General features: G+C 70.7%; 189 protein-coding genes, 5 tRNA genes, 2 pseudogenes and 1 riboswitch (2 of these 197 only partly in view). Of the genes and pseudogenes, 59 read left to right on the forward strand and 137 right to left on the reverse strand.

Features of this window, described 5'->3' with window-relative positions; translation table 11 throughout:
- From selB to fdh, 5 genes are all read right to left on the reverse strand, one after another.
- Positions 1 to 553: the start of a selenocysteine-specific translation elongation factor gene (gene selB / locus ACSHXN_RS12980; RefSeq protein WP_438303143.1), read on the reverse strand. Its footprint begins 1,232 nt before the window's first position; only the first 553 of its 1,785 coding nucleotides appear in the window; the start codon lies at positions 551 to 553; its stop codon lies beyond the left edge, outside the window.
- A gap of 2 nt (positions 554 to 555) precedes the next feature.
- On the reverse strand, positions 556 to 1,938 hold the full coding sequence (gene selA / locus ACSHXN_RS12985) for an L-seryl-tRNA(Sec) selenium transferase (RefSeq protein WP_356113596.1): 1,383 nt from the start codon (positions 1,936 to 1,938) through the stop codon (positions 556 to 558).
- Between the two features lie 541 nt (positions 1,939 to 2,479).
- Positions 2,480 to 3,490 (reverse strand): NrfD/PsrC family molybdoenzyme membrane anchor subunit, encoded by a 1,011-nt coding sequence (nrfD, locus tag ACSHXN_RS12990; RefSeq protein ID WP_356113599.1) that lies wholly within the window; start codon positions 3,488 to 3,490, stop codon positions 2,480 to 2,482.
- Positions 3,487 to 4,506: a 4Fe-4S dicluster domain-containing protein gene (locus tag ACSHXN_RS12995; protein WP_355131855.1), complete on the reverse strand. Its 1,020-nt coding sequence runs from the start codon at positions 4,504 to 4,506 to the stop codon at positions 3,487 to 3,489. Before ACSHXN_RS12995 ends, nrfD begins: the two co-directional genes overlap by 4 nt.
- Positions 4,503 to 7,796: a formate dehydrogenase gene (gene fdh / locus ACSHXN_RS13000; protein ID WP_438303145.1), complete on the reverse strand. Its 3,294-nt coding sequence runs from the start codon at positions 7,794 to 7,796 to the stop codon at positions 4,503 to 4,505. The genes ACSHXN_RS12995 and fdh overlap by 4 nt, the downstream gene beginning before the upstream one ends.
- Before the next feature lie 673 nt (positions 7,797 to 8,469).
- Here fdh and ACSHXN_RS13005 point away from each other — a divergent pair.
- Complete coding sequence (locus ACSHXN_RS13005) at positions 8,470 to 8,676, forward strand: hypothetical protein (RefSeq protein WP_355131853.1); 207 nt, start codon at positions 8,470 to 8,472, stop codon at positions 8,674 to 8,676.
- 97 nt (positions 8,677 to 8,773) lie between these two features.
- Here ACSHXN_RS13005 and ACSHXN_RS13010 read toward each other — a convergent pair whose 3' ends face one another.
- The 5 genes from ACSHXN_RS13010 to rpsB form a co-directional block, all read right to left on the reverse strand.
- On the reverse strand, positions 8,774 to 9,898 hold the full coding sequence (locus ACSHXN_RS13010) for a phosphatidate cytidylyltransferase (protein ID WP_355131852.1): 1,125 nt from the start codon (positions 9,896 to 9,898) through the stop codon (positions 8,774 to 8,776).
- The gene (gene frr / locus ACSHXN_RS13015) at positions 9,898 to 10,455 is read right to left on the reverse strand and encodes a ribosome recycling factor (RefSeq protein WP_059129097.1); all 558 of its coding nucleotides are present in this window, start codon (positions 10,453 to 10,455) and stop codon (positions 9,898 to 9,900) included. Before frr ends, ACSHXN_RS13010 begins: the two co-directional genes overlap by 1 nt.
- A gap of 162 nt (positions 10,456 to 10,617) precedes the next feature.
- Positions 10,618 to 11,376: a UMP kinase gene (gene pyrH / locus ACSHXN_RS13020; RefSeq protein WP_355131851.1), complete on the reverse strand. Its 759-nt coding sequence runs from the start codon at positions 11,374 to 11,376 to the stop codon at positions 10,618 to 10,620.
- A 192-nt stretch (positions 11,377 to 11,568) separates the two neighbouring features.
- Complete coding sequence (tsf, locus tag ACSHXN_RS13025) at positions 11,569 to 12,405, reverse strand: translation elongation factor Ts (RefSeq protein ID WP_355131850.1); 837 nt, start codon at positions 12,403 to 12,405, stop codon at positions 11,569 to 11,571.
- A 168-nt stretch (positions 12,406 to 12,573) separates the two neighbouring features.
- Entirely contained in the window at positions 12,574 to 13,512 is a 939-nt protein-coding gene (rpsB, locus tag ACSHXN_RS13030) for a 30S ribosomal protein S2 (RefSeq protein ID WP_356294941.1), read from the reverse strand.
- A 273-nt stretch (positions 13,513 to 13,785) separates the two neighbouring features.
- On the opposite strand from rpsB, the gene ACSHXN_RS13035 reads away from it, so the two are divergent.
- The gene (locus ACSHXN_RS13035; RefSeq protein ID WP_355131848.1) at positions 13,786 to 14,397 is read left to right on the forward strand and encodes a M23 family metallopeptidase; all 612 of its coding nucleotides are present in this window, start codon (positions 13,786 to 13,788) and stop codon (positions 14,395 to 14,397) included.
- A gap of 35 nt (positions 14,398 to 14,432) precedes the next feature.
- On the opposite strand, the gene ACSHXN_RS13040 is transcribed toward ACSHXN_RS13035, so the two are convergent.
- The 18 genes and pseudogenes from ACSHXN_RS13040 to proS form a co-directional block, all read right to left on the reverse strand.
- Complete coding sequence (locus tag ACSHXN_RS13040) at positions 14,433 to 14,990, reverse strand: TetR/AcrR family transcriptional regulator (protein WP_355131904.1); 558 nt, start codon at positions 14,988 to 14,990, stop codon at positions 14,433 to 14,435.
- 186 nt (positions 14,991 to 15,176) lie between these two features.
- Positions 15,177 to 16,019: an RNA polymerase sigma factor WhiG gene (gene whiG / locus ACSHXN_RS13045; protein WP_220292158.1), complete on the reverse strand. Its 843-nt coding sequence runs from the start codon at positions 16,017 to 16,019 to the stop codon at positions 15,177 to 15,179.
- Positions 16,020 to 16,291: 272 nt separating this feature from the next.
- Positions 16,292 to 17,470 carry a DNA-processing protein DprA gene (gene dprA, locus ACSHXN_RS13050; protein WP_356111007.1) on the reverse strand — a complete coding sequence of 393 codons (1,179 nt, stop codon included), beginning with the start codon at positions 17,468 to 17,470 and terminating at the stop codon, positions 16,292 to 16,294.
- Positions 17,467 to 19,092 carry a YifB family Mg chelatase-like AAA ATPase gene (locus ACSHXN_RS13055; protein ID WP_438303149.1) on the reverse strand — a complete coding sequence of 542 codons (1,626 nt, stop codon included), beginning with the start codon at positions 19,090 to 19,092 and terminating at the stop codon, positions 17,467 to 17,469. Before ACSHXN_RS13055 ends, dprA begins: the two co-directional genes overlap by 4 nt.
- Positions 19,092 to 19,484 carry a YraN family protein gene (locus ACSHXN_RS13060; RefSeq protein WP_355131845.1) on the reverse strand — a complete coding sequence of 131 codons (393 nt, stop codon included), beginning with the start codon at positions 19,482 to 19,484 and terminating at the stop codon, positions 19,092 to 19,094. The genes ACSHXN_RS13055 and ACSHXN_RS13060 overlap by 1 nt, the downstream gene beginning before the upstream one ends.
- 85 nt (positions 19,485 to 19,569) lie before the next feature.
- On the reverse strand, positions 19,570 to 19,878 hold the full coding sequence (locus ACSHXN_RS13065) for a DUF2469 domain-containing protein (RefSeq protein WP_003993268.1): 309 nt from the start codon (positions 19,876 to 19,878) through the stop codon (positions 19,570 to 19,572).
- A 56-nt stretch (positions 19,879 to 19,934) separates the two neighbouring features.
- Complete coding sequence (locus ACSHXN_RS13070) at positions 19,935 to 20,492, reverse strand: NUDIX hydrolase (protein WP_383358335.1); 558 nt, start codon at positions 20,490 to 20,492, stop codon at positions 19,935 to 19,937.
- Positions 20,493 to 22,469: 1,977 nt separating this feature from the next.
- Positions 22,470 to 23,039 (reverse strand): annotated as a pseudogene (gene lepB / locus ACSHXN_RS13075) (signal peptidase I); the annotation flags it as partial.
- A 79-nt stretch (positions 23,040 to 23,118) separates the two neighbouring features.
- Positions 23,119 to 24,060: a signal peptidase I gene (gene lepB / locus ACSHXN_RS13080; RefSeq protein ID WP_355131843.1), complete on the reverse strand. Its 942-nt coding sequence runs from the start codon at positions 24,058 to 24,060 to the stop codon at positions 23,119 to 23,121.
- Positions 23,954 to 25,036, reverse strand: coding sequence for a signal peptidase I (gene lepB / locus ACSHXN_RS13085; RefSeq protein ID WP_438303152.1), 1,083 nt, complete (start codon positions 25,034 to 25,036; stop codon positions 23,954 to 23,956). The genes lepB (ACSHXN_RS13080) and lepB (ACSHXN_RS13085) overlap by 107 nt, the downstream gene beginning before the upstream one ends.
- Positions 25,029 to 25,745, reverse strand: a complete 717-nt coding sequence (gene lepB, locus ACSHXN_RS13090) for a signal peptidase I (RefSeq protein ID WP_355131841.1) — start codon at positions 25,743 to 25,745, stop codon at positions 25,029 to 25,031. Before lepB (ACSHXN_RS13090) ends, lepB (ACSHXN_RS13085) begins: the two co-directional genes overlap by 8 nt.
- Before the next feature lie 45 nt (positions 25,746 to 25,790).
- Complete coding sequence (rplS, locus tag ACSHXN_RS13095) at positions 25,791 to 26,141, reverse strand: 50S ribosomal protein L19 (protein WP_059129077.1); 351 nt, start codon at positions 26,139 to 26,141, stop codon at positions 25,791 to 25,793.
- A gap of 133 nt (positions 26,142 to 26,274) precedes the next feature.
- The gene (gene trmD, locus ACSHXN_RS13100) at positions 26,275 to 27,108 is read right to left on the reverse strand and encodes a tRNA (guanosine(37)-N1)-methyltransferase TrmD (protein ID WP_355131902.1); all 834 of its coding nucleotides are present in this window, start codon (positions 27,106 to 27,108) and stop codon (positions 26,275 to 26,277) included.
- On the reverse strand, positions 27,108 to 27,659 hold the full coding sequence (gene rimM, locus ACSHXN_RS13105) for a ribosome maturation factor RimM (RefSeq protein ID WP_355131840.1): 552 nt from the start codon (positions 27,657 to 27,659) through the stop codon (positions 27,108 to 27,110). Before rimM ends, trmD begins: the two co-directional genes overlap by 1 nt.
- Positions 27,660 to 27,741: 82 nt before the next feature.
- A complete protein-coding gene (locus tag ACSHXN_RS13110; protein WP_005479813.1) occupies positions 27,742 to 27,981 on the reverse strand; it encodes an RNA-binding protein in 240 nt (79 codons plus the stop codon).
- A gap of 2 nt (positions 27,982 to 27,983) precedes the next feature.
- Positions 27,984 to 28,412 (reverse strand): 30S ribosomal protein S16, encoded by a 429-nt coding sequence (gene rpsP, locus ACSHXN_RS13115; protein WP_355131839.1) that lies wholly within the window; start codon positions 28,410 to 28,412, stop codon positions 27,984 to 27,986.
- A gap of 322 nt (positions 28,413 to 28,734) precedes the next feature.
- Positions 28,735 to 29,331 carry a hypothetical protein gene (locus ACSHXN_RS13120; RefSeq protein ID WP_355131838.1) on the reverse strand — a complete coding sequence of 199 codons (597 nt, stop codon included), beginning with the start codon at positions 29,329 to 29,331 and terminating at the stop codon, positions 28,735 to 28,737.
- A gap of 252 nt (positions 29,332 to 29,583) precedes the next feature.
- A complete protein-coding gene (gene proS / locus ACSHXN_RS13125; RefSeq protein WP_355131837.1) occupies positions 29,584 to 30,999 on the reverse strand; it encodes a proline--tRNA ligase in 1,416 nt (471 codons plus the stop codon).
- 220 nt (positions 31,000 to 31,219) lie between these two features.
- Between proS and ACSHXN_RS13130 the strand changes: the two genes are divergently transcribed.
- Positions 31,220 to 32,080, forward strand: a complete 861-nt coding sequence (locus ACSHXN_RS13130; RefSeq protein WP_438303155.1) for an SAM-dependent methyltransferase — start codon at positions 31,220 to 31,222, stop codon at positions 32,078 to 32,080.
- Positions 32,081 to 32,103: 23 nt separating this feature from the next.
- Here the strand turns inward: ACSHXN_RS13130 and ftsH are convergent, their stop codons facing one another.
- From ftsH to nsdA, 6 genes are all read right to left on the reverse strand, one after another.
- Positions 32,104 to 34,032, reverse strand: coding sequence for an ATP-dependent zinc metalloprotease FtsH (gene ftsH, locus ACSHXN_RS13135; protein ID WP_383358332.1), 1,929 nt, complete (start codon positions 34,030 to 34,032; stop codon positions 32,104 to 32,106).
- Between the two features lie 101 nt (positions 34,033 to 34,133).
- Positions 34,134 to 35,681, reverse strand: coding sequence for a signal recognition particle protein (gene ffh, locus ACSHXN_RS13140; protein ID WP_355131834.1), 1,548 nt, complete (start codon positions 35,679 to 35,681; stop codon positions 34,134 to 34,136).
- Positions 35,682 to 35,804: 123 nt separating this feature from the next.
- Positions 35,805 to 38,252 (reverse strand): [protein-PII] uridylyltransferase, encoded by a 2,448-nt coding sequence (locus ACSHXN_RS13145; protein WP_438303156.1) that lies wholly within the window; start codon positions 38,250 to 38,252, stop codon positions 35,805 to 35,807.
- Positions 38,253 to 38,277: 25 nt separating this feature from the next.
- Positions 38,278 to 38,616, reverse strand: coding sequence for a P-II family nitrogen regulator (locus ACSHXN_RS13150; protein ID WP_003997576.1), 339 nt, complete (start codon positions 38,614 to 38,616; stop codon positions 38,278 to 38,280).
- Positions 38,613 to 39,953, reverse strand: coding sequence for an ammonium transporter (locus ACSHXN_RS13155; RefSeq protein WP_355131832.1), 1,341 nt, complete (start codon positions 39,951 to 39,953; stop codon positions 38,613 to 38,615). Before ACSHXN_RS13155 ends, ACSHXN_RS13150 begins: the two co-directional genes overlap by 4 nt.
- Positions 39,954 to 40,378: 425 nt before the next feature.
- Positions 40,379 to 41,854: a transcriptional repressor NsdA gene (nsdA, locus tag ACSHXN_RS13160; protein WP_355131831.1), complete on the reverse strand. Its 1,476-nt coding sequence runs from the start codon at positions 41,852 to 41,854 to the stop codon at positions 40,379 to 40,381.
- Between the two features lie 449 nt (positions 41,855 to 42,303).
- Between nsdA and ACSHXN_RS13165 the strand changes: the two genes are divergently transcribed.
- Complete coding sequence (locus ACSHXN_RS13165) at positions 42,304 to 42,966, forward strand: bifunctional DNA primase/polymerase (RefSeq protein ID WP_355131830.1); 663 nt, start codon at positions 42,304 to 42,306, stop codon at positions 42,964 to 42,966.
- Positions 42,967 to 43,079: 113 nt separating this feature from the next.
- On the opposite strand, the gene ftsY is transcribed toward ACSHXN_RS13165, so the two are convergent.
- Entirely contained in the window at positions 43,080 to 44,282 is a 1,203-nt protein-coding gene (gene ftsY, locus ACSHXN_RS13170; RefSeq protein ID WP_355131829.1) for a signal recognition particle-docking protein FtsY, read from the reverse strand.
- A 253-nt stretch (positions 44,283 to 44,535) separates the two neighbouring features.
- On the opposite strand from ftsY, the gene ACSHXN_RS13175 reads away from it, so the two are divergent.
- Positions 44,536 to 45,507 (forward strand): LLM class flavin-dependent oxidoreductase, encoded by a 972-nt coding sequence (locus ACSHXN_RS13175; RefSeq protein WP_356111017.1) that lies wholly within the window; start codon positions 44,536 to 44,538, stop codon positions 45,505 to 45,507.
- A gap of 154 nt (positions 45,508 to 45,661) precedes the next feature.
- On the opposite strand, the gene ACSHXN_RS13180 is transcribed toward ACSHXN_RS13175, so the two are convergent.
- The 4 genes from ACSHXN_RS13180 to ACSHXN_RS13195 all read right to left on the reverse strand — a co-directional run bounded on the left by ACSHXN_RS13180 (position 45,662) and on the right by ACSHXN_RS13195 (position 51,933).
- Entirely contained in the window at positions 45,662 to 47,080 is a 1,419-nt protein-coding gene (locus tag ACSHXN_RS13180; RefSeq protein ID WP_355131827.1) for a sugar porter family MFS transporter, read from the reverse strand.
- A 221-nt stretch (positions 47,081 to 47,301) separates the two neighbouring features.
- Positions 47,302 to 50,856, reverse strand: coding sequence for a chromosome segregation protein SMC (smc, locus tag ACSHXN_RS13185; RefSeq protein ID WP_355131826.1), 3,555 nt, complete (start codon positions 50,854 to 50,856; stop codon positions 47,302 to 47,304).
- Between the two features lie 214 nt (positions 50,857 to 51,070).
- The gene (locus ACSHXN_RS13190; RefSeq protein WP_059131751.1) at positions 51,071 to 51,274 is read right to left on the reverse strand and encodes a hypothetical protein; all 204 of its coding nucleotides are present in this window, start codon (positions 51,272 to 51,274) and stop codon (positions 51,071 to 51,073) included.
- Between the two features lie 377 nt (positions 51,275 to 51,651).
- Positions 51,652 to 51,933 carry an acylphosphatase gene (locus ACSHXN_RS13195; RefSeq protein WP_355798663.1) on the reverse strand — a complete coding sequence of 94 codons (282 nt, stop codon included), beginning with the start codon at positions 51,931 to 51,933 and terminating at the stop codon, positions 51,652 to 51,654.
- A gap of 142 nt (positions 51,934 to 52,075) precedes the next feature.
- Between ACSHXN_RS13195 and ACSHXN_RS13200 the strand changes: the two genes are divergently transcribed.
- The 4 genes from ACSHXN_RS13200 (at position 52,076) to ACSHXN_RS13215 (ending at position 54,558) form a co-directional block, all read left to right on the forward strand.
- Positions 52,076 to 53,032, forward strand: coding sequence for a CAP domain-containing protein (locus ACSHXN_RS13200; protein ID WP_355131824.1), 957 nt, complete (start codon positions 52,076 to 52,078; stop codon positions 53,030 to 53,032).
- Between the two features lie 124 nt (positions 53,033 to 53,156).
- A complete protein-coding gene (locus tag ACSHXN_RS13205) occupies positions 53,157 to 53,471 on the forward strand; it encodes a hypothetical protein (RefSeq protein ID WP_438303161.1) in 315 nt (104 codons plus the stop codon).
- Positions 53,472 to 53,629: 158 nt separating this feature from the next.
- Complete coding sequence (locus ACSHXN_RS13210; RefSeq protein ID WP_355131822.1) at positions 53,630 to 53,866, forward strand: hypothetical protein; 237 nt, start codon at positions 53,630 to 53,632, stop codon at positions 53,864 to 53,866.
- Positions 53,867 to 54,171: 305 nt separating this feature from the next.
- Positions 54,172 to 54,558 (forward strand): winged helix-turn-helix transcriptional regulator, encoded by a 387-nt coding sequence (locus tag ACSHXN_RS13215; protein ID WP_355131821.1) that lies wholly within the window; start codon positions 54,172 to 54,174, stop codon positions 54,556 to 54,558.
- Here the strand turns inward: ACSHXN_RS13215 and mutM are convergent.
- From mutM to recG, 8 genes are all read right to left on the reverse strand, one after another.
- Entirely contained in the window at positions 54,555 to 55,409 is an 855-nt protein-coding gene (gene mutM, locus ACSHXN_RS13220; protein ID WP_356294852.1) for a bifunctional DNA-formamidopyrimidine glycosylase/DNA-(apurinic or apyrimidinic site) lyase, read from the reverse strand. The two genes, ACSHXN_RS13215 and mutM, sit on opposite strands and share 4 nt — an antisense overlap.
- A 165-nt stretch (positions 55,410 to 55,574) precedes the next feature.
- Positions 55,575 to 56,402 carry a ribonuclease III gene (gene rnc, locus ACSHXN_RS13225; protein WP_355131819.1) on the reverse strand — a complete coding sequence of 276 codons (828 nt, stop codon included), beginning with the start codon at positions 56,400 to 56,402 and terminating at the stop codon, positions 55,575 to 55,577.
- A gap of 19 nt (positions 56,403 to 56,421) precedes the next feature.
- The gene (gene rpmF / locus ACSHXN_RS13230) at positions 56,422 to 56,595 is read right to left on the reverse strand and encodes a 50S ribosomal protein L32 (RefSeq protein WP_003951102.1); all 174 of its coding nucleotides are present in this window, start codon (positions 56,593 to 56,595) and stop codon (positions 56,422 to 56,424) included.
- A 2-nt stretch (positions 56,596 to 56,597) separates the two neighbouring features.
- On the reverse strand, positions 56,598 to 57,245 hold the full coding sequence (locus ACSHXN_RS13235; RefSeq protein WP_355131901.1) for a YceD family protein: 648 nt from the start codon (positions 57,243 to 57,245) through the stop codon (positions 56,598 to 56,600).
- Positions 57,246 to 57,411: 166 nt separating this feature from the next.
- Positions 57,412 to 58,485, reverse strand: coding sequence for an ATP synthase F0 subunit B (locus tag ACSHXN_RS13240; protein ID WP_355131818.1), 1,074 nt, complete (start codon positions 58,483 to 58,485; stop codon positions 57,412 to 57,414).
- Positions 58,486 to 58,607: 122 nt separating this feature from the next.
- On the reverse strand, positions 58,608 to 59,087 hold the full coding sequence (coaD, locus tag ACSHXN_RS13245; protein WP_355131900.1) for a pantetheine-phosphate adenylyltransferase: 480 nt from the start codon (positions 59,085 to 59,087) through the stop codon (positions 58,608 to 58,610).
- Between the two features lie 26 nt (positions 59,088 to 59,113).
- Positions 59,114 to 59,701: a 16S rRNA (guanine(966)-N(2))-methyltransferase RsmD gene (gene rsmD / locus ACSHXN_RS13250; RefSeq protein ID WP_383357145.1), complete on the reverse strand. Its 588-nt coding sequence runs from the start codon at positions 59,699 to 59,701 to the stop codon at positions 59,114 to 59,116.
- A gap of 94 nt (positions 59,702 to 59,795) precedes the next feature.
- Entirely contained in the window at positions 59,796 to 62,000 is a 2,205-nt protein-coding gene (gene recG, locus ACSHXN_RS13255; RefSeq protein WP_356294849.1) for an ATP-dependent DNA helicase RecG, read from the reverse strand.
- 168 nt (positions 62,001 to 62,168) lie between these two features.
- Between recG and ACSHXN_RS13260 the strand changes: the two genes are divergently transcribed.
- Positions 62,169 to 64,016 (forward strand): HSP90 family protein, encoded by a 1,848-nt coding sequence (locus tag ACSHXN_RS13260; RefSeq protein ID WP_355131899.1) that lies wholly within the window; start codon positions 62,169 to 62,171, stop codon positions 64,014 to 64,016.
- A gap of 8 nt (positions 64,017 to 64,024) precedes the next feature.
- Positions 64,025 to 66,910 (forward strand): tetratricopeptide repeat protein, encoded by a 2,886-nt coding sequence (locus ACSHXN_RS13265; protein ID WP_438303165.1) that lies wholly within the window; start codon positions 64,025 to 64,027, stop codon positions 66,908 to 66,910.
- Positions 66,911 to 66,997: 87 nt separating this feature from the next.
- Here the strand turns inward: ACSHXN_RS13265 and ACSHXN_RS13270 are convergent, their stop codons facing one another.
- Positions 66,998 to 68,680: a DAK2 domain-containing protein gene (locus ACSHXN_RS13270; protein ID WP_438306456.1), complete on the reverse strand. Its 1,683-nt coding sequence runs from the start codon at positions 68,678 to 68,680 to the stop codon at positions 66,998 to 67,000.
- A 303-nt stretch (positions 68,681 to 68,983) separates the two neighbouring features.
- Here ACSHXN_RS13270 and rpmB point away from each other — a divergent pair, with 303 nt between their 5' ends.
- Positions 68,984 to 69,169, forward strand: a complete 186-nt coding sequence (rpmB, locus tag ACSHXN_RS13275) for a 50S ribosomal protein L28 (protein ID WP_004924906.1) — start codon at positions 68,984 to 68,986, stop codon at positions 69,167 to 69,169.
- A gap of 316 nt (positions 69,170 to 69,485) precedes the next feature.
- Here rpmB and ACSHXN_RS13280 read toward each other — a convergent pair whose 3' ends face one another.
- Entirely contained in the window at positions 69,486 to 70,451 is a 966-nt protein-coding gene (locus ACSHXN_RS13280; RefSeq protein ID WP_331265015.1) for a thiamine-phosphate kinase, read from the reverse strand.
- A gap of 206 nt (positions 70,452 to 70,657) precedes the next feature.
- Here ACSHXN_RS13280 and ACSHXN_RS13285 point away from each other — a divergent pair, with 206 nt between their 5' ends.
- Together ACSHXN_RS13285 and ACSHXN_RS13290 are read left to right on the forward strand one after the other, a co-directional pair.
- The gene (locus ACSHXN_RS13285; RefSeq protein ID WP_059131736.1) at positions 70,658 to 70,891 is read left to right on the forward strand and encodes an Lrp/AsnC family transcriptional regulator; all 234 of its coding nucleotides are present in this window, start codon (positions 70,658 to 70,660) and stop codon (positions 70,889 to 70,891) included.
- Positions 70,892 to 70,911: 20 nt separating this feature from the next.
- Complete coding sequence (locus tag ACSHXN_RS13290; protein ID WP_438303167.1) at positions 70,912 to 71,394, forward strand: DUF3515 domain-containing protein; 483 nt, start codon at positions 70,912 to 70,914, stop codon at positions 71,392 to 71,394.
- A gap of 16 nt (positions 71,395 to 71,410) precedes the next feature.
- On the opposite strand, the gene ACSHXN_RS13295 is transcribed toward ACSHXN_RS13290, so the two are convergent.
- The 3 genes from ACSHXN_RS13295 to ACSHXN_RS13305 are packed head-to-tail and all read right to left on the reverse strand — an operon-like array spanning position 71,411 to position 74,408.
- Complete coding sequence (locus tag ACSHXN_RS13295) at positions 71,411 to 72,568, reverse strand: D-alanine--D-alanine ligase family protein (RefSeq protein ID WP_356111031.1); 1,158 nt, start codon at positions 72,566 to 72,568, stop codon at positions 71,411 to 71,413.
- 59 nt (positions 72,569 to 72,627) lie between these two features.
- Positions 72,628 to 73,638 carry an NAD(P)H-dependent glycerol-3-phosphate dehydrogenase gene (locus ACSHXN_RS13300; protein ID WP_355131812.1) on the reverse strand — a complete coding sequence of 337 codons (1,011 nt, stop codon included), beginning with the start codon at positions 73,636 to 73,638 and terminating at the stop codon, positions 72,628 to 72,630.
- On the reverse strand, positions 73,635 to 74,408 hold the full coding sequence (locus ACSHXN_RS13305; protein ID WP_355131811.1) for a lysophospholipid acyltransferase family protein: 774 nt from the start codon (positions 74,406 to 74,408) through the stop codon (positions 73,635 to 73,637). Before ACSHXN_RS13305 ends, ACSHXN_RS13300 begins: the two co-directional genes overlap by 4 nt.
- Before the next feature lie 233 nt (positions 74,409 to 74,641).
- Here ACSHXN_RS13305 and cofC point away from each other — a divergent pair, with 233 nt between their 5' ends.
- Positions 74,642 to 75,289 carry a 2-phospho-L-lactate guanylyltransferase gene (cofC, locus tag ACSHXN_RS13310; RefSeq protein ID WP_356294841.1) on the forward strand — a complete coding sequence of 216 codons (648 nt, stop codon included), beginning with the start codon at positions 74,642 to 74,644 and terminating at the stop codon, positions 75,287 to 75,289.
- A gap of 89 nt (positions 75,290 to 75,378) precedes the next feature.
- Positions 75,379 to 75,582 (forward strand): hypothetical protein, encoded by a 204-nt coding sequence (locus ACSHXN_RS13315; RefSeq protein WP_355131809.1) that lies wholly within the window; start codon positions 75,379 to 75,381, stop codon positions 75,580 to 75,582.
- Between the two features lie 71 nt (positions 75,583 to 75,653).
- On the opposite strand, the gene ACSHXN_RS13320 is transcribed toward ACSHXN_RS13315, so the two are convergent.
- The 4 genes from ACSHXN_RS13320 to leuC form a co-directional block, all read right to left on the reverse strand.
- Complete coding sequence (locus ACSHXN_RS13320; protein WP_356111035.1) at positions 75,654 to 76,283, reverse strand: HU family DNA-binding protein; 630 nt, start codon at positions 76,281 to 76,283, stop codon at positions 75,654 to 75,656.
- Positions 76,284 to 76,409: 126 nt separating this feature from the next.
- On the reverse strand, positions 76,410 to 76,640 hold the full coding sequence (locus ACSHXN_RS13325) for a hypothetical protein (RefSeq protein WP_059131728.1): 231 nt from the start codon (positions 76,638 to 76,640) through the stop codon (positions 76,410 to 76,412).
- Positions 76,641 to 76,904: 264 nt separating this feature from the next.
- Positions 76,905 to 77,498, reverse strand: a complete 594-nt coding sequence (gene leuD / locus ACSHXN_RS13330; protein ID WP_355131807.1) for a 3-isopropylmalate dehydratase small subunit — start codon at positions 77,496 to 77,498, stop codon at positions 76,905 to 76,907.
- A 6-nt stretch (positions 77,499 to 77,504) separates the two neighbouring features.
- Positions 77,505 to 78,935 carry a 3-isopropylmalate dehydratase large subunit gene (gene leuC / locus ACSHXN_RS13335; RefSeq protein WP_059131726.1) on the reverse strand — a complete coding sequence of 477 codons (1,431 nt, stop codon included), beginning with the start codon at positions 78,933 to 78,935 and terminating at the stop codon, positions 77,505 to 77,507.
- A 190-nt stretch (positions 78,936 to 79,125) separates the two neighbouring features.
- On the opposite strand from leuC, the gene ndgR reads away from it, so the two are divergent.
- Positions 79,126 to 79,842, forward strand: a complete 717-nt coding sequence (gene ndgR, locus ACSHXN_RS13340; RefSeq protein WP_067130667.1) for an IclR family transcriptional regulator NdgR — start codon at positions 79,126 to 79,128, stop codon at positions 79,840 to 79,842.
- A 78-nt stretch (positions 79,843 to 79,920) separates the two neighbouring features.
- Here ndgR and ACSHXN_RS13345 read toward each other — a convergent pair whose 3' ends face one another.
- A complete protein-coding gene (locus tag ACSHXN_RS13345) occupies positions 79,921 to 80,454 on the reverse strand; it encodes a DUF4188 domain-containing protein (RefSeq protein ID WP_356294837.1) in 534 nt (177 codons plus the stop codon).
- A gap of 89 nt (positions 80,455 to 80,543) precedes the next feature.
- Here ACSHXN_RS13345 and ACSHXN_RS13350 point away from each other — a divergent pair, with 89 nt between their 5' ends.
- On the forward strand, positions 80,544 to 81,188 hold the full coding sequence (locus ACSHXN_RS13350) for a MerR family transcriptional regulator (RefSeq protein WP_355131805.1): 645 nt from the start codon (positions 80,544 to 80,546) through the stop codon (positions 81,186 to 81,188).
- A gap of 80 nt (positions 81,189 to 81,268) precedes the next feature.
- Here ACSHXN_RS13350 and ACSHXN_RS13355 read toward each other — a convergent pair.
- The 9 genes from ACSHXN_RS13355 to ACSHXN_RS13395 all read right to left on the reverse strand — a co-directional run bounded on the left by ACSHXN_RS13355 (position 81,269) and on the right by ACSHXN_RS13395 (position 85,382).
- A tRNA-Glu gene (locus ACSHXN_RS13355) sits at positions 81,269 to 81,341 on the reverse strand.
- Between the two features lie 28 nt (positions 81,342 to 81,369).
- Positions 81,370 to 81,441 (reverse strand) — tRNA-Gln (locus tag ACSHXN_RS13360).
- A gap of 20 nt (positions 81,442 to 81,461) precedes the next feature.
- Positions 81,462 to 81,534 (reverse strand) — tRNA-Glu (locus ACSHXN_RS13365).
- A 61-nt stretch (positions 81,535 to 81,595) separates the two neighbouring features.
- A tRNA-Glu gene (locus ACSHXN_RS13370) sits at positions 81,596 to 81,668 on the reverse strand.
- A gap of 39 nt (positions 81,669 to 81,707) precedes the next feature.
- Positions 81,708 to 81,779, reverse strand: a tRNA-Gln gene (locus ACSHXN_RS13375).
- A 90-nt stretch (positions 81,780 to 81,869) separates the two neighbouring features.
- Positions 81,870 to 82,625: an HAD family hydrolase gene (locus ACSHXN_RS13380; RefSeq protein WP_355131804.1), complete on the reverse strand. Its 756-nt coding sequence runs from the start codon at positions 82,623 to 82,625 to the stop codon at positions 81,870 to 81,872.
- Positions 82,626 to 82,750: 125 nt separating this feature from the next.
- Positions 82,751 to 84,226: a glutamate--tRNA ligase gene (gene gltX / locus ACSHXN_RS13385; protein WP_355131803.1), complete on the reverse strand. Its 1,476-nt coding sequence runs from the start codon at positions 84,224 to 84,226 to the stop codon at positions 82,751 to 82,753.
- Positions 84,219 to 84,995 (reverse strand): fumarylacetoacetate hydrolase family protein, encoded by a 777-nt coding sequence (locus ACSHXN_RS13390; RefSeq protein ID WP_355131802.1) that lies wholly within the window; start codon positions 84,993 to 84,995, stop codon positions 84,219 to 84,221. The genes gltX and ACSHXN_RS13390 overlap by 8 nt, the downstream gene beginning before the upstream one ends.
- 198 nt (positions 84,996 to 85,193) lie before the next feature.
- A complete protein-coding gene (locus tag ACSHXN_RS13395) occupies positions 85,194 to 85,382 on the reverse strand; it encodes a hypothetical protein (protein ID WP_355131801.1) in 189 nt (62 codons plus the stop codon).
- A 600-nt stretch (positions 85,383 to 85,982) separates the two neighbouring features.
- Here ACSHXN_RS13395 and ACSHXN_RS13400 point away from each other — a divergent pair.
- The 8 genes from ACSHXN_RS13400 (at position 85,983) to ACSHXN_RS13435 (ending at position 96,661) form a co-directional block, all read left to right on the forward strand.
- Positions 85,983 to 89,915: a sensor histidine kinase gene (locus ACSHXN_RS13400; protein WP_355131800.1), complete on the forward strand. Its 3,933-nt coding sequence runs from the start codon at positions 85,983 to 85,985 to the stop codon at positions 89,913 to 89,915.
- A gap of 9 nt (positions 89,916 to 89,924) precedes the next feature.
- Positions 89,925 to 90,338: a roadblock/LC7 domain-containing protein gene (locus ACSHXN_RS13405; protein WP_059131718.1), complete on the forward strand. Its 414-nt coding sequence runs from the start codon at positions 89,925 to 89,927 to the stop codon at positions 90,336 to 90,338.
- A 111-nt stretch (positions 90,339 to 90,449) separates the two neighbouring features.
- A complete protein-coding gene (locus ACSHXN_RS13410) occupies positions 90,450 to 90,848 on the forward strand; it encodes a DUF742 domain-containing protein (protein ID WP_059131717.1) in 399 nt (132 codons plus the stop codon).
- Positions 90,829 to 91,404 carry a GTP-binding protein gene (locus tag ACSHXN_RS13415; protein WP_028802395.1) on the forward strand — a complete coding sequence of 192 codons (576 nt, stop codon included), beginning with the start codon at positions 90,829 to 90,831 and terminating at the stop codon, positions 91,402 to 91,404. The genes ACSHXN_RS13410 and ACSHXN_RS13415 overlap by 20 nt, the downstream gene beginning before the upstream one ends.
- 367 nt (positions 91,405 to 91,771) lie before the next feature.
- On the forward strand, positions 91,772 to 94,993 hold the full coding sequence (locus ACSHXN_RS13420) for a sensor histidine kinase (protein WP_355131799.1): 3,222 nt from the start codon (positions 91,772 to 91,774) through the stop codon (positions 94,991 to 94,993).
- 10 nt (positions 94,994 to 95,003) lie between these two features.
- Positions 95,004 to 95,417, forward strand: coding sequence for a roadblock/LC7 domain-containing protein (locus tag ACSHXN_RS13425; RefSeq protein ID WP_030948713.1), 414 nt, complete (start codon positions 95,004 to 95,006; stop codon positions 95,415 to 95,417).
- A gap of 97 nt (positions 95,418 to 95,514) precedes the next feature.
- Positions 95,515 to 96,099, forward strand: a complete 585-nt coding sequence (locus tag ACSHXN_RS13430; RefSeq protein WP_355131798.1) for a DUF742 domain-containing protein — start codon at positions 95,515 to 95,517, stop codon at positions 96,097 to 96,099.
- Positions 96,080 to 96,661 carry a GTP-binding protein gene (locus ACSHXN_RS13435; protein ID WP_099502672.1) on the forward strand — a complete coding sequence of 194 codons (582 nt, stop codon included), beginning with the start codon at positions 96,080 to 96,082 and terminating at the stop codon, positions 96,659 to 96,661. Before ACSHXN_RS13430 ends, ACSHXN_RS13435 begins: the two co-directional genes overlap by 20 nt.
- A gap of 202 nt (positions 96,662 to 96,863) precedes the next feature.
- On the opposite strand, the gene ACSHXN_RS13440 is transcribed toward ACSHXN_RS13435, so the two are convergent.
- Positions 96,864 to 97,061, reverse strand: coding sequence for an acyl-CoA carboxylase subunit epsilon (locus ACSHXN_RS13440; RefSeq protein WP_355131797.1), 198 nt, complete (start codon positions 97,059 to 97,061; stop codon positions 96,864 to 96,866).
- Between the two features lie 57 nt (positions 97,062 to 97,118).
- Positions 97,119 to 98,711 carry an acyl-CoA carboxylase subunit beta gene (locus ACSHXN_RS13445; RefSeq protein ID WP_355131796.1) on the reverse strand — a complete coding sequence of 531 codons (1,593 nt, stop codon included), beginning with the start codon at positions 98,709 to 98,711 and terminating at the stop codon, positions 97,119 to 97,121.
- A 768-nt stretch (positions 98,712 to 99,479) separates the two neighbouring features.
- Here ACSHXN_RS13445 and ACSHXN_RS13450 point away from each other — a divergent pair.
- Positions 99,480 to 100,082 carry a YceI family protein gene (locus tag ACSHXN_RS13450; protein WP_355131795.1) on the forward strand — a complete coding sequence of 201 codons (603 nt, stop codon included), beginning with the start codon at positions 99,480 to 99,482 and terminating at the stop codon, positions 100,080 to 100,082.
- A 108-nt stretch (positions 100,083 to 100,190) separates the two neighbouring features.
- On the forward strand, positions 100,191 to 100,730 hold the full coding sequence (locus tag ACSHXN_RS13455) for a MarR family winged helix-turn-helix transcriptional regulator (RefSeq protein ID WP_438303168.1): 540 nt from the start codon (positions 100,191 to 100,193) through the stop codon (positions 100,728 to 100,730).
- Between the two features lie 13 nt (positions 100,731 to 100,743).
- Here the strand turns inward: ACSHXN_RS13455 and ACSHXN_RS13460 are convergent, their stop codons facing one another.
- Both ACSHXN_RS13460 and ACSHXN_RS13465 read right to left on the reverse strand, forming a co-directional pair.
- Positions 100,744 to 102,087, reverse strand: a complete 1,344-nt coding sequence (locus tag ACSHXN_RS13460; protein ID WP_438303169.1) for a hypothetical protein — start codon at positions 102,085 to 102,087, stop codon at positions 100,744 to 100,746.
- 81 nt (positions 102,088 to 102,168) lie between these two features.
- Positions 102,169 to 105,192 (reverse strand): glycoside hydrolase family 3 protein, encoded by a 3,024-nt coding sequence (locus tag ACSHXN_RS13465; protein WP_355131792.1) that lies wholly within the window; start codon positions 105,190 to 105,192, stop codon positions 102,169 to 102,171.
- A gap of 248 nt (positions 105,193 to 105,440) precedes the next feature.
- Between ACSHXN_RS13465 and ACSHXN_RS13470 the strand changes: the two genes are divergently transcribed.
- Positions 105,441 to 107,309, forward strand: coding sequence for a ricin-type beta-trefoil lectin domain protein (locus ACSHXN_RS13470; RefSeq protein WP_438303170.1), 1,869 nt, complete (start codon positions 105,441 to 105,443; stop codon positions 107,307 to 107,309).
- 58 nt (positions 107,310 to 107,367) lie between these two features.
- Here ACSHXN_RS13470 and cimA read toward each other — a convergent pair whose 3' ends face one another.
- The 12 genes from cimA to ACSHXN_RS13530 all read right to left on the reverse strand — a co-directional run bounded on the left by cimA (position 107,368) and on the right by ACSHXN_RS13530 (position 122,161).
- The gene (gene cimA, locus ACSHXN_RS13475) at positions 107,368 to 108,972 is read right to left on the reverse strand and encodes a citramalate synthase (RefSeq protein WP_355131790.1); all 1,605 of its coding nucleotides are present in this window, start codon (positions 108,970 to 108,972) and stop codon (positions 107,368 to 107,370) included.
- 282 nt (positions 108,973 to 109,254) lie between these two features.
- Positions 109,255 to 110,556, reverse strand: a complete 1,302-nt coding sequence (locus ACSHXN_RS13480) for an MFS transporter (RefSeq protein WP_355131789.1) — start codon at positions 110,554 to 110,556, stop codon at positions 109,255 to 109,257.
- 354 nt (positions 110,557 to 110,910) lie between these two features.
- The gene (locus ACSHXN_RS13485) at positions 110,911 to 111,522 is read right to left on the reverse strand and encodes a TetR/AcrR family transcriptional regulator (protein ID WP_355131788.1); all 612 of its coding nucleotides are present in this window, start codon (positions 111,520 to 111,522) and stop codon (positions 110,911 to 110,913) included.
- On the reverse strand, positions 111,519 to 111,854 hold the full coding sequence (locus tag ACSHXN_RS13490) for a hypothetical protein (RefSeq protein WP_355131787.1): 336 nt from the start codon (positions 111,852 to 111,854) through the stop codon (positions 111,519 to 111,521). The genes ACSHXN_RS13485 and ACSHXN_RS13490 overlap by 4 nt, the downstream gene beginning before the upstream one ends.
- A 9-nt stretch (positions 111,855 to 111,863) precedes the next feature.
- A complete protein-coding gene (locus ACSHXN_RS13495) occupies positions 111,864 to 112,913 on the reverse strand; it encodes an agmatine deiminase family protein (protein ID WP_355131786.1) in 1,050 nt (349 codons plus the stop codon).
- Between the two features lie 20 nt (positions 112,914 to 112,933).
- A complete protein-coding gene (locus ACSHXN_RS13500) occupies positions 112,934 to 114,616 on the reverse strand; it encodes an urease subunit alpha (RefSeq protein ID WP_355131785.1) in 1,683 nt (560 codons plus the stop codon).
- Positions 114,613 to 115,293, reverse strand: a complete 681-nt coding sequence (gene ureA / locus ACSHXN_RS13505; RefSeq protein ID WP_355131784.1) for an urease subunit gamma — start codon at positions 115,291 to 115,293, stop codon at positions 114,613 to 114,615. The genes ACSHXN_RS13500 and ureA overlap by 4 nt, the downstream gene beginning before the upstream one ends.
- Before the next feature lie 226 nt (positions 115,294 to 115,519).
- A complete protein-coding gene (locus ACSHXN_RS13510) occupies positions 115,520 to 116,608 on the reverse strand; it encodes a branched-chain amino acid aminotransferase (RefSeq protein WP_355131783.1) in 1,089 nt (362 codons plus the stop codon).
- A 266-nt stretch (positions 116,609 to 116,874) separates the two neighbouring features.
- A complete protein-coding gene (locus ACSHXN_RS13515) occupies positions 116,875 to 117,918 on the reverse strand; it encodes a 3-isopropylmalate dehydrogenase (RefSeq protein WP_359454133.1) in 1,044 nt (347 codons plus the stop codon).
- A 339-nt stretch (positions 117,919 to 118,257) separates the two neighbouring features.
- On the reverse strand, positions 118,258 to 118,389 hold the full coding sequence (locus ACSHXN_RS13520; RefSeq protein WP_107116645.1) for a hypothetical protein: 132 nt from the start codon (positions 118,387 to 118,389) through the stop codon (positions 118,258 to 118,260).
- 1,174 nt (positions 118,390 to 119,563) lie between these two features.
- The gene (gene pruA / locus ACSHXN_RS13525; protein WP_355798715.1) at positions 119,564 to 121,195 is read right to left on the reverse strand and encodes an L-glutamate gamma-semialdehyde dehydrogenase; all 1,632 of its coding nucleotides are present in this window, start codon (positions 121,193 to 121,195) and stop codon (positions 119,564 to 119,566) included.
- 39 nt (positions 121,196 to 121,234) lie between these two features.
- Positions 121,235 to 122,161, reverse strand: a complete 927-nt coding sequence (locus ACSHXN_RS13530) for a proline dehydrogenase family protein (RefSeq protein ID WP_355131780.1) — start codon at positions 122,159 to 122,161, stop codon at positions 121,235 to 121,237.
- A gap of 161 nt (positions 122,162 to 122,322) precedes the next feature.
- Here ACSHXN_RS13530 and ACSHXN_RS13535 point away from each other — a divergent pair, with 161 nt between their 5' ends.
- Entirely contained in the window at positions 122,323 to 123,555 is a 1,233-nt protein-coding gene (locus tag ACSHXN_RS13535; protein ID WP_438303171.1) for a PucR family transcriptional regulator, read from the forward strand.
- Here the strand turns inward: ACSHXN_RS13535 and ACSHXN_RS13540 are convergent.
- The gene (locus ACSHXN_RS13540; protein WP_355131778.1) at positions 123,552 to 124,157 is read right to left on the reverse strand and encodes a TetR/AcrR family transcriptional regulator; all 606 of its coding nucleotides are present in this window, start codon (positions 124,155 to 124,157) and stop codon (positions 123,552 to 123,554) included. The two genes, ACSHXN_RS13535 and ACSHXN_RS13540, sit on opposite strands and share 4 nt — an antisense overlap.
- 96 nt (positions 124,158 to 124,253) lie before the next feature.
- On the opposite strand from ACSHXN_RS13540, the gene ACSHXN_RS13545 reads away from it, so the two are divergent.
- The gene (locus ACSHXN_RS13545) at positions 124,254 to 125,792 is read left to right on the forward strand and encodes an MFS transporter (RefSeq protein ID WP_355798721.1); all 1,539 of its coding nucleotides are present in this window, start codon (positions 124,254 to 124,256) and stop codon (positions 125,790 to 125,792) included.
- A gap of 70 nt (positions 125,793 to 125,862) precedes the next feature.
- On the opposite strand, the gene serA is transcribed toward ACSHXN_RS13545, so the two are convergent.
- The 6 genes from serA to ACSHXN_RS13575 all read right to left on the reverse strand — a co-directional run bounded on the left by serA (position 125,863) and on the right by ACSHXN_RS13575 (position 135,971).
- A complete protein-coding gene (gene serA / locus ACSHXN_RS13550; RefSeq protein WP_355131776.1) occupies positions 125,863 to 127,452 on the reverse strand; it encodes a phosphoglycerate dehydrogenase in 1,590 nt (529 codons plus the stop codon).
- Positions 127,453 to 127,718: 266 nt separating this feature from the next.
- A complete protein-coding gene (gene ilvC, locus ACSHXN_RS13555; protein ID WP_355131775.1) occupies positions 127,719 to 128,717 on the reverse strand; it encodes a ketol-acid reductoisomerase in 999 nt (332 codons plus the stop codon).
- Between the two features lie 139 nt (positions 128,718 to 128,856).
- Positions 128,857 to 129,381 (reverse strand): acetolactate synthase small subunit, encoded by a 525-nt coding sequence (gene ilvN / locus ACSHXN_RS13560; RefSeq protein WP_332885233.1) that lies wholly within the window; start codon positions 129,379 to 129,381, stop codon positions 128,857 to 128,859.
- 18 nt (positions 129,382 to 129,399) lie between these two features.
- Positions 129,400 to 131,259, reverse strand: coding sequence for an acetolactate synthase large subunit (locus ACSHXN_RS13565; RefSeq protein ID WP_355131774.1), 1,860 nt, complete (start codon positions 131,257 to 131,259; stop codon positions 129,400 to 129,402).
- A gap of 226 nt (positions 131,260 to 131,485) precedes the next feature.
- A complete protein-coding gene (locus ACSHXN_RS13570; protein WP_438306457.1) occupies positions 131,486 to 134,446 on the reverse strand; it encodes an EAL domain-containing protein in 2,961 nt (986 codons plus the stop codon).
- Between the two features lie 583 nt (positions 134,447 to 135,029).
- Positions 135,030 to 135,971 carry a 2-hydroxyacid dehydrogenase gene (locus tag ACSHXN_RS13575; RefSeq protein WP_438303172.1) on the reverse strand — a complete coding sequence of 314 codons (942 nt, stop codon included), beginning with the start codon at positions 135,969 to 135,971 and terminating at the stop codon, positions 135,030 to 135,032.
- Between the two features lie 75 nt (positions 135,972 to 136,046).
- Between ACSHXN_RS13575 and ACSHXN_RS13580 the strand changes: the two genes are divergently transcribed.
- Positions 136,047 to 137,045 carry an aldo/keto reductase gene (locus tag ACSHXN_RS13580; RefSeq protein WP_355131772.1) on the forward strand — a complete coding sequence of 333 codons (999 nt, stop codon included), beginning with the start codon at positions 136,047 to 136,049 and terminating at the stop codon, positions 137,043 to 137,045.
- A gap of 112 nt (positions 137,046 to 137,157) precedes the next feature.
- Positions 137,158 to 138,324: a PQQ-dependent sugar dehydrogenase gene (locus ACSHXN_RS13585; RefSeq protein WP_438303173.1), complete on the forward strand. Its 1,167-nt coding sequence runs from the start codon at positions 137,158 to 137,160 to the stop codon at positions 138,322 to 138,324.
- 14 nt (positions 138,325 to 138,338) lie between these two features.
- Here the strand turns inward: ACSHXN_RS13585 and ACSHXN_RS13590 are convergent, their stop codons facing one another.
- The 14 genes from ACSHXN_RS13590 to ACSHXN_RS13655 form a co-directional block, all read right to left on the reverse strand.
- Positions 138,339 to 141,407, reverse strand: a complete 3,069-nt coding sequence (locus ACSHXN_RS13590) for a helix-turn-helix transcriptional regulator (protein WP_438306458.1) — start codon at positions 141,405 to 141,407, stop codon at positions 138,339 to 138,341.
- Positions 141,408 to 141,877: 470 nt separating this feature from the next.
- On the reverse strand, positions 141,878 to 142,066 hold the full coding sequence (locus ACSHXN_RS13595) for a hypothetical protein (protein ID WP_355131770.1): 189 nt from the start codon (positions 142,064 to 142,066) through the stop codon (positions 141,878 to 141,880).
- A gap of 198 nt (positions 142,067 to 142,264) precedes the next feature.
- On the reverse strand, positions 142,265 to 142,849 hold the full coding sequence (locus ACSHXN_RS13600; protein WP_355131769.1) for a hypothetical protein: 585 nt from the start codon (positions 142,847 to 142,849) through the stop codon (positions 142,265 to 142,267).
- Positions 142,850 to 142,884: 35 nt separating this feature from the next.
- Positions 142,885 to 143,460, reverse strand: a complete 576-nt coding sequence (locus tag ACSHXN_RS13605; protein WP_355131768.1) for a GNAT family N-acetyltransferase — start codon at positions 143,458 to 143,460, stop codon at positions 142,885 to 142,887.
- Positions 143,438 to 145,678, reverse strand: coding sequence for an MMPL family transporter (locus ACSHXN_RS13610; protein WP_356111063.1), 2,241 nt, complete (start codon positions 145,676 to 145,678; stop codon positions 143,438 to 143,440). The genes ACSHXN_RS13605 and ACSHXN_RS13610 overlap by 23 nt, the downstream gene beginning before the upstream one ends.
- 268 nt (positions 145,679 to 145,946) lie before the next feature.
- Entirely contained in the window at positions 145,947 to 147,461 is a 1,515-nt protein-coding gene (gene gatB, locus ACSHXN_RS13615; protein ID WP_355131766.1) for an Asp-tRNA(Asn)/Glu-tRNA(Gln) amidotransferase subunit GatB, read from the reverse strand.
- A 15-nt stretch (positions 147,462 to 147,476) separates the two neighbouring features.
- Positions 147,477 to 147,719 (reverse strand): hypothetical protein, encoded by a 243-nt coding sequence (locus tag ACSHXN_RS13620; RefSeq protein ID WP_355131765.1) that lies wholly within the window; start codon positions 147,717 to 147,719, stop codon positions 147,477 to 147,479.
- Complete coding sequence (gatA, locus tag ACSHXN_RS13625; protein ID WP_355131764.1) at positions 147,716 to 149,218, reverse strand: Asp-tRNA(Asn)/Glu-tRNA(Gln) amidotransferase subunit GatA; 1,503 nt, start codon at positions 149,216 to 149,218, stop codon at positions 147,716 to 147,718. Before gatA ends, ACSHXN_RS13620 begins: the two co-directional genes overlap by 4 nt.
- A gap of 6 nt (positions 149,219 to 149,224) precedes the next feature.
- Entirely contained in the window at positions 149,225 to 149,521 is a 297-nt protein-coding gene (gene gatC / locus ACSHXN_RS13630; RefSeq protein ID WP_004925108.1) for an Asp-tRNA(Asn)/Glu-tRNA(Gln) amidotransferase subunit GatC, read from the reverse strand.
- A 128-nt stretch (positions 149,522 to 149,649) separates the two neighbouring features.
- Positions 149,650 to 151,929, reverse strand: coding sequence for a putative bifunctional diguanylate cyclase/phosphodiesterase (locus tag ACSHXN_RS13635; RefSeq protein WP_355131763.1), 2,280 nt, complete (start codon positions 151,927 to 151,929; stop codon positions 149,650 to 149,652).
- Between the two features lie 226 nt (positions 151,930 to 152,155).
- Positions 152,156 to 154,351 carry an NAD-dependent DNA ligase LigA gene (gene ligA, locus ACSHXN_RS13640; protein WP_383357095.1) on the reverse strand — a complete coding sequence of 732 codons (2,196 nt, stop codon included), beginning with the start codon at positions 154,349 to 154,351 and terminating at the stop codon, positions 152,156 to 152,158.
- Positions 154,352 to 154,365: 14 nt separating this feature from the next.
- The gene (locus ACSHXN_RS13645; RefSeq protein ID WP_355131761.1) at positions 154,366 to 155,373 is read right to left on the reverse strand and encodes a methionine synthase; all 1,008 of its coding nucleotides are present in this window, start codon (positions 155,371 to 155,373) and stop codon (positions 154,366 to 154,368) included.
- A 30-nt stretch (positions 155,374 to 155,403) separates the two neighbouring features.
- Entirely contained in the window at positions 155,404 to 156,102 is a 699-nt protein-coding gene (locus ACSHXN_RS13650; RefSeq protein ID WP_355131760.1) for an SDR family oxidoreductase, read from the reverse strand.
- A gap of 15 nt (positions 156,103 to 156,117) precedes the next feature.
- A complete protein-coding gene (locus ACSHXN_RS13655) occupies positions 156,118 to 156,657 on the reverse strand; it encodes a TIGR00730 family Rossman fold protein (RefSeq protein WP_355131759.1) in 540 nt (179 codons plus the stop codon).
- A gap of 50 nt (positions 156,658 to 156,707) precedes the next feature.
- Here ACSHXN_RS13655 and ACSHXN_RS13660 point away from each other — a divergent pair, with 50 nt between their 5' ends.
- Positions 156,708 to 157,031: a DUF427 domain-containing protein gene (locus ACSHXN_RS13660; protein WP_355131758.1), complete on the forward strand. Its 324-nt coding sequence runs from the start codon at positions 156,708 to 156,710 to the stop codon at positions 157,029 to 157,031.
- Positions 157,032 to 157,067: 36 nt separating this feature from the next.
- Entirely contained in the window at positions 157,068 to 157,847 is a 780-nt protein-coding gene (locus ACSHXN_RS13665; RefSeq protein ID WP_355131757.1) for an alpha/beta fold hydrolase, read from the forward strand.
- Between the two features lie 10 nt (positions 157,848 to 157,857).
- On the opposite strand, the gene mnmA is transcribed toward ACSHXN_RS13665, so the two are convergent.
- Positions 157,858 to 158,982, reverse strand: coding sequence for a tRNA 2-thiouridine(34) synthase MnmA (mnmA, locus tag ACSHXN_RS13670; protein ID WP_355131756.1), 1,125 nt, complete (start codon positions 158,980 to 158,982; stop codon positions 157,858 to 157,860).
- A gap of 61 nt (positions 158,983 to 159,043) precedes the next feature.
- Here mnmA and ACSHXN_RS13675 point away from each other — a divergent pair, with 61 nt between their 5' ends.
- The gene (locus ACSHXN_RS13675; RefSeq protein ID WP_355131755.1) at positions 159,044 to 159,709 is read left to right on the forward strand and encodes an N-acetylmuramoyl-L-alanine amidase; all 666 of its coding nucleotides are present in this window, start codon (positions 159,044 to 159,046) and stop codon (positions 159,707 to 159,709) included.
- 267 nt (positions 159,710 to 159,976) lie between these two features.
- Here the strand turns inward: ACSHXN_RS13675 and ACSHXN_RS13680 are convergent, their stop codons facing one another.
- The 3 genes from ACSHXN_RS13680 to ACSHXN_RS13690 form a co-directional block, all read right to left on the reverse strand.
- Entirely contained in the window at positions 159,977 to 161,140 is a 1,164-nt protein-coding gene (locus ACSHXN_RS13680; protein ID WP_355131754.1) for a cysteine desulfurase family protein, read from the reverse strand.
- Between the two features lie 116 nt (positions 161,141 to 161,256).
- Positions 161,257 to 161,553: a DUF4190 domain-containing protein gene (locus tag ACSHXN_RS13685; RefSeq protein WP_383357085.1), complete on the reverse strand. Its 297-nt coding sequence runs from the start codon at positions 161,551 to 161,553 to the stop codon at positions 161,257 to 161,259.
- A 38-nt stretch (positions 161,554 to 161,591) separates the two neighbouring features.
- Positions 161,592 to 161,759: a hypothetical protein gene (locus ACSHXN_RS13690; RefSeq protein ID WP_355131753.1), complete on the reverse strand. Its 168-nt coding sequence runs from the start codon at positions 161,757 to 161,759 to the stop codon at positions 161,592 to 161,594.
- Positions 161,760 to 161,887: 128 nt separating this feature from the next.
- On the opposite strand from ACSHXN_RS13690, the gene ACSHXN_RS13695 reads away from it, so the two are divergent.
- Positions 161,888 to 162,514 carry a TetR family transcriptional regulator gene (locus tag ACSHXN_RS13695; RefSeq protein ID WP_438303174.1) on the forward strand — a complete coding sequence of 209 codons (627 nt, stop codon included), beginning with the start codon at positions 161,888 to 161,890 and terminating at the stop codon, positions 162,512 to 162,514.
- A gap of 697 nt (positions 162,515 to 163,211) precedes the next feature.
- Here the strand turns inward: ACSHXN_RS13695 and ACSHXN_RS13700 are convergent.
- Positions 163,212 to 164,075, reverse strand: coding sequence for a thioesterase family protein (locus ACSHXN_RS13700; protein ID WP_356111072.1), 864 nt, complete (start codon positions 164,073 to 164,075; stop codon positions 163,212 to 163,214).
- A 218-nt stretch (positions 164,076 to 164,293) separates the two neighbouring features.
- Between ACSHXN_RS13700 and ACSHXN_RS13705 the strand changes: the two genes are divergently transcribed.
- Positions 164,294 to 165,520: an alpha/beta hydrolase gene (locus tag ACSHXN_RS13705; RefSeq protein WP_438303175.1), complete on the forward strand. Its 1,227-nt coding sequence runs from the start codon at positions 164,294 to 164,296 to the stop codon at positions 165,518 to 165,520.
- On the opposite strand, the gene ACSHXN_RS13710 is transcribed toward ACSHXN_RS13705, so the two are convergent.
- The 10 genes from ACSHXN_RS13710 to ACSHXN_RS13755 all read right to left on the reverse strand — a co-directional run bounded on the left by ACSHXN_RS13710 (position 165,429) and on the right by ACSHXN_RS13755 (position 177,755).
- Complete coding sequence (locus ACSHXN_RS13710) at positions 165,429 to 166,085, reverse strand: trimeric intracellular cation channel family protein (RefSeq protein WP_355798778.1); 657 nt, start codon at positions 166,083 to 166,085, stop codon at positions 165,429 to 165,431. The two genes, ACSHXN_RS13705 and ACSHXN_RS13710, sit on opposite strands and share 92 nt — an antisense overlap.
- A gap of 68 nt (positions 166,086 to 166,153) precedes the next feature.
- Positions 166,154 to 167,545: a M1 family metallopeptidase gene (locus ACSHXN_RS13715; RefSeq protein WP_356294465.1), complete on the reverse strand. Its 1,392-nt coding sequence runs from the start codon at positions 167,543 to 167,545 to the stop codon at positions 166,154 to 166,156.
- Between the two features lie 97 nt (positions 167,546 to 167,642).
- Entirely contained in the window at positions 167,643 to 169,028 is a 1,386-nt protein-coding gene (locus ACSHXN_RS13720; protein WP_438303176.1) for an ABC transporter ATP-binding protein, read from the reverse strand.
- 14 nt (positions 169,029 to 169,042) lie between these two features.
- A complete protein-coding gene (locus ACSHXN_RS13725; protein WP_355131747.1) occupies positions 169,043 to 170,125 on the reverse strand; it encodes an ABC transporter ATP-binding protein in 1,083 nt (360 codons plus the stop codon).
- Positions 170,122 to 171,132: an ABC transporter permease gene (locus ACSHXN_RS13730; protein ID WP_355131746.1), complete on the reverse strand. Its 1,011-nt coding sequence runs from the start codon at positions 171,130 to 171,132 to the stop codon at positions 170,122 to 170,124. Before ACSHXN_RS13730 ends, ACSHXN_RS13725 begins: the two co-directional genes overlap by 4 nt.
- 90 nt (positions 171,133 to 171,222) lie before the next feature.
- On the reverse strand, positions 171,223 to 172,977 hold the full coding sequence (locus tag ACSHXN_RS13735; RefSeq protein WP_355131745.1) for an ABC transporter substrate-binding protein: 1,755 nt from the start codon (positions 172,975 to 172,977) through the stop codon (positions 171,223 to 171,225).
- 27 nt (positions 172,978 to 173,004) lie between these two features.
- The gene (locus ACSHXN_RS13740; protein WP_355131744.1) at positions 173,005 to 174,003 is read right to left on the reverse strand and encodes an ABC transporter permease; all 999 of its coding nucleotides are present in this window, start codon (positions 174,001 to 174,003) and stop codon (positions 173,005 to 173,007) included.
- Between the two features lie 1,150 nt (positions 174,004 to 175,153).
- Entirely contained in the window at positions 175,154 to 175,954 is an 801-nt protein-coding gene (locus ACSHXN_RS13745) for an enhanced serine sensitivity protein SseB C-terminal domain-containing protein (protein ID WP_355131743.1), read from the reverse strand.
- Positions 175,955 to 176,222: 268 nt separating this feature from the next.
- Complete coding sequence (locus tag ACSHXN_RS13750; protein WP_355131742.1) at positions 176,223 to 177,014, reverse strand: enhanced serine sensitivity protein SseB; 792 nt, start codon at positions 177,012 to 177,014, stop codon at positions 176,223 to 176,225.
- 63 nt (positions 177,015 to 177,077) lie between these two features.
- Positions 177,078 to 177,755: an AAA family ATPase gene (locus ACSHXN_RS13755; protein WP_356111080.1), complete on the reverse strand. Its 678-nt coding sequence runs from the start codon at positions 177,753 to 177,755 to the stop codon at positions 177,078 to 177,080.
- A 169-nt stretch (positions 177,756 to 177,924) separates the two neighbouring features.
- Positions 177,925 to 178,027: riboswitch (glycine riboswitch) on the forward strand.
- A gap of 179 nt (positions 178,028 to 178,206) precedes the next feature.
- Here ACSHXN_RS13755 and gcvT point away from each other — a divergent pair.
- The 5 genes from gcvT (at position 178,207) to ACSHXN_RS13780 (ending at position 183,342) form a co-directional block, all read left to right on the forward strand.
- Positions 178,207 to 179,328 carry a glycine cleavage system aminomethyltransferase GcvT gene (gene gcvT / locus ACSHXN_RS13760; protein WP_355131740.1) on the forward strand — a complete coding sequence of 374 codons (1,122 nt, stop codon included), beginning with the start codon at positions 178,207 to 178,209 and terminating at the stop codon, positions 179,326 to 179,328.
- A 109-nt stretch (positions 179,329 to 179,437) separates the two neighbouring features.
- A complete protein-coding gene (gene gcvH / locus ACSHXN_RS13765; RefSeq protein WP_356294471.1) occupies positions 179,438 to 179,815 on the forward strand; it encodes a glycine cleavage system protein GcvH in 378 nt (125 codons plus the stop codon).
- Between the two features lie 16 nt (positions 179,816 to 179,831).
- Positions 179,832 to 181,094: a serine hydroxymethyltransferase gene (glyA, locus tag ACSHXN_RS13770; RefSeq protein WP_438303177.1), complete on the forward strand. Its 1,263-nt coding sequence runs from the start codon at positions 179,832 to 179,834 to the stop codon at positions 181,092 to 181,094.
- Positions 181,095 to 181,183: 89 nt separating this feature from the next.
- Complete coding sequence (locus ACSHXN_RS13775) at positions 181,184 to 182,551, forward strand: L-serine ammonia-lyase (RefSeq protein WP_059128980.1); 1,368 nt, start codon at positions 181,184 to 181,186, stop codon at positions 182,549 to 182,551.
- A 233-nt stretch (positions 182,552 to 182,784) separates the two neighbouring features.
- Positions 182,785 to 183,342, forward strand: coding sequence for a glycoside hydrolase family 25 protein (locus tag ACSHXN_RS13780; protein WP_356111085.1), 558 nt, complete (start codon positions 182,785 to 182,787; stop codon positions 183,340 to 183,342).
- Positions 183,343 to 183,408: 66 nt separating this feature from the next.
- On the opposite strand, the gene ACSHXN_RS13785 is transcribed toward ACSHXN_RS13780, so the two are convergent.
- From ACSHXN_RS13785 to ACSHXN_RS13795, 3 genes are all read right to left on the reverse strand, one after another.
- Positions 183,409 to 184,110, reverse strand: coding sequence for an NADPH-dependent F420 reductase (locus tag ACSHXN_RS13785; RefSeq protein WP_356294476.1), 702 nt, complete (start codon positions 184,108 to 184,110; stop codon positions 183,409 to 183,411).
- Between the two features lie 168 nt (positions 184,111 to 184,278).
- Positions 184,279 to 184,491 carry an EF-hand domain-containing protein gene (locus ACSHXN_RS13790; RefSeq protein ID WP_355141185.1) on the reverse strand — a complete coding sequence of 71 codons (213 nt, stop codon included), beginning with the start codon at positions 184,489 to 184,491 and terminating at the stop codon, positions 184,279 to 184,281.
- 64 nt (positions 184,492 to 184,555) lie between these two features.
- Positions 184,556 to 185,467 (reverse strand): MerR family transcriptional regulator, encoded by a 912-nt coding sequence (locus tag ACSHXN_RS13795; protein ID WP_438303178.1) that lies wholly within the window; start codon positions 185,465 to 185,467, stop codon positions 184,556 to 184,558.
- Between the two features lie 55 nt (positions 185,468 to 185,522).
- Here ACSHXN_RS13795 and ACSHXN_RS13800 point away from each other — a divergent pair, with 55 nt between their 5' ends.
- On the forward strand, positions 185,523 to 186,161 hold the full coding sequence (locus ACSHXN_RS13800) for a GNAT family N-acetyltransferase (protein WP_355141181.1): 639 nt from the start codon (positions 185,523 to 185,525) through the stop codon (positions 186,159 to 186,161).
- A gap of 34 nt (positions 186,162 to 186,195) precedes the next feature.
- On the opposite strand, the gene ACSHXN_RS13805 is transcribed toward ACSHXN_RS13800, so the two are convergent.
- The 6 genes from ACSHXN_RS13805 to ACSHXN_RS13830 all read right to left on the reverse strand — a co-directional run bounded on the left by ACSHXN_RS13805 (position 186,196) and on the right by ACSHXN_RS13830 (position 192,630).
- Complete coding sequence (locus ACSHXN_RS13805; protein ID WP_355141179.1) at positions 186,196 to 187,371, reverse strand: YncE family protein; 1,176 nt, start codon at positions 187,369 to 187,371, stop codon at positions 186,196 to 186,198.
- Positions 187,371 to 188,204 (reverse strand): polysaccharide deacetylase family protein, encoded by an 834-nt coding sequence (locus ACSHXN_RS13810; protein WP_355141177.1) that lies wholly within the window; start codon positions 188,202 to 188,204, stop codon positions 187,371 to 187,373. Before ACSHXN_RS13810 ends, ACSHXN_RS13805 begins: the two co-directional genes overlap by 1 nt.
- A gap of 95 nt (positions 188,205 to 188,299) precedes the next feature.
- Entirely contained in the window at positions 188,300 to 188,803 is a 504-nt protein-coding gene (locus ACSHXN_RS13815) for an ATP-binding protein (RefSeq protein WP_059128988.1), read from the reverse strand.
- Positions 188,804 to 189,139: 336 nt separating this feature from the next.
- Positions 189,140 to 189,907 carry an enoyl-CoA hydratase/isomerase family protein gene (locus tag ACSHXN_RS13820; RefSeq protein ID WP_115976363.1) on the reverse strand — a complete coding sequence of 256 codons (768 nt, stop codon included), beginning with the start codon at positions 189,905 to 189,907 and terminating at the stop codon, positions 189,140 to 189,142.
- Between the two features lie 85 nt (positions 189,908 to 189,992).
- Complete coding sequence (locus tag ACSHXN_RS13825) at positions 189,993 to 191,234, reverse strand: L,D-transpeptidase (protein WP_438303179.1); 1,242 nt, start codon at positions 191,232 to 191,234, stop codon at positions 189,993 to 189,995.
- Between the two features lie 190 nt (positions 191,235 to 191,424).
- Positions 191,425 to 192,630 carry a L,D-transpeptidase gene (locus ACSHXN_RS13830; RefSeq protein ID WP_355141171.1) on the reverse strand — a complete coding sequence of 402 codons (1,206 nt, stop codon included), beginning with the start codon at positions 192,628 to 192,630 and terminating at the stop codon, positions 191,425 to 191,427.
- 200 nt (positions 192,631 to 192,830) lie between these two features.
- Here ACSHXN_RS13830 and glgX point away from each other — a divergent pair, with 200 nt between their 5' ends.
- Positions 192,831 to 195,092 carry a glycogen debranching protein GlgX gene (gene glgX, locus ACSHXN_RS13835; protein ID WP_356114804.1) on the forward strand — a complete coding sequence of 754 codons (2,262 nt, stop codon included), beginning with the start codon at positions 192,831 to 192,833 and terminating at the stop codon, positions 195,090 to 195,092.
- 39 nt (positions 195,093 to 195,131) lie between these two features.
- On the opposite strand, the gene ACSHXN_RS13840 is transcribed toward glgX, so the two are convergent.
- Genes ACSHXN_RS13840 through ACSHXN_RS13855 form a run of 4 tightly spaced genes read right to left on the reverse strand, consistent with a single transcriptional unit; the run spans position 195,132 to position 198,763 of the window.
- Positions 195,132 to 195,767, reverse strand: a complete 636-nt coding sequence (locus ACSHXN_RS13840; RefSeq protein WP_355141167.1) for a response regulator transcription factor — start codon at positions 195,765 to 195,767, stop codon at positions 195,132 to 195,134.
- The gene (locus ACSHXN_RS13845) at positions 195,757 to 197,061 is read right to left on the reverse strand and encodes a sensor histidine kinase (protein WP_355141165.1); all 1,305 of its coding nucleotides are present in this window, start codon (positions 197,059 to 197,061) and stop codon (positions 195,757 to 195,759) included. The genes ACSHXN_RS13840 and ACSHXN_RS13845 overlap by 11 nt, the downstream gene beginning before the upstream one ends.
- 29 nt (positions 197,062 to 197,090) lie before the next feature.
- On the reverse strand, positions 197,091 to 197,855 hold the full coding sequence (locus ACSHXN_RS13850) for an ABC transporter permease (protein WP_355141163.1): 765 nt from the start codon (positions 197,853 to 197,855) through the stop codon (positions 197,091 to 197,093).
- The gene (locus tag ACSHXN_RS13855; protein ID WP_438303180.1) at positions 197,852 to 198,763 is read right to left on the reverse strand and encodes an ABC transporter ATP-binding protein; all 912 of its coding nucleotides are present in this window, start codon (positions 198,761 to 198,763) and stop codon (positions 197,852 to 197,854) included. Before ACSHXN_RS13855 ends, ACSHXN_RS13850 begins: the two co-directional genes overlap by 4 nt.
- A 206-nt stretch (positions 198,764 to 198,969) precedes the next feature.
- On the opposite strand from ACSHXN_RS13855, the pseudogene ACSHXN_RS13860 reads away from it, so the two are divergent.
- The 7 genes and pseudogenes from ACSHXN_RS13860 to ACSHXN_RS13890 all read left to right on the forward strand — a co-directional run bounded on the left by ACSHXN_RS13860 (position 198,970) and on the right by ACSHXN_RS13890 (position 210,854).
- Positions 198,970 to 200,644, forward strand: a pseudogene (locus ACSHXN_RS13860) (ABC transporter ATP-binding protein).
- A complete protein-coding gene (locus ACSHXN_RS13865) occupies positions 200,641 to 202,542 on the forward strand; it encodes an ABC transporter ATP-binding protein (protein WP_356114801.1) in 1,902 nt (633 codons plus the stop codon). The pseudogene ACSHXN_RS13860 and the gene ACSHXN_RS13865 overlap by 4 nt, the downstream one beginning before the upstream one ends.
- Positions 202,539 to 204,257, forward strand: coding sequence for an ABC transporter ATP-binding protein (locus tag ACSHXN_RS13870; RefSeq protein ID WP_356114800.1), 1,719 nt, complete (start codon positions 202,539 to 202,541; stop codon positions 204,255 to 204,257). Before ACSHXN_RS13865 ends, ACSHXN_RS13870 begins: the two co-directional genes overlap by 4 nt.
- A gap of 11 nt (positions 204,258 to 204,268) precedes the next feature.
- Positions 204,269 to 206,062 (forward strand): ABC transporter ATP-binding protein, encoded by a 1,794-nt coding sequence (locus tag ACSHXN_RS13875; RefSeq protein ID WP_438306459.1) that lies wholly within the window; start codon positions 204,269 to 204,271, stop codon positions 206,060 to 206,062.
- 288 nt (positions 206,063 to 206,350) lie between these two features.
- Entirely contained in the window at positions 206,351 to 208,396 is a 2,046-nt protein-coding gene (locus ACSHXN_RS13880; RefSeq protein ID WP_356294489.1) for a M4 family metallopeptidase, read from the forward strand.
- A 241-nt stretch (positions 208,397 to 208,637) separates the two neighbouring features.
- Positions 208,638 to 210,281: a M4 family metallopeptidase gene (locus ACSHXN_RS13885; protein ID WP_438303181.1), complete on the forward strand. Its 1,644-nt coding sequence runs from the start codon at positions 208,638 to 208,640 to the stop codon at positions 210,279 to 210,281.
- Between the two features lie 66 nt (positions 210,282 to 210,347).
- The gene (locus ACSHXN_RS13890) at positions 210,348 to 210,854 is read left to right on the forward strand and encodes a DUF1990 family protein (RefSeq protein ID WP_355141149.1); all 507 of its coding nucleotides are present in this window, start codon (positions 210,348 to 210,350) and stop codon (positions 210,852 to 210,854) included.
- Positions 210,855 to 210,981: 127 nt separating this feature from the next.
- On the opposite strand, the gene ACSHXN_RS13895 is transcribed toward ACSHXN_RS13890, so the two are convergent.
- The gene (locus ACSHXN_RS13895; RefSeq protein WP_355141187.1) at positions 210,982 to 213,606 is read right to left on the reverse strand and encodes a glycosyltransferase family 1 protein; all 2,625 of its coding nucleotides are present in this window, start codon (positions 213,604 to 213,606) and stop codon (positions 210,982 to 210,984) included.
- A gap of 403 nt (positions 213,607 to 214,009) precedes the next feature.
- Between ACSHXN_RS13895 and ACSHXN_RS13900 the strand changes: the two genes are divergently transcribed.
- From ACSHXN_RS13900 to glgB, 5 genes are all read left to right on the forward strand, one after another.
- Positions 214,010 to 215,188: a S8 family peptidase gene (locus ACSHXN_RS13900; protein WP_383357154.1), complete on the forward strand. Its 1,179-nt coding sequence runs from the start codon at positions 214,010 to 214,012 to the stop codon at positions 215,186 to 215,188.
- 259 nt (positions 215,189 to 215,447) lie between these two features.
- Positions 215,448 to 217,571: a maltotransferase domain-containing protein gene (locus ACSHXN_RS13905; protein WP_438303182.1), complete on the forward strand. Its 2,124-nt coding sequence runs from the start codon at positions 215,448 to 215,450 to the stop codon at positions 217,569 to 217,571.
- Entirely contained in the window at positions 217,568 to 219,268 is a 1,701-nt protein-coding gene (treS, locus tag ACSHXN_RS13910; protein WP_355142480.1) for a maltose alpha-D-glucosyltransferase, read from the forward strand. Before ACSHXN_RS13905 ends, treS begins: the two co-directional genes overlap by 4 nt.
- Before the next feature lie 86 nt (positions 219,269 to 219,354).
- The gene (locus ACSHXN_RS13915; protein ID WP_355142478.1) at positions 219,355 to 220,755 is read left to right on the forward strand and encodes a maltokinase N-terminal cap-like domain-containing protein; all 1,401 of its coding nucleotides are present in this window, start codon (positions 219,355 to 219,357) and stop codon (positions 220,753 to 220,755) included.
- Between the two features lie 31 nt (positions 220,756 to 220,786).
- On the forward strand, positions 220,787 to 223,546 hold the full coding sequence (gene glgB, locus ACSHXN_RS13920) for a 1,4-alpha-glucan branching enzyme (protein WP_438303183.1): 2,760 nt from the start codon (positions 220,787 to 220,789) through the stop codon (positions 223,544 to 223,546).
- 61 nt (positions 223,547 to 223,607) lie between these two features.
- Here the strand turns inward: glgB and ACSHXN_RS13925 are convergent, their stop codons facing one another.
- The 4 genes from ACSHXN_RS13925 to ACSHXN_RS13940 form a co-directional block, all read right to left on the reverse strand.
- Positions 223,608 to 225,914, reverse strand: coding sequence for a HelD family protein (locus tag ACSHXN_RS13925; RefSeq protein WP_438306460.1), 2,307 nt, complete (start codon positions 225,912 to 225,914; stop codon positions 223,608 to 223,610).
- Positions 225,915 to 226,078: 164 nt separating this feature from the next.
- Entirely contained in the window at positions 226,079 to 226,393 is a 315-nt protein-coding gene (gene trxA, locus ACSHXN_RS13930) for a thioredoxin (RefSeq protein ID WP_355139469.1), read from the reverse strand.
- Positions 226,394 to 226,407: 14 nt separating this feature from the next.
- Entirely contained in the window at positions 226,408 to 226,836 is a 429-nt protein-coding gene (locus ACSHXN_RS13935; protein WP_355139471.1) for a MerR family transcriptional regulator, read from the reverse strand.
- A 75-nt stretch (positions 226,837 to 226,911) separates the two neighbouring features.
- Positions 226,912 to 227,478: a helix-turn-helix domain-containing protein gene (locus tag ACSHXN_RS13940; protein ID WP_438303184.1), complete on the reverse strand. Its 567-nt coding sequence runs from the start codon at positions 227,476 to 227,478 to the stop codon at positions 226,912 to 226,914.
- Between the two features lie 305 nt (positions 227,479 to 227,783).
- Here ACSHXN_RS13940 and ACSHXN_RS13945 point away from each other — a divergent pair, with 305 nt between their 5' ends.
- Positions 227,784 to 228,746 (forward strand): TIGR03619 family F420-dependent LLM class oxidoreductase, encoded by a 963-nt coding sequence (locus tag ACSHXN_RS13945; protein ID WP_355139475.1) that lies wholly within the window; start codon positions 227,784 to 227,786, stop codon positions 228,744 to 228,746.
- 328 nt (positions 228,747 to 229,074) lie between these two features.
- A complete protein-coding gene (locus ACSHXN_RS13950) occupies positions 229,075 to 230,226 on the forward strand; it encodes a serine hydrolase domain-containing protein (protein WP_355139477.1) in 1,152 nt (383 codons plus the stop codon).
- Between the two features lie 22 nt (positions 230,227 to 230,248).
- On the opposite strand, the gene ACSHXN_RS13955 is transcribed toward ACSHXN_RS13950, so the two are convergent.
- Positions 230,249 to 230,686, reverse strand: partial view of a DUF2127 domain-containing protein gene (locus tag ACSHXN_RS13955; protein WP_355139479.1) — the 3' portion only. 333 nt of this gene lie beyond the right edge of the window; 438 of the gene's 771 nt are visible here — the last part of the coding sequence; the start codon falls outside the window, past its right edge; it ends in the stop codon at positions 230,249 to 230,251.

Below are 230,686 nucleotides of genomic sequence, written 5' to 3' on the forward strand. Positions count from 1 at the left end.
CCGTGAACGCGCGATCCACCCAGAGGCGGACGTCCGCGTCGCGGTCGGGCTCGGGCAGCTCGCCGGCCAGCCGGCCCAGGGCCGTACGAAGTGCGTCGAGGCCCGCGCCGGTCACCGCGCTGACGGCCACGGCGGGCACCTTGCCGAGGGAGGACTCGGCGATCCGGGCCAGTGCCTGATCACGGGCCGCCTCCGGATCGGCGAGGTCGCTGCGGGACACGGCGAGCACGCCGTGCCGCACCCCGAGGGCGTCCAGGACGGCCAGGTGCTCCTCGGACTGCGGCTGCCAGCCCCGGTCGGCGGCGACGACGAAGAGGACGGCGGGGGCCGGGCCCACGCCCGCCAGCATGTTGCCCACCAGGCGCTCGTGGCCCGGTACGTCCACGAAGGCGAGGTCGCCCGCACCGGGCAGCCGCGTCCACACGAAGCCGAGGTCGAGCGTCATGCCCCGGCGCCGCTCCTCCTCCCAGCGGTCGGGCTCCATGCCGGTCAGTGCGCGCAGCAACGCCGACTTGCCGTGATCGACGTGGCCCGCGGTGGCGACGACGTGCACCGTCAGGCCCCCCTTCCCGGCACGACCGGCGCCTCCTGCGGGACCGCCGCCCGGCGCACCGCCACGGCGAGGGCCGCGTCGGCATCCTCCGGCACCGCCCGCAGGTCCAGCAGGCAGCGGCCCTCCTCGACGCGGGCCATGACGGCGGGGTCCGCGCCCCGCAGCGGGGCCGCGTACCCGGCGGGCAGCGACACTGCCGCGCTCGGCAGCGTCACCCCGGGTGCGCCGCCCCCGCCGACCACCGCGTCGGTGCCGACGGCACGGCTGTCGATGCCGTCCGCGCGCAACGCGGCGGCGAGGCGTTCGGCGCGCTGCCACAGCCCTGCGGGATCGGCGTGCAGCGCGGTCCGCGTCGGCGTGTCGGGGCCGCGCACGCTCGCCTCGAGGGCCGCGAGCGTCAGCTTGTCCACGCGCAGCGCGCGGGCCAGCGGGTGCCGGGCCAGCCTGCGCACCGACTCGGCGTCGCCCAGCACGAGTCCGCACTGCGGTCCGCCGAGCAGCTTGTCTCCGCTGGCGGTGACCAGGGACGCCCCGGCGCGCAGCCGGCTCGCCGCGTCGGGCTCCCCCGGCAGTACCGGATCCGGGGCGAGCAGTCCCGAGCCGATGTCCACCACCACGGGCACACCGAGCGCGGCCAGTTCGGCCACCGACGCCTCCCGGGTGAAGCCGGTGACGCGGAAGTTGGAGGGGTGCACCTTCAGGACGAAGCCGGTGTCGGGGCCGACGGCCGCGGCGTAGTCGGCGGGTGTGGTGCGGTTGGTCGTGCCGACCTCCCGCAACCGGGCGCCGGTGCAGACCAGCAGGTCCGGCAGGCGGAAGCCGTCCCCGATCTCCACCATCTCACCGCGGCTGACGATGATCTCGCGCCCCCGGGCGAGGGCGGTGGCGGCCAGTACCAGGGCGGCCGCGCCGTTGTTGACCACGTGAGCGGCCTCGGCGGCCGGCACGGCGCGCAGCAGGGCGTCCAGTGCGGAGCGGCCCCGTCGGGAGCGGGCGCCGGTGGCGAGATCGAGTTCGACGTCGGTGGTGCCCGAGGCGGCCAGCACCGCCTCCCGCGCCGCGGCGGAGAGGGCGGCCCGGCCCAGATTGGTGTGCAGCAGGACCCCGGTGGCGTTGATCACCGGACGCAGCGCGCACGCGGTCGCGGGCAGGGCGGCGACCGCGTGGTCGGCGACCTCGCCGACGGGCACCTCACCCGCCCGCGCCCGCGCCTGCACCCCGGTGACCACGTCCTTGACCAGCCCTCTCCCCAGTCGCTCCGCCGCCGCGGCGAGCCGGGGATCGGCCAGCAGCACATCGGTGCGCGGCAGCCGCCGCCGTTCGTCCACGTCCGGGACCGTGTGCGCGGCGGGGACCCGTCCGGCGGAGGCGTGGTCGCGGTCCATCTCGTGCACCCTCGCTCTGACCCTGCTGAAACCCCGTCAGATTACGGCCGCGGTGACCGGCGGGGTGTGCGCCACACCGGGTGACGGCCGTCCGGCGCGCGGGCGACGACGCGCGGTCCGTTCGGGACCTGGCGGGCGACGGGCCTTGACCGTGCCTCGTCCCGGCCCTCCCCGCGTGCCTGTCGGGACGGCGGGTCGAGCGCACGGGCACCGCCGTCCGCGTCGCTCCTCGCCGTGGCCTTCGTGGCGGACCGGCGCTCGCTCCCTTCCGGACCTCTCCGGCGACGGTCCGTGCCCGTGCCTCGCCCCGGACTCCGCCTGCCATGCCGACGGGACGGCCGGTCGAACGCGCGGCGCGGGTGCGCCCACGCCCGCGTCACTCCCCTCTCGGCCCTCGTAACAGACGTGGAGGCGGCGCCGCCGGTCCTTCCGGAGGTGGCGGGCCGCGGGCCGTGCCCGTGCCTCGCCCCGCCCGCATGCCCGACAGAGCAGGCGGTCGAATACGCGGGGCGCGGGCACCCGCACCGGCACCGCACCCGCGTCACTCCTCGTCCCGGCCCTCCTGGCGGGCCTGGAGACGACGGCGTTGCGGTTCCACCACGTACGACGGGTCCTTCGTGGAGGTCACCCCCGCCTCGAACGTGCCGAAGCGCTGCAGGACGCTGCCCGCCATCAGGGCCAGCCCGCCCACGGCGGCGGCGACGCGGCTGCGGCGGGCGAGGGTCAGCGCGGTGACCGCGCCGCCCAGGGTGAGGTACTCGGAGGCCTTGCGCAGGCGGTGCGGGTGGCCGGTGGTGTACGCCTCCGTCACCAGGCCCGGCCGCCGGTCGATGAGCCGCGACGCGACGATCTCGGCCGCCGCGCCGACGACACCGAGCCGCCGCGCCGGCCCGGCTTCGGCCACCGGTGCCGTCAGCATGCCGAGACCGGCGGCACTGGCGGCCGCGGAGCCGGTGAAGACGAACGGCAGTTCGCGACGGGCGTCGTGCCACGCGGGCACGGCCGTCTGCGACAGCAGGACCGCCGTGTACGAGGCGACCCCGGGGGCGAAGACGGCCGCGGACAGGCCCGCGGGGCGCGCGGCCCGTCGCAGCAGCCGCCCGGGCAGCGTGCCGCGCACGGCGGCGGGCAGCACCTCGGCGGTGGCCGCCAGTGCGCTGCCGGGCCCGTACGCGACGAGGATCCACGTGCCGACGGACATCGGCGAACTCGGCTTGGCGACCCGCAGCATGTGGTGGAAGCGCTCGGGCCTGCCGAGGTCCGCGACCAGCAGGTACATGCTCGCGAGCAGGGCGGCGAAACCGCCGACCCGTGCGGTCCTGCGCAGTTCGGGACGGCTCGTCAGGTCCGCGCCGGCCGCCAGCAGCGCGGCTCCGGCCGACAGCCCGCCGGTGAAGAGGTACGCGGGGATCTTCCACTCCCACACCGGCGGCTTGAGGACCGGACGCCCGTAGTAGGAGCGGAACGTCGCCCTCGGCACCATGGACCGCTCGCGGCTCCCGTCGTCGTCCCGGCCGCCGCGGCCCTGCCGCACGGCCCCGTCGCGGCTCACCGTCGTCCCCCGCGCACGAAGACCGCCGCCGAGACGGCCAGCAGCGCCGCCGCCGCCGCACCCGCGTGCTTCCACATCGACATCAGGTCGCGGGTCGGCACGACGGGGTCCGGCGGCAGCCCGTACACCTCCGGGTCGTCGAGCAGCAGGAAGAACGCGCCGTCGCCGCCCACGCCGTCCTCGGGGTCGCGGCCGTAGAGCTGGGCCTCGGCCACCCCGGCCTCGTGCAGGGCCGAAAGGCGCCGGTCCGCACTCCGGCGCAGCTCGTCCAGCGGGCCGAACTGGATGGAGTCGGTCGGGCAGGCCTTGGCGCAGGCCGGTTCCAGCCCGTCGCGCAACCGGTCGTAGCACATGGTGCACTTCCAGGCCCGGCCGTCGTCGGGGCGCCGGTCGATGACGCCGTAGGGGCAGCCCGACACGCAGTAGCCGCAGCCGTTGCAGATGTCGGGCTGCACCACGACCGTGCCGAACTCGGTGCGGAACAGGGCGCCGGTGGGACACACGTCCAGGCATCCGGCGTGCGTGCAGTGCTTGCACACGTCGGAGGACATCAGCCAGCGGAACTGGGTACGGGTCTCCGTGCCCGTGCCCGCACCGGGGAGATCGAAGGAGGGGAAGCCGAGTTCCACCGGTGCCGTGCCGAGGTCGCCGCCGCCTCGTCTCGCGACCTCCAGCGCGTCCGCGACCACCTCCTCCGCCTCCTCGGTGCTGGACGGCCCGACGGGCAGGTCGGCGAGACCCGCGTCCTGCCGGCCGAGCGGGCGCTCCTGCTCGATGAAGGCGACGTGCCGCCAGGAACTCGCGCCCAGCATGCCGGTGTTGTCGAAGGACATGCCCAGCAGGTCGATGCCGTCCTCGGGGATGCCGTTCCACTCCTTGCAGGCCACCTCGCACGCCTTGCAGCCGATGCACACGGAGGTGTCGGTGAAGAAGCCCATCCGGGGCGGATGCTCGCGGTGGCCGGCGTCCCCGGCGGGATCCGCGAGCGGCCCGTAGAAGCTGTTCTCGGCTGTCATGACGGCTCCTCGGGCCGGTCCGGTTCGATGTGCGCACGCTCGACGTGGCCGCCGGCCGTCGCTATGCGGGTGCCGGTCTCCGTCGTGATGCCCGCCCGGCGCCGGTAGTCCGCGACGTACTCGAGCAGGGCCGGTCCCCGCGGGCGCCGCCCGGGACGCACGTCGCAGGTCAGCACCTTGCTCTCCTGGATGAAGACGTTCGGGTCGGCCACCACGCCGATCAGGTCGTTGACCACGTCGCCCTTGGTGAGCCCGGTCTGGCCCCAGTGGTAGGGCATCCACACCTGGTGCACCACTCTGCCGTCGACGCGCAGTGGCGCCATCCGGTCCGTGACCACGACGCGCGCGTCGACCGCGGTCCTGCTGGTGATCACATGGGCCCAGTCCAGATGCCGCAGTCCGCGCTCGACCGCCAGCTCCGGCGAGACCTCCACGAACAACTCCGGCTGGAGTTCCGCCAGGTAGGGCAGCTGCCGGCTCATCGCGCCCGCCGTGTGGTGCTCGGTCAGCCGCGCCGCGGTGAACACGAACGGGAACACCTCGAAGTGCGCCTCGGGCGGGGCGGGGTTGGAGGGGTTGTCGGGACGCCCGTAGACCTTGCGCACCGGGTTGCCCTGCTGTCCGTAGAGCCGGTTGCGCACCGGCGACTCGTGCGGCTCGTAGTGCGTGGGCAGCGGGCCGTCGGCGAGCCCGGCAGGGGCGAACAGCCAGCCCTTCCCGTCGCGCATCATGATGAACGCGTCGTCCCCGTCGAGCGCCTCGACGCCCGACGCCCCGTCCGGGGCCTTGTAGTCCGGCGGCTTGTTCTTCTCGAAGTCGGGGGTGTCGTGGCCGGTCCACTCACCGGCCTCCGCGTCCCACCAGACCAGCTTCTTCCGCTCGCTCCACGGCCGCCCCTGCGGGTCGGCGGAGGCGCGGTTGTACAGCACACGGCGGTTGAGGGGCCATGTCCAGCCCCACTCGGCGTCGTACGGGCCCGTCTCGAAGCGGGAGGTGCGCCGGCGGGACTGGTTGGTCTCGCCCGCGTACACGCCGCTGTAGATCCAGCAGCCGCAGGCGGTGGTGCCGTCGGCCTTGAGGTCGAGATAGCCGTCGACCGTCCGGCCGGTGCGCAGGTCGATGCCGTTGATGTGGCGCAGCACGTCCGACGGGGACGGCTCGTCGCCCTCCGTCTCGTAGCCCCAGGCCAGGTCCAGCACGGGGCGGTCGCGCTCGTCGGTCGAACCGGCCAGCCGCTCCTTCAGCCGCACCCCGAGCTGGTGGAAGAACCACAGCTCCGACCGCTGGTCCCCGGACGGTTCGACGGCCTGGTCACGCCACTGGAGCATGCGCTGCGTCTGTGTGAAGGTGCCGGCCTTCTCCACGTGCGAGGCCGCGGGGAAGAAGAAGACTTCGGTGCGGCACTTCTCGGTGACGATCTCCCCGGTCTCGATCTCCGGAGCGTCCTTCCAGAACGTGGCGCTCTCGATCATGGCGAGGTCGCGCACGACCAGCCAGTCGAGGTTCGCCATGCCCAGGCGTTGCAGTCGGCCGTGTGCCGAGCCGACGGCGGGATTCTGTCCGAGGAGGAAGTAGCCGAAGACCTTGCCGCCGTCGACCATGTCCATCACGGTGCGGTAGGTGCCGTGGTCGCCGTTGATCCGGGGCAGGTAGTCGAAGCAGTAGTCGTTCTCCGCCGTCGCGGCGTCGCCCCAGTACTCCTTGAGCAGCGAGACCATGTAGGCGTCGGCGGCGCCCCAGAACCCCTTCTGGCCCCGGCCGCGCACCCCGTCCAGATAGGTCGCCAGGTCCTCGTGCGTGGTGTCCGGCATCGGCAGGTAACCCGGCAGCAGATTGAACAGCGTGGGCACGTCCGTGGAGCCCTGGATGCTGGCGTGGCCGCGCAGCGCGAAGATCCCGCCGCCCGGGCGCCCGATGTTGCCCAGCAGCAGCTGGACGATCGAACCGGCCCGGATGAACTGGGCGCCCACCGAGTGCTGGGTCCAGCCCACGCTGTACACCAGTGCGGTGGTGCGCTCCCGGCCCGAGTTCTCCGTCCAGGCCCGGCACACCTCGAGGAACAGCTCCTGCGGAACACCGCAGATCCGCTCCACCATCTCGGGGGTGTAGCGGGAGAAGTGCCGCTTGAGCACCTGGAACACACAGCGCGGGTGCTCCAGCGCGGGGTCGGACTCGATGCCGCCCGCGGCCCCCTCTATGAACGGCCCGCCTGCGCCGTGCTGGTAGGGGGCGGACACCTCCTTGAGGTGATGGCCCGGCTGCTCCTCCATGGGGGTGCTCGCATAGGACCAGCTCGACGCGTCGTAGGACGCGGTCTGCGGGTCGTAGCCGCTGAACAGCCCGTCCAGATCCTCGGTGTCCTGGTACCGCTCGCTCAGCAGGAAGGGCGCGTTGGTGTACGCCCGCACGTACTCCCGGAAGTCCAGGTCGTGCGTGAGGATGTGGTTGATCACTCCACCGAGGAACGCGATGTCGGTGCCGGCCCGCAGCGTGACGTGCTGGTCGGCGTGCGCGCTCGTCCGGGTGAACCGCGGGTCGATGTGGATGACCTTGGCGCCGCGTGCCTTGGCCTCCATGACCCACTGGAACCCGACCGGGTGGGCCTCCGCCATGTTGGAGCCCATGATGATGATGCAGTCGGAGTTGATCAGGTCCTGCTGGTAGTCGGTGGCACCGCCACGTCCGAACGAGGCTCCCAGACCGGGAACCGTGGCGGAGTGTCAAATACGGGCCTGGTTCTCGATCTGCAGGGCGCCCAGGGCGGTGAACAACTTCTTGATGAGGTAGTTCTCCTCGTTGTCCAGCGTCGCCCCGCCGAGACTGGCCAGACCCATCGTGCGGCGCAGCGGCCTGCCGTCCGCGTCGGCGTCCTGCCAGCCCTTGCGCCGCGCGTCGAGCACCCGGTCGACCACCATGTCCATGGCCGCGTCCAGGTCCAGTTCCTGCCAGGCGGTGCCGTACGGCGGGCGGTAGAGCACGCGCTGCTCCCGCTGCGGACCGGTGACCAGCTGCTTGCTTGCCGAGCCCTTCGGGCACAGACGGCCGCGGGAGATGGGGCTGTCCGGGTTGCCCTCGATCTGGACGACCTTCCCGTCCTTGACGAAGACGCGCTGCGCGCAGCCCACGGCGCAGTACGGGCACACCGAGCCGGCCACCCGGTCGGCGCTCTCCGTACGCGAGGTGAGCCCGGCCGAGCGGGCAGACTGTGCGGCCTTGCCCCGGCCCAGCGGGTCCGTCCCGGTGAGCTGCCGGTAGACGGGCCAGGCCTCGATCCAGCGCTTCACGCCCATCCGCCTGCTCCTTCGTGCGGTGGCCCCCGCCTGCTGTCGACGCTACCGGCCGGACGGCCGCCCGCAAGTCCGGCACACCCCGGACCGGGCGGGCAGCTACGCCGACCAGCAAGCCGTCGGCGGTGGTCGGCGTGCCCTGACCACCGCCCTGGTCGGCATCGTGGCCGTCGGCACCGCTCGGCATCCCGGCCCGGCGACGCCGGTCACCACGCCTGACGCCCCGGGCGTCCGAGCAGGTCGAAGCGGCCGCCCTCCGGCAGACGGGCCGGGAGACGGATCCCGCTCAGGGGGCCCGTGGTACCGATGAGACAGAGAGCTAGAATCGAATACATGAGCGAATACTCACCGGCTCGCCCCACCCCACGGCACTTCGCACCTCGTGCAGTGATCCGGCAGGCGCCGGCGCTTCCGGCCCGGTCGAACCCGTGGGAGCGGCCGATCGAGCGGGGCCGGTGGGCGGCTGCCGGACCGTGACCGAGCGCGGCCGGTCCGTCGGCGGCCCGCCCGATCCGGCGCTCGACGCACCGCGGCGGCGAGCTCCGGCGGGCGCGCGCCGCGGACGGACACAGCGCTCGGATCCACGCTCGGATCCAGGAAAGGGGCCACGGTCACGCGGCTGCCGTGACACGGTGCCCGGATACATGTCAGGGAAGGGACGGATGATCCTGTGGGCATGTCCCCAAAGCGACCTGTGGTGGTGCATCCGCCGTCGCCGGACGGCGGACGCCGGGTGACGGTGGAGGCGGTGAACCTCGGTCTGGCCCAGGAGCCCCGGGACGTCGAGGAGTTCCTGAGACGGGCGGGACTCGAGGACGTCGACGCACGGACGTCGGATCTGATCGAGTGGCGCGGGGGCGGGCCGGACGTATGGCCGGAATGACCGAACCGACCGCGGGTGAACGTGAGAGGCCCGCCGTCCCGTGGACGGCGGGCCTCTCGACCGTGCAGCGTGGGTCAGCGGCGTGCGGAACGATCCGTCAGCCGTTGCCGACGAAGAGGACGAGCAGCAGCCACACCACGGGCGCCGTCGGCAGGAGCGAGTCGAGGCGGTCCATGATGCCGCCGTGTCCCGGCAGCAGCGTGCCCATGTCCTTGATGCCGAGATCACGCTTGATCATGGACTCGCCCAGATCGCCGAGTGTGGCGCTGGCCGCGACCGCGAGACCGAGCAGCAGGCCCTGCCACCAGGAGCCGCCGTCGATCAGGAACTGCATGCACAGCGCGCCCGCCACTATCGCGAAGGTGACCGCACCGATGAGTCCCTCGCGGGTCTTGCCGGGGCTGATGCGCGGCGCGAGCTTGTGCTTGCCGAAGCGCCAGCCGATCGCGTAGGCGCCGGTGTCGCTGACGACCGTCAGCACGAGGAAGGTCAAAACGCGCCGCGGGCCGTCGTCCGCCGTCAGCATCAAGGACACGAACGTGGCCAGGAAGGGCACGTAGAAGGCGGCGAAGAGGCCCGCCGTGACGTCCTTGAGATAGCCGTCCGGTGGCTCCGTCATGCGCCAGACGAGGATCGCGAGCGCCGTCAGCGCCATCGCCACCCAGGCGCCCTCGGCACCGCGCACATAGCCGGCGACGACCATCGCCGCACCGCCGACCGCAAGCGGTACGAGGGGCGCCTTGATGCCCTTGCGCTCCTCGAGCCGCTTCGTCAACTCCCACAGGCCAACCACCACGGCGACCGCCACGACGCCGACGAAAACAGCCTTGACGATGAACAGTGACGCCACGATCACGATGCCGAGCCCGACGCCGACCCCTATGGCCGCACCCAGGTCGCGGCCCGCGCTCTTCTTCTGCGGCGCGGGCGCCGGCTGTGGGGCGTCGGGCATGGGCTCCGGATTCTCAGGTACCGCCCAGTGGGACGGCGCCTGCAGCGTCTCGTCTCGGAACAAGGGGCCGCTCACCCGAGCGGCCCCCCGGCCGTCATCCTGGTCACCGGCGGGTGCGGGTACCTCGGGCACGATGGGCATGGGGCGAGTCTGCTGGGCGTCATGCGCATCGTACGCGGAACCCGCCGGGCCGGGACCGTGAGCCGGCCCCTGGTCGGCGGGTCCCCAGTACCCGGTCTGTGGCGGCGCCCCCCAGGAAGAGTCGTTCATCAGACCTCGAGAAGCTCCGCTTCCTTGTGCTTGAGCAGCTCGTCCACCTGCGCGACGTACTTCGCGGTGGTGTCGTCGAGCTCCTTCTCCGCACGGCGGCCCTCGTCCTCGCCGACCTCGCCGTCCTTGACGAGCTTGTCGATGGCGTCCTTGGCCTTGCGACGCACGGAGCGGATCGCGACCTTGGCGTCCTCGCCCTTGCCCTTGGCGACCTTGATGTACTCGCGGCGGCGCTCCTCGGTGAGCTCGGGGAACACCACACGGATGATATTGCCGTCATTGCTCGGGTTGACGCCCAGGTCGGAGTCGCGGATCGCCTGCTCGATGTTGCGCAGCGCACTCTTGTCGAAGGGCGTCACAACGGCCATGCGCGGCTCCGGCACGGAGAACGAGGCCAGCTGGTTGATCGGCGTCGGTGCGCCGTAGTAGTCGGCCACGATCTTGTTGAACATCGCCGGGTGCGCACGACCGGTGCGGATCGCGGCGAAGTCCTCCTTGGCGACCACGACGGCCTTCTCCATCTTCTCCTCGGCCTCGAGGAGGGTCTCTTCGATCACCACTTGCTCCTGCGTGTCTTGAGTAGGCCCGGCATCCGTGGGCGGCGGCCGGTTGCGTCGCGTCTTCTTCCTGCACGGTTCCGGACCGGTAGACCATTGTCCATCCCCCGGTCAGGGTCCGTCGTCCGGACGGGGTTCGCCCCGAACAGGTCTGCCCGCCGGTCAGTTCCGGCTGTCTTGCTCACCCACGAGTGTGCCGATCTTCTCACCCTTGACGGCCCGTGCGATATTGCCCTCCGCCCGGAGCTCGAAGACCAGGATGGGCAGCTTGTTGTCCCGGCACAGCGTGATCGCGGTCATGTCGGCGACCTTGAGGTCCCGGGTGATGACCTCGCCGTAGCTGAGCGAGTCGAACTTGACGGCCTCGGGGTTGGTCTTCGGGTCGGAGTCGTAGACCCCGTCCACCCCGTTCTTGCCCATGAGCAACGCCTCGGCGTCGATCTCCAGGGCACGCTGGGCGGCGGTCGTGTCGGTCGAGAAGTACGGCATGCCCATACCGGCGCCGAAGATGACCACGCGGCCCTTCTCCAGGTGGCGCACGGCACGCAGCGGAATGTACGGCTCGGCGACCTGGCCCATGGTGATGGCGGTCTGCACCCGCGAGTCGATGCCCTCCTTCTCCAGGAAGTCCTGGAGGGCCAGGCAGTTCATGACCGTGCCGAGCATGCCCATGTAGTCGGAACGGGCACGGTCCATGCCGCGCTGCTGAAGCTCGGCCCCGCGGAAGAAGTTGCCGCCGCCGATGACGACGGCGATCTGCGAACCGTCGCGCACCACGGCCGCGATCTCACGGGCGATGGCGTGCACCACGTCGGGGTCGACGCCGAGTCCGGTCCCGCCGGAGAACGCCTCCCCGGACAGCTTCAGCAGAAAACGGCCGCGTACTTTGCCGTCGTCGCTCTTCTCGGCCTTGGTGGTCATGAAGATCTCCTCGTGGTGCACATACGAAGAAGGCCATTGCCGGTGGGGTGTGGTTCGCATCCCATGCGCGGCAATGGCCTCCTCGTCAGATCTGCTGTCGTCCGTCACGCGTGCGTGCGGGACGGCATACGCGAACTGCACGGACGACTGCTTACGACCCTATCGGGGTCGCCCGTCGATCGCGGTACGGACTCAGATGCCGACCTTGATGCGCGTGAAGCGCTTCAGGGTGACACCCGCCTCGTCCAGAACCTTCTGGACGGACTTCTTGTTGTCCAGCGCGTACGGCTGGCCGAGCAGGGTGGCGTCCTTGAAGAAGCCGTTCAGACGACCCTCGACGATCTTGGCGATCGCGGCCTCGGGCTTGCCCTCGGCGCGGGTCGTCTCCTCGGCGATACGGCGCTCGGACTCGACGACCTCGGCCGGGATCTCCTCCTTGGAGAGGTACTTCGGCGCGAAGGCGGCGATGTGCTGGGCGACGCCCTTGGCGATCTCGGCGTTCGGCTTGTCGAGCTCGACAAGGACACCGATCTGCGGGGGCAGGTCGGGCATGGTGCGGTGCATGTACGCCGTCACGAAGCCGTCGGCGAACTGCGCGAAGCGGTCCAGGACGATCTTCTCGCCGAGGTTGGCGTTGGCCTCGTCGACGAACGCCTGGACGGTCTTGCCGGCCTCGATCTCGGAGGCGAGCAGGGCCTCGAGGTCGGCCGGGGAGCTCTTGGCGACGTGCTCGGCGATCGCCGTGGCGACGGCCTGGAACTTGTCACCCTTGGCGACGAAGTCGGTCTCGCACTTCAGCTCGACGAGGACACCGGAGGAGTTGTCGTCGGCGATGATGGAGACCACGGCGCCGTTCTCGGCGGAGCGGCCCTCGCGCTTGGCGACGCCCTTCTGGCCCTTGATGCGCAGCGCCTCGACGGCCTTCTCGACGTTGCCCTCGGCCTCGTCCAGCGCCTTCTTGCAGTCCATCATGCCGGCGCCGGTGAGCTCACGGAGCTTCTTGACGTCGGCGGCGGTGTAGTTCGCCATGATCTGTGAATCTCTTCTCGGAGTTCGAAGTCTCGAAGTCGGCGGCCGCTGCGGCTTGGGCGGGCGTCCGCCAAGGATCTACGGGCTACGAAGATCTACGGGCTGCGGGTGAACGGCGGGTGGCGCGGTCGGCGCCACCCGCCCTCACTTCAGCCGAACGGCCTGAGGTCAGGCCTGCTCGCCCTCGGCGGCCGGGGTCTCGGCGGCAGCCTCGGCGGCCGGCGTCTCGGCCGCAGCCTCGGGAGCCGGCGTCTCGGCCGCAGCCTCGGCGGCCGGCGTCTCGGCGGCGGCCTCGGGAGCCGCAGCCTCGGCGGCGGGGGCCTCCTCGGCCTTCTTCTCACCCTCGAGCAGGTCGCGCTCCCACTCGGCGAGCGGCTCGCCCGCGGCCTTCTCGCCCTTGCCCTCGGTGGCGACACCGGAACGGGCGATGAGGCCCTCGGCGACGGCGTCGGCGATCACACGGGTGAGCAGGGTGACGGAGCGGATGGCGTCGTCGTTGCCCGGGATCTTGTAGTCGACCTCGTCGGGGTCGCAGTTGGTGTCGAGGATGGCGACGACCGGGATGTTGAGCTTGCGGGCCTCGCCGACCGCGATGTGCTCCTTCTTGGTGTCCACGATCCAGACGGCGCTGGGCACCTTCTGCATCTCGCGGATACCACCGAGGGTCTTCTCCAGCTTGGCCTTCTCGCGGGAGAGGACCAGGAGCTCCTTCTTGGTCAGACCGGAGGCCGCGACGTCCTCGAAGTCGATCTGCTCGAGCTCCTTGAGGCGCTGCAGACGCTTGTAGACGGTCGAGAAGTTGGTGAGCATGCCGCCCAGCCAGCGCTGGTTGACGTAGGGCATGCCGACGCGGGTGGCCTGCTCGGCGATGGCCTCCTGCGCCTGCTTCTTCGTACCGACGAACATGACCGTGCCGCCGTGGGCGACGGTCTCCTTGACGAACTCGTAGGCGCGGTCGATGTACGACAGCGACTGGAGCAGGTCGATGATGTAGATGCCGTTGCGCTCGGTGAAGATGAAGCGCTTCATCTTCGGGTTCCAGCGACGGGTCTGGTGACCGAAGTGGACGCCGCTCTCCAGCAGCTCCCGCATCGTGACGACGGCCATGGCCGTTCTCCTTGAGTTTTCTCGGTTGTGCCGCGGGTGCCGGATGACACCCGCGCCTGACGCCCGCGATGCGCCGTGCCACTGGGGACCGAGGGGCGCTGACACCGGCTGCGTAAGGGCCCGGTGTCGGGGCGTGCGAAGTCGACCCGGTGGCCCGGGTCGCCATAAGAAGTGTACGGGACATGCGGAGCGGCGGATGACGCCGCTGTCCACAACCCGGCAGTTGTCCACAGATCCGGCCAAGATCACCCGTGATCCGGGACCGTTTCTCCCATGCGAGCGAAACGATGCGCACGGACGTGGTCCGCGGTACTGCTGGTGATGACGCTGTGCGTACTGACCCCGGTGGCCTGGGCGGGTACGTCGGCTTGGCGGCGTCCGGCCACGTCGCCCCCGCCGGCCGCCGGCGATCCCGTGCCCGCCGTCGCCCGGGGGTGGCCGGTGGGGCAGCGCCCCGCGATCCTCCGGGGCTGGGACCCGCCGCCGGGTCCGTACGGTCCCGGTCACCGGGGCGTGGACCTGGCGGCGCAGCCCGGCGATCCCGTGCGGGCGGTGGCCGCGGGCCGGGTCGTGTTCGCGGGGCGGGTGGCGGGACGAGGCGTGGTCTCGGTCGATCTGGCGGACACGGGCGATCCTCCGCTGCGTACGACGTACGAGCCCGTTCGCGCGTCGGTCGGCGAGGGCGACGAGGTGGTGGCCGGCGGAGAGCTGGGCGTGCTGGAACCGCCGGCCGCCCATTGCCCGCGCGCCTGCCTGCACTGGGGGTTGCGCAGAGGGGAGGCGTATCTGGATCCGCTGGCCCTGCTGCCGCCGTGGCTGCTGCGGGCCGGGCCCTCGCGATTGTTGCCGCTGAACGAGGTGCCGTTGCCCCGGAGACGGCCTTGAGGCGCTGTCCGCCGGTGCCGCACCCCGGGATGCGCTCAGCCCCTGACACCCCGCAGGACCATCGCGACCGCCGCTTCGGTGATGGCCTCCGGATCCTCCGCGGCACCCAGCTCGATACGCCGGACGGCCGCGTCGACCACACCCTGGAGCAGCATCGCCGCCAGGCGGGGCTCACGGTGTCCCGTACCGGCCAGCGCATCGACGATCATCGCCACGAGTCCGCCGTGCGCCGCCCGGATCCTCTCGCGCGCCCCGGCGTCGAGCTCGCTCGCGGAGATGGCCACCACGGCCCGGTGCCGACGGTCCCCCACCAGCGCCAGTTGCCGCCGTACGTACGCCTCGATCTTGGCCTCGGGCCCGTCCGCCACCGCCATGGCCGCCTCGACCTCCGCCGCCCATACGGGGAAGTCGACCGCGCACAGCTCCTCGACGACGGCCGCGCGGGAGCGGAAGTACTCGTACACGGAGGACCGCGCCAGACCCGTCCGTTCGGCGAGAGCCGGGAAGGTCAGCGCCTCCGTACCGCCCTCGGACAGAAGGGACCGTGCCGCGTCCAGCAGGGCGGCTCGCTGCATCGATCGGTGCTCGGCCACGGAGGCCGCTCGAATCCTTGGCACGTCAACCACTGTACGGACCGTCCGCCCCGGACGGGAGGCGCTCCCACCACATGCCGCGGACACGTGTCCCGTCCGCCGCGAGGACCTGCACGGATCGTCTCCGCAGGGCGCGCCCACCGCGCCGCTCTCCCTGTCCACAGAGCGCGCACCGCGCCGCCCGGTTCAGCGCCCGAAGCCGGCCAGCTTGGCTCTCAGCTGCAGCACGGACTTCGTGTGGATCTGGCTCACCCGGCTCTCGGTCACTCCCAGCACATTGCCGATCTCGGCGAGGGTGAGCCCTTCGTAGTAGTACAGGGTGACGACGGTCTTCTCCCGTTCGGGCAGCGTGTTGATCGCCCGGGCCAGGAACCGTCGCAGCTCACGGTCCTCGGCGACCTCCACCGGGTTGTCCGCGGCGGTGTCCTCGAGGGTGTCCATCAGGCTCAGCCGATCGCCCCCCTCACCCCCCACATGGAGGAGCTCCTCCAGCGCCACCACGTTCGCCAGCGACAACTGGCTGAAGACGGCATGGAGATCCTCGACTCCGATCCCCATCTCCTCGGCCACCTCGGCCTCGGACGGCGTCCGCCGCAACCGGGCCTCCAGGGTCGCGTACGCCCGCTCCACGCTGCGCGCCTTCTGCCGGACCGACCGCGGGATCCAGTCCAGCGCCCGCAGCTCGTCGATCATCGCGCCCCGGATCCGCGTGATCGCGTACGTCTCGAACTTGATCTCCCGGTCGATGTCGAACTTCTCGATCGCGTCGATCAGCCCGAAGACCCCCGACGACACGAAGTCCGCCTGCTCCACATTGGCCGGCAGCCCTACGCTCACCCGCCCGGCCACGTACTTCACCAGCGGCGAGTAGTGCAGGATCAGCTGCTCCCGTAACCGCTCGTCCCCCGTCTCCTTGTACGACCGCCACAATTCGTCGAGTGTCGAGGGAGCGGGCGGGCGCACGCTGCCGCCGTCACGGGCGGCTGGGGGAATCGCCGCCCGGTCGGACCCGGAGGTGTGCTGGGGCATTCGTCGCCTTGTGCCGTTCTGCTGTGAACCGGTGCTGCCTGGGCGAGCTGTCGGTCTGATGTCGAGTTGCCTGTCTGAGTCGGAATCCTCGTGAGCGTAGCGTGACTGCGGTGTCGCAGTGTGCGAAGGGGAAGGGATCACCCGTGCGCGAACAGGCTCGGCGGGCCCCGTCACGGAGACCCGGTCGTCGCCCTGTGTGATCGCCGGAAAGGGTCAACTACGGTAATAACCAAGGCTGTCGGGGGATCGCCCGGACGGCCGAACACGGTCGGTCAACACTGGCGGCGATCTTGCCGGGCCGCGGTCACGGCCTGGCGTGTCAACTTCCAGCCGTCGTCGTGTCGTTCGACAAAACCAAGTGATCGGAGTTCGTACAGCCTCGCGACCGCGTCCTCCTCGGTCGTCTGTGCGCCGCTCGCGATATCGGGCACCGTCGCCGCGGTGCCGCCCGGCAGCGCGGCCAGCACCCGCTGGGCGGCCGGTTCGAGCAGGTCACGGGGCAGTACGGGGCCGCGCCGGTCCGGGGCGAGTTCACCGATGCCGCCCACCAGCTCCACGACGTCCGCGGCGTCCGAGACGAGCACCGCCTCCCCCCGCAGCAGTTCGTGGACGCCCGCCGAGAGCCCGCTGGTGACCGGACCGGGCACACCCATGGTGAACCTGCCGAGCCGCTGCGCCGCCCGGGCGGTGACCAGGGCGCCGCTGCGGTACGCCGCCTCGACGACCACGGTGCCCCGGGTGAGGGCCGCGATCACCCGGTTCCTCAGCAGAAACCTGCTGGGCGTCGGATGATCACCGGGCGGCAGCTCGCCCACGACCAGTCCCTGCTGCGCGATCCTGGTGATGAGCTCGGTGTGCCCGCGGGGGTAGGCCCGGTCCACTCCGCAGGCCAGCACGGCCACGGTGGCCCCGCCCGCCGCCAGGCTCCCCCGGTGGGCGGCCCCGTCCACGCCGTACGCCCCACCCGAGACGACCACCCAGCCGCGCTCCGCGAGTCCCGCCCCGAGGGCGGCCGCCGCATGCGCCCCGTACTCGGTACAGGCGCGGGCGCCCACGACCGCGACGGACTTGAGGGCCCACATCCGCAGATTGGGTGAACCGCGTACCCAGAGGCCGACGGGCCGCGCGTCCCCCAGATCGTCGAGCTGAGCGGGCCACTCGGCCGCTCCCGGGCACACGAACCGCACCCCCGCCTCCCTGGCCGAGGTCCAGTCGCGCCGGAGCTCGGCCCGGGAGGCCCGCGCCCGCATCCCGGCCCACCGCTTCCCCGTGGCTCCGGGGAGCGGTCTCCCGCCCTCGCGCAGCCGCCGGACCAGTTCCTCCGGACCCCACTCCCGCAGCCAGCGGCCCGCCACCTCGTCGCCCGGTTCGACGACCCGGGTCAGCAGGGCCCGGGCGAGTCGCTCACCGTCCGGGAGGTCGCTCCCGTGCGCGGCGCCGTCCCCGCTCATGCCGGGGCCCCGATGGCCATCGGCACACCCCGGGGCACTCCGGTGCGCAGTTGCAGGGCGAGCGCCACGTCCGTCACGTCGGGGCGGTCGTGTCCCGCGAGGTCCGCGACGGTCCAGGCCACCCGCAGCACACGGTCGAGCCCCCGGGCCGTGAGCACACCGCGCTCCAGACTCCGCTCCGCCTCGTCCATGGCGCCGCTCGCCGCATGCCAGCGGCTGCGCAGCTCCCGTCCCGGCACTTCGCTGTTCGTCCCCCAGGGGGTGCCGGCCAGTCGCAGCGCCGCCCTGTGTCTGGCCTCCTGGACCCGGCCGGCGACCGTCGCGGTGGACTCGCCCCGTGTGTCGCGCTCGGTGAGCTCGGCACGGGTGACCGGGTCGACCTCGACGCGCAGGTCCACCCGGTCCAGCAGTGGGCCGGAGAGCCGGGCCTGGTAACGGCGGACGGCCGAGGGCGGGCACTCGCACAGGGTGTCGCGCTGGGAGAAGCGGCCGCACGGGCAGGGGTTGGCCGCGAGCACCATGAGGAATCTCGCCGGGAAGCGCACGACCCCCGCGCTGCGGGCGATCACCACGTGCCCGGACTCCAGGGGCTGGCGCAGGGCGTCCAGGGCCTGGCCGGTGAATTCCGGCGCTTCGTCCAGAAAGAGCACCCCGCGGTGGGACAGGGACACGGCCCCGGGGCGGGCGGTGCCGGGGCCTCCGCCCACCAGTGCCTGCATGGTGGCCGAGTGGTGCGGGGCGCAGTAGGGGGCGACGTCGATCAGGGGTTTGCCGGCGGGAAGCAGGCCGGCCACCGAGTGCACGGCGGTGACCTCCAGGGACTCCTGCCTGCTGAGTCGCGGCAGCAGGGCGGGCAGCCGCTCGGCGAGCATCGTCTTCCCGGCGCCCGGTGGTCCTTCCAGGAACAGGTGGTGCCCGCCGGCCGCGGCGACCTCCAGCGCCGTGCGGGCCGAGGTCTGGCCGACGACGTCGGAGAGATCGTGGCCCTGGTCGTGCTGCGCTGCGCCGAGGCTGTGCATCCCCGTGGCGGACCCGCTGCCCGGCACCCGCAGGCCCGCGAGGAGCGGATCGGGGCGGCCGCGCTCGTCCGGCTCCTCCTCGGGTACGGGCTCGTCGGCGAGCAGGGCGATCAGCTGGCGCAGACTGCGGACGCCGAGCACGGACACGCCGGGGACGAGCGAGGCCTCCGCGGCGGCGCACTCCGGCACGACCACCTGTTCGTATCCCGCGTCCACCGCGGCCAGTACCGCCGGGAGAATGCCCCGCACGGGCCGGACCCGCCCGTCCAGGCCCAGCTCGCCGATCATCACGATGTCGGCGAGCACCCGGGGATCGATCCGCTCGGCCGCTCCGAGCACCGCGCAGGCCACGGCGAGGTCGAAACCGCTGCCGCCCTTCGGCACGGACGCGGGGCTGAGGCCGACGGTGAGCTTCTTCTGCGGCCAGTCGGCGCCCGAGTTCACCACGGCCGCCCGTACGCGGTCCCGGCTCTCCGTGAGGCTCTTGTCCGGCAGGCCCACGAGGGTGAACGCGGCCACGCCCGGTTCGAGGTCGGCCTGGACCTCGACCACCACGCCTTCGACACCGACCAGTGCCACGGAGCAGGTGCGTGCGAACCCCATCACGCCACCCCCCGGACGTGTTCCACCACGGGGGCACCGCGCCCGGGCAGGACGACGCCGACGAGGTCGATGCGCACCCCTCCCGGGGGCGCCCCTCCGTGTGCCTGGACCCAGCGCTCGGCGAGACCGCGCAGCCGGTGGGCCTTCGCGGGGGTGACGGCGGCCATCGGGTGCTCGAAGCGGCCGCCCCGGCGTGTCTTGACCTCGCACACGACCAGGGCGTCGCCGTCCCTGGCCACGATGTCGATCTCGCCGCTCCTGCCGCAGCGCCAGTTGCGCTCCAGGACCGTCATCCCCGCGGCCGTCAGCCGTCGGGCCGCCACATCCTCGCCGTACCTGCCGAGTGCACCTCGTGCGTTCATGTCGGCACCACCTCCGGTGCCAACCGTCACGCATCCGCCTCCGCAGAGTGGATCTTGGTGGACAACCCGGAGGCTGTGGACAACTTCGTCACCCTCCCGGGGACGGCGTCGGCCGTCAGCCGCTCGGGAGCTCCAGGTCGCTCTTGTTCAGCTCCTCGATATTCACGTCCTTGAACGTGAGCACGCGCACCTGCTTCACGAAGCGGGCAGGCCGGTACATGTCCCAGACCCAGGCATCCGCCATGGACACCTCGAAGAACACCTCGCCCTGCACCGAGTGCACCTGCATCTCGTAGTCGTTGGTGAGGTAGAAGCGCCGTTCGGTCTCGATCACGTATTTGAACAGACCGACGACATCGCGGTACTCCCGGTAGAGCTTCAGCTCCATCTCGGTCTCGTACTTCTCGAGGTCCTCGGCGCTCATGGCATGTTCCCCTTCAGCCGTGCGATCCCACCATTGTGCGCCAGTCCCGTGCGCCTCTAGACGATTTCTGTGTCGAGGATTGCGGGGCCGGCCGGGGGACCTTCGTCGAGCAGCATGCGGAGCAGCTCGGCGAGTCTCTTCGGATACACCGTCTCATGCGCCTCGGCCAGTTCTCCGCACGACCACCACCGTGCTCCGGCGACACTGCGTTTTTCCAGCTCCGTCAGGCCCAGCGCGGCCGTGGCCCGGCCCGTCCCGGTCGTGCGGGCGAGGTAGTACCACTCGTCCTGATCCCAGCGGCGGCCTGCGAACGGGAACGAGCACCTGCGCTTCCACAGCACCGGTCCGAGCTCGACATCGGTGATGCCGGTCTCCTCCGCCAGCTCACGCAGGGCGGCCTGCTCACGTGTCTCGTCGCCCTCCACACCGCCACCGGGGGTGAACCACCAGTCGTCCGAGGGATCGTCCGGCTCGTGCCCATGGAGCAGCAGAATGCGGTCCTGCGCGTCGAGGAGCACCACTCTGGCCACCTTGCGCAGTCCCCCCGCGTACCCGTCGTGCGCGCCCGGCTCGGCGGCCGGAGGACCGGAGAGCGGTGTCGGCTCAGCGGACACCGGCCAGCTCCGTCCGCGGGGCGCTGCGCCTGCGGCCCGCGCGGTCGGCGATCGCCCCGAACGCCGCGCCCGCCATGACCAGCACCGCGCCGGCCACGATCACGCCGAAGATCAGCCGCAGGGGTCCGGGCGAGGAGATCGGGCCGAGCGCCTCGAAGCCCGTCTCTCTCTCTCTCTCTCTCTCTCTCTCTCTCTCTCTCTCTCTCTCTCTCTCTCTCTCTCTCTCTCTCTCTCTCTCTCTCTCTCTCTCTCTCTCTCTCTCTCTCTCTCTCTCTCTCTCTCTCTCTCTCTCTCTCTCTCTCTCTCTCTCTCTCTCTCTCTCTCTCTCTCTCTCTCTCTCTCTCTCTCTCTCTCTCTCTCTCTCTCTCTCTCTCTCTCTCTCTCTCTCTCTCTCTCTCTCTCTCTCTCTCTCTCTCTCTCTCTCTCTCTCTCTCTCTCTCTCTCTCTCTCTCTCTCTCTCTCTCTCTCTCTCTCTCTCTCTCTCTCTCTCTCTCTCTCTCTCTCTCTCTCTCTCTCTCTCTCTCTCTCTCTCTCTCTCTCTCTCTCTCTCTCTCTCTCTCTCTCTCTCTCTCTCTCTCTCTCTCTCTCTCTCTCTCTCTCTCTCTCTCTCTCTCTCTCTCTCTCTTTTTTTTTTTTTTTTTTTTTTTTTTTTTTTTTTTTTTTTTTTTTTTTTTTTTTTTTTTTTTTTTTTTTTTTTTTTTTTTTTTTTTTTTTTTTTTTTTTTTTTTTTTTTTTTTTTTTTTTTTTTTTTTTTTTTTTTTTTTTTTTTTTTTTTTTTTTTTTTTTTTTTTTTTTTTTTTTTTTTTTTTTTTTTTTTTTTTTTTTTTTTTTTTTTTTTTTTTTTTTTTTTTTTTTTTTTTTTTTTTTTTTTTTTTTTTTTTTTTTTTTTTTTTTTTTTTTTTTTTTTTTTTTTTTTTTTTTTTTTTTTTTTTTTTCTCTCTCTCTCTCTCTCTCTCTCTCTCTCTCTCTCTCTCTCTCTCTCTCTCTCTCTCTCTCTCTCTCTCTCTCTCTCTCTCTCTCTCTCTCTCTCTCTCTCTCTCTCTCTCTCTCTCTCTCTCTCTCTCTCTCTCTCTCTCTCTCTCTCTCTCTCTCTCTCTCTCTCTCTCTCTCTCTCTCTCTCTCTCTCTCTCTCTCTCTCTCTCTCTCTCTCTCTCTCTCTCTCTCTCTCTCTCTCTCTCTCTCTCTCTCTCTCTCTCTCTCTCTCTCTCTCTCTCTCTCTCTCTCTCTCTCTCTCTCTCTCTCTCTCTCTCTCTCTCTCTCTCTCTCTCTCTCTCTCTCTCTCTCTCTCTCTCTCTCTCTCTCTCTCTCTCTCTCTCTCTCTCTCTCTCTCTCTCTCTCTCTCTCTCTCTCTCTCTCTCTCTCTCTCTCTCTCTCTCTCTCTCTCTCTCTCTCTCTCTCTCTCTCTCTCTCTCTCTCTCTCTCTCTCTCTCTCTCTCTCTCTCTCTCTCTCTCTCTCTCTCTCTCTCTCTCTCTCTCTCTCTCTCTCTCTCTCTCTCTCTCTCTCTCTCTCTCTCTCTCTCTCTCTCTCTCTCTCTCTCTCTCTCTCTCTCTCTCTCTCTCTCTCTCTCTCTCTCTCTCTCTCTCTCTCTCTCTCTCTCTCTCTCTCTCTCTCTCTCTCTCTCTCTCTCTCTCTCTCTCTCTCTCTCTCTCTCTCTCTCTCTCTCTCTCTCTCTCTCTCTCTCTCTCTCTCTCTCTCTCTCTCTCTCTCTCTCTCTCTCTCTCTCTCTCTCTCTCTCTCTCTCTCTCTCTCTCTCTCTCTCTCTCTCTCTCTCTCTCTCTCTCTCTCTCTCTCTCTCTCTCTCTCTCTCTCTCTCTCTCTCTCTCTCTCTCTCTCTCTCTCTCTCTCTCTCTCTCTCTCTCTCTCTCTCTCTCTCTCTCTCTCTCTCTCTCTCTCTCTCTCTCTCTCTCTCTCTCTCTCTCTCTCTCTCTCTCTCTCTCTCTCTCTCTCTCTCTCTCTCTCTCTCTCTCTCTCTCTCTCGGGCGCTCCAGCATGCCGTTCATCGGCCACACCACCGAGTCCACACGGGCGTCCACCGCACTGCGGGGCACCGTGCCGCTGAAGGCCTCCGTGAGGTGCGCCGTGGAGTCCAGGGAACCGCTGCGCTCGTCGCCGAGGAGGAACAGCCGCCCCTTGGGGACGGTGATGGTCGGGATCGTCTTCAGCTCGGCGGGCCGGCCCTTGCCGAGGTACGACTCCTGGATCCGCTTGCCGTTGACGGTCAGTCTGCCCTCGGTGCAGCAGGCGATGGTGTCGCCGCCGACCGCCACGACCCGCTTGACGATGGGCATGTTGCCCCAGCTCTTCTGCTTGAAGACGACGACGTCGCCCCGTGTGATGTCGGCGCTGTCGACGCGCTGGGCCAGGACCCGGTCGCCTGCCTTGATGGTGGGAGTCATGGAGTCGGTCGGCACGGTGTAGGGGCGGTAGACGAACGCTCCCCACACGAACCCGCCCAGGAAGAGCACACAGCCGAGGGCCACGGCCAGTCCCGACAGGGTCCTGCCGAGGCGCCCGCGGCCCTCTTCCGTACGACCAGTCCTGCTCATCCCAGTGCTCCCCAGGTCGGAGACTCGCTTCCGTGGCCCGCGCACGGCCCACGGAAGATCGGCGATCTGGGACGGCACACTACCGGTCGGTACCTCCACCGGTAACCCTCGGGTTTCCGGCGGTAAGGCGTGCGGCGACACGCCGCCTGCGCCACAGCACCAGCGGCGCCGCGCCGGTCAGGCCGAGCGCTGCCGGAGCCGTCACGCTCAGGCCCTGGTCGAAGGTGTCCGGGATCGGCAGCGTGTTCCAGCGGGTGGGCGGCCAGGCGATCACGATGGCGCGGCCGACGACGTTCCCGACGGGCACGAAGCCCTGGTACCGGTCCTGCTGGTGGTAACGGGAGTCCAGCGAGTTCTGCCGGTGGTCACCCATGACCCAGATTTTGCCCGCCGGAACCGTGACCTTGAACTGACCACCCTGGTCGTCGACGCTGCACGGGGTGTTCCCGGGGTAGACGTAGGGCTCGTTCAGCGCCTTGCCGTTGACCATCAGCGGGCCGGTGCCCCGGCACTCGATGGTGTCGCCCGCGACGCCGACCACCCGCTTGATGAGGTCCTTCTCCTCCGCCGACGGCATGAGGCCGATCCAGCTCAGGGCCGTCTGCAGGGCGTTCGGCGTGGCGATGGGCTCGCCCGCCAGCCAGTTGTCCGGATCGTGGAAGACGACCACCTCGCCGCGCGAGGGCTCGGAGCCGAACCACGGGGTCAGCTTGTCCACCAGCACACGGTCGCCCTGCTGGAGGGTGTTCTGCATCGAGTCCGAGGGGATCGAGAACGCCTGCACCAGGAACGTCTTGATCAGCAGCGCGAGGACCAGCGCGATACCGATGAGGAGCGGGAGTTCCTTCCAGAAGGAACGCTGCTTCTGCGGCTGGGGGTTCTGACCGTCGCCCTGTGTACCGCCGCCGGGGGAGCTACCCCCCGAGCCGCCGTCGTGGTCCACGGCCGGGGCAGCCGTCTCGTCGGGTCGCTCTTCGGGACCTTCGTGTCCGGATCGTGCGCCGACCGCCAAATCCCCCACGTCCACTCCTCACTCCGTATCGCCGCCGGCGCCCCAGTCGACGCAGGCCCGCCACTCCCATAACGAGCGGGAGTTCCGCAGGGCTCGGGAGCGGGATCAATCCGTATCGATCCGCAGAGGCCACCCTATGCGACGGACCGAGTGCGGTGGCCGATCCGCCCGGCACCGACGCGTAAGTGTCCGGGTCCTTCAGACGTGTCCAGTGCCCGATGGGCCAGGCGATGACCACGGCGCGGCCGACGACGGATTTCTCGGAGACAGTACCGCCGAACGCCTCGGTGCGGTGGTAGCGCGAATCCGCCGAGTTGGCGCGGTGGTCGCCCATGACCCACAGCCGGCCGGGGGGAACGGTCACCGAGAACGCGAAGTCCGAAGGTTTGTTCCCCGGGTGAATGTATGGCTCATTCAGTGGAGTCCCGTTGACGATGACACGTCCTTGGGTGTCGCAGCACTTGACGGTGTCTCCACCGACGGCGACCACCCGCTTGATGAGGTCCTTGTCGTTGTCGGAGGGCAGCAGGCCGATCCAGGTGAGCCCTTCCTTGGCCTGCTTGATACCGACGGGATCGTTCGTCTTGGTCGTCTTCTCCCCGGCCAGCCAGTCGCCCGGGTCCCTGAAGACGACGACGTCCCCGCGCTGCGGCTTGGAGCCGAACCACGGGGTCAGCTTGTCGACGAGGACTCGGTCGCCGACCTGGATCGTGTTCTCCATGGAGCCCGACGGGATCACGAAGGCCTGCACGAGGAACGTCTTCAGGACGAGTGCTATGAGGACGGCGACGCCGGCCAGGAGGGGTATCTCCTTGACCGCGGAGCGCCTCCGTTTGCGCTTGACCTTGCGCTGGAGCCTGCGCCGCTCGGCGCGGCTGCGCCCGGTGGGGCCGGCAGACCCTCCGGCGCGCCGCGCGCCGGTGGGCAGGAGGTTCTGGGTGACGGTGTCGATCGGCACCCCGCGCGGCTTGCCCCGGTTACCCATGGGCACCGTCCGTGACGGGTACGCGCGCATAAACGCGGGGACGTGTGATGTGCCTGAGATCCGCGGAGGGCCAGAGCACCCAGTCGGCCCGGCCGATCACCGCGCCGAGCGGGATCATCCCGCCGCCCGGCGAACCCAGGTGGTCGCGGGAGTCGCTGGAGTCGCTGCGGTGGTCGCCGAGCACGAACAGCGTGCCGTCGGGCACGACGACGTCGAAGGCGACGTCGGACGGGCTGTTGCCGGGGTACAGAAACGACGACTCGTCGACCGGCCGGCCGTTCACCTCGAGTCTCCCCTCCCTGTCGCAGCAGACCACATGGTCTCCCCCCACGCCTACTACCCGCTTGACGTAGTCGGCGTTCCCGAAGTAGCCGGAGCCGTCGAACACGACGATGTCTCCCCGCTGCGGCTTCGATCCGAAACGGTACGCCAACTTATTTACGAGCACGCGGTCCCCAACCCTCAATCCGCGCTCCATGGAACCGCTGGGGATTTCGAAGGGCTGCATCACGAACGTGCTGAGTGCGAGGAGAAACAGCAGGCAGATCATCACGGTCAGGGTGATCCGTCCGCCGGGCACCCGGTCGACCGCCCCGGACACCAACGCGAAGCGCGACCGCCCCGCCGGACCCGGTGTGTCCGAGATCTCCTCGGACTCTGCGGGATCGCGGGAGCGGTCGCGCTCCATGTGCTGTGCTTCGGTGTCCATCGGGGCCAGATGCTATCCGGCCCCCCTGTGCACCCCCGGAGGCGCTCAGTTCTCGCGCTTCTCCTTGATCTTCGCCGCCTTGCCGCGCAGGTCGCGCAGGTAGTACAGCTTGGCGCGGCGCACGTCACCCTTGGTGACGAGCTCGATCTTCTCCACGATCGGGGTGTGCACCGGGAAGGTGCGCTCGACGCCGACGGAGAAGGAGACCTTGCGGACCGTGAAGGTCTCGCGCACGCCGGCGCCCTGGCGACGGATCACCACGCCCTTGAACTGCTGCACACGGGAGCGATTGCCCTCGATGACGCGGACGTGGACGTTGACGGTGTCACCCGGGCGGAAGGCCGGGATGTCGCTGCGCAGCGACGCGACGTCGACGGAGTCGAGCAGGTGAGACATTTCGTCTGCTTTCTTCACCGATGCCACAGGTCATCGGCGGGAGATCGTTTTCGATAAGAAGCGCCGACCGCGTCGGGGCGGACGTCGTGTCCCCCCGTGGCAGGGGCGCGCGCCGGAAGCGGACAACAGCCGCCTATTCTTCCATGCCCTCCGGCCTGCGCCAAAATCGGCCGTACGGTGCGCCGTCGGGGTCCGGTGCCCAGCCGAGGATGGAGAGCATCTCGCGGTCCTTCTTGTCGAAGGCCGCCGGGTCGCAGCGCTCGATCAGGTCGGGCCGGTTGGCCGTCGTGCGCTTCAGCGCCTCGTCCCGGCGCCAGCGGGCGATCCTGCCGTGGTGGCCGCTGAGCAGCACCTCGGGGATGTCCCGGCCGCGCCAGAGCGGCGGCTTGGTGTAGACGGGCCCCTCCAGGAGGTTCGCCATCGCGCCCGGCGCGAAGGAGTCGTCCCGGTGCGATTCGGCGTTGCCCAGCACCCCGGGCAGCAACCGGGCCACCGCCTCGGTGATGACGAGGACGGCCGCCTCGCCGCCGGCGAGGACGTAGTCCCCGATGGACACCTCGTAGACCGGTATCCGGGTCGCGTACTCGTCGACGACGCGGCGGTCGATGCCCTCGTAGCGGGCGGGGGTGAAGATCAGCCAGGGGCGCTCGGAGAGTTCGAGGGCGAGTTCCTGGGTGAAGGGACGGCCGCTGGGCGTGGGCACGAGGAGAGCGGGCGCCGCGGCGCCGGTCTCGTAGCCGTCGGCCAGGATCTCGTCCAGCGCCGCGCCCCAGGGATCGGTCTTCATGACCATGCCGGGGCCGCCGCCGTACGGGGTGTCGTCGACCGTGTTGTGGCGGTCGTACGTCCACGACCGCAGATCGTGCACATGGACGTTCAGCTGTCCACGCGCGCGGGCCTTGCCGACGAGGGAGACGTTCAGCGGTTCCAGGTACTCGGGGAAGATGGTGACGACGTCGAGCCGCATCACGCCTCTTCCTCCGGCTCGCGGGACGACGCGATCTCGGCACGGTCGTCGATCAGGCCCGGCGGCGGGTCGATGACCGCCCGCTGCTCCTCGAGGTCGATCTCGGTGACGATCTCCTCGACGAACGGGATCAGCGCCTCGGTACCGTCCGGGCGCTCCACCACGAACAGGTCCTGGTGGGGAAGATGCGAGATCTCGGTGATCCGGCCCACCTCCATGCCGTCGACGGTCACCACGTCCAGGTCCATGAGCTGGTGGTCGTAGTACTCGTCCTCGCCCTCGGGAAGCTCGTCCGGGTCGACCTCGGCGATCAGGAGGGTGTTGCGCAGCGCCTCGGCGCCGGTGCGGTCCCGGACACCGTCGAAGCGCAGGAGCAGCCGTCCGCTGTGCACCCGGCCCGTCGCGATGGTGAGCGGGCCCACGGCCGCGGGTTCGGTCGCCAGCACGGCGCCCGGGGCGAGCCTGAGTTCGGGCTCGTCCGTACGTACCTCCACGGTGACCTCGCCCTTGATGCCGTGGGCGCGGCCGATCCGTGCGACTACCAGCTGCACTTGTGAAGATCTCCTGTCGTAACGACCGCGGGCCGGGGACGGCCCAGTGGCCCTCCCCGGCCCGAGCCGGTTGCGATAAGCGTCAGCGGACGTGATCCACGTCGACGAGGTCGACACGGACACCACGGCCGCCGATGGCGCCCACGACGGTACGCAGAGCGCGCGCGGTACGGCCGTTGCGGCCGATCACCTTGCCGAGGTCGTCGGGGTGCACCCGGACCTCGAGCACACGTCCACGGCGCAGGTCGCGCGAGGCCACCTGCACATCGTCAGGGTTGTCGACGATGCCCTTCACGAGGTGCTCGAGAGCCTCCTCGAGCATGCTCAGGCCTCGGTCGACTCAGACGAAGACGACTCGGCCGCGGCCTCGTCCTTCTTCTCAGCCTTCTTCTTCTGGGTGATCGCCTCACCCTTGCCCTCGTCGTCACCGGCGAGCGACTCGAAGGACGGACGCGCGGCCTTGGGCGCGGCCACCAGCAGCGGAGCCGGGGCGGGCTCGCCCTTGAACTTCTGCCAGTCGCCGGTCTTCTTCAGAATGGCGAGCACGGGCTCGGTCGGCTGGGCGCCGACGCCGAGCCAGTACGCCACGCGGTCGGTGTCCACCTCGATGACCGACGGGTTGTAGGTCGGGTGGTACTTGCCGATCTCCTCGATCGCACGGCCGTCACGGCGGGTGCGGGAGTCGGCGACGACGATGCGGTAGTGAGGCGAACGGATCTTGCCCAGACGCTTCAGCTTGATCTTGACTGCCACGGGAGCGGGTTCTCCTGGTTTGACGTGGTTGGGCACGGCGGGTCGGCCGCGTGGGGTTGCGGTACCCGAGTGCCCGACGGACGCGTCAGCCGGAGGAGAGAGGGGTCCTGTGCGGCTGTCGAGTACAGCTTGCCATTCTGCCACACCCTGACGGAGGCTTTGCCCGCCAGGGGTGCGCCCGGACACGCCGACGGGGCATCCGGCGCCGGGCGATGGCCCCGGCGCTCACGGATGCCCGTCCACCGGGTCGGCCCCGGTGTACGTATGCACGGTGTGTGGGGGGGCGACTCACCGAGTACGGCTGCCACGAGCAGCCGTCGTCTCAGCCCGCCGCCGCACCCACCGGCTCCGGGATGCGGAACGGCTTTCCGCATCCGCCGCACACGATCGGCGCCTGGGCCAGCACCGACGGAACCACACGGACGTTGCGGCCGCAGTCGCAGACCGCCTTGACGCGGACGCCGCCTCCGGAGGAGCCGTGGCGGGCGGCCGGGCCCCGGAACGTGCGGGACGTGTCCGCGGCGGTCGCCGCCGAGTGCGCCTTCAGCGCCCGCTGCAGCCGCTCCATCGTCGGCCGGTAGCGCCGCTTGGCCTCGGGGTTGAGCGTGACGAGCGAGAAACCGCTGCTCGGGTGCGGCTCTTCGGGATGGTCCAGGCCCAGCTCCTCGGCGATCGCGAGGAATCTGCGGTTGTGGTAGCGGCCTGCACGGGAGGTGTCGCGTACGCCGCGGGCGGCGGCGATGCCGTGGACTGCCTCATGGAGCAGTCGCTCGAAGGAGAGTTCGTGCCCACAGGCGGACGACGACTCTCCGATCAGGGACTCGGGCGCGGCAAGATCGGGCAGCTCGGGGTGGTACCGCTGAATGTCGGCCCACGCCTGCGCCAGCTCTGCGGCGAGAACAGGTGGTGTCGTGCTCACGTAATGACAACGAGCCGGAGTGCCCCGGTGTTCCTATTCCGGGGCATCCCAAATAATTTGCACGTACCCGTCAGTTTGCCGCTGATGCGTCCGGAGGAGGGCGGGTGCGATGATCTGCGGAGAAGTCTCACAGCTCGTACCAAGCCGGTGCGTAGTGACCTCTACGCACCGGCGCGTAGGTGAACCGCGCACATCGGTGCACCTGTGGTCTGCCGATGTGCAAGAGGCGTTTCGGCCTCTTCTCGCCTTACCTCAATAAGCGCGCGCGACGACCGCGACGTTACCCGGTGTGTCGTCCGCGTCGGGAACCGCCCCGTCCTCGGTGACCAGACAGCGTACGGTCACGGCGTGCTCGGCCAGCTTGGCCTCGCCGTCCTCGCCGAGCACGGACCACGGGATGCGGGCCCAGCCGCCGGCGACCGCCGCCTCGACGGCCTCGTCGATCGTCGACACCTCCGCCGTACGGGACAGGCGGCGCTCGCGCGACTGCTTCAGGAGCAGGGCCTGGTCCTCCTCGAGGATCCCGGGAACCAGAGCCGGGAGCGCCTCGAGCGCCACCGGCTCCTTGCCCCCGGGGATGCGGCGGGCCAGCATCGCGGTGCCCTTCTCCAGGTCGCGGGGGCCCACCTCGATGCGTACGGGCACGCCCTTGAGCTCCCAGTCGACGGCTCGGCGGCCGAAGGGGGTGTCGGTGCGGTCGTCCACGTGGACGCGGACACCGGCCGCCCTGAGCCGGTCGCCGATCTCGTGGACCTTGGCCAGAACCGCCTCGTCGTCCTTGATCGCGAGGACGACGGCCTGGATCTGCGCCAGCCGCGGCGGAACCCGGAGTCCGTCGTCGTCGCCGTGCGTCATCACCAGGGCGCCGATCATGCGGGTGGTGGAGCCCCAGGAGGTCTGCCACACGTATTCCTGCGAGGCGTCCTTCGAGAGGTAGCGGGTGTTGAACGCCTTGGCGAAGTTCTGGCCCAGTTCGTGGCTGGTGACCATCTGGAGGGCCTTGCCGTCGCCCATCATGCTCTCCAGCGTCAGGGTGTTGACGGCGCCGGCGAAGCGTTCCTTGACCGTCTTGCGCCCGGACACGAAGTCCACCGCGAGGACGTTCTCGAGGAAGTCGCCGTAGACGTGCCGCTGGATGTGCGCGGCGAAGTCGCGCGCCTCCTCATAGGTGGCGTGCGCGGTGTGGCCCTCCTGCCACAGGAATTCGGAGGTGCGCAGGAAGAGACGGGGCCTCAGCTCCCAACGCACCACGTTCGCCCACTGGTTGATCAGCAGGGGCAGGTCGCGGTAGCTCTGGATCCACTTGGAGAAGTACTCGTTGACGATGGTCTCGGAGGTGGGCCGGACCACTGCCGGCTCTTCGAGGTCCTTGCCCCCGGCGTGCGTGACGACCGCGAGTTCGGGCGCGAAGCCCTCGACGTGGTCGGCCTCCCGGGTGAGGTACGACTGCGGGATCAGCAGCGGGAAGTACGCGTTCTGGGTGCCGGTCTCCTTGATGCGGGCGTCCATCTCGGCCTGCATCCGCTCCCACAGCCCGTACCCGTACGGTCGGATGACCATGGTGCCGCGCACCGGCCCGTTGTCGGCCAGTTCGGCCTTGTTGATCAGGTCCTGGTACCAGCGCGGGAAGTCGTCCGCCCGGGGTGTGAGAACGGGTGCCTTAGCCATGGCGCGATGGTACGGGGACAGCTCCTTGCACCGTGAATCATTTGTCACCCGGGGGTGGGCGGGGGCGCGCGGACGGCTCACATGGAGTGCGTCGCAACCCCTGGACGCCACGACGGGCGCGGAGTTACCTGGCATGCGGGGGGTTTCCGGGTGGAACGCACGTCACGGGGGCCAGGGAATCGAGCACAGCGACAACTCTCGGCTGATTGGGGCGCTTTCGATGACACCGACGCTCGCGCGACATCACCTCCCCCACGCGGGGGCGACGCCCCGCGTGGACCGGCGTGAACGCGCGCGTGACTGGGTCGAGATCCAGGAGCGGATGCTCGTGCCGCTCTACGAGGCCGTCTACGAGCGGCTCGAGGTGAACTCCGGGACCCGGCTGCTCGGGCTCGGATGCGGTGCGGGGCTCGCCCTGCTGATGGCCGCCTCCCGGGGCGCCTCGGTCACGGGTGTCGACCGCGGGGCGGACGAACGGCTGGCCGTCGCCCGCGACCGGCTGGAGCCGGGTCCGTGGGGCGCGCGGACGCGAGGGGACGTGCGGATCGTCGACGGGTCCGTCAGCGAGGCGGCGACCGCACCGGGAGCGCCGGCGTACAACCTCGTGACCGCCTTCGATCCGGTCGCAGGCGCCGCCGAGACCAAGATGGACCTCGAGGAGCAGCTCACGGCGGCCGCACCGCTCGCCGAGCACGGTGCGTTCGTGGTGCTCGCCGGCTGGGGCCCGCCCGAGCGGTGCAGTGCCTCGTCCGTGCTTCGGATCGCCGCGAAACTGGCCGACCCCCAGGCGGACGGCGGCCGTTGGCGCCCGGCCCGGCGCGACGACCTGGAGGAGACGGCGCAGCGCTGCGGACTGCGGCCGGACGGGTCGGGGCGGGTCGCGTGCCCCTTCGGGTACGCCGACCCGGGCAGCGCGGTACGCGGGATGCTGTCGACGGGGCTCTTCGACGCGGCGATCGGCGCCACGGAACAGGCACAGGTCGACAAGGAGCTGACGGAGGCACTGCACCCGTACCTGCGGCCGGACGGGACGGTGTGGATGCCGAACGTGTTCCGGTACCTGGTCACGCGCGTCCCGTAGGGCGGCGATCGGGAGCGGCTCGCTCAGTCGTCCTTCCTCAGGCGCAGGACGCCGGCGATGTGATACGCCTCCGCCTCGTCCAGGGTCTCGTCGACCAGGAGTGCCTCCGCCAGAGCGTCCAGTTGGCCCCGGTGGTCGGTGAGTTTGCGGCACGCCTCCTCGTAGCACTCGTCCACGATGCGGCGCATCTCGCTCTCGATCACGTCCAGTGTGTGCGGGGCGGCGGTGAGGCCGTAGGCCTGCTGCACGTCGCTCGGGAGAGCCGAGAAGCGGCCCACCCGCTCGCTCATGCCCCAGCGGGCGACCATGCCGCGGGCGATGTTGGTGACCTGTTCGAGGTCGTTCTCGGAGCCGGTGGTGACGACCCCGAAGACCACGTGTTCCGCGGCCATGCCGCCCAGGGCGCCGATGATGCGGCCGCGCAGATACTCCTCCGTGTACGCGTATCTGTCGGCCTCCGGGGTCGACAGCGTCACCCCGAGCGCCCGGCCGCGCGGCACGATGGTGACCTTGCGGACCGGGTCGGCACCGGGCTGCAGCATCCCCAGCAGTGCGTGTCCGCTCTCGTGGTAGGCGGTGCGCCGGCGCTCCTCCTCGGGCATCAGCAGCGAGCGTGCGGCACCCAGCTGGACCTTCTCCAGGGCCTCCAGGAAGTCGCGCTGCGCCACCTGCTGCTGTTGCCGCTTGACCGCGAGGAGCGCCGCCTCGTTGGCGAGGTTGGCCAGTTCCGCGCCGGTCATGCCCGGGGTCATCCGGGCCACCTGAGGCAGGTCCACGTCCGGGGCGAGGGGCATGTCGCGGGTGTGGATCCGCAGGATGGCCTGGCGGCCGTCCCGGTCCGGCGGCGAGACGGTGACCACCCGGTCGAAGCGGCCGGGGCGGGTCAGCGCCGGATCCAGGATGTCGGCGCGGTTCGTCGCCGCGATGACGATCACGCCCTCGGACCCCGAGAAGCCGTCCATCTCCGTGAGGATCTGGTTCAGGGTCTGCTCGCGCTCGTCGTGGCCGCCCAGCGAGGCTCCGCCGCCCCGGATCCGCCCGATCGTGTCGATCTCGTCGATGAAGATGATCGAGGGGGCGGCCTTGCGGGCCTCGGTGAACAGTTCGCGGACACGGGACGCGCCGACGCCCACGATCATCTCGATGAACTCGGAGGCGGACGCGGAGAAGAACGGCACACCCGCCTCGCCCGCCACCGCCCGGGCCAGCAATGTCTTGCCCGTGCCCGGCGGGCCCGTCAGCAGGACACCGCGCGGCATCTTCGCGCCCATGCTGCGGTACGCGTCCGGGTTCCTCAGGAAGTCGACGACGTCGTTCAGCTCGCCCTTGACCTCGTCGATCCCGGCGACGTCCGCGAACGTGGTGCGTCTGATGCCCGGATGCAGCTCGATCGGCCTGGGGGGCGCCCTGCGGCCCAGCAGGCCTCCCGGACCGCCGAGGCCCGTGCGCACCCGGCGGGCGATGAAGATCCACACCGCCGCCAGGATCAGCAGCGGCAGCAGCGAGATCAGCAGATTGGACAGGAAGCTGCGTTCCTGCACCACCGGCTGGGCCGTCACGGTGACGTGGTGCTGGGTCAGGTTCTGCCAGAGCTTGTCGTCCGCGAATGCCGGGCGCTGCGTCTTGAAAGTGGTGTACTCCCCGCCGCCCGGCCTCGGTTGCGGCCGCTTCAGCTGCCCCTGGATCGCGTCGCCCTTGGCGTACACCTTGGTGACGTTGCCGCCGGCGACCTGCTTGCTGAACTCCGTGTACGAGATGGTCGCTTCGTGGGCCGCGGTGAAGTAGGTCACCGCGGCGTAGACGATGAGGAAGACGATGACCGCGGCGGCGGCGAGACCCCACCACCCGCCCGGCGCCCTACGGCCGCCGATCCGCCGGGGCGGCTCGTCCGAGGTGCCCTCCGTGCGCCACGGTTTGTCCGGGGTTTTCCGTGGTGGCGCCGCATCGGTCATATATCGGACGGTACGGCACCGGAAAGACCCCGGCATGCGCTGAGGGCGCCCCTTCGGTGAGGGACGCCCTCGGCGTCGGACGGCGTGAACCGCCGTACGGGTCAGCCCATGAACTTCTTGAACTCGTCCGGCAGCTCGAACTCCTGACCGCTCTGCTGCGGCAGGCCGAAGGCGCCCGCCTCCTGGGCCGCGGCGCGCCGGTCGGCCTCCTCCTGCTCCTGCTGCTTGCGCTTCATCGGGTTGCCGGAGCGCTGCTTGCCCTTGGCCTTCTTCGGCTGCTTCTTCGTCCGGCCGGGGCCCCCGCCCATGCCCGGGATCCCCGGCATGCCCGGCATACCGCCGCCCTGGGCCATGCGGGACATCATCTTGCGGGCCTCGAAGAACCGCTCGACCAGGCTCTTGACCGCACTGACCTCGACACCCGAGCCCTTGGCGATACGGGCCCGGCGCGAGCCGTTGATGATCGTCGGCTCCTGGCGCTCTCCCGGGGTCATCGACTTGATGATCGCGGCCGTGCGGTCGACGTCCCGCTCGTCCAGGTTGTTGATCTGGTCCTTGATCTGGCCCATGCCCGGGAGCATGCCGAGCAGCTTGGAGATGGAGCCCATCTTCCTGACCTGCTCCATCTGGGCCAGGAAGTCGTCCAGGGTGAAGTCCTGGCCCTTCTTGGACGCCAGCTTGGAGGCCATCTTCTGGGCCTCTTCCTGGCTGAACGTCTTCTCCGCCTGCTCGATCAGGGTGAGCAGGTCACCCATGTCGAGGATGCGGGAGGCCATCCGGTCCGGGTGGAAGGCGTCGAAGTCCTCGAGCTTCTCGCCGTTCGACGCGAACATGATCGGCTTGCCGGTGATCTGCCGGATCGACAGCGCCGCACCACCACGGGCGTCACCGTCGAGCTTGGACAGGACCACGCCGTCGAAGCCGACGCCGTCGCGGAAGGACTCGGCCGTGTTGACCGCGTCCTGACCGATCATCGCGTCGACGACAAACAGGATCTCGTCGGGCGAGACCGCATCCCGGATGTCCGCGGCCTGCTGCATCATCTCCTGGTCGATGCCGAGACGGCCGGCGGTGTCCACGATGACGATGTCGTGGACCTTCGTCCTGGCGAAGTCGATGGAGTCCTTCGCGACCTTGACCGGGTCGCCGACGCCGTTGCCCGGCTCGGGCGCGTAGACGGCGACACCCGCACGCTCGGCGACGACGCTGAGCTGGTTGACCGCGTTCGGGCGCTGGAGGTCGGCGGCGACCAGCAGCGGGGAGTGCCCCTGCTCCTTGAGCCACCTGCCGAGCTTGCCCGCGAGGGTGGTCTTACCGGCACCCTGCAGACCCGCGAGCATGATCACCGTCGGGGGCTGCTTGGCGAACCGGAGCCGGCGGGTCTCACCGCCGAGAATCGTCACCAGCTCGTCGTTGACGATCTTGAGGACCTGCTGGGCGGGATTCAGGGCCTTGGAGACCTCGCTCCCGAGGGACCTTTCCTTGATGCTCTTGATGAAGGAGCGGACGACCGGCAGGGCCACGTCGGCTTCGAGAAGCGCAATACGGATCTCGCGGGCCGTGGCGTCGATGTCCGCCTCGGAGAGCCGGCCTTTCCCGCGGAGGTTTTTGAAAGTCGCGCTGAGGCGGTCGGAGAGGGTATCGAACACGGCGGCGTCGGTCCTCGGGGTCGGGGTCGTTTTGGGTTGCCCTCCAGGGTATCCGGCCCGGCGAGCAAATCGTCCCCGGCCGCCCGTCCGGCATCGCACACCGGGCGCCGGGCGGCCGTGGCGTCATGCCCGCAACGTCTCCTCCAGCGCCCGTGCCACCGAGGCCGCCTCCTCCGCCGGCAGGGGCGCGCCTGTGGCGGTGGTCACATAGAAGGCGTCCACCGCGTTCGCTCCCAGGGTGCTGATGTGCGCGCTGCGCACGCGCACACCGCACTTCTCCAGGGCCCGTCCGATCCGGAACAGCAGCCCCGGGGCGTCCTGGGCCCGGACCTCGATCACGGTGGCGTGCCGCGAGGCCGCCGGGGCGACCGTCACCCGCGGCGGGGGCGCCTCCACTCCCCGACGGCGGGGATAGGCCGCGTCCCGCTCCGCCAGACGCGAGGCGACGTCCAGGGAGCCGTCCAGGGCCCGCACGAGATCAGCACGCAGCCGGGCGGCCTGCGGAAGCGAGCCGTACTCCGCCGCGACCCGCCAGTCGAGCAGCAGGATCGCGCCCTCGCAGACCGGCTCCGGCAGCTCCAGCGCCCGCAGCTCCGCCGTGCGGACGGTGAGGCGGTGCACGGCCAGCACGCCCGACACCGCGGGCAGTACTCCGGGCTGGTCCGGCACGGCGATGAGCAGTTCCACGCCGAGGGGCTCGGGCGCGACGGGCGGTTCCTCGGAGGGCGGCTCGGTCTGCGCGCGCAGACCGAGGACGGGCCCGCCCGTACGGAACGCCTCGATGGCGAGCCGCTCCTGCTCGACGGTGGGTGTGACGGCCTCCGGGTCGGCGGGCTCGTCCCCGGCCAGTACCGCCGCGACCCGCTTGACCAGGTCCGTCACCAGCGCCCCCCGCCAGGACGACCAGGCGGCGGGACCGGTGGCGAGCGCGTCCGCCTCGGTCAGGGCGTGCAGCAGCTCCAGGGTGCTCTGGGAACCGACGGCCTCGGCGACCGAGTGCACCGTCGAGGGGTCCTCCAGATCGCGCCGGGTGGCCGTCTCGACCAGCAGCAGATGGTGGCGCACAAGGCCGGCGAGGACGGCGACGTCGTCGCGGTCGAAGCCGATACGGCCCGCCACGTCCCGCGCGATGATCTCGCCCGCCACGGAGTGGTCGCCGGGCCAGCCCTTGCCGATGTCGTGCAGCAGCGCGGCGACCAGGAGGAGATCCGGCCGGCCCACCCGGCGGGTCAGCTCGGAGGCCTGCACGGCCGTCTCGATCAGATGCCGGTCGACGGTCCACAGATGCACGGCGTTGCGCTGCGGACGGCAGCGGACCCGCTCCCAGTCGGGCAGCAGACGGGTGATCAGCCCCTCGGCCTCGAGGGCCTCCCAGACCTCCACGGTCGGGCGCCCGGAGCCCAGCAGGGTCACGAGTTGTTCGCGGGCCTCGGCGGGCCAGGGCGTGGGCAGGGGGCGCGCGGTGGCGGCCATACGCCGTACGGCGTGCAGGGAGAGCGGAAGGCCGGCCTGGGCGGCGGCCGCCGCGGCGCGCAGGGGCAGTACGGGGTCGCGCTCCGGACGGGCGGTGCGGGCGAGCACCACCTCTCCGTCCTGTTCCACCACGCCTTCGGCCAGCGGGGACCGCTCGACGACCGGTTTGCCACCGCCGAGGATGGCCCGCAGCCGAGGCCGCACGGCCCGCGATTTGAGGACGCGTCCCACCTCGCGCCAGGTCACATCGCTCGCATACGAGATGACGCGCGCCGCCTCGTAGACCTGGCGCAGCAGCGTGTCGGCGTCCAGCAGGCCGAGCTCGGCCGCGACCTGGTCCTGCTCCTGCAGGGACAGCCGGTCCGTTGCGCGCCCGGTGGCCAGATGCAGCGCGTCCCGCACGTCGAGCAGTCTGCGCCGGGCGTCGGCCAGTCCCTCGCGCGGCGCGTCCGCGACCCAGGAGGCGGCCACCGCGCGCAGCGCCGTGGCGTCACGCAGTCCGCCCCGCGCCTCCTTGAGGTCGGGCTCCAGGAGGTACTGCAGTTCGCCCTGCCGCTCGGCCCGCTCGGCGCACAGCTCCCGCAGCTGGGGAAGGCGTTTCGGCGCCTGGTTGCGCCAGTCGGCGAGGACGGCGGTGCGCAGGCCCGCGGTCAGTCCGAGGTCGCCCGCCAGATGCCGCGCGTCCAGCAGGCCGAGCTGCACCTTGAGGTCCTCCCCCGCGGTCCTGCGGGCCTCCGCCTGAGTGCGCACGGAGTGGTCCAGGGCGATGCCGAGGTCCCAGACGGGGTACCAGAGGCGGTCGGCGAGCGCGGCGACCTCCTTGGAGTCGCCGCCGTCGTGCAGCAGAAGCAGATCGAGGTCGCTGCGCGGGGACAGCTCGCCGCGCCCGTAGCCACCGACCGCGACCAGGGCGACACCGCGCAGCCCTTCGGCCCCGGCGGTGAACAGCTGGGCGAGCCAGTCGTCCGTCAGCTTCGCCAGGGCCGCACGGCGCGGCGGCCCGGACTCCGCCCCCTCCTGGAGGAGACGCAGCCGGGCCGCCGCGTAGCCGCCGGGTTCCGAGCCCTCTGCTTCCGTACGTACGTCCGTACTCGTCACCCGGCGACTCCTGTTCCTTGGTGCCTTACAGCGCGTCCGGCCCACGCTCGCCGGTCCGGACCCGGACCGCCGTCTCCACCGGGAGGGACCAGACCTTGCCGTCTCCGATCTTGCCGGTGCGGGCCGCCTTGACGATGACGTCGATCAGCTGTTCGGCGTCGTCGTCCTCGGCCAACACCTCGATGCGGATCTTGGGGACCAGGTCGACCGTGTACTCGGCGCCCCGGTAGACCTCGGTGTGTCCCCGCTGACGACCGTAACCGCTCGCCTCGGTGACCGTCAGGCCGTGGACCCCGAAGGCCTGAAGGGCCTCCTTGATCTCGTCGAGCCGGTGGGGCTTCACGACGGCGGTGATGAGCTTCATGCGTCCACCTTCTTGCTCTGCGCGGCGGCCAGGACCGAGGCGGCGGAGCCGACGATCCCGCCGCCCGCGCCGCTGAAGTCGTATGCGGTCTCGGCGTGCTCGGCCTGGTCGATGCCGGACACTTCCTCGTCCTCGGTGACACGCATGCCCATGGTCTTGTCGAGGAGGAAGGCGAGAACCGCGGAGACCACCAGGGAGTAGGCCAGCACCGCGAAGACACCGGCGCACTGCTTCCAGAGCTGGTCGGGGCCGCCGCCGTAGAAGATGCCCTTGACGTCGGACTGTCCCTTGCCGCTCGCGAAGAAGCCGATGAGCAGGGAGCCGATGACACCACCGACCATGTGGACACCGACGACATCGAGCGAGTCGTCGAAGCCGAACCGGAACTTCAGGCCCACCGCCGCGGCGCAGGCGACACCGGCGATGGCGCCGACCGCGATCGCGCCGAGCGGGGAGACCGCACCGCCGGACGGGGTGATCGCGACCAGGCCGGCCACGGCACCGGAGGCGGCGCCCAGCGTGGTGAACGCACCGTGGCGGATCTTCTCGTAGGCGAGCCAGGCCAGCATGGCGGCCGCGGTGGCGATCTGGGTGTTGACGAACATCAGCGGGCCGACGCCGTCGTCGTTGCCGAGCCAGGAGCCGGCATTGAAGCCGAACCAGCCGAACCACAGGAGGCCGGCGCCGAGCATGACCAGCGGGAGGCTGTGCGGACGCATCGGGTCCTTCTTGAATCCGACGCGCTTGCCGATGACCAGGATGACGCCGAGCGCCGCGGCGCCCGCGTTGATGTGGACGGCCGTACCGCCGGCGAAGTCGATCACACCGAGCTCATAGGCCCAGCCGCCGGCTCCCCAGACCCAGTGGGCGACCGGGAAGTACACGATCGTGACCCACAGCACCAGGAACACAGCCCAGGCGGAGAACTTCACACGGTCCGCCAGGGCGCCGCTTATCAGGGCGGGCGTGATGATGGCGAACATCAGCTGGAAGACGGCGAAGACGAAGACCGGGATGGTGTAGCCGGGCCAGAGGTCCATCGTGCCGATGCCGCTGAAACCGACCCAGTCGGAGGTCCAGCCGACGATCGATCCCTTGTCGGTGCCGAAGGCCAGGGAGAAGCCGTAGAGCACCCACAGGATGGTGACGATCCCCAGGCTGATGAAGCTCATCATCAGCATGTTCAGGGTGCTTTTGACGCGGACCATGCCTCCGTAGAAGAAGGCGAGGCCCGGGGTCATGAGCATCACCAGGGCGGAGCAGATCAGCATGAATCCTGTGTTGGCGGACGACAGCTTGGGTGCGTCCGCCGCAAGCATGATGGCGGCTGGTGCCATCGGCGTCTCCTCGTCGGTTGGTACGGCCCCGTGCGGGCGAAGCCTGAGCGGTCCGGATCAGTGAGGGGTGGGCCGGTTATGCGCCATGAGACTGGCGCAGCGCCGTTTCCGTGGAAGCCCCTCGATGTTTCACCGCAGTGACGAAGGCGCCGAGCGTGTTACGCCTTGATGAACTACCGGCTGCCGACCGTGTCGGTCGTTCCCGTGACGCAATCCTCGACGAGGACGCGGCTTCGCGCCCTTCGGCGTGCGCCCGCTCCGGGCCGGCCGGGTGCCGTCGGGTGTGTCGTGCAGCGGTGGCGGAAAAGCAGGCCGACCGCGACGGCCATCCTATGACCTGGCATGGGGGAGCCGAGTCGGGCGGTTCGGGATGGCGGCCGCGGCCGGGGTCCCAGGGGGCCCTTGGACTGCGTGGGCCCGGGGGGTCAGACCGCGTCCGCGGTCTCCGGCAGATGGGTGGCGAGATGGTCGGTCAGTTCGACGACCTCCGAAAGATCACCGAAATCGCGTACAGCCGTGTCGACGGTCTTTCGGATACGCGTGTTGACGCGTTCGGAGCGCACCTTCTTCGCGATCTCCATGGACCGCCTGGCCAGCACCGCGCTCTCCTCGGGCTCGCGCTGAAGGAGATGCACGGTCGCCATGCCGATGAGATTGAGGGCGTACGACCGCTGGTGCTCGCTGTCGTCGGCGAAGCGCTCGACGGCCTGCCGCATCAAGGGCTCGGCGAGGGAGGCGTACGCGGGACTGCGGCCCGCGACATAGGCCAGATCACGGAACGAGTGGGAGTTCTCGGCGTAGAGCTCCGCCTCGGAGAAGAAGCGGATCCAGTCCGGCTCGGGCTCGTCGAACTCGAGCGCGTCGGCGAAGGTGTCCTCGGCCATCCGCACGGCCCGCTTGCACTTGCCCGGCTGGCCCATGTTCGCGTACGCGCGCGCCTCCATCGCATACAGCATCGACTGGGTGCGCGGGCTCGCACAGTCCCGGCTGCCGTACTGCGCCAGATGGATGAGCTCCAGGGCGTCGTCGGGCCGGCCGAGGTGGATCATCTGGCGGCTCATGCTGGAGAGGATGTACGAGCCGAGCGGCTTCTCGCCCGCCTCCTTGGCGGCGTGCAGGGCGAGGACGAAGTACTTCTGCGCGGTGGGCTGCAGTCCGACGTCGTAGCTCATCCAGCCCGCCAGTTCGGCGAGCTCCGCCGCGACCTTGAACAGCCGCCTGGCGGTGGCCTCGGTCTGCGGTTCCTGCAGGAGGTCGGTCACCTCGTGGAGCTGGCCGACGACGGCCTTGCGGCGCAGCCCGCCCCCGCACTGGGCATCCCATTTGCGGAACATCACGGTGGTGGTCTCGAGGAGGTCGAGCTCGGGCTTGGACAGCCGGCCGCGGCCGCGCCCGGGCCAGGCGGACTCGAGGTCCTCGCGCGGGGCGGCGGGGCCCGGCACGAGCCAGCGCTGCATGGGTTCGATGAGGGCCGGGCCCGCGGACAGGGCAAGCGAGCTGCCGAGGAAGCCGCGCCGGGCCAGCATCAGGTCGCTGCGCGAGAACTCGCTGATCAGCGCGACCGTCTGCGGTCCCGTCCACGGCAGGTCGATGCCGGACACGGAGGGTGACTGATGGGCGGTGCGCAGCCCGATGTCCTCGACGGCGACCACACAGCCGAAGCGCTCGGAGAACAGCTCCGAGAGGATCCGCGGGATCGGCTCGCGCGGGTTCTCCCCGTCGAGCCAGCGGCGCACCCTCGAGGTGTCGGTGGAGATGTGGCTGGCGCCCAACTGGCGGGCACGCCTGTTCACTTGGCGCGCAAGCTCGCCCTTGGACCAGCCGCTGCGCGCGAACCATGAGCCGAGCAGCTCATTGGGGCGCTTGTCAGCGTTCGTACCGCCTCCGCCGTTGTCGCCCACCGGAACGCCCCCATCCTTCACACCACTTGTGCGCTGTGTGCGCAAAGCCCTACCAGAATGCCGTTGAATACGGTCCCGCGTCCGCCAGTTCTCACTCGCCGGACGGGAACCTGCTTGCCCCCGGCATACCCACGAGTGCGTGCATCCCCAGGGTTTGTGCACTCAAAGTAATCCTACGATCACGCACCCAGCCATGGCGATTCCAGAAACGCCACCATTCGCCACCCCTTCGAATGAACTCACTGTGGCCTCCGCACGATTCACTTGACACATGACAGCCGGCAGCGGATGGAGCGGTGCACCCACCGGCGCACGCGACCGGACGCACCACCCGGCATGCACCTGGACGCCGTCCGGACCACACGGCGACCACAGGCGGATCGGGCACTCGGAGTCACGATCCCGTTCCGTCGCGTAACCACCAGCGCGCTGGACCCGTTGGAGGGGGCATGGGCTTCACGATCGGCGGCACGCGGGCGATCCGCGACATCAGGCCCGGCGCTCGGCGTCGGGGCCGCTCCTCGGAGTGCACGGTCGTGGCCGAGTACACCGGCCTGTGGGGCTGGGACGTGGTGCCCGGCGCACGGGCGGTCGCGGGTGCGTGCTCGTGCGGCAGGAGCGACTGTGCCAGGCCGGGTGCGCATCCACTGGACTTCGCGCCGGCCGTCGGCGCGGGCTCCACGCTCGACGAGGCGACCCGGGCCTGGGCGGAGGTCCCGGGCGCCGCGGTGATGCTGCCGGTCGGCCGGGCGTTCGACGTGATCGAGGTCGCCGAGGCGGCCGGCCGGCGCGCCCTCGTCCGGCTGGAGCGCATGGGCCTCCCCCTCGGCCCGGTGACGGCGACCCCGGAGGGCCGCGCCCACTTCTTCGTCGCCCCCGGCTCCGCTGCCGAACTGCCCGCGTTGCTGTACCGGATGGCGTGGGACGACACGGACCTCGACCTGCACGCGCTCGGCCCCGGCGCGCACATCACCGCCCCGCCCTCGGACCGCGCCGGCCTCGGCCCGGTCCGCTGGCTGCGCTCCCCCGCCCTCGACTCGGCGACGCGCCCACCGGCCGCGCGCCTGCTGATCGGCACACTCGCCTACGTGGCACACCGCTCACGCGCCTGAGCCGGCCGCGTCCCCGGCACGGCGGAGACAGAAGGGCCCCACTCCGTTCGCACCATGGAGTGGGGCCCTGATCGCTTACCGCGGTGAGGCGACCGTGCGCCTCGCGGGAGCCGTCAGTCGCCGATAAGCGCATCCACGAACGCCTCCGGCTCGAACGGCGCCAGGTCGTCGGCGCCCTCGCCGAGACCCACCAGCTTGACCGGCACGCCCAGCTCGCGCTGGACCGCGACCACGATGCCGCCCTTGGCCGTGCCGTCGAGCTTGGTGAGCACGATGCCGGTGATGTCGACGACCTCGGCGAAGACTCGCGCCTGGACGAGACCGTTCTGCCCGGTCGTGGCGTCGAGCACCAGCAGTACCTCGTCGAGCGGGGCGTGCTTCTCCACGACGCGCTTGACCTTGCCGAGCTCGTCCATGAGGCCGGTCTTGGTGTGCAGCCGGCCCGCGGTGTCGATGAGCACGACGTCGTAGCCCATCTCCTTGCACTCCTTGACCGCGTCGAAGGCGACGGAGGCGGGGTCGCCGCCCTCCGGCCCGCGCACGGTGTAGGCACCCACCCGCTCGCCCCAGGTCTGCAACTGATCGGCGGCGGCGGCGCGGAAGGTGTCGGCGGCACCGAGGACGACGGTGCGCCCGTCGGCCACGAGGACGCGGGCGAGCTTGCCGGTGGTGGTGGTCTTGCCGGTGCCGTTCACCCCGACGACCATCACGATGCCGGGCTTGGTGCTTTCGGGCTCGGTCCGGACGACGCGGTCCATGTCGGTGCCGACCAGCGTGAGCAGTTCCTCACGCAGCAGCCCGCGCAGCTCCGCGGGTGTGCGGGTGCCGAGCACCTTCACGCGCTCACGCAGCCGCTCGACCAGTTCCTGGGTGGGCTGCACGCCGACATCGGCGGTGAGCAGCGTGTCCTCGATCTCCTCCCAGGTCTCGTCGTCGAGGTGCTCGCGGGACAGCAGCGTGAGCAGCCCCTTGCCGAGCGCGTTCTGCGAGCGGGACAGCCGGGAGCGCAACCGGACCAGGCGGCCGGCGGTGGGCTCGGGGATCTCGATCGGGGGCGCCTCGACGGTGGGCGGCTCCTCGACGACGACGGGGGCGGAACCCCCTGGGAGGTCCACCTCCTCGATCGTCCGGCGCTCCTCGTCGCGCGGTGTCTCGGCCTCTTCGCCTACGTGCGGCTCGGCCGGAGGGGCGGTGATGTCGGGCGTCTTCGGGGGCGCCGGAGGCAGCGACTTCCGGCGCCGACTGCCGATGAGGAGCCCGCCGAGCGCGCCGATCACGACCACGGCGATGACTACAGCAAGGATGACGATTTCCATAACCCGTCCAGTATGGCGTGACCTACCGCTCGGCCGTTCGTTCTACGCGCGGGGTCTCACGGGCCCCGCCGGGCCGGTCCGGGTCCGGCCCCGGTTCGCCGGGAGCCCCCGGGTGCGCGATCACCAGCGACCGACGACCGCCCTTGCCGTCGCCGGCGGCAGCGGTCCGGGGCACGCATCCCTGGATGTCTGACGCATCGTCAGATAACGTCCCCCCGCACACCCTGCCCGGCCAAGGCTAAGGGGACCCGCCATGCCCGTCACGGTCGTACGTTTCAACCTCGTCGAGCCCGACGCCACACCGTCGTCGCTGAGCGCCCGCTACCGGGCCGCCCTGGAGATGGCCGCGTACGCCGACGAGCGGGGGGTCACCACCGTCCAGACGGAGGAGCACCACGGGGTGGCGAACAACTGGCTGCCCTCCCCGTTCACCTTCGCGGGAGCGGTCTTCGGCGCGACCAGCAGGCTCGCGGTGACCGTCTCAGCGGCGATCGGCCCGCTGCACGATCCGCTGCGCCTGGCCGAGGAGATCGCCGTACTGGACCTGCTCAGCGGCGGCAGGCTGGTCACCGTCGCCGGGATCGGCTACCGGCCCGAGGAGTACGCCCTCTTCGACGTCGACTGGAAGGCACGCGGCAGGCTTCAGGACGAGCTCCTCGAGACCCTGCTGAAGGCGTGGACCGGCGAGGAGTTCCCGTTCCGCGGCCGTACCGTGCGCGTCACCCCGCGTCCGTGCACCGAGCCTCATCCCCTGCTGCTGGTCGGCGGCTCCTCGAAGGCCGCGGCCCGCCGCGCCGCCCGCCTCGGCCTCCCGTTCTTCCCGAGCGCGCACCTGCCGGAACTGGAGTCGTACTACAAGGAACGGCTCGTCGAGTACGGCACCGAGGGCTGGACGATGATGCCCGCAGCCGAGACCCCGCTGCTGCACATCGCGGAGGACCCGGACCGGGCGTGGGCCCTCTACGGCCGGCATTTCCTGCACGAGGCGCGCACCTACGCCTCCTGGCAGTCCGGTGACATCCGCTCGGCCGTGAAGTCGGCGGCCACCACGGTGGAGGAGCTGCGGACGGAGGGCGTCTACCGCATCCTCACACCCGACGCGTGCGTTGCCCTCGGCCTGGACCACCACGTTCTGCACCCGCTGTCCGGCGGGATGCCGGTGGACGAGGGCTGGCGCAGCCTGCGGCTGTTCTGCGAAAACGTGCTCCCCCGGCTGGAGGACTGACCCTCGGGGGCGCCGAGCCCGGGGGCAGGCGTCGGAGCCGTCCGCGCGGAGGAACGCGCCGCCCGGCTCGGGCACGGGCCGAGCCGGGCGGCGACGGGTTCGAGGAGAGGGGCAGCGGGGACTTGGCCCTTCTCCTCGAGCTCGAAGTGACGGGTCAGCCCATCTCCTCCAGCGCCTTGCCCTTCGTCTCCTTCACGAACTTCAGGACGAACGGGACGGAGAGCGCGGCGAAGACCGCGTAGATCACGTAGGTCACGGAGAGGTTCCAGTCGGCCAGCGACGGGAAGCTCGCGGTGATGGCCCAGTTGGCGATCCACTGCGCGGCGGCGGCCACACCCAGGGCGGCGGCGCGGATCTTGTTCGGGAACATCTCGCCGAGCATGACCCAGACGACCACACCCCAGGACAGGGCGAAGAAGAGGACGAACACATGCGCGGCGACCAGGGCCACCCAGCCCTGGGTGCCCGGGAGCCTGCCGTCGACGAGGTGGGAGGAGAACGCCCAGGCCTCCAGGGCGAGGCCGACCACCATGCCGACCGAACCGATGATCGCGAGCGGCTTGCGGCCGACGCGGTCCACGAAGATCATCGCGATCACGGTGCCGACGATGTTGATGATCGACGTCGTGAACGAGTAGAAGAAGGAGTCCGCCGGGTCGACGCCGACCGACTGCCACAGCGTCGAGGAGTAGTAGAACGCGACGTTGATGCCGACGAACTGCTGGAAGACGGACAGGCCGATGCCGATCCAGACGATCGGCTTGAAGAAGAAGCCACCGCCCAGCAGGTCCTTGAAGGCCGACGTGTGCTCGCTCTTCATGGCGTGCTCGATCTCGGCGACACGGGCGTCCAGGTCGGCGTCCTCGCCCTCGACCTCGGCGAGGATCTCCCGGGCGCGCTCACGCCTGCCGACGGAGAGCAGGAATCGCGGGGACTCGGGGATGGCGAAGGAGAGCAGACCGTACAGGACGGCCGGGACGACCATGACGCCGAGCATGACCTGCCAGGCCTCCAGGCCCATCAGCTTGCCGCGCTGGTCGCCGCCCGCGGCGTTCAGCAGACCCCAGTTGACCAGCTGCGAGATGGCGATGCCGACGACGATCGCCGCCTGCTGGAAGGAGCCGAGCCGGCCGCGGTAGGCCGGTGGGGCGACCTCGGCGATGTAGGCGGGGCCGATCACGGAGGCCATGCCGATCGCGAAGCCGCCGACGATGCGCCACAGGGCGAGGTCCCACAGAGCGAAGGGCAGCGCGGAACCGACGGCGCTGATCGTGAAGAGGACGGCGGCGATCTGCATGCACCGGATGCGGCCGATGCGGTCGGCTATGCGGCCGGCGGTGGCGGCACCGATGGCGCAGCCGATCAGGGCGATGGCGATGACCTGGGCCAGCGCGGCGGACCCGATGTCGTACCGGGTCCGGATGGCCTCGACGGCGCCGTTGATCACGGAACTGTCGTAGCCGAAGAGGAAGCCGCCCATCGCGGCCGCCGCTGCGATGAAGATGACGTGCCCGAGATGATCGGGGTGAGCCGTCCCGGCTCCTGGCTGAGGTGCCTGCGCTGTGCTGGTCACGTGTGTAACTCCTCGGGCCACCGGCAACGCCGCCGGGGGTGGGGGGTGAGCCCTGTCAGGTAGCGAGACCTGAAGGTAAAAGCAACGTTGCCGAGACTATGCCTTCAAGTTTCGAAATCAACAGCCGGGCACTGTGACTTTGCACGCCATGATGGGGGGTTAGTGTTCAGTAGTTGAACGCAACGTGCGATGTGCGAGGGACCGTTGCAGGTCGCACCCGGTCAGCGCAGCCGCTGGGAGATGACCTTCGACACACCGTCGCCCTGCATGGAGACGCCGTACAGCGCGTCGGCCACCTCCATCGTGCGCTTCTGGTGCGTGATCACGATCAGCTGCGAGGCCTCCTGCAGCTCCTGCATGATGCGGATCAGCCTCTGCAGGTTGGTGTCGTCGAGGGCGGCCTCGACCTCGTCCATGACGTAGAACGGGCTGGGACGCGCCTTGAAGATGGACACGAGCAGTGCGACGGCGGTCAGCGACCGCTCGCCGCCGGAGAGCAGCGAGAGCCGCTTGACCTTCTTGCCCGGCGGTCGTGCCTCGACGTCGACGCCCGTGGTGAGCATGTTGTCCGGGTCGGTCAGCACGAGCCGCCCGTCGCCGCCGGGGAAGAGCCGGCTGAAGACGCCCTCGAACTCACGGGCGGTGTCCCGGTAGGCCTCGGTGAAGACCTGCTCGACGCGCTCGTCGACCTCCTTCACCACCTGAAGCAGGTCGGCACGCGTCTTCTTGAGGTCCTCGAGCTGCTCGCTGAGGAACTTGTGGCGCTCCTCCAGCGCCGCGAACTCCTCAAGCGCGAGCGGGTTGACCTTGCCGAGCTGCTGATACGCGCGCTCCGCGGCCTTGAGCCGCTTCTCCTGCTCGCCGCGGACGAAGCGGCGCGGCTGGTTGCGCGGGTGCTCGGGGTCCTCGGGCAGCTCCTCACCCTCGGCGGGCAGCGACGGCGGCACCGGCTGGTCGGGACCGTAGTCGGCGATCAGCCCCGCCGGCTCGACACCGAGTTCCTCCAGCGCCTTGGTCTCCAGCTGCTCTATGCGCAGCCGCTTCTCGGCGCCGAGCACCTCACCGCGGTGCACGGAGTCCGTGAGCTTGTCGAGCTCGGACTTCAGGTCGCGGCCCTCCGTGCGGGCGGTGGCGAGCTCCTGCTCACGGCGGGTCTTGGCGGCGTCCGCGGCGGTGCGCTCGGCCTCCGCCCGGCCCAAGGAGATCTCGACGTGCGAGAGGAGCTGCCGGGCGCCGGAGGCGACGGCCTCCGCGACGGCGGCCTCGTGGCGCAGCCGGGCCCGCCGCTGTTCGGCGCGGGCGCGGGCCTCCCGTTCGGCACGGGCGGCCCGGTCGAGGGAGTCGGCACGTCCGGCCAGCCCCTTGACCCGCTCCTCGTGCGTACGGACCTGGAGCCTGGCCTCCATCTCGGTCTGGCGCGCGTTGGCCCCGTCGGCGGCGAGCCGGTCCCGCACGGAGGTGTCGGGCTCCTCCTCCACCGGCATCTCCTCGGCGACGGCGAGCCGCTCGGCGAGTTCCTCGACCTCTCCCAGGGCCTTCTCCAGGGCCTCCTGCGCCCGGGCGGCGGCCGCGGTGGAGCGCTCGGCCTCCCCCGCGGCACCGCGCGCCTGGCCTGCCAGCCGCCCCAGCTGCTGGGCGACGGCGGACTTCTCGCGCTCGGCCGCACGCCGGCGCTCCCCCAGCTCGTCGACGAGCTGGGCACTCTCCTTGCGGCCCTCGCCCGCCTGCCGCTGCTCCTCGGTCAGCTCCTCGCATCTGACGGCGAGTTCTTCCAGCTCGGCGGCGGCCTCGTCGACGGAGGCCTGCACCTCGAGCAGGCTGGGCACACCGGCGGAGCCGCCGTGCGCGAAATGCGCTCCGAGGAGATCACCCTCGGCGGTGACGGCGGTCAGATCGGGCCGCCGGTGGACGAGTTCCTCGGCGTCCTCGAGGCCGCCCACCACGACGACGCCGCGCAGCAGCCGCCGCACGGCGGGCATCAGCTCGGCGGGACCGCGGACGAGGTCGGCCGCGTGCACGGCCCCGGGGGCCGGTGCCTGCTCGGGTACCGCGTCGGGGGCGCCGCTCAGCAGCAGGGCCGCCCGCCCTGCGTCCTGCTTGCGCAGCAGCCGGATCGCCTCGGCGGCGGCGCCGGGTGTGGTGACCGCGACGGCGTCCGCGGCCACCCCGAAGGCGGCCGCGAGGGGCACCTCATGGCCCGGGGTCACGGAGAGCAGTTCGGCCGCGGGACCGAGCAGACCGGTGAGACGGTCCCTCGCCTCGAGCAGGGCGCCCGTGCCGTCCTTGCGGCGCAGTCCCAGGGCGAGCGCCTCGTGGCGGGCCGCGACCGCGGCGCGCCGGCGTTCGGCGGTGGTGGCCGCCTCGCGGGCGGCCGACAGGGCGGCTTCCGCACCGGCGAAGGCCCGTTTCGCGGCCTCGTGCTGCTCGGCCAGGTCGGCGTCGCCCGCGTCGAGGCCGTCGACCTCGGCCTTCAGCGTCTCGTACTCCTCCTGGGCGACGGCGGCGCGTTCCTGTGCCTCGTCCCGGGCGGCGGCGAGGCGGTCGATCTCGGCCTGCGCGGAGGCGGCCCGCGAACGGGCCGCGTTGACCTGGCCGTTCAGCCGGGCCAAGCCCTCACGGCGGTCGGCGATGGCGCGGGCCGCGTCCTTCAGCCGCCGCTCCTCGATCGCAAGTTCGCGCTCCAGTTCGGACCGGTGCGCGACGGTGTCGTCCAGCGCGCGCTCGGCCGCCTCGAGGGCGGCCTCCAGTTCGGCCTCCTGCTCGCGAATGCGCTCGGCCTCGCGCTCCATGTCCTCGGGGTCGCGTCCACGCCGCTCCTCCGGGGGCGCCGAGGTGGCGCTCTTCACCCGGGCGTCGGCGAGCGAGATCGTGCCGCGCACCCGCTCCGCGAGCTGCGACAGCTCGTACCAGGTCTGCTGGGCGCGCTGCAGACGTGGCGTCAGCTGCCGGACCTCGTCCTCCAGAAGCGCCTCGCGCTGCAGTGCCTTCTTCAGTTCGGCCTCGGCGGCCTCTTTGCGCTCCTTGAGCGCCGCCTCGTCCGCGATCTCGGCCTTGAGTCCTTCCCGCAGCCGTACGAGGTCGTCGGCGAGCAGCCGCAGCCGGGCGTCCCGGAGATCGGCCTGGATCACCGCCGCCCGGCGGGCGACCGCCGCCTGCCGTCCCAGCGGTTTGAGCTGGCGGCGCAGTTCGTCGGTGAGGTCCTGGACGCGGGCGAGGTTCGCCTGCATGGCGTCCAGCTTCCGGAGGGCCTTCTCCTTACGCTTGCGGTGCTTGAGTACGCCCGCGGCCTCTTCGATGAAGGCGCGGCGGCCCATGGGGTCGGCGTGCAGGACGGAGTCGAGCTGGCCCTGGCCGACGATCACGTGCATCTCGCGGCCGATGCCGGAGTCGGAGAGGAGCTCCTGGATGTCGAGCAGCCGGCAGGTGTCGCCGTTGATCTGGTACTCGCTGCCGCCGTTGCGGAACATGATCCGCGTGATGGTGACCTCGGCGTACTCGATCGGGAGGGCCCCGTCGCTGTTGTCGATGGTCAGTGACACCTCGGCGCGGCCGAGCGGAGGGCGCCCGGTGGTACCGGCGAAGATGACGTCCTCCATCTTGCCGCCGCGCAGCGACTTCGCCCCCTGCTCGCCCATGACCCAGCTGAGCGCGTCCACGACATTGGACTTGCCCGAGCCGTTCGGACCGACCACACACGTGATCCCCGGCTCGAACCGGAGCGTGGTGGCCGAGGCGAACGACTTGAAGCCGCGAAGGGTCAGGGCCTTGAGGTGCACGCCGCTGGACTCTACCTTCCGCCCGGTATCTCACTCCATGAACCCGCGGTTTCACCCTTGAACGCGCAGGGCACACCATCCGTTAAGAAGACTGAAGGGGTGCGCGGGGGCAAGAAAGAAGGGACGCCGAGGCGTCCCTTGCAACTTCTGACAATTGAGCGGTTGATAGGGGCTGCCCAACCACTGCTGGTGCCTTTGTGGAGCGATGCAGTGATCAGGTGAGCGCAGGCTCCGCCTGGTGTGCGTCGACGCTCTCCATGATCCTGTCGTGAGAAGCGGCAGCCGTCAGCGCGTCGTTCTCCGCCTGGATTCGTCCGAGCTCGGACTCGAGCTCCTGGACGCGCTGCTGGAGCCGTCGCATCTCGGCGAGGAGTCGCGGGTCGGAGCCGCCGACGTAACCGAGAAGCGCCTTTGCCATGATGGATGGTCCTCCACACTGAGTGACCGACCGATGCGGTGTGGGTCGTGAGGGATTCGCACCCGCGATGCTTGGCACTGTTGAGTTCTGCGCCGTTCTTACATGCCAAACAGCTAAGGTGCGCGGGGCTTTCAGCGTCTCACCAAAAAGTTTGACGGTCAACACGATCACACCCTGCGTCGGGGGCGACCCGTGCGCGCGCTGCCCCGGGCGGGTGACGCTGCGGCTCCTGCGGGCCCCTGCGGGTGTGGAGATCATTCTTATCTGCGGAGCCTGCCACGCACGGCGTTTCTTGGCAACCACCAGGCCCTTTCTGCTTCGGGCAGGTGCCGGTGGCATGTCCGTGCGCTGGTGCGGGTCGGTCACCCGGTCATGGCTCAGCGGATCGCGAAGCCGTCGTATCCGCCGCGCGGGGTGTCCCAAATCTCCGTCACTCCGTCTACCCGCCCGGGTGTGTCGTCGCCCCGGAGCCAGCCCAGCAGGACCTCGCATCCGTGCCGGGACCCCTCCGCCACCACCTGGACCCGACCGTCGTCGAGATTGGAGGCGAAGCCCCTCAGGCCACCGATCTCCAGTGCCTTGGCCCGCGTGTACCAGCGGAAACCCACGCCCTGGACACGTCCGCGCACCCATGCCACAAGCCGTGCTTCGTCGTTCATGGGTGCACGCTAACCGGCCAATGTCACAGTGGGCACTTCCTCCCCTTGCGCCATGCGGTAGCGTCCCCACCCATATGAAGCTCATGTGAAACTCACTCGATCGAGTGAGTTGCGCTGACCGCAAGACCAGGAAGGCCAGCAGATGGGACGCCACCGACGCTCCGCCGCCGGACGCGCCGCCACGGGGGGCCGCGCCACCGAAGTCACGCAGAAGCACCAGATCTCCACGGAGGATTACGGGCCGGAGAACCTCTACGGCTTCGCCGCGGTGCTGGAAGCGGATCGGCTTGCGAACCGCTCGCACCGCAGGAAGAAGGCCGCGACCCCGGTACGCACGGGTCTGCTGGGAGTCTCCGCGGCCGTCGCGCTCGGCACCGTGGCGGTCGCCGCCGGGGTGCTGCCGGGCGCCAAGCACTTCACCGTGAGCGGTGACGCCGGTGGCCCGCAGGCGGGGGGCGCCGCACCGTCCGGCTTCGCGACCGAGCAGGGCGGCACGAGCGGCAGTGCCGACGACCGCGGATCCACCTCCACGAGCCGCGACGACGACCGCGCGGCCGCACCGAGCACGCCGCCTCCGTCCACCTCGGCCGCCCCCTCGGCGCCGGCGAAGGAGCCCTCGAAGGCACCGGCCCCGACCGCGACGAAGACGGCGACGGCCGCGCCTCCGGTGCAGCAGGAGACGACCGAGCCGCAGACCACGCCTCCGGCGAAGGTGACCGCCGAGGGCGCGGCCGCTGCCGCGGTCCTCAAGCTGGTCAACGACGAGCGCGCCGACGTGGGCTGCAGCCCCGTGACCCCGAACGGACCGCTGAAGAAGCTGGCGGAGGGGTTCAGCGAGGCCATGGCGGCGCAGGGCTTCTTCGACCACACCGACCCCAGCGGCCAGGACCCCTGGGACCGCGCCGCGGCGCTCGGCATAACGGACCTGGGCGGCGAGAACATAGCCCGCGGCCAGGCGACCGCACAGGACGTCATGGTCGCCTGGATGAACAGCCCCGGCCACCGCGCGAACATACTGAACTGCGACTTCCAGACGCTGGGCGTGGGAGTGCACTTCGGGGACGGCGGCCCCTGGTGGACGCAGGACTTCGGCTACTGATCACTCCGCGGGGCGGCGCCCTGTGAGGTCCCTCGGGCCGTCTCGGGGCCCTCACCCGTAGCCGGGGCGGCCCCCGCAGGACTCCGGCCTTGGCGGCCGCCCCTTTCCCTGTCACGATCATGCCGTGAGCAACTCGCCGAAGGCCGCGAGGCAAGTGGAGATCCTCCTTGACCTGGCAGGCGGAGTGGTCGGAACAATGCTGTTGGCGCTCGCCATCAAGACCTACGGCGAGGGCGGATCCGCGGGCTGGGTCGTCGCCGGAGCGGTGCTGTTCCTGATCGATCTCGGGGTGGTCCGGCGTCGATTTGCCCGGCGCGGAAAGCCCTGGCGGTGCACAGGCGAGCAGCCGTTGCCCCGCCGGCCCGGCCGTGCCCGCCGCGTGCCCGTCCCGACCGGAAGCAACGGGGAGCCACGGGGAACGGCGGTGGTTGGCGGGTGACTGGCCCCACGGTCCGCCCACAAGGATGGTTCGCGGGTCGACGTGGCACTCACCCCACCTCGCTCATCAAACGGTGCTCCACACCTGGCGGGTGAGATCATCCGCGGACGGCAGACGCACAGCTACCCGCGGGATGGTCCCTTCAGCAGATCCGTGGCATGTCCGGGGACCACGAGGCAGTCGCCCTGGATCCACAACGGGCGGTGAAATGGGTGGCCCGCCCCGGAGCCGCCGACAAGGTGCTGCACCCGGAGATCGTTCTTGGATTCCACGACCTGTGCCTTGTGAAGCCCGTCCATGACGACGACTGGTACATGGGCAGTTTGTACGACGACGGCAGCGTCTTCTGCTGGGCAGACTATGGCGATCTGTACGAGGCGCTGCGCGGTCTGTAGCGCCGAGACCCACGTCATCACAGCCAGTCGCCGTGACCCATGACCGGCCCGGGCCGTCGTCGGCGCCCCTCGCGTCAGCCGTGACGGCGGCGGCAGCGGCCCAAGGTCGGGTCGGCCCGCGTGCGGTCCGCGCCCGTGGAGGCACCGGGCACTCCCGAAGCACGCGCCGGGCACCTCTCCGCCGGCCGACAGGCGGGTTCACCCCTGCACGGCCGGACGGCGCCACCGGCCCGGGGCGCCCCGCTGCGCTGTCCCCCGGTTAGTGCAACCTGTCGGTTAGTGCCGAGGTCGCGTACGCTGCGGGCATGACCACGGCGCAGGAGCGGGACCTCCCGTACGACGTCTTCTCCAAGGCGTGCCCGTCACGGGGCACGCTGGAACACGTCACGGGCCGCTGGGGCGCACTCACTCTCGGAGCCCTGCACGAGGGTCCGTTCCGGTTCAACGAGCTGCGTCGGCGGGTCGACGGGGTCAGCGAGAAGATGCTGTCCCAGACCCTCCACGCGCTGGAGCGCGACGGTCTCGTGCACCGCGAGGCCCAGCCCACGAACCCGCCACGCGTCGACTACGAACTCACCCCGCTCGGCCACGAGGTCGCCGAGCGCCTGCTGGCCCTCATCCGCTCCCTGGAGGGGCACATGGACGAGGTGCTCGCCGCCCGTCACCGGTACGACGGGAAGCGGGACGGCTAGGCCCTCGGCGTCCGCTGGCAGGTGGGGCAGAAGTAGCTGGAGCGGTTCATCCAGGGGCGGCGGCGCATCGGTGTGGTGCAGCGCCGGCACGGCTCCCCCTCCCGGCCGTAGGCGTCCAGCGACCGGTCGAAGTAGCCCGACTCCCCGTTGACGTTGACATAGAGACTGTCGAAGCTCGTGCCGCCCACGGCGAGCGCGGCGTTCATCACGTCCCGTACGTGGCCGAGGAGTTCGGCGGTACGGGGCCGGGTGAAGTTCGCGGTGGGGCGCTCGTAGTGGACGCGGGCGCGCCACAGCGCCTCGTCCGCGTAGATGTTGCCGACGCCGCTGATCAGCGACTGGTCGAGCAGGGCCCGCTTGATCGTCGTGCGCTTGCGGCGCAGCGCCCCGTGGAAGGCCTCGTCGTCGAAGAGCGGGTCGAGGGGGTCGCAGGCGATGTGCGCGATGACGTCGGGCAGCCCGTCGGCGCCGGTGTCGTGCAGGGAGAGACCGCCGAACGTCCGCTGGTCGACGAAGCGCAGCTCGGTGCCGACGACGTCGTCGAACCGGAGGCGGATGCGGAGGTGCTTCTCCTGCGCGGCCTCGTGCGGCTGGACGAGGAGCTGACCGCTCATTCCGAGGTGGGCCAGGATCGCCGTGCCGGTGGTCTCCACCGGGATCCAGAGGTACTTGCCGCGCCGGCTCGGCGTGCCGAGGAGCTGTCCCTTCAGCCGGTGCGCGAAGTCCTCGCCGCCCGCGATGTGCCGGCGGACGGCGCGCGGGTGCAGCACCTCCACGTCGGCCACGGTCCGGTGGGCGACCCAGCGCTCCAGGCCGCGCCGCACGACCTCGACCTCGGGCAGCTCGGGCACGGGTACCTCCGGAAGGGTGAACAGGGACGACGTCCGCAGGGTACCTCGTGATCACGGGCCGCCGGCTGTCTCCGGCCGGCCGCACGGACAGCGGTGAACCCAGGGCCCTACGACGCGGACCCCGCCCGGCGGATGCGCCGGGCGGGGTCCGTGACGATGAAGGATTCAGGCCGTGGCCGGATCGCCCGCCGGGGCCGAAGCGGTGCCGGATCCCCCGTCGGGGGACTCCTTCGCCTCGGCCTCCGCCTTGGCGCGCTCGTCCGCGTCCGTACGGATGGAACGCCAGGCCGACTCCGCGGCCTGCTGCTCCGCCTCCTTCTTGCTGCGGCCGGTGCCGGTGCCGTACGAGACGCCTCCGACGCGGGCGGCAGCAGTAAAGGTCTTCTCGTGGTCCGGGCCGGTCTCCGTGACCAGGTACTCGGGTACGCCGAGCCCTTCGGTCGCGGTGAGCTCCTGGAGGCTGGTCTTCCAGTCCAGGCCGGCACCGAGATTCGAGGACTTCTCGATCAGCGGATCGAACAGGCGGTGCACCAGCTCCCCCGCCGAGTCCAGGCCCTGATCGAGATAGACAGCGCCGATCACCGCTTCAAGGGTGTCGGCCAGAATGGATGCCTTGTCCCTGCCGCCCGTGCCCTCTTCGCCCCGGCCGAGCCGGATGAAGGAGCCGAGGTCGAGTCCGCGGCTCACCTCCGCCAGCGCACGCGAGTTGACCACCGCGGCCCGCAGCTTGGCCAGCTGGCCCTCGGGCAGGTCCGGGTGGGTCCGGTACAGCGTGTCGGTGACGACGAGGCCGAGCACGGAGTCCCCGAGGAACTCCAGTCGCTCGTTCGTCGGCAGACCGCCGTTCTCGTACGCGTACGAACGATGAGTCAGGGCACGCACCAGAAGGGCGGACTCGACCTTGTAGCCGAGCCGCCCTTCCAGAAGCGTGTGGGACGAGGCTGTGTTCTCCGCCTTCTTCTTGGCGTTTGGGTCCGCCTTGGCGTCAGACATCACACCTCTCACCAGCCGCTCAGACCTCGAGGACCTGGCGCTTGTTGTAGGTGCCGCACGACGGGCACGCAATGTGCTGCTGCTTGGGCTCGTGGCAGCGCTCGCACGCAACCAGAGTGGGGACCGCAGCCTTCCACTGCGACCGGCGGTGGCGCGTGTTGCTGCGCGACATCTTCCGCTTCGGAACAGCCACGGCTACTTCTCCTGCTTCTCGTCGGCGTGCGCTGATGGAAGCGCGCCGCCGCTCATCTCGTCCTTCTCGCCGTCCGTCATGGTGCCGGCGAGTCCCTGCAGTGCCGCCCAACGGATGTCGACGGCGTCATGGTGGTGGTCCGGGTCGTCCGCGAGCCGCACTCCGCACTCGGAGCACAGGCCCGGGCAGTCTTCCCGGCACACCGGCTGCATCGGCAGTGCGAGCACCACCGCATCGCGCAGCAGAGGTTCGAGGTCGAAAAGTCCGTCCTCGAGGAAGAACCTGTCCTCGTCGTCCTCGGCGTCGTCGCCCGGCTCCGCGATCACACGGCCCCGGTCGTCGGCGTCAGGGTACGAGAACAGCTCCTGGAAGTCCGCTTCGAGCTCCAGCTCGAGCGGCTCCAGACACCTTACGCACTCCCCCTCGGCCGATGCACGGGCGGTGCCTGTGACGAGCACCCCTTCCATGACCGACTCGAGTCGGAGTTCGAGCTCCAGCGGCGCGCCTTCCGGTACTCCGACGACCCCTTGGATACCGAGGTCCTTCGGAGCCTCGATCGTCCTGGTCAGGCGCTGCAGCGCACCAGGACGCCGCCCCAGCTCGTGTGTGTCGAACACGAGGGGCTTGCGGTGGTCGAGGCGGGCGTTCAGGGCCGTTCCTGCTTTCGGTCTTCAGGTCCAGGGGATGCCGCTCCGTCAGCTGCGGGCAGCTTTGATCGCGGACGGTACGCGCGACCGAAGAGCCAGGATACTGGACCTTTCGCTCACGGCCCAATCCGGTGTTCGGGACACTCCCCGATTCCGCCCGCCGGGACGGTCAGTGACCGCCGCGCCCCTGTTCGTAGGCGCGCAGCTGCTCGGCACTGATCATGCTGGTGTCGAAGAGGCTGGTCTCGTCGAGGGCGTCGGGCTGCGCGTATCCCTGCGCCGGCTGCTGCTGGCCGTACATGGCCTGCTGGTCGTACCCCTGCATCTGCTGCTGCTGGTAGGCGGCGTACGGATCGGCCTGCTGGTAGCCGTAGGCGTCCTGCTGGGCGTAGGTCTGCTGGTAGCCGTACTGGTCCGTCTGCTGATAGCCGTACGGGTCCTGCTGCTGCGCGTAGGCCGGCTCGGCCTGCTGGGCGGGGATCTCGGGCGCCTGGGCGGGTGCGGCCGGGGTCCGGGCCGGGGCGTCCGCCAGGGCCGCGAGATCGGCCAGGTAGTCGGCGTCGCTGGAGTGCTGGACGGTCCTCGTGTCGTCGGAGAGCGCGCCGAGGTCGTCGGTGGCGATCCGGCCGTGCAGCTTCTGCCGGCCCTTGCCGACGGCATCCAGGGTCTTGGCGAGGACGGCCTCGAAGGCGCCGAGCTTGGCGTCCACATAGGCGTCGGCGTCACGGCGCAGGATCTCGGGGTCGTGGCTGCGCTCGGGGGCGTCCTCGTCCTCGTAGCCCTGCTCGTCGAGACCGGGACCGGTGCCGAGGAGCTTCTCCCGCCCGCGGCCGACCGAGCCGAGCGTCTTGGTGAGGACGACCTCGAAGTTGGCGAGCTTGGAGTCGACGTAGTCGTCGGCCTCGGCGCGGACCTCCTCGGCCTCCTGGCGGGCCTCGGTGACGATGCGCTCGGCCTCGTTCTGGGAGCGCCGGGCGACCTCGGTGTCGGAGATCAGCGAGCCGCGCTCGGCGTGCGCGCCCTCGATGATCCGCTCGGCCTCCTGCCGGGCCCGCTCGACCAGGTGCTCACGGTCGCCGATCAGCTCCTGGGCCTCGGCCAGGGAGTCGGGCAGCGCCGCGCGCACCTCCTCGAGCATGGAGAGCAGCTCGGCGCGGTTGACCACGCACGAGGCCGACATGGGCATCGACCGGGCGCCGGAGACCACCGAGACGATCTCGTCGAGCTTCTTCTGCACGTCCACCGTGTGCTCGCCACTCTCTACAGCTGTGATGAAGACGGACGGTTCGACTCTACGACCACTTCCGCCCCGACCGACACCGAGTGACGGACTGTCAGGTTCCGCAGCGGGCGCCGCGGCCTCGCTCAGTCCTTCCTGAGGCGCTTGCCCAGGGCTTCCAGAACGGCCGGGGGAACCAGGTGCGAGACGTCTCCGCCCCAGGCCGCCACCTCCTTGACCAGCGAGGAGGACAGGAAGCTGTAGGTGGGGTTGGTGGGGACGAAGAGGGTCTCCACGCCGGACAGGCCGTTGTTCATCTGGGCCATCTGGAGTTCGTAGTCGAAGTCGCTGACGGCGCGCAGGCCCTTGACGATGGCGGGGATGTCGCGCTGCTTGCAGAAGTCGACGAGAAGGCCGTGGTGGGACTCCACGACGACGTTCGCGTAGTCGGCGGTGACCTGGCGGATCAGCTCGATCCGCTCGTCGACCTCGAAGAGTCCCTTCTTGGACTGGTTCACCATCACCGCGACATAGACCTCGTCGTACAGCCTGGACGCACGGGCAATGATGTCGAGGTGTCCGTTGGTGATCGGGTCGAACGACCCGGGACAGACGGCGCGGCGCACTTGTGATCCCTCGCTCTCCGGTCCGGTCATCGTGCGTCTTCGCACGTAGAGGCGGCGCGACCGTACCAAAAGGTCCCCTCGCCGTAACGCCGGGACCGGACCGCTTCGAAGCCGTCCGGCCATCGGAATTCCCCGCCTCTGGTGCTGCGCTCCACGGTGACGACGACGTCGGCCGCGAGCCAGCCCCCGGTGCGGAGTGTGAGCAGAATCTCGCGAAGATCGTCGTCGGAGACCGCGTACGGCGGGTCGAGGAAGACGATGTCGTACGGCTGCGCGGGCGCCGGGGTGTGGATGATCTGTTCCGCTTTGCCCGCCCTGACCTCGGCGCCCGGCAGCCCGAGCGCCTTGACGTTCTCACGGACGGTGCGCACGGCCCGGGCGTCGGCCTCGACGAGCAGGCTGTGGCCCGCCCCGCGGGACAGCGCCTCCAGGCCGACGGCCCCCGACCCGGCGTACAGGTCCAGGACGCGCTCGCCGCCCAACGGGCCGCCGAGGAGGGACTGCCAGGTGGAGAAGAGGCCCTCGCGCGCCCGGTCGGACGTGGGACGGGTGCCGTTCCCCGGCGGGACGGCCAGACGGCGTCCGCCGGCCCGGCCGGCGATCACGCGGGTCATCTCTTCGGTCCTTGTCGGTATGGGGGTCGGTGCCCTGCGCCATGGGCGGGGTGTGTTCCTCCAGTCTCGCAGCCCGGGCGATGTCGCCGCTCGGTCACCCCTTGTCCAGATACTGCTCCCGGTCCTCGTCGAGCAGGGCGTCCAGCGCCGTGCGCAGACCGGGCAGGTGCTCCAGCTCCGGGTCGGCGGCGACCACCGCGGCGGCCTCCTCGCGGGCCTCGGCGATGATCTCCTCGTCGTCGATGACGGCGAGCACACGCAGCGAGGAACGGGCGCCCGACTGGGCCTGGCCGAGGACATCGCCCTCGCGCCGCTGCTCGAGGTCGATGCGGGAGAGCTCGAAGCCGTCGAGGGTGGCGGCCACGGCGTTCAGCCGCTGGCGTGCGGAGCTCGCCTCCGGCATGTCGGTGACCAGGAGGCAGAGTCCGGGCGCCGAGCCACGGCCGACCCGGCCGCGCAGCTGGTGGAGCTGGGACACCCCGAAGCGGTCGGCATCCATGATCACCATCGCGGTGGAGTTCGGGACGTTGACGCCGACCTCGATGACCGTCGTGGCGACCAGGACGTCGGTCCCGCCGGCGGCGAACCTGCGCATCACCGCGTCCTTGTCGTCGGGCGGCATCCGGCCGTGCAGCACCTCGACCCGCAGACCCTTCAGCGGGCCCTTCTCGAGCTGCTCGGCCACGTCGAGGACGGCGAGCGGGGGGCGCTTCTCCGCCTCGTCCTCCGGCGACTTCCGCGCCTTCTTCGATTCGTCCTCGTCGTCCCCGATACGGGGGCACACCACATACGCCTGGTGGCCGTTCCCGACCTCCTCGCGCACGCGTTCCCAGGCACGCGCGAGGAAGTGCGGCTTGTCGGCCGACGGGACCACATGGCTGGCGATCGGCGAGCGTCCGGCCGGAAGCTGGTCGAGGACGGAGGTCTCCAGGTCACCGAAGACCGTCATCGCGACGGTCCTCGGGATCGGCGTGGCCGTCATCACCAGCAGGTGCGGCGGTTGCTTGCCCTTGCCGCGCAGCGCGTCCCGCTGCTCGACGCCGAACCGGTGCTGTTCGTCCACCACGACCAGGCCCAGGTCGTGGAACTGCACCTTGTCCTCGATCAGCGCATGGGTGCCGATCACGATCCCGGCCTCCCCCGTGACGAGGTCGAGCAGCGCCTGCCGCCGTGCCGCCGCCCCCATCGAGCCCGTCAGCAGCACGACCTTGGTGGCCTGGTCGGAGCCGCCCAGCATCCCGCCCTCGGCCAGCTCTCCCATCATCTCGACGATCGACCGGTGGTGCTGCTGGGCGAGCACCTCGGTGGGCGCAAGCATGGCGGCCTGACCGCCCGCGTCGACGACGGCGAGCATGGCGCGCAGCGCCACCAGGGTCTTTCCCGAACCGACCTCCCCCTGGAGCAGCCGGTGCATGGGGTGTTCGGTCGCCAGGTCGTCGAAGATCTCCCGCGAGACCTTCTGCTGGCCGTCGGTCAGCGTGAAGGGGAGGTCGGCGTCGAAGGCCGTCAGCAGGCCGTCGGGCGCCGGCACCCGGGCCACCGCGGGCAGTTGTGCGTCCGCGTGGCGCCGGCGGGCGAGGGCGACCTGGAGGACGAAGGCCTCGTCCCACTTGAGGCGGTTGCGCGCGTCGGCGATGTCCGCCTTGGTGTGCGGCCGGTGGATCTTGAGCAGTGCCTCGGGCAGGGAGACCAGGGAGCGGCCCTCGCGGAGGGCGTCCGGCAGCGGATCGAGCGCCTCCCCGGCACTCGGCAGCACCGTCTGGATCGACTTGGCGATCTTCCATGACTCCAGCTTGGCGGTGGCCGGGTAGATCGGGATCAGCGCGCCCGCCCAGCTGTCCACCGTCTCGGACACATCCTCGCCGCGCAGCAACTCATAGGCCGGATGAGCCAGTTGCAGTCGGCGATTGAACACGGAGACCTTGCCCGCGAACAGCGCGCGGGTGCCCGGCAGGAGTTCCTTGTGGGGTTTGTGCACGCCGTTGCCGAAGAAGACCAGTTGGAGGCGGCCGCTGCCGTCGGTGATCGTCACCTCCAGGCGCTGGCCCTTGCCGCGGGGCGCCTTGGCCGAGGCGAAGGTGTGCAGCCGGGCGTCGGCGACCTGGGCCACCACCGTGACGTGCTCGTCCATGGGGAGGTCGGCGAGGTGGGTGAGCTGACCGCGCTCCTCGTACCTGCGCGGATAGTGGTGGAGCAGGTCTCCGACGGAGTGCAGGCCGAGGTGCTCGGCCATCACCTTCGCGGTGGCGGGGCCGAGCACCTTCTTCAGCGGTTCTTCCAGTGCGGGCACGAGATCCATTGCACACCACCTCACTGACATCGCCGTATACGTCTCGCAAATCTGCTGGTCAGCGGGGTGGCTCGCGGCCTAGGATGACCCATCTTCCGGCTCGCCCCGCGGTCGCCGCCCCACCGGGACCGCCCGACCCCGCGCCGTCTCCAGTCCCCCACCCTCGGCGCTGTGACGATGGACTCCCAGACCTCGCAGTCATCCCAGGCACCTCAGTCACCTCAATCACCTCATACGTTCCAGGTCGACCTGCGCGGTCTGGTGGACCTGCTCTCCCATCACCTCTACTCGAGTCCCAAGGTCTATCTGCGCGAGTTGCTGCAGAACGCCGTGGACGCCATCACCGCCCGCCGTGCCGTGCAGCCCGACGCACCGGCCAGGGTCCTGCTGCACACGGACGGCACCGGTCTGCGGATCGAGGACTCGGGCATCGGGCTCACCGAGTCGGACGTGCACGGTCTCCTCGCCACCATCGGACGCAGTTCCAAGCGGGCCGACGGCATCCAGGAGGTCCGCTCCGACTTCCTGGGGCAGTTCGGCATCGGGCTGCTGGCCTGCTTCGTCGTCGCCGAGCGCATCCGGGTGGTCAGCCGCAGCGCACGGACGCCGCAGGCCGCGCCCGTGGAGTGGACGGCCCGCGACGACGGTTCCTACGTCGTACGCACCCTGCCCGACGACGCCCGGCCCGAGCCCGGCACCACCGTGTACCTTCAGGCGCGCCCCGGGGCCGCCGACTGGCTCTCCCCGGACCGGGTGCGCACCCTGGCGCGGGACTTCGGTTCGCTGCTGCCGTACGACGTCCGGGTCGGCGACGAGGCGATCACCGACCTGCCGGCGCCGTGGGACCGCGGCTACCCGTCCCCGGCCACCCGGAGGGTGGCCCTGGCCCGCCACTGCCACGACCTGTTCGGTTTCACCCCGCTGGACTCGATCGACCTGGACGTGCCGCTCGCCGGGATCCGCGGCGTGGCGTACGTCCTGCCGACCGCCGTCAGCCCGGCCCAGCGGGCGAGCCATCGTGTGCATCTGAAGGGCATGCTGCTCACCGAGCGGGCCGAACAGCTGCTGCCCGAATGGGCGTTCTTCGTCCGCTGTGTGCTCGACACGGACAGTCTGCGGCCCACGGCCTCGCGCGAGTCCCTGTACGAGGACGAGACGCTGGCGGCGGTGCGCGAGGCTCTCGGGGAGCGCATCCGGTCCTGGCTGACACGGCTCGCGGCCGGTGACCCGGAGCGTCTCGCGGCCTTTCTCTCCGTGCACTACCTGGGTGTGAAGTCGCTGGCGCGGCACGACAAGGAGATGCTGCGCACGATGCTGCCGTGGCTCCCCTTCGAGACGACGGACGGACGGCTGTCCCTGGAGGAGTTCGCACAGCGCCATCCGGTCGTGCACTTCACACGGACCGTCGAGGAGTACCGCCAGGTCGCCCCGATCGCCTCCGCGCAGGGCGTCGGCGTGGTCAACGGCGGTTACACGTACGACAGCGAGCTGGTGGAGGCGCTGCCGTCGGTACGCCCGGGGACGGTCGTCGCGGAGCTGGACGCAGACACCGTCACCGCTCACCTGGACGCGGTGGACCCCGGCGAGGAACTCGCCCTGTCGGCGTTCCTCGCGGCAGCTCGCGCCAAGCTCGACCCGCTCGGCTGCGACGTCGTGCTGCGCGCGTTCCATCCCCTCTCGGTGCCCGCGCTGCACCTCGACGACCGGGCGGCCCGGCACGAGCAGGCGCGCGCCGACGCCGAGGAGCAGGCCGACAACCTGTGGGCGGGCATCCTGGGGTCGCTGCGCGGCAGCGCGCCCCGGGCCCGACTGGTCCTCAACCACCTCAACCCGCTGATCCGCCGGATCGGTTCCCTCCAGGACCCGGAACTGATCGGCACCGCCACCGAGTCCCTCTACGGGCAGGCCCTGCTGATGGCCCAGCGCCCTCTGCGGCCCGCCGACTCCGCACTGCTGAACCGCGCCTTCATCGGCCTCCTCGAATGGGCCACCCACACCGACTTCCCGGAGGGCGGCTCCCGATGAGCCAGGTCATGGATTTCGACTCGCTGCGCCGGGCGATGGCGGACAACTACGAGCAGCCGGAGGGCCCGGCGCGCAACGCGCGCGCCGAGCACCTGCTCGTGGAGGCGGAGAAGCTGAACATCCCGCTGGCCGTGATCGAGGCGCTCGGGCACCAGCTGAAGGTCTACAACTACAGCTCCGAGAAGGACAAGATGTTCGTCCCGTTCGCGCGTCTGCTGCGCATGTGGGACGAGCGCCCGGAGGACTTCGACGCGTACGAGACCCACACGCTGCACTGGGTCTTCAAGTGGATGTCGGCGGGCATGCTGGGTCAGCCGCACATCCCGCTCGCCTCCATGGAGAAGTGGCTCGGCGAGATGGAGCACCGCTACCGGCTGGCCGGGCACTCCGAGCGCGCCGTGCGCAGCGCGGAGTTCAACATCGCCGCGCACGTCGGGGACACGGAGCGCGCCGATCGGGCGTACCGGGCCTGGCTGGCCGCCGACCGCGACGACATGGCCGACTGCCACGCGTGCGAACTGCACGACCAGGGGTGGTGGCAGGCCCACAAGGGCGACGACGAGCAGGCGCTTCGGCTGTGGCGGCCGGTCCTGGAGGGCGAGCACGTCTGCGCCCACGAACCGCACGCCGTGCTGGCCTCCTCCCTGGTTCCGCTGCTGCGGCTGGGCCTCCTGGACGAGGCCCGGGCGCACCATCTGCGCGGCTTCCGGCTCGTGCGGGCCATGGAGAGCATGCGCAGCGCCTACGCGGACCACGTGGAGTTCTGCGCGCTGAGCGGCAACGAGGCGCGCGGCCTGGAACTGCTCGCCGAGCGGCCCGCGTACTTCACGGACTCCGGGGAGCCGCGCAGCAGGCTGGACTTCATGGCCGTGACCGCCCTGCTGATGGACCGGCTGGTCGAGCGCGGGTTCGGCGACCGGGCGGTGCCTGGCCCCGTGGGCCGGGAGTGGACCGCTAGGCGTCTCGCCGCCCACGCGCGCGGGGAGGCGCTGGCCCTCGCCGGCCGCTTCGACGCGCGCAACGGGACGTCCTATGTCACCGGGCGCACCCGGGAGCGGATGGACCGGCGCCCGCTGGTGGAACGGCTGCCGCTGGGGGTGCGCACGGCCCGTCCGGCGCCCGTGCAGACCCGGCCGCCGGCCGCCCCTGACCGGGAGCGGGACCTTCCGGATCTGCTCGCCGAGGCCCGGCGCCTGTCGGAGGCACTGCACCCGGACGCCATGGACGCATGGGCGGAGGTGGCGCGAGCCGCCGAGGGCCGGGAGCTCGACGCCCGGGACCGTGCGGACCTCGTCGACCACGAGGCGATGAGCCTGGGTCCGGAGGGCGCCGAGGCGTTCGACCGGGCGGCCGAGCTGTTCGCCGAGGCCGGCGACCCCGGTGAGGCACTGGCGGCACGCACGCGCGCGGCGTACGTCCGCGCCCTGACGGGTCATGCCGACGAGGCACTGGAGACGATCACCGGACTGCGTGAGCAGGCACTCGCCCTCCACGAGGCCGGCGGCACGGGCGTACGGCAGGCGGCGTCCGTGCTCGTGGGGCGCGCCCGCGTCCTGATGCACCGGTTGCGCGAGGACGAGGGCTCCGCGTCGGCCGCCGAGGAGGCGGCGCGGGAGCTGCTGGAGTTCGCCGGGCCGCACACCGCGCAGGTGCGCCTCGCGTCCCGGGCCGCCGAGGCCAAGGCCATGCTCGGGGAGCTGGCGGTGCAGGCCGGTGACGCCGAGAGCGGTGCCCGGCTGCTGGCGCAGGCGGCCGGGGAGTACGTGGCGGCGGGCCTGCCCTGGTTCGCGGTGGACCACGAGGTGCGGTTGTCCCGGACGGCCCGGCAGCTCGGCGACGCGCAGACGGCGCAGGAAGCGGCCCGCGCGGCGCTCGAGCACGGGCAGGGCGTTCTGGAGCCCGTCGCGCAGGCCCGGCTCCATCTGGAACTGGCGGAGGCGGTCGGGACGTCCGGCGGGTTCGCGGAGGCCGCCGCGCACGCCCTGGAGGCGGCGCACTGGGCGGACGAGGCGGGTGAGGCCTCGACGCTGGGCGCGTGGGCACGGCATCTGCTGGGCGGTTTCCTGCTCCGCCAGGGGCGTTTCGCAGAGGCCGCCGAGGTGCTGGAGTCGGCGCTGCCCGACCTGACCGCCGAGACCCACGGCGACGGGGCGATCGTGCAGACGCAGTGGTGGCTCGGCGACTGCCTCACCGAGTTGGGCGAGCACCGTGCGGGGGCCGAGCAGTGGCTGCGGGCCGCGGAGATCGCCCGGCACTGGCCGGAGCAGCGGGACCACGCGATGCTGGCCCACCTGGCCGCCGAGGCGCTCGGGCGCGCCGGGCTGCCCGCGGAGGCGGACCGGGCGTACGCCCGCGCCGTCGACCTGTGGCGCGAACTGGGCAACACGCACGGCCTGGTGCGGGGTCTGCGGGCCCGCGCGTGGCTGGCCGCCGAGGGGGAGGCGGACCTGGACACGGCGCGCGAGCTGATGGCGGAGGCGGCACAGGAGTGCGCCTCGGCGGCGGCCGCCGCCGAGGACACCAGGGCGCGTGACCGTCTGACCGGTGAACTCGGGCACTCTCAGCGCCAGTTCGGCGAGTTGATCGCACGGTCGGTCGGTGACGGTGCCGGCGAGGAGGCGGTGCGCGCGGCCTTCACGGAGGCGCTGACGCACCTCACGGAGGCGATCGCGACCTTCACGTCCCTGGACGCGGCGGCCCTCGACGCCCGTACCGGCGCGGAGTTGGCCGCGGGCTGGCTGGAGGCCGACCTCGGCCGCCCCGACGCCGCGTCGGCACGCGCGCGTGCGGTGCTGTCCGCGTACGGGAGCGCCGACGGCGAGGAGACCGCACGGGCGCGGCGGGCGGAGGCCGAGCGGATGCTCGAGCTGATGGAGGAGCACCGGCAGCGATGAGGTGTGCCGGGCGCCCGCTGCCACGGGCGGGCGCCCGGCGTCACCCGGCCGGTGACCCGGGCACCCCCGGTTCCGGGAGGCGACCGGCTACTCCACACCGATCAGCAGCAGCGCCCCCTGGCGGCCGCCGTGGTGCACCACCGTGTCGACCGCCAGGTACGACTCGCGTACCCGGGACTCCAGATGCGCCACGATCGACTCCGGTGCGTCGTCGCCCAGCACCAGGGTGACCAGTTCGCCGCCCGCCGCGAGCATGCGGTCGAGAACGGTCTCCGCCGCGGCCGTCACGTCCGAGCCGATGACGGCCACATCGCCGTCGATCAGACCGAGGACGTCGCCGGCCTGACAGATGCCGGCCGTCGTCCACGACTGCCGTTCCGCCATGGTCACTTCGGCGTATCTGGTGGCCCCCGCCGCCGAGGTCATCGCGACGACGTCCTCGTCGAAGCGCCGCTCCGGCTCGTGCACGGCGAGCGCGGCTATGCCCTGCACCGCGGACCGGGTCGGGATCAGGGCCACGCGGACGCCTTCGGTGCGCACCTGTTCGGCCGCGGCGGCCGCGGTGTGGCGCAGATCCGCGTCGTTCGGCAGCAGCACCACCTCGCGTGCGTGTGCCCGCCGTACCCCCTCCACCAGTTCCCCGCTCGCGGGCGGTTCCCCGGCCCGGGCGAGCACGGTGGTCGCACCGGCCTCCTGGTACAGCGCGGCCAGACCCTCGCCCGGCACGACGGCCACCACCGCGCGCTGGACGGGCTCGCGCGGCGGCCGGCCGGCGCCCGCGGTGTGCACGTCGCCGGCCGCGAAGTGCGTGATCCTGATCCGGTGCGGGCGTCCTGCCTCGATCCCCGCCTCCACGGCGGCGCCCGCGTCGTCCACATGTACATGGACGTTCCACAGTCCGTCGCCACCGACCACGACGAGGGAGTTCCCCAAAGTGTCGAGCCGCTGCCGCAGCCGTGCCACGGCCGCGTCGTCGGCTTCCAGCAGGTAGATCACCTCGTAGGCGGGCCCGCCCTCCTCGTCGGGGGGCTCGGCGCACTCCCGGGTGACGCCCCGCGCGTCGTCGTCCGGGCGCGGGGCGACGACGCGGCCCGCCCCCTGCGGAACCCGCGGCGCCTCACCCGTGAACGTCTCCACGAGCGCAGCGAGCACCGCCACGAGCCCCCGGCCACCGGCGTCGACCACGCCTGCGCGCTCCAGGACCGCGAGTTGCCCGGGGGTCGCCGCGAGGGCCGCCCGCGCCCCCTCGTACGCGGCCCGGGCGACGCCGCCGCAGTCGTCCTCCACGCCGGTGACCGCGTCCGCGGCGGCAGAGGCGACGGTCAGGACCGTGCCCTCCACGGGGTGGGCGACGGCGTCCCGTGCGGAGTCGGCCGCACGCCGGAGCGCGAGCCGCAGCCCCTTCGCGTCGGCGTGTGCGGTCTCACCGTCGGCGGCGAGCACCTGCGCCATGCCCCGCAGCAACTGCGCCAGGATCGTCCCGGAGTTGCCGCGGGCCCCGATGAGCGCGCCGTGCGCCATGGCCCGCACCGCGTCGGCGAGCGTCGGGCGCTGCCCGCCGCCCGCCTCCTCGTACCCGGCGAAGACGGCCTCGACGGCGGCCGCGGCCGATTCCACGGTCAGATACAGATTGGTGCCGGTGTCCCCGTCCGCCACGGGATAGACGTTGATCGCGTCGATCTCCTCGCGGGCCCGCCCCAGCTCCCGGAGCGCGAGACCGCACCAGGTGCGCACCGCGAGAGCATCCAATGGCTGCGGCACCTGCGCCACCTGCGCCTCCTTGAGCTGCTGGACGTGGGACGCAGCGTAGACCCAGAGGGGTCCGGGGCCGGAAGAGGGCCGCACGGACTCCCTGCACCAGGCCTCGCGCCTGCGGGGGCGGGGGGTCCGCAGGCCCGGTATGCCCGGGGGCGGCCATGGTAGTTTCGCTGTACGGGTGCAGCCGTTGTATGCTGCTCCGGTTGCCCGATCCAGATCGGGCTTTCCCCCTGGCAGCGCCACTCAGATCGTACGATCTCGACCCCGGCATGCCGGGGTCAACCGTAAGTGCATCTGAAGTCTTTGGAGTGACCCGTGGCTGCCAACTGCGACGTCTGCGGCAAGGGGCCGGGCTTCGGCAACAACATCTCGCACTCGCACCGCCGTACGCCCCGTCGCTGGAACCCGAACATCCAGCGTGTGCGTACCGTGGTGGGCGGGACGCCGAAGCGCGTGAACGCTTGCACCTCGTGCATCAAGGCCGGCAAGGTCTCGCGCTGACGCCGACCCCCTTGACTCTCGGCTTCTCCCCACTCCCGGCCCCGGCCGAAGTGGGGGGACTCCTGGAGCAGGGGGACCAGTAGCGCGCGGCCACCGCTGGTTCGCTGCACGGAGCCGGTCCACCGAGTGGGCCGGCTTTTTGCCGTGCCCGCACGGTCACCTTCTGTCGCCCGGCGCATACGCACCGGCGTCCCCGGCCCCTCGGCGCCCGGGAAGGGGCGAGGGACGTCGAGCCGTCCGCCCGCACCGTCGGGGCTCGGGCCTCCGGGGAGGCCGGCGCCCCGACGGGCGACATGACGTTCCCGCGCGCGGTGCGCTAGGCCTCGATGTCCCCGAAGTGGTCCCAGCCGCCCTTGCTGGTCCACGGCGCCCCGTCCACCGTCACCTGGGGCAGCGCCGAGGGGTTGAGCACCTCACCGATCACCTTCCAGCGCGCGGGCAGCTTCACGTCCCGCGGGAAGGTCGCCACGATCGCGTGGTCCTCGCCGCCGGTGAGCACCCACTGGATGGGGTCGACGCCGACGGCCTGCCCGATGTCGTTCATCTGGGAGGGGATGTCGATGGCTCCGGAACGGATGTCGATACGCACCTTGCTCGCCTCCGCGATGTGCCCGAGGTCCGCGATCAGCCCGTCGCTGACGTCGCACATCGCGGTCGCGCCGAGCCCCGCCGCGGCAGGGCCCGCGTGGTACGGCGGTTCGGGGCGGCGGTGCGCCTCGACGAACGCGCGCGGCGAGCGGAATCCGCGGGAGAGCACCGCGTGTCCTGCCGCGGACCAGCCAAGCCAGCCGGTCACCGCGACCACGTCGCCGGGCTGGGCGCCCGCCCGGGTCACCGGCTCGTGGTTGCGCAGATCACCGAGCGCGGTGATCGAGATCATGATCGTGTCCCCGCGGACGACATCGCCCCCGACCACGGCCGCACCCGCCACCTGGCATTCGTCGCGCAGGCCGTCCATGAGCTCGGTGGGCCAGGTGACGGGGAGGTCCGCCGGCACCACGAGACCGAGCAGCAGCGCGGTCGGCACGGCGCCCATCGCGGCGATGTCCGCGAGGTTCTGCGCGGCCGCCTTGCGCCCGACGTCGTAGGCCGTCGACCAGTCGCGGCGGAAGTGCCGTCCCTCCAGGAGGATGTCGGTGCTCGCCACCACCCTGCGGTCCGGCGCGGCGACCACCGCGGCGTCGTCGCCGGGGCCGATCCGCACCGCCGGGGTGGTGGTGAGCCGGGAGGTGAGCTCCCTGATGAGCCCGAACTCCCCGAGCTCGCCCACGGTGCCCTTCATCGTCGTACGTCCCCTTCTGTTCCCTGCCGCGCCCGGTCGCGTGCCTGCATCGACCTCGGTACGGTCGAGTCGACCGTCAACTTGTGTCGCCGGTGTTCCCCGGCGCTCACGCCACAGCCCCCGCGGGTCTCCCCGCGACGAGCGGCGACGCGATACCGTGGCGTCCCTTCTCCCCACATGATCCTCGTGGCCGCCCTGGAGGTTCCGTGGTACAGGCGTACATCCTGATCCAGACGGAGGTCGGCAAGTCGTCGACCGTCGCCGAGACGATCAGCAAGATCCCTGGGGTCATCCAGGCCGAGGACGTCACGGGTCCTTATGACGTCATCGTGCGCGCCCAGGCCGACACCGTCGACGAACTCGGCCGCATGGTGGTCGCGAAAGTTCAACAAGTGGACGGCATCACCCGCACCCTGACCTGCCCGGTGGTGCACCTGTAGCCCCCGTCTACGCTTGGCCGGTGCGCTTCTTCCGTCACCGGCTCCCAGGTCTGCCCGCCCTCGCTCTGCTGATCGCGACGGCGGGCTGTTCCGCGAGCGACGACACACCTTCGGCCGCGGTTCCCAGTCCGAACACGAAGGTCACGAAGCTGTGCCGGAACCTGGACAACGTGCTGCCGCGGAAGGTGGACGGCCTCGACCGGAACGATCCCCAGCCCCGGTCCGCGCTGACGGCGGGCTGGGGAAGCCCGGCGATCATACTGCGCTGCGGGGTGGCGAGGCCCGCGGAGATGGACGACCTGGAGGCGGACGGCCTGGAGGCGAACGGCGTCGGCTGGCTGCTGCAGAAACTCAACGACGGCTCGTTCCGCTTCACCACGACGTTGCGCGCGGCGTATGTCGAGGTCAGCCTGCCCAAGGCGCATACCGGCGACGGTGTGGGGCCGCTCGTCGATCTGGCGCCCGCGGTCAAGAAGGCGATCCCCGAGGGGATCGCCTCCTGAGCACTGCCCGGACCGGCTAGCGCAGACCCGTCGTACGGCGCAGGGCCGCCTGGATCAGCCGGTCCACCAGTTCCTCGTAACCGACGCCGCTCGCCTGCCACATCTGCGGGTACATGGAGATCGGCGTGAAACCGGGCATCGTGTTGATCTCGTTGATCACGAACTCCCCGTCCTCGGCGAGGAAGAAGTCCGCACGGACCAGGCCCTCGCAGGAGGCCGCCTCGAACGCCTCCACCGCGAGCCGCCGCACCTCGGCGGTCTGCTCGTCGGTCAGCGGCGCGGGGACGATGCCGGGCGTCGAGTCGATGTACTTCGCCTCGAAGTCGTAGTAGGCGTGCGTCTGCGGCGGCGGGATCTCGGCCGGCACCGAGGCGCGCGGGCCGTCCTCGAACTCGAGGACACCGCACTCGATCTCGCGGCCGCGCACGGCCGCCTCCACGAGGATCTTGGGGTCGTGCCGCTGGGCCTCGGCGATCGCCTCGTCCAGTCCTCCGATGTCGTCGACCTTGGTGATGCCGATCGACGAGCCCGCGCGCGCGGGCTTCACGAACAGCGGCCAGCCGTGCTCCCCGGCGAAGTCGACGATCTTCTTGCGGGCGGCCGACTCGTCCTGCTCCCACTCGCGCGGCCGGATCACCGCATAGGGCCCGACCTTGAGCCCGAAGGAGGTGAACACCCGCTTCATGTACTCCTTGTCCTGGCCGACGGCCGAGGCGAGCACACCCGAACCCACGTACGGGACACCGGACAGCTCCAGCAGGCCCTGGAGGGTGCCGTCCTCGCCGTACGGGCCGTGCAGCACGGGGAAGACGACGTCGATCTCGCCGAGCGCCTTGGGCACCGAACCGGGCTCGCTGTAGACGACTTCGCGGTTCGCGGGGTCGACGGGCAGTACGACGCCGCCCTCGTGGGACTCGGCGAGCTCCTCGACGGTGGGCGTACGGCGGTCGGTGATCGCCATGCGCCCGGGTTCGTCGGCCGTGAGCGCCCAACGGCCGTCCCGGGTGATGCCGATCGGCAGGACGTCGTACTTCGTCCGGTCGATGGCGCGCAGCACGGCGCCGGCGGTGACCGTGGAGATCCCGTGTTCGGAGCTGCGGCCGCCGAAGACGACGGCGACACGCGGCTTGCGAGGCGGCTGCTCAGGGCTCTGGGGGAGGTTCTCGGTGCTCATATCGCGATGAGAGTACCTGTAGCCAATGCCCTGAGGCAGCGTCCGGCCGGCGCTGTCGCTCAGCGTCGTTCCGACTTCGCACTGCGCGACATCAGCTCCTTGAGCGCGACCACCGGCGGCTTGCCCTCGTGGACGATGCCGACGACCGTCTCCGTGATCGGCATGTCGACGCCGTGCCGACGGGCCAGATCGAGCACGGACTGACAGGACTTGACGCCCTCGGCGGTCTGCCTGGTGACCGCGATGGTCTCCTCGAGCGTCATGCCCTTGCCGAGGTTGGTGCCGAAGGTGTGGTTGCGCGACAGCGGTGAGGAGCAGGTGGCCACCAGGTCCCCGAGGCCCGCCAGTCCCGAGAAGGTCAGCGGGTCGGCGCCCATCACCAGGCCGAGGCGTGTGGTCTCCGCGAGCCCGCGGGTGATGAGCGAGCCCTTGGCGTTGTCGCCGAGGCCCATGCCGTCCGCAATGCCGACCGCCAGCCCGATGACGTTCTTGACCGCACCCCCGAGTTCGCACCCCACCACGTCGGTGTTGGTGTACGGCCGGAAGTACGGCGTGTGGCAGACGGACTGGAGCCGCTGCGCGACGGCCTCGTCGGTGCAGGCGACCACGGCCGCGGCCGGCATACGGGCGGCGATCTCCCGGGCCAGGTTGGGGCCGGTGACCACCGCTACGCGTTCGGGGACGACCTTGGCGACGTCCTCGATGACCTCGCTCATCCGCATGGCGGAACCGAGTTCGACGCCCTTCATCAGCGAGACGAGGACCGTGCGCGGCGCGAGCAGGGGTGCCCAGTCGGCGAGGTTCCCGCGCAGGGTCTGCGACGGGACCGCGAGTATCGCGAAGTCGGCGCCGTGCGCCGCCTCGGCGGGGTCCGTGGTGGCCCGCAGGTTCTCGGGGAGCTCGACGCCCGGCAGGTAGTCCGGGTTCGTACGGGTGGAGTTGACGGCCTCGACGAGCTCGGCGCGGCGCGCCAACAGGGTGACCTCGCACCCGGCGTCGGCGAGCACCATGCCGAAGGCCGTCCCCCATGATCCCGTTCCGAACACGGCCGCCTTGACCGGCTTGCTCACTGGCCCTGCCCCTCCTTCTCCCTGGCCTTCTCCCGCGCGGCGGCGCTCCGGCGGCGCTGTTCGATGCGCACCTCACGGGGGTCGTACGGCTTCTCGGGCCCCTTCTCGCCCCGGAGCTCCTCGAGCTGGCGGGTGATGGCGGCCATGATGACCTCCGTCGCCTCCTTCAGCAGCTCGGGGGACATCTCCTTGTCGTAGAAGCGCGTGAGGTCGACGGGCGGGCCGGCGAGCACATGGTGCGTCTTGCGCGGGAACAGGCTGGGCCTCTTGGCGTAGGCCGGCAGCAGCGCGTTGGCGCCCCACTGGGCGATCGGGACGACCGGGCACTTGGTCTGCAGGGCGACCCGGGCCGCACCGGTCTTGCCGGTCATGGGCCAGCCGTTCGGGTCGCGGGTGAGGGTGCCCTCGGGGTAAAAGGCGACACACTCGCCGCTCTCCACGGCGTCGATCGCGGCGCGGAAGGCGCTGAGCGCGTCCGTGCTCTCCCGGTAGACGGGGATCTGGCCGGTGCCACGCATCACGGCGCCGACGAAACCCTTCTTGAAAAGACCGCTCTTCGCGAGGAAACGGGGAACGCGCTTGGTGTTGTACTGATAGTGCGCGTAGGCGAAGGGGTCCACGTGTGAATTGTGGTTCACCGCGGTGATAAATCCGCCTTCAGCCGGAATGTTCTCCATTCCGCGCCAGTCCCGCTTGAGCAGAACCACCAGCGGCGGTTTGCAGAGGACCGCTGCGAAGCGGTACCAGAAGCCGATTCTGCGGCGGGGCACGCGGACACCTTCCTCTAAGGAGCGGGCACAAGGCCTGACACCGGGTTGTGGGCCGCACAAGTGTCACCCCCGGCCGCCCGTCTGTCGAGAACACCGTACGCCCGCCCGTCACCGACCACCGCCCTTGGATGGTGCTTCGCACACGTTGCCGACGGGCCGGGCGCCGGACGGCCGTCGCCCCCCATCGGCGGGCCAGGTGACAATGGGCGCGACAACACACGGACGGAGCGCTCGTGCAGTGGACTGTCGTCGTACCCCTGAAGGCCTTGGCACGGGCCAAGAGCAGGCTCTCGGACACCGCGGCGGAGGGAGTGCGTCCGGGGCTCGCCCTGGCCTTCGCGCAGGACACGGTGACCGCGACCCTCGCCTGTGCCGCGGTACGTGATGTGGCGGTCGTCACGGACGATCCGCTCGCCGGACGCGAGCTGGCGGCCCTCGGCGCCCGGATCGTCACGGACGAGCCGGCGGGCGGCCTGAACGCCGCGCTCGCGCACGCGGCGGCGGCCGTACGGCACTCACGCCCGGGCGCCGCGGTGGCGGCCCTGAACGCCGATCTCCCCGCCTTGCGCGCCCCGGAATTGGCCCGGGTGCTCGGCGCCGCCGCCGAATTCCCCCGCGCTTTTCTGCCCGACGCCGCAGGAATCGGCACGACCCTGCTGGCCGCGGCCCCGGGCCTGGAATTGCTGCCCGCGTTCGGCATGGATTCGCGAATGCGTCACCTGGCCTCGGGCGCCGTGGAACTCACGCTCGACGAGGTGGACTCCGTGCGCCAGGACGTGGACACCGGCGACGATCTGCGCGCGGCGCTGGCGCTCGGTACGGGACCGCACACGGCGGCGGTGGCTGCGCGGCTGCTCATCCCCGGCGGGCACGGCGGTTGACACGACGGAGCGCTCCCCCGGTTCTACCGGGCCGTCCCCGGTCCCGCACGGCCCGACGGCGTGGCCGCAGCGGTCGATAGGCTGCCGTCATGCAGGCGACCGCGTACACCTACGACCCCGAGACGCGCACCGGTCAGGTGCTGCTCGACGACGGCACCCCCGTCCCCTTCGACGCCCGGGCGTTCGACGCGGGCGGACTGAGGCTGCTGCGCCCCGGGCAGCGGGTGCGGATCGAGACGGAGGGCGAGGGTGAGGCCCGGCGCATCACGCTGGTGACCCTGCAGACGTTCTGAACCCCGGACACACCGCGGGCCGGGCTCCCCCTGGGAGCCCGGCCCGGCGCGTGTATGCCCGCCCGTCCCGGTCAGCTGCGGGCGGTGGCCTTCTTGGCGGTGGTCTTGCGGCCCGTCGACTTCTTGGCCGGAGCCTTCTTCGCCGGGGCCTTCTTGGCCGCCGCCTTCTTGGCGGTGGTCTTCTTCGCGGTGGCCTTCTTGGCCGCCGCGGTGGTCTTCTTCGCCGTGGTCTTCTTGGCCGTGGTCTTCTTCGCGGTGACCTTCTTCGCGGGGGCCGCCTTCTTGGCCGCCGCCTTCTTCGCGGGGGCCGCCTTCTTGGCCGCGACCTTCTTCGCCGCGGCCTTCTTGACCGTGGCCGCGGCGCCGACCTGCAGGCTGCCCTTGGGCGCCTTCTTGACGGCGACCTCGCCACCGCGCGGGAGCTTCTTCGTCCCGCTGACCAGGTCCTTGAAGCCCTGGCCCGCGCGGAAGCGCGGCACAGAGGTCTTCCTGACCCGAACCCGCTCGCCCGTCTGGGGGTTGCGGGCGTAACGGGCCGGACGCTCGACCTTCTCGAACGAACCGAAACCGGTGACCGAGACCCGGTCGCCTCCGACGACCGCGCGGACGATGGCGTCCAGGACCGCGTCGACAGCATCGGCGGCCTGCTGGCGGCCGCCCATCTTGTCGGCAATCGCTTCTACGAGCTGCGCCTTGTTCACGTCTTCCCCTTCGGAGACATCGCCAGAACGAAAGTGTTCAAGCTTTTTCGCACGTTAGGCAGATATATACCGCAAATCAAACACGAAACGGGCTTATCACCCTTGTGCCGCACCGATTCGGCCGCCTCAGAGTTCCTCTTCGGGGATTCGGTCCTCGTCGAGGTCGGTCATGAACCGCTCGAGACGCCTGGTCGCTTCGGCGGGATCGTGCTTGGCCGCGGCCGTAATGACCAGCAGCTTCCGGGTCAGCGCCATCCGTACGCCCTCCGGGACTTGCAGTGTGCGCACCCTTGCGTGCGCTTCCTTGAGTTGGGCCGCGACCGCCGTATAGAGCTCGAGTTGGCCGTCGTTGTCCATGCACAGATTGTGCCATCTGGGGCGAGTTGTCGCCCCCGCTGGGGGCAACTGCCGTCTCCCCGGGGCTTCCCGCGGGCCCCGGAACCTCACGGCGGCTCCACCCCGGGATCGCGGCAACCACCTTTGTAACCAGCAGAGTTGGCAGTGCGCGAGGCGGCGCGCCGGACGCGTTCGGCAGCGGAAACGGCTGTACCCCCAACCGTCCACGATTGGGGGTACAGGCGGTGTTGCGGTGGCCGAAACCAGCCCTTGCGGGCGGCGGCGTCAGTCCTGGAGGGTCCGCGGCTTGTACGAGGGGCGCTCCGCCTCGTACGCGGCGATGTCGGGCTCGTTCCGGAGGGTGATGGAGATGTCGTCGAGGCCGTTCAGCAGCCGCCAGCGCGAGTTCTCGTCCAGCTCGAAGGCGGCGGTGATGCCCTCGGCGCGCACCTCACGCGTCTCGAGGTCCACGGTGACCTCGGCCGTCGGGTCCTTCTCGGTGAGCTCCCACAGGGCGTCCACGATCTTCTGCTCCAGGACCACCGTGAGCAGGCCGTTCTTGAGGGAGTTGCCGCGGAAGATATCGGCGAACCGGGACGAGACGACCGCCTTGAAGCCGTAGTTCTGCAGCGCCCAGACGGCGTGCTCACGGGAGGAGCCGGTACCGAAGTCCGGGCCTGCGACCAGGACCGTGGCACCCTGCCGCTCGGGGCGGTTGAGCACGAACTCGGAGTCCTTGCGCCAGGCCTCGAAAAGCCCGTCCTCGAACCCGTCCCGGGTCACCTTCTTGAGCCAGTGGGCGGGGATGATCTGGTCGGTGTCGACGTTGCTGCGGCGCAGCGGGACGGCCCGGCCGGTGTGGGTGGTGAATGCTTCCATGACTTCTCAGACTCCAGCGGGCGTACGAGTGTCGGCGTCGGACAGGTCGGCGGGGGACGCCAGGTGCCCCAGGACCGCCGTCGCTGCGGCGACCTGCGGCGAGACCAGGTGCGTGCGCCCGCCCTTGCCCTGCCGGCCCTCGAAGTTGCGGTTGGAGGTGGAGGCGGAGCGCTCGCCCGGGGCCAGCTGGTCCGGGTTCATGCCGAGACACATGGAACAGCCCGCGTGCCGCCACTCCGCGCCGGCCTCCTTGAAGATCACGTCCAGACCCTCGGAGACGGCCTGCAGACCCACGCGCGCGGAGCCCGGGACGACCAGCATCCGTACACCGTCGGCGACTTTGCGGTTCTCGATGATCGCGGCCGCGGCACGCAGGTCCTCGATGCGCCCGTTGGTGCAGGAGCCTACGAAGACCGTGTCCACCTTGATGGAACGCAGCGGCTGCCCGGCGTCCAACCCCATGTACTCCAGGGCCTTTTCCGCGGCCAGGCGCTCCGAGGCGTCCTCGTACGAAGCGGGATCGGGGACGGACGTCGAAAGCGGCGCACCCTGGCCCGGGTTGGTGCCCCAGGTGACGAACGGCGAGAGCGCGGCGGCGTCGATACGTACCTCGGCGTCGAATTCCGCGTCGTCGTCGGTCCGCAGCGTCTTCCAGTACTCCACCGCGGCGTCCCACTCCGCGCCCTCGGGGGCGTGCGGACGGCCCTTGAGGTAGGCGAAGGTGGTCTCGTCCGGGGCGATCATGCCCGCCCGGGCACCGGCCTCGATCGACATGTTGCAGATGGTCATCCGGGCCTCCATCGAGAGCTTCTCGATGGCCGGGCCGCGGTATTCCAGGATGTAGCCCTGGCCGCCGCCGGTGCCGATCCTGGCGATGATGGCCAGGATCAGGTCCTTGGCCGTCACGCCCTCGGGCAGCTCGCCGTCGACCGTGATGGCCATGGTCTTCGGGCGGGCCAGAGGGAGCGTCTGGGTCGCGAGGACGTGCTCGACCTGGGAGGTGCCGATGCCGAACGCCAACGCGCCGAACGCGCCGTGCGTCGAGGTGTGCGAGTCACCGCAGACGACCGTCGTGCCGGGCTGGGTCAGGCCCAGCTGCGGCCCGACGACGTGCACGACGCCCTGCTCGACGTCGCCCAGCGGGTGCAGGCGCACACCGAACTCGGCGCAGTTCTTGCGCAGCGTCTCCAGCTGGGCGCGGGAGACCGGGTCCGCGATGGGCTTGTCGATGTCGAGGGTGGGGGTGTTGTGGTCCTCGGTCGCGATGGTGAGGTCGAGCCTGCGCACCCGGCGTCCGCTCTTGCGCAGACCGTCGAAGGCCTGCGGGCTGGTCACCTCGTGCAGCAGGTGCAGATCGATGTAGAGGAGGTCGGGCTCGCCCTCGGCGCGCCGGACGACGTGGTCGTCCCAGACCTTCTCCGCGAGTGTCCTACCCATCGCTTTCCCTCCGGTCGGCGAAGCGTGCGCCGACCCAACTAGAGATCTTGAGGTGGCAGCGCCCGTACCCCCGGATCCCGGGCGTGTGCCGCCGGGCCCGTTGGTACGCGGGCCGCCGTGACTTCCAGGGTGGCGGGTTCCTCGGGAAATTGAACTTGCGTTTCACAGAGTGAGACGTGAGTATCGTTGCATGGACAACAGTAGCGGCGTCGGCGTTCTGGACAAGGCGGCCCTCGTCCTGAGCGCTCTGGAGTCCGGTCCGGCCACCCTCGCGGGCCTGGTCGGCGCCACCGGACTGGCACGACCCACGGCCCACCGCCTGGCCGTGGCGCTGGAACACCACCGTATGGTGGCCCGCGACATGCAGGGGCGTTTCATTCTCGGACCCCGGCTGTCCGAGCTGGCCGCGGCGGCGGGCGAGGACCGTCTGCTGGCGACGGCGGGCCCCGTGCTGACCCACCTCCGCGATGTCACGGGCGAGAGCGCACAGCTCTATCGCCGCCAGGGGGACATGCGTATCTGCGTCGCCGCCGCGGAGCGCCTCTCGGGCCTTCGGGACACGGTCCCGGTCGGCTCCACGCTCACGATGAAGGCGGGCTCCTCGGCGCAGATCCTGCTGGCCTGGGAGGAGCCCGAGCGGCTGCACCGCGGCCTGCAGGGCGCGCGCTTCACGGCGACGGCCCTGTCCGGCGTGCGGCGCCGCGGCTGGGCCCAGTCCATCGGGGAGCGCGAGCCGGGCGTCGCGTCCGTCTCCGCACCCGTACGCGGTCCCTCCAACCGCGTGGTCGCCGCGGTCTCCGTCTCCGGCCCCATCGAGCGCCTGACCCGCCACCCGGGGCGGATGCATGCACAGGCCGTCATCGACGCGGCCGCCCGGCTCTCCGAGGCACTGCGCCGCTCGGGCTGAGCGGCGAGCACGTCAGCGGGACGGGGCCGGCCTCGACGCCGCGGCGGGCCCTCTCCCGGGACACGGCGCCCCGGAGCCCTATGCCGAAGGCGGCTGCGCCCCCTGCCCGGCCTTCGCCGAACGGAACGCGAACCGGTCGCCTGCCCGACGCCCCCGCTTCTCGAGGGGCAGGACACCGTGCGCGGCGGCGAGCCCGAAGGCCGGCATGTCACCGTAGATCGACTCGTAGGCGCCCTCCGGCACCACATAGGTCTCGTGCCAGATCCCCACGTGCTGCCGCAGCTTCCCCGCCTTCTCCTTGCGGTTGATCGTCGCCCAGGCCCTGTGGTGGAACATGTCGGACGCCGACGCGTAGGCGTACAGCTTCTCCTTGGACTCCCAGTACTGCACGACGTAGTACGTCCGCGGGGACGCCGTCAGCAGGACGTGGCCGAGCAGACCGCGTCCCGGCCGCTTCTTGAGTTCGCTCAGCATGCGGGGCATCGCCAGGAGCGCCGGCAGCCAGTGGTGCACCGCCCAGAAGCGGTTGATCCGCATGCCGATGAGCAGGACGACCACATCCCCTTCGGCGGCTGCGGTCGTGCGGCTCACGGTCTTGGGCTTCCCGAACACGTCGTCCCCCTCGGCAGCCGTTGGCCAGCGGCGCTGTCCAACGCCACCCGTGCTTGGATAGTGACGCGACCCAAGGAAAGGCGCAAGGGATGCGGCTGGCGGAGTTGAGCGAGCGAAGCGGTGTGTCCACCGCGACGATCAAGTACTACCTGCGGGAAGGGCTGTTGGCGCCCGGCCGCCAGGTGAACGCGACGACCGCCGAGTACGACGAGGGCCATCTGCGCCGGCTGCGGCTCGTGCGGGCGCTGATCCAGGTGGGCCGGATGCCGGTCGCCACCGCCCGGGAGGTCCTGCGGCACGTCGACGACGAGTCGCTCGGCCGCACCATCCGCCTGGGCGCCGCCCTGTGGGCGATGCCGCAGGGGCCGGAGCCGGACGAGGAGGATCCCTCGGTGGTGGCCGCCCGGCGCGAGGTGGACGCGCTGCTGCGCATGCTGGGCTGGGAGACCGCAGCCGAACTCGCGTCCCTGTCGCCGGTGCACCGGTCACTGGTGGCGGCGGTGGCCGCCCTGATCCGGCTCGGGTATCCGTGCGACGTCCAACTCATGGCTCCATACGCGGAGTTGATGCACCAGGTGGCCCGGCGCGACCTCGACCTGCTGCAGACGCATGCCGCGGAGAGGGAGCAGGTCGAGACGGCGGTCGCGGCGGCCGTGCTCTTCGAGCCCGTGCTGCGCGCACTGCACCGGCTCGCACAGGAGGAGGAGTCGGCGCGGCGCTATGGACTGGAATGACCCGCACCGCAGCGGCCGGCCCCATCGCGATCCGGAAAAGCCGCAGGGCCCCCACCGAAGTGAGGGCCCTGCGATCGGTGTACCCCCGACCGGATTCGAACCGGCGCTACCGCCTTGAGAGGGCGGCGTGCTAGGCCGCTACACAACGGGGGCGAGGATCTAGCGTTTCCGCAGATCCGAGCTGGTCTACCTGGACTCGAACCAAGACTAACTGAACCAGAATCAGTCGTGCTGCCAATTACACCATAGACCAATGTGGTTTAGACCAGTTCGTACCCCCGACCGGATTCGAACCGGCGCTACCGCCTTGAGAGGGCGGCGTGCTAGGCCGCTACACAACGGGGGCCCTAGCGATCCTGCATCAACAACAGTGGGAGCGACCCGACTGTCGTCGCGGGAAGGATCTGTACCCCCGACCGGATTCGAACCGGCGCTACCGCCTTGAGAGGGCGGCGTGCTAGGCCGCTACACAACGGGGGCTCGCGGATCTGATCCGCAGGTGCAGATGAGCTCTGCGAGCTGGCCTACCTGGACTCGAACCAAGACTAACTGAACCAGAATCAGTCGTGCTGCCAATTACACCATAGGCCACTGGAACGCAAGCCCCTGTGGGGATCTTGTTCTAGCTTGCGCCTCCGGTTCCGGCCTCTCGGCCCGCTCCCCGGCGGCGCAGGAAGAACATTACCCGAAGGTGGACGGCGCTCCAAAACGGGTATCCGTGCCGAGGACCGAGGGGAGTTCGGCGAGGGAGGCGATCCGGTGCAGGCCGGCGGACCCTCCGGCGCCGGACCGGGTACGCCCGTCCGTGACGGCGCTCACGCCCGCGCGGTCGATCCACACGGACAGCAATCCGGCCTCGGCGGCCCCGCGCCCGTCGATCTCGGGATGGTCGCCGACGTACGCGACGTGGTGCGGAGCGAGCCCCAGAGCGTCGCAGGCCGCGCGGAAGGCCCGGGCGTCCGGTTTGGAGACGCCCAGCTCCGCGGCGCACAGAACCGTCTCGAAGCGCTCGCGCACACCGAGGGTGCGCAGTTTGTACTCCTGGACGTGCGCGCTGGAGTTGGACAGCACCGCGTGCCGGTGGCTCGCGGCGAGCGCGTCCAGGACGGGCAGCACGTCCGGGAAGAGGGCCCAGGCCGCCTCGTAGTGGTCCAGGTAGCGGCGGAACCAGGCGTCCGCCGCCTCGTCCGTCAGCTCCTCGCCCAGGAAGACCCGTACCCGGTCCCTGCGCTGCCCCTCGAAGGACGCCTCCCCCGCCGCGAACCGCGCCCACTGATCGTCGGTGACCGCCCGCCACCGCAGGAGGGCCTGCTCGACGGAGTCCCAGCCGCCGAGCAGCCCCTCCGCGGCCAGGTGCCCGCGCATGCCGGCCCGATCCGCGGTGGTGTAGTCGAAAAGGGTGTCGTCGACGTCCCAGACCACGGCGCTGATGCTCATGGTCCGACGGTAGCTCCGGACGGGTGACCGTGTCCGTCCGTTCACCCCGGTCGGCCGTACACGGCGCCGGGGAACACGCGAGGGGCGGCACCCCGGCGGGGTGCCGCCCCTCGTCCGCGAACGGGTCAGGCCGAGAGCTTCGCGAGCGCCGCGTCGATCCGCCGCAGCGTCTTCTCCTTGCCCAGGACCTCCAGGGACTCGAAGAGCGGCAGACCGACCGTGCGCCCGGTGACGGCGACACGGACCGGGGCCTGCGCCTTGCCGAGCTTGAGGCCGTGGGCCTCGCCGGCGGCCAGGACCGCCTCCTTCAGCGCCTCCGCGGAGGTCCAGTCGGCGCCCTCCAGGTTCTCCCGGGCCGTACGGAGAAGGGCGTCGCTGCCCTCCTTCATGGCCTTGGTCCAGGAGGCCTCGTCGACCACCGGCTCCGGCAGGAACAGGAAGTCGACGTTCTCGGTGATCTCCGACAGGACCTTGAGGCGGGTCTGCGCGTGCGGCGCCACCGCCTGCCACTTCGCCTCGTCGAAGTCCTCCGGGCCCCACGGCGCGAACGGGGCCTTCAGCCAGGGCCGGCAGCGCTCCGCGAAGTCCTTCACCTCGAGCAGGCGGATGTGGTCCGCGTTGATCGACTCGGCCTTCTTCAGGTCGAACCGCGCCGGGTTGGGGTTCACATCGGCCACGTCGAAGGCGGCGACCATCTCGTCGACGGCGAAGATGTCGCGGTCCGCCGCGAGCGACCAGCCCAGCAGGGACAGGTAGTTGAGCAGGCCCTCGGGCAGGAAGCCGCGCTCGCGGTAGAGGTTCAGCGACGACTCGGGGTCGCGCTTGGACAGCTTCTTGTTGCCCTCGCCCATCACGTACGGCAGGTGCCCGAACGCGGGCACGCCCTTCGCGACGCCGAGTTCGATCAGCGCCTTGTAGAGCGCGATCTGGCGGGGGGTGGAGGAGAGCAGGTCCTCTCCGCGCAGGACGTGGGTGATCTCCATCAGCGCGTCGTCGACCGGGTTGACGAGCGTGTAGAGGGGCGCGCCGTTCGCCCGCACGATCCCGTAGTCCGGCACGTTCTCCGGGGTGAAGGTCAGCTCGCCGCGGACCAGGTCCGTGAAGGTGATCGTCTCGTCGGGCATCCGGAAGCGCACGATCGGCGTGCGCCCCTCGGCCTCGTACGCGGCCACCTGCTCGGCGCTCAGCTCGCGGCAGTGCCCGTCGTAGCCCGACGGCCGGCCGGCGGCACGGGCCGCGTCACGGCGGGTGTCCAGCTCCTCCGTCGTGCAGTAGCAGTGGTAGGCGTACCCGCCGTCCAGGAGCTTGCGCGCGACGTCCTTGTAGATGTCCATCCGCTGCGACTGCCGGTACGGCGCGTGCGGGCCCCCGATCTCCGGACCCTCGTCCCAGTCGAAGCCCAGCCAGCGCAACGAGTCCAGAAGCTGGACGTAGGACTCCTCCGAGTCGCGGGCCACGTCCGTGTCCTCGATGCGGAAGACGAACGTGCCGCCGGTGTGACGGGCGTACGCCCAGTTGAACAGGGCGGTGCGGACCAGACCCACATGGGGGTTGCCGGTCGGGGACGGACAGAAACGTACGCGGACGGAGCCGTTAGCCACGCTTGATCACCTTGTTGGTGAGAGTGCCGATGCCTTCGATGGAGACGGCGACCTCGTCGCCGACGTTGAGGGGGCCGACCCCCGCGGGGGTGCCCGTGAGGATCACGTCGCCGGGGAGCAGCGTCATGGCCTCGGAGATGTTCACGATCAGATCCTCGATCGGGTGAATCATCTCGCTCGTCCGGCCGAGCTGGCGCTGCTGTCCGTTGACCGTGAGCTGGATGGTGAGGTCGCTCGGGTCGAGATCGGTCTCCACCCAGGGGCCGAGCGGACAGGCGGTGTCGAAGCCCTTGGCCCGGGCCCACTGCTTCTCGCGCCGCTGGACGTCGCGCGCGGTCACGTCGTTGGCGCAGGTGTAGCCGAGGATCACGTCCTTGACGCGCTCACGCGGGACCTCGCGGCACAGGCGGCCGATCACCACGGCCAGCTCCGCCTCGTAGTGCAGCTCCTGGGTGAAGGAGGGATAGGCGATCTCGTCGCCGGGACCGATCACCGAGGTGGACGGCTTGAAGAAGGCGAACGGGGCCTCCGGCACCTCGTTGCCCAGCTCCCTGGCGTGCTCCGCGTAGTTGCGGCCGAAGGCGACGACCTTGTTCGGGAGCACCGGGGGCAACAGCCTGACCTTGCTCAGCGGCACCTTCGTACCGGAGAGCTCGAAGTCCGCGAACGGGATGCCCTTGATGATGTCGAGAACGAGCTCGTCCGGCTTGTCGCCCTCGACCGCGCCGAAGGCGACATTCCCGTCGATGGAGAATCTGGCGATGCGCACGAGATCCCTGCGCCCCTCACTGAGCTGGCTGGAGTATGACGCTCCAGGCTAACGCGGCGGGGGGCCGGTGCCTCGCGCATTACGGCGGGCGCCGCCGGGACCGGACGCAGCCGCGCGCCCGGGGCGCGCCTGATCACCTCGCCCCGCGATCGCCGGGTCCCACCGTCGCAGGACGCCGGCCGGCACGGGGCCCGCGGATCACTCCGCGGCGAAGGCCTGCACCGGGATCTCGTTGAGCACGGTGCGCCGGGGATTGGCGGTCTGGCTGGGAAGGTCGACCGAACGTTCCGGCGTCGCCGGCGCCTGCAGCTCTTCGGCGTCGGCGAGGTGCGCCAGCGTCGTGCGCCGCGGGTTGGCTATCGTGCGGAACATCATCGTGGTCTTCACTGTTGTCGTTGACCTTGTCGTTGCGGGCGCCGGGCGGGACTCAAGGGCCGTCGCCGGGGCGCGGGTTGTCGGATTCGCCGTCCCTGTAAAGCGCCAGGCTAAACATGCAATTCCCGTCGGAAGCCATGAAGGGGGCATGATCCCCGTGTGAGTTTGCTCACTGACCGGCGATCAAAAAGGGCAATTCAGGCTGCCGTTGAGCCCCGATCAAACGGACATTCTTCCATTGAAGCTTGCATTCCGCCCCTGATCATGGCGACTGGGACACCGCTCACGACCCAATGGATCGTGCGCCTAAGTCCGTTATGTACAAGATAACTTTCTACGCCTCGTGACACGGCACTCACACCGCGTCACGATGGTCACGGGCTCGCCCGTTGGCCTTGTTGGAGATCCTGCACTGTGCTGGAATTCCACGGACCGCCGCGGGATCGCACCGGCGCGCAGGGGCGCAACGCAGCGCCGAGCAGCGGCGGGAAGGGGGAGCCTGCGCCGGTCACTCACGACCACCAGGGGGGCGTATTCAGGACGCCCCTCTACACGCCGACACCGTCCCGCCGCTCACGCGGAGGGGCGCCTGGTCCAGAGGTTGCGACGCTAGTGCAGGGACGTTTCAAGAGGGATGGCAGCGCTTCGGCGGAGCCGGAGTTGCACGGCGGGACCGACCGTGGTTCCTCGCCCCAGCACGCCCAGAACCCGGGACAGGCACCGTCCGGCGGTGGTCCCGAGCGTCCTGGGCGCACGGGCGCGACCGCGGCTCCCATACCGCCTGCCCCACCCAAGACGACTCCTCCGATCGACCCCGGTGCGCGCATAGCTCTGCGCAACTGGCGCATCTCCACGCGCCTGGTGTCGCTGCTCGCGCTCCCCGTGGTCGCCGCCACATCGCTCGGTGCCCTGCGCATCGGCGACAACGTGGACCAGATCCGGCAGCTCGAGAACATGAAGCTGCTGACGGACATGACCAAGTCGGCGACACAGCTGGCCGAGGCGCTCCAGGACGAGCGCGACCGGTCCGCCGGCCCACTGGCCCACGGCGCCTCGGCCACCGACGACTTCACGGTCAAGGGCGTCCGCGACAAGACGAACAAGGCCCGCACCGCGTTCCTCGAGGGCACCCAGGAGATCGGTGACGCCTCCGAGGACGGCCGGCTCTCCGGTGTGCGCGAGAGCGTCGTCGGTATCGCGAGCGAGCTCAACAACCTCAGCGCGATCCGCGCCGGCGCCTACAAGGAGTCGGAGAACTCCGCCCAGACGGTCGAGGCCTACCACCGGCTGATCAGCCAGCTGCTCAGCCTGTCCCAGGACATGGCCCAGGCCACCAGCAACCCGGAGATGATCCAGCGCACCCGCGCCCTGGCGGCCTTCTCGACCGCCAAGGAGTACGCGTCCGTACAGCGCGCGGTCATCGCGGCGGCCCTCCCGACGACCAATGACAGGTCCGGCCACCTCTCCGAGAACGACCGCCAGTACGCGCTCTCGGCCCTGGACAGCCAGGACTCCGAGCTGGACGTCTTCCGCAGCATCTACGGCGACGGCGCCGAGGATCTGACGAAGCCCATCGACCAGGGCAGCCCGACGATCGAGAACGCCGACCAGTACGCGAGCCGCGTCCTGAAGAGCGCGAACGGCCTGCAGACGCAGGACAAGCAGGGTTACCAGGACTGGATCGACAACGACTCGGCCAAGATCCAGCAGATGAAGAGCATCGAGGGCACGCTCCTCGAGCAGATGGAGCAGAAGGCCCGCGAGCTGAAGAACGCCTCCGAGCGCGAGGCGATCATCTCCGGTGCGCTGATCCTGCTCGTCCTGGGTGTGTCCCTCGTCGGCGCCTTCGTCGTGGCCCGGTCCATGATCCGCTCGCTGCGCCGTCTGCAGGAGACCGCCACCAAGGTCGCCCAGGACCGCCTGCCCGAGCTGGTCAAGCAGCTGTCCGAGTCCGACCCGCAGGACGTCGACACCTCCGTCGAGTCGGTCGGTGTGCACTCCCGGGACGAGATCGGCCAGGTGGCCGCGGCCTTCGACGACGTGCACCGCGAGGCGGTCCGCCTCGCCGCCGAGCAGGCCCTGCTGCGGGGCAACGTCAACGCGATGTTCACCAACCTCTCGCGCCGGTCCCAGGGCCTGATCCAGCGCCAGCTGTCGCTGATCTCGGAGCTGGAGTCCCGCGAGGCCGACCCGGACCAGCTGTCCTCGCTGTTCAAGCTCGACCACCTCGCGACGCGTATGCGCCGTAACGGTGAGAACCTCCTCGTCCTCGCGGGTGAAGAGCCCGGCCGCCGCTGGACCCGCCCGGTCCCGCTGGTCGACGTGCTCCGCGCCGCCGCGTCCGAGGTGGAGCAGTACGAGCGCATCGAGCTGGCCGCCGTGCCGACCACCGAGGTCGCCGGCCGCGTGGTCAACGACCTCGTGCACCTGCTCGCCGAGCTGCTCGAGAACGCGACCTCGTTCTCCTCGCCGCAGACCAAGGTCAAGGTCACCGGTCACGCGCTGCCCGACGGCCGTGTGCTCATCGAGATCCACGACACCGGCATCGGTCTGTCCCCCGAGGACCTCGCCCAGATCAACGAGCGGCTGGCCGCGCCGCCCACGGTGGACGTCTCCGTCTCCCGCCGCATGGGCCTCTTCGTGGTCGGTCGTCTGTCGCAGCGGCACGGCATCCGTATCCAGCTGCGCCCGTCCGACTCCGGTGGTACGACCGCGCTGGTCATGCTCCCGGTCGACGTGGCCCAGGGCGGCAAGAAGCCGGCCTCCGGCAAGCCGGGCCAGGGCGCCCCGCAGACCGGTGGCCCCGCCGCCGCGCAGGCCGCCGCCGGTGTGGCCGCGGCCCGTCGTCAGGCCCAGCAGAGCGGTTCGTCCTTCGGCACCGGCCAGACCGGTGGCCAGGGAATCGGCGCCGCACCTCAGCGCGGTCAGGTGGGCGCCGGTCAGGGCCCGCGTCCCGCGCTGCCCGGCAGCGCCCCCGGTGGACGGCCCGGTGGTCCGCAGGGTCCCGGCTCTCCGCAGCAGGGCCGGCCGGCCCCCGCGGGTACCGGTGCGGGTGCCTTCGGACAGGGTGGCCAGCAGGGCGCCCAGGGCTTCCAGGACACGGGCTCCCGCCAGGGCGGCTTCGGTGACGACGGTTCCGGCATGAACCCGGCGGCCGCCTTCGGCGACGCCACGCCGACGGCCGCACCGCAGCAGCCCCAGCAGAAGCAGCCCAAGGAGCGCGGCGGACGCCGCCGTCCGCAGCTGTCCGGCCGCGGCGGTGCGCGGGCCGAGCTGCCCGGTGGCAACGCGCAGCGCACGCCGAGCTGGAGCGACGAGAACGCGCAGCCGCCGGTTCCGCGTGCCTCGCTCGACGCTCCGCGTGGCCACGAGGAGCCGGACGCCCTGTCCACGACCTCGCCGATGCCGCGCATCGACGACCGCCAGGGTCCTGCTTCCACCTCCGAGTTCCCGCGGCCCGACTTCAACGGCCCGCGCCCCGGTACGGCGGACAACAGCGGCCCGTTCGTCCGCTCGGACGTCTTCGGCAACCAGGGCAGTACGACGGGCCAGCACCCCGTGCAGAACGGTGCGGCGGGCCAGTACCCGGCACAGGGCGGTGCGACGGGCCAGTACCCCGCACAGAACGCTCCGACCGGCCAGTACCCGGCGCAGAACGCTCCGACCGGCCAGTACCCCGCACAGAACGGTGCGACGGGCCAGTACCCCGCACAGAACGCTCCGACCGGCCAGTACCCCGCGCAGAACGCTCCGACCGGCCAGTACCCCGCACAGGGCGGTGCAACGGGCCAGTACCCCGCACAGAACGCTCCGACGGGTCAGTACCAGGCCCCCGGCCGCGGTCAGGACACCGGGCGGTTCCCGACGCCGGGCCGTCCGCAGGACCCTGCCTCCACCGGTCAGTTCGCTCCGCAGGGTTACGACGCCTCGAACACGGGACAGTTCGCGGCCCCGGGCTACGGAAACCGCCAGGACCCGTCGTCCACCGGCCAGTTCGAGCGGCCGCAGATGGGTGGCGAGGGCTACGGTGCCTCCCGGCCGTCGGCTCCGCAGCAGCAGCCGCGGCGGCAGGAGCCCGAGGCACTGCCGCCGGCGGGACCCGGCGACGGACGCACGCCGCTGTTCGACACGCTCGAGACCAACTGGTTCCGGGGCGACCGGCAGCCGCAGGGCAACGGCGCCGTCCCGCCGGCCCCGCAGCAGCCCCCCACCACCCCGGCACCCCAGCGTCCGGAGCGTCCGGCCGCCAACGCTGCCTGGCGCACCTCGCCGAACGACGAGATCGTCCGTCAGGCCGAACGCGTGCGGCAGCCTGCCGCGGGCGGTGTCACCACCTCCGGCCTGCCGCGCCGGGTCCCGCGCGCGAACCTCGTGCCGGGCACGGCTCAGCAGCAACAGCACCACACCGGTCCGCAGGTCTCGCGTGCGCCCGATGACGTACGCGGCCGGCTGACCAATCTCCGACGGGGCATCGCCCAGGGTCGCCAGGCCGGTACCGGCCCGACCGGCAGCTACCCCAGCCCCACTCACCAGCAGGAGCGTTAGTTGAGCCCGATGAGCCAGGCGGCACAGAACCTGAACTGGTTGATCACCAACTTCGTGGACAACACCCCCGGGGTGTCCCACACCGTCGTCGTGTCCGCCGACGGACTTCTTCTGGCGCTGTCGGAAGGTTTCCCGCGCGACCGCGCGGATCAACTCGCAGCCGTCGCCTCCGGGCTCACCTCGCTGACCGCGGGTGCCTCCCGGATCTTCGAAGGCGGCAGGGTGGCGCAGACGGTCGTCGAGATGGAACGGGGATTCCTCTTCCTCATGTCCATCTCCGACGGCTCCTCGCTCGCCGTCCTCTCCCACCCCGAGTGCGACATCGGCCTTGTCGGCTACGAAATGGCCCTTCTGGTCGACCGTGCAGGGGCGGTACTCACGCCCGACCTGCGCGCCGAACTCCAGGGCAGTCTGCTCCACTGATCGGCCCCGGCACCACCTGTCTCACCAAATCACCGTCCGGCCGCCACAATCCCCCCACCGGCCCCGTCAGACGGCACGACTGACCGACTTGCTGTCCCGCCCGGAGGATTCATGACCCCGCCCACCGCCTCTCACGATCCGTACGCCGAGCCGTACGGGGACGAGGGCGACCAGCCGCTGGTCCGTCCGTATGCGATGACGGGCGGCCGGACCCGGCCGCGCTATCAGCTCGCGATAGAGGCGCTGATCAGCACCACGGCCGACCCGGCACAACTGATGGGACTGCTGCCGGAGCATCAGCGGATCTGCCACCTGTGCCGCGAGGTGAAGTCGGTGGCAGAGGTGTCGGCACTCCTGTCCATGCCGCTCGGTGTGGCGCGGATTCTCGTCGCGGACCTCGCAGAGGCCGGACTCGTCGCCATCCACCAGCCGGGCGGCGACGAGAACAACGGCGGCGCGCCGGACGTGACACTGCTCGAAAGGGTGCTCAGTGGACTTCGCAAGCTCTGACGGAGGTCGGGCGACCACCTCCGCGAAGATCGTGGTGGCGGGGGGCTTCGGCGTCGGCAAGACCACGTTCGTCGGCGCCGTCTCGGAGATCAACCCGCTGCGCACCGAGGCCGTCATGACGTCCGCCTCGGCGGGCATCGACGACCTCACCCACACCGGGGACAAGACCACCACCACGGTGGCCATGGACTTCGGCCGCATCACCCTGGACCAGGACCTGATCCTGTACCTGTTCGGCACCCCCGGCCAGGACCGCTTCTGGTTCATGTGGGACGACCTCGTCCGCGGCGCCATCGGCGCCGTCGTCCTGGTCGACACCCGCCGCCTCGCCGACTGCTTCCCCGCGGTCGACTACTTCGAGAACTCCGGCCTGCCCTTCGTCATCGCCCTCAACGGCTTCGACGGGCACCAGCCGTACAACCCCGAAGAGGTCCGCGAGGCACTGCAGATCGGCCCGGACGCCCCGATCATCACGACCGACGCCCGTCACCGCGCGGACGCCAAGAGTGCCCTGATCACGCTGGTCGAACATGCCCTCATGGCGCGTCTGCGGTAGGGCAAGTCGTCGGCACCATACGGCAGTTGTCGTAGATGTGCGGGAGCCGGCTGTGGCGTTTGACACGGCCGGCCCCGCTGTTCATAACGTTTCGACAGAGATATCGGGTGGTACCACCACGCGTCGCGTTCAGTCGGTGCCGCTGCGCTCACAAAAGCCCCGCCTTTTGGCGGGGCTCGCTCTTTATGACCGTTTTATCTGGGGCCCTCAGTCTGTGGAACGTCCACTTCCGAGTGTTTGGAATCGCGCAGACTGACGTGCTGGAATGCCTGAACTGCCCGGTAGTCAAGGACGTACAGGTCCGTGACAGGGGTCTTGAGACACCGCGGCACGACGTAGGTGCCGTCGCCGAGAGGTTGTTGGTCGAGTGAGGCGAAGCAAGAACGGTCCCGAGCCGTCGGCGCGGGGCAACTTCACCCCGCCGCCGCGCGGAGCGGCACCCGCACACGTGCCCGGCCCGGAGCCATCGGCGCTCCCGACCAGCGGCAGCCGCTTCTCGCCGCGCAACTGGCGCGTGCCGACGAGACTGAACGCGATCCTGCTCATACCCGTGCTGGTGGGCCTGGTCATGGGCGGCTTCCAGGTGAAGAGCTCCATAGACACCTGGCAGCAGGCGCAGGACGCGGAGGCCACCGCACGACTGGTACAGGCGTCGCTGTCCTACGCGGACGCGCTCTACCAGGAGCGCGACATCTCCGCACAACCCCTGCTGGACAAGAACGCGTCCGGCAAGGACAAGGCCGCGAACGAGGCGACCGTGAAGAAGGTGCGGGACGCCACCGACGCGGCCGCCGCCACCTTCGACCGCGCCGCGCAGAACATGCCGCACAAGGCGGGCCTCGAGCGCCGCCTCGGCATCTTCCGGGACGCCGAAAAACTGCTCCCGGACCTGCGGAAGGGCGCCTACGGCGCCGCTTTCCCCGGAGTGAAGACCGAAGAGAGCTACGTAGCGGTCGCGCACCCGCTGATGGAGTTCGCCAACGAGCTCGGCCTCGGCACCGGCAACATCACCAGCTACGGCCGTACGGTCTACGCCATCTCCCTCACCAAGGCCGCGCTCTCCCTCGAGCGCTCGATCGGCATGCACCTGCTGGTCAGCCCGGGCCCGGACCCCGAGAACTTCGGCAAGCAGCGTGTCGCCCTCTCGTCGTACGCCTATCTGGAGGGCATCGCCGTCGAGGAGTACCAGGGGGGTGGCACCGCGGCGGACGCCAAGAAGCTGCAGGAGGCCACGGCCAAGCTGAAGGCCGACGGCACCGCCCTGGCGCAGCAGGCCGCCGAGAACGCGAAGAAGGCCGGCCAGACCTATGTGCCGCCGCCCGACGACATGATCCAGCAGCTCGCCACCCTGCAGGCCCCGACGTCTGCGGCTGTCGCGGCGCTCGCCCCGAAGGGAGTCACACCCGCCAACTGGTGGGCAGTGAACACCCTCAAGTACAACGCCTACCGCCAGATCGAGTCGGACCTGGCCGACAAGGCCGTGACGGACGCCTCGGGCATCGCCGACGACGCCAAGCAGTCCGCGTTCATCACCGGCGGCATCGTCATCGTCGCCCTGCTCGCCGCGTTCGTCCTGGCCGGTCTCATGGCCCGCCAGATGAGCCGCTCGATGCGCCAGCTGCGCAACGCCGCCTTCGGCGTCGCGGAGCAGCGCCTGCCGATGCTGGTCGACCAGCTCTCGCGCACCGACCCGGGTCGGGTCGACACCCGCGTCGCGCCCATCCCGATCTCCTCCACCGACGAGATCGGCGAGGTCGCGCGGGCCTTCGACCAGGTCCACCGCGAGGCCGTACGGCTCGCCGCCGAGCAGGCCCTGCTGCGGGGCAACATCAACGCGATCTTCACCAACCTCTCCCGCCGCAACCAGTCGCTGATCGAGGGCCAGCTGACCTTGATCACCGACCTGGAGAACAACGAGGCGGACCCGGACCAGCTGGAGAACCTCTTCCGGCTCGACCACCTCGCGACCCGTATGCGCCGCAACGGCGAGAACCTCCTCGTCCTCGCCGGCGAGGAGCCCGGCCGCCGCTGGGACCAGCCGGTCCCGCTGATCGACGTGCTGCGCGCCGCATCTTCCGAGGTGGAGCAGTACGAGCGCATCGAGCTGTCGGGCGTCCCGGAGGCCGAGATCCACGGCCGCGCCGTGACCGACCTCGTCCACCTGCTCGCCGAGCTGCTGGAGAACGCCACCACGTTCTCCTCGCCGCAGACCAAGGTCCGCGTCACCGCCACCCGTCTCCCGGACGGCCGGGTCATGGTCGAGATCCACGACAAGGGCATCGGCCTGACCGCCGAGGACTTCGCGGACATCAACCACAAGCTGGCCAACCCGCCGACCGTGGACGCCGCGATCTCGCAGCGCATGGGTCTGTTCGTGGTCGGCCGGCTGTCGGACCGGCACGGCATCCGGGTCCAGCTGCGGCCCTCCGGCGAGCAGGCGGGCACCACGTCGCTGGTCATGCTCCCGGACGCCATCACCCACGGCGGTGGCGGCGAGCAGTCGCTGGAGCGCGACGAGTTCACGGTCTCGCAGATCATCCCCGAGCAGCAGTTCCAGGGTGAGAACTTCGGCTCCCAGCTGCCGATGCGTACGGCCGCGGAGCTCGGCTTCGACGACAGCCAGTACGTGGAGGTCCCGGACGACATCCGCGACCTGGACCCCGTCGGCCGCTCGCTGATGCGCGAGGAGCGCCGTGCGGCCCTGGAGGCCCAGGCGCAGGGCCACAGCCGCCCGGAGGAGGCCGCCGAGTCCGGCCCCTCGTACCAGGACGGGTTCGAGGGACAGGAACCGTCCTTCGGCAACGGGCAGCACCCGTACGAGGAGCAGCAGGCGGCCTACGACCCGTCGGCGGCGTACGAGGAGCCCCGGCAGGCGACGTACGAGGAGCAGTACTACGCGCCGAACGGCGGCCTGCCGCAGGGTGACGGTTTCCCGTCCGGCGGCTACGCGGAGCCCGCTTTTGCGGAACCGGTCCAGGACAACCGGACGGCGAACCAGGGCACCGCGCCGGAGCAGTTCCCGGCCTTCGACGAGTCCCCCTACCAGGACGACTGGCCGAAGCAGGACGAGTACCGGAGCGCATACCGCGGTGGTTACGCTCCGGATACGGAATCCTTGCAGGCCGCTGACGTGAGCGAGCAGGACCGCGTAGGCTTCGACCGTCCCGGACCGGCACCGTCCGCCGTCCACGACCTGACCGATGCAGGACTGCCCCGCCGCGGCGCCGCCGCGAACGGCGGTACCGATCGGCCGCAGTCCGTGACGCCGGAGCCCTCGTCGGGCACGGAGCCGGCCGGCGACTGGCGCTCCGCCAACGATCAGCGGTGGCAGCAGGCGTCCCAGGTCCGGAAGCCGAAGGCGGGCGGGGTCACATCCTCCGGTCTGCCCCGGCGGGTGCCCAAGGCGAACCTGATCGAGGGCGCGGCGGAGACGACCCCGCAGGGAGGCCCACAGGTCTCCCGCGCCCCCGAGGACGTGCGGGGCAGGCTGAGCAACCTGCGCCGAGGCGTCCAGCGGGGACGCAACGCAGGTAGTGAAACGAACGGCCAGGGCTTCGGTCCTGACAGCACCTACAACCAGGAGCGTTAGTGTGAGCCCGATGAGCCAGGCGGCACAGAACCTGAACTGGTTGATCACCAACTTCGTGGACAACACCCCCGGGGTGTCCCACACGGTGGTGGTCTCCGCCGACGGACTCCTTCTGGCGATGTCCGAAGGTTTTCCCCGCGATCGCGCCGACCAGCTGGCGGCCGTCGCCTCCGGTCTGACCTCGCTGACCGCGGGTGCCTCCCGCATCTTCGAGGGCGGTAGCGTGAACCAGACGGTTGTGGAGATGGAGCGAGGATTCCTCTTCCTCATGTCCATCTCCGACGGTTCCTCGCTCGCGGTTCTCGCCCACCCGGAGGCGGACATCGGTCTCATTGGGTACGAGATGGCCCTTCTTGTGGACCGTGCAGGTACGGTCCTGACTCCGGACCTTCGTGCGGAGCTCCAGGGAAGCCTTCTCAACTAACAGACGGACGGTGCGTATTGGCGTCCCGGGGCCGTAAGGTTTCGGGACGCGGCTTCCACAAGGATGGGTGCCCGGCGCAGTCGGAGGAGGAGAGAACGTGGCAACACCCCCAGGCGGTTCGCCCTCGGGCAACTGGTCCTACGGCCCCGGCCAGGGCCAGGGACCGGGCGAGCAGAACCGGTACAACTTCCCCTCCACGCCGAGCCACCGGCGCCAGCCGTACGCGCCCCAGGGTCCGCAGGGCCCCGGTCCGTCGCCGTACGACCAGCCGCCCGCGCCGCGCATCCAGCCCGTGCAACCGCAGCGCCGTGCTCCCGAGCCGGCGCCCGCGGGCTCGTCGAACAACCCTCTGGTGCGCCCGTACGCCATGACGGGCGGCCGCACCAGGCCGCGGTACCAGCTCGCCATCGAGGCGCTGGTGCACACCACCGCGCAGCCGCACCAGATGCAGGGCCAGTTGCCCGAGCATCAGCGGATCTGCCACCTCTGCCGGGAGATCAAGTCGGTGGCCGAGATCTCGGCGCTCCTGACGATCCCTCTCGGCGTGGCCAGGATCCTCGTCGCCGACTTGGCGGAGGCGGGCCTGGTCGCCATCCATCAACCCGGCGGCGACGAGAACGCCGGCGGCCAGCCAGACGTGACACTGCTCGAAAGGGTGCTCAGTGGACTTCGCAAGCTCTAGCGGCGGTCCTTCCCGCTCCACCACCTCCGCGAAGATCGTGGTGGCGGGCGGCTTCGGCGTGGGCAAAACCACGTTCGTCGGCGCTGTCTCGGAGATCAACCCGCTGCGCACCGAGGCCGTCATGACGTCTGCTTCGGCGGGCATCGACGACCTCACCCACACCGGGGACAAGACCACCACCACGGTGGCCATGGACTTCGGCCGCATCACCCTGGACCAGGACCTGATCCTGTACCTGTTCGGCACCCCCGGCCAGGACCGCTTCTGGTTCATGTGGGACGACCTCGTCCGCGGCGCCATCGGCGCCGTCGTCCTGGTCGACACCCGCCGCCTCGCCGACTGCTTCCCCGCGGTCGACTACTTCGAGAACTCCGGCCTGCCCTTCGTCATCGCCCTCAACGGCTTCGACGGCAACCAGCCGTACAACCCCGAAGAGGTCCGCGAGGCACTGCAGATCGGCCCGGACGCCCCGATCATCACGACCGACGCGAGACATCGGGCCGATGCGAAGTCGACGCTGATCACCCTGGTCGAGCACGCGCTGATGGCCCGGTTGCGCTAGGCGGGTGACATCGCCGCCGAAGGTCCCGGTAATGCGCCGGCCGCGGCCCCGAGGTGGTTGATCACACGGTTCCCCGTGCCCCTTCCGGGGCACGGGGATTTTTCTTCGGGTCCCGGCCACGGGCAGGACCCCCACACCGAGAAGGGCCCCTCCGCGAGCGGAGGGGCCCTTCGGGAAACGGGCGCTGAGGGGCGGGCGCGGCCTAGCCGTGCCAGCTGTGCGGGGCCCGGAAGCCCGGCTCGCGCTCCAGACGGCGCCAGCCGGCCTTGGCCCGGCCGCGGTGGGTCTGGGCCGTCGTGGACGACTGGGCGGCCGCACGGGCGAGCAGGACGGCCGTTATGGCGGCCACTTCCTCGGGCTCGGCGTGGCCCTTCTCGACGCGGATATCAGGGATGTCCATGGGTGTCAGTCTCCGTGAGAGAGAGGTCCGCGGGGTTGCCGCGGCGGGTCCGCTCGGTTACTGCGGGGGGTTGCCGTGTTTGCGGGAGGGCAGGTCCGCGTGCTTGGACTGGAGCATCGCGAGGGACTTGATGAGGACCTCGCGGGTCTCGGTGGGATCGATGACGTCGTCCACGAGTCCGCGCTCGGCCGCGTAGTACGGGTGCATCAGCTCGGACTTGTACTCCTTGACCATGCGCGCCCGCATGGCCTCCGGGTCCTCGGCACCGGCGATCTGGCGGCGGAAGATGACGTTCGCCGCGCCCTCCGCGCCCATCACGGCGATCTCGTTCGTGGGCCAGGCGTAGGTGAGGTCCGCCCCGATGGACTGGCTGTCCATCACGATGTACGCACCGCCGTACGCCTTCCGCAGGATCAGCGAGATCCGCGGCACGGTCGCGTTGCAGTAGGCGTACAGCAGCTTCGCGCCGTGCCGGATGATCCCGCCGTGCTCCTGGTCGACACCGGGCAGGAACCCCGGAACGTCCAGGAAGGTCACCAGCGGAATATTGAAAGCGTCACACATCTGCACAAACCGCGCAGCTTTTTCCGACGCCTCGATGTCCAGCACACCGGCGAGGGTCTGGGGCTGGTTGGCGATGATCCCGACGACCTGGCCGTCCAGGCGGGCCAGCGCGCAGATGATGTTCCGCGCCCAGCGCTCGTGGACCTCCAGGTACTCGCCGTCGTCGACGATCTCCTCGATCACCTTGGCCATGTCGTAGGGCCGGTTGCCGTCCGCCGGGACCAGGTCCAGCAGCACCTCGCTGCGCCGGTCGACCGCGTCCGCGGACTCCACCCGCGGCGGGTTCTCCCGGTTGTTCTGCGGCAGCATCGACAACAGGTAGCGCACCTCTGCGATGCACGTCTCCTCGTCGTCGTAGGCGAAGTGGCACACCCCGCTGGTCTCGGCGTGCACATCCGCCCCGCCCAGACCGTTCTGGGTGATCTCCTCACCCGTCACCGCCTTGACCACGTCCGGGCCGGTGATGAACATCTGCGATGTCTCCCGGACCATGAACACGAAGTCGGTCAGCGCCGGGCTGTAGGCCGCACCACCCGCACACGGGCCCAGCATCACCGAGATCTGCGGGATCACACCCGAGGCCCGGGTGTTGCGCTGGAAGATGCCCCCGTACCCGGCGAGCGCGCTGACGCCCTCCTGGATCCGCGCACCCGCACCGTCGTTCAGCGACACCAGCGGCGCACCCGCCGCGATCGCCATGTCCATGATTTTGTGGATCTTCGTGGCGTGGGCCTCGCCCAGCGCACCGCCGAAGACCCGGAAGTCATGGGCGTACACGAAGACCGTCCGGCCCTCCACCGTGCCCCAGCCGGTGACCACACCGTCGGTGTACGGCTTCTTGGTCTCCAGCCCGAACCCGGTCGCCCGATGCCGCCGCAGCTGCTCGACCTCCTGGAAGGAACCCGCGTCCACAAGCAGTTCGATACGCTCCCGCGCCGTCAGCTTGCCCTTGGCATGCTGCGCCTCGGTCGCCTTCTCACTGGGCCCGGCCACAGCCTGCGCACGGATCTCGTGCAGCTCCGCCACCCGCCCGCGCGCATCCGTGGGCTCGCTTCCGGAATCTACAGCCTCGTCCAAAACGGTCATGTAGCGACCTTACGAAGTCCACCAAGCAAAGAGGGCCGTCGACTCCGTACAGTCTCAGGCCCGTTTTCCTGGTACCACTGAACAGAATCCGAGCCGGATGCAGTCCATCTGACTGCTTGGAGGGCCTGAGCGTTGTGGAGGTTTCACAAAGCGCTCACCCGAGAGCCGGCTCACATCGAGGGGTCGCACATGCCATCCCCGGGGTGACACGGAGCCCCGAACGGCGGCTCGTGCGGCACGGCTCGGACGGTCGGCCGGACATTCACGACGACCGTACCGGGGGTCCACCGACGATCTTCCCAGGCTCGCCCGAACGGGTGACTCACCCAGGGGGTCCGGCGTACTGTCGCGAATGAGCACACCCATACACGGCCCGTCCGGCCCGCACACCCTACCCGTCCGCCGGAACCGGGCGGCGGGCGGGTCCACGACTCATCCGGCCCGGACGGGATCCGCTCCGGGGGTGACCGCGGATCGGTGTACCTGTAATGTGCCGAACTCAGCGGCCCCGTACGGGATTTCGCCGTCGCGGGCCGCAGCCGGACTGCCGCCCGGCGGTCGTGCCGCCGGGGTCCGGGCGACGGACGCACCACAGGTCGACCGGGCCGGCACCCGCGGGCGGAGGCGCCGCGGGACGTGACGCCCGCGACACAGGCCGGATGATGTTGAAAGTTGAATGGAATAGGTCTACGGTCGTCCATGTTGACATCGTTGAAGGTTGAACATCTTCAGGATCGCTGACCTACCGTCCCCAAGGAGCACGTCATCATGGGCATCTTCGGCCGCAAGAACACCGACACCACCAGCACCTCCGCCGCGGTGAACCCCGACCTCGCCGCACTCACCGGCACGTACACGGTGGACCCGTCCCACAGCACGATCGGCTTCGTGGCCCGCCACGCCATGGTCACGAACGTCAAGGGCGGCTTCCAGGAGTTCGAGGGCACGCTGAACCTGGACGGCTCCGACCCGTCGAAGTCCACCGCCACGATCGACGTCAAGATGGACAGCATCGAGACGGGCTCCGCCGACCGCGACGGCCACCTCAAGAGCGCCGACTTCTTCAAGACCGACGAGCACCCCGAGATGACGTTCCGCTCCACCGAGGCCGAGGCCCTCGGTGGCGACGACTACCGGATCACCGGTGACCTCACGATTCTCGGTACGACCAAGCAGATCACCATCGACCTTGAGTTCAACGGCGCCGCCAAGGACCCGTTCGGCAACGAGCGCATCGGCTTCGAGGGCAAGTCGGAGATCCTGCGCTCCGAGTGGGGCCTGACCTGGAACGCCGCTCTCGAGACGGGCGGCGTGCTGGTCTCGGACAAGATCAAGCTGGTCTTCGACATCTCGGCGATCAAGCAGGCGTAACACCCGCCGGCCCAGCCGCGCCCCCCTTCCGGGCAGCCCGGCCATAAGCCCGTCCCCCGTCGCCCCGCGACCGGAGGGCGGGTCGTCGGCGTTCTCGGGTGACGGCCCTTGTGCCGCCCCGGCTACCGCGGTGCGAACCGGCGGTGTGCACCGGCCGTCGCGCGCCGGTTCGGCACGGGCAGCAACCACCAGGCCGCGGCAACCGACAACAGCGCACCGACGGCGATCGCCGCCATTCGACGCGGCGTCGTGCGGCTCGGCCGTCGTCTGCGGCAGGAGCGCGGTGAGGGGAGTCTCAGCCCCAACGAACTCGGGGTGCTCGGGCATCTCAGCCGCCACGGGCACGCGACGCCCGGCGAGATCGCCGCGACCGAGCGGCAGCGGCCGCAGTCGTCGACCCGGGTCTTCGCCGAACTCGAGGCCGAGGGGCTGATCGCACGCGAGGCCGGCACCGTCGATCGGCGTCAGTCCGTGCTGAGGCTCACCGAACACGGCCGCCGTGCGCCGGAGCGGGACATGGCCGGCCGGGACGCCCGGCTCGCCGCGGCCCTTGCTTCGCTCGGCGACACCGAACGCGGGGTGCTCACCCTGGCGAGCGCGCTCATGGAGCGGCTCGCGCACGAGGACCCGCCCGGCGACCGGCCGTGAGCCGCCGGCCGGTTCAGAAGTCTCCGCCGAAGTCCCCGCCGCCGAAGCCCCCCGCCCCTCCGTCGCCGAAGCCGCCGCCGAAGTCGCCGGGGTCGAAGTCGGCGCCCGAGACGTCTCCTCCCGTGTAGCCGCCGAAATCGCCGTACCCCGCGCCGTAGTCGGCGGCGTAGGACGGCGTGGCCATCATGCTGCCGAGCAGCGTGCCGACCAGCAGTCCGGGCAGGATGCCGCCGCCGAAGTAACCGCCCGCCCAGGGCCCGTAGGCGGGACCCGCGTCCCAGTACGGACGGCGGCCGTACTCCGTGTCCACCTCGCGGATCGCTGGATCACGGCCGTCGGCCAGCCGCGCCCGGTCCGCCGCGCAGACCGGGACCTCGCGCGCGGCACCGCCCGCCGGCGTCCAGGTGGCATCGGCGACGGACGGGCCGTGGCGCGGGTCGAAGAAGCAGGGAGGCCGGCGTTGGGGCAGTGCGCGGCCCTCGCGACGGGCGGCGAGCACCGCCAGCGAGAAGCGGCCGTCCTCCAGCGCCTGGGTGACGGCCTTCACGTCCTCCGGACGCTGGGCCGCGGCCATGGCGGACTTGGCCCGGTCGTAGGCGTTCAGCCCCCGTTCGTAGTCCTCGCGCATCGCGTCGTCCGCGCCCTGCTCGCCGGGATGGAAGTCGAGCCGGTCCAGTTCCTCGCCGAAGGCCGTGATGTCCTCGTCGACCACGACCCGCAGCTTCTCCAGTGCGGCCCGCTGCTCCTCGTCACGGCGGCGCCGGTTGCGCCGCACCAGCGCGTAGGCCCCCGTGGCACCGGCCACGAGCACCACGGCCACCGTGATCAGCGCGGTGGAGGAGACCCCGCCGTCGCGGGCAGAGCCGCCCCAGGTCGACGGGGCACGGCCGCCCACGTTGGCGAGCGCCCGGTCGGTGAAGTCGTCGAGTTGGGCCTTGACGGACTCGCCCTGCACGCTGGTGACCAGGTTCTGCACCGCGGTACGGGGCAGCACCGAGGAGTCGGCCCGGGCGTCGAAGCGGTCACCGAGGCGGATCGCGTACAGACCGGTGATGCCGGTGGCCGTACGGAGGTCGGCGAAGAGGTTCCGCGTGGGGTAGTCGGCGGGCAGGACGGCCACGAATACCGGCTTGCCGGCGTCCTTGATCTTCTTCGCGAGGGCGTCGGCGTCCCGGACGGACAGCTGTCCGGAGGCCGCCGGATCGACGTAGACCGGTCCCTTGCGCAGCGCCGTGGCGACGGTCGAGACGTCCGTCGCCGCCTGCGCGCGCGGCACACCCCCGTACAGCACCGTCAGGGCCGCCATGAGCAGGGCGACCAGCGGTATGGCGAGCCCTTTGACCAGTACGACCTTCATACTTCGACGCTACCCGAAGGCGGCGGAACGGGTCGTCCGGGAGGGGCGGTGCACTCCGGGCACCGCCCCTCCCGGGACGGGTCAGCCCGCCGCCCGGTACGCCTCGGTCAGCTTCGCCACCGCCGCCGCGTACTTCCCGGTCAGCAGCAGATGGTCCGCATCCGCGAACGGTGCGGCCACCGACGCGGTGAGTGCGGAACCCACCTTCTGCTGGACGAGCAGCCGGGCCCTGGTGACGATGTCGCGGCCCGCCTGCGCGGAGCCCGCCCGTTCGGCCACCGTCGCCGCGAGCGCCAGCGCCTTCAGGGTCACCACGTTCCCCTCGGGGACCCCGGTGAGCGTGGTCAGTCCCCAGCCGTACGGGAACTGCGGGTCGTAGGACGCGTCACCGACGTTGATCGGCAGCTGCGTCTCCGACTTCGGCCAGGTCACGGGAAGCTGTCCGGTGAACGGGCGCTTGCCGTAGAGCACGTCCGCGACGCCGTCGCCCTCGGTGCCCGGCAGCCAGGAGGCGACCAGGGCGTCGATCTCGCCGAGCCGGTCGCCGATCAGCTGCGGACGTCCGGAGACGATCAGCACCGCGCACTTCATGGCGCCGCACACCTTGTCCACGGCAGCCCGGTCGGCGGCGGACAACTGCAGGGAATGCCCGTTGCCGACGTCGCCGACGCCTTCTGCGTAGGGGGTCTCCCCGACGACGACCACGCCGACGTCGTAACCGTTCAGGGGCGCCGAGGCGTCCTTGGAGTAGGTGACGTCTCCCCCGGCCCTGCGCATCGCCTGCAGGACGGTCGTTCCCTGGGTGTGGTCACCGGACGCGCCCTGCCAGGTGATGGTCCAGCCGCCGGTCTGGTTGCCGAGGTCGTCGGCGTTGGACCCGGCGACGTACACCTTCTGGCTCTTCTTCAGCGGCAGCACGCCGTTCGCGTTCTTGAGCAGCACCTGGGACTCGGCGGCCGCCCGCCGGGCCACGGCCCGGTGGGCGGTGGAGCCGATCTCGTCGGCACCGCTGGTGTCGGCGTACGGGTGCTCGAAGAGGCCGAGCTTGAACTTCTGTGTGAGGATGCGCGCGACCGCGTCGTCGATCCGCTTCCCGCTGACGCGCCCCGCCTTCACCTCGTCGATCAGGGTCGTGCTGAAGTCCTTGTACGTGTACGGCACCATCATCATGTCGACGCCGGCGTTGACCGCCGTGCCGACGTGGGACGCGTAGTCGCCGGGCAGCTGGTCGATGGCGTTCCAGTCGCTGATGACGAACCCGTCGAAGCCCATCCGCCCCTTCAGCACACCGTTGATCATGTCGGCCCTGGCGTGCATCTTCACCGGGCCCTGCCCGTCGCCGAGGACGTCGAGCGACGAGTACGACGGCATGACCGTGCCGATGCCCCGGTCCACCGCGGTCCGGTACGGGGCCAGATGGACGGCCTCGAGCTGCTGCCGGGTGACCTTGGTGACGCCCTGGTCGATGGTGTACGAGCCGGTCGTGGACGAGCCGTACTCCGTGCCGCCGTCGCCGACGAAGTGCTTGGCCGTGGCGAGGACCTTGTCGCCGCGGTCCAGGTCCCGGCCGTCCGCGCGTCCTTGCAGGCCCTGGATCACCGTCTCCATGGACTCGACGAGCGCCGGGTCCTCACCGAAGGACTCGTAGCTGCGGCCCCAGCGCTCGTCGCGCGTGACGCACAGGCAGGGCGCGAAGTCCCAGGGGATGCCGGTGGCGCGCACCTCGCTCGCCGTCACCGCCCCCGTCTTCTCGGCGAGTTGCGGATCTCTGGTGGCACCGATGCCGATGTTGTGCGGCATGATCGTCGCGCCCGCGAGGTTGTTGTGGCCGTGCACCGCGTCGACGCCGTAGATCAGCGGGATCTGGAACCGGGTCGCCTGCGCCCTGAGCTGGAAGGAGTCGATCATCTTCGCCCATGCCTCGGGGGTGTTGGGCGTAGGGGTCGAGCCGCCGCCGGACAGCAGCGAGCCGAGCGCGTATGTCGCGATGTCGCCCTGCGAGGTGAGGCCGGCGCGCTCGGCCTGGGTCATCTGACCGGCCTTCTCCTCCAGGGACATGCGGGAGAGCAGGTCGGCGACGCGCTTGCGCACCGGCAGCCTGCTGTCCAGGTACGGCAGCCCGTGGGCGTCGATGACGACCTCGGGGGTCTCGGCGGGCGCCTTGGCGCCGGTGACGGTCAGCTTGAGCGGCACCGTCTCCGCGGACTCGGCGGCCTTGTCCTTGCGGGTGGCGACCTGGACCGTCCGGCTGGTTCCGGAGGCCGTGCCGGCGGGGAAGGTGATCGTTCCCTTGACGGGGACGTAGTCCGATCCGGACGCGGCCGTGCCGCCGCCCGCCTCGTACGCGACGGTGACCGGCTCGTCGATGGGGGCGGAGCCGATCGTGGCGACGGAGACCTTCACCTGCGCCGTGCCGCCCTCGCGGACCGGGTAGACGACGGAGTCCGTGGTGACGGAGGCCCGCAGGGACTGGTCGGCCTTGCCGTACAACTCCAGGTCGTCCATGGCGAACTGCCCCTTGACCCCGACGGGGAGGGTGAGGGCGTATCCCCACATCTGTGTGAGGCCGAGGACATGGTCGATACCGCCGACCGGCTGGTAGTCCGTGCGATAAGTGAAGTCGGCGAACGGGATCTCGATCTGCTTCCAACCGGTGAAGTCGTCGGTGAACGAGGTGGTCCACAATTCGGACGCCTCGCCGTTCGCGCCGCCGTCCTTGATCTCGAAAGCGATCTTCTTGCCGTTGTCCTGGCCGTCCCACCAGAACCGGATGCCCTTGTGGGCGGACCAGTCGTGGGCCGGCTGGTCCGCGGCGAAGTCGTGGGTGAAGCCGCCGTAGCCGCTGATCTCGTAGGTGCCGGAGAGGACCTTGGCGCCCTCGGGGGCGTCGGCACGATCGGTGAGCTGCAGGGCGGGCGGGTCGTCGGTGTCCCCGCCCCAGGTGAAGATGCCGTCGGCGGGCTGGTTCGCGAACGGCACCTCGCCTTCGAAGCGGTCCACCGGGACGGGTGCCGGTTCGTCCGCGCCGGACGCGGAACCGGCGGCGGTGAGCGGGAGCAGGGCGGTGAGCAGGGTGGCGGAGGCGAGCAGGGCGGTTCTTCGCATGGACCTTCCCCTTGGCTCTTGTGGTCCCGAACGTGAACTTACGACTTAGATCACGGCGTGAGTTAACTGGTGCACCGGGAAGGCGTCAAGGCTTCACACCAGAACAGGTACAGACCTGAGTCCCGTGGGAATCAAGCGCGTTGTTCCTTCGGAAACTGAACGCGCACCCCCTTGACGGCACCCCTCCGCCGTCATTTACTCACGCCTCGCACGCCTCCCATCCCCCACACCCAGAAGGGCGGCGCACCATGAGAAGACCCCTGCGCGCGGTTCATGTGCTCCTCGCCGGGCTGCTGACCACGGCCGGACTCACCGTTGCGGGCACCGCGCCGGCACAGGCCGCCGGGGAGCAGGTCACGGCCTGGCTCACCACGACCGACGACGCCGGCGGGCGCCATGTCGTACGCGGGCTGCAGGCCCAGACCCCGTTCGCCTTCCAGTCGGGCACCGGAGGCGGCGGCGAGAACATCACGGTCGACGAGAACACCCGGTACCAGACGTTCACCGGCGGCGGGGCCTCCTTCACGGACACCGCGGCCTGGCTGATGAACAGCAGCGGAGCGCTGTCGCAGTCGACCCGGGACGCGACGATGCGGAAGCTGTTCTCCCCGTCGGACGGCATCGGCCTTTCGTTCCTGCGCAATCCGATGGGCGCCTCCGACCTGGCTCGTTTCGGATACACGTACGACGACGTCCCGGCCGGGCAGTCGGACCCGAATCTGACGAAGTTCTCCATCGCGCACGACCTGGCGGACGTGGTGCCGCTGACCCGGCAGGCGCTCCAGCTCAGCCCCTCGCTCACGGTGATGGCGAGCCCGTGGACGGCGCCCGCCTGGATGAAGGACAGCGGACAGCTCAACGGGGGCTGGCTGAAGGCGGAGGACTACGGCGCCTACGCCTCCTACTTCGTGAAGTACCTCCAGGGCTACCGCGACCAGGGCGTCCCCGTCTCCTACGTCACGGCCCAGAACGAGCCGACGTGCTGCTCGGGTTACCCGTCGATGAGCTGGAATGCGTCGGGGCTCGCCTACTTCACCAAGAACGAGCTGCTGCCCAAGCTCCAGGCGGCGGGCCTGACGACCAAGGTCCTGGCGCAGGACTGGAACTGGGACACCTACGACGCGTACGCGGCGCAGACGGTGGACGACGCGGCGATCCGCTCGCACCCGAACTTCGGCGGCATCGCCTGGCACGGGTACGGAGGTGACGTCACCAAGCAGACGACCGTGCACAACCAGTACCCGCAGCTGGACGCGTTCGGCACGGAGCACTCCGGCGGCACCTGGATCGCCAATCAGCAGCGCGAGGACATGCTCAACATCGTCGACTACACACGGAACTGGGCGAAGTCGGTGACCAAGTGGTCGCTGGCGGTGGATCAGAACATGGGGCCGCACAACGGAGGTTGCGGTACCTGCACGGGGCTGATCACGGTCCACAACGGGGACGGTGCGAGCGGGACGGTCGACTACACGGTCGAGTACTACACGATGGGCCATCTGACGAAGTTCGTCCGGCCGGGCGCGCAACGCGTCGCCTCCACGGCGAGTTCCGCGGTGCCGAACGTGGCGTGGCGGAACCCGGACGGTTCGAAGGCGCTGATCGCCTACAACGACGCGTCCTCGGCGAAGACCGTGACGATCAACTGGGGTTCGCAGCACGCGACGTACTCGCTGCCGGGCAAGACCTCGGCGACGTTCACCTGGTCGGGCACCCAGTCCGGTGGCGGTGACCGGTCCGGGGCGTTCGTGGGGCTCGCGGGCAAGTGCCTCGACGTGGCGGGCGCCTCGTCCGCGAACGGGACGGCGGTGCAGCTGTACGACTGCAACGGCACGGGCGCACAGAACTGGACGGTGCGGAGCGACGGTTCCGTACAGAGCCTGGGGAAGTGCCTGGACGTGATGGCGGCTTCGACGGCGAACGGCGCGAAGGTCCAGCTGTACGACTGCAACGGTACGGGCGCACAGCAGTGGTCGTACAACTCGGCGACGGGTGACGTGGTCAACGTCGCGGCGAACAAGTGCCTCGACGTGACCGACAACTCGTCGGCGAACGGGGCACGCGCGCAGATCTGGTCGTGCACGGGCGCGGCCAACCAGAAGTGGCATCTGCAGTGACCCACGCGGGGCCGAGGGGTGCCACCCGCACCCCTCGGTCCCGATCCGGTCCGTCCGGCTACTCGGCCGGCTCCACGCCCGCCCGCAGCAGGCCGTAGGTGTAGGCGTCCTCGAGCGCATGCCACGACGCGGCGATCACGTTGTCCGCCACACCGACCGTGGACCACTCGCCCGTGCCGTCCGATGTGGAGATCAGCACGCGGGTCGTGGAGTGGGTGCCGTGCTTGCCCTCCAGGATGCGGACCTTGTAGTCGACCAGGTCCAGGACGGCGAGCTCGGGATAGATCTTCTCCAGGGCGACCCGCATGGCGCGGTCCAGGGCGTTCACCGGGCCGTTGCCCTCCGCCGTCGCGACGATGCGCTCGCTCTTGGCCCAGAGCTTGACCGTGGCCTCGTTGGCGTGGGTGCCGTCGGGGCGGTCCTCCACGATGGCCCGCCAGGACTCCGTGCGGAAGTAGCGCAGGGGCCTGCCGGCCACCTCTTCGCGCAGAAGGAGTTCGAAGCTCGCGTCGGCCGCCTCGTACGTGTAGCCCTCGAGCTCGCGTTCCTTGACCCGCTCCACGACCCGGCCGACCAGCTCGCGGTCGCCCCCGAGGTCCACCCCCAGTTCCTTGCCCTTGAGCTCCACCGACGCACGACCCGCCATGTCGGAGACCAGCATCCGCATGGTGTTGCCGACCAGCTCGGGGGCGATGTGCTGGTACAGGTCGGGGTCCACCTTGATGGCGGAGGCGTGCAGGCCCGCCTTGTGCGCGAAGGCCGAGACGCCCACGTAGGGCTGATGCGTGGACGGCGTGAGGTTGACCACCTCCGCGATCGCGTGCGAGATGCGGGTCATCTCGCGCAGCCTGCCCTCGGGAAGCACCTTCCTGCCGTACTTCAGCTCCAGGGCCGCCACCACCGGGAACAGATTCGCGTTGCCCACCCGCTCGCCGTACCCGTTGGCCGTGCACTGCACATGCGTGGCGCCCGCGTCGACCGCTGCGAGGGTGTTCGCGACGGCGCACCCCGTGTCGTCCTGGGCGTGGATGCCGAGCCGGGCTCCGGTGTCCGCCAGGACCGTCGACACGACGGCCTGGACCTGTGCCGGCAGCATGCCGCCGTTGGTGTCGCAGAGGATGACCACGTCCGCGCCCGCCTCCGACGCCGCACGGACCACCGCCTTCGCGTACTCGGGGTTGGCCCGGTAGCCGTCGAAGAAGTGCTCGCAGTCGACGAAGACCCGGCGACCCTCGGCCCGCAGATGGGAGACCGTGTCCCGGATCATCTCGAGGTTCTCCTCGAGCGTGGTGCGCAGGGCCAGTTCGACGTGCCGGTCGTGCGACTTGGCGACCAGGGTGATCACCGGCGCGCCCGACTCCAGCAGCGCCCTGACCTGCGGGTCCTCCGCTGCCTTGCCGCCGGCCCGGCGGGTCGCGCCGAAGGCGACCAGCTGGGCGTGCCGGAACTCGATCTCTTGCCGGGCGCGGGCGAAGAACTCGGTGTCCCGCGGGTTGGCGCCGGGCCAGCCGCCCTCGATGAAGCCCACGCCGAAGTCGTCCAGGTGCCGTGCGATGGCCAGCTTGTCCGCGACGGTGAGGTTGATGCCCTCCCGCTGCGCGCCGTCGCGCAGCGTCGTGTCGAAGACGTGGAACGAGTCGTCGAGCTCGCTGGTTTCCGTCATGGTCTGAAGGCTCCTGTTTTGGATCTCGGTCTACCGGAATGACCGGTTCCACCGTCCCCCTATGGTCCCTCGCGCAGGGTTCCCGGCTGAAGGTGGGCCAGGAAAACGAAAAACCTCTCGCGGGTGCGAGAGGTCTGCGCGCGGGTCGAGGACGACGATGGCCGCCCGTACCTGGTCGTACGTGGCGGTCACTGCGGACCGGCGCGCCTGCTGCCAATAATCATGGCGAACGAGAGCACGAGGGAAGTCTGGCACATTCCACCCCCGCGCTCACCCGCCGTCTCAGGATGCGGTCGTCAGGGTGGACGTCTCGGAGGCCGTCATCCGCGTCAGATCGAGGTCCCGGGTCTCCCGCATGGTGAGGTAGACCACAAGGGACACAGCCGCGCAGCCCGCCACGTACCAGTAGAAGCCGGACTCGGCGCCCGCGTTCTTGAACCACAGCGCCACATACTCCGCCGTGCCGCCGAAGAGCGCGTTGGCGATGGCGTACGGCAGGGCGACCCCCAGGGCGCGGACACCCGTCGGGAACAGCTCGGCCTTCACACAGGCGTTGATCGAGGTGTACCCGGTGACCACGACCAGCGCCAGCAGGGACAGACCGAGCGCCGGCCAGAAGCTGCCCGCGTTCTTGAGCATCGTCATGATCGGCACGGTCAGGAACGTGCAGCCCACCGCGAAGGTGATCAGCAGGGGGCGGCGCCCGATGCGGTCGGAGAGCCGTCCGGCGAGCGGCTGGAGGCAGGCGAACACGATCAGCGCGGTGAAGGAGACGAGGGTCGCGGTCTCCTTGGACAGGCCCGCCGAGTTCGACAGGTACTTGGTGAGATAGGTCGTGTAGGTGTAGTACGCGACCGTGCCGCCCATGGTCAACGCGATCACCAGGAACGCCTCGCGCCTGTGCCGCCACAGCGCGCGCAGCGTGCCGCGCTCCTCACCACCGCTCTCGTCGGCCTCGTAGACCTCCGTCTCCAGCATGTTCCGCCGCAGATAGAAGACCACCGCGGCGCCGAGCGCGCCCACCACGAACGGGATGCGCCAGCCGTAGCTGTGCAGGGCGTCGTCGGACAGCGTGCGCTGCAGGACGATCTGGAGGCCCAGTCCGACGATCTGGCCCGCGGTCATCGACACGTACTGGAAGCTGGAGGCGAAACCGCGCCGCTTCGGGTCGGTCGCCTCGGTGAGGTAGGTCGCGCTGGCCGCGTACTCGCCGCCCACCGAGAGGCCCTGCAGCAGGCGGGCGACGAGCAGCACGAGAACGCCGCCGTATCCGGCGACGGCGTACGTCGGTGCGATCGCGATGAGGACCGCCGAGGCGGACATCAGCGTGACCGTGAGGGTCAGCGCGGCCTTGCGCCCTCTGCGGTCACCGACCCGCCCGAGCAGCCAGCCGCCGACCGGACGCATGAAGAAGCCGACGGCGAAGATGCCCGCCGTGTTCATGAGTTGGGCCGTGGGGTTTCCGTCCGGGAAGAACGCCCCGGCGAAGTAGGTGGCGAAGCTGGCGTAGACGAACCAGTCGTACCACTCCACCATGTTGCCCGCCGAGCCGATCCAGATCCTCTTCCAATGCTCTCGTCCCATGGGCCGTAACGTGCCGGGCGTTCGCGGATGCGACAAGAGCGCCTCGGGTTTCGTTCATTGCGTTCACGAGGACGGCGGTCCGGATCACCTCGGCCGACGTACGAAGACGTCCTCCGCGCCGTCGGCGTGGCCGGGGCCGGGATCGGCCGGTGGTCGAGCCGGACACCGCGGCACGGCCCCGGCGCACACCGCTCCTGCACCGCCTGGGAGCCGGCCGGGCCCATCGCGGCCGACCGGCCCGTGCGCCGGTCGAGCAGCCGCATTCCGGCCGCCCCGGACAGCGGCAAACCGCGGCGTCGCGGCCCGCGGCCACGGCGGGTGCGCCGCTCGCCGGCGTACGCCCCGGACGCCTGATCAGCCGTCCGCGGGCGCCGGATCCCCCAGTGTGTCGTCCAGGAACTCCCGTACATGCCGCAGGACCTGCTCCCGGTCCGTGCCGCGCAGGCCGATCGCCACATGGATGGAGAATCCGTCGAGGAGGGCCCGCAGCCGGGCCGCGAAGCGGTCCGCGTCGACGGGCCGGAACTCGCCCCTCGACACCCCCTCGGCCAGCAGCGCCACCAGATCGCGGTGCCAGGCGCCCTCGATGGCCGCCTGCCGGTCGCGGGCGTCGTCGTCCGCGTTCTGCGAGCGGTTCCAGACCTCCAGCCAGAGCGTCCAGTGCGGGTCGCGGTGGCCGCCGGGGACGTAGAGGTCGACATAGGCGTCCAGCCGCTCCCCGGCCGGGGCGTCGCGGCTGAGCAGCCGTCCACGCTCGGCGCCGAGCCGGCCCTCGCTCCATTCCAGGGTGCGCAACAGCAGTTCGTCCTTGGAGCGGAAGTAGTAGAGCAGATGGCCGCTGCTCATGCCGACCTCGCGTCCGAGCGCCGCCATGGTGAGCTTCTCCAGACCGCGCTCGGCGATCATCTCCATCGCGGCGGCGAGGACGTCCTCGCGGGGCGGGGCGGCCTGGCGGCTGCGGGTCATCCGGTCGCCTCCTCGTGCTGCACCGCGGCCGGGCGGACGGCGTCCGGGGCGGGCCGGGTCCTGGGTCCGCCGGTGCGACCGGGCGCCGCTACGGCGTCCTCGGACCCGCAGGAGCACGGGCGGCAGGCCGCGTGCCGGGCGCTCGCACCGCGGTGGCCGCCGAGGCCGAAGGCCTCCGGCCGGGGCTCGGAGCCGACGACACTCGCCGGTCCGCACCACCGGCCGCCCGCGCCGGGCTCGCCGTCCCGGACGGGAGCGCGGTGCACCGTGTCGAGCCGGCGGACCGCCTCGGCAGGCCGACCCGCACAGGTGGCGCTGAGCATCACGTTCACCCGTCCGTTCTACCCGAGGACCGTGCTGGGCTGCTGCTGGGTGATGCAGTGGATCCCGCCCCCGGCAGCGAAGATCGCCCGTGCGTCGACGAGCGTGACGGTGCGCCGCGGAAACAGGCGGCGGAAGATCCCGGCCGCGTTCTCGTCGCGCGGGTCGTCGAAACCGCACAGCACGACCCCGCCGTTGCAGAGGTAGTGGTTGATGTAGGAGTAGTCGGCCCAGTGGCCGTCGGCCTCCAGGACCGTCGGGGCCGCCACCTCGACGACCTCCAGGCGCCGGCCCCGGGCGTCGGTGGCGGATCTCAGGAGGCCGATGACCTCCTTCGTCACCTCGTGGTCGGGGTGCGCCGGGTCCGGCTGGTGGTGGGCGACCACCACGCCGGGACGGGCGAAGGCGGCGACGATGTCGACATGGCCGAGGGTGCCGTAACCGTACGGCGGGTAGTCGGCGGTGAGGCCGCGCGGCAGCCAGATCGCCTTGCGGGTACCGAGGTGGGCGTGGATCTCCGCCTCCACCTGCTCCCTCGTCCAGTGCGGATTGCGTTCGGAGCCGAGTTGCACGGTCTCGGTGAGCAGCACCGTGCCCTCTCCGTCCACATGGATCGCGCCGCCCTCGTTGACGAGCTCCGAGGCGTACGTCCGCGCGCCGGCGAGGTCCGACACGAACGCGCCGATCTTCGCGTCGTGCTCCCAGCGGGCCCAGCCCTGGGCCCCCCAGCCGTTGAACGTCCAGTCCACGGCCGCGAGTCGGCCCGTGCCGTCGGTGAGGAAGGTGGGGCCGATGTCACGCATCCAGGCGTCGTCGAGATCGCGTTCGACGGTGTCGATCCCCGGGCCCAGAAGCGCCCCGGCCTCCGCCGACCGGCCGGGTCCGCACACCACGGTGACCGGTTCGAAGCGGCGGACGGCGCGGGCGACCGACGCCCACGCCGCGCGGGAGGCGGCCAGGGCCTCGGGGTCGTCGAAGGTCGGGTTGGGTCCCGGCCACGCCATCCAGGTGCGCTCGTGCGGGGCCCACTCGGCGGGCATGCGGAAGCCGTCGGCGGCAGGGGTGCTCATGGCGGGGGTCCTCGTGAAGGTCACAGGAAGTAGAGGCGGTTGAGGGACACCGAGTCGGCGGGCTCGGAACGGACCAGCTCGCCGTCCAGGGTCACCAGACCGGAGCGCTGGTCGACGTCGACCGTCCCGGTACGGGAGTTGAGGCGCAGGTCGGCGGGGCCGATGCCGCGGGTGCCGTGGACGGCCACCCGGCGGCGCCGGGTCGGGACCCGGTCGTTGCCCTGGTCGGCGGCGGCCTGCGCGACGAAGGCCACCGAGAGGTCGGCCGCAGTGGCGCCGTGAGCACCGAACTGCGGTCCCAGCACGAGGGGTTCGCAGGTGTCGGTGGCCGCGTTCGGGTCGCCGACCACGCCGTACGCCGGGAAGCCTGCCTTGAGCACCAGTTGCGGCTTGGCACCGAAGTACTCCGGCCGCCACAGCACGATGTCGGCCAGCTTGCCGGGCTCGATGGAGCCCACCTCGTGCGAAAGACCGTGCGCGATGGCCGGGTTGATGGTCAGTTTCGCCATGTAGCGCAGGACACGGGCGTTGTCGTCGCCGGGTCCGTCCCCTTCCAGCGGGCCGAGTTCGGCCTTCATCTTCCCCGCCGTCGCGAAGGTGCGCCGCACGGTCTCGCCCGCGCGCCCCATGCCCTGTGCGTCGGACGAGGTGATGCCGATGGCGCCCAGGTCGTGCAGCACGTCCTCGGCCCCCATGGTTCCGGCGCGGATGCGGTCGCGGGCCATGGCGGCGTCACCGGGCAGGTCGGTCTTCAGGTCGTGGACGGAGACGATCATGCCGTAGTGCTCGGCGACGGCGTCCCGGCCGAAGGGCAGGGTCGGGTTGGTGGAGGACCCGATGACGTTCGCCACGCCCGCCATCTTCAGGACGTTCGGCACATGCCCGCCGCCGCAGCCCTCGATGTGGAAGGCGTGGATGGTGCGTCCGTCGAGGACCCGGAGTGTGTCCTCGACGGACAGGCACTCGTTCAGGCCGTCGCTGTGCAGGGCCACCTGGACGTCGTGCTCCTCGGCGACCCGCAGGGCCGTGTCGAGGGCCCGGGTGTGGGCGCCCATGTCCTCGTGCACCTTGAAGCCGGAGGCACCGCCCTCGGCCAGTGCCTCGATCAGGGGCGCGCTGTCGGACGACGAACCACGGCCCAGGAAGCCGATGTTGACGGGCCAGGCGTCGAACGCGTTGAACGCGTGCCGCAGCGCCCACGGCGAGTTGACGCCGACGCCCCATACGGGACCGAACTCCTGGCCGATGATCGTGGTCACGCCGGAGGCCAGCGAGGCCTCCATGATGCGCGGTGACAGCAGGTGCACATGCGTGTCGACGGCTCCGGCGGTGGCGATCAGCCCCTCGCCGGACACGATCGACGTCCCCGTGCCGACCACGACGTCGACCCCGTCGAGGGTGTCCGGGTTGCCGGCCCGGCCGATCGCGCAGATACGCCCTTCGCGGATGCCGATCGACACCTTGCGGATGCCCTGCACGGCGTCGATCACGACGACGTTGCTGATGACGACGTCGCAGGTCGCGCGGACGGCCGCTGCCTTGAGGTGCAGACCGTCGCGGGCGGTCTTGCCGAAGCCGGCGAGGAATTCGTCGCCGTACTTCTGCGCGTCGGACTCGACGCGGATCACCAGACCCGAGTCGCCGAGCCGGAGACGGTCGCCGGCACGGGGGCCGTGAGTGGCCGCGTACTCGTGGGGATTCACCGGTCGGCTCCCAGATATCCGCAGGCGGTGGCCCGGCGAAGGGCCTCTTCCTTGGCTCCCGGCGCATCGAGCGGCCCGTCGACCAGGCCCGCGAAACCGATCACCGTCCGGTCGCCGCCGATGGGCACGAGGCCGACCTCGACGCACTCCCCGGGTCCGAAGCGGACGGACGACCCGGCGGGCACGGCGAGGCGCATGCCGTAGGCGTCGGCGCGGGGGAAGTCGAGCCGCGGGTTGCTCTCGAAGAAGTGGAAGTGGGAGGTGACGGACACCGGGACCGTGGCCGTGTTGGTGACGCGAATGCGCACGACCGCCTCCGGCTCGGCGTGCACGGGCCCCGGAAGCAGGGCACCCGGCGCCTCGTCGCCCAGTCCTCCACCGATGGGGTCGGAGACCACGGCGAGTCGCGACCCGTCGTCGAAGACCGCCTCGACGTGCACCTCGGTGACGACGTCCGCGACACCCGGCAGCACATCGTCCGGACCGAGCACGGACCGTGCCGCCTCGATGGCCTCGGCGAGCCGCTTCCCGTCCCGGGCGGCCTCGCAGACGGTGTCCGCGATCAGCGCGGTGGCCTCCGGCACGTTCAACCTCAGTCCCCGGGCCCGGCGGGCACGGGCCAGCTCGGCCGCCCCGAACAACAGCAGCCGATCACGTTCCGTGGGGGTGAGTCTCACGAGGCGGCACCTCCTTGCTTCCCAGATTTAGAGTGCTGCTCTAAGTATCCCCTCACTCTAAATGCTGGGTTCAGGAAGCGGAACCCTCCTTGAGGGTCGGCGTCGGTCACACACTTCGAACATTGATCTAAATCACACGCGGCAAGAGGTGACGGCGTTCACCCAACGCCGAGAGCCCGCCCGGGATGCGGCATCCGGGCGGGCTCTCGGCGGATTCACGGGTCGCTCAGCCGAGCTGGTGCATCCAGCCGTGGGTGTCCTCACGAGTGCCGCGCTGGAGGTCCAGCAGTGCCTCGCGCAGCTTGACGGTGACCTCGCCCGGCTCGCCGCCGGACTGCTTCCACTCGGCGTCCGCACGCTTGACCGTGCCGACGGGGGTGATGACCGCCGCGGTGCCGCAGGCGAAGACCTCCGTGAGGGTGCCGTTCTCGGAGTCGGCCTGCCACTCGTCGATGGAGACGCGCCGCTCCTCCGCCTCGTAGCCGAGGTCACGGGCGACGGTGAGAAGGGAGTCGCGGGTGACCCCTTCCAGGATCGAGCCGGTGAGCGACGGGGTGACGATCTTGTTGCCGTAGACGAAGTAGAGGTTCATTCCGCCGAGTTCCTCGACCCAGGTGTGCTCCACGGCGTCGAGGTAGCAGACCTGGTCGCAGCCCTTGACCGCGGCCTCCGCCTGGGCGAGCAGCGAGGCGGCGTAGTTGCCCCCGGTCTTGGCGTCGCCCATGCCGCCGGGGACGGCGCGGACACGGTCCTCCGACACCCAGATGGAGACCGGCTTGACGCCGCCCGCGAAGTAGGCGCCCGCGGGAGAGGCGATCACCAGGAACAGGTACTCGTTGGCCGGCTTCACACCGAGGCCGACCTCGGTGGCGATCATGAACGGACGCAGATAGAGCGACTCCTCGCCACCGTGCGCCGGCACCCACGTCTTGTCCTGCTGGACGAGGACGTCGCACGCCTCGATGAAGGTCTCCACCGGCAGTTCGGGCATCGCCAGGCGCCGGGCGGAACGCTGGAACCGGCGGGCGTTCATCTCCGGGCGGAAGGTGGCGACCGAGCCGTCGGGCCGACGGTACGCCTTGAGGCCCTCGAAGATCTCCTGCGCGTAGTGCAGCACGTTGGTGGCGGGGTCGAGCGAGATCGGGGCGTAGGGAACGAGCTGACCGTCGTGCCAGCCCCGCCCCTCGGTCCACCGGATCGTCACCATGTGGTCGGTGAAGTGGCGGCCGAACCCGGGGTTGGCCAGGATGGCCTCCCGCTCCGCGTCGGAAAGCGGGCTGGCGGAGGGCTTCAGCTCGATCGTGGGCGTCGTCATGTGTGGTTGTCCTTCACCGGTTGTGTTGACGGGCCGCGCTCACATCCGTGCCACCCATGACAGGTGTTAGGACGTCCGAGCATTCCCTCATACCGCGGCTCTTCGTTCGATTATCGCAAGCGCGCAGTCGTGCCCGAAACGGTGTGAATGCGGCCCTTGGGGTAGCCCAGGGGTGGGTCGATGGTGACACCCGGCGAGGGCATGGAAAAGCCGCCGGGCGCTAGGGCGACCCGGCGGCTTTTCTCAGGAAGTGTGAGTGGCGCGGGTCAGCCGGCTACTCGTACGGCGAGCGCGTCGCCGATCTCGGCGGTGGTACGGGCGGGTGCGCCCACGCGCTCGGCGAGGTCGGCGGAGACGGCCTCCTCGATACGGGCGGCCTCGGCCTCGTAGCCGAGGTGACGCAGCAGGAGGGCGACCGAGAGGACGGTGGCCGACGGGTCGGCCTTGCCCTGGCCCGCGATGTCGGGCGCCGAGCCGTGCACGGGCTCGAACATCGACGGGAACCGCCCGGACGGGTTGATGTTGCCGGAGGCGGCGACCCCGATGCCGCCGGAGATGGCGGCGGCCAGGTCGGTGATGATGTCGCCGAAGAGGTTGTCGGTGACGATCACGTCGAACCGCTCGGGCTGCGTGACGAGGTAGATCGTCGCCGCGTCCACGTGCATGTACTCGGTGGTGACCTCGGGGAACTCCTCGCCCACCTTGTTGAAGATGTCCGTCCACAGGTGGCCGGCGTGCACCAGCACGTTGTTCTTGTGGACGAGGGCCAGCTTCTTGCGGGGACGGGCCTGCGCACGGGCGTAGGCGTCGCGCACGACGCGCTCGATCCCGAAGGCGGTGTTGAGCGAGACCTCGGTGGCGACCGCGTGCGGGGTGCCGCCGCGGATGGTGCCGCCGTTGCCCGTGTAGGGGCCTTCGGTGCCTTCGCGGACCACCACGAAGTCGATCTCGGGCTGACCCGCGAGCGGGGTCCCGACACCCGGCAGCAACTTGGAGGGCCGCAGGTTGACATGGTGGTCGAAGGCGAAGCGGAGCTTGAGCAGGAAGCCGCGCTCCAGGACACCGGAGGGCACCGACGGGTCGCCGATCGCACCGAGCAGGATCGCGTCGTGCTGCTTCAGCTGCTCCAGGTCGGCGTCGGTGAGCGTCTCACCCGTGGCGTGGTAGCGCCGGGCGCCGAAGTCGTACTCCTTGGTCTCCAGCTTCACGTCCTGCGGAAGGGCGGCGGAGAGGATCTTCAGCCCCTGGGCCACGACCTCCTGGCCGATGCCGTCACCGGGGATCACTGCGAGATTGATGCTGCGAGACATGACGGCACCGTACTCCGTGTCCCATGGAATGACACAGGGCGTCCAGGATGCGGACGGGGATCCTTGGGCGGTGCGGCACCTTCACCCGTACGGACGGCGGCCGTTGGAGGTGGGCCGGGACGCCACCCGCCCCCGGGGGGCCGGCGCCCCGCTTCACATACGTGTTCCCGGCATGGCGGGGCGGCTGTGCGCGCCGCACCGCGCGGATCCGCCGCTTCGGGGCGCGGCGGGGACAGGAGGTGTCCGGTCGCACGACGCCCCGTGCGGGTGCGGCTCTCGCCGGGGCGGTCACCCGGTCCGTGACGGCGGGTGATCCGTGGATTGTGGGTCGGCCGCGGCTCAGTGGCCGGTCTCGCCGCCGTTGTCCCGGCGGTCGAGTGCGCGCTGGAGCGCGGCGGCGGCCTTCTTGCGGTCGGACTCGCTCGTACGGGAAACGTGACGGACTCGGCGGCGGGCAGTCGTCTCAGCCATGGGGAATCGACTCCTTCGGGAACCCGGAGGGCGGAAAGGGTGACGAGACTCCCCCACTGCCTGATGGGCGTGGGCGGTGCCCCCAGAGGAGCGGGGAGCGGTGCCGCAGGGGTTGCCTGCACGGGGCCCGACTCACGACCGCCAGTCGCTCGATCAAGCGAGACGTTCGACTTCTACAAAGCTAAGCGAGGAGCGGGCATCTGTCTCCACAATTACTCGGACTTCCTACTATCTGAGACGGCCGATCGGGTCACACACCCCTGACCTGCGCGGACATCGGACACCCGGTTGCCGGTCCCCTTGATGGCGCAGGCCGACGGCTCGCACGGGCCGGGAACCGGGCGGACTTCACGCTCGGCGGCGACGAGGCGGCGGAGCGTGTCGCCGTCGCGCCGGTCGAGGACGATTCGGCGCCTCGGGCCGAGCAGTCCCTCGGCAGCCGGCCGGACCCAGGTGCCGTCCACCTCACGACGCGGGCGCACGACACCGTCCGGGCCACGGGCGCGGAGGGGTCCGGACCACGGCCGCCGGCCCCTCACCCCGTGCGGCGGCAGGGCCTCGTCACGCGCGAAGAGCGCGCCGCGGTCGTACGTCCCGTCGACGACCCGCTCCAGAGGTGGGTGCGGGCTCGCACGGCCACCGGATCGGTACGGCCCCCGCCACGATGCTCCTGCACGGCTGCCCGAGCCCCGCCGCGTCCTGGAACGGCTGCCGGCCCGCCTCGAGGAGACGCGTCTGCCCACCGGAGGCCCGGGCCGCCCGGCCGTCCCGGCGTGACGCTCCCCGACCACCGCCGGTTCGCCACGGGCACCACCACGCGCGCGACACCGACGCCCCGCGCGCCGGTGCGACCAGGCACGCAACGCCCACCGGCCGGGACACCGGCAGAGCGACCGCCGGACCGCCGGTTCGCCACGGGCACCACCACGCGCGCGACACCGACGCCCCGCGCGCCGGTGCGACCAGGCGCGGAACACCCACCGGCCGGGACACCGGCGGTGCGACCGTCGGGCCTGGCGCGCCCGCCGCGCACCCTCCGCGGCGGGGGCCGCTCCAGGTCCCGGTCCGGGCCGGCGGCGGCACCCCGGCCGCACGACCTGCGAAGGCCGGACATGAAGACCGCCCCCGTCCTCGGTGGTCAAAACCCAGGGCGGGGGCGGTGCTCAGGGGGGCCTCAGCCCATGTGCGGGTAGGTGTAGTCCGTCGGCGCGATCAGCGCCTCCTTGATCGCACGGGTCAGCGTCCAGCGCAGCAGGTTCTGCGGTGCGCCCGCCTTGTCGTTGGTACCGGAGGAACGACCGCCGCCGAAGGGCTGCTGGCCGACCACCGCGCCGGTCGACTTGTCGTTGATGTAGAAGTTGCCGGCCGCGTAACGCAGCTTCTCGGCCGTGTACGCCGCCGCGGCGCGGTCGTTGGCGACGACCGAACCCGTCAGCGCGTAGTCCGAGACCGACTCCATCTGAGCGAGCATCTCGTCGTACTTCTCGTCCTCGTAGACGTGCACCGCGAGGACCGGGCCGAAGTACTCCGTCCGGAAGACCTCGTTCTCCGGGTCGCTGCACACGATGACGGTCGGGCGCACGAAGTAGCCCACCGAGTCGTCGTAGGAGCCGCCCGCGACGATCGTGCAGGTCGGGTCCTCCTTGGCGCGGTCGATCGCTGCCTTGTTCTTGGCGAAGGCGCGCTCGTCGATGACGGCGCCGATGAAGTTCGACAGGTCGGTGACGTCACCCATGGCGAGGTGGTCGACCTCGGCCGCGAACTCCTCCTTGAAGCCGGAGTTCCAGATCGACGCCGGGATGTAGGCCCGGGAGGTCGCCGAGCACTTCTGGCCCTGGTACTCGAAGGAACCGCGGGTCAGCGCCGTCTTCAGGACCGCGCGGTCGGCGCTCGGGTGCGCGACCAGGAAGTCCTTGCCACCGGTCTCACCGACCAGCCGCGGGTAGGAGCGGTACTTCTCGATGTTGTTGCCGACCGTCTTCCACAGGTACTGGAAGGTCTTGGTCGAGCCGGTGAAGTGGATGCCGGCGAGGTCGCGGTGCTCGAGGGCGACCTTGGAGACCTCGATGCCGTCACCGGTGACGAGGTTGATGACGCCCTTGGGCAGACCCGCCTCCTCCAGCAGCTGCATGAGCAGCACGGCGGCGTGGGTCTGCGTCGGGGACGGCTTCCAGACTACGACGTTGCCCATCAGCGCGGGCGCGGTGGGCAGGTTGCCCGCGATCGCCGAGAAGTTGAACGGCGTGATCGCGTAGACGAAGCCCTCGAGCGGACGGTGGTCGAGGCGGTTCCAGACGCCCGGCGAGTTGGCCGGGGGCTGCTCGGCCAGGATCTGGCGGGCGTAGTGGACGTTGAAGCGCCAGAAGTCGACGAGTTCGCACGGGCTGTCGATCTCCGCCTGCTGGGCCGTCTTCGACTGGCCGAGCATGGTGGAGGCGGCGATCGTCTCGCGCCACGGCCCGGCGAGGAGCTCGGCGGCGCGCAGGATGATCGCCGCGCGGTCGTCGAAGGACAGCGCGCGCCAGGCGGGCGCGGCGGCGAGGGCCGCGTCGATGGCGTCCTGGGCGTCCTGCTGGGTGGCGTTGTGGAGCGTGCCGATGACGGCCTTGTGGTTGTGCGGCTGGACGACCTGGAAGGCCTCGCCGCCACCCATCCGCTTCTCGCCGCCGATGGTCATCGGCAGGTCGATCGGGTTCTCGGCCAGCTCCTTGAGCTTGGCCTCCAGACGAGCGCGCTCGGGCGAGCCGGGGGCATAGCCGTGCACCGGCTCGTTGACGGGGGTGGGGACCTGGGTCACAGCGTCCATGAGATCCGTAACTCCTTGATGTGAGCGGGTGTTTCGGGCTCAGCCCTTGCTGACCATCGAGCGGACGAAGAAGCGCAGGTTCGCCGGCTTCTCGGCGAGGCGGCGCATGAAGTAGCCGTACCAGTCGGTGCCGTAGGCGGTGTACACCCGCATCCGATGGCCCTCGGCCGCCAGCCGCAGGTGCTCGTCGCTGCGGATGCCGTACAGCATCTGGAACTCGTACTCGTCGAGCTTGCGTCCGGCGCGCCGGGCGAGCTCCTGCGCGATGGAGATCAGCCGCGGGTCGTGGGAACCGATCATCGGGTATCCCTCGCCCTCCATGAGGGTCCTCATGACGCGGACGTACGCCTTGTCGATCTCGGCCTTCTGCTGGTAGGCGACCGACGCGGGCTCCTTGTACGCCCCCTTCACGATACGCACCCGGCTGCCGCTCGCGGCGAGGCGGCGGGCGTCCTCCTCGGTGCGGTAGAGGTAGGCCTGGATCACGCAGCCGGTCTGCGGGAAGTCCTTCCGCAGCTCCTCGTGGATGGCGAACATCGAGTCGAGGGTGGTGTGGTCCTCGGCGTCCAGCGTGACCGTGGTACCGATCGCGGCGGCGGCCTCGACGACCGGGCGGACGTTGGCGAGGGCCAGCTCGTGGCCGTTCTCCAGGGCCTGGCCGAACATCGAGAGCTTGATGGACATCTCGGCCCGGGTGCCGAGTTCCAGGTCCTTGAGGCGCTGGATCAGCCGCAGGTACGCGTCCCGCGCGGCCGTGGCCTGCTCCGGGGTCGTGATGTCCTCGCCGACGACGTCCATCGTCAGCTCGAGTCCCCTGCCGGTGAGGTCCTCGATGATCGGGACGACCGCGTCGACGGTCTCGCCGGGGATGAAGCGGTCGACGACCTGCTTGGTCACCGGGGCCGCCGAGATCAGACGGCGCATCCGGTCGCTGCGCGACGCGGCGAGAATCACGGGACCCAGCACGGGGCACCTCCACAAGGGCAACAGGAGGCCGAATCCCGACCATTCGGGTACGGCACGGAGAACCACCGTGAAACCTAAGGATCCCTCCGATCGTCTGCCATCGACAGCTGTCACGCATCCGTGCCCTGGATCTCAGACATCTGTATGAGGCGGGTGCGAAAATGCGGGAGAATGCCCGTGTGGCGGATGTTTTCAAGGCAGGCCGCGGTGACTACCAGGAGCTCGTCGACGAGATCTCGGCGCTGCTCGGGGCTCCCGCGACCCTGGAGAACCGGGACTTCGAGCTGATCGCCTTCGCCGCGTACGACAGCGACGGCGAGTTCGACGAGGCGGACCTCGACCCGGTCCGCACCCGCTCGATCCTCACCCGGCGCTCCACGGCGGCGGTGCGCAGATGGTTCGAGGGGTTCGGCATCGCCCGTGCCACCGGTCCGGTGCGCATCCCCCCCACTCCGGAGGCGGGCGTCTACCGGGGAAGGATCTGCCTGCCGGTACGCCATCGGAGTGTCGTCCTCGGCTACGTGTGGCTGCTGGCCGACGAGCCGGGCCCGTCGGAGGCGCAGCTGTCCGCGGCGATGGAGGTCGCGGCGCGCATCGGCGACCTGCTCGCGGACGAGGCGCAGGCGGGCGCGGACCTGACGCGCGAACTGCGCGCGGTCCTGATCGCCGAGCGCGGCTGGCAGCAGGACATGGCGGTGGCGGAACTGCGCACGGCGCTCGGCGCACGGGCCGAGGGGCTGCACACGCTGGTCTGCGTCGCCCCCTGGCCCTCGGCCGACCCGGACGACGCCCCTTCGGTCCGTACGATCCCGGCGGCGACCGCGCTGTGCACGGTCCCCTGGCGCGACCGCGGCTCCCGCGCTCCCGCCGCGGGGCAGAGCCTGGCGCTGCTGGTGCGGCTGCGCTCGGCCGATGTGCTGACCCCGGCCCTGACGGCGGCCGCACGGCTGCTGCGCGAGGCGGAGGGGCCGCGTGGCGCCGGGCCGGCCGCGGCCGGCGTGGCCGACGTGCGCCACGGTCTCGCCGAACTGGGCACCGCATGGCAGGAGGCGTCCGGGGCGGCTCGGGCGGCGCTGGCCGAGCCGCGCCTCGGACCCGTGGCCCAGTGGCCGTCCATCGGCCCCTACCGGCTGCTGACGTCGCTCCCGCCGGAGGCGGCCCACGACGCCGCCGTGCGCGTGCTGCTGGCCCCCGCGCACCGCGAACTGGCCCGCACCGCCGAGGTGTTCCTGGACTGTGCGGGCCAGGCGGGCCGTACCGCGGCCGCCCTGGGCATCCACCGTCAGACCCTGTACTACCGGCTGTCGCGCGTCGAGCAGCTCACCGGCCTGGACCTGGACGACGGCGAGGACCGCCTGCTGCTGCACATGGCGCTGAAGGGCGCACGCCTCTAGGAGGCCTCCGGCGCCTTCCTGCTCGCCTCGATCACCCGCCGCAGGCCCTCGGTGAGCTGGTCCGCGTCGGTGGCCGATTCCGGATCGAAGACCCACTGCACCATGAGCCCCTGAAGAAGCGTCTGGTAGAGGCGGCCCTCCGTCTGCACGGTCTCCTCGTCCAGCTCGGCCTCCGGGACGTCGTTGAACAGGGGCACGAGTCCCGAGAGCGCCTGCTTCTGCGCGTCCCCGAGCATCCGGCGCACCTCGGACAGCCGGTCGCCCTGGAGGACGAGTTCGAAGCTCAGCAGCCAGATGGCCCGGGACTCGGGCAGGGCGCGGATGACGTTCGCCCACACCTCCCGGAAGCGCTCCAGGGACCCCGGTGGCGCGGTCGCCGCGGCCGCGGCCTCCTGCCTGCCGGGCTCGAAGCGGTCCCCCGTCTCCTCCACCAGGGCGACGTACGCCTGCACCAGCAGCGCGTCCTTCGAGCCGTAGTGGTAGCCGATGGACGCCAGGTTCGTCCCCGACTCCTTGACGATGTCGCGCGCCGTCGTGCGCAGGAAGCCCCTCTCCAGCAGGCAGCGCTTGGCGCCCTCGAGCAGATCCTCACGGTGTCCCATGTCGTCACCCTACCGCGGATCCATACAGCCGTCCTATACAGATGACTTACACAATCGTCCTAGACAAGCGTTTAAGACGCTCGTACAGTTCCTGGCATGACGAACCCGACGAGCACCACCAACGACCTCGGTGCGCCCGCCGCACCGACCCGGGCCGGCCGCCGCGAGTGGACCGCCCTGGGCGTCCTGATGCTTCCGCTGCTGCTGGTCTCGATGGACGTCTCGGTCCTCTACTTCGCGATCCCGTCGATCACCGCGGATCTGGAGCCGAGCGGCACCCAGCAGTTGTGGATCTTCGACATCTACGCCTTCGTCCTCGCCGGACTGCTGATGACGATGGGCGCGCTGGGCGACCGCATCGGCAGGCGCAGGCTGCTGCTGCTCGGGGCAGCCGCCTTCGGGACCGCCTCGCTGGTGGCGGCGTACGCGAACAGCGCCGAGACCCTGATCGCGGCCCGCGCGGTGCTCGGCATCGGGGGCGCGACGCTCATGCCGTCGACCATGGCCCTGGTCCGCACGATGTTCACCGACCCGGGACAGCGGGCGAAGGCGATCGGGCTGTGGTCCGGGGTGATGACGGCCGGGATCGCCCTCGGCTCGGTGATGAGCGGGATCCTCGTCGAGTACTTCTGGTGGGGCTCCGTCTTCCTGGTCAACCTGCCCGCCATGGCCCTGCTGCTGCTCCTCGGCCCCTTCCTGCTCCCGGAGTCGAAGAACCCCGAGCCCGGCCGCTTCGACCTGCTCAGCGTGCCGCTGTCGATGGCGGCGGTGCTGCCGGTGATCTACGGCCTGAAGGAGATCCCGGCGAACGGCTGGCACGTCCCGTACGTGCTGTCGCTGACGGTGGGCCTGCTGTTCGCCGCGCTGTTCGTGCACCGCCAGCGCACGACGGCGCACCCGCTCATCTCACCGGCCCTGTTCCGCGCCAGGGGCTTCGCTCCCGCCCTCACCCTCAACCTGCTCTCGTCCTTCGCCATGCTGGGCTCGGCGTACTTCACCACGCAGTACCTGCAGTCGGTCCTCGGCAAGAGCGCGCTGGAGGCCGCCCTGTGGGCCCTGCTCCCCTCGGTGCTGATCGGCGTCGCGGCGCCGGTGACCACCCAGCTGGTGCAGAAGGGCGTCGACCGCGCCTACGTCGTGACGGGCGGCTTCCTGGTCGCGGCGTGCGGCTACGGGATGCTCGCGCTCGCCGGGACCGATGCGCTGTGGCTGGTACTGGCCGGAGCGGGCGTGCTGGCCGCCGGGATCGTCACCGTGATCGCGCAGATGATGGATCTGGCCATGGGCGCCGCTCCGGCGGAGCGGGCGGGCGCCGCGTCCTCGCTGATGGAGACGGGCGCGGAGTTCGGCGGTGCGCTCGGCATGGCGGTCCTGGGCTCGATCGGCACGGCCGTCTACCGGCACGGCATCCCGGCCTCGGCCCCCTCACCGGCCCACGAGACGCTGGGCGGCGCGCTGGCGGTGGCCCAGGGGCTCCCCGGCCGTGCGGGTGCGGAGCTGCTGACCGTGGCGCGCGAGGCGTTCACGAACGGCATGCAGGCGGCTGCGATCGCCGGGGCCGCGCTGCTGCTCGCCGCGGCCGCGCTGGCCGCCGCCTCTTTGCGGGGCATCAGGGTGCGGGACGGTCAGGAGTAGCCGAAAAGGGACGCACAGCGGGGCCCGGCCACCTCACCACGGCCGGGCCCCGCTGCGTCGCGCTCGGACGTCAGACCAGGTTCACCGAGCGGGCGGACGTCGCACCGATCTCGTCGGCGACCTCCGCCATGACGTTCTGCGGAACCGTGTCGTCGACGGTCAGGACCGCAAGCGCCTCGCCGCCGGCGATGTCACGCGCCACCTGCATGCCGGCGATGTTGATGCCGGCCTCGCCGAGGATGCGGCCCAGTGTGCCGACCACGCCCGGACGGTCGGAGTAGCGCAGCACCACCATGTGGTCCGCGAGCGCCAGATCCACGTCGTAGTCGCCCACGGCCACGATCTTCTGGTGGTGCTTCGGGCCGGCCAGCGTGCCGGACACCGAGACCTCCTCGCCGTCGGCGAGCGTGCCGCGCACGGTGACCACGTTGCGGTGGTCCGTGGCCTCGGAGCTGGTGGTCAGGCGGACCTCGACACCGCGCTCCTGGGCGAACAGCGGCGCGTTGACGTAGGAGACCGTCTCGTCCACGACGTCCTCGAACACGCCCTTGAGCGCGGACAGTTCGAGCACCTTCACATCGTGCTGGGTGATCTCGCCGTACACCTCGACGTCGAGGCGGACCGCGACCTCGCCCGCGAGCGCGGTGAAGATACGGCCGAGCCTCTCGGCGAGCGGCAGACCGGGCTTGACGTCCTCGGCGATGACCCCGCCCTGGACGTTCACCGCGTCGGGCACCAGCTCACCGGCGAGCGCGAGGCGCACCGACTTGGCGACCGAGATGCCGGCCTTCTCCTGCGCCTCGTCGGTCGAGGCACCCAGGTGCGGGGTGCAGACGACCTGGTCGAGCTCGAACAGCGGCGAGTCCGTGCACGGCTCCTTGGCGTACACGTCCAGACCCGCGCCCGCGACCCGGCCCTCCTTGAGCGCCGAGTACAGCGCCTCCTCGTCCACGATGCCGCCGCGAGCGGCGTTGACGATGCGGACGGTCGGCTTGACCTTGTGCAGCGCCTCGTCACCGATGAGACCGAGCGTCTCGGGGGTCTTGGGCAGGTGGACGGTGATGAAGTCGGAGATCTCCAGCAGCTCGTCCAGCGACACCACCTTGACGCCCATCTGCGCGGCCCGGGCGGGCTGGACGAAGGGGTCGTAGGCGACGACCTTCATGCCGAAGGCGGACATGCGCTGGGCGACCAGCGCGCCGATGCGGCCGAGGCCGACGACGCCGAGGGTCTTCTCGGCGAGCTCGACGCCCGTGTACTTGTTGCGCTTCCACTCGCCGTTCTTCAGGGCGGAGTTCGCCTGCGGGATGTTGCGGGCGGAGGCGATGATCAGACCGCAGGCCAGCTCGGCGGCGGTCACGATGTTCGAGGTGGGGGCGTTGACCACCATCACGCCGGCCTTGGTGGCGGCGGAGACGTCCACGTTGTCGAGGCCGACGCCGGCTCGTGCGACGACCTTCAGCTTGCGTGCGGCGGCGACGGCCTCGGCATCGACCTTCGTCGCGGAGCGGATCAGGATGGCGTCGACATCGGCGATCGCCGGCAGCAGCTCGGCGCGGTCCGCGCCGTTGCAGTGACGGATCTCGAAGTCGGGGCCGAGGGCGTCGACGGTCGCGGGCGACAGCTCTTCAGCGATGAGTACGACGGGTTTCGAGCTCACGTGAGTCCTCACAAGTCCAATGCGGACGGCCGTCCCGACGGCCGCAGGCGGTGGAGGGGTGCTAGCCGCGTGGAAGACGCACGACGCTGTGGGCCTGACGCGCTTGTTGTCGAGAAGTGTAGTGGCGTGGCGTGCGTCGATCCGCGGCGCTGCGAAAGGATCACCCGTCCGTGGCCGGACGGGCGGGACGACGCCGCGTTCCGGACGTCACCCCCGGTTCGCCGAAGGGGCCGGAGCGCGCTGCTCCGACCCCTCGGCCGCAAGGCTTACGCTTCCTCGTCGACCCAGCTCATCAGCTTGCGCAGCTGCTTGCCGGTGGTCTCCAGCAGGTGCTCGGAGTCCTGCTTCTTGTACTCGTTGTACTTCTTCAGACCGCCGTGGTACTCGTCCATCCAGTTCTTCGCGAAGCTGCCGTCCTGGATCTCCGCGAGGACCTTCTTCATCTCGGCCTTGGTGGCGTCGGTGATGATCCGCGGACCGGTGACGTAGTCGCCCCACTCGGCGGTCTCGGAGATCGACCAGCGCATCTTCTCCAGACCGCCCTCGTACATGAGGTCGACGATCAGCTTCAGCTCGTGCAGGCACTCGAAGTAGGCGATCTCCGGCTGGTAGCCCGCCTCGGTCAGGGTCTCGAAACCCGCCTTGACCAGCGCGGTGGTGCCACCGCACAGCACGGCCTGCTCGCCGAAGAGGTCGGTCTCGGTCTCCTCGGTGAAGGTCGTCTTGATCACGCCGGCCCGGGTGCCGCCGATGCCCTTGGCGTACGACAGTGCCAGCGCGAAGCCGTCGCCCGAGGCGTCCTGCTCGACCGCGACGATGCAGGGAACACCGCGGCCCTCCTCGTACTGGCGGCGCACCAGGTGGCCCGGGCCCTTGGGGGCGACCATGCACACGTCCACGCCCGCCGGCGGCTTGATGAAGCCGAAGCGGATGTTGAAGCCGTGGCCGAAGAACAGCGCGTCGCCGTCCTTCAGGTTCGGGGCGATGGACTCCTCGTAGACCTGGGACTGGATCGGGTCCGGCACCAGGATCATGATGACGTCGGCCTCGGCCGCGGCCTCCGCCACGGTCACCACGCGCAGCCCCTGCTCCTCGGCCTTGACCTTGGAGCTGGAGCCTTCGTGCAGACCGACGCGCACGTCGACGCCGGAGTCACGCAGCGACAGCGCGTGGGCGTGGCCCTGGCTGCCGTAGCCGATGACCGCGACCTTGCGGCCCTGGATGATGGACAGGTCGGCGTCAGCGTCGTAGAACAGCTCGGCCACTTTCGGTTCTCTCCTTGGGATGCTGATGTTGCTTCCCACCGTATGACGGCGGGGGAAGGGAAAGTCTCGGGGTCTCGCAATGCGGGCGGCCGGCGGTCGGCCGGCCTCCCGTCACATGCGTAAGGATCCTCTCCGAGTCCTACGCGGACCTGTCGAGGGCGCGCAGGGAGCGGTCCGTGATCGACCGCGCCCCGCGGCCGATCGCGATCGTGCCGGACTGGACCAACTCCTTGATGCCGTACGGTTCCAGCATCTTGAGCATGGCCGAGAGCTTGTCGCTGCTGCCGGTGGCCTCGACGGTGACGGCCTCGGGGGAGACGTCGACGGTCTTGGCGCGGAACAGCTGGACGATCTCGACGATCTGGGAGCGCGTCTCGTTGTCGGCGCGCACCTTCACCAGAACGAGTTCCCGCTGAACGGCCTGCGACGGCTCCAGTTCGACGATCTTCAAAACGTTGACCAGCTTGTTGAGCTGCTTGGTGACCTGCTCGAGCGGCAGGTCCTCGACGTTCACCACGATGGTGATACGGGAGATGTCGGGGTGCTCGGTGACACCGACGGCCAGCGAGTCGATGTTGAAGCCCCGACGGGAGAACAGGGCGGCGATCCGGGCGAGGATGCCGGGGGTGTTCTCGACGAGGACCGAGAGGGTGTGCTTGGACATGGTTCTCACTCAGCTCTCTCAGTCGTCTTCGCTGTCGCCGAAGTCGGGACGGACGTCCCGGGCGGCCATGATCTCGTCGTTGGAGGTACCGGCCGCGACCATCGGCCACACCATCGCGTCCTCGTGGACGATGAAGTCCACGACGACGGGACGGTCGTTGACGGAGTTCGCCTCTGCGATGACCTTGTCGAGGTCCTCCGAGGACTCGCAGCGGATCGCGTAGCAGCCCATGGCCTCCGCCAGCTTCACGAAGTCGGGGACGCGGGTGCCCGCGCCGGACTGCTGGCCGCCCGGTCCCGCGGGGCCGGAGTGCAGCACGGTGTTGGAGTACCGCTGGTTGTAGAAGAGGGTCTGCCACTGGCGGACCATCCCGAGGGCGCCGTTGTTGATGATGGCGACCTTGATCGGGATGTTGTTCAGGGCGCAGGTGGTCAGCTCCTGGTTGGTCATCTGGAAGCAGCCGTCGCCGTCGACCGCCCAGACCGTGCGGTCCGGAGCGCCGGCCTTGGCACCCATCGCCGCCGGGACCGCGTAGCCCATGGTTCCGGCGCCGCCGGAGTTCAGCCAGGTGCGGGGCCTGTCGTACTCGATGAAGTGCGCGGCCCACATCTGGTGCTGCCCGACGCCCGCCGCGAAGATCGTGCCCTCCGGTGCGAGCTGCCCGATGCGCTCGATGACCTGCTGCGGGGAGAGCGAGCCGTCCTCGGGCAGGTCGTAGCCGAGCGGGTAGGTCTCGCGCCAGCGGTTGAGGTCGTTCCACCAGGCGGTGTAGTCGCCCCGGTGGCCCTCGCTGTGCTCCCGCTGCACGGCCTGGACCAGGTCGGCGATGACCTCGCGGGCGTCACCGACGATCGGCACGTCGGCGACGCGGTTCTTGCCGATCTCGGCCGGGTCGATGTCGGCGTGGACGATCTTGGCGTGCGGCGCGAAGCTGTCCAGCTTGCCGGTCACGCGGTCGTCGAAGCGGGCTCCGAGGGCGACGATCAGGTCGGCCTTCTGCAGCGCGGTGACGGCGGTGACCGCACCGTGCATGCCCGGCATCCCCACGTGCAGCGGGTGGCTGTCGGGGAATGCGCCGAGCGCCATCAGGGTGGTGGTGACGGGCGCTCCGGTGAGTTCGGCGAGGACCTTCAGCTCGGCGGTCGCCTGCGCCTTCAGGACGCCGCCGCCGACGTAGAGGACGGGCCGCCGCGCGGCCGCGATCAGCTTGGCGGCCTCGCGGATCTGCTTGGCGTGCGGCTTGGTCACCGGGCGGTAGCCGGGCAGGTCCGTGAAGGGCGGCCAGCTGAAGACGGTCTGTGCCTGGAGGGCGTCCTTGGCGATGTCGACGAGGACCGGGCCCGGGCGGCCGGTGGAGGCGATGTGGAAGGCCTCCGCGATCGTCCGGGGGATCTCCTCGGCCTTGGTCACGAGGAAGTTGTGCTTGGTGATCGGCATCGTGATGCCCACGATGTCCGCCTCCTGGAAGGCGTCCGTGCCGATCGCCTTGGAGGCGACCTGGCCGGTGATCGCGACCATCGGCACCGAGTCCATGTGGGCGTCCGCGATCGGGGTGACCAGGTTGGTGGCGCCCGGGCCCGAGGTCGCCATGCAGACGCCGACCCTGCCGGTGGCCTGCGCATAGCCGGTGGCCGCATGGCCCGCACCCTGCTCGTGCCGCACCAGCACGTGCCGCACCCGCTGGGAGTCCATCAGCGGGTCGTACGCCGGAAGGATCGCACCGCCGGGAATGCCGAATACCGTGTCGGCGCCGACCTCCTCGAGAGAACGGATGAGGGACTGCGCACCCGTGACGTGCTCGGGCGCGGAGTGGTGTCCTCCGGATCGGGGCCGCGGTTGCGGATGAGGGGCCCCGGTGGCCTGCTCGGTCATCGGCATTCTCTTCTCGATGCTGAGGGTTTTTGCGAGGTTTGTACGTTGTTCGAGTGGTGCTTGTGCAACAAAAAACCCCTCGTGCCGGTAGGCAAGCGAGGGGAGCGCGCCGGGTGTGGTCGCTGGAGTCTCCGGTTCATTTCCGGTGGATCCCAGCTCAGCCGACGCGCTGTCCAAGTACGAGAATTCGGGTGCGCATGGAACTGACCCTCCCCCCGGCACGCTGCCACTGTCAAGTGGGTGGGACAGGAGTCTCATTATGTGAGCGTAGGCCCGTCCCGCCTCCGAAAACGGCAGGAACACCACTGGTGTACGCGCGCCCGCCTCCCCCGGCGAACGCCGGTTCGACGGGCCCATGGGGTACCGGGTAGTGGCCGGAGGCCAGCGCCCGGCGCAGCCGGTATTCGTCCAGCGGACCGGCGAACGCCATGCCCTGCCCATGGGTGCAGCCCATCGCACTCAGAGCCACGACCTGCTCGGGCAGATCCACCCCGGAGGCGATCGACTGAAGGCCCAGATCGCCCGCGATACGCAGCAGCCCACTGGTGATCTTGTGCAGCCGTGCCGACTCGACGACCCCCTCGACCAGGCTCCGGTCGAGTTTCAGCACGTCGACCGGCAGCCGGCGCAGTGCCGTGATGGCTGCGTAGCCGTTGCCGAAACCGTCCAGGGCGACCCGGACGCCGATTCTGCGCAGGGCGCCGAGTCGGCGTTCCAGTTCGTCCAGGCAGGTACCCGGGTCGGTGTCGGACAGCTCGATCATCAGGGCACCCGAGGCCAGACCGTGCCGGGTGAGCAACGCCTCGACGGAGCCCAGCGGCAGGGAGCGGTCCAGGAGCCGGCGGGCGCTCATCCGGACGGCCACGGGCACGACGTGTCCGGTGGCGGTGCGCTCGGCGGCCTGCGCCACCGCCGCCTCGAGCACCCAGCGGTCGAGCTCGGCGGTTCTGTCGCTGTCCTCGGAGACGCGCAGGAACTCCCAGGGGGTGAAGAGCACACCCTGGGAGGAGCGCCAGCGCGGCAGGGCACTGACCGACGTGATCCGGCCGTCCTCGAGCGACACCACCGGCTGGTGCAGCAGGGTGAACTCTCCGCCGTGCAGCGCGGCCCGCAGCCGGGTGGCCAGTTCGGCCTTGCGTACGACGTCCTGCTGCATCTGCGGCGCGTACAGCTCCACGCGGCCCTTGCCCGCGGCCTTGGCGCGGTACATCGCGAGGTCGGCGTTGCGCAGCAGCTCGCCCGCGCCGAGACCCGGCTCGGCGAAGGCCACACCGATGGACGCGGCCACCCGGACATCGTTGCCGTCGATGTCGTACGGCTGCGAGAGGGTGCCCCTGAGCCGGTCCGCGAGCTCCAGGATGTGCCGCTCGCGCGCGGAACGGTCCCGGGTGCCGTCGCCGACGACAAGGGCCGCGAACTCGTCGCCGCCGAGGCGGGCGGCGGTGTCGCTCTGCCGGACCGCGTCATGGAGTCTGCGGGCCGCCTGGACGAGCAGTTCGTCCCCGGCCTGGTGCCCGATGGTGTCGTTGACGGCCTTGAATCCGTCGAGGTCGATGAAGAGGACGGCGGTGCCGCGGTCGGAGGAGCGGCGGCCGGACAGCGCCTGCTGGACGCGCCGGGTGAACAGGGCGCGGTTGGGCAGGTCGGTCAGCGGGTCGTGCTCGGCGTTGTGCTGCAGCTGCGCCTGCAGGCGCACCCGCTCGGTGATGTCCCGGCTGTTGAAGATCAGTCCGCCTTCGTGGCGGTTGACCGTGGACTCCACGTTGAGCCATCCGCCGGCACCGGACCTGAAGCGGCACTCGATGCGGGTGGTGGGCTCCTCGGTGTGGCCGGCGGTGAGGAAGCGGCGCACCTCGTGCACCACACGGCCCAGGTCCTCGGGGTGGATGAGCATGGCGAGTTCGGTCCCGACGAGCTCCTCGGCGGGCCGTCCGTAGACGCCGGCGGCGGCCGGGGAGACGTATCTGAGGATGCCGTTGGGTGCGGCGATCATGATGACGTCGCTGGAACCCTGCACCAGGGAGCGGAAGTGGTTCTCCTTCTGGGCGAGTTCCTGGGTGAGGGTGATGTTGTCGAGCAGCATGATGCCCTGGCGCACGACGAGCGCCAGGACGACGGCTCCGGCGGTGACGAGCACCACCCGGTCGACACGGTGGCCGTTGAGGACGTTGTAGAGGATCCCCAGCGTGCAGACGGCGGCGGCGAGATAGGGCGTGAGCGCGGCCAGCGAGCCCGAGATCGGGCGGGTGGCCGGATACCGGTCCTGGTCCTGCGGGAGCACGGCGGGGTGGCCGTCGCCGTCCGGACCCGGCGTGAGCCCGTGGCCGTGGTCCTCGGGGAGCGCGCGCGGCTGGTCCCCCGGCGGTTCGGTGCTCCGCGGGTCCGGCCGGCGCTGCTCCGGCACGTGTTCGCGCACGGGGCGGGCGTGCCCGTCGCCGTCGGGGTGTTCGGACCGGGCGCCGACCCAGGGGGCGTAGGCGAGCAGCAGCGAGCCGGAGAACCAGCCGGCGTCCAGCAACTGGCCCGAGTGATAGCTGTCGTGCAGCAGCGGCGAGGTGAACAGGGCGTCGCACATCACGGTCAGGGCGAGCCCGCCGATCGCGGTGTTCACCGCGGAGCGGTTCACCGCCGAGCGCCGGAAGTGGAGCGCCACCACCATGCTGATCAGGGCGATGTCCAGCAGCGGATAGGCGAGCGACAGCGCGGTGTGCGCGACGCTCGGCCCGTCGAACTTCGCCGCCTGGGCCAGCGCGAGGCTCCACGACAGCGTCAGCAGCGAGCCGCCGATCAGCCACGCATCGAGCGCGAGACACACCCAGCCCGCCTTGGTGACGGGCCTCTTGGCCAGCACGAGCAGCCCGACGATCGCGGGCGGGGCGAAGCAGAGGAAGAACAGATCGGCGCAGCTCGGCGAGGGGACCGGACGGTCCAGGACGACCTCGTACCAGCCCCAGATCCCGTTGCCCAGCGCCGCCATGGCGGAGGAGAGCGCGAACAGCAGCCAGGCGGGCCGGAAGGCGTCACGGCGACTGCGGGCGTACACGAGACAGGAGACCGACGCGGTGCCTGCCGCGACACTCAGCCCGAAATCCCCCATGACCAGCGCAAGGCCCCGGGAGCCCCAGCCGATCGCGGAACCGACGGCGTATCCCGCGCAGATCAGGGCCAGGACGAGTTGCGGAACCAGGCGCATACGGCCGTCCGGCACCGGACGGCGGGCCACCAGCGCCCCGGGGGAACTCACCGGGCCCTCCCGGTCCGGGGCGCCGCCGGGTCCCGCCGGTCGCGGCGCGCTGGGTGGGAGTGCCTCTTGCGGCCGCTGTGCCTGCGGTGGTGGTGATGATGGCCGCCGTGACCGCTGTGGCCGCGCCTGCGGGTCGCCGCTCGCCAGGGCCGCCGCCCGCGGCCCCGCCGCGTCGGATCGTTCGTCCATAGGCCGTGCATCGCCCGTCGCCCCCCTCGCATGTCTGAAAGTTCCGTCCCCGGCGCCGAGCGGTGCACGGCGCTGCCCCTGTCGGGACGATACACCAGCCTCGTCACTCAGGGACATAGTTCCTCTACGCTCAGTGACGATCGGCGAGAATTCGGGCACGTAACGCGCACGAAGGACTGCGGAGTGTGCCGGAAGCGGACGCGGAGCGAACGGCGAGCGATGTACGCGCCGGTCGTGCGACCGCGTACGGCCTGTGCGCGGTCGGCGGCTTTGGCCCGATTCCCGCACCGCCCGGACCGCGCGCACGGCCCGGAACTCCTTGGTGCCCGCGCTCCCGGCAGCGCTAGGCCCCGGTCCTCAACACGACGTTCTGCAACGGCTCCCCCTGCGCGAAACGGTTCAGCTGCAGGCCGAGGAGACGCTTGACGCGGGGCCAGAACGCCGAGGTGGGGCCGCCGACATGCGGACTGATGAGCACGCCGGGCGCATGCCACAGGGGGTGCCCCTTCGGCAGCGGTTCGGGATCCGTGACATCGAGGGCGGCCATCAGGCGGCCGGTCTCCGCCTCGGCCAGCAGCGCCCCGGTGTCGACCACCGCTCCGCGCGCCATGTTCACCAGCAGCGCCCCGTCCTTCATACGGGCCAGGAAGCCGGCGTCGACCATGCCCTTCGTCCCCTCCGTGAGCGGCGTGACGATCACCACCACATCGGCTTCGGGAAGAAGTTCGGACAATCGGGAGAGAGGATGCACGTGCCCGCGCTCCGTCTCGCGCTCGTGGCGCGCGACGCGCGCCACCCGCGCGACCTCGAACGGCACGAGCCGGTCCTCGACGGCGGCGCCCACCGCCCCGTAGCCGACGATGAGGACCGACCTGTCGGCGAGGGCGGGACGGAATCCGGCCCGCCACTCCTCCCGGTCCTGTCCCCGGACGAAGTCGGGGATCCCGCGCAGCGACGCCAGGATCAGGGCGAGGGCGAGTTCGGCGGTACTGGCGTCGTGCACCCCGCGGGCGTTGCACAGCAGTACGCCCTCGGGCAGCCGGGAGAGGCCCGGCTCGACGTGGTCGACGCCGGCGGAGAGCGTCTGCACGACACGGACGGACGTCATCGCGGCCATCGGACGCACCGCGACCTCACTCCCCTTCATGTAGGGGACGGCGTAGAACGCGCAGTCGGCCGGGTCCGCGGGATAATCCGGGCCGCCGTCCCAGTACCGGTACGTGAGGCCCTCCGGCAGCCCCTCGATCTCGTCGGTGCGGAACGGAAGCCAAACCTCGACAGTCATGCCCAGGAGGCTATGCGAAGCCTCCGCCGCCGCATTCGTTAGGTTGGGGTGCCAGGAAAGGGAGGGCACGGCCAGGTGGAGCGCAGGACGATCGGCGCGGCAACGCTCGAAGTGGGGGCGGTGGGACTCGGATGCATGCCGATGAGCTGGGCCTACTCCGGTTCTCGGCAGCGCGGCGACGAGTCCGCACGCACGGTGCACCGGGCGCTGGATCTGGGCAGCACGCTGCTCGACACGGCGGACATGTACGGGCCGTTCACCAATGAACTGCTCGTGGGCCGGGTTCTGAAGGAGCGGCGGGCCGAGGCCTTCGTGTCGACCAAGGTCGGCCTGCTGGTGGGCGAGCAGCACATCGTGGCCAACGGCCGCCCCGGTTATGTGAGACGTGCCTGCGACGCGTCGCTGCGCCGGTTGCAGACGGACGTCATCGACCTCTACCAACTGCACCGCGCGGACCCGGAGGTTCCCGTCGAGGAGACCTGGGGCGCCATGGCTGAGCTGGTACGCGCCGGCAAGGTCCGGGCGCTGGGGTTGTGCGCCATGGGTGTGCGCGGCGGACGGCGGTCCGGGGCCCGGTTGTACGACGACACGATCCGGCAGCTGGAGCGGGTGCAGCAGGTCTTCCCGGTGAGCGCGGTGGAGGCCGAACTGTCGGTGTGGTCGCCGGAGGCCCTGAACGCGCTGCTGCCGTGGTGCGCGGCGCGCGGGGTCGGCTTCCTGGCCGCGATGCCGCTCGGCAACGGGTTCCTGACCGGCACCCTGACCCCCGGCGAAGGCTTCGAGCCCGACGATCTGCGTGCCCGGCACCCGCGCTTCACGGCCGAGATGATGGCGGAGAACCAGCCGATCGTGGCCGGTCTCCGGGAGGTGGCGCGCCGGCACGGGGAGGACGTCACCCCCGCCCAGGTGGCGCTGGCCTGGGTCCTGGCACAGGGGCCTCATGTGGTGCCGGTACCGGGCGCCAAGCAGGAGTGCTGGGTCACGGAGAACGCGGCCGCGCCCGGACTGCGCCTGAGCCCGGAGGACCTTTCGGTTGTGGCGGACCTGCCGGCGGCCCAGGGCTCGTGGGACTGAGCCCTGGTCCCGCCCCAGGCGCGTGTGCGCCACGCGTCCGATCGGGGCGGCATGGAACCGTCCGGGGCCCGAGCGGTGTAGGAAAGGAAAAGGGCACCGCGTCGAAGGGACCGTGATCGTGCAACGTCGAGCTGTGACAACCGCGTTGGCCGCGTCCGCGCTGCTGCTGGCGGCGGGCTGCTCCTCCGGTGGCGGAGACACGCCGGTCGGTGGGAGCGTCTCCTCGAGCAGTACGGCACCGGGGCCCTCGGGCTCCCGGGAGGCGGTCGAGCACACCCCGCCGACGACCGGATCGGTCCGGGTGGTGCGCACCGTCGCGGCGGACCTCAAGACGCCCTGGGGCCTCGCACCGCTGCCGGGCGGCGGACTGCTGCTCGCCGACCGCGACGACGGCACGATCACGCGGATCGACGACAGGACGGGGAAGAAGACGCTCCTGGGCTCGGTGCCCGGTGTCTCCGCGGCCGGCGAGGGCGGACTGCTCGGCATCGCCCTCTCCCCCGACCATGCCTCGGACCACCTGGTCTACGCGTACCTCACCACGGACTCGGACAACCGCATCGTGCGCATGCTGTACGACACGAGGAAGCCGTCCGGTGAACAGCTCGGGGCTCCGGACACGGTCTTCAAGGGCATCCCGAAGGGAACGATCCACAACGGCGGCCGGATCGCGTTCGGCCCGGACGGGATGCTCTACGCCGGAACCGGCGAGTCGGGCGACCGGGGGCTGTCCCAGGACCGCGCCTCCCTGGGCGGCAAGATCCTGCGCATGACCCCCGAGGGCGAACCCGCGCCCGGTAACCCCTTCGGGGACTCGGTCGTCTACTCCTACGGCCACCGCAACGTCCAGGGGCTCGCCTGGGACGACAAACAGCGGCTGTTCGCCTCGGAGTTCGGGCAGGACACCTGGGACGAGCTGAACGCGATCAAGCCCGGCGACGACTACGGCTGGCCGATCGCCGAGGGGAAGTCCACCGATCCCGAGTTCCACAGCCCGATCGTCCAGTGGCACACCGACGAGGCATCCCCCAGCGGCATCGCCTACGCGGAGGGTTCCGTCTGGATGGCGGGCCTGCGCGGCGAGCGGCTGTGGCGCATCCCGCTCAAGGGCACGGAGTCCTCGGCACCGCCGCAGGCTTTCCTGAAGGGCATCTACGGCCGTCTCCGTACGGTGGTCCCGGCCGGCGGCAACAAGCTCTGGCTCACCACGAGCAACACGGACGGTCGTGGCACCCCGTCCAGGACCGACGACCGGATCCTGGAGGTCGAGGTGTCGTAGAACGGCACCCCGGGTCATCCCGCCGTCAGCCGGTCCCCGGGCTCCGCGGGGAACAGCCTCAGCCGGTGCGCCAGCGCGGCGGCCTCGCCACGGCCCGAGACGTTGAGCTTCGCCAGGATGTTCGAGACGTGGACGCTGGCGGTCTTCGGGGAGATGAACAGCTCCTCGGCTATCTGGCGGTTGCTGCGCCCGACGGCGACCAGCCGGAGCACGTCCCGCTCCCGGTTCGTGAGCCCCAGGGACTCAACGGGGTCCACCACCCGGGGCCGCGCCGCGGACGCCGGGGCGAGCCGGGCACGACGTCCCAGCAGGGCCACCGACTCGGCGAGCGGCCGGGCGCCGAGGTGGTCGGCCACCGCGGCGGCCAGCCGCAACAGCTCCGCGGCCCGTTCGCGCTCGTCCTCGCCGCTGCCCGAGGCCAGCAGCGACTCCGCGAGACGCAGACGGACACGGGCCAGGTCGTACGGGCGGTCAAGGGCCTCGAAGGCGGTGGCGACCTCCCACCAGTCGCGCGGCGCACCGCAGCCCTGGGCGCGCAGCACCTCGGTCCGGACCCAGCGTTCGTACGCCTGCCACACCGGGACGTTCGTGGTGAGCGTCTTGGCGGTGTCGCGGATCCGCTCCAGTACCTCGATGCGGCCCGGCTCGGCCGCGGGCAGGCCCAGGGAGTCGGCCTCCGCCGTGGCCGAGGCGAGCAGCAACGGCCAGGCGTAGCGCTGAGTACCCGGCGGGAAACCCGTCACCAGGGCGCCGTCGAGGGCGGCGCGGGCGTCGTCGAGGCGGCCCTGGGCGGCGGCGATCCCGACGGCGGCCCGCACCAGCGGCAGTTCGTGCTGCGCCATCGTGTCGTGGGTGCCGAAGTACTGGCGGGCTGCGGCCAGTTGGCGCTCCGCCTCGGGCAGGTCGCCGCGGGCCAGCGCGAGCATCGTGTGGATCGTGGCGCGGAAGCCGCGGGGCTTGGCGCTCTGGCCGACACGCTCGGAGGCCGTCGCGGCCTCGGCGGCCTCGTCCCAGCGGCCGAGGGAGGTGAGGGACTCCCCGAGATTGCCCCACACCCAGGCCTCGGAGTCCGTCAGACCCAGCCTCCGGGTCAGGTCCAGACCCTCGCGGAGCACTTCGACGGCCTCCTTGGACCGGCCGATGCTCTCCAGGTAGGACGGCAGGTTCACATGGAGGCGTCCCGCCACATAGGTGTTGCCGAGGGCCGCCGCCTCCTCCTTGACCTCGTGCATCTCCACGAGCCCGGCGTCGATGTCGCCCGCCTCGACGAGGAGGCCGCCCAGGGTGAGACGGGCGTTGAGCTCGATGTCGCGGGCGCCCACCATCCGCGCGTACTCCACGGCGCGCTCGGCGGCCGACAGCGCCTCGGGGCCGGGGACGTGCGCCATCGACCAGCTGGCGACCGCGGCGAGCACCTCGGCGTGCACCTCCGACGGAGGCAGTCCGCGCACCAGCTCCTGAGCGGTGGTGAGTTCCTTCCAGCCGTCGCCGCGGGCCGTGTGCTGGACCAGCCGGGAGCGCTGCACCCAGAACCAGGCGGCACGCAGCGGGTCGTCGTCCTCCTCGAGAAGGTGCAGGGCCCGTCTGGTGATCTTCAGGGCGCGCTCGCGCTCTCCGCTGAGCCGGCCCGCGACGGCCGCCTCGGCCATCAGATCGAGATACCGCAGAGGGGTGGTCGCCGGATCGCAGCCGCAGGCCGGATACGCCTCCGCGTAGTCGAGCGGGCGCAGCGCGGCCCGCACGTCGGCGGGGGCGACCTCCCACAGCTCCATCGCCCGTTCCAGCAGGCGCAGTTGCTCGGCGTGCGCGTGCCGGCGGCGGGCCTCGACTGCGGCGTCGAGGACCGCGGGCAGGGCCTTTGCGGCGTCGTGCGCGTGGTACCAGTAGCTCGCCAGCCGGGGGGCGCGCTGGTCGGCCGGGACGAGTGAGGGGTCGGCCTCCAGTGCCTCGGCGTACCGCCGGTTGAGGCGGGAGCGCTCGCCGGGGAGCAGGTCGTCGCTGACCGCCTCGCGCACCAGCGAGTGGCGGAAGCGGTAGCCGTCTCCGTCGGGCGTGGCGAGGAGGATGTTGGCGCCCACGGCGGCACGCAGGGCCTCGATGAGATCGTCCTCCGCGAGCCGGGCCACGGCCGCGAGGAGGGGGTACTCCACGGTGGAGCCCCCCTCGGCGACGATCCGGGCGACGCGCTGCGCAAAGTCCGGCAGCTTCTCGACGCGGACCAGGAGCAGGTCGCGCAGGGAGTCGGTCAGGCCGGTGCCGCAGCAGCCCTCGCAGCAGGCCACCGCCAGCTCCTCGACGAAGAAGGCGTTGCCGTCGGACCGGGCGAAGATGTCGTCGACCTGGGCGGGGTCGGGTTCGGCGGCGAGTATGCCGGCGATCTGGCGCTCCACCTCCGCCCGGTTGAACCGGCCGAGCTCGATGCGGCGGACCGTGCGGAGGCGGTCGAGTTCGGCGAGGAGGGGGCGCAGGGGGTGGCGGCGGTGGATGTCGTCGGAGCGGTAGCTGGCGACGACGACCAGGCGGCCGCTGCGCAGGGTGCGGAGAAGATAGGCGAGCAGATGGCGGGTGGAGGCATCGGCCCAGTGCAGGTCCTCCAGGGCGAGGACGACGGTACGGCGGGCGGCGACCCGCTCGAGCAGCCGGGCGGTGAGCTCGAAGAGACGGGCCATGCCCTCCTCGTCGTTCCGCGGGCCGCGCCGCGCCTCACCCAACTCCGGCAGCAGCCGTGCCAGTTCCTCCTCCTGTCCGGCGGCGGCCGCGGCGAGCTCCTCGGGGAGCTGCCGGCGCAGCGCCCGCAAGGCGGTGGAGAACGGGGCGAAGGGCAGCCCGTCGGCGCCGATCTCGACGCAGCCGCCGAGCGCGACGACGGCGCCCGCGCGCGTCGCCGCGGCCGCGAACTCCTCGATCAGCCGCGTCTTCCCGACGCCGGCCTCGCCCCCGACGAGCAGCGCCTGCGGCTCTCCGCCGTCATCCGGCGCCCCGGAGCCGCCGGCGCGGACGAGGGCGTCCTGCAACGCCGTCAACTCCTCGGCGCGACCGACGAACACGGGACTCACGGACCTGGTCTCCACGCTCCCGAGGATGACACGGGCGTCCGACAGTCCGGCACCGAATATCGCCGCTTGCCCGTCCGGCACGGGGGACCGCGGGACCTGAAGGCGGGACCCGCTGCCCTGCGCCTGCGGATCGGAGGCGGGGGTGTGCGGCGTTGCACGCACCGCGGACGGTTCCCCCGGTTCGGCGCTCCGGCCGGCCCGGGCGCGGGCCGTCGGGGCGTCCGGCGCCGGGACCGCGGTGGACACGGCATCGCCGTCGGCCGGCTTCGGCGTCGCCGCATGCCCTTCGGGAACAGCCGCGGTCGTGGACCCGGAGCCGGTCGCGGCCGGGGGCGTCGGCTGCCGTGGTGCCCGGGCGGTCGAGCCGCTCGCCGACCGGGCACTGCCCGGGCCGGCCGCCCGGGTCCTCGCGGGCTTCTCGGGATACGGACGGCCGTCTCCCGTGCGGCCGTCCGCGGGGAGCGCGGCGCGCAGGTCGCCGCCCTCCCGCCGCGCGTTCACGCGGTGCGGGGCACACGCCGTGACCGATGCCGGTCGTGGCCGTGGTCCCGGCCCTCCCCTTCGGATTCCCGGGCGGCCCTGCGGGCGACGCGGCGCCCGCGCAGTGCCTCCCGGCCGAGCCGGTAACGCTCCGCCTCGCGGATCAGCTCGGCGGTACGGATGCGGTGCAGTTCGTACTCGAACACGGTTCTTCCCCCAGGACGAGTCGATGGGCGACCTCGCTCGTTGCGAGGCCTCAACCCTCGTCCCCCAGGGGGTTCCGCCGCATCGGGAGGGTTCCGCATCTTCCGCGGTGCGCCGGGGCCTTAGACACACGGAGGGGGTCCCAGGGCCTGCGTAAGGATGCGACGCAGGCCCTAGGACCCCTCAAGGTCCGTCCCGGCTCAGCCGGCGGACGGCAGTCCGAGCAGAACGTCGGTGTACTTGAGGACGGCCAGGAGCAGGCCGACGACGCCCAGGGCCACACCGGCCCAGGCAGCCGACTTGATCCACGGCGCCTGCGGCCGGCCCGGCGCGCCGAACGCCGGGCGGGCGAGCACCACGACACCCACCAGCAGCGCGGCCAGGGCGAACACGCCGCCCCACAGCGCGGTGGCCTGCCAGGCGTCGCCGTACACCGCCTGGATCTGCTTGGCGACGCTCGCCGAGGACGAGGTCTGCAGCTGGCCCACGAGCGTCTCGCGGGCGGCGGCCACGGTGCCCACCCAGCTGCCGGTCAGCGAGACGACGCCGAGGCCGGCGGACACCACCGCTCCGGCGCCCTGTCCCACCCCCGACGGCCCCTCGGAGGCGGTCTCCTCGGGAGCGGTCTCCTCGGAGGCGGTCTCCTCGGACACGACCTCGTTCCCGGGCTCCTCGCCCGTGTCGCCGGCGGTTTTCACGGCCTCGGTGGCGTTCACCTTGTCCTCGTCGTTCGTCGTCTCGGCGCCGGTCTCGATCCCGGCCTCGTCAACTGTCTTGGTTCCCATGCCTCGCACCGTACGGACGCTGTCTGAGAGGTCTCTTAATGATCGTCGCGGGCGTCCTGCGCGCGTGCCGCCCGCCACTCGGGCGCGAGCACCGACCACACTTCGGTGTCCTGGCGTACGCCGCGGTAGAGGTGTCTCTGCCGCAGCACGCCGTCACGGCTCATGCCCAGCCGCCGTGCCACGTTGATGCTCGGAATGTTGGCCGACGACGCGTACCACTCCACACGGTGGATGCCGCGCTCGTCAATCGCCCAGTCGATGAGCACCCGCATCGCGCGTGTCACCAGACCCCGTCCGGTCCCGGCGGGCTCCAGCCAGCAGCCGACCTCGCAGCTGCCGCCCGCCGCGTCGAAGACGCGGAAGAGCACGCCCCCGACCAGCTTCCCGTCCAGCCACAGCCCGTGCAGGCTGCCCCCGTCGGCGGCGCGCTTGTCGGCGTACGACTGGAGGATCTCCTTGGCGGAGCCCACGTCCGTGGCGCCCGACCCGAACGGGATGTGCTCGGTGACGAAGTCCCGCCCGCGGTCCAGGTGCGCCAGGAACTCCTCGGCGTGCCACGGCTCCAGCGGACGCAGTTCGGCCCCGTCGTCACCCAGGGATATCGCGTACATCCTCGCGCTGCTCCTTCGCCCCCACGCCCGCCGGCACGGTCTCGCCGGCGCGCTGCTCCGGAATCGTCGCACGGCACTCCGCCGGCTCGATACACAGCCGCGGCAGCCTGCGCTCCAGCCAGGTCGGCAGCCACCAGTTGGCGCCGCCGAGCAGATGCATCAGGGCGGGGACGAGAAGGGTGCGCAGTACGAAGGCGTCGAGGGCCACGGCCGAGGCGAGCCCGATGCCGAACATGGCGATCACACGGTCGCCGCTGAGCACGAAGGCGAGGAAGACGGAGATCATGATGACGGCCGCGGAGTTGATCACCCGGCCGGTCTCGGCGAGGCCCACCCGCACCGCGCGCCGGTTGTCGCCGGTCTCCAGCCACTCCTCGTACATGCGGCTGACCAGGAACACCTGGTAGTCCATGGAGAGCCCGAAGAGCACGGAGACCATGATCACGGGGAGGAAGGGCTCGATCGGCCCCGCCCGGCCGAGGCCGAGCAGCTCGCTCCCCCAGCCCCACTGGAAGATCGCGACGACCACGCCGAACGCGGCGGCGACGGCGGCCAGGTTCATCACGGCCGCCTTCAGCGGGATGGCGAGGGACCGGAAGGCGAGCAGCAGCAGCACACAGCCGAGGCCGATCACCACACCCACGAACAGCGGCAGCTTTCCGACGATCACATTCGCGAAGTCGTCGTAGACGGCCGTGATGCCGCCGACGTGCACATCGAGGTTCGTGCCCTGCTCGGCGCGCGGCAGCACCTCGGAGCGCAGCCGTTTCACCAGTTCACTGGTCTGCTGCGACTGCGGCGCGGAGTCCGGTACGACGGTGAGGTAGGCCGTGTCCCCGCCGCCGTTGTACGTCGCCGGGGTCACCGAGGCGACACCCGGGGTGGCCGCGAGGGTGCTGTCCAGATTGTCGAGCGCGAGCTTGTCCTCGGCGCCTCCCACCTGCGTGACCAGGGTGAGCGGGCCGTTGACGCCGGGCCCGAAGCCCTGCGCCATGAGGTCGTAGGCCTGCCGGGTGGTCGACGCCTTGGGGTCGTTGCCCTGGTCGGAGGTGCCGAGGTGGAGGGAGAGCGTGGGCAGCGCGAGCAGGGCCATCACGGCCAGGGCGACGACAGCGAGCTTCTTCGGGTGGCGTTCGACGAACGCGGACCAGCGGGCGGAGAGCCCGGTCGGCACCTCGGGCCCCGGCCCGTGCTCCTGCAGCCTGCGCCGCTCACGCCTGCTGAGGGCGCGCGGGCCGATGAAGGACAGCAGCGCGGGCAGCAGGGTCACCGAGGCGGCGACGGTGAGCAGGACGGTCAGGCTGGCGGCGATCGCGACGCCGTTGAGGAATCCGAGGCGCAGGATCAGCATGCCGAGGAGCGCGATGCACACGGTCGCACCCGCGAACACCACGGCCCGTCCGGTGGTGGCGACGGCGCCCGCCGCGGCCTCGTCCGCCGGGACACCGCGCTTCAGGCTGCGCCGGTGCCGGGTGACGATGAACAGCGCGTAGTCGATGCCGACGCCGAGCCCGATCAGCATGCCGAGCATGGGCGCGAAGTCGGCGACGGTCATCGCGTGCCCGAGCAGCCCGATCCCCGCGTACGCGGTGCCGACCCCGGTCAGGGCGGTGGCGATGGGCAGCAGGGAGGCGGCCGGTGAGCCGAAGGCGAGGAAGAGCACCAGGGCGGCGACGGCCACGCCGACGATCTCGGCGAGATGGCCGCCCTTGGCCTCGGTGGCCCCGACGGCGCTGCCGCCCAGCTCGACCTTGAGGCCGTCGGTCTCGGCGGACTCGGCCGCGTCGACGACGGCCTTGGCCTCGCCCTTGCCGATGTCCTCGGCCGACCGCTCGAAGGTGATGGTGGCGTACGCCGTGCGGCCGTCCCGGCTGATCTGGTCGGTGTGGCCGTCCTTGTAGGGGCTGGTGACGGCGGCGATGCCGGGAAGGTCCGCGATGTGGTCCAGGGTGCGGGTCATCGTCTGCTCGACGTCGGCGGCACGCACGCCCTCCGCACCGGTCTGCCAGACGACGGTGTCACTGTCGCCGCCGAGACCGGGGAAACCCCGCTCGAGCAGCCCGGCGGCACGATGGGACTCGGTGCCGGGGATGCCGTAGTCACTCGAGTACGCGGTGCCCGCGACGGTGGAGGCCGTGGTGACACCGGCGAAGGCGACCAGCCAGAGGAGAACGGTGCCGAGACGGTGGCGTACACACCAGCGTGCGAGCTCTGCCAACGGACGTGCTCCCTGGGAGTGGTTCGTGGATCTTTGTCCGGGAAAAGTCGTCGATGAACTGAACGACCCGGAAAGAACGCATGAGCAATCCCCATCACTCTGGCAGCCGGAGGAGATCGTTTGTCGCTTTCGTGGGCTTCGTCACAAGGCGGCAAACGATTCACGGGAACAATCTGCGCGGTTTCCTTGCTGTATAAGGTTTCGGTAAGCGCCACAGGGGCGGTCCATCTCAGAGATGGACCGCCCCTGTACGCTTCTGCGGTTGGTCTCAGCCCTCGCTGACACCCAGCTTCGCCAGGATCAGCTCCTTGACGCGCGCGGCGTCGGCCTGCCCCCGGGTGGCCTTCATGACGGCGCCGACCAGGGCACCGGCCGCCGCCACCTTGCCGCCGCGGATCTTGTCCGCGATCGCCGGGTTGCCTGCGATGGCCTCCTCGACGGCGGAGGTCAGGGCGCCCTCGTCGGAGACGACCTTCAGCCCGCGCTTGTCGACGACCTCGTCCGGCGTGCCCTCGCCCGCGAGCACGCCCTCGATGACCTGGCGGGCGAGCTTGTCGTTCAGATCACCGGAGGCCACCAGCTCGGAGACCCGGGCGACCTGCTCCGGCGTGATCGACAGCTCGTCCGGAGTCGTGCCGGCCTCGTTCGCGTGGCGGGCGAGCTCGCCCATCCACCACTTGCGGGCGGAGGCCGCGTCGGCGCCCGCCTCGATGGTGGCGACGATCGAGTCGAGCGCACCGGCGTTGAGGATCGCCTGCATCTCCGTGGCGGAGATGCCCCACTCCTCGAGCAGCCGCGTGCGGCGCACGAGGGGCAGCTCCGGCAGCGACCCGCGCAGCTCCTCCACCCACGCGCGCGGGGGCGCGACGGGCACCAGGTCCGGCTCCGGGAAGTACCGGTAGTCCTCGGCCTCCTCCTTGGTGCGGCCCGAGGTCGTCGTGCCCGTGTCCTCGTGGAAGTGGCGGGTCTCCTGGATCACCTTTCCGCCGCCGTCGAGCACCGCGGCGTGCCGCTGGACCTCGAAGCGGGCGGCGCGCTCGACGGAACGCAGCGAGTTGACGTTCTTCGTCTCGGAGCGGGTGCCGAACTTCTCGGAGCCCTTCGGCATCAGCGACAGGTTCACGTCGCAGCGCATCTGGCCCATCTCCATGCGGGCCTCGGAGACGCCGAGGGCCCGGATGAGCTCGCGCAGCTCGCGCACGTACGCCTTCGCCACCTCCGGCGCACGCTCACCCGCGCCGACGATCGGCTTGGTGACGATCTCGATCAGCGGGATGCCGGCGCGGTTGTAGTCCAGCAGGGAGTGGTCGGCGCCGTGGATGCGGCCGGTGGCACCGCCGACGTGCGTCGACTTGCCGGTGTCCTCCTCCATGTGGGCGCGTTCGATCTCCACACGGAAGGTCTCGCCGTCCTCCAGCTGCACGTCGAGGTAGCCGTTGAAGGCGATCGGCTCGTCGTACTGGGAGGTCTGGAAGTTCTTCGGCATGTCCGGATAGAAGTAGTTCTTCCGGGCGAAGCGGCACCACTCGGCGATCTCGCAGTGCAGCGCGAGACCGATCCGGATCGCGGACTCCACGCCGATCGTGTTCACGACGGGGAGCGCGCCGGGCATACCGAGGCAGGTGGGGCATGTCTGCGAGTTCGGCTCGGCGCCGAGCGTCGTGGAGCAGCCGCAGAACATCTTGGTCTTGGTGCCGAGTTCGACATGGACCTCGAGGCCCATGACAGGGTCGTACGAGGCCAGTGCGTCCTCGTACGACACCAGGTCGGTCATGGTGGTCACGGTGAAACTTCCCTCTCAGCCCAGCAGGACGTCGTCGTCGCCCAGCCGCTTCAGCTCGCGGTAGAGGATCGCGAGGCCGGTGACGATGGCGGCGGCGGACACGGCCGCGTCGATCAGGCGCAGCGTGTCGTGCTCGAGGCGGGCCTTCTTGGCCTGCTTCGCGACACCGAGCGCGCCGAACGCGGTGGTGGCCATGGACAGGTACATACCGGACTTGGACTTCTTGAAGCCCTTGGCCTTGGACAGTGCCGTACTCACAGCGACGGAGCCTCCTCGAGAAGCGGGTGCCCCCACCTTTCCACGAAGGCGGCCTCGACGGCGGCGCCGACCTTGTAGAGGCGTTCGTCCTTCGTCGCCGGAGCGATGATCTGCAGGCCCACCGGGAGGTTGTCCTCCGGTGCGAGACCGCAGGGCAGCGACATGGCGGCGTTGCCCGCCAGGTTGACCGGGATGGTGCACAGGTCCGCCAGGTACATCGCCATCGGGTCGTCGGCGCGCTCACCGATCGCGAAGGCGGTCGTCGGGGTCGTCGGCGAAACGATCACGTCGACCTGTTCGAAGGCCTTCTCGAAGTCCCGGGTGATGAGCGTACGGACCTTCTGCGCGGACCCGTAGTACGCGTCGTAGTAGCCGGAGCTCAGGGCGTACGTGCCGAGCATGACCCGGCGCTTGACCTCGGCGCCGAACCCTTCCGCACGCGTGATGGAGGTGACCTCCTCCGCGGAGCGCGTGCCGTCGTCGCCGACGCGCAGCCCGTAGCGCAGACCGTCGAAGCGCGCCAGGTTGCTGGAGCACTCGCTCGGTGCGATCAGGTAGTACGCGGCCAGCGCAAGGTCGAAGGACGGGCAGTCCAGCTCGACGATCTCGGCGCCCAGCTCCTTGAGGAGGGCCACCGACTCGTCGAACCGCTGGATGACACCGGCCTGGTAGCCCTCGCCGCGGAACTGCTTGACGACACCCACGCGCATGCCCTGAACGGTGCCGTTGCGCGCGGCCTCGACGACCGGCGGGACCGGGGCGTCGATGGAGGTGGAGTCGAGCGGGTCGTGTCCGCCGATGACCTCGTGCAGAAGGGCGGCGTCCAGGACCGTACGGGCGCAGGGTCCGCCCTGGTCGAGGCTGCTGCTGAAGGCGACCATCCCGTAGCGGGAGACCCCGCCGTACGTCGGCTTGACGCCGACCGTGCCGGTGACGGAGGCGGGCTGGCGGATGGAACCGCCGGTGTCCGTGCCGATGGCCAGGGGCGCCTGGAAGGAGGCGAGCGCGGCGCTGGAGCCGCCGCCGGAGCCACCGGGGATACGGGTGAGGTCCCAGGGGTTGCCGGTCGGGCCGTAGGCGCTGTTCTCCGTCGACGACCCCATGGCGAACTCGTCCATGTTGGTCTTGCCGAGGATGACGACGTCGGCGTCCTTCAGCTTCCTGGTGACGGTCGCGTCGTACGGCGGGATCCAGCCCTCGAGGATCTTGGACCCGACGGTCGTGGGCACGCCCTTGGTGGTGAAGATGTCCTTGAGCGCGAGCGGTACACCCGCGAGCGGGCCGAGCTTCTCGCCCCGCGCCCTCTTCTCGTCGACGGCGCGGGCCTGGGCCAGCGCGCCCTCGCGGTCCACGTGCAGGAAGGCGTGCACCTTCTCGTCGACGGCCTCGATCCGGGCGAGGTGGGCCTCGGTGACCTCGACGGCGGTCAGCTCGCCGGAGGCGACCTTCTCGGCGGTCTCGGCGGCGGTGAGCCGGATGATGCTGTTCTTGTCCGTCATGTCGGTCTACTCCTCCCCCAGGATCTGCGGCACCTTGAAACGCTGCTGCTCCTGGGCCGGGGCGCCGGACAGCGCCTGCTCGGGGGTGAGCGACGGACGGACCTCGTCCGGGCGCATGACGTTCGTCAGCGGCAGCGGGTGAGAGGTCGGCGGTACGTCTTGGTCGGCGACCTCGCTGACGCGGGCGACCGCGCCGATGATGTCGTCGAGCTGGCCTGCGAAGTGGTCGAGCTCTTCGGGCTTCAGCTCCAGACGCGCCAGCCGGGCGAGGTGGGCGACCTCCTCGCGCGTGATGCCAGGCATGCAGCGATCCTCTGGGGTGAGAGTGTGTGGTTTGGGGCCAATCCTATGGCGCCGGTCGCCGTGCCCGCGCCTGGGTTTGCCCGTGGCCCGCCGCGCCGAGGGTCCGGTTCCGCCCGGGGCGGGACCGGCTACTCGTCACCCGTCGCCGCGGGAAGGGCCGCACGGGGCCGCCGCCAGCCACGCGCGCCGCGCGCGAGCAGCCATGCCGTGGTCTCCTCGGCCGGCATCGCGGCGGCGACCAGCCAGCCCTGGACCGCGTCGCATCCCAGGTCACGCAGCCGCTCCCAGGTCTCGTCGTCCTCGACGCCCTCGGCGATGACGAGCAGGCCCAGCGAATGGGCGAGGTCGATCGTGCAGCGCACGATCTCCGCGTCCTCGGCGTCCACCGCCAGCCGTGCCACGAACGAGCGGTCGATCTTCAGTTCGCTGACGGGCAGTCGCCGCAGATGCACCAGCGACGAGTACCCGGTGCCGAAGTCGTCCAGCGACATCTTCACCCCGTGCCCGGCCAGCGCGGCCAGGGTGTCCGCGGCCCGCTGCGGGTCCTCCAGGAGCACGTGCTCCGTTATCTCCAGCTGCAGGGCCCCCGCGGGCACCCCGTGCCGCGCCAGCCGGGCGGCGACCGCGCCGGCGAAACCGGGGGTGTGGACGTCCCGCGGCGAGACGTTGACGGCGACCGGGACCTGGAGTCCCTGCGCACGCCACCGCGCCACCTGCCCGAGAGCCGTCTCCAGCACGTACTCCGTCAGATGGGGCATCAGCCCCGACGACTCCGCTATGGCGATGAACTCGTCCGGGGGCACCCTGCCCCGCTCGGGATGCACCCACCGCACGAGCGCCTCGAGCCCGGCGACATGTCCGTCGAAGCGCACCTTCGGCTGGTAGTGCAGCTGCACCTCGTGCGCGTCCAGCGCACGCCGCAGATCTCCGAGCAGCCCGAGCCGGTCCGGGGTGTTCGAGTCCCGCTTGGACTCGTACACCTCCACGCCCGTGCGGTCCCGCTTCGCCTGGTACATCGCCACGTCGGCACGGCGCAGCAGGCCCTCCGCGTCGAGCGCGTGGTCGGGGAACACGGCGACCCCGGCGCTGGCCTCCAGGACGAGCGTGAGCCCGTCGAGATCGAGCGGCGAGCTGAGGGCCGCGACCAGATTGCGGGCCGCCCGCGACGCCGACGTGGTGGAGTCCGCGACGGGCAGTAACACGGCGAACTCGTCTCCGCCGAGCCGCGCGGCCTCCGCCCCGCGCGGCAGCGCCAGCCGCAGCCGCTCCGCAATCTGCAGAAGCAGTCGGTCGCCGGCGAGATGCCCCAGTGTGTCGTTCACCGACCGGAAGCGGTCGAGGTCTATCAGCATCAGCGCGGCGCGGGCCCCGAGACGCTCGGCGTCGTCGAGCGCGGTCCAGGTGCGTGCCAGCAGCCACTGCCGGTTCGGCAGCCCGGTCAGGGGATCGCGCAACTGCTCCTCCGCACGGGCGCGGGCTATCCACAGGGTGGAGTCCAGGGCCACGAGCGGTATGGCGAACAGCGGCAGCAGCATCGGGAGCGCCACGGCCACCACGCAGATGAGCGGCGCGATGCCGAGCAGCGCGACGGCCACGAGGCCCTGGCGGACCAGCGCCGGGCGGGCGAAGGCGGGCAGCCCGTCGGTGTGCGGCGCGTGCAGGTACCGCAGCAGCAGCCGGGTCACCGCCAGGTACGCGGTAGCGGCGAGGAGGACCTCGGGCACGGCGTAGGCGGTCCAGTTCCGCGGGTCCCAGGGCGTCTCGACGGTCGGCACGCTGCCGAAAAGAGCCAGTACGAGTGCTCCGGCGCCCAGGCCGAGGATGTCGACCGCGCCCTGCAGGATGCCCTGGCGCCAGCGGCCGGGCCGGGCGATGCCGACCAGGACGACCACCGTGAGGCTCACCAGACCGGCGGGCACCCAGCCGTACAGCAGCAGGACGGCGAGCGTCAGGGCGGCGCCGGAGCCCGTGCCTCCCCACCAGCGGGCGCGTCCGAGCGCCACCAGGTGGCCCACGATGACGCCGGTGAGCACGGCGAGCGACCAGCCGACCGTGCCGGCGGGGAAGAGCGCGTGATGTCCGTCGAACGCGTGATAGAAGCCGGCCCCGAGGACGAGGCCGGCGGCGGCGATGATCACGACGGGCAGCGCGGGCCAGGACTTGTGCTCCTCGCCGTCCTGGTCGTGCAGTCCGTGCAGTCCGACCACGTGCGCCGCGATCGGCGGTACCGCTCCGGCGGGGGCCCCCGGCCCCAGTCCGGTGCCGGGGAGGATCCCGGGCACGACGCTCGACGGGTGCATGTCCGCGCGCCCCGACGGCCTCGCTGTCCGGCGACCGGCCCGCCAGGCGCCGGTTATCCGGCACAGGGGCAGCCGTGAGTCCGGAGCGGCGCTCTCGGTCGGTTCCATTCCCGTCCCTCTCACAGCCGGCGGTGCCCACGCCACGCGGTCCGAGGCCCGACAGACCGTCAGACCACCGCGTCCGAAAACCCACCACGCCCCCGGGCACGGCAGGCGCGCACCTCAACAGTAGGCCGCAGAAGGCTTCCACGGGCAGCGGTCGTCGACGGTTGCCCGAATGCGACCCGGCCACCCGTATGCATCTGGTATGCGCCGAACGGGTGACCTTGGACCGCTACTCCTCGGTCGGAAGCGCGACTTCTGCCGCCGCTTCCGGTCCCTGCTCCAACAGGACGCCGAAACCGGCCTCGTCGAGCACGGGGACCTTCACCTGCATGGCCTTGTCGTACTTCGAGCCGGGATTCTCGCCCACGACGACGAACGACGTCTTCTTGGAGACGGAACCGGTCACCTTCGCCCCCCGGCTCTGCAGGGCGTCCTTGGCCCCGTCTCGGGTGAAGTGCTCCAGGGTGCCGGTGACGACGACCGTGAGCCCCTCCAGGGGGCGCGGGCCCTCGTCCTCTCCGGAGCCCTCCTCCTCCGTGCGGACGCCGGCGGCCTTCCACTTGCGGAGGATTTCGCGGTGCCAGTCCTCGGTGAACCACTGCTTGAGGGAGGCGGCGATGATGGGCCCGACCCCGTCGGTACCGGCCAGCTCCTCCTCGCTCGCCTGCTCGATGCGCTCGATCGAACGGAATTCGCGGGCCAGCGCCTCGGCGGCCACCGGGCCGACGTGACGGATCGACAGCCCGGTGAGGACGCGGGCGAGCGGGCGCTCCTTGGCCGCGGCGATGTTCTCCAGCATGGCGACGGCGTTCTTCTTGGGCTCGCCCTGCTGGTTGGCGAAGACCGTGGCGACCTTCTCCTCGCCCGTCTTCGGGTCCCGCTTGGGCAGACCGCTGTCCTGGTCGAGGACGTAGGCCTTGATGGGCAGCAGCTGCTCGACGGTGAGGTCGAACAGGTCGCCCTCGTCCTTCAGTGGCGGCTCGGACGGCTCGAGCGGCTTGGTGAGGGCCGCGGCGGCCACGTACCCGAAGTGCTCGATGTCCAGCGCCTTGCGCCCCGCGAGGTAGAACAGGCGCTCGCGCAGCTGGGCCGGGCACGCACGTGCGTTCGGGCAGCGGAGGTCGACGTCGCCCTCCTTCATCGGCCGCAGCGGCGTGCCGCACTCGGGGCACTCGGACGGCATCACGAACTCCCGTTCCGTGCCGTCGCGCAGATCGACGACCGGACCGAGGATCTCCGGGATGACGTCACCGGCCTTGCGCAGCACCACCGTGTCCCCGATGAGCACGCCCTTGGCCTTGACGACGTCCTGGTTGTGCAGGGTGGCGAACTCGACCTCGGAGCCCGCGACGGTCACCGGCTCGACCTGCGCGTACGGCGTGACCCTGCCGGTGCGGCCCACACCCACGCGGATGTTGATGAGCTTGGTGTTGACCTCCTCGGGCGCGTACTTGTACGCGATCGCCCAGCGGGGGGCGCGAGAGGTGGAGCCGAGCCGGCCCTGGAGCGGGATCTCGTCGAGTTTGACCACCACTCCGTCGATCTCGTGCTCCACCGAGTGGCGGTTCTCGCCGAAGTAGGCGATGAACTCCCGTACGCCGTCGAGGTCGTCGACCACCTTGTTGTACTTGGCGGTGGGCAGGCCCCAGGAGTGCAGCAGGTCGTACGCCTCGGAGAGTCGGCCGAGGCCGTCCTGGAAGCCCTCCAGCGCGCCGATGCCGTGCACCACCATGTGCAGCGGGCGGGTGGCCGTGATGCGCGGGTCCTTCTGGCGCAGCGAACCCGCCGCCGCGTTGCGCGGGTTGGCGAAGGGCTTGTCACCGCCCTCCACGAGCCGGGCGTTCAGCTCCTCGAACTTCTCCATCGGGAAGTAGACCTCGCCCCGGATCTCCACGAGGTCGGGGACGCGGTCGCCGTCCAGGCGGTCCGGGATCTCCGTGATCGTACGGACATTGGGGGTGATGTCCTCGCCGGTGCGGCCGTCGCCGCGGGTCGCCGCCCGGGTCAGACGGCCGTGCTCGTAGGTGAGGTTGACCGCGAGGCCGTCGACCTTCAGCTCGCACAGGAAGTGGTACGCGGAGGTGCCGACCTCCTTGGCGACGCGATCCGCCCAGGCGGCCAGCTCCGCATCGTCGAACGCGTTGTCGAGGGAGAGCATGCGCTCGCGGTGCTGGACGGCCGTGAACTCGGTGGCGTACGCACCGGCGACCTTCTGGGTCGGCGAGTCGGGCGTGCGCAGATCGGGATACTCGTCCTCCAGCGCCTCCAGGGAGCGCAGGAGCCGGTCGAACTCCGCGTCGCTGACGACGGGAGCGTCCTTCACGTAGTACCGGAAGCGGTGCTCCTCGATCTGCTCAGCGAGCTGCGCGTGCTGCTCCCGCGCCTCGGCGGGCGCCGTGGTCTCCGCTTGCTTGTCGCCGGCCACCGTGTGTCCTCCCGTTACTCTGGGTTGTCCGCGAGGGATCTCGCCGCCCGGACGCAGTGGGCGAGCGCCTTGCGGGCGTAGTCCGGGGAAGCGCCCGCCAGACCGCACGTCGGCGTGACCGTGACCGCCTCCGCGAGAAGCCCCGGAGGAAGCCCCAGCCTGCGCCACAACGTCCTGACACCCATGACGCTACCGGCAGGGTCCGACAACGGGCCGTCCGTGCTCGCCACCACCCCGGCGAAGAGCCTGGTGCCCCCTTCCACCGCCTCTCCGATCGCGTCGTCGTCACGTTCGGTGAGCAACGAGAAGTCGAAGGAGACGGCCGCCGCGCCCGCCCTGCGCAGCAGCGCGAACGGAACGTCCGGCGCGCACGAGTGGACCACGACCTGGCCGTCCGCGTGAACCCCGACGACATCCCGCAGCGCGGCCTCGACGACCTGCCGGTCGACGGCCCGATGGGTGCGGTAGCCGCTGGCCGTCCGCACCTGCCCGCGCAGGACGGAGGTGAGCGAGGGCTCGTCCAGTTGCAGGACGATCCGTGCGCCGGGGATGCGCCGCCGCACCTCGTCGAGGTGCAGCCGCAGCCCCTCGCCGAGCGACCCGGCGAGATCGCGGCAGGCCCCGGCGTCGGAGAGCGCCGCCTCACCGTTCCTGAGCTCCAGCGCGGCGGCGAGCGTCCAGGGGCCGACCGCCTGCACCTTCAGCGGCCCCTCGTAGTCCTGGGTGAACTCCTCCAGCGCGTCGAGGTCCTCACCGAGCCAGGAGCGGGCCCGCCGGCTGTCCCGCCCCGGCCGGTCGGAGAAGCGCCAGCCGCTCGGTTCCACGCGCGCGTACAGGTCGACGAGCATCCCCGCGGTCCGTCCGATCATGTCGGCGCCGGGCCCACGGGCCGGAAGCTCGGGAAGGAACGGGAAGTCCTCGAAGCTACCGGTGACGGTCTTGGCCGCCTCCCGTGCGTCCTCTCCGGGCATGGACCCGACACCGGTGGCGGCGCCGAACCTGAACTCGCTGTTTTCACTCACCCCGGAAGACTACGGAACCCTCCGCAGCGGTCAGCGCCCCGGCCGTACCGTCAGGTCGTTGACCTCCGCGTCGCTCGGCAGATCCAGGCACATCAGGATCGTCGTCGCCACGGACTCGGGGTCGATCCACTGCGACGGGTCGTACTCCTTGCCCTCCTGCTGATGGACCTTGGCCTGCATCGGCCCCGTCGTGCGGCCGGGGTAGACCGAGGTGACCCGCACGCCATGCGCGTGCTCCTCCTCGCGCAGCGCGTCCGCGAGGGCCTTCAGGCCGTGCTTGGAGGCGGCGTACGCGGACCACTGCGCATGGGCGCTCAGGCCGGCTCCCGAGTTCACGAACACCACATGGCCGCGTGCGGCGCGCAGCTGCGGCAGGAAGTGGCGGGTCAGCTCGGCGGGTGCGACCAGGTTGACGTCGAGCTGGTGGTGCCAGGACTTCGGGGTCAGTTCGTCCACCCGGCCCAGGTCGACCACACCGGCGATGTGCAGCAGGGAGTCCACCCGGTCCGGCAGGGTCTGGTGGGAGAACGCCCAGGACAGCCTGTCCGGCTCCGCGAGGTCGCCCACCAGGGTCTTCGCCCCGGGGAGCTCCGCCGCCAGCTCCTTCGCGCGTCCCGCGTCGCGCACGTGCAGCACGAGGTCGTCCCCGCGCGCGTGCAGGCGGCGGGCCACGGCCGCGCCGATGCCGGAGCCCGCTCCGGTGATCACATGTGTAGCCATGCCCGCCATGCTCGCACCCCGGTGCTAGCGGATTCCGAGCGACTCCTCCAGATACGCCAGCGCCCCCACCGGCTCCTCCGCGAAGAACACGAGTTCCGTGAGCGGCCGCGGCAGGAAGCCCTCGTCCTCCATCCGGCGGAACTGCTCCTTGAGGCCGTCGTAGAAGCCGGCCGTGTTCAGCAGGACCACCGGCTTGTCCGTGTGCCCGTGCTTCTTCAGTTCCAGGATCTCGGTCGCCTCGTCGAGGGTCCCGGTCCCACCGACCATGATCACGACCGCGTCGGCCTTCTCCAGGAGCAGCCGCTTGCGTTCGGCGAGATCCTTCGCGATCACCATCTCGTCGGCGCCCGCCCTGGCCTTCGCAGCCAGGAATCCGACGGAGACGCCCACCAGCCGGCCGCCCGTCTCCTGCGCACCGTCCGCGACCACCTTCATGAGACCCGTGTCGGAGCCTCCCCACACCAGGGCGTGGCCGCCCTTGCCGAGCAGCTCCCCGAACTGGCGTGCGGGTCCCGTGTATCGGTCGGCGAGGTCGGCGGCGGAGAGGAAGACGCAGATGTTCATGCCGTAACCGTACGCGGGAAGAATCGGCGGCCGGCGGGCGCTGTTCGGATATGAGCGAAGGACACACGATCACCATCGAGCAAGGCGACCGGCATGTGCGCGCGGTGCACGGCGGGCAGGTGCTCGCGGAGAGCGACCGGGCCCTCGTACTGCACGAGACCGGCTGTCCCCCGCGGTACTACATTCCCGCCGAGGACGTACGCCTCGACCTGCTGACGCCTTCCGAGACGCACACCGTCTGCCCCTTCAAGGGCACGGCGTCTTACTGGTCACTGCCGGACGCGGCGGACCTGGTGTGGGCGTACCCCGACCCCAAGTCCGACGTCGCAAGGATCAAGGACCACCTCTGCTTCTACGAAGTAGAGGTGTCGTGAGCGCCTAACGCCGTCGTCTGCGGCAGTCTCACAGGTATGGACAAGCAGACGATCTCGCGCGACGGCACCCGCATCGCATACCGACGCACCGGGCAGGGCCCGGCGGTCGTCCTCGTGAGCGGCGCGATGTCCACGGGCGCCACGGTGGCGCCCCTGGCCGCGCATCTCTCGGACCGATTCGACGTCATCGTGTACGACCGCCGGGGCCGCGGTGACAGCGGCGACACGCGGCCGTACGAGGTGGCGCGCGAGGTCGAGGATCTCGCCGCGCTCATCGAGGCGGCGGGCGGCGAGACGGCGCTGTACGGCATCTCGTCGGGCGGCGCGCTGGTGCTCGAGGCCGCGGCGAGCGGTCTGCCGCTGCGCCGGGCGGCCGTGTACGAGACGCCCTTCGCCGACTACGGGGGCGGCGCGGAGGAGCGCGCGGAGTACACCGGGCATCTCACCGAGGCGCTCGAGCAGGATCGGCGCGGTGACGCGGTGGAGCTGTTCCTCCGGCTCACCGGTCTTGCCCCCGGGATGATCGCGAACGCCCGCCGGTCCCCGATGTGGGCCGACATGGAGGCGATCGCCCCGACCCTCGCCTACGACGACGCCGTGATGGGCGACGGGCTGGTGCCCCGGGACCGGCTGGCCGGGATCACCGTCCCCGTCCTTGCCGTGGCCGGCTCCGCGAGTCCCGAGTGGCTGCGCCGGGCGACGAAGTCGGTCGCGGACGCGGCCCCCGAGGGCACGTACCACGTGCTGGAGGACCAGAACCACATGGTGGAACCGCAGGTGCTCGCACCGGTGCTGGCCGAGTTCTTCTCCCGTTAGCGCCGAGCGCTCACGCCACCGCGCTCGGGGTGCGCGTGGTGGACGCGATCGTCGCCGAACCCACCACGCGTGTGCCGTCGTACAGGACGACGGCCTGGCCGGGGGCGACGCCCCGGACCGGCTCGGCGAAGTCGACCTTGAGTTCGCCGTCGACGACTTCCGCGACGACCTCGCTCTCGCCGCCGTGGGCGCGCAACTGGGCGGTGTAGGAGGCGGAGCCGACCGGTGCGGTGCCGCACCAGCGCGGCTTGATCGCCGTCAGGCCGTCGACGTCGAGGGAGGACGCCGGGCCGACCGTGACGGTGTTGTCCACCGGGGAGATGTCCAGGACATAGCGCGGCTTGCCGTCGGGGGCCGGGGTGCCGATCCGGAGGCCCTTGCGCTGGCCGATCGTGAAGCCGTAGGCGCCGTCGTGCGTACCCAGCCTGGCACCTGTCTCGTCGACGATGTCGCCCTCGGACCGGCCGAGCCGCCGGGCGAGGAACCCCTGGGTGTCGCCGTCCGCGATGAAGCAGATGTCGTGCGAGTCGGGCTTCTTGGCGACCGCGAGGCCGCGGCGCTCGGCCTCCGCGCGGATCTCGTCCTTGGTGGTGACGGTGTCCCCGAGCGGGAACATCGCGTGCGCCAGCTGCCGGTCGTCGAGGACTCCGAGGACGTAGGACTGGTCCTTCGCCATGTCCGAGGCCCGGTGCAACTCGCGTGTGCCGTCCTCGAGGGTGACGACCTTGGCGTAGTGACCCGTGCAGACCGCGTCGAAGCCGAGGGCGAGCGCCTTGTCGAGCAGCGCGGCGAACTTGATCTTCTCGTTGCAGCGCAGGCACGGGTTCGGGGTGCGCCCGGCCTCGTACTCGGCGATGAAGTCCTCGACCACGTCCTCGCGGAACCGGTCGGCGAGGTCCCAGACATAGAACGGGATGCCGATGACGTCCGCGGCACGCCGGGCGTCGCGCGAGTCCTCGATGGTGCAACAGCCGCGCGCACCCGTGCGGAAGGACTGCGGGTTCGCGGACAGCGCGAGGTGGACACCGGTGACGTCATGGCCCGCTTCGGCGGCGCGGGCAGCGGCGACGGCGGAGTCGACCCCGCCGGACATGGCGGCGAGGACGCGGAGGGGGCGCTGCGGAGTCTCAGTCATAGCCCTTCAAGAGTACGGGCCCGGAGGGAACCGGAGCGCGTGAGTATCCGTTGACGATCACATGGGGGACAACAGGACGGGGAAGGACGGCGACCGGCGGCCCGGGCGCCGGGCGCTCATCGTCGGAGGCGCCGCGGCCGCGGTGGGCACGGCGGCGCTGGCGCGGGAGGAGCTCGCGCACCTGTGGTGGCGGCTGCCCGGCGTCGAGAAGCCCCGTGTCGAGGGCGCGGTGGACTTCCGGGGGGCCCGGTGGGTGGCGGCCTCGCCGGCGAACCTGCGGCGTGCCGACCGGCCCGACGACTACGTCATAGACCGCGTGATCATCCACGTCACCCAGGGCGGTTACCGCAGCGCGGTACGGGCCTTCCAGGACGCGGGGCACGGCGCGGCGGCGCACTACATCGTGCGCAGGGACGGCGGCGTCACACAGATGATCCGCGAGCTGGACGTGGCGTTCCACGCGGGCAACCGGGCGTACAACGAGCGCAGTGTCGGCATCGAGCACGAGGGGTTCGTGGAGAACGCCTCCTCGTTCACGGACGCCATGTACGAGGCGTCCGCCCGGCTCACGGCGGCGATATGCGGGCGCTACGGCATGGCCGTGGACCGGGAGCACATCATCGGGCACGTGGAGGTGCCGGGCACGGACCACACGGATCCGGGCCCGCACTGGGACTGGGGCCGCTACATGAGGCTCGTACGGCGGGCCCGGACGGCCCGGGCGTAGCGGCGGAGCAGCCGGCCAAGGATGTGACACACATCACACCTCACAGATTACCGCGGGCGGCCTTCTCGAAACGTGGGGCCAACGCGTCCCACGCTTCACATATGACCTGGTGAACGTCGAATGGGCTTCATTTCAGCGGGAGTCGGGACGTGCAGCCGCGCACCCGCCGGTGCGGGCCTGCACGGCATCCGTCCGAGTCGACCCCACGCCTTGCACTGCCCCCGGGTCAAGCGCCGTGCACCGTGACCCGCGCCACAGCCTCCGCCCTCAGGTCAGCCCCGCGGTGCGGGCACGCTCCACCGCGGGTCCGATCGCCTTGGCGACCGCCTCCACATCGGCCTCCGTGGACGTGTGCCCCAGGGAGAAGCGCAGGGTGCCGCGGGCGAGGTCCGGAGCGGCGCCGGTGGCGAGCAGCACATGGCTCGGCTGGGCGACCCCGGCGGTGCAGGCGGAGCCGGTGGAGCACTCGATGCCCTGTGCGTCCAGCAGCAGGAGCAGGGAGTCGCCCTCGCAGCCGGGGAAGGTGAAGTGGGCGTTGGCCGGGAGCCGGTGCACCGGATCGCCTCCCAGGATCGCGTCGGGGACTGCCGAACGGACCGCCGCGATCAGGCCGTCGCGCAGGGCGCCGATCTCCCGGGCGAACCACTCACGCTGCTCGGCGGCGAGCCTCCCGGCCACGGCGAAGGAGGCGATGGCCGGTACATCGAGGGTGCCGGAGCGCACATGCCGCTCCTGTCCGCCGCCGTGCAGGACCGGGACGGGGCTGTACTGACGGCCGAGGATCAGCGCGCCGATCCCGTACGGACCGCCGATCTTGTGGCCCGAGACGGTCATCGCGGCGAGACCGGAGTCCTCGAAGTCCACCGGGACCTGGCCGAACGCCTGGACCGCGTCGGAGTGCACCGGGATGCCGAACTCCGCGGCGACCTCGACGAGTTCACGGACCGGCATGACCGTGCCGATCTCGTTGTTGGCCCACATGGCCGTGACGAGCGCGACGTCCTCGGGGTTGCGGGCGATGGCCTCGCGCAGCTCCTCCGGCCGGACACGGCCGTAGGAGTCGACGGGCAGGTATTCGACCGTTGCGCCCTCGTGCTCGCCGAGCCAGTGCACCGCGTCGAGGACGGCATGGTGTTCGACGGGGCTGGAGAGCACGCGTGTACGGGCCGGGTCGGCGTCGCGGCGGGACCAGTACAGGCCCTTCACCGCGAGGTTGTCGGCCTCGGTGCCGCCCGAGGTGAAGACGACCTCGCTCGGACGGGCGCCCAGCGCCTCGGCCAGGGTTTCGCGCGCCTCTTCGACGGTTCGTCTGGCACGGCGGCCGGATGCGTGCAGCGAGGAGGCGTTGCCGGTGATGCCGAGTTGCGCGGTCAGTGCCTCGACCGCCTCGGGAAGCATCGGAGTGGTCGCGGCGTGGTCGAGGTAAGCCATGGTGGGCCTGATTCTACGGGCCTGTCCTGCGCGGTCCGAGCCCCGGAGCCCCCTGCGCGGCTGCCGGCGGTCGGCCCGTCGTCCGCGGGTCCGGCCGTCGGCGTGCGGGCCGCTGCCTACAGGCTCCAGGACACGGTGTGGTCCAGCTGCATGGCGGTCACGAGGACCACCAGGTCCGCGACGCCCAGACCCAGACCCAGGAGCGCGCGGGCTCGGCGTCCGGTGCCGCGCCACAGGGCCACGGCGGCCAGGGTGATCGCGATGGGACCGAGGAGGATGTTCAGCACGAGGAGGCCGAGCAGGCCCAGGATGAAGGACGCGACGGCCATGCCGTCCGCGTCGCGGCTCCCCTCGGCGCGGGCCGGTGCGGCGCCGCCTTCGGCGTGTGCGGTTCGTACGGCGGTGAGATGCATGATGCGTCGGCTCCCGACGGTCGGTTCGTGTGCGCGGTTCAGTGGGCGGACGTCTGCCGCCTGCGCCCGTGCCGCTCGCGGATCGCGAAGACCACGAGCCACCCGGCGATCACGCCTGCGGCGACGAGGGTGACGGGGAGCGGGGTGTGGGCCACGGTTCCCATGACCATGCCCAGCAGTAGGAGTGCGGCGACGAGGAACAGCATCGGATCCCCTCCGGTATGCCTCTCAGGACGGTTCGGTGAACGATTGTGGTTACAGTTGTTCACTGACTATGGAGTCTAGCGCGTCCGACGGCTTTCCAATTCCGGAGAACAGTTGTTAACTGCATGGCATGAGTCACACCCTCGGCATCCGGCAGGCCCAGAAGCGGAAGACCCGGCAGGCGCTCCTGGACGCGGCCCTGGGGCTACTGGAGGAGCAGAGCCTGAGCAGCCTGGGCCTGCGCGAGGTCACCCGCGCCGTCGGTGTAGCCCCGACCGCCTTCTACCGGCACTTCCGGTCGACCGCGGACCTCGGCGTGGAACTGGTGGAGGAGGCGCTCGGCAGCCTCCACCCGATGATCGGGTCGACGGTGTCCGCTACCGGCGACAGCGACGAACGCATCACCCGCGCCGTCGATCTGATCGCCCGCCATGTCGACGCGTACCCCGCCCATGTGCGCTTCATCGCACGTGAGCGGCACGGTGGCGTCCAGCCGGTCCGGGAGGCGATCCGCCGTCAACTGGCGCGGTTCGCCGAAGAGGTGAAGGTGGCGCTGGCCGACCACCCCGAGTCCGCGGGGTGGAGCAACGAGGACCTGCTGATGCTCGCGGGCCTGTACGTCGACCAGATGCTGATGACCGCCTCCCAGTTCCTGGAGGCGATGGAGGGTCCCGCCGAGGAGCGTGAGCGGGTGGCCCGAACGGCGGCGCAGCGGCTGCGGCTCGTCGGCATCGGCCGCCACCACTGGCAGGACTGACCGGCGCGCACCCCGCGCCCCGACGGAGCGCGGCGCACGCTCCCGCCCGGCAGACCGGACGGACGTCAGGAACGCAAGCAGGACCACGCCGACCGCCACCACCCGCAGACAGGAACGACCGGCGCCCGCGGTCCGGACCACGCCGGCCGGCCACGCCCACGCACACGACGCACGACACAGCCGCACCCCGCGGAGCACCACGCACACTCCTGCCCGGCACACCGGACGGCCGTCAGGACGCCAGCCGGACCACGCCGACCGCCACCACCGACGGGACCGACCGGCACCCCGGGTCCGGCCCACACCGGGCCGCCCGCACACCACGCGACACAGCCGCACCCCGCGGAGCACCACGCACACTCCTGCCCGGCACACCGGACGGCCGTCAGGACGCCAGCCGGACCACGCCGACCGCCACCACCGACGGGACCGACCGGCACCCCGGGTCCGGCCCACACCGGGCCGCCCGCACACCACGCGACACAGCCGCACCCCGCGGAGCACCACGCACACTCCCGTCCGGCAGACCGGACGCACGTCAGGACGCCAGCAGGACCACGCCGACCGCCGCCACCCGCAGACAGGAACGACCGGCGCCCGCGGTCCGGACCACGCCGGCCGCCCAGGCCCACGCACACGACACAGCCGCACCCCGCGGAGCTCCGCGCACACTGCCGCCCGGCAGACCGGACGGATGTCAGGACGCCAGCCGGACCCGGGCCAGCTGCCGGGACTGCGCGACCAGACGGTCCGTGCTGTCCCAGACCTCGGCGTCCTCCTCCAGGAATCCGCCGGCGAGGTTGCGCGTGGTGATCGACACCCTGAGCGGACCCGGCGCCGGGCGGCACCGCACGTGCACGGTCAGCTCGACGGTCGGCACCCAGCCCGAGATCCCGAGCTCGAAGGCGGTGGGCGGCAGGGCGTCCACCGCGAGCAGCAGGGACAGCGGGTCCGCGTCGCGGCCGTCGGCCAGCCCGAACCACGCCCTCATCTCGCCCTTCCCGGACGGCGAGCCGAGCGCCCAGCCGAGTGTCGCGGGATCTAGCCGGAGCTTGAGCCGGTCGGTGATGGCCGAGCCGCCGGAGACCGGCGCCGGTCCGTCCTCGGGACCGAAGCACCGGTCCGGTGGCGGGATGGCGGGCGGCTTCGCGCTCGTACGGACGTCGTCGGGCAGGGAGTCCAGATCGCCGTACGAGGCGAGGACGCGGATCCGTTCGACCTCGTTGCCCTCGTCGTCGTACTGGAAGAGCGACGCCTGGCCGGTGGAGAGGGTGCGGCCGGCGCGGACCACGTCCGTGCGGATCACCGCGGGTCCCGGCCGGGAGGCGGTGAGGTAGTGCGCGGAGACGGTGAACGGGTCGCGGTGCGGCAGCGCGTCCCCGAGGGCGCGGCCCAGTACGGCCAGCAGATAGCCGCCGTTGACGGCGTTGACGATCGTCCAGCCGGCGGAGAGGTCGATCCCGTAGACGCCGGGCTCCCGGAGGGTGACCGCGGTGTCCCGGTCGAACTCGCTGTCGCCGATCGCGGCGCGCGCGGCCTGCGCGGTAGCTGCTTCTGCCATGCCTGAACGGTACAACAAGAAATTACTAAGCAGTAGCTTTTTTCGCTACGACTCCCTGACGGTTCCGCTGAATCCATACGGATCCGGACACCCATAGGTGAGATTTTGGCAATTTCTGAGTAAGTGTCCGCACTCGTCCGTGACCGATGCCCTCCTGTCTCCCTCTCAGAAGACGTACAGCGTGATCCGCACGTTCACAGGAAGAGACGGATACGCCGATGAGTCTGACCGGGACGCCGTTCCTCTTCACATCGATCGCCCTGGTGACGGTCGCCCTGCTCCTGCCGCTGCTCCTGTGGTCGCGGATCCGCGGCCCGATGGCGCTCCGGCACGTCGCCCGGGTCCTGATGCTGCTGTTCGCCCAGACGACGGCGATCACCCTGGTCTTCGTCATGGTCAACAACGCCAACAACCTGTACGACGACTGGGCGGACCTCCTCGGCACGGGCAACCATGTGCAGCGGGCCGCCGACCTCGGCAAGGACGGCACGGGCGGCATCCAGGTCAAGGCGCTGCCCAAGGTGCGCCAGACGTTCACGCCGGCCGACGGCGCCGGCACGCACGCGGCCGGCGGGGTGCGCGTCACCCAGCTCAGGGGCCGGGTGTCGGGCGTCGAGGCCGAGGTCTACGTCTGGCTGCCGCCGCAGTACGACGAGCCCTCCTACCGGAACAGAAAGTTCCCGGTGGTGGAACTGCTGTCCGGGTATCCCGGCTCGGCCAAGGCCTGGTTCGGATCACTGAGGGTGCACGAGCAACTGCTGCCGCTGATGCGCAGCGGGCAGGTGGCGCCGTTCATCCTCGTGGCCCCGCGCACCAACCTCATCGCGAAGGTCGACACCGGCTGCGCGAACATCCCGGGCGTCGTGAACGCCGACACCTGGCTCAGCATCGACGTGCCCAAGATGGTGACGGACAACTTCCGCGCCCGGTCCGCGCCGGACGGCTGGGCGGCCGCCGGATACTCCGCCGGTGCGCACTGCGCCGCCAAGCTCGTCGTGGCGCACCCCGACCGGTACCGGGCCGCGATCAGCCTGTCCGGCTACAACGACCCGATCGGCGAACGCCACTCGCTGGCCGCGCGGAGCCTGTCGCTCCGCCGGGAGAACAACCCGTTCCTGCTGCTGAGGGGCTACCGCACGCCGCCCCGGATCTCTCTGTACCTGTCCGGCCAGCTGGGCGACGGCTACCAGGCCGCGGTGGCGCTTCGGGCCCTCGCCGCGCCGCCGACGACGGTCCGCGCGGTGCTGATCCCGCGCAGTGCGGGGGGCCACAGCATGGCCCTGTGGCGGCCCCAGATCCCGTACGTCTTCACCTGGCTCACCCAGCAGATGACCGGCACGGCGGTCACCGGGACTACTCCTCGGCAACCGTGGAGCGACGATTCCAGGCCCGCGGCGCTCGCCAGTGGAACCTCATCGCCAGCAGCCGTAGTACGAAGGCGGTGACCACGGCGAGCCCGGACGTCAAGGGCGTCAGCACCTCGTAGCGGATGCATATCGCCACCATCGTGGCGCCGACGATCGCCGGTACCGCGTACAGGTCCCGGTCCCAGCGCAGCAGCGAGGGCACCTCGTTGGCGAGGACGTCGCGCAGCACCCCGCCGCCCACGGCCGTGGCCAGGCCCAGGGCGGCGGACGAGGTGAGTCCGAGCCCGTGGTCGTACGCCTTCGTCGTGCCGGCGACGCAGAACAGCCCGAGACCGGCCGCGTCGAAGACGTTGACGGCGACCTGGATGCGCTCCACCTGCGGGTGGAGGAAGAAGACCAGCAGGGCGGCGAGCAGCGGAGTCAGGAAGTACCCGAGGTCGGTGAAGGCGGCCGGCGGCACGGCGCCGATGACGATGTCACGGAACAGCCCTCCGCCCAGCGCGGTGACCTCGGCGAGCACGGCGATGCCGAAGACGTCGAAGTTCTTGCGGACGGCCAGCAGCGCGCCGGAGATCGCGAAGACGAAGATGCCGACGAGATCCAGTGTGTGCTGGACGGAGGGGCTGAACAATTGCTGGAGCACCCTTATATTCTCACCCACCGGCGAGGGTGCACCTTACAAACCAAGGTGAAAGAAGCGAAACGCCAGGGTTACAGGGCGGGCTTCCCCGTCGTGAAGAGCCACTTCTGGAACAGGTCGTCGAGCTGCTGTCCGGAGATCTTCTCCGCGAGCCGCATGAAGTCGTCCGTGTTGGCGTTGCCGTACCGGTGGAGCTTGGTCCAGGCCGGCAGCAGCTTGAAGAACGCGGTGTCGCCGATGCGCTCGCGCAGCGCCTGGAGCGTCATCGCGCCCCGCTGGTAGACCGCGGAGGCGAACATCGTGTCGCGCTGCGGGTCCGCCACCTCGACCTGCCAGAAGGAGCTGTCGGCCGGGCGGGCGTTGTATCCCGCGAGGAAGGAGTCGTGCGCGGAGGCGGTGCCCCTGTGCTCGCTCCACAGCCACTGGGCGTAGGTCGCGAAGCCCTCGTTGAGCCAGATGTCCTTCCAGTGCTCCACCGAGACCGAGTCGCCGAACCACTGATGGGCGAGCTCGTGCACGATGGTCGACTCCGAGCGGACGGCCGAGTACGCGGGCTTCGACTGGACCTCCAGCGAGAAGCCCGCCTCCGGCATGTCGTCGACGATGGCGCCGGTCTCCTCGAAGGGGTACGGCCCGAAGATCTTCGACCAGTAGTCGGTGGCCTCGGCGGTGACGCCGTACACGTCGACGCTGTTGCTGTCGGCCAGGACGGGGTCGATGGCGACGTAGATCGGGATGCCGGACGGGGTCCTGCCGGTCTTCACGTCGAACTTGCCGATGGTCGCCGTCGCCAGGTACGTCGCCATCGGCCTGGACTCGCGCCAGTGGGTGACGGTCCGGCCGCCCTCGCCGTGGGTGGATATCAGGCGGCCGTTGGAGACGGCGGTCAGGCCCTTGGGTGCCGTGATGCGGATGTCGTAGGTGGCCTTGTCCGACGGGTGGTCGCTGGAGGGGAACCAGGTGGAGGCGGCGTTGGGCTCGCAGGCGACGAAGACTCCGTCGGCCGTCTTCATCCACCCGTAGCTGGAGCCGAAGACGATGGGACCGCCCAGCGGTTCCGGGACGCCGCCGTAGGTGACGGCGACCGTGAAGTCCCGGCCCTTGGACAGGACGCCCTTCGGGGTGATGCGTATCTCGTCGCCCTCGCGCGTGAAATGGGCGCGTCTGCCGTTCACTTCGACCCCCGTGACCTGGAGCTTCTGCAGGTCGAGATCGAAGGAGGAGAGGTTCTGGGTGGCGCGGGCCGTCAGCGTCGTACGGCCGTCGAGCCGGTCGGTGTCCGGGTTGTACGCCACGTCGAGGGCGTAGTGGCGGGCGTCGAAGCCGCCGTTGCCCAGCTGCGGGAAGTAGGGGTCACCGATGCCGTCGGCTCCCGGGCGGGGAGCGGAGGAGGCGGCGATGGCGAGGAAGGAGGCCGCCGCGGTGACGAGGACCCCTAAGCGTGCCGAACGGGAGAGTGCCATGAGTCGTCCCTTCGAGCGTGCTGTCGATCAGACGGACACGCCAGACTCTGCGCTCTCCCGTTCGGGCATGTGCATGACTTTGCCAACTCGTCATGCGTTACTTCTCCGTTGACTCCTGTCCCGCCGAAGCCTCCGGCTTGCCGGACTCCGCGGAGGCGTCCGCGTCGGCGGCAGGCCCGGACTCGTCGGAGTCCTCGGAGGCACCGGACTCCTCCGGAGCGTCCTGTGACCCCTCGGTGTCGGACGCGGCCTCGGCAGCCCCGGCACCCTCGGCCTCGGCGACCGCGGGCCCCTCGGCGACCGCGGGCCCCTCGGCGGCGGCCTCGGCCGCCACCTCGGCGGCAACCGCCGCCGACGTCTGGGCCGACTCCTCCAGCACCTCCTCGGGCACCAGCTCCGCGGCCTCCTTGGCGTCGGACAGCAGCACCGTGTCCTGCGGGGCCTGGTCCTCGAAGTTCTCCGGGTGGTGGCAGGCCACCCGCTGCCCGGGCTTCAGCTCGAGAAGCTGCGGCTCGGTGGTGCGGCAGATCTCCGTCGCCTTCCAGCACCGAGTGTGGAAGCGGCAGCCGCTCGGCGGCGAGATCGGCGAGGGAACGTCACCCCTGAGCAGGATGCGCTCGCTCTTCTCGTTCTTGCGCTTCGGGTCCGGGATCGGCACGGCCGACATCAGCGCCTTGGTGTACGGGTGCATCGGCGCCTTGTACAGCGAGTCGCGGTCGGAGAGCTCCACGACCTTGCCGAGGTACATCACCGCGATCCGGTCCGAGACGTGCCGGACGACCGACAGGTCGTGCGCGATGATCACGTAGGTCAGCCCCAGCTCCTCCTGGAGGTCGTCCAGCAGGTTCACGACCTGCGCCTGGATCGACACGTCCAGTGCGGAGACCGGCTCGTCGGCCACGACCAGCTTCGGGCTGAGCGCGAGTGCGCGGGCGATGCCGATGCGCTGGCGCTGACCACCGGAGAACTCGTGCGGGTAGCGGTTGTAGTGCTCCGGGTTGAGACCCACGACCGACAGCAGCCGCTGCACCTCCTTCTTGATGCCGCCCTCGGGCTCGACGCCCTGGAGCTTGAAGGGGGCGCCCACGATGGTGCCGATGGTGTGACGCGGGTTCAGCGAGGAGTACGGGTCCTGGAAGATCATCTGCACATCGCGGCGCAGCGGACGCATCCCGCCGACGCCGAGGTGCGTGATGTCCTTGCCCTCGAACTCGACCGTGCCCGCGGTCGGTTCCAGCAGCCGCGTGATCAGCCGGCCCATGGTCGACTTGCCGCAGCCGGACTCGCCCACGACGCCCAGGGTCTCGCCCTTGCGCACCTCGAAGTCGATGCCGTCGACGGCGCGCACCGACCCCGTCTGCCGCTGGAGCAGGCCCTTGCGGATCGGGAAGTGCTTCTGGAGCCCCGTCACCTTCAGCAGGATCTCGCCGGACTGCGACCCCCCGGTGGGGGCGGCACTGTCACTCTGCGCAGGGATGTTCACTGCTTTTTCGTCGCTCACAGCTTCGGCGCAATCTCTTCGGTCCAGATACGCTCCCGCTGCTCCTGCGTCATGTGGCAGGCCGCCCAGTGCCGGCCGCCGACTTCGGCCAGCTCGGGGCGGACCGTGCGGGTGACGTTGTCCTTCGGGATGTCCGCGTACGGGCAGCGCGGGTTGAAGGCGCAGCCGGACGGGACGTTGATCAGGGAGGGCGGGGAGCCCTTGATCGGGATGAGGCGGTCCATGTCGTCGCGGTCGAGACGCGGCATCGAGCCGAGCAGGCCCCAGGTGTAGGGGTGGCGGGGCTCGGAGAACACCGACTCGGCGGGCCCGCGCTCCACGCAGCGGCCTCCGTACATGACCAGCAGGTCGTCGGCCATCTCGGCGACGACACCGAGGTCGTGCGTGATCATGATGACCGCGGAGCCGAACTCCTTCTGCAGATCCCGGATCAGGTCGAGGATCTGCGCCTGCACGGTGACGTCCAGGGCGGTGGTCGGCTCGTCGGCGATGAGCAGCTCGGGGTTGTTCACCAGCGCCATCGCGATCATCGCGCGCTGGCGCATACCGCCGGAGAACTCGTGCGGGTAGCCGTCCACCCGCTTGTCGGGCTCGGGAATGCCGACCCGGTCCAGCATCTCGATCGCGCGCTTCTTGGCGACCTTCTTGCTGACGCTGTGGTGGACCCGGTAGGCCTCCACGATCTGCGTCCCGACCGTGTAGTAAGGATGCATGGCCGACAGCGGGTCCTGGAAGATCATCGCCATCTTGCGGCCGCGCATGCGGCGCACCTCGTCGGGATCGGCCTCGATCAGTTCCTGACCGTCGAGCCACACCTCGCCGGAGACCTTGGCGTTGGCCGAGCGGTGCAGGCCCATCACGCCGAGCGAGGTGACGGACTTGCCGGAGCCGGACTCACCGACGATGCCCAGGGTCTTGCCCCGCCGCACGTCGAAGCTGACGCCGTCCACCGACTTGACCAGACCGTCGTCGGTCTGGAAGTGGATGCGCAGATCGCGAACGGAGAGGAACGCGTCGTCGGCGTCGGACGGGGCGACAGGGGCCGGCTCGCCCAGCGCCGCCTTTTCGAGCTTGCTCACGAGTACCTCACGCGGGGGTCGATGGCTGCGTACACCAGGTCGACGAGGAGATTGCAGAAAACGATGAAGAACGCGGCGACCAGGGTCACGGCCATCACGATGGGCAGGTCGTTGTCCCGGATGGCCTGGATCGAGTAGGCGCCGATCCCCTGGAGGGAGAAGACGGTCTCGGTGAGCACCGCGGTACCGACGAGCGTGCCGAAGTCCATGCCGAAGATGGTCACGATCGGGGTGAGCGTGGACCGCAGGCCGTGCTTGGCCACGACGGTGGACTCCTTGAGCCCCTTGGCCCGGGCCGTGCGGATGTAGTCCTCGCCCATCGTCTCGAGCATGCCCGCCCGGGTGAGCCGGGCATAGGTGGCCGAGAACAGGAACGCGAGGCTGATCCAGGGCAGCAGCAGGTGCCAGGCCCAGTCGGCCGGGTTCTGGGTGAACGGCACGTACTCCGTGCTGTCCCACACGGGCCATTGGTAGACGAACAGGGCGTTGATCACCTGGCCGGTGAAGAAGATCGGCAGCGAGACACCGGCGAGCGCGATGAACATCGCGAGGCGGTCCACCGGCTTGCCCTTGCGAAGGGCCGAGATGACACCGGTCGTCACACCGAAGATCAGCCAGATCACCGCCGCACCGACTGCCAGCGAGAAGGAGACCGGGATGCGCTGTGTGAGCTGAGGCCACACCTCGACGTGACTCTTGAAGGAGTACCCGAAGCAGGGGGCGCTGCAGTGCGTCGCATCGGGGCCGAACTTGTAGTCGGCGCCGACGAACAGGCCCTTGATGTAGTCCCAGTACTGGATGTAGATGGGCTGGTCGAATCCCAGGTTCTTCTTGATCGCCGCGATGGACTCGGGGTTGGCGTCCTTGCCGACGTACTGGGTGGCCAGCTGAGTGGCTGTCTGGCCGCCCAGGCGGGGGACCAGGAAGAAGATTGCGAAGGTGACTGCGCTGACCACCAGCAGCAGTACCACGGCGCCGAAGACGCGTCGGATGATGTACGCAGCCACAGCTGTGCGGCTCCGGGTGGCCGGGACGGAGTGTGTCCGTCCCGGCCACCCGGTGCCTTCACCTGCCTTTCGGGGGTATCCGGCCTGCTGTTACTTCGAGGAGCTCAGCAGCGTGTAGTCATACATGCCGAGGTACGCCTGCGTGACCGTGACGTTGGTCGCGGACGTAGGCCTGATCAGCAGGTTCTTGCGGTAGACGAGCGGGACGACGGAGCCGTTGTCCATGATCATCTTGTCGATGTCGCCCCAGGCCTTGGTGCGGGCCGTGGCGTCGGTGTTGGCGATGGCGTCGGCGAGGGCCTTGTTGATCGCCGGGTCGTTCAGCTCCATCAGGTTGTTGCCGCCCGAGGGCTTGATGGCCGAACCGTCGGTGATCTGGTCGAGGAAGCCGTAGCCGGTCGGCCAGTCGGCGCCCCACGCCATCATCATCATGCCGAGCTTGTGCTCGTGGACGTAGCTCGGGACACCGGCGAAGTTCGCGAAGTACTTGCCCGAGGGGAACTGCTTGATGTCGACCTTGATGCCGACGCCCTTGAGCGAGTTCTGGATCGCGGTGGCCGCGGCGACCTCGGAGGGACGGTCGGAGCGGGCCGTCAGCGTGGTGGAGAAGCCGTTCGGCTGACCGCACGCCTTCAGCTCGCCCTTGGCCTTGGCCGCGTCACCCTTGTTGCCCTGGGTCGGGTAGCTGTCGAACTTGGTGTAGCCGTTGACCGACGGCGGGAGCAGCGTGGTGGCCACGTCACCCTTGGGCGCGCCGCCCATGGCGTCGATCACCGACTGCTTGTCGAGGGCCCACTGGACGGCCTTGCGGCAGTGGACGTTGTCGAACGGGGCGACGTGCAGGTTCAGCGCCATGTAACTCGTCGCACCGGCGTACGAGTTGTCCGTCTGGGCGGAGTTCTTGCCCGCCAGCACCTTCGGCTGGGTCTGCGGCTGGACGCCCGCGCCGGTGATGTCGGCGGTGATCTTGTCAGCCAGCAGGTCGTTGTCGACGGTGACCGGGTTGACCTTGAACTTGACGTTGATCTTGTCCGGCAGCGCCTTGCGGATCGGGTCCGACTTCGGGTCCCAGTTCGGGTTGCGGACGAGGGAGGCGCTGGCGCCCTCCTCGTACGACTGGAACTTGTAGGGGCCCGAGGACACGATGTGCTGGACGTACTTGGCGCCGTCGTCCTTCGCCGCCGGCACGGGGGCCGTCTGGGAGAAGGTGGCCAGGTAGTCGAAGTCCGCGAACGGCTTCGCCAGGTGGAAGACGATCGTCTGGTCGTCCGGCGTCTCGATGGACTTCAGGCCATCGGGCGACTTGTCCTTGTAGGGACCCTTGTACTTGTCGCCGCCCTCGAGGTAGGCCTTGAAGTACGTCGGGCCGTTGGAGAGGGCCTCGGGCGCGAAGTTGGAGCGCTCGATCGCGTACTTGACGTCCTTGGACGTGATCGGCGTGCCGTCCTCGAACTTCAGGCCGGCACGCAGGTGGTACGTCCAGGTCTTGGCGTCGGCGCTGGCCTTGCCGAGGGACTCGGCGAGGTCCGGGACGACCGTGAGGCCGTCCTTGCCGGGGGCCGGCTTGAACGTGACGAGCGTACGCGCGTAGAGACGCGAGAAGTTCTGCACGAAGCCGTAGTACGTGTTGCCCGGGTCCAGGGAGTCCGGCACGTCCGAGTCCTCGAGGTTGACCGTCCCCCCCTTCTTGCTCGACGCGTTGACGATGGAGTCCAGCGCCGCGTCCTTCTTGGCGTTACCGCCGTTGCTGCTGTTGTTGCCGCCTCCGCCGCCGCCGCACGCGGCAGCGCCCAGCGAGAGCGCGATGACCGTCGCCACGGCGGCGGTTACCCTTCTCGTCTTCACGTGAGGAAAGCCCCCTCTATCGATGGATCACTTGCTGCGAGGATCGAGCGCATCACGCAGCCCGTCACCCAGCAGGTTGAATGCCAGGACGGTGATGAAGATCGCCATACCGGGCACGAACATGTACTGCGGATCTGCGGTGTAGAGATCCACGGCGTTGCTGAGCATGCCGCCCCAGGAGGCCTGCGGCGGAGCGATACCGACTCCGAGGAAGCTCAGCGCGGCCTCGAAGAGAATGTTCGTCGGAATGATCAGCGTCGAGTAGACGAGGATCGGTGCGACGAGGTTGGGGAGCAGCTCCCGGAACAGGATGTACGGGCCGCGGGCACCCAGGCTGTGGGCGGCCTCCACGAACTCCCTGCGCCGCAGCGTCATCGTCTGGGCGCGCACGATACGACCGATGTAGGGCCAGCTGAAGAAGCCGATCACGAAGATCAGCACGCAGATGCGCAGCGACAGGCCGTTCAGGCCGAAGAAGCCGTCCTGCACCGAGGCAGAGATGGCGATGGCGAAGAGCAGCAGCGGGAACGCCAGGAAGGTGTCCATGAGCCGGCTGATGATGCTGTCGATCCAGCCGCCGTAGTAGCCGGCGACGACGCCCAGCACGGTACCGATGACCACCGAAAGGAGCGTGGCACCGCCCGCGACCAGGAGCGAGACCCAGGAACCGTCGATGATGCGGGCGAGCATGTCGCGGCCGTACTGCGGGTCCACGCCCAGCGGGTGGGCCCAACTCATGCCGCCCCAGGCGCCCTTCGGCGCCAGCAGCGCAGGGTCGATGAGGTCCTGGTGGAACTTGTCGGGGTCGAGCCCGAAGATCCACTCGATCGGCTTGGCGAGCACCGCCATCAGCACCAGCAGGATGACGACGATGCCACCTGCCACCGCCACCTTGTCCCGCTTGAACCGGGTCCAGGCGATCTGGCTGAGGGAACGCCCCTCGATCTGGCTCTTCTTGGCCCCGGCGAGCACAGATTCGGGCGGCGCTCCGGCCTCCGCGCCGGTGGTCTCGATCGGTGCGGTCACAATGACCTGACCCCTCTGGCCGGTGGTCACCGGCCTTTGTCCGCCGCTGTGGGCGGCTTGATTCGCTTACGTGCTCCGCGGCGGCCGCACGATGGTGGCGGCTCAACTGTCCAACTGATCCAGTGATTGGTTCGATCGCAGGATCGATGGCCTCGCGTCTGAGAGGCGAGTCTTCAACGCGTTCACGATCACGCGCCAGGTCTGATGGAGAAAGTATGCGCAACCGTGATGACGACTGGGGGATTCTGTTATCCGGACAACGAGGAGCGCCTACCGGACGAGGGGCCGCCGAAACCTCGCCCGCGAAACATCCGACACTCCCGCACCGTTCGCACCTCGCGGTTGCAGCACTTGCAGGCCAGGAGGCCGGGAGTGCGCCGGCAGGGGTTTTCCCCCGTTGCGGGGCACTCCGATGCATCATGCACCGAAATTCCGGAGCCACCTCGCTTTCCTGCCAGCGAAGCTTTGCGATCCGGCGCGCGATCGCCACGGGCCCTCGGACGGCGGCCGCTGCCGGGTGCCGGGCAGGTCTTCACGGCCACGACGCCGGAGCGGGCGCCTCACCCCGGGTCGTGCTCGACGACATGCGTCGTCCGGGCCCGTCCCGCCGGCCGGAGACGAGCTGACACCCGGTCAGTATGACGCCGTACCTGCGGAACAGACCCTGTCTGTTGGGGAGAATCCGCACCGGGAACGATTCGCCTGTTGTGAGGGGGTCGCGGGTCCCCTGGCACCGAGTGCCTTCACGGAGGACGGGCGGCGCAGGCGGACACCGTTGACGGTCCTGTACGGGGCTGCGCCGCCGTCACCGCGCTTCGGGACCATGATCACGAGTTCGTCCGCCAGGCGGCCTTCCGCGGGCCGTCGAGCCCGGCACGCATCGTCGACCGGGGTGGACGGCGTACGGCGGCACCGCCGCCAGTGGTCATCGCGCAAGGGCATCCTGATGGGCAACTCGCCCGCAGCGCAGCACTGTTGAACGCGCCGAGCCGCGTGCGCGGCGAGGGGAGCTGCCCCGCGCGGCAGACGCGCATCCTCGGCCCTGGCTGCTGCCGCGCCGAACGCCGCGCCGCTGCGGCAGACACGTCGACGGCAGCGGCCGGCGCGGCGAGCGGTGCGGCGGGGAAGGAGAGGGAAAGGAAGAGGGAGGTCAGTAGCCCCCGCCGACCGGCGGATACCCGTAGCCTCCGGCCGCGGGAGCCTGGACCGGGGCCGCATGGGCCTCACGGTCGTAGAACGGGCGGGCGCCGGCGCGCAACCACAGCACGACGGGGTCGTAGTCGTCGGACATCACGACGGTCGAGACGGGCAGGCCGTCGGGCACGGCGCCGATCGACTGCTGCATCATCGCGCGTACCGAGTCGACGGCGGGCGGCGAGGTGTCGTACACATCCAGGCCGATCGCCAGGTACGGCGCGCCGAGGGCGGGCTGCACCCAGGCCCGGCGCAGCGAGCGGAGCGCGGGAGTGCGGTGCGCGTTCTGCGCGAGGAGGGCGTAGAACTGCGGGATCTCGATGGCCGGTTCGGACAGCCGCAGCGGTCCGGCGGGCTGGCGCTCGAGACCGGTGGCGATCCGTCGCAGATCCGGCCAGGGGATGCCGACACCGCCGCCCGGTGCGTGCGGGTTGAGCCACAGCCCGTAGTGGTCCGGGTAGAGGGTGCGGGCCACGTCGAGGCCGTCGACCACTTCGTACGAGCGGTTCCAGCCGCTGGCCGAGAGCTCCTGGGCGGAGGTGACACAGGGCGCGTAGCCGTGGCCGCCCACCTCCATGTTCCCGTACTGGGCGTCGGGGGAACCGGCCTGGCCGTGCCAGAGCAGCATCCAGACCTGGCCGGACGACGGGTTCGCGAGCGCGCGAAGAAGCGCCTCGTAGGCGTCGTAACGCCCGGGCGTCACCTGGCGCAGCATGTGCTCGACCTGCCCGGCCGCGGCCGTGCCCGACGCGCTCACCCTCTACCGCCCCTTCACCACGAACCTGACAACCCCGAAGGATGGCTCCGGAGCGTCGGCGCGAACCGAGCCGCACCGCCCCGACCGAGCCATTCTTCCTTGCCCGGGGACACCGCACCCCCATGTGGATCGCCGCGGGCCGGCCCCCGGCCGGTCGCGAGCTTCCCCCGCTCCGGCCATGAAACCAGGTTAAGGCGCCATCTTGACAGCAACTTGACGAGCGCCGCCCCACATCGTCCGGGCGTCGGGCGCCGCGCTCGCCGACGATTCAGTAACCGTACTGGTAGAAGGGGCGCACCCGCTCGCGCATCCAGTCCCCCACCGGGTCCTGCGCCACGTCCAGGAACACCATGTTCACGGGTGTCCTCACCGGAACCCGGCCGAGCGCCCGGCCGAGCGCGTCCAGCGCGGGGGTCCGCGCGTCCGGTCCCGAGGCGACGAGCTCGACGCCTATGAACATCACCGGGTCGGTGGTCTCGATGGCGGCCAGGCAGCGGCGCGCGCTCATCACCACCCCGGTCGCGGCGAACTCGGCGGAGGCGGCGGCCAGGAAGTCGACCGGTTCCTCCTGCCAGTCCGGTTCGAAGAGACGGACCCGGCCGCCGCTCACGAGGCCGTCCAGCGCGGTCGTCCCGGCACGGCACAACTCGGCCACCGCGTCCGGCGGCACCGGCACACCGACCACCCCGCCCGGGTTGACCGCGATCCCGACCTGCGCGGGCAGCCCGCGGGCGAACTCGACGGCGGGGGCGATCGTGAACGACATGTGGTTGCCGACGACCTGGCGGAACTGCTCCTCCGAGCTGAACACCGGGACGAACACCTGTCCCTCGATCTCCAGCGTGGGCAGGTCCAGCGGGCCGCTGTGCGGGCCGCCGTCACCGGGCAGCGGCACCCAGAGGAAGCTGCGACCGAGTACCTCGATGATCCGGCCGCCCGCCCCGGGCACGCCGAGGGAGGCGGAGAGCACCTCCTCCAGTTCGTTGCCGGGCCATCCGCCGTGCGGATGGGGCTGTGCCTGTGGGGGGAAGTCCGCGGGAAGGTCCGCCGGAAGATCCATCTGCTTACCGCCTGCTCAGAACCACTGCTGTGGCACAAAAGGCTAGCGGGTGCGCGCGGACGGTCATTCGGTCGCGAAGTCGATCCGGCGCAGGACGTCCGCCGCGTCCCGGTCGAGCAGCACCGCCGAGCCGCAGCCCTCGGGCAGCCGGCCCTGCTCGACGGAGCGCAGCAGACGGCGGGTGACCCTGCGGTGCCTGAGGAACGCGTACCGCGAGACGCCGCGGCCGCGCGCCTGCTGTCCGTCCAGGGCCGTGTCCGTGGAGACGTCGAGCACAAGAAGCCGGAGCGTGCCGCCGCGGCGCCGTGCCGAGCGGGCCAGCCAGCCGCGGACCCAGGGCTGGGTGCCGCAGTCGTGCACGACGACCCCGGTACCCGAGCGCAGGGCGCGGTGCAGACCCACGTAGTGCGCCAGACGGACGAGGGGGCGGTAGACCGCGTAGGGAAGGAAGCGGGCCAGACGGGTGTCCCAGCGGTCCCTGGTGTCCTGGGAGTCGACCCGGACACCTCGCACGGCGCGCCGCATCAGCGTGGACTTGCCGCTGCCGGGCAGACCCGTGACGACGACGATGTCGCCCGCGGGGAAGGTGAGCCCGTGCGGGCTGCGGCCCGCACGGTCGCGCAGATCGCGGACCACGCCCTTGCGCAGCTCTCCGCAGGCACCCCGCGCCGGGGCACCGGGCTGCCCGGACACCGCGAGGCCCGAGGTCGTGGCGTACACCGTCGTCCTGTTCACCGTCATCGCCCTCCCCATGGGTCAGGAAGTTGCCTGCCCGTCGAGTGTAAAGAGAAGGTAATGCGCTGGTCTCTCGTTTTCATGCTGGTGCCGCCACAAGCCGGTCACAGATGCCGCCCTGCCACCACGCGGCGAGGCGTGCAATGATGTGCGCGCCAACTGCATACCGGCCGCTTGAATCCGCGCGGGAGAGTTCCTGGCACACGTCTGTGTGCCGGACGCCGAAGGAGCAAGTCCCTCCCTTGAATCTCTCAGGCCCCCGATACCGCGCGGGCGAGGCACATCTGGAAAGCGAGCCGCCTCCGGTGGCTCCACCCAAGGTGCAAGCCCTGACGACCCGTCTCGGGAGTCATGGCGAACCTCTCAGGTTCCGATGACAGATGGGGAGGAACGACCTCGCCCTCCCCTGCGCCCGGCTCGCCCGTGCGAGGGACCCATCGCCCCGGGAGCACAACCGATGAGCAGCAACAGCCCCCTGCGCCGTACCGCGCTCGATGCCCTGCATCGTTCGCTGGGCGCGACGATGACCGACTTCGCCGGCTGGGACATGCCCCTGCGGTACCGCTCCGAGCGTGACGAGCACCTGGCCGTGCGTACGAAGGCAGGTCTGTTCGACCTCTCGCACATGGGTGAGATCACCGTCACCGGGCCCCAGGCGAACCAGCTCCTCGATCACGCCCTGGTCGGCAACATCTCCTCCGTCGGGGTCGGCCGCGCCCGCTACACCATGATCTGCCAGGAGGACGGCGGCATCCTGGACGACCTGATCGTGTACCGGCTCGGCGAGCAGGAGTACATGGTCGTCGCCAACGCCTCCAACGCCCGGATCGTGCTGGACGCGCTCACGGAACGGGCCGCCGGATTCGAGGCCGAGGTGCGCGACGACCGGGACGCCTACGCGCTGATCGCCGTACAGGGCCCCGAGTCCCCCGGCATCCTGAAGTCGCTGACCGACGCCGACCTCGACGGACTGAAGTACTACGCGGGGCTGCCCGGCACGGTCGCCGGCGTCCCGGCGCTCATCGCCCGCACCGGCTACACCGGGGAGGACGGCTTCGAGCTGTTCGTCGCTCCGGAGCACGCCGAGAAGCTGTGGCTCGCGCTGACGGAGGCGGGCTCGCCGGTGGGCCTCATCCCCTGCGGCCTCTCCTGCCGGGACACGCTGCGCCTCGAGGCGGGCATGCCGCTGTACGGCCACGAGCTCACCACGGCCCTGACCCCGTTCGACGCCGGACTGGGCCGGGTCGTGAAGTTCGACAAGGCGGGCGACTTCGTGGGGCGCGAGGCCCTGCTCCGGGCCGCCGAGCGCGCCGAGCAGAACCCGCCGCGCGTCCTGGTCGGCCTGGTCGCCGAGGGCCGTCGCGTCCCGCGCGCGGGTTACACGGTCGTATCGGGCGGCGAGGTGATCGGCGAGGTCACCTCGGGCGCGCCCTCCCCCACGCTGGGCAAGCCGATCGCGATGGCGTACGTCGACGCCGCGCACTGCGCGCCGGGCGCCCCCGGGGTCGGGGTGGACATCCGGGGCAGCCACGAGCCGTACGAGGTCGTGGCGCTGCCGTTCTACAAGCGCCAGAAGTAGAGACTGGGCCAGGGCGGACGGGACCGCGATCGCGTCCGTCCCCTGCTCACGAGCGTCTCCATCAGTCCCCCATCACCACACTCCTCCCACTTACAGGAGAATTCAGGCCATGAGCAACCCCCAGCAGCTGCGTTACAGCAAGGAGCACGAGTGGCTGTCGGCCGCCGAGGACGGCGTCGCGACGGTCGGTATCACCGAGCACGCGGCCAACGCCCTCGGCGATGTCGTGTTCGTCCAGCTCCCGGAGGTCGGTGACACGGTGGCCGCGGGCGAAACCTGCGGCGAGCTGGAGTCGACCAAGTCGGTGAGCGACCTCTACTCACCGGTCGGCGGCGAGGTCACGGCGGTCAACGAGGACGTGGTCGACGACCCGTCGCTGGTGAACTCCGCCCCCTTCGCGGGCGGCTGGCTGTTCAAGGTGCGCGTCACGGAGGAGCCCGCCGACCTGCTCACCGCCGACGAGTACGACGCTCACATCGCCGGCTGAGGAGTCACAGCACCACATGTCGCTTCTGAACACACCCCTGCACGAGCTCGACCCGGACGTCGCCGCGGCCGTCGACGCCGAGCTGGACCGCCAGCAGTCCACCCTCGAGATGATCGCCTCGGAGAACTTCGCCCCGGTCGCGGTCATGGAGGCGCAGGGCTCGGTCCTCACCAACAAGTACGCCGAGGGCTACCCCGGCCGCCGCTACTACGGCGGCTGCGAGCACGTCGACGTGGTCGAGCAGATCGCCATCGACCGCATCAAGGAACTCTTCGGCGCCGAGCACGCCAATGTGCAGCCGCACTCCGGCGCGCAGGCGAACGCGGCCGCGATGTTCGCTCTGCTGCAGCCCGGCGACACGATCATGGGTCTCAACCTCGCGCACGGCGGGCACCTGACCCACGGAATGAAGATCAACTTCTCCGGCAAGCTCTACAACGTGGTCGCCTACCACGTCGGCGACGGCGGTGTCGTCGACATGGACGAGGTCGAGCGCCTGGCCAAGGAGAACCGGCCGAAGCTGATCGTGGCCGGCTGGTCCGCCTATCCGCGGCAGCTGGACTTCGCCGCCTTCCGCCGGATCGCGGACAAGGTCGGCGCGTACCTCATGGTCGACATGGCGCACTTCGCCGGTCTCGTCGCGGCGGGCCTGCACCCGAACCCGGTGCCGCACGCCCATGTGGTCACCACCACGACCCACAAGACGCTGGGCGGCCCTCGCGGTGGTGTGATCCTGTCCACCGCCGAGCTGGCCAAGAAGATCAACTCCGCGGTCTTCCCCGGTCAGCAGGGCGGACCGCTGGAACACGTGATCGCCGCCAAGGCGGTCGCCTTCAAGATCGCCGGCACCGAGGAGTTCAGGGAGCGGCAGCGGCGGACCCTGGAGGGCGCCCGGATCCTCGCCGAGCGTCTGGTGAAGGACGACGTCAGGGCCGTGGGTGTGGACGTGCTGTCCGGGGGCACCGATGTGCACCTCGTCCTCGTCGACCTGCGCGACTCCGAGCTCGACGGACAGCAGGCCGAGGACCGGCTGCACGAGGTCGGCATCACGGTCAACCGCAACGCGATCCCGAACGACCCGCGCCCGCCGATGGTCACCTCGGGCCTGCGCATCGGCACGCCCGCCCTGGCGACCCGCGGCTTCACGGCCGCGGACTTCGCCGAGGTCGCCGACGTCATCGCGGAGACGCTCAAGCCGTCCTACGACGCGCAGGCGCTGAAGGCCCGGGTCACGGCCCTGGCCGGCAAGCACCCGCTGTACCCGGGCCTGCGGAAGTAAGACACCCCGGGGCATCGCGCACACTGGAAGCACATGCTCGTGCGCGGTGCCCCGCCCCCAGCACCACCCCCTGCACCTGAGGAGTCACCGTGGCCATCTCGGTCTTCGACCTGTTCTCGATCGGTATCGGCCCGTCCAGCTCCCACACGGTCGGCCCCATGCGCGCTGCGCGCATGTTCGCCCTGCGGCTGCGCAACGAGGGCCTGCTGGACTCGGCCGGGTCCATACGGGCGGAGCTGTACGGCTCGCTCGGCGCCACCGGCCACGGCCACGGCACGCCCAAGGCGGTGCTGCTCGGCCTGGAGGGCGACTCGCCGCGCACGGTGGATGTGGAGACCGCCGACCAGCGGGTGGAGGACATCAGGACCACCGGCCGGATCCGGCTGCTCGGCGAGCACGAGATCGCCTTCTCCTTCGACGACGACCTGGTCCTGCACCGGCGCGAGACGCTCCCCTACCACGCGAACGGCATGACGCTGTGGGCGTTCGACGCCTCCGGCGACGAGCTGCTGTCGAAGACGTACTACTCCGTGGGCGGCGGCTTCGTCGTCGACGAGGACGCGGTGGGCGCGGACCGCATCAAGCTGGACGACACGGTGCTCAAATACCCCTTCCGCACGGGCGACGAGCTGCTGCGCCTGACGAAGGAGACGGGCCTGTCGATCTCGTCGCTGATGCTGGAGAACGAGCGGGCCTGGCGCACGGAGGAGGAGATCCACGAGGGCCTGCTGGAGATCTGGCGGGTGATGCAGGCGTGCGTGGCGCGCGGCATGTCGCGTGAGGGCATCCTGCCGGGCGGCCTGCGGGTGCGTCGGCGTGCGGCCGTCACCGCCCGCCAGCTGCGCGCCGAGGGCGACCCGCTCTCCCGCGCCATGGAGTGGATCACGCTCTACGCGATGGCCGTGAACGAGGAGAACGCGGCGGGCGGCCGTGTGGTCACGGCCCCGACGAACGGCGCCGCGGGCATCATCCCCGCCGTACTGCACTACTACATCAACTTCGTGCCCGGTGCCGACGAGGAGGGGGTCGTGCGCTTCCTGCTCGCCGCCGGCGCGATCGGCATGCTCTTCAAGGAGAACGCGTCCATCTCCGGTGCGGAGGTCGGCTGCCAGGGCGAGGTCGGCTCGGCCTGCTCGATGGCGGCGGGCGCGCTCGCGGAGGTGCTGGGCGGCACGCCGGAGCAGGTCGAGAACGCGGCCGAGATCGGCATGGAGCACAACCTCGGCCTGACCTGCGACCCGGTCGGCGGTCTGGTGCAGATCCCGTGCATCGAGCGCAACGGCATGGCGGCGGTCAAGGCCGTCACGGCGGCCCGCATGGCGATGCGCGGCGACGGCAGCCACAAGGTCTCCCTCGACAAGGTCATCAAGACCATGAAGGAGACCGGTGCCGACATGAGCGTGAAGTACAAGGAGACGGCGCGCGGCGGTCTCGCCGTGAACATCATCGAGTGCTGACGGGCGCCGGCCGACCCGGCTTCCGCCAACTCGCTCTCGCCTGAGCGAAGTTGGCGAGTGCGAAGGCGAGGGCGGCCGCGGGACCCGAAGGCACCGACCGCGGCCTCGGCCCGATCCGCCCGCAGTCAGGCCGTCAACCAGGGCTGAACATCCAGCTTTTGGGGCATATCACCCGTGTCATGGTGACAAGGCAACCATCCCTGTCCCCCACCGGCACACTTCAGGGAGCCCCCATGCTGCGAGGCATCGACATCAGCGCCTACCAATCGTCCTCGTACGACACGGACGGCCTCTCCTTCGTCTTCATCAAGGCGACGGAGGGGCGTTCCTATGTGAATCCCAGACTCACCGCACAGACGAAGACCGCACGGGACGCCGGCTGCGTGGTCGGCTTCTACCACTTCCTGTGGCCCGGCAACATCTCCGCGCAGGCGGACTACTTCGTCGGCAACGCCCCGGAGAGGGCCGGCGATCTGCTGGCCGTTGACTGGGAGACGACCGGCGACGGCACGCACGCGAGCAACGCCGAGAAGGACCAGTTCATCCGCAGGATCAAACAACTCCGGCCGCACAACCGGGTTCTGCTCTATGCGAGCCGCAACTTCTGGCTGAACATCGACACCACCTCGTACGCCGGCGACGGTCTGTGGATCGCCGACTACGTGACGGCGGGCAAGCCCCGCATCAAGGCGAAGTGGCTCTTCCACCAGTACACCTCCGACCCCCTGGACCGGGACGTCGCCGACTTCACGAGCAGAGCCGCCCTGGGCACGTGGGCGGCCGGAGGGTGACCGCGCGCCGCGCGGGGCCCGGTGAGGAACGGCCGCCGACCGGGTCCACGTGCCCCAGGGGTGGCCCTAGCCGCGGAACTCCGGCGTGCGCTCGGGCGAGGCCTCGGCCAGCGCCTCGGTGACGGCTCCGGTGCCCGCCCGCAGCCCGTAGACCGGGGTGTTGGGCTGCTGGCGCCAGGAGTCGTCGATGCCGCCCGCGTCGACCGTGTCGAAGCCGAGGGCGTCGATGAGGTCCCGCACCCGGTGCTTGGCCGCCTCGTCGTCGCCCGCGACCGGCAGCGCCATGCGGTCGGGGTCGCCGGCCGGGCGCGGGCGCTCCAGGATGTCCTGGGCGAAGGTGCCGTTGAAGGCCTTGACGACCGGGTGGCCGATCTGCCGTTCGGTCCAGCGGCTCTCGGTGAGGCCGTCGTCCTCGATGCCCGCGATCCTGCCGTCCCGCTCCCGGGGGTAGTAGTTGCCGGTGTCGATCACGGCAACCCCCGGCGCCGCCCCGTCCAGCAGCCCGGACGGCAGGTTCGGGACCGCCTTCACCGGGACCGTGATCACGACCACCTCGGCGTCGCGGGCCGCCTCCGCGACGGTGACGGGGGTCGCACCCGTCTCCTCGGCCAGTGCGGTGAGGGTGTGCGGGCCACGGGAGTTGGCCACGGAGACGTCGTGCCCGAGGGCGGTGAGCCGCCGGGTGAGATTGCCGCCGATGTTGCCCGCGCCGATGATGCCGATCTTCATGACTCGCCTCGCCCTTCCGGGGGGTCGGTGTCCTTGCACAGCGTTGTGGGGAGCACCAACCTCCGGTTCCGTCGGACTATTCCGGACGTACGCCGTCGGGGTGACCCCGTTCGGGCGAGGCCGGGTGCGGCGCGGCTCCAAGGGCGGGTACGACGAGGGGGGTGTCCTTGACCCGGCCGGGTCAAGGACACCCCCCTCGTCATCGGTTCAGTTGCTCAGGTAGGTCCAGAACTCGTCGAACGACAGGACCTTGTCGCCGTTGAGGTCGCGGGTCCTGATGACCGCCTCCGCCACCGTGTCGGTGACGTTCCAGTCGCCCCCCTGGGCCAGGGCTGACTTGAACTCGGCGGCGGTGATGAATCCGTCACCGTCCGCATCGATCCGCTCGAACTGCTTGCGTGCTTCCTCGATGTCCGCCACCGATCCGCCCCTTCATGGTGCCTCTGCCGTCACGTCGTACGGCCGTCCTGCTGACGAGGTCAGATTAACGGCCCGTCCGCGCCCTCAGTACGGCGACCACCCAGGCGAACTCCTCCCTGTGCTGCGGTGCCGGCTGCCCGTTGACGACGCACAGCAGTTCCCGGTAGCGGGCGACCCGTCCGTCGAAGGCCGTCTCCATGCGGTCCTGTACGGCGGCCAGGTCGGCGTCCCCGAGCAGGTCGTGCAGCACCGGACCGGCTTCCGGGGCCTCCGGGGCGATCCCGCGCTCCCGTGCCGCCCCCACCAACTCCACCAGGCGCTTGACGAACCACAGGGATGCCCCGGCGGGAACGTCGGGTCCCCGGTCCGCGGCGTTGAACTCGGTGGCCTTCCGCATCGTGGCCCGGAACTCCGGGTCCTGGAGCATCTCGGCGAGTTCCACCCAGGCGTCGACCTGCTCGGGTGTCGGGTCCTCCGGCAGGTCCGCCGCGGAACGCCGCATCCGCTCCCGGATCGCCGGGTCCACGGTGTCGAGCCCGTGGAGCAGCTCCTCCACGAACTCCTCCATGATCCGTTTCCGCTCGGCCGCCGACAGCCTCGCCAGTTTGTTCATCAGGGTCATCTCCTCCGCACTCGAGCCACGTCGCGCCACGGTCGACAGCACCGCCCGGGTCACCTTCAGAGCGCCGATCTGCGCGTCCAGGGCCGCCACGTGCGCGGCCGCCACCTCGGCGACCGTCGCCTCGCCGCCCAGCACCCTGCGCACGTCCTCCAGGCCGAGACCCAGTTCGCGCAGGGTGCGGATCAGCTCGAGGCGGGCCACGGATGCGGCGTCGTACAACCGGTAGCCGCCCGAGGAGCGGGCCACCGGGGGCAGGGCGCCCTCGTCCGACCAGTAGCGGATGGTGCGGACGGTCAGTCCGGTAGCCCTGGCCAGTTCGCCGATGGTGAAAAGGCCGGTGCCGTTCTCGATCATGTCTGCGAGTGTGGGCCTTCCAGTGGGTGGAGACTCAAGCCGAGGAGACGCACTCATGGCCGACGGCCTGCGGGACATTCTGGACGCCGCCGCGCGGGACGTCTTCCCTCCGGCGGACGGCGGCACCACGGTCGTGCGCCAGCACTCCCCGCGTGACGCGGGGATCATCGCCTTCACCGCGCACTCCGTCGTGTTCACGGACGAGGATCCGGACTGGGTGCTCGGAACACTGCGGGGCATCGAGTGCGACGCGCTGGCCGCGACGATGAACGCCCGATTCCTCGCCGCCTTCATGGCACGCACCGGGCGCACGACCGACACGATCGACGTGCTCGTGGTCGGTTCCGCACAGGCAGGTGAACCGCCGTTGCCGCTGCGGCGGATCGACGACCCGGGTCATCCCCGGGTGGTCGCCTCGCGCAGGCGCCGGGACGACGTGCGGGTGTGGACCGCACAAGGCGGTCTGCTCGTCCTCGGGCGCGGGGTGGCCGGACGCCTGGAGGTCGCCGTCGAGGTGGCCCCGGAGGCACGGCAGCGGGGGCTGGGACGTGCGCTGGTCTCGGCGGCGCGGCGGTTGAGCGGGGGCGAACCGGTGTGGGCCCAGGTGTCGGCGGGCAACGCCCGCAGTCTGCGCGCGTTCCAGGCGGCCGGATACCGCCCGGTGGCGTCGGAGGCGCTCTTCCTCGCGCCCTGACGTGTACCGGGCCGACGCCACGACGGGCCGTGTGTCATCGGAAGACACCCGTGTGTCCCAGCGAGTAACGGCCGGGCTGCGGGTACACGGCGAGGCCGTGCGGACCGCTGCCCACCTTGATGCGGGCCAGTTGACGCCCGGTCCGGGTGTCGATCGCGTACACCTCGGAGTTGTAGCGCCCGGAGAGCCACAGCACCGTGCCGTCCGTCGAGACACCGCCCATGTCGGGGCTGCCGCCCTGGGGCAGACGCCATTTCTTGACCAGCCGGTGCGTCGCGAAGTCGAACACGGAGACGGTGCCCTCGCCGCGGTTGGAGATGTACATCTCGCGGGAGTCCCGGCTCACGTAGAGGCCGTGCGCACCCTTGCCGGTGCGCAGGAAGGAGGGCTGGCCGAAGCGGTCGCCGTCGAGGATCCACAGCCCGTCGGCCTCCATGTCGGCGATGTAGAACGTCGTGCCGTCCGGCGAGATCTTCACGTCCTGCGGCATGGCCCCGCGGAACGGCAGCTTCTGCCGGCCGATCACCTCCATCTTCTCGGTGTCGACCTTGAGGAGTTCGCCGCTGAACTCGCAGGAGACGATGAAGTAGCGGCCGTCGATGGAGAAGTCGGCGTGGTTGACGCCCAGGCAGTCGACCGGCAGGGACTTCGCCACCTTCATGGTGTGTGCGTCGCGGAAGACCAGCCTGCGGTCCTTGGACGCCATCACCACCGCGTACTTGCCGTTCGGCGTGAAGTACAGGTTGTAGGGGTCGTGGACGTCGACCGGGGCGCCCGCCTTTCCGGTCCTCGGGTCGATGGGCGTGAGGGAGTTGCCGAGGTCGTTGTTGACCCAGAGTGTCTTCAGGTCCCAGGACGGCACGACGTGCTGGGGCTGGCGGCCGACCCGGATCGTCTCGATGACCTTGTACGTCCCGGGGTCGATGACGGACACCGTGTTGGAGTTGGTGTTGGGGACGTAGACGCGGGCCGGGAAGTCCTTGACCACCTCGGAGAGCCGGTGGGGACGGTCCGCGGCGTAGAGGTCCTTCGGATCGAGCACCGGGGGCATGCCCGGCAGGGTCCGGACGGTCCGCTGCTGCTGGGTGGGCGCGACGGCACTGCCGGAGGGACGGGTCTCGTCCTTGTGGGACGAGCCGATGCCGCAGCCGGCCAGCGCGGTGAGTGCGGTGCCGGCGATCAGTACACGCATGGCGGTCGTGGTGTGCATCAGCTCAGCAGCTCCGTGGCGGTCACCGCGGAGATGCCGCGGTGGTCGAGTTCGTGCAGAAGGACGGGGAAGGCGGTGACCGTGTCCGGGTAGCCGAGGTGCAGGCTCACCACGGACCCGTTGCGGACCTCGTCGACGACCTTGCGGGTGACGGCGGAGGCGCCCGGCGAGGTGTAGTCGAGGGAGTCGACGTCGTACGACAGGACGTGCGGGTAGCCGACGCGGCGGGCAAGACGCACGACGGCGTCGGTCGCCCGGGGCGCGCGGGACGGGCGGAACCAGGTGCCGATGGATCCGGTGAGCCGCCGCAGTCGGTCGGCGCAGCCCTGGATCTCGGCGGTGGCGTCCGACTCGGACATCGTGTTGATACCGCCGTGGTGCAGTGTGTGGTTGCCGAGGTCGTGACCGCCGTCGACGATGCGCCGGGCGACGTCCGGATAGGCGTCGAGCCAGGTTCCGACCGCGAGCACGGTGATCTTCGCCCCGGCCTTTTCCGCCGTGTCGAGGATCGACCGGGTGAAGCCGGGGTCGCCCTGGCCGTGGAAGGTGAGCGCAACCCGGGGGTGGTCCCGTGGGCCGTGGGTGATCTGGTCCGGCTGGTGCGGATAGGAGCGGGGCGTCGGAGCCGCGGACGAGGTACGCGAGGTGCCGGCGGCGCGGGAGGGCAGGGGCCGGTGCACCACGCCGCCACCGGGGGCGCAGGCGGCGGCGAACGCACCGGCGGCGACTCCCGCGCCCGCGCGCAGCGCCGTGCGGCGGTCGGGCACCGTACGCTCGGGGCCCGTGTCGGGGTCCGGCGATGTGGGAGGGACGGGCGTGGTCACTCTTCCCATTTAAGGGCGCGAAGGTCGCAAAAGCGGCGATTGGCCCGACGAGTGCGGGGGCGGGTCGCTCGGCCCGCTCCGCGGACGGCGGGTGCCGCAGGGGATCAGCGGTCGGCGACCCGCATCTCGAACCAGGTCGTCTTGCCGCGCGGCAGCAGGTCGACGCCCCAGCGGTCGGAGAGCTTGTCGACGAGGAAAAGGCCCCTGCCGCTCACGTCCAGTTCCTGAACCGGCATCAGACAGGGCAGCCCACGGGAGGGATCACGGACCTCGACCCGGATCCAGCCCCGGCGCCGCCGCATGCGTAACCCGAAGACACGCGCCCCGGTGTGCCGCACCGCGTTGCCGACGAGTTCGGAGACGAGCAGGACCGCGTCCTCGGTCATCCTCGGAGTGAGCCCCCAGTGACGCAGAATCACGACCTGGGTGAGCCGTCGTGCGGTGGCCGCGGATTCGGGCCGCGACGGCAGCGGCACCTCCGCCTCCGTAGGGTTCCCGAACAACTCCAGCGCCTTGTGCGCCCGTTCGTCCTCGATCGCCGGCGACCAGCGTGCCGCGGTTGCACTCCCGTGCCGCCGCGGCTGTTCGATACCCTCCAGCCCCGCCATGGACTCATCATGGCCGCCGGGAGAGCCGTCCGGAGGTGTTACGACGGAAAACGACCCCCGGACACACACATTCCACACCATTCACCCGGCATATGCCAGATGCAATTCAGGGCCGCCCGCACCCCGACCGACCTGCGGAAACAGGCCAGTCGGGGGCAATCGCCAGGTGTGCGTACCGAGGCGCACTTAAGGTTGCCTTAAGGCTGCGATAAACCGCCCATCGAGGGACCCCGGGTGAGACACGGCGTCAACTGCAAGAGGTTCGGGGTGATTTACTGAATGATTCTCATCTCTGATGGTCAACTCGCCCGCCGTGCACGGACAGTGACGGCCCGATCAGAGGAACTTCGCCTTGCCCGGCCCCTCTTCCACGAAGCTGCGCATCCCCCGCTCACGGTCCTCGGTCGCGAACAGCCCCGCGAACCAGGTCCGTTCCACGGCAAGGCCCGTCTCGATGTCCGTCTCCAGGCCCGTGTCGACGGCCTCCTTTGCGGCGCGCAGCGCGATCGCCGGGCCCTGGGCCAGTCTGGCCGCCCAGGCGTGCGCCTCGGCGTACACGTCCTCGGCCGGCACCACCCGGTCGACCAGACCGAGCCTCAGCGCCTCGTCCGCCTTCACCATACGGCCCGTGAAGATCAGGTCCTTCGCCCTGGAGGGGCCGATCAGACGCGCAAGACGCTGGGTGCCGCCGGCACCGGGAATCAGGCCGAGCAGGATCTCGGGCTGCCCCAGCTTCGCGTTCTCGGCGGCGATGCGGTAGTCCGCGCACAGCGCCAACTCGCAGCCCCCGCCGAGGGCGTAGCCCGTGACGGCGGCGACGACCGGCTTGGGGATGCGGGCGATGGCGGTGAAGGATTCCTGCAGGGCGCGGGAGCGCAGGACCATCGCGGCATGGTCCATGCCCTGCATCTCCTTGATGTCCGCGCCCGCGGCGAACACCTTCTCCCCGCCATGGATGATCACGGCGCGCACGTCCTCGCGGCGCGTGAGCTCCTCGGCGAGTTCCCTGAGCCGGTCCTGGGTGGCGACGTCCAGCGCGTTCATGGGCGGGCGGTCCAGACGGAGGGTGCCCACGCCCTCGGCGACTTCGAGATGCACAGTCATGCAGGAAGGTTAACGGCCATTAACGGCGACGGGCCCGGTGTGCTCGCTCACAGCGGCACACCGGGCCCGGGTCACCGGATCGGAGCTACTTGATCCATTCGTCCCAGGGCATGTTCCAGCCGTTGAGTCCGTTGTCGGGCGCGACCGTCCTGTCGTTGGAGTTCTTCACGACGACGACGTCACCGATCATCGAGTTGTTGTAGAACCAGGAGGCCGGTACCGACTTGTCGTAGCCGCCGCGCACATCGCGCAGACCCACGCATCCGTGGCTCGCGTTGTAGTTGCCGAAGGCGCCGCCACCCCAGTAGTTGCCGTGGATGAAGGTGCCGGAGTCGGTCAGGCGCTGCGCGTGCGGCACGTCCTTGATGTCGTACTCGCCGCCGTAGCCGACGGTCTCGCCGTTCATCCGGGTCACGACCAGGCGTTCGCTGATGACCATCTGGCCGTTCCAGGTGTCGTAACCCGGCTTGCCGGTGGTCACCGGAAGGGTCTTGAGGACCTTGCCGTCGCGCTTGACGACCATCGTGTGGCTCTTGGCGTCGACGGTGGAGACCTGGCTGCGGCCGATGGTGAAGCTCACGGTCTTGGCCTGCTTGCCGTACACCCCGGGGCGGCCCTCGACGCCGTCGAGGTTCAGGCGGACGGTGACCTTGGTGCCGGCCTGCCAGTAGTTCTCGGGGCGGAAGTCGAGGCGGTCGTTGCCGAACCAGTGGCCGCGGACGTCGACGGCCGGTTCGGTCTTGATGCTGATGGCCTTCTCGACGTCGGCCGGGTGGGTGATGCCCCGGGTGAACCGGATCGAGAGCGGCATGCCCACACCGACGGTGGAACCGTCCTCAGGCCGGAAGTTGCCGATGAAGGTGTTCTTCGGGGTGAGCGTGGTGAACGAGGACTCCTCCGCGGAGGTGAGACCCGCGGAGTCCTTGGCGACCGCGTGGACCTTGTACGTGGTGGCGGCGGCGAGATGTGTGGCGGGCGTCCAGGTGGCGCCTTCCCCGGTTATCGACCCGGCGACCTCCGTGCCCTTGGCGTCCTCCACCTTGACCTCGGTCAACTTGCCCTTGGCGGCCGTCACTTTGAGGGCACCGCTGGTGTCCACCGCCTTGGCCCCGTTCTTCGGGGCTATGGTGACGACCGCCTGGGACTGCTTGCTGGCGGACTTGGTCGCGTCCCCCGCCTTGGCGTCCCCGGCTCCTGCGTCCGAGCCCCCTCCTCCGCCGCACGCGGTGGCGGCGAGCAGGAGGGCACCGCATATCAGCGCCACGACCCCCGTCCGTCCGCGCTTCCCCGCACCAACCGACGCCCCCGATATCGGTCGCCCGTTCACGTTGTTTCTCCCCTCGCACGGCCTGTTGAGGCCCGCACTCCTGCGCGACCCGCGCGCGCATTGCGCAAATTAATCACACCCCCTGCCCCGATGACTCCCCGCGATTGTCACTGTTCAGTCCCAATGCAACGCCGCGCGCAGGCGCATCGCGTCCAAGGGCCGCGCACCCCCGTGTGCCCCCCACGCGGCACTACCAGACCGCGCTGCCGGCCTTCCACTCGTCCCAGCTCATGTTCCAGCCGCTCAGCCCGTTGTCGGGTGCCACCTTCTTGTCGTCGCTGTGGACGACCTCGATCACGTCGCCGACGAGGCTGCGGTCGAAGAACCAGCCCGCGGGGGTGCCGGACCCGCCGCCCTTGACGTCCTTCAGACCGACGCACCCATGGCTGACGTTGACGCGCCCGGGGGCGTCGGGCGACCAGTAGTTGCCGTGGACGAAGGTGCCCGACTCGGTCAGGCGCATGGCGTGCGGCACGTCGGGGATGTCGTACTCGCCGCCGAAGCCGACGGTGCGGCTGTTCATACGGGTGACCGCGAGCATCTCCATGACGACCATCTTCCCGTTGTACGTGGTGGTCCTGGGGGCGCCCGCGGTGATCGGCACGGTGGCGACCACCTTGCCGTCACGGCGCACCTTCATGGTGTGCGCGGCCGCGTCCACGAGCGAGACCTGACTGCGTCCGACCGTGAACGAGACGTTCTTGTACTGCAGTCCGTACACCCCGGGCGCGCCCTCCACATCACGCAGCCGCAGCGCGACGGTCACCTTGGTGCCGGGCCTCCAGTACTGCCGGGGCCGGAAGTCGAGGCGCTTGTCGCCGAACCAGTGGGGGCGGATCTCGACGGCCGGCCTGGCCGTCACGCGGATCGCCCGCTCGACCGCGGCACGATTCGCGATCTGCCGGTTGAACTGGACGGACACGATCATTCCGGTGCCCACGGTCGTACGGTTCTCCGGCATGAGGTACCCGACGAAGCGCCGGTCGGGAACGAAGGTGGTGAAGGTGGCGTGGCGGGCCACCCGTCGGCCGTCACCGTCGAGGGCCACCGCGTCGATCGTGTACTCGGCGGCGAGGACCAACCGGGGATCGTCGGGCTTCCAGACCGTCTCGTCGGCGGAGAGGCGCCCGAGCACCGGGAACTCCCGGCCGTCCTGGGACCTGACGACGGTCACCGACTCGAGGCGGCCGCTCGGCACCCGGACCCGCAGCCGCCCCCCGGCGTGTACGCCCTTGCTGCCGTCGTCGGGGGAGACGCGGATGACGTCGTCGGGCGCGGCAGGCCTGCCGAACACGTCGCCGACCCCGCTCGAAGTGCAGCCGGCCAGGACGGCCACCCAGGTCAGTGCCGCGGCAAGGACGGCCCCTGCGCGCCACGCGCGCGTCTGTACGTGCATCACGACGATCCCAACGACCCAGCCCCTCCTGGGGAAACGTGAGTGCGAGCCAAGCTCTGGGCAGAACAGGGGGGAGGACGACGCGACGACGAGCCGCGCCCGTGAGCCGCAGGGGCGCGTCGAAGGCGGACAAGCCAGGAAAGGGCGGGACGCCGTGCGCCCTTTTCCGCGTCGTCCACCGAGCCGCGGGAGGCCTACAGGTGTCGAGCGCAGCCGAGCGGGAGGCAGTGCAGAGGGAGCGGGCGGACGGGGTGCGGTCCGTGCGCCCGGCCGCCGTGCTGAACGGCAGTCGGCGTCCGGTGCTGCCCGTGCCCGTGTGGCCGGGCGCGCCCACGCCGTTGGGGGCACGCTTCCGTGCGGGCCCGGACGGGGTCGTGGGCACCAACTTCGCGCTGTGGGCGGGCGGCGCCGAGGCGGTCGAACTGTGCCTGTTCGACGAGGCGGGCGCCGAGAGCCGCGAGACGCGGGTGCGGCTCACGGAGCTGACCCATGAGATCTGGCACGGCTTCGTACCGGGTGTGATGCCGGGCCAGCGCTACGGCTACCGGGTGCACGGCCGTTGGGACCCCTGGACCGGTGCGCGGTGGAACCCGGCCAAGCTCCTCCTCGACCCCTATGCACGCGCTGTGGACGGCGACTTCGGCCTGCCGCCGGAGGTGTACGGGCACGTGCGGGACTGGCCCGACCAGCGGGTGGCGGACACCGTGCGCGACGAACGCGACTCCGCACCCCATGTGCCCAAGGGCGTGGTCGTGCACGATGACGACGACTGGGCGGACGACCACCGTCCGAAAACGCCGTGGGCGGACTCGGTGATCTACGAACTGCACGTGCGCGGCTTCACCCGGCTGCACCCGGACATCCCGGAGGAACTGCGCGGCACCTACGCCGGTCTGGCGCACCCGGCCGCCGTCGAGCACCTGGTGAAGCTGGGCGTGACCGCCGTGGAGCTGCTGCCGGTGCACCAGTTCGCGCACGAGGATCACCTGCTGCGGCGCGGCCTGAGGAACTACTGGGGATACAACTCGATCGGCTACTTCGCCCCGCACGCGGGCTACGCGGCCTCCGGCACGACGGGCCAGCAGGTCGGCGAGTTCAAGCGGATGGTGCGGGCACTGCACGCGGCGGGGATCGAGGTGGTCCTCGACGTCGTCTACAACCACACGGCGGAGGCGGACCAGCTCGGCCCGATGCTGTCCCTCAAGGGCATCGACAACCGCGGCTACTACCGCCTTCAGTCGGACGCCCGTCAGTACGCGGACTACACGGGGTGCGGCAACACGCTGCACGTGGTGCAGCCGCACGTCCTGCGGCTGATCACCGACTCCCTGCGCTACTGGGTGACCGAGATGGGCGTGGACGGCTTCCGCTTCGACCTCGCCGCGGCGCTCGCCAGGTCGATGCACGACGTGGACATGCTCTCCCCGTTCCTGGCGGTGATCGCCCAGGATCCGGTGCTGCGCCGGGTGAAACTGATCGCGGAACCGTGGGACGTGGGGTCGGGCGGCTACCAGGTCGGCGCGTTTCCACCCCTGTGGACGGAGTGGAACGACCGCTACCGCAATGCGGTACGGGACTTCTGGCGGGGTGCGCTGCCGGACGTACGGGACCTGGGCTACCGCCTGTCCGGCTCCAGCGACCTGTACGCCTGGGGCGGCCGCCGGCCGTACGCGTCGGTCAACTTCGTGACGGCGCACGACGGTTTCACCCTGCGCGACCTGGTGTCGTTCGAACGCAAGCACAACGAGGCCAACGGCGAGGGCAACCGCGACGGCTCCGACGACAACCGCTCCTGGAACTGCGGCGCGGAGGGCGAGACCGACGACGAGCGGGTACGGGCCCTGCGGCGGCGGCAGTTGCGGAACCTGCTGACCACACTGCTGCTGTCGACGGGTGTGCCCATGCTGGTGGCAGGCGACGAGATGGGCCGCACCCAGCGCGGGAACAACAACGCCTACTGCCAGGACAACGAGATCGGCTGGGTGGACTGGAGCCTGCTTCAGGACCCGGGCTGGCGGGCGCTGTTCGACCTCACCTCGCGTCTGATCGAGCTGCGCCACCGCCATCCTGTGCTGCGCCGCCGTGCCTTCTTCTCCGGGCGGGCCCATTCGGCGGACGGCCTGCGGGACCTGGCGTGGTTCACCGCACGCGGCGCGGAGATGACCGAACGCGACTGGTACGCGCCCGCGGCCACCCTGGGCATGTACCTCTCCGGCCGCGACATCCCGGGCCGGGACTCCCGGGGCGCCCCGGTGGTGGACGACAGCTTCCTCGCGGTGCTGCACGCCGGGGACCGCCCGACGGCCTTCGTGCTGCCGGGACCGCCCTGGGCGCAAGGCTACGAACTGGTCGTGGACACCTCCCGCGAGGAGCAGACTCTGCCACCGGCGACGGTGCACCGGGCGGGTACGACGGTGACGGTGCCGGCACGGGCGGTGCTGCTGCTGCGGGTCTCGGAGTGAGGCCGTCCCGTGACACCGGGCGGACCGGAAGGACAGGCCCTAGCCCAGAATTCCGCGGTCGTAGGCGACCGCCACCGCCGCCGCCCGGTCCTTGACGCCCAGTTTGGCGTAGAGATGCGTCAGATGGGTCTTCACGGTGGCCTCGCTGATGAACAGCACCCGGGCTGTCTCGCGGTTGGAGGTGCCCTTGGCCACGAGGGCCAGCACTTCGCGCTCGCGGACGGAGAGCGGCTCGTTCCCGGGGGCGCGCACCGCCGAGACCAGTCGGGAGGCCACCGCCGGGGACAGCACCGTACGGCCCTCGGCCGCGGCCCGTACCGCGGTGAAGAGTTCGTCGCGCGGCGCGTCCTTGAGCAGATAGCCCGTCGCGCCCGCCTCGATGGCGGGCAGGGTGTCCGAGTCGGTGTCGTACGTCGTCAGGACCAGGATCTTCGCGCGGGCGCCCGAGCGGGTGAGGGTGGCTATGGCCTCCACCCCGCCGCCGCCCGGCATCCGCAGATCCATCAGGATGACGTCCGGGTCGAGTCCGGCGGCCAGCGCCACCGCCTCGACACCGCCCGACGCCTCGCCCAGGACGCGGAACCCGGGGGCGTTCTCGAACATGCCGCGCAGCCCGTCCCGAACGACGGGATGGTCGTCGACGATCAGCAGGGAGACGGTCGCGTCATCGGTCATCGCCCACCAACGGTACGCGAGCCGAGACCGCCGTGCCCTGTCCCGGCTCCGATTCCAGGACGAGGGACCCCGCGATGCGCTCGGCACGGGCCCGCATGCCGTCCAGTCCGTAACCCCTGGTGCCGGTGCGTTCCGGGAGCCGGTGCGGATCGAAACCGCGGCCGTCGTCGCGGATGTCGAGGCTCACCTCGTCGCCCATGAAGCTGAGCGTCACTCCGACGCGGGTGGCGCAGGCGTGACGGGAGGTGTTGGAGAGCGCCTCCTGCGCGATCCGCAGCAGCGTGGCGGACACCTCGTCGTGGAGTGGCACCGCGGTACCCGTGACCGTGAACCGGGCGCCCACACCGGTGCGTTCGCCCCACTGGGCGACCGTCTTCTCCAGCGCCTCCGGCAGCCCGGCGTGCTCCAGGTCGACGGGGGCGAGGTTGTGGACGGAGCGGCGGGCCTCGCCGAGACTGTGCCGGGCGAGCGCGGCGGCCCGGTCGAGATGGGTGCGGGCCACCGTGAGGTCGCAGGCGCCCGCGACCACCTGGAGCTGGGCGATGATGCCGGTCAGACCCTGAGCGATGGTGTCGTGGATCTCGGCGGCGAGGCGCCGGCGCTCGTCGGCGACCCCGGCTTCCCTGGCCTGGACGAGGAGTTGGGCATGAAGGGCCGCGTTCTCGTCGAGGGCCCGCTGGAGGGCCGCGTTGGTGCGCTCGAGTTCGGCGATGGTGTCGCTCTGCACACGGGCGCGTTCGTCCTCGTGCGCCGCGATGCGGGCGAAGACGGTGAGCAGACCGAGGTTGACGCCGAGCAGCACGCCGAAGCCGAGCCAGCCGACCCCGCCCTGCGGCGGCATGCCCCCGGCCTGCGAGCCGGACATCGTGACGGCGGTGGCGACAAGGCCGTATGCCACGAGGCGCTGCGGCAGCAGCCGGTTGGCGCCGAAGTAGCCCGTGACGGCGAAGAGGGCGAAGAACGGGTTGAGCCAGCTGAGGACGAAGCCGAGCACCCAGCGGACGGTGTAGTAGGCGACGCCGGCCCGGGAAGGTCCCGTGCGCCCACGGGACACCCGCCCCCACACCCACTGCAGGGCGAGGGCCGCCGCCACCAGCGCACCGGCCATGTACCTGGCTGTGGTGCTCATGCCCACGGCGTCCGCGGAGACGATCGAGGTCAGGGTCCCCCCGGCGAGGAGACCGTAGGGTCCCCACCGGTGCCAGGCCGCCCAGCGCTGCTCCACCGCGGCCGACCCGGGGGCCGACCAGGCGCCGACCGCGATGCCCGGCACCTGTTGCGTCTCGGCTGTCATACGACCAGTCTGCACAGCGGGAACCGCCCTCACTCCCAGCGGAACCATCGTGCGGCCAGGGCCGACAGAAGCACCGTCCACCCGGCGAGCACGCCGAGGTGGCCCCAGCCGGGCCAGTCGCCGGAGGCCGCCTGGCCGAGCGCGCGGGCGGCCGCCCCGAACGGGGTCAGCTCCACGACCCGGGCCAGCGTGTGCGGCATGGACTGCACCGGTAGCCACACCCCCGCGCAGAACATCATCGGGAAGTACACGGCGGACCCGATCGCACCCGCGATCTTCGTCGTCCGGGAGACGGCCGAGACCACCGAACCCAGCGCGAGGGCGGCGAGGACGGCCAGGACCAGGGCGAGGACGTAACCGGCGAGTTGCTGCGGAAGCCGCACGTCGAAGGCGAGCCGGCCCACGGCGAGCGCGAGCAGCGTGGAGACGAGGACGGCCAGTCCGTGCACCAGCATCTGCGCGGACAGCAGGGACGAGGGCCGCACCGGCGTGGTGGACATCCGGCGCAGGATGCCGCGCTCGCGGTAGCCGGTGAGGGCCTGCGGCATGGACTGCACCCCAGCGGTGATCATGGCGACGAGGACCACCACGGGGACGTACAGATCGACGAGCCTGAGGCCGCCGAGGGACTTGTCGCTCTCCCGGAAGGCCGGGATGGAGCCGAGGATCACCAGCAGCAGCGTGGGGAACATCAGGATCCAGAAGATGCCGCCGGGTTCGCGGCGGAAGAGCCGTACCTCCGTACGCAGGACGGTCGCCCGCGGACGCGCCGCGGAGAGGGTCGAGGTGCTCATGCCGAGGCCTCCGTCAGGTCCAGGAACGCGTCGTCCAGCGTGGCGTCGGTGACGCGGAGCTGATGGGCGGTGATGTGCTGCCGGGCGAGCAGGGAGATGACCGCGTTGACGGTCTCGTCGGTGCCGGCGAGCGTGATCCGGCCGTCCTTGTGGGCGACGGACGCGAGCGCCGGCAGCGCCTGCAGTTCGTCCTCGTCCAGCGGCGCCGACGGGGTGAAGCTGATGACCGTGGAACCGGACGCGCGTCGGATCAGTCCGGCGGGGGTGTCCAGGGCGGCGACCCGGCCCTTGTCGATGACCGCGATCCGGTCGCAGAGCCGCTGCGCCTCCTCCATGAAGTGCGTGACGAGCAGAACGGTGACGCCGTTCCCGCGTACGTCCTCGATGAGCCGCCAGGTGTCGCGGCGGGCTCGCGGGTCGAGTCCGGTGGTGAGCTCGTCGAGGACCACCACCCTCGGGTTGCCGATGAGGGCGAGCGCGATGAACAGGCGCTGTTTCTGGCCGCCGCTGAGTTTGCCGAACCGGGCGGTCAGCTGTCCGGTGATGTCGAGGCGCTCGGCGAGCGGGCGCCAGTCGGCGGGGTGCGGGTAGAAGGACGCGTACAGCTCCAGCGCCTCGCGCACGGTGAGCTTGGCCTGCAGTTCGCTCTGCTGGAGCTGGGCGCCGAGGACCCGGGAGACCTGCTCGTGGTCGGCGACGGGATCGAGCCCGGCGACCCGGACCCGTCCCTCGTCGGGAACCCTGAGGCCCTCGACGCACTCGACGGTGGTGGTCTTGCCCGCGCCGTTCGGGCCGAGGATTCCGAAGATCTCGCCCTCCTCCACGGTGAAGGTGACGCCGTCGACGACGGCCCTTCCCCCGTAGGACTTGCGCAGTCCGCTGACTTCGATGACGGGATGCGTGGTCATGGCTCGAGGGTCCCGGCCGAAGCCCCTCCGGCACATCGGCCGCCTCGCTCGAAGGTGCATCAGCCGATCGGTTGATGCGGGGGTACGACCCGGCGGCCGACGGACCGGGCGACCCCTCGTACACGCAGGTCGTAGGACCGCGGACGGATCCGGGTCCGGCCAAAACTCGGTGGGCACTGTCGGTGCCGGTCCGTAGGCTCCCCCTGATGCCCACACCACGTGTAACCCCCAAGGACCGCTCCGCCGTGCGCACCCTGCTGCGCCTGTGGCCGTATGTGCGGCCGGTGCGCCTGAGGTTGTTCACCGCCGCGTTCGTCGCGATCGTCGCCTCGTGCGTCGGCCTGGTGATCCCGCTGGTCCTCAAGTGGCTCGTGGACGGGCCGGTGGCCGACCGGGATCCGGCGGGGGTGTGGCTCGGCGCGCTGTACCTGCTGCTGCTCGGAATCGCCGAGGCGGTCCTGTTCGGCATACGGCGGTGGCTGGTGGCCCGCCCGCTGTCCCGGGTCGAGGCGGACATGCGGGCGGACCTGTACCGGCATCTGCAGCGGCTGCCGGTCGCCTTCCACGACCGCTGGGCGTCGGGCCAGCTGCTCTCGCGTGCCACGACCGATCTGATGCTGCTGCGTCAGTTCCTCGCCTTTCCCTTGACGTTCCTGCTGGTCAACGGTGTGACCATCCTTGTGGGCGTGATCATCATGCTGCTCCAGGACTGGACGCTGGGGCTGGTGATCCTCGTCCCGGGCATCCCGGTCGTGGTGATGTGCGCGCTCTTCGAGCGGCGGTACGCGGAGGTGGCGCGGCGGGCCCAGGACCAGGTGGGCGATCTGACCACCGTGGTCGAGGAGAGCGTCCTCGGCATCCGCATCATCGTCGGCGGGGACGCTGGTGGCCTTCCTGTCCACGGCCCTGGCGCTGCGCTGGCCGGTGGACTCGATCGGGTTCCTGCTGGCGATGAGCCAGGAGGCGGCGACCGCGACGGAGCGGTACTTCGAGGTGATGGGCGAGGAACCGGAGTCCTCCGGGCCGCGCGTCCCGGAGCCGTCACCGGCCGGGACCGGGCCGCGCGGCGCGGCGCCCGAAGGCGCCCGCCCCGAACCCGCCGGCGCGGTCCTCACGGCACAGGACGGACTCAGGTTCGACGACGTCCGGTTCCGCTACCCGGACGCCCCGCCCGGCTCCCCCGCGGTCCTCGACCGCATCGACCTCCACATCCGCCCGGGCGAGACCATGGCCCTCGTCGGGGCCACCGGCAGCGGCAAGACCACTCTCACCGCTCTCATCCCCCGCCTGCACGAGGTCACCTCCGGCAGGATCACGCTGGACGGCCGGGACATCACTGCCATGCCCAGGGCCACCCTGCGCGAACTCGTCGCCGTCGCCTTCGAGGAACCGACCCTCTTCTCCGCCACCGTCGGCGACAACGTGCTGATGGGCGCCCCGGACACCGCCGGCGAGCAGGACCTCGAGCAGGCCCTCGGCATCGCACAGGCCGACTTCGCCCACGCACTCCCCCAGGGCACGCGGACCCAGGTGGGCGAGCAAGGACTCAGCCTCTCCGGCGGCCAGCGGCAGCGCCTCGCGCTGGCCCGCGCAGTCGTCGGCAGCCCCCGCTTCCTCGTCCTGGACGACCCCCTCTCCGCCCTGGACGTGCACACGGAGGCCGCGGTGGAAGCGGCCCTGCGCCGGGTGCTCGACGGGACCACCGCCCTGGTCGTGGCGCACCGCCCGTCCACGGTCCTGCTGGCCGACCGCGTCGCCCTGCTCTCCGGCGGCCGCATCACCGCCGTCGGCACCCACCATGAACTGCTGCGCACGAACGCCGAGTACGCCCATCTGATGTCCGGAGATTCCCAGGACGAGGAACGCGAGGAGGCCCGATGACCGCGCCCGCCCCCAAGCTCTCGACGTCGTCCGAGCAGGAAGGACCCCGATCGGACGCGCCGGAGGGCCAGGACCTGGATCGGCCGAAACCGGCGTCCGCCGCCTCCGACGACCCCTTCGACCACGACACCCTCCCGGCACCCCCGGGCGCCACGGCCCTGCTGCTGCGGTCGCTGCTCGCGCCGCTCAGGCCCCGGGTCGTGCTGACCTGTGTGCTGCTCCTGCTCCAGCAGGCCGCGGTGCAGGTGGGCCCGCTGCTGGTGGCGTACGCGATCGACCACGCCGTCCCGGCGCTGCGGGACCACGACCACGGGCCGCTGATCGCGGTGGCGGTCGCCTATCTGCTGGCCGCCGCGACCGCGGGCGGGCTCCAGTACGTGTTCATCGTCGTCTCCGCCCGTGTCAACCAGGACGTACTGCTCGATCTGCGCGGCCGGATCTTCCGCCACGCGCAGGCGCTCAGCATCGACTTCCACGACCGCTACACCTCCGGCCGGCTGATCTCGCGGTCCACCACGGACGTCGAGTCGCTGCGCGAACTGCTCGCCGAAGGACTGCAGGAACTGGTCACGGTCGTCCTGTCGTTCCTCTACATCTCGGCGCTGCTGCTGTGGCTGGACCTCGGCCTCGGTGCGGTGGCCGTGGCGTCGCTGGTGCCGCTCTACTGGCTCGTACGGCTCTACCAGCGTCGGGCCGGGCGGATCTTCCGCCGCCGGTCGACGGCCATCGCCGCGGTGATCGTGAAGTTCGCCGAGACGATGAACGGCATCAGGCCCGTGCGCGCGTTCCGGCGCGAGGCGGCCAACGACGCCGGCTTCCGCGTCCTCAACGAGCGGCATGCCCGGACCAACGGCGACGCGCTGTTGGAGATGGCCCGCTATGTCGTCGGCTCCCGGCTGATCGCCAACACGGCCGTCGCCGGAATCGTGCTGTGGGGCGCCTACCGGGTGGCGGAGGGCTCGCTGGAGCTCGGTGTGCTGGCGGCCGCGGTCCTCTATCTGCGGCGTCTGTACGACCCCATCGACCGGCTCGGCATGTTCCTCAACGCCTACCAGTCGGCGGCGGCCTCGCTGGAGAAGATCGCGGGGCTGCTGGCTCAGGTTCCCACGGTGCCCGAACCGTCGGCTCCCGCGCAGCTCCCACCGCTCGAGGGTGAGCAGCCCGGACGTGAAGTCGTGTTCGAGGACGTGCGCTTCGCGTACCGTACGGGGGCCGAGGTGCTCCCCCGCTTCTCGCTGGCCCTGCCCGCCGGCCAGACCGTCGCGGTCGTCGGCGCGACCGGTGCCGGGAAGTCCACGCTCGCCAAGCTGCTCGCCCGCTTCTACGACCCCTCGGACGGCCGGGTCCTGCTGGACGGCACGGACCTGCGCGACCTCGGCCCGGCCGAGCTTCGGCGCGGGGTGGTGATGGTGACCCAGGAGGCGTTCCTCTTCTCGGGCACGGTCGCCGAGAACATCGCGATCGGCCGCCCCGACGCGCCCCGGGAGGAGATCGAACAGGCGGCCAAGGCCATCGGCGCGCACGACTTCATCAGCGCACTGCCCGAGGGCTACGACACCGACGTCCGCAAACGCGGCGGCCGGATCTCGGCGGGGCAGCGGCAGCTCGTCGCCTTCGCCCGCGCGTTGCTCGCCGACCCGGCGGTCCTGATCCTCGACGAGGCGACCAGTTCCCTGGACATTCCCGGTGAACGGGCCGTCCAGCGGGCGATGGTGACGGTGCTGCGTGGGCGCACGGCCGTCGTGATCGCGCACCGGCTGTCGACGGTGGAGATCGCGGACCGTGTGCTGGTCATGGAGGACGGCCGTGTCGTCGAGGACGGCAGCCCGGCCGCGCTGATCGCGGGCACGGGCCGGTTCGCGGACCTGCACCGGGCCTGGCGGGACAGTCTCGCGTGAGGGGCGTCGACGCGTACGAGGATCCCGGGACGCCCGACCACCGCGGCGGCTGGTGGTACCTGTGGTGGCTGGTGAGCCGTCAGCCGGGCCGGTGCGCCGCCGGGGCGCTGCTGGGCAGCGCGTGGATGGTGCTGCTGGCCGCGACGCCGTACCTCATGGCCCGCGCGATCGACGACGGTCTGGAGCCGGGCGACATGGGCGCGCTGTGCGGGTGGACCCTGGCGCTGTTCGTGGTGGGGTCGTTCAACGCCTGGCTGAGCATCATGCGGCACCGCACGATGACCCGGGTGCGGATGGACGCCAACTTCCGGACGGTCAAGGTCGTGCTGGGGCAGGCCGTCCGGCTCGGCGCGGCGCTGCCCGGACGTGCCGGGGCCGGGGAGGTGGTCACGATCGGGGTGGGCGACGTGCAGACGATCAGCCAGTCCCTGACCTTCGTCGGACCGGGTGTCGGGGCGGTCGTCGCCTACGCGGTGATCGCGGGGCTGCTGCTGTCGGTGTCCCTGCAGCTCGCCGTCGTGGTCCTGCTCGGCGTCCCGCTGATCGCCCTGCTGGTGGGGCCGCTGACGGTGCGGCTGCAGGGGGCGGAGGGCCGGTACCGGGAGCGGCAGGGTGTGCTGACCGCGCGGATCGGCGATCTCGCGGGCGGTCTGCGTGTCCTCAACGGCCTGGGCGGCAAGGGTCTGTTCGCCGACGCCTTCCGCAGGGACTCGCAGCGACTGCGCGAGCAGGGCTACCGGGTGGGGGCGGTGACGAGCTGGATCCAGGCCCTGGGTGTGGGGTTGCCGACGCTGTTCCTCGCGGTGGTGACCTGGCTGGCGGCCCGGCTGGCCGCGCGCGGCGACATCACCGTGGGCGAGCTCGTGTCGGTGTACGGCTATGTCGCCGTCCTGGTGGGTCCGGTGGCGTTCTTCATCGAGTGCGGTTACCAGCTCAGCCGGGGCGTGGTGGCCGCCCGCCGCGTCGTGGGGCTGCTGCGCCTGGAACCCGTGGCGGACGACGGCACCGCGGACGCGCCCGCCGAACCCTCGGCCCTGCACGACCCGGAGTCCGGCGTGCGAGTGCCGCCGGGCCGGTTGACGGCGCTGGCCGCCGCCCGGTCCGCCGATGCGGCGGCCGTCGTCGACCGGCTGGGCCGCTACGTCCCGTCCGAGGCGACCTGGGGCGGGTCCCGGCTGGACGGGATCGCCCTGGCGCAGGTGCGCGAGCGGATCCTGGTCGCCGACCACGAGGCCGACCTGTTCGCCGGATCGCTGCGCGAGCTGGTGTGCGGACGCCGGGACCGCGACGAGAACGACATCGAGCGAGCGGTGCACGCGGCCGCCGCCGACGACATCGTGCTCGGTCTGCCCGAGGGTCTCGACACGCAGGTGGCCGCGCAGGGCCGCAGCCTGTCCGGCGGCCAGCGCCAGCGTGTACGGCTGGTGCGGGCGCTGCTGGCCGACCCCGAGGTGCTGCTCGCGGTGGAACCCACCTCGGCGCTCGACGCCCACACCGAGGCGACGGTGGCCGACCGGCTGCGTGCCGCCCGCAGCGGGCGCACCACCGTCGTCACCACCACCTCGCCGCTCGTCCTGGACCGTGCGGACACCGTGCACTTCCTGGTCGACGGAAAGGTCGCGGCCACGGGCAGCCATCGTGACCTCCTCGCGGCGGATCCCGGCTACCGGGCGCTGGTGGCACGGGACACGGACGCCGAGGAGGCCGTGCGTTGACCACGGACGGCATGGGCCGGCTGCCGATCGCGGAGCCGGCGGACGTGCGGCGCGCCGCCGCACGTCTGGTGCGGGCCGACGCCGGCGCCTTCGGCGCCGCACTGGCCCTGAACGCGGCGGCGGCCGGCGCCGGGCTCGTCGGGCCGTGGCTGGTCGGCCGCATCGTCGACGAGGTCAAGGCCGGGCGCGGTGTCGGCGCCGTGGACCGGATGGCACTCGTCATTCTGCTGTGCTCGCTGGCACAGCTGCTGCTGGCCCGCTGGGCCCGGTACGTGGGGCACCGCTTCGGGGAGCGGACGCTCGCACGAGTGCGCGAGGAGTTCGTCGACCGGGCCCTCGCGCTGCGCGCTTCCGTGGTGGAACGGGCCGGCACCGGCGATCTGACGGCCCGTGGCACCGCCGACGTGTCCGCCGTCGGCACCACCCTGCGCGACGCCGGTCCCGAGCTGCTGATCAACACCGTGCACGCGGCGTTCGTGCTCGGTGCGGTGTTCGTGCTCGATCCTCTGCTGGGCGCCGTCGGGATCCTCGGGATCGTGCCCGTCCGGTTCGCGCTGCGCTGGTATCTGCGCCGCGCGCGGGACGGCTATCTGGCCGAGGGCGCGGCGACCTCCGAGGTCGCGGAGATCCTCGCAGCCACCGCGTCCGGTGCCCGAGCGGTCGAGGCGTTCCGGCTCCAGGAGCGGCGGACCGCCGCGAGCCACGAGGCGCTGGAGACCTCACGGCGTACCCGGATGTACACGCTCCACCTGCGCACCGTGTTCTTCCCGGTGGTGGAGGTGTCGTACATCCTCCCGGTCGCGGGTGTGCTGCTGGTCGGCGGGGTGCTGCACGCGCACGGGGCCATGAGCCTCGGGGCGGTGGTGGCGGCCTCGCTCTATCTGCGGCAGTTCGCCGAACCGCTCGACCAGATCCTGGTGCGCGTGGAGCAGTTGCAGAGCAGCGGCGCCTCCTTCGCCCGGGTGGAGGGGCTGGCCCGTTCCCCGCGCTCCGCGCCGGACGGCGACGGTCCGGGCCCGGCGGACGACCGGATCGATGTGCGCGGGGTCCGCTACTCCTACGACCGCGGGGGCGAGGTGCTGCGCGGGGTGGACCTGACCGTGCGGCCGGGGGAGCGACTGGCGGTCGTCGGTCCCTCGGGTGCCGGGAAGACCACATTGAGCAGGCTGCTGGCCGGCGTCGAGGCGCCCGGAGCGGGCTCGGTGACCGTCGGCGGGGTGCCGATCGCGGGTCTCGGCCCCGAACGACTGCGCCGCCAGGTCGTCCTCGTCACCCAGGAGCACCATGTCTTCCTGGGCACCGTCCGGGACAACCTGCGGATCGCCGACCCGTCCGCCACGGACGAGGCCCTCTGGACCGCCCTGGCCGCCGTCGGCGCCGACGGCTGGGTGCGGGACCTGCCGGCGGGCCTGGACACCCCGCTGGAACCGGGCGGCCGCTCGCCGGTCTCCGGTGACGGCCGGCCGGGAGGGGCCCTCGCCACGGACGGCTCCCAGGCACAGCAACTCGCCCTGGCCCGGGTGGTCCTGGCGGATCCGCACACCCTGATCCTCGACGAGGCGACGGCGCTCCTGGATCCGACCACGGCACGCCACACCGAGCGCGCCCTGGCCGCGGTGCTCGAGGGCAGAACCGTCATCGCTGTCGCGCACCGGCTGCACACCGCGCACGACGCGGACCGCGTGGCCGTGATGGAGGACGGCCGGCTGGCCGAACTGGGCTCGCACGACGATCTGGTGGCGGCCGACGGAGCGTACGCCGCGCTGTGGCGCTCCTGGCACGGGGAGCGGCCGCCGCCTGCCTGAGGGGCCGGTCGGCCCAGCGGGTTCGGCCGAACAGTCCGTATACCGAACGTGACCTTTCACCCAACGAACCATTTCCGGACAAGTTCTTGACGCGCTCCTGACAGAAAGCGCGCTCCCCTGGCACGCTTCCCACGGCCGCTTCACAGCACCCCCACAGCTCCACGTCGTGCGGCGGCCCGTCACCTTCATGCACCTGGTTCCGCGTTCCGCCTGTTCTGCCCGGACGGCCGACCAGCCGTCCGGTCTCCCCTGGCCGCGCGACCCGCGGCCACGCAGAAGGAGTCAGTGTTGAGAAGCAGTTCCTCTCGCAGACGCACCTCCCACACCCCCGCCCGCAGCGCCGTCGCCTTCGCCCTCGTCGGCGTCTCCGCCCTGCTGGCCGCCGCCGTCCAGACGGGCGCCGCGAGCGCCGCGGCTCCGGCCGCCCCCGCCGCCGGGAAGATCAATCCCGCGCACACCGCGCTGAAGCTGTCCCCCTCGCAGCGCGCCGAGCTGATCCGCGACGCCGACACGGCGAAGGCGGACACCGCCCGGGCGATCGGCCTCGGCGCCCAGGAGAAGCTGGTCGTCCGTGACGTCGTCAAGGACGGCGACGGCACCCTCCACACCCGCTACGAGCGCACCTACGCAGGACTTCCGGTCCTCGGCGGCGACCTGGTGGTGGACACGGCCGCGTCCGGACAGACCGAGCAGGTCGTCAAGGCGACCCAGGCCACCGTCAAGGTCGCCTCGCTCACGCCGGCGGTCTCCGCCTCGACCGCGCAGAAGCAGGCGCTGTCCCTGGCCCGGGCGGCGGGCTCCCAGCAGACCGGCGCCGACAGCGCGCCCCGCAAGGTGATCTGGGCGGCCGACGGCAAGCCCACCCTCGCGTACGAGACGGTCATCGGCGGCTTCCAGGACGACGGGACGCCGAACCAGCTGCACGTCGTCAGCGACGCCGCCACCGGCAAGGAGCTGTTCCGCTATCAGGGTGTCAGGAACGGCATCGGCAACACCCAGTACAGCGGACAGGTCACTCTGACCACCACGCAGTCGGGCTCGACGTACACGCTGAACGACGGCTCGCGCGGCGGCCACAAGACGTACAACCTCAACCGCGGCACGTCCGGCACCGGCACGCTGTTCTCCCAGTCGAGCGACACGTGGGGCAACGGCACCACGTCGAACGCCGCGACCGCGGGCGCCGACGCCCACTACGGCGCCGCGACCACCTGGGACTTCTACAAGAGCACCTTCGGCCGCAGCGGCATCAGGAACGACGGCAAGGCCGCCTACTCCCGGGTGCACTACGGCAACTCGTACGTCAACGCCTTCTGGGACGACAGCTGCTTCTGCATGACCTACGGCGACGGCTCCGGCAACGCCGACCCGCTGACGGCCCTGGACGTGGCCGGTCACGAGATGAGCCACGGTGTCACCTCCAACACCGCCGGCCTCAACTACTCCGGCGAATCCGGCGGCCTGAACGAGGCCACCTCGGACATCTTCGGCACGGGCGTGGAGTTCTACGCGAACAACTCCTCCGACCCGGGCGACTACCTCATCGGCGAGAAGATCGACATCAACGGCGACGGCACCCCGCTGCGCTACATGGACAAGCCCAGCAAGGACGGCGCGTCCAAGGACAGCTGGTACTCGGGGATCGGGTCGGTCGACGTGCACTACTCGTCGGGCCCCGCGAACCACTTCTTCTACCTGCTGAGCGAGGGCAGCGGCGCCAAGGTCATCAACGGCGTGAGCTACAACTCGCCGACCGCGGACGGCCTTCCGGTCACCGGCATCGGCCGCGACAAGGCGCTGCAGATCTGGTACCGCGCGCTCACCACCAAGTTCACCTCGACCACCAACTACGCTGCGGCCCGCACCGGCACGCTCGCGGCGGCGGGTGAGCTGTACGGCACCACGAGCGCCGAGTACAAGGCGGTGCAGGACGCCTGGGCCGCGGTCGCGGTCGGGTCCCGCTCCGGCGGGGGCGGCGGTGGCGGCACCTCGTACGAGAACACCACCCCGGTGTCCATTCCGGACAACGGGCCGGCGGTCACCTCGTCGATCACCGTGTCCGGCAGGACCGGAAACGCGCCGAGCAACCTCCAGGTGACCGTCGACATCACCCACACATGGCGGGGCGACCTGGTCATCGACCTGGTGGGTCCCTCGGGCACCGCGTACCGCCTGAAGAACGCCAGCTCGTCCGACTCGGCGGACAACGTGCAGGCCACCTACACGGTCAACGCCTCGGCCCAGACGGCCAACGGGACGTGGAAGCTGAGGGTCCAGGACCAGGCGGCCCAGGACGTCGGCCGGATCAACAGCTGGAAGCTGACCTTCCCGTAAACCGCTCCCGGCAGCGGCGGGGACAGGGCGCCGTCCGGGGGTTCGACCCCTCCGGGCGGCGCCCGTTCGTCTTCCGGCAACGTTCATCACTCTGTCGAAATTGAGACAACCTCACGTTCGACACCTGACATGTACGCGTCTTTGGTGTCACTCTTCCACCGCACGGCTCACCCGCACCGCAACTTCATTCCGTCCGAACGGCACCCCACGCCGTCCGGGCGCCCCCACAGAAGGAGTTTGCGTGACTTCCCTCTACGCGCGTCACAAGCGCACCACTCTGGCCATCGCCACCGCCGTCGCATCAGGAGCCCTGCTCACCACCGGTCTGAGCACCGGTGTCGCCACCGCCCAGGCCGCGGCCCCGCTCGCCGCCTCCCCGGTCACCCTGTCCTCGACCGCGCGTGCCTCCCTCGTCGAGCAGGCACGGACCGCGGCGCCCGAGACGGCCCGGAAGATAGGCCTCGGCGTCAAGGAGCAGCTGGTCGTCAAGGACGTCGTCAAGGACGTCGACGGAACGGTCCACACCCGCTACGAGCGCACCTACGCGGGTCTTCCGGTCCTCGGCGGCGACCTGGTCGTCCACGAGTCGAAGTCCGGCAAGACCGAGGGCGTGACCAGAGCGACGCAGGCGACGATCAAGGTGGCCTCCCTCAAGCCGCAGGTCACCGCGGCGACGGCCGAGAAGCAGGCCGTCAGGGCCGCGCAGGCGGTGGGCTCGGACCGTTCCGCGGCCGACGGCGCGGCGCGCAAGGTGATCTGGGCCGGCTCGGGCACCCCGGTCCTCGCGTACGAGACGGTCGTCGGCGGGCTCCAGGACGACGGCACCCCGAACCAGCTGCACGTCGTCACCGACGCCGCCACCGGCAAGAAGCTCTACGAGTACCAGGGGATCGAGACCGGCACCGGCAAGAGCCTCTACTCGGGCACCGTCACCCTGAACACCACCAAGTCCGGGTCGACGTACCAGCTGTACGACACCACGCGCGGCGGCCACAAGACGTACAACCTGGCGCACAGGACCTCCGGCACCGGCACGCTGTTCACCGACGCGGACGACGTCTGGGGCACGGGCACGGCCTCCAGCTCCTCCACGGACCAGACCGCCGCCGCCGACGCCGCCTACGGCGCCCAGGCCACCTGGGACTTCTACAAGAGCACCTTCGGCCGCAGCGGCATCAAGAACGACGGCAAGGCCGCCTACTCCCGGGTGCACTACGGCAACTCGTACGTCAACGCCTTCTGGGACGACAGCTGCTTCTGCATGACCTACGGCGACGGCTCCGGCAACAACCACCCGCTGACCTCGCTGGACGTGGCCGGTCACGAGATGAGCCACGGTGTCACCTCCAACACCGCCGGCCTCAACTACTCCGGCGAGTCCGGCGGCCTGAACGAGGCCACCTCGGACATCTTCGGCACCGGCGTCGAGTTCGCTGCGAACAACTCCGCCGACCCGGGCGACTACCTCATCGGCGAGAAGATCAACATCAACGGCAACGGCACCCCGCTGCGCTACATGGACAAGCCCAGCAAGGACGGCGGCTCCGCCGACAACTGGTCCTCGAGCGTGGGCAACCTCGACGTGCACTACTCGTCGGGCGTGGCGAACCACTTCTTCTACCTGCTGTCCGAGGGTAGCGGCAGCAAGACGATCAACGGGGTCACCTACAACTCCCCCACGTCCAACGGCTCGACCCTCACCGGCATCGGCCGCGCCAAGGCGCTCCAGATCTGGTACAAGGCGCTCACGACGTACTTCACGTCGACCACCAACTACAAGTCGGCCCGCACGGGCACGCTCTCGGCCGCCGCCGCCCTCTACGGCTCCGGCAGCGCCGAGTACAACGCGGTGGCGTCGGCCTGGTCCGCCGTCAACGTGAACTAGTACGCAGATAGGACACGGCGGCCCCCGGCGCGACAACATCGCCGGGGGCCGTCCTACGCTGGGCACATGTCGTTCACGTACGAGGATGTGGGTGCGACCCGCAAGCCCGGCCACTGCCCAGAGGGCTTCCGTCCCCTGCACCTTCGCACCCGGATCGGCGAGGGCCACGAGGTGTTCCGCCGGGCGGCCGAGGCGGTCCTCACCTGGGAGATGCACCGGGCGGCGGGCCTCGGCGTCATCGCGGCCGAGGACCGAGCCGCCACCGGCGTCGATGTCACCGTCACCCTCGGCGGTGTGATCAAGGCCCCCTGCCGGGTGGTCTGGACGGTCGAGGAGCACCGCCGGGCGGGCTGGGCGTACGGGACGCTGCCCGGCCACCCGGAGTGCGGCGAGGAGTCCTTCGTCGTGGACCGTACCGGGGACGGCACGGTGTGGCTGACGATCACGGCCTTCAGCCGCCCGGCCAAGTGGTACACGAAGGCGGGCGGCCCGGCCGCGCGGGGCCTCCAGCACGCCTACGCACGACGGTGCGGCGCGGCGCTGCAGCGGCTGTGCGGGGAGGAGGGCTCCTAGGGGCCCGTCGTTCGGATCGTGCCGGCGTCGCGTCGGCCGAAAGGCGCAGTCCCTCCCCGCCGATCTGATCCGAACGACAGACCGTGGCCCACCGGCGACAGGACCGGCGCGACCCCGCACGCCCCGCTCAGCGCAGCAGCACCCCGGCTCCCTCCCCCGCCTCCTGGGACGGCACCGCCACCAGGCCCAGTTCCGCGCCGGAGGCCAGCAGGCGATGCGCCGGCAGGATCCGCACGGTGTAGCCGTACGGCCCGGTCCGGTCCAGCGCCAGCGGGCCCTCGTACACCCAGCGGCCGTCCGGCTCCGGTCCGCCCGCCGGTTTCAGCGCGGTCGCCGTCGCGTCCGCGAGGCGGTCGTCCGCGTCGACGCGGCCCGAGACCGCCTGCACCTCCACGTCGCCGGGCGCCAGTTCGCCGAGGCCGACGCGGACGCGGAGCGCAAGCGTCGTGCCCAGTTCGGCCGTCGCCGCCGCCGCCGGGGTCTCGACGTGGTCGACCGTGACGCCCGGCCAGGCCGCCCGTACCCGTGCCTTCCATGCCGCGAGCTCGCGCGCCGTGTCCGGCCTCATCGCCCGGTGCGCATGGGCCGCCGGGGTGTAGAGGCGCTCCACGTACTCGCGCACCATCCGCCCGGCCAGCACCTTCGGGCCCAGGTTCATCAGCGTCCGGCGGACCATCTCGATCCAGCGGTCGGGCAGTCCGCCCTGGCCCCGCTCGTAGAAGCGCGGGGCCACCCGCTGCCCCAGCAGCTCGTACAGCGCATGTGCCTCGAGGTCGTCGCGCCTGTCCTCGTCCGTCGCCGCGCCGTCGGCCGTGGGGATCGCCCAGCCGAAGTCCGGCTGGTACCACTCGTCCCACCAGCCGTCCCGGACCGAGAGGTTGAGGCCGCCGTTGAGCGCCGCCTTCATCCCGCTGGTGCCGCAGGCCTCCAGCGGGCGCAGCGGGTTGTTCAGCCAGACGTCGCAGCCCGGATAGAGCTTCTGCGCCATCGCCATGCCGTAGTCCGGGAGAAAGACGATCCGGTGGCGCACGCGGGGGTCGTCCGCGAACCGGACCAGCTCCTGGATCAGGCGCTTGCCGCCGTCGTCCGCCGGATGCGCCTTGCCGGCCACCACGATCTGGATCGGGCGCTCGGGATGCAGCAGCAGCTCCATCAGCCGGTCCCGGTCGCGCAGCATCAGCGTCAGACGCTTGTACGAGGGCACACGCCGGGCGAACCCGATCGTCAGCACGTCGGGATCCAGCACCCGGTCGATCCAGCCGAGTTCGGCCGTCCCCGCGCCGCGCTGCCGCCAGGACGCGTACAGCCGCTCCCGTACCTCCACCACCAGTTGTTCGCGCAGGTCCCGGCGCAGATCCCAGATCTCCTGGTCGGCGATCTCCTCGATCGCGTCCCAGCGTTCGGGGCCGCCCACCGTCAGGGCGTCCTCGGTGCGCTCGGCGCCGATCTGCCGCGCCCCGAGCCGGAACACCTCCGGCGCCACCCAGGTCGGCGCGTGCACCCCGTTGGTCACGGACGTGATCGGCACCTCGTCGGGGTCGAAGCCCGGCCACAGGCCCGAGAACATCTCCCGGCTGACGTTGCCGTGCAGCAGGGACACGCCGTTGGCGCGCTGGCCGAGCCTGAGGCCCATGACGGCCATGTTGAACAGATTGGGCTCACCGCCCGGGTACGACTCCATCCCGAGTCGCAGAATCCGCTCCACGGCGATCCCCGGCAGCTCCGCGTCCGGGCCGAAGTGCCGGGCCACCAGCTCCCGGTCGAAGCGGTCGATGCCCGCGGGGACGGGGGTGTGGGTGGTGAAGACCGTGCCCGCCCGGACCGCTTCCAGGGCGGAGTCGAAGTCGAGACCGCCGTCGCACAGCTCGGCGATCCGCTCCAGGCCGAGGAAACCGGCGTGGCCCTCGTTGGTGTGGAACACCTCGGGCTCGGCGTGCCCGGTCAGCCGGCAGTACGTGCGCACCGCGCGCACCCCGCCGATGCCGAGCAGCATCTCCTGCAGCAGCCGGTGCTCGCTGCCTCCGCCGTACAGCCGGTCGGTGACACCCCGTTCGCCGAGGTCGTTCTCCTCGACGTCCGAGTCGAGCATGAGCAGCGGCACCCGGCCCACCTGGGCGAGCCAGACGCGGGCCTGGAGCCGGCGGCCGCCGGGCAGCCCCAGGGACACCCGGGCGTGCGTGCCGTCGGGCTCGCGCAGGGGCACCACGGGCAGTTCGTTCGGGTCCAGCACCGGATAGTGCTCCTGCTGCCAGCCGTCCCGCGAGAGGGTCTGCCGGAAGTAGCCGTGGCGGTACAGCAGGCCGACGCCGATCAGAGGGACGCCGAGATCGCTGGCCGCCTTCAGATGGTCGCCGGCGAGGATGCCGAGGCCGCCGGAGTACTGGGGCAGCGCCGCCGTGATGCCGAACTCGGGTGAGAAGTAGGCGACGGCGGCGGGGAGGTCGGAGCCGGTCGAACGGGACTGGTACCAGCGGTCGCCGCTCACATAGTCGGCGAGGTCGTCGCCGACCGCGGCGAGGCGGCGCAGGAAGCGGCGGTCCTCGGCAAGCTCGGCGAGCCGGGCGGGAGGCACGCTTCCCAGCAGCCGCACCGGGTCGCCGTCGCAGGCGGCCCAGCACTCGGGGTCGACGGACTGGAAGAGGTCACGGGTCTCCGCATGCCACGACCAGCGCAGATTGCGCGCCAGGTCGCTCAGCGGGTGAAGGGCTTCGGGGAGGACGGGACGTACGGTGAACCTGCGGATGGCCTTCACGAATTCCACCTTCACGGAGGACGTGGGCGGCATGTCACACCCGACGGTACGCCGCTCGGTTCGCCTACCGTCGGGTTTGTACGCAGCCCGGGGCGCCGCCGCGGCGAGGTTCCGCCGTCCCCCGGACCCCCGCTCGTCGGCCGGACGCGGCGCCCTCGCGCGCCGGACGGGCCGGGTTAGCCGGTACCCGGACGCCCGAAAGACAACGCAACCTTTACCTACCGACCCCTGCCGATATGGCCGATTCCGCCCTCCTGGGCGACCTTGTGACGGTTCGCACCGCACGAGAGGCTGCCCATTGGCGCAGCGGCCGGCGTACCGCCCGGACACGGACGGACCCCGGCCGCGCCACGCCGAGTCGAGGAGGGGAACTCGAGTCATGACACGGACGGGAAACGCGCGTCTGCGCTGGGCAGGCAGCCTCACCGCGGTCACCACGGTCGCCGCGCTCTCGGCCCTCAGCCCGACCGCGCAGGCCGCCCCGGAGGGGGTCGTCCTGGGCGCCGGCGGCCCCGGCGCCGTCGGCGGAAGTTACATCGTCACGCTCAAGGGGGGAACGAAGGCCGCGTCGGCACTCGGGAAGGGCATCGCCGAGAAGTACGGGGCGAAAATAAGCCAGACCTACGGAACCGCCCTCAACGGGTACGCGGTGAGAGTCGACGAGCGGCAGGCCCGGCGCCTGGCGGCGGACTCCCATGTGGCATCGGTCGTCCAGGACACCAGAGTCACCCTGGACCACTACCAGAAGAACCCGCCCTCGTGGGGCCTGGACCGAATCGACCAGCCGAACCAGCCGCTCGACCGCGGCTACACCTGGCCCGAACCGGCGGGCGCGGGTGTCACGGTGTATGTCATCGACACCGGGATCCGCATCTCGCACAAGGACTTCGGCGGCCGGGCGAGTTACGGCTGGGACTTCGTGGACAACGACAGGACCGCGTCCGACGCCAACGGGCACGGCACACATGTCGCCGGAACCGCCGTGGGCACCGGGTACGGGGTCGCCAAGCGGGCGAAGGTCGTCGCGGTGCGCGTCCTGGACGCGCAGGGCGCGGGCACCACCGCGCAGGTGATCGCGGGCATCGACTGGGTCACCAGGCACGCGAGAAAGCCCGCGGTGGCCAACCTGAGCCTCGGCGGCTACGCGAGCGTCCAACTGGACGCGGCCGTACGCAACTCCATCGCCTCCGGCGTCAGCTACGCGGTCGCCGCCGGCAACGACGGGCTCGCGGCCGGTCTGTACTCCCCGGCCCGGGTCCCTCAGGCCATCACGGTGGGTGCCGACGACCGGAAGGACAGCCGGGCGAGCTTCTCCAACTGGGGTTCGAGTCTCGACCTGTTCGCCCCCGGCGTCGCCATCACCTCCGACTCGTCCGCGAGCGACACCGCCACGGCGACCCTCTCCGGTACGTCCATGGCGGCACCGCATGTCGCGGGGGCGGCGGCGCTCTATCTCGCCAAACATCCGAAGGCCACTCCGGCACAGGTGAGCCGGGCGCTGGTGCAGCAGGCGGTGCCCGGGAAGGTGAGGAACGCGGGGATCGGGTCACCGAACAGGCTGCTGCATGTGGCCAATCCCTGACCGACAGCCGAACGGACAGGCGTAAAGAAGAATTAACCGGACACGCGTAACCTTGCCGGCCTCGCCCCCTGAGGGCGGGGCCGGACCTTTTCGCTGTTCCGGATGCGGCCGGTCTTGAAGGTAGACATACGCGTGAGTAGTTAACAAAGTGCCGGAATGCCCACCCGCACCGGGTGGGAAGGCTCCTCCGGTAGCCCCGCTTGCCCCGCCTTCCGACACCCTCATCCGCCCACCCACGTCGACGCGGACAGGAGCGGTCATGCCCCCGACGCACCACTCGCCGGCACCCTCGACCAACAGCACGGTCACCTCCTCGAAGGAGCAGGCCGACGCCGTGCCCCCTGCCCCGCGGACACCCTCCGCGGGCCCGAGTCCCACTCCGTCCCCGGACACCGGTCCCACGATCGGGCGAATCCCCGTCCTCGACGTACGCCCCCTCGTCCTCCAGGGCCGGCGCCCGGCCAAGGCGGTGGTGGACGAGGAGTTCGAGATCTCCGCGACGGTCTTCCGCGAGGGCCACGACGCCGTCGCCGCCAATGTCGTCCTCGCAGACCCTGAAGGCCGGCCCGGGCCCTGGACCCCGATGCGCGAACTGGCCCCCGGCACCGACCGCTGGGGCGGCACCGTCCGCCTCCCGAGCGAGGGCCGGTGGACCTACGCCGTGGAGGCGTGGGGCGATCCGGTCACCACCTGGCGACACCACGCCGAGATCAAGATCCCTGCCGGTCTCGACACCGAACTGGTCCTGGAGGAAGGCGCACGGCTCTACGAACGTGCGGCCGCCGGCGTCCCGGAGGACGAGGACGGACGACAGATCCTCCTGGCCGCGGTCGACGCCCTGCGGGACACCGGCCGTCCTGCCGCCTCCCGTCTTGCGGGTGCGTTGACGCCTGAGGTGGGTGGGGTGTTGGGGCGGTTTCCGGTGCGTGAGGGGGTGTCGTGTTCGGATGTGCGGGGGGTGGTGGTGGAGCGGGAGCGGGCGTTGTTCGGTTCCTGGTACGAGTTCTTTCCGCGGTCGGAGGGGACGGTGGAGCGGCCGCACGGGACGTTTCGTTCGGCGGCGCGGCGGTTGCCGGTGATCGCGGGGATGGGTTTCGACGTGGTGTATCTGCCGCCGGTGCATCCGATCGGGTCGACGTTTCGCAAGGGGCGGAACAACAGTGTGTCGGCGGGTGCGGGGGATGTGGGGGTGCCGTGGGCGATCGGGTCGCCGGAGGGCGGTCACGATGCGGTGCATCCGGATCTGGGGTCGGTCGAGGATTTTGTGTGGTTCGTGGGGCGGGCGCGGTCGTTGGGGTTGGAGGTGGCGCTGGATTTCGCGTTGCAGTGTTCGCCGGATCATCCGTGGGTCGGGAAGCATCCGGAGTGGTTCCGGCATCGGGCGGACGGGTCGATCGCGTATGCGGAGAATCCGCCGAAGAGGTATCAGGACATCTATCCGGTGTTCTTCGATGGGGACATGGAGGGGCTGGTCGCGGAGACGTTGCGGGTCCTTCGGTTCTGGATGGGGCATGGGGTGCGGATTTTCCGGGTGGACAATCCGCATACCAAGCCGGTGGTGTTCTGGGAGCGGGTGCTGGGGGAGGTCAATCGGCGGGATCCGGATGTGATCTTCCTGGCGGAGGCGTTCACGCGGCCGGCGATGATGCGGACGCTGGCGCAGGTGGGGTTCCAGCAGTCGTACACGTATTTCACGTGGCGGAACACGAAGGGGGAGCTGACGGAGTATCTGTCGGAGTTGTCGGGGGATTCGGCGTCGTACATGCGGCCGAACTTCTTTGTGAACACGCCGGACATCCTGCATGCGTATCTGCAGGGTGGGGGGCGTGCGGCGTTCGAGGTGCGGGCGGTGCTGGCGGCGACGCTGTCGCCGGCGTGGGGGGTGTACTCGGGTTACGAGCTGTGTGAGAACGTGCCGCTGCGGGAGGGCAGTGAGGAGTATCTGGACTCCGAGAAGTACCAGTTGCGGCCCCGGGACTGGGAGGCGGCCGAACGTGAGGGACGCACCATCGCGCCGCTGATCACGCGCCTGAATGCGATCCGCCGGGCCAGTCCGGCGCTGCGGCAGTTGCGGGACCTGCACTTCCATCACGCGGACAACGACGAGGTGATCGTCTACTCCAAGCGTTCGGGTTCGAACACGGTTGTGGTGGTGGCGAACCTCGATCCGCACCACACCCAGGAGGCGACGGTGTCGTTGGACATGCCGCGGCTCGGCCTGGACTGGCACGAGTCGGTGCCGGTGCGTGATGAGCTCACCGGTGTCACCTACCACTGGGGCAGGACCAATTATGTGCGTCTGTCGCCGGGCGAGGCTCCCGCGCACGTGCTGACCGTCCTGCGACCGTCCTCACCGCAGACCGGAGGGTCACCCACACGATGATCGTCAACGAGCCCGTCCCGGACACCTTCGAGGACACTCCCGCCGCGGACCGTGATCCGCAGTGGTTCAGGCGTGCCGTCTTCTACGAGGTCCTGGTCCGGTCCTTCCAGGACAGCAACGGCGACGGTGTGGGTGATCTGAAGGGGCTGACCGCGAAGCTGGACTATCTGCAGTGGCTGGGGGTGGACTGCCTGTGGCTGCCGCCCTTCTTCAAGTCGCCGCTGCGCGACGGTGGTTACGACGTCTCCGACTACACGGCGGTACTGCCGGAGTTCGGTGACCTGGCGGACTTCGTGGAGTTCGTGGACGCCACCCACCAGCGCGGCATGCGGGTGATCATCGACTTCGTGATGAACCACACCAGCGACCAGCACCCGTGGTTCCAGGAATCCCGCGCCCACCCCGACGGCCCCTACGGGGACTACTACGTATGGGCCGACGACGACAAGCAGTTCCAGGACGCGCGGATCATCTTCGTCGACACCGAGGCCTCCAACTGGACCTTCGACCCGATCCGCAAGCAGTACTACTGGCACCGCTTCTTCTCCCACCAGCCGGACCTCAACTACGAGAACCCGGCCGTGCAGGAGGAGATCGTCTCCGCGCTGAGATTCTGGCTGGACCTGGGCATCGACGGATTCCGCCTCGACGCCGTCCCCTATCTCTACCAGCAGGAAGGCACCAACTGCGAGAATCTGCCGGCCACGCACGAGTTCCTCAAGCGGGTGCGCAAGGAGATCGACGCCCACTATCCGGACACGGTGCTGCTGGCGGAGGCCAATCAGTGGCCCGAGGACGTGGTCGACTACTTCGGTGACTTCGGCAGTGGTGGCGACGAGTGTCATATGGCCTTCCACTTCCCCGTGATGCCGCGCATCTTCATGGCGGTGCGGCGTGAGTCGCGCTATCCGGTCTCGGAGATCCTGGCCAAGACCCCGGCGATCCCCTCCAACTGCCAGTGGGGCATCTTCCTGCGCAACCACGACGAGCTGACCCTGGAGATGGTCACCGACGAGGAACGCGACTACATGTGGGCGGAGTACGCCAAGGATCCCCGCATGCGCGCCAACATCGGGATCCGTCGCCGGCTGGCCCCGCTGCTGGACAACGACCGCAACCAGATCGAGTTGTTCACCGCGCTGCTGCTGTCACTGCCCGGCTCGCCGATCCTGTACTACGGCGACGAGATCGGCATGGGCGACAACATCTGGCTCGGGGACCGGGACGCGGTCCGTACCCCGATGCAGTGGACCCCGGACCGCAACGCGGGCTTCTCCTCCTGCGATCCGGGCCGGCTCTTCCTGCCCACGATCATGGATCCGGTCTACGGCTACCCGGTCGCCAACGTGGAGGCGTCGATGTCGTCGCCGTCCTCGCTGCTGCACTGGACCCGCCGCATGATCGAGATCCGTAAGCAGAACCCGGCGTTCGGCCTGGGCTCCTTCACCGAGTTGTCCTCGTCCAACCCGGCCGTCCTGGCCTTCCTGCGCGAGTACAAGGACGACCTGGTGATGTGCGTGCACAACTTCTCCCGGTTCGCCCAGCCCACCGAACTCGACCTCAGCCGCTTCAACGGCCGCCACCCGGTGGAACTCATCGGCGGAGTCCGCTTCCCCGCCATCGGCGAACTCCCCTACCTGCTCACCCTCGCAGGCCACGGCTTCTACTGGTTCCGACTGCGCAAGGACCTCGTGTAGCGGCCGGGCGGGGCGGTTTCCACCGCCCCGCCCGGGGCACGCAGCCAGTGACACCCCGACCGCCCCCCGGGGAAAGGACGCACGCCATGCCGGAAGCCGTCACCCACCCCGCCGCGACCCAGCCCGGTCTCCTCGTCTCCCTGGACCCGTTGCTCAGGGAATGGCTGCCGCGTCAGCGCTGGTTCGCGGGCAAAGGCCGCCCGGTCACCGGATTCTCCCTGGTGGCGGCCACCGAACTGCTGCCGCCCGGGGGCACGCTGAGCCTGCTCCACCTGCTCGTGCGGGCCCATCAACCCGACGTACCGACCCAGGGTGCCGTGCCGCACCCCGGCGACTGCTACCAGCTGCTGATCGGGGTGCGCGAGGCACTGCCGCCGCGGCTGGCTCCCGCGCTCATCGGGCACCCGGAGGACGGACCGCTCGCCGGGCGGACCGTCTACGAGGCGCTGCACGACGCCCGGGCCACGTCCGTCCTCCTGGAGGCGATCCGCAGCCGGGCCCGGATCGGCCGGCTCCGCTTCGAGGGGGACGCCCGCCAGACGATAGGGGAAGGACTGACCCCACGCGTGGTGACCGCGGAGCAGTCCAACTCCTCGGTCGTATACGGAGATACGTTCATCCTCAAGCTTCTGCGGCGTCTCGTCCCGGGCACCAACCCGGACCTGGAGCTGCCGCTGATGCTCGCGCGCGAGCACAGCCCCTGGGTGCCGGCGCCGGCCGGCTGGCTGCTGGCCGACCTCGACGGGCTCGACGACTCCTACGTCCTCGGCGTGCTCCAGCCCTATCTGCGCGGTGCGACCGACGGCTGGGAACTCGCGCTGCGCGAACTGGCCAAGGGCGAGGACTTCACCGGTGAGGCACGGGCACTGGGACGGGCGACGGCCGAGGTGCATCTCGCGCTGGCCCGCGCCCTGCCGACGGTCACCCTGGGCCACGCCCGGATACGGCTGCTCGCCGACGGCATGACCGAACGGCTGGAGGCGGCGGCACAGGCGGTGCCCGCGCTGCGGCCCTACGCACCCGGGCTGCGCTCCGCGTTCGAGGCGCTGGCCGACCTCGCCGCCGAGGGACATGTCTGGACCGCCCAGCGCATCCACGGTGATCTGCACCTGGGCCAGTGCCTGCGCTCACCGTCCGGCTCCTGGTCACTGATCGACTTCGAGGGCGAGCCGTCCAAGCCGCTGGCCGAGCGGCGGATGCCGCAGCCGACGGTACGGGACATCGCGGGGATGCTCCGCTCGTTCGACTACGCCGCGCACTCGGCCGGGCCCCCGGCGGCGGACTGGGCCGCCGCCTGCCGGGCCGCCTACTGCTCCGGGTACGCGGACGTCGCCGAGCGCGATCCCCGCACCGAACCGGTCCTGCTGCGCGCGTACGAGACGGACAAGGCCGTCTACGAGGTCGTGTACGAGGCCCGGCACCGCCCGGACTGGCTGCCCGTGCCGATGGCCGCGATACACCGCCTGTCCGCCGGCGTCACACCGTGATCCACCAACCCCTGCCGAGGAGGCCCCGTCCGTGACCCCCCGTCCTCCGTCCGACGACAGTACGAAGAACAACGGCGACGGTCCGAAGAAGACCGGTGCGAAGAAGGCGACCGCCGAGAAGAAGGCGGCAGCCGCCGCCGGGAAGTCGACGGCCGGCAAGAAGAAGGCGGTGGCGAAGAAGGCGACGGCCGCGCTGAAGAAGGCCGCGGCCGAGCGGACCGGGGCCGCAGCGGCGCCTGCGAAGAAGGCGACCGCCAAGAAGGCGGCGGCAAAAAAGGCTTCCGCCGAGAAGGCGACCCCGGCCAGGACCACGGCGGGGACGGCTGCCGCCGCTCCGATCGCCGCCGCACGGACCGCCGAATCGGCTCCGGTGAAGAAGGCCGCGGCCAAGAAGGCGGGCGCCAGGAAGGCAGCGGACACCAGGACCTCGTCGTCGAGGGGTTCCGCCGGCGGTCCCGCCGGCCCGGCATCCCCCGTCGGGACCCGCACGGCCCGCCCGGCCACGGTGCCGATGGCACGCGCGGCGGTCGAGCAGGACACACCGGCGGCGCCCGTGGCGGGGGCGGACCCGGTACCGACCGGCGTGGCGGGGCAGGACGTGGTCCTCTCCCCCGCCGTCGGCGCTCAGGACCGCGAACGGCTGCTCGCCGGCACCCACCACGATCCGCACGGGGTGCTCGGCGCGCACCGGGTGCCCGGCGGGGTCGCTTTCCGGACGTTCAGGCCGTACGCGCTGTCCGTCACCGTCGTCACCGATTCCCTGCGGGCCGGGCTGCACGACGACGGTGACGGCTTCTTCTCCGGGCTGCTGCCGCTTCGGGACGTCCCGTCGTACCGGCTCCTCGTGGAGTACGAGGGCTCGGTCCAGGACACCGCGGACGCCTACGCCCTGCTGCCCACCTTCGGTGAGTTCGATCTGCACCTGCTCGGCGAGGGCCGGCACGAGGAGCTGTGGCGGGTACTCGGCTCCCACCCGATGACCCATCAGGGCGTGACCGGCACCCGCTTCTCGGTATGGGCGCCGAACGCCCGCGGCGTACGCGTGTCCGGCGATTTCAACTTCTGGGACGGCGCCGCCTTCCCGATGCGTTCGCTGGGCTCGAGCGGTGTGTGGGAGTTGTTCGTGCCCGGGGTCGGCGAGGGGGCGCTCTACAAGTACGACATCACCCGGCCCGACGGCACGCACACGGTGCGAGCGGACCCCATGGCCCGCTGTACGGAGATTCCGCCGAACACGTCCTCGATCGTGCACGCGTCGCACCACGAGTGGGGGGACGAGGAGTGGCTGGCGCATCGCGCGGACACCGCGGTGCACCGGGCGCCGTTCTCCGTGTACGAGGTGCATCTGCCGTCCTGGCGACCAGGTCTGACCTACCGTCAGCTCGCGGAGCAGTTGCCCGCGTATGTGAAGGAGCTGGGCTTCACGCATGTCGAGCTGATGCCGGTCGCCGAGCACCCCTTCGGCGGCTCCTGGGGCTACCAGGTCACCGGCTTCTACGCGCCCACCGCCCGGCTGGGCGGCCCCGACGACTTCAAGTACCTCGTCGACGCACTGCACCGGGCCGGTATCGGTGTGCTGATGGACTGGGTGCCCGCGCACTTCCCGCGCGACGACTGGGCGCTGGCCGAGTTCGACGGGCGTGCCCTGTACGAGCACCAGGACCCGCTGCGGGCCGCCCACCCGGACTGGGGCACCCTGGAGTTCGACTACGGCCGGCGTGAGGTGCGCAACTTCCTGGTCGCCAACGCCGTGTACTGGTGCGAGGAGTTCCACATCGACGGCCTGCGGGTGGACGCGGTCGCCTCGATGCTCTACCTGGACTACTCGCGCGAGCCCGGCCGGTGGAGCCCGAACGAGCACGGCGGCCGGGAGAACCTGGACGCGGTCGCCTTCCTGCAGGAGATGAACGCCACCGTCTACCGACGCTGCCCCGGCGTGGTCACCGTCGCCGAGGAGTCCACCGCCTGGGACGGCGTCACCCGCGCCACGCACCACAGGGGCCCGAGCGGCTTCGGCGGTCTGGGCTTCGGCCTGAAGTGGAACATGGGCTGGATGCACGACTCGCTGCAGTACATGAGTCACGAGCCGGTCCACCGCAGGTACCACCACCACGAGATGACGTTCTCGATGGTGTACGCGTACAGCGAGAACTATGTGCTGCCGATCTCCCACGACGAGGTCGTGCACGGGAAGCGCTCACTGGTGTCGAAGATGCCGGGCGACTGGTGGCAGCAACGCGCCAACCACCGCGCCTACCTCGGCTTCATGTGGGCCCACCCGGGCAAGCAACTCCTGTTCATGGGCCAGGAGTTCGCCCAGGGCGCGGAATGGTCCGAGGCCCACGGCCCCGACTGGTGGCTGCTGGACCCGGCCTACGGCGCGCAGGCCGACCACCGCGGCGTGCGCGACCTGGTACGCGACCTGAACGCCGTCTACCGGCGCACCCCCGCCCTGTGGCAGCGGGACACCGAACCCTCCGGATTCCGGTGGACGGTCGGGGACGCAGCCGAGGACAACGTGTTCGCGTTCCTGCGCTACGACGACGAGGACACACCCGTACTGGCCGTGTCCAACTTCTCCCCCGTCGTACGCCACGACTACCGCCTCGGCGTCCCCGACGACATCCCCGCCTGGCACGAACTGCTCAACACCGACCTGGCCAAGTACGGCGGCAGCGACATCCACAACCCGGACCCGCTGAAGCCGGAGCCCACGCCCTGGCACGGCCGCCCGGCGAGCCTGCGCCTGACCCTGCCCCCACTGGCGACACTCTGGCTCCGCCCGGCGTGACGTTCTGCCTCCCGGGTGTCCGGAAGCCGGGATCCGGCTTCCGGACACGGGGGCAGGCCGTTCAGGCGGAGGAGCCGGGCCGCTCGGACAGCGCGGCCGCCAGCGCCTTCGGCAGCCTCCCGGTGTGCAGCACGCCCAGCCGCTGCGTCGCCCGGGTCAGCGCCACGTACAGGTCACTCGTGCCGTAGCGTCCGGGCTCGACCACCAGGACCGCGTCGAACTCGAGCCCCTTGGCCTCGCGGGGGTCGAGCAGGACGACGGTCCGGGTCAGATCCGGTTCCTCGCCGGCCGTCACCCCTTCGAGGCGTACGGCCAGCGACCGGTGCAGATCGCGCGGGGCGATCACGGCGAGCCTGCCCGCGGGTGTGCCCTCCCGCTCCTGCGGTTCGTCCCGCTCCGGCGCCGGGCCCGTGAGGGACGCGGTCAGCTCCTCGACCGCCTTCTCCACCGCGGAGGGCAGGTCGTCGGTGGCCCGCGCCCAGGGCCGTACCCCCGTGGACCGCACCGAACTCGGCGGCTCGAAGCCGGGGTTCTCCGCGCGGACCACCGCAGCCGCCACATCCATGATCTCGGACGGTGTGCGGTAGTTGACCCCGAGACGCGTGTGCTCCCAGCGGTCCCCGACATACGGCTCGAGGATCTCCGACCACGATCCGACACCGCCGGCCTCGGCCGTCTGCGCCGGGTCCCCGACCAGGGTCATCGAGCGGGTCGGACTGCGCCGCATCAGCAGGCGCCACGCCATCGGCGACAGCTCCTGCGCCTCGTCGACGATGATGTGCCCGAACGCCCAGGTGCGGTCGGCCGCCGCGCGCTCGGCGGCACTGCGGTGGTCCGCCTCCTCCTGCCGCTCGGCGAACCGCTCGGCGTCGATGATGTCGTGCGCGGACAGCACCTCCGAGCCCTCGGGGTCGCCCTCCTCCTTGTCCTCGAACTCGTACGTCCGGGAGGCGTAGGAGACGTCCAGCACGCCCTGTGCGTACGCCACCTGCGTCTCGCGCTCGCGCTCCGCCTGCGCCCTCGCCACCCGGTCGTCCTCACCGAGCAGTTCGGCCGCCTCGTCGAGCAGCGGCACGTCGGCGGTGGTCCAGGCGCGGGTGACCGGGCGGCGGACGGCGGCCGCGTCCTCGTCGGACACATAGCCCTCCGGATCGGCGAGGAAGTCGGCGACCAGCCGCTGCGGCGTCAGCCGCGGCCACAGGGAGTCGATCGCGGACCACACCTCGGGGTTCTCGGCGAGTTCGTCGCGGATCTGGGTGAGGTCGCTCGGGTCGAGGAGGCTGGAACCGTCGTACGGGTCCGTGCCGATGCGTTCGGCGACCATGTCGGTGAGCGTGTTGAGGATGTGGCCCTCGAAGTGCTCGCGGGCCGCGTTGTGCGGCAGCCGGGCGGCACGGGTGCGCTCGCGGGCCACGTTCACCAGGCCGTCGTCGAGCATCAGGACCTCCCGGTCGTGCGCGATGGCGATCACCGGGTCGGGCAGCGCCTGCCGGTCGCGTACGACGGCCGCGAGCACGTCGGACATGTCGGCCCGCCCCTTCACGGCGGCCGCCTCGGGGGTGTCGGCCGACCTCGCCTTCACGCCGGGGAACAGCTCCCCCACCGTGGCCAGCAGTACGCCGGTCTCACCGAGCGAGGGCAGCACCTGGCCGATGTACCCGAGGAACGCCGGATTCGGGCCGACGACGAGGACCGCGCGGCGGGCGAGCAACTCCCGGTACTCGTACAGGAGGTATGCCGCCCGGTGCAGGGCGACGGCCGTCTTGCCGGTGCCGGGGCCGCCTTCCACCACGAGCACGCCCCGGTGCGGCGCGCGGATGATGCGGTCCTGGTCGGCCTGGATGGTCTGCACGATGTCGCTCATGCGGCCGGTGCGGGCCGAGTTCAGTGCGGCGAGCAGCACGGCGTCGCCCGTCGGGTCCTCGTGCCCGGTGCGCTCGCGGTCGCTGAGATCGAGGATCTCGTCGTGCAGGGACGTCACCCGGCGGCCCTCGGTGGCGATGTGCCGCCTCCTGCGCAGCCCCATCGGCGTGTGCCCGGTGGCCAGGTAGAAGGGACGCGCGACCTCGGCCCGCCAGTCGATCAGGACCGGTGTCCGGTCCGCGTCGTCGGCGCGCAGCCCGATGCGCCCGATGTGATGGCTCTGCCCGGCGGAGAGGTCGATACGGCCGAAGCAGAGCGCCCCGTCCACGGCGTTGAGCGCCGCGAGCAGTCCGGAGCGTTCGGCGACGAGGATGTCCCGCTCCAGCCGGGCCTGCATGGGCTTGTCGCCCTGCGCCAGCGCGTCCTCGACGGAGGACTCGGTGTCGCCGCGCAGCACGTCCACGCGCGCGTACAACGTGTCGATGAATTCCTGTTCCCGGCGCAAGTCGTCGTCTGGAAATTCGGTGTTTGACAATTCCGCTCCCGCCCGGATATACTCTGCGTATTGAACTTCTTCGCGACCGCACTCATTGAAGTCGCGAATCATTGAATATACGCAGAGAAATCCCCCGAGCGCAATTGCTCGGGGGATTTCTTCGTGCGGACGGCTCAGAGCACGTCGGACAGTTCCTCCCGCAGCCGCCGCTTGGGCCGCGCCCCCACCATCGCCTTCACGGGCTCACCGCCGCGGAACACCATGAACGTGGGCATCGACAGCACCTTATAGGCGTTCGTCGTCGCCGGATTGGTGTCCACGTCCAGCTGCACCACCTTGAGCCGGCCCTCCTCCTCGGCCGCCAGGTCGGTGAGCACCGGCCCCATCTGCCGGCACGGCGGACACCAGTCCGCGGTGAATTCCACCAGCACGGGAAGGTCCGCCCCGATCACCTCGGTCTCGAAGTCCGCGTCCGTCACCTCGGTCACGCCTGCCGCCCTGATCACTGCTTGCGTCCTCCCAGCTCGCACTCCGGTTCCGGACCACCCGGAACCGCCGCGTCGGCGGCCAGCGCCGCACGCGCCCGCTCGGCCCTCACCAGCTGCTCGCCGACCTGTGCCCGTACCGCCTGCAACTCGCCGATCAGCGTGTCGAGCTCGTCCAGCTTGCGCCGATAGACCGCGAGCGACGCCGGGCACGAGTCGCCCTCCGGATGCCCGGCCCGCAGACACTCCACGAAGGGCCGCGTCTCCTCCAGGTCGAACCCGAAGTCCTGCAGCGTGCGGATCTGCCGCAGCAGCTTCAGATCGCGCTCGTCGTAGGTGCGGTACCCGTTGCCGGTTCGTCGCGCGGACAGCAGCCCCCGCGACTCGTAGTACCGCAGGGCCCGTGTGGTGGTACCGGCCCGCGCCGCCAGCTCGCCGATTCGCATGCGATCGACCGTAATCCTTGACGCCGACGTCAGGGGAAGCACTCGAGCCGGGCGGCTGCCGGACACGGGGAAGGATCACGGCCTTTCGACGCGGGCGAGGACGACCGCATAGCGGCATTCGGCATCGCTGGTGTTGGCGAAGACGCACGGAACGGGTTCGTCGACTTCGATCGAGTCGCCCGGATTGAGTTCATGCACCGCATCGCCTTCGTGAAAGGTCAACCTGCCGTCGAGCACCCAGACGGCCTCCCGTTGGAAGGCCAGGGATGCCGCCGGATACGACACGCGGGCCCCGGGCGGCAGGCGGACCTCGGCGACGTCTGCGGGGAAACGCGGCCCGGTGATCTGGCGCCGGCGATATCCGGTGGCCGGATCGTGCCACTCCGCGGCGTCGGCCGTCCGGTGCACCCCGGTGGCCTCGTCCGGGGTGAGCAGGACGGAGATGGGGACCTGGAAGGCAGCGGCCAGTTTGCCGAGGACGACAGCGGTGGGACTGCTCTCCACGCGCTCGATCCGGTTGATCATCGCGCGGGACACACCGGAGGCGTCCGCGACCTGCGCCAGAGTCCATCGGCGTCGTTCCCGTTCACTGCGGATGCGGGCTGCGATCTGCACGACCAGCGGATCTACTATATTGGACACGTGCTCTAATATATAAGAAACAGGGCCTGCCCGAGCGCCTCGGCGCACCCGCGGACGCGGTCCGCGGCATCCGCACCGTCGCGCACACCTCCCCTGATCCCAGCAGTCCGCCGAGACGTTCGGCGACCCCTCATGCAGCCCCGCTGCCAGGAGCCCGGGTTGGCCACCGTGCCGGCAGGGCTGCCGGGCGGATCCCCGGCGGCGCACGGCCGCGGCGCATGACCGGCCGCGTCCTGGCATCGCTGATTCGTCAGGACTGCCGGTCTCCGACAACCGCTTCATGAATTCCACGTGCTGGAGGACCCATGGAACTCGGTCTCGCACTGCCCACCGCCGGACCGCAGACCTCGCCGGAGACGATCGTCAAGGTCGCCGAGGAAGCCGAACAACTGGGCTACACCGCCTTGTGGACGTTCGAACGCCTGCTCCGCCCCATCAACAAGGTCGTGCTGTGGACGGGTGGTGAACCCGAGATGCTGCCGGAGTTCTACGCCTCGGCGTACGAGCCCCTGGAGACACTGAGCCATGTCGCCGCCGTGACCGAGCGGATCAAGCTGGGCACTGCGGTCCTGGTGGCGCCACTGCACGTACCCGTGATGCTCGCCCGCCGGCTCGCCACCCTGGACCGGTTCAGCGGCGGCCGGGTCATCGCGGGCCTGGGGCAGGGCTGGCAGCACAACGAGTTCGAGACGGCGAACGTGTCGAGCAGCCGCAAGGGCGCCCGCACGGAGGAATTCATCACGGCGATGCGGGCCGCGTGGGGTCCGGACCCGGTCCGGCACGAAGGCGAGTTCTACCGGATCGCGCCGTCGCAGGTGAACCCCAAGCCGGTCCAGGCCCGCATTCCGGTGCTGCTGGCCGCGACGTCACCGGCCGCCGTCAAGCGCGCGGGCCGGATCGCGGACGGCCTGATCCCGATCACGTCCTCGGCGCAGGAACTGCGCGGCATCGTGTCCGCGTTCCATGACGCCGCCCGGGATGCGGGCCGCGACCCCGCGGACCTCATGGTGGTCAACCAGGTTCCCTGGCCGACCCCGGTCACCCGTGAGCCGATCGGGGAGGGGCGGCCCTTCCTCGGCGGATCGCCCCGGCAGATCGCCGAAGACCTCGTGGCCGCCCGCGAGACCGGCGTGACCCAGGTGTACCTCGCCGCCGGCCAGGGTCTCGGGCTCGACGTGGGCCTGCAGGCCGCCGACGTGGACCGGTGGCTCGGGCTGCTCGGTGAGGTGATCGAGACGGCCGACCGCCTGGGCGTCCTCGCGCCGTGAGGAGCAGCGGGCACCGGACCGGCGCACCGCACATCCCACAGAGCACCTGAACACCGGCAGTGCCCGAACGCTCCGCTCAGCCGACAACGAGCCGGGATCTCCTTCAGAACACCCCGATGGGTGCCGCAGGACCTCGCGCCGAACTCGGGAGGACCCCTGCATGCGAGCCGGTTCGGTGGACGCCCTTCCGGGAAGCGCCCGATCGGCCGGCCACGGACCGCGGCCGGCCGGGTGACCGCCGTCGAACGCGGTATCCGGGCACACCGATGATTTCCGCCCGCCCCGGCGGTCTCGTCTCCCAAAGCCCCCGACGAAGGCGGACGGACCGATGACCACGTTGCACCACCTCCTCCGGACGTATGTCGACAAGGGCTGGGCCCCGGGCGCGGTGGCGCTGATCGACCGCCACGGCAGCACGGAGACCGCGGCGGTCGGCTTCCTCGACGCCGCCGCGTCCGCCCCGATGCCTCCGGACGCCGTCTTCCGGCTGGCCTCGATCACCAAGCCCGTCGTCGCCGCCGCCGTCATGACCCTCGTCGACGACGGCACGCTCACCCTCGACGACCCGATCTCGGCATGGCTGCCCGAGCTGGCCGAGCCCGCGGTCGTCCGCACGCCGGCCGGCCCGCTCCAGGACGTGGTGCCCGCCGCCCGCCCGATCACCGTCGACGACCTGCTGACCTTCCGCGCCGGATACGGCTTCCCCGCCGACTTCTCCCTCCCGCAGGTCAAGGCGCTGCTCGCCGTGCACAAGGACGGCCGCACGCCGGCCGGCCTCCCCGACCCGGACACCTGGCTCGCCGGACTGGCCCGTCTGCCGCTGCTGCACCAGCCGGGCACCACCTGGCTCTACAACACCTGCTCGGACCTCCAGGGGATCCTGATCGCCCGCGCCATCGGCCGCCCGCTCCCCGAGGTCCTGGCCGAGCGGATCCTCGCACCGCTCGGGATGACCGACACGGGATTCGAGGTCCCGGCCGCCAGGCGGCACCGGTTCACCACCGCCTACCGACCGGACGGCAAGGGCGGCCTGGAACCGGCGGACACCCCCGACGGCGCCTGGAGCAGGCTGCCCGCGTTCCCCTCCGGAGGCGGTGGACTGGCCGGAACGGCCGCCGACTGGCTGGCCTTCGGCCGCATGCTGCTGAACGGCGGGACCGCGCCGGACGGACGCCGTGTCCTGACCGCCGAGTCGGTGCGCCGGATGACCACCGACCATCTCACCCCGGACCAGCGCGCCTCGAGCACCCTGTTCCTGGAGGGACAGGGCTGGGGGTACGGCGGCTCGGTCGACATCGCGGCCACCGACCCGTGGACCGTGCCGGGTCGCTACGGCTGGGTCGGCGGCACCGGCACCACCGCGCACATCGTCCCGGCCACCGGCACGGTCGCGATCCTGCTCACCCAGCGCGCGATGGAGAACCCGAGCCCCACTGCCCTGATGCGCGACTTCTGGCGGTACACGGCCGAGACCTCGTGAGCGGTTCGCGACGTCCGGGACCCTACCGTGCGCCCGCCAGCCCTGCCGACTCCTCGACCTCCAGCAGCGAGGCGCTCCGCCGCTCCTCGTCGAACGCCCTGCGTCCGCCGCGCAGCCCGAACAGCCGCTTGGCGATGGCGATGTAGAGGACCGCGAGGATGTTCAGCACCAGGGTGGCGATCTTCAACGCGCTGATGTGCTCCGTGAGCTCGTAGATCTCCAGCGGAAGGAAGGCCGCCGTGGCGACGACCGTCAGGTACTCCGCCCAGCGCTTGGCGTACCAGAGCCCGACCGCCTCGACGAGCTCGACCAGCGCGTACGCCAGCAGCAGCGCGGCGACCAGGAGGAGCGTGGAGTGCCGGTAGCCGAAGGTCTTCTGGATGGTGCCCACCACGGGCGAGTGGTCGAGGTCGTAGTGGAAGTGCCGGAAGACGGGGCGGAGGACGTTCAGGTACTCGTT

This window comes from Streptomyces sp. HUAS TT11 (assembly GCF_051553595.1).
Taxonomy (GTDB): Bacteria; Actinomycetota; Actinomycetes; order Streptomycetales; family Streptomycetaceae; genus Streptomyces.

Bases quoted from the DNA above. Each gene is read 5' to 3' on its own strand.
- ACSHXN_RS13605 (WP_355131768.1), bottom strand. From the start codon at position 143,460: ATGTACGCGATATCCCTGGGTGACGACGGGGCCGAACTGCGTCCGCTG.
- ACSHXN_RS13815 (WP_059128988.1), bottom strand. From the start codon at position 188,803: ATGGCGGGGCTGGAGGGTATCGAACAGCCGCGGCGGCACGGGAGTGCA.
- ndgR (WP_067130667.1), top strand. From the start codon at position 79,126: ATGGACAACAGTAGCGGCGTCGGCGTTCTGGACAAGGCGGCCCTCGTC.
- ACSHXN_RS13700 (WP_356111072.1), bottom strand. From the start codon at position 164,075: ATGGCAGAAGCAGCTACCGCGCAGGCCGCGCGCGCCGCGATCGGCGAC.
- treS (WP_355142480.1), top strand. From the start codon at position 217,568: ATGATCGTCAACGAGCCCGTCCCGGACACCTTCGAGGACACTCCCGCC.
- ACSHXN_RS13195 (WP_355798663.1), bottom strand. From the start codon at position 51,933: ATGAACGACGAAGCACGGCTTGTGGCATGGGTGCGCGGACGTGTCCAG.
- ilvN (WP_332885233.1), bottom strand. From the start codon at position 129,381: ATGTCCAAGCACACCCTCTCGGTCCTCGTCGAGAACACCCCCGGCATC.
- ACSHXN_RS13190 (WP_059131751.1), bottom strand. From the start codon at position 51,274: ATGGCAAAGGCGCTTCTCGGTTACGTCGGCGGCTCCGACCCGCGACTC.
- ACSHXN_RS13650 (WP_355131760.1), bottom strand. From the start codon at position 156,102: ATGGCGGGCATGGCTACACATGTGATCACCGGAGCGGGCTCCGGCATC.
- ACSHXN_RS13405 (WP_059131718.1), top strand. From the start codon at position 89,925: ATGAGCCAGGCGGCACAGAACCTGAACTGGTTGATCACCAACTTCGTG.
- ACSHXN_RS13665 (WP_355131757.1), top strand. From the start codon at position 157,068: ATGGACAAGCAGACGATCTCGCGCGACGGCACCCGCATCGCATACCGA.
- ACSHXN_RS13540 (WP_355131778.1), bottom strand. From the start codon at position 124,157: ATGGGACACCGTGAGGATCTGCTCGAGGGCGCCAAGCGCTGCCTGCTG.
- ACSHXN_RS13855 (WP_438303180.1), bottom strand. From the start codon at position 198,763: ATGACCACGCATCCCGTCATCGAAGTCAGCGGACTGCGCAAGTCCTAC.
- ftsH (WP_383358332.1), bottom strand. From the start codon at position 34,032: ATGACCGATGCGGCGCCACCACGGAAAACCCCGGACAAACCGTGGCGC.
- ACSHXN_RS13840 (WP_355141167.1), bottom strand. From the start codon at position 195,767: ATGACCGATGACGCGACCGTCTCCCTGCTGATCGTCGACGACCATCCC.
- gatC (WP_004925108.1), bottom strand. From the start codon at position 149,521: ATGCCTGGCATCACGCGCGAGGAGGTCGCCCACCTCGCCCGGCTGGCG.
- ACSHXN_RS13065 (WP_003993268.1), bottom strand. From the start codon at position 19,878: ATGAGCGCCGAGGACCTCGAGAAGTACGAGACCGAGATGGAGCTGAAG.
- ACSHXN_RS13805 (WP_355141179.1), bottom strand. From the start codon at position 187,371: ATGCACACCACGACCGCCATGCGTGTACTGATCGCCGGCACCGCACTC.
- ACSHXN_RS13690 (WP_355131753.1), bottom strand. From the start codon at position 161,759: ATGCTGTTCCTCGTCGCCGCACTCCTACTGCTGGGCATGGTCATGGGA.
- ACSHXN_RS13680 (WP_355131754.1), bottom strand. From the start codon at position 161,140: ATGGCTTACCTCGACCACGCCGCGACCACTCCGATGCTTCCCGAGGCG.
- ACSHXN_RS13110 (WP_005479813.1), bottom strand. From the start codon at position 27,981: ATGCTCGAGGAGGCTCTCGAGCACCTCGTGAAGGGCATCGTCGACAAC.
- ACSHXN_RS13010 (WP_355131852.1), bottom strand. From the start codon at position 9,898: ATGAACGACTCTTCCTGGGGGGCGCCGCCACAGACCGGGTACTGGGGA.
- ftsY (WP_355131829.1), bottom strand. From the start codon at position 44,282: ATGGAAATCGTCATCCTTGCTGTAGTCATCGCCGTGGTCGTGATCGGC.
- trmD (WP_355131902.1), bottom strand. From the start codon at position 27,108: ATGCGGCTCGACGTCGTCACCATCTTCCCCGAGTACCTGGAACCGCTG.
- ACSHXN_RS13005 (WP_355131853.1), top strand. From the start codon at position 8,470: ATGTCCCCAAAGCGACCTGTGGTGGTGCATCCGCCGTCGCCGGACGGC.
- ACSHXN_RS13165 (WP_355131830.1), top strand. From the start codon at position 42,304: ATGGGCTTCACGATCGGCGGCACGCGGGCGATCCGCGACATCAGGCCC.
- mnmA (WP_355131756.1), bottom strand. From the start codon at position 158,982: ATGACTGAGACTCCGCAGCGCCCCCTCCGCGTCCTCGCCGCCATGTCC.
- recG (WP_356294849.1), bottom strand. From the start codon at position 62,000: ATGGATCTCGTGCCCGCACTGGAAGAACCGCTGAAGAAGGTGCTCGGC.
- ACSHXN_RS13130 (WP_438303155.1), top strand. From the start codon at position 31,220: ATGACACCGACGCTCGCGCGACATCACCTCCCCCACGCGGGGGCGACG.
- ACSHXN_RS13485 (WP_355131788.1), bottom strand. From the start codon at position 111,522: ATGACCCGCAGCCGCCAGGCCGCCCCGCCCCGCGAGGACGTCCTCGCC.
- ACSHXN_RS13465 (WP_355131792.1), bottom strand. From the start codon at position 105,192: ATGCGAAGAACCGCCCTGCTCGCCTCCGCCACCCTGCTCACCGCCCTG.
- ACSHXN_RS13600 (WP_355131769.1), bottom strand. From the start codon at position 142,849: ATGGGAACCAAGACAGTTGACGAGGCCGGGATCGAGACCGGCGCCGAG.
- ACSHXN_RS13445 (WP_355131796.1), bottom strand. From the start codon at position 98,711: ATGACCGTTTTGGACGAGGCTGTAGATTCCGGAAGCGAGCCCACGGAT.
- lepB (WP_438303152.1), bottom strand. From the start codon at position 25,036: ATGGGTAACCGGGGCAAGCCGCGCGGGGTGCCGATCGACACCGTCACC.
- ACSHXN_RS13875 (WP_438306459.1), top strand. From the start codon at position 204,269: ATGGGCCGGCTGCCGATCGCGGAGCCGGCGGACGTGCGGCGCGCCGCC.
- lepB (WP_355131841.1), bottom strand. From the start codon at position 25,745: ATGGACACCGAAGCACAGCACATGGAGCGCGACCGCTCCCGCGATCCC.
- ACSHXN_RS13315 (WP_355131809.1), top strand. From the start codon at position 75,379: ATGCAGGCGACCGCGTACACCTACGACCCCGAGACGCGCACCGGTCAG.
- ACSHXN_RS13780 (WP_356111085.1), top strand. From the start codon at position 182,785: ATGCTGCGAGGCATCGACATCAGCGCCTACCAATCGTCCTCGTACGAC.
- ACSHXN_RS13480 (WP_355131789.1), bottom strand. From the start codon at position 110,556: ATGGGACGAGAGCATTGGAAGAGGATCTGGATCGGCTCGGCGGGCAAC.
- ACSHXN_RS13565 (WP_355131774.1), bottom strand. From the start codon at position 131,259: ATGCCGATGACCGAGCAGGCCACCGGGGCCCCTCATCCGCAACCGCGG.
- ACSHXN_RS13150 (WP_003997576.1), bottom strand. From the start codon at position 38,616: ATGAAGCTCATCACCGCCGTCGTGAAGCCCCACCGGCTCGACGAGATC.
- proS (WP_355131837.1), bottom strand. From the start codon at position 30,999: ATGGCTAAGGCACCCGTTCTCACACCCCGGGCGGACGACTTCCCGCGC.
- ACSHXN_RS13845 (WP_355141165.1), bottom strand. From the start codon at position 197,061: ATGACAGCCGAGACGCAACAGGTGCCGGGCATCGCGGTCGGCGCCTGG.
- ACSHXN_RS13055 (WP_438303149.1), bottom strand. From the start codon at position 19,092: ATGGGGTTCGCACGCACCTGCTCCGTGGCACTGGTCGGTGTCGAAGGC.
- ACSHXN_RS13035 (WP_355131848.1), top strand. From the start codon at position 13,786: ATGCGAGCGAAACGATGCGCACGGACGTGGTCCGCGGTACTGCTGGTG.
- gcvT (WP_355131740.1), top strand. From the start codon at position 178,207: ATGAGCAGCAACAGCCCCCTGCGCCGTACCGCGCTCGATGCCCTGCAT.
- ACSHXN_RS13210 (WP_355131822.1), top strand. From the start codon at position 53,630: ATGTCCGGGGACCACGAGGCAGTCGCCCTGGATCCACAACGGGCGGTG.
- ACSHXN_RS13800 (WP_355141181.1), top strand. From the start codon at position 185,523: ATGGCCGACGGCCTGCGGGACATTCTGGACGCCGCCGCGCGGGACGTC.
- cimA (WP_355131790.1), bottom strand. From the start codon at position 108,972: ATGACGGAAACCAGCGAGCTCGACGACTCGTTCCACGTCTTCGACACG.
- ACSHXN_RS13545 (WP_355798721.1), top strand. From the start codon at position 124,254: ATGACGAACCCGACGAGCACCACCAACGACCTCGGTGCGCCCGCCGCA.
- ACSHXN_RS13260 (WP_355131899.1), top strand. From the start codon at position 62,169: ATGGACTCCCAGACCTCGCAGTCATCCCAGGCACCTCAGTCACCTCAA.
- ACSHXN_RS13915 (WP_355142478.1), top strand. From the start codon at position 219,355: ATGCCGGAAGCCGTCACCCACCCCGCCGCGACCCAGCCCGGTCTCCTC.
- ACSHXN_RS13215 (WP_355131821.1), top strand. From the start codon at position 54,172: ATGACCACGGCGCAGGAGCGGGACCTCCCGTACGACGTCTTCTCCAAG.
- ACSHXN_RS13295 (WP_356111031.1), bottom strand. From the start codon at position 72,568: ATGAGCACCGAGAACCTCCCCCAGAGCCCTGAGCAGCCGCCTCGCAAG.
- ACSHXN_RS13515 (WP_359454133.1), bottom strand. From the start codon at position 117,918: ATGTCTCGCAGCATCAATCTCGCAGTGATCCCCGGTGACGGCATCGGC.
- ACSHXN_RS13450 (WP_355131795.1), top strand. From the start codon at position 99,480: ATGGGCATCTTCGGCCGCAAGAACACCGACACCACCAGCACCTCCGCC.
- ACSHXN_RS13685 (WP_383357085.1), bottom strand. From the start codon at position 161,553: ATGCATCTCACCGCCGTACGAACCGCACACGCCGAAGGCGGCGCCGCA.
- glyA (WP_438303177.1), top strand. From the start codon at position 179,832: ATGTCGCTTCTGAACACACCCCTGCACGAGCTCGACCCGGACGTCGCC.
- rplS (WP_059129077.1), bottom strand. From the start codon at position 26,141: ATGTCTCACCTGCTCGACTCCGTCGACGTCGCGTCGCTGCGCAGCGAC.
- ACSHXN_RS13675 (WP_355131755.1), top strand. From the start codon at position 159,044: ATGGGGGACAACAGGACGGGGAAGGACGGCGACCGGCGGCCCGGGCGC.
- ACSHXN_RS13460 (WP_438303169.1), bottom strand. From the start codon at position 102,087: ATGAAGGTCGTACTGGTCAAAGGGCTCGCCATACCGCTGGTCGCCCTG.
- leuC (WP_059131726.1), bottom strand. From the start codon at position 78,935: ATGGGTAGGACACTCGCGGAGAAGGTCTGGGACGACCACGTCGTCCGG.
- ACSHXN_RS13175 (WP_356111017.1), top strand. From the start codon at position 44,536: ATGCCCGTCACGGTCGTACGTTTCAACCTCGTCGAGCCCGACGCCACA.
- ACSHXN_RS13350 (WP_355131805.1), top strand. From the start codon at position 80,544: ATGCGGCTGGCGGAGTTGAGCGAGCGAAGCGGTGTGTCCACCGCGACG.
- tsf (WP_355131850.1), bottom strand. From the start codon at position 12,405: ATGGCGAACTACACCGCCGCCGACGTCAAGAAGCTCCGTGAGCTCACC.
- ACSHXN_RS13440 (WP_355131797.1), bottom strand. From the start codon at position 97,061: ATGGACATCCCTGATATCCGCGTCGAGAAGGGCCACGCCGAGCCCGAG.
- ACSHXN_RS13830 (WP_355141171.1), bottom strand. From the start codon at position 192,630: ATGCACGTACAGACGCGCGCGTGGCGCGCAGGGGCCGTCCTTGCCGCG.
- ACSHXN_RS13750 (WP_355131742.1), bottom strand. From the start codon at position 177,014: ATGGATCTTCCGGCGGACCTTCCCGCGGACTTCCCCCCACAGGCACAG.
- rpsB (WP_356294941.1), bottom strand. From the start codon at position 13,512: ATGGCCGTCGTCACGATGCGGGAGCTGCTGGAGAGCGGCGTCCACTTC.
- leuD (WP_355131807.1), bottom strand. From the start codon at position 77,498: ATGGAAGCATTCACCACCCACACCGGCCGGGCCGTCCCGCTGCGCCGC.
- ACSHXN_RS13850 (WP_355141163.1), bottom strand. From the start codon at position 197,855: ATGAGCACCTCGACCCTCTCCGCGGCGCGTCCGCGGGCGACCGTCCTG.
- ACSHXN_RS13635 (WP_355131763.1), bottom strand. From the start codon at position 151,929: ATGGAACCGACCGAGAGCGCCGCTCCGGACTCACGGCTGCCCCTGTGC.
- ACSHXN_RS13425 (WP_030948713.1), top strand. From the start codon at position 95,004: ATGAGCCAGGCGGCACAGAACCTGAACTGGTTGATCACCAACTTCGTG.
- ACSHXN_RS13575 (WP_438303172.1), bottom strand. From the start codon at position 135,971: ATGACTGTCGAGGTTTGGCTTCCGTTCCGCACCGACGAGATCGAGGGG.
- ACSHXN_RS13945 (WP_355139475.1), top strand. From the start codon at position 227,784: ATGGAACTCGGTCTCGCACTGCCCACCGCCGGACCGCAGACCTCGCCG.
- gcvH (WP_356294471.1), top strand. From the start codon at position 179,438: ATGAGCAACCCCCAGCAGCTGCGTTACAGCAAGGAGCACGAGTGGCTG.
- ACSHXN_RS13155 (WP_355131832.1), bottom strand. From the start codon at position 39,953: ATGGCACCAGCCGCCATCATGCTTGCGGCGGACGCACCCAAGCTGTCG.
- ACSHXN_RS13520 (WP_107116645.1), bottom strand. From the start codon at position 118,389: ATGGCTGAGACGACTGCCCGCCGCCGAGTCCGTCACGTTTCCCGTACG.
- pyrH (WP_355131851.1), bottom strand. From the start codon at position 11,376: ATGACCACCAAGGCCGAGAAGAGCGACGACGGCAAAGTACGCGGCCGT.
- dprA (WP_356111007.1), bottom strand. From the start codon at position 17,470: ATGAGCGGGGACGGCGCCGCGCACGGGAGCGACCTCCCGGACGGTGAG.
- ACSHXN_RS13200 (WP_355131824.1), top strand. From the start codon at position 52,076: ATGGGACGCCACCGACGCTCCGCCGCCGGACGCGCCGCCACGGGGGGC.
- ACSHXN_RS13660 (WP_355131758.1), top strand. From the start codon at position 156,708: ATGAGCGAAGGACACACGATCACCATCGAGCAAGGCGACCGGCATGTG.
- ACSHXN_RS13715 (WP_356294465.1), bottom strand. From the start codon at position 167,545: ATGGCACTCTCCCGTTCGGCACGCTTAGGGGTCCTCGTCACCGCGGCG.
- ACSHXN_RS13810 (WP_355141177.1), bottom strand. From the start codon at position 188,204: ATGGGAAGAGTGACCACGCCCGTCCCTCCCACATCGCCGGACCCCGAC.
- ACSHXN_RS13535 (WP_438303171.1), top strand. From the start codon at position 122,323: ATGCGGGAGAATGCCCGTGTGGCGGATGTTTTCAAGGCAGGCCGCGGT.
- ACSHXN_RS13905 (WP_438303182.1), top strand. From the start codon at position 215,448: ATGCCCCCGACGCACCACTCGCCGGCACCCTCGACCAACAGCACGGTC.
- ACSHXN_RS13820 (WP_115976363.1), bottom strand. From the start codon at position 189,907: ATGACTGTGCATCTCGAAGTCGCCGAGGGCGTGGGCACCCTCCGTCTG.
- rnc (WP_355131819.1), bottom strand. From the start codon at position 56,402: ATGTCTGACGCCAAGGCGGACCCAAACGCCAAGAAGAAGGCGGAGAAC.
- ACSHXN_RS13705 (WP_438303175.1), top strand. From the start codon at position 164,294: ATGAGTCTGACCGGGACGCCGTTCCTCTTCACATCGATCGCCCTGGTG.
- ACSHXN_RS13495 (WP_355131786.1), bottom strand. From the start codon at position 112,913: ATGAGCACCCCTGCCGCCGACGGCTTCCGCATGCCCGCCGAGTGGGCC.
- ACSHXN_RS13570 (WP_438306457.1), bottom strand. From the start codon at position 134,446: ATGCGCCTGGTTCCGCAACTCGTCCTGGCCCTGATCTGCGCGGGATAC.
- gatA (WP_355131764.1), bottom strand. From the start codon at position 149,218: ATGACGGACAAGAACAGCATCATCCGGCTCACCGCCGCCGAGACCGCC.
- selA (WP_356113596.1), bottom strand. From the start codon at position 1,938: ATGGACCGCGACCACGCCTCCGCCGGACGGGTCCCCGCCGCGCACACG.
- ACSHXN_RS13695 (WP_438303174.1), top strand. From the start codon at position 161,888: ATGAGTCACACCCTCGGCATCCGGCAGGCCCAGAAGCGGAAGACCCGG.
- ACSHXN_RS13755 (WP_356111080.1), bottom strand. From the start codon at position 177,755: ATGACGGTGAACAGGACGACGGTGTACGCCACGACCTCGGGCCTCGCG.
- ACSHXN_RS13280 (WP_331265015.1), bottom strand. From the start codon at position 70,451: ATGAAGGGCACCGTGGGCGAGCTCGGGGAGTTCGGGCTCATCAGGGAG.
- ACSHXN_RS13510 (WP_355131783.1), bottom strand. From the start codon at position 116,608: ATGACGACGCCCACGATCGAGCTGAAGCCCTCCGCCAGCCCGCTTTCC.
- ACSHXN_RS13325 (WP_059131728.1), bottom strand. From the start codon at position 76,640: ATGGACAACGACGGCCAACTCGAGCTCTATACGGCGGTCGCGGCCCAA.
- ACSHXN_RS12995 (WP_355131855.1), bottom strand. From the start codon at position 4,506: ATGACAGCCGAGAACAGCTTCTACGGGCCGCTCGCGGATCCCGCCGGG.
- rsmD (WP_383357145.1), bottom strand. From the start codon at position 59,701: ATGACCCGCGTGATCGCCGGCCGGGCCGGCGGACGCCGTCTGGCCGTC.
- ACSHXN_RS13935 (WP_355139471.1), bottom strand. From the start codon at position 226,836: ATGCGAATCGGCGAGCTGGCGGCGCGGGCCGGTACCACCACACGGGCC.
- ACSHXN_RS13950 (WP_355139477.1), top strand. From the start codon at position 229,075: ATGACCACGTTGCACCACCTCCTCCGGACGTATGTCGACAAGGGCTGG.
- ACSHXN_RS13655 (WP_355131759.1), bottom strand. From the start codon at position 156,657: ATGAACATCTGCGTCTTCCTCTCCGCCGCCGACCTCGCCGACCGATAC.
- ACSHXN_RS13890 (WP_355141149.1), top strand. From the start codon at position 210,348: ATGTCGTTCACGTACGAGGATGTGGGTGCGACCCGCAAGCCCGGCCAC.
- ACSHXN_RS13795 (WP_438303178.1), bottom strand. From the start codon at position 185,467: ATGATCGAGAACGGCACCGGCCTTTTCACCATCGGCGAACTGGCCAGG.
- ACSHXN_RS13380 (WP_355131804.1), bottom strand. From the start codon at position 82,625: ATGAGCATCAGCGCCGTGGTCTGGGACGTCGACGACACCCTTTTCGAC.
- ACSHXN_RS13265 (WP_438303165.1), top strand. From the start codon at position 64,025: ATGGATTTCGACTCGCTGCGCCGGGCGATGGCGGACAACTACGAGCAG.
- ACSHXN_RS13865 (WP_356114801.1), top strand. From the start codon at position 200,641: ATGACCGCGCCCGCCCCCAAGCTCTCGACGTCGTCCGAGCAGGAAGGA.
- ACSHXN_RS13410 (WP_059131717.1), top strand. From the start codon at position 90,450: ATGACCCCGCCCACCGCCTCTCACGATCCGTACGCCGAGCCGTACGGG.
- ACSHXN_RS13470 (WP_438303170.1), top strand. From the start codon at position 105,441: ATGAGAAGACCCCTGCGCGCGGTTCATGTGCTCCTCGCCGGGCTGCTG.
- whiG (WP_220292158.1), bottom strand. From the start codon at position 16,019: ATGCCCCAGCACACCTCCGGGTCCGACCGGGCGGCGATTCCCCCAGCC.
- pruA (WP_355798715.1), bottom strand. From the start codon at position 121,195: ATGGACGCTGTGACCCAGGTCCCCACCCCCGTCAACGAGCCGGTGCAC.